154 protein-coding genes, 1 tRNA gene, 1 other RNA gene and 1 riboswitch are annotated in these 191,151 nt (G+C 65.0%); of the genes, 104 read left to right on the top strand and 52 right to left on the bottom strand.

What is annotated here, in order from left to right; translation table 11 throughout:
- The 20 genes from plsX to nagZ form a co-directional block, all read left to right on the top strand.
- On the top strand, window positions 1–809 hold an 809-nt coding region (plsX, locus tag ACTHNZ_RS03085), incomplete at its 5' end, for a phosphate acyltransferase PlsX (protein ID WP_440541015.1).
- Window positions 810–1,799 (top strand): beta-ketoacyl-ACP synthase III, encoded by a 990-nt coding sequence (locus ACTHNZ_RS03080; RefSeq protein WP_440541014.1) that lies wholly within the window; start codon window positions 810–812, stop codon window positions 1,797–1,799. It abuts the gene before it with no gap.
- 92 nt (window positions 1,800–1,891) lie between these two features.
- Window positions 1,892–2,830, top strand: coding sequence for an ACP S-malonyltransferase (fabD, locus tag ACTHNZ_RS03075; RefSeq protein ID WP_440541013.1), 939 nt, complete (start codon window positions 1,892–1,894; stop codon window positions 2,828–2,830).
- A gap of 112 nt (window positions 2,831–2,942) precedes the next feature.
- Window positions 2,943–3,692, top strand: a complete 750-nt coding sequence (fabG, locus tag ACTHNZ_RS03070; RefSeq protein WP_440541024.1) for a 3-oxoacyl-ACP reductase FabG — start codon at window positions 2,943–2,945, stop codon at window positions 3,690–3,692.
- A 145-nt stretch (window positions 3,693–3,837) separates the two neighbouring features.
- On the top strand, window positions 3,838–4,077 hold the full coding sequence (gene acpP / locus ACTHNZ_RS03065; RefSeq protein ID WP_004197638.1) for an acyl carrier protein: 240 nt from the start codon (window positions 3,838–3,840) through the stop codon (window positions 4,075–4,077).
- Window positions 4,078–4,233: 156 nt separating this feature from the next.
- On the top strand, window positions 4,234–5,472 hold the full coding sequence (gene fabF / locus ACTHNZ_RS03060; protein WP_440541012.1) for a beta-ketoacyl-ACP synthase II: 1,239 nt from the start codon (window positions 4,234–4,236) through the stop codon (window positions 5,470–5,472).
- Between the two features lie 13 nt (window positions 5,473–5,485).
- Window positions 5,486–5,938: a protein YgfX gene (locus ACTHNZ_RS03055; protein ID WP_440541011.1), complete on the top strand. Its 453-nt coding sequence runs from the start codon at window positions 5,486–5,488 to the stop codon at window positions 5,936–5,938.
- 146 nt (window positions 5,939–6,084) lie between these two features.
- Window positions 6,085–6,684: an RNA polymerase sigma factor RpoE gene (gene rpoE, locus ACTHNZ_RS03050; RefSeq protein ID WP_440541023.1), complete on the top strand. Its 600-nt coding sequence runs from the start codon at window positions 6,085–6,087 to the stop codon at window positions 6,682–6,684.
- 105 nt (window positions 6,685–6,789) lie between these two features.
- Window positions 6,790–7,410, top strand: a complete 621-nt coding sequence (locus tag ACTHNZ_RS03045; protein WP_440541010.1) for a sigma-E factor negative regulatory protein — start codon at window positions 6,790–6,792, stop codon at window positions 7,408–7,410.
- A 4-nt stretch (window positions 7,411–7,414) separates the two neighbouring features.
- The gene (locus tag ACTHNZ_RS03040) at window positions 7,415–8,455 is read left to right on the top strand and encodes a MucB/RseB C-terminal domain-containing protein (protein WP_440541009.1); all 1,041 of its coding nucleotides are present in this window, start codon (window positions 7,415–7,417) and stop codon (window positions 8,453–8,455) included.
- An 18-nt stretch (window positions 8,456–8,473) separates the two neighbouring features.
- Window positions 8,474–9,973: a DegQ family serine endoprotease gene (locus tag ACTHNZ_RS03035; RefSeq protein ID WP_440541008.1), complete on the top strand. Its 1,500-nt coding sequence runs from the start codon at window positions 8,474–8,476 to the stop codon at window positions 9,971–9,973.
- Entirely contained in the window at window positions 9,970–10,230 is a 261-nt protein-coding gene (locus ACTHNZ_RS03030) for a glutaredoxin family protein (protein WP_440541007.1), read from the top strand. The genes ACTHNZ_RS03035 and ACTHNZ_RS03030 overlap by 4 nt, the downstream gene beginning before the upstream one ends.
- A gap of 211 nt (window positions 10,231–10,441) precedes the next feature.
- Entirely contained in the window at window positions 10,442–12,235 is a 1,794-nt protein-coding gene (lepA, locus tag ACTHNZ_RS03025) for a translation elongation factor 4 (RefSeq protein WP_440541006.1), read from the top strand.
- 15 nt (window positions 12,236–12,250) lie between these two features.
- Window positions 12,251–13,144, top strand: coding sequence for a signal peptidase I (gene lepB / locus ACTHNZ_RS03020; protein ID WP_440541005.1), 894 nt, complete (start codon window positions 12,251–12,253; stop codon window positions 13,142–13,144).
- Between the two features lie 102 nt (window positions 13,145–13,246).
- Window positions 13,247–14,401, top strand: a complete 1,155-nt coding sequence (rnc, locus tag ACTHNZ_RS03015; RefSeq protein ID WP_440541004.1) for a ribonuclease III — start codon at window positions 13,247–13,249, stop codon at window positions 14,399–14,401.
- A 64-nt stretch (window positions 14,402–14,465) separates the two neighbouring features.
- Window positions 14,466–15,368 (top strand): GTPase Era, encoded by a 903-nt coding sequence (gene era, locus ACTHNZ_RS03010; protein WP_440541003.1) that lies wholly within the window; start codon window positions 14,466–14,468, stop codon window positions 15,366–15,368.
- Window positions 15,355–16,128 carry a DNA repair protein RecO gene (gene recO, locus ACTHNZ_RS03005; RefSeq protein ID WP_440541002.1) on the top strand — a complete coding sequence of 258 codons (774 nt, stop codon included), beginning with the start codon at window positions 15,355–15,357 and terminating at the stop codon, window positions 16,126–16,128. The genes era and recO overlap by 14 nt, the downstream gene beginning before the upstream one ends.
- Window positions 16,125–16,889: a pyridoxine 5'-phosphate synthase gene (gene pdxJ / locus ACTHNZ_RS03000; RefSeq protein WP_440541001.1), complete on the top strand. Its 765-nt coding sequence runs from the start codon at window positions 16,125–16,127 to the stop codon at window positions 16,887–16,889. The genes recO and pdxJ overlap by 4 nt, the downstream gene beginning before the upstream one ends.
- A gap of 26 nt (window positions 16,890–16,915) precedes the next feature.
- On the top strand, window positions 16,916–17,329 hold the full coding sequence (gene acpS, locus ACTHNZ_RS02995; protein ID WP_440541000.1) for a holo-ACP synthase: 414 nt from the start codon (window positions 16,916–16,918) through the stop codon (window positions 17,327–17,329).
- 61 nt (window positions 17,330–17,390) lie between these two features.
- Window positions 17,391–18,419, top strand: a complete 1,029-nt coding sequence (gene nagZ / locus ACTHNZ_RS02990; protein WP_440540999.1) for a beta-N-acetylhexosaminidase — start codon at window positions 17,391–17,393, stop codon at window positions 18,417–18,419.
- Between the two features lie 65 nt (window positions 18,420–18,484).
- Here nagZ and ACTHNZ_RS02985 read toward each other — a convergent pair whose 3' ends face one another.
- The 3 genes from ACTHNZ_RS02985 to earP form a co-directional block, all read right to left on the bottom strand.
- The gene (locus ACTHNZ_RS02985; protein ID WP_440540998.1) at window positions 18,485–19,864 is read right to left on the bottom strand and encodes a sigma-54-dependent transcriptional regulator; all 1,380 of its coding nucleotides are present in this window, start codon (window positions 19,862–19,864) and stop codon (window positions 18,485–18,487) included.
- Window positions 19,865–20,187: 323 nt separating this feature from the next.
- Complete coding sequence (gene efp, locus ACTHNZ_RS02980) at window positions 20,188–20,745, bottom strand: elongation factor P (protein WP_440540997.1); 558 nt, start codon at window positions 20,743–20,745, stop codon at window positions 20,188–20,190.
- 180 nt (window positions 20,746–20,925) lie between these two features.
- Window positions 20,926–22,191, bottom strand: a complete 1,266-nt coding sequence (earP, locus tag ACTHNZ_RS02975) for an elongation factor P maturation arginine rhamnosyltransferase EarP (RefSeq protein ID WP_440540996.1) — start codon at window positions 22,189–22,191, stop codon at window positions 20,926–20,928.
- A gap of 176 nt (window positions 22,192–22,367) precedes the next feature.
- Between earP and uvrC the strand changes: the two genes are divergently transcribed.
- Together uvrC and pgsA are read left to right on the top strand one after the other, a co-directional pair.
- A complete protein-coding gene (gene uvrC / locus ACTHNZ_RS02970; RefSeq protein WP_440540995.1) occupies window positions 22,368–24,455 on the top strand; it encodes an excinuclease ABC subunit UvrC in 2,088 nt (695 codons plus the stop codon).
- Between the two features lie 112 nt (window positions 24,456–24,567).
- Complete coding sequence (pgsA, locus tag ACTHNZ_RS02965; RefSeq protein ID WP_440540994.1) at window positions 24,568–25,158, top strand: CDP-diacylglycerol--glycerol-3-phosphate 3-phosphatidyltransferase; 591 nt, start codon at window positions 24,568–24,570, stop codon at window positions 25,156–25,158.
- Between the two features lie 20 nt (window positions 25,159–25,178).
- On the opposite strand, the gene ACTHNZ_RS02960 is transcribed toward pgsA, so the two are convergent.
- Window positions 25,179–27,056 carry a tetratricopeptide repeat protein gene (locus tag ACTHNZ_RS02960; RefSeq protein ID WP_440540993.1) on the bottom strand — a complete coding sequence of 626 codons (1,878 nt, stop codon included), beginning with the start codon at window positions 27,054–27,056 and terminating at the stop codon, window positions 25,179–25,181.
- Between the two features lie 195 nt (window positions 27,057–27,251).
- On the opposite strand from ACTHNZ_RS02960, the gene ACTHNZ_RS02955 reads away from it, so the two are divergent.
- Window positions 27,252–29,009, top strand: coding sequence for an FAD-dependent monooxygenase (locus ACTHNZ_RS02955; RefSeq protein WP_440540992.1), 1,758 nt, complete (start codon window positions 27,252–27,254; stop codon window positions 29,007–29,009).
- 77 nt (window positions 29,010–29,086) lie between these two features.
- Here ACTHNZ_RS02955 and ACTHNZ_RS02950 read toward each other — a convergent pair whose 3' ends face one another.
- The 4 genes from ACTHNZ_RS02950 to ACTHNZ_RS02935 form a co-directional block, all read right to left on the bottom strand.
- The gene (locus tag ACTHNZ_RS02950; RefSeq protein ID WP_440540991.1) at window positions 29,087–29,329 is read right to left on the bottom strand and encodes a formate dehydrogenase subunit delta; all 243 of its coding nucleotides are present in this window, start codon (window positions 29,327–29,329) and stop codon (window positions 29,087–29,089) included.
- Window positions 29,330–29,390: 61 nt separating this feature from the next.
- Window positions 29,391–32,345 (bottom strand): formate dehydrogenase subunit alpha, encoded by a 2,955-nt coding sequence (fdhF, locus tag ACTHNZ_RS02945; RefSeq protein ID WP_440540990.1) that lies wholly within the window; start codon window positions 32,343–32,345, stop codon window positions 29,391–29,393.
- Window positions 32,346–32,360: 15 nt separating this feature from the next.
- Entirely contained in the window at window positions 32,361–33,923 is a 1,563-nt protein-coding gene (locus ACTHNZ_RS02940; protein ID WP_440540989.1) for a formate dehydrogenase beta subunit, read from the bottom strand.
- Window positions 33,920–34,450, bottom strand: a complete 531-nt coding sequence (locus ACTHNZ_RS02935; RefSeq protein ID WP_440540988.1) for an NAD(P)H-dependent oxidoreductase subunit E — start codon at window positions 34,448–34,450, stop codon at window positions 33,920–33,922. The genes ACTHNZ_RS02940 and ACTHNZ_RS02935 overlap by 4 nt, the downstream gene beginning before the upstream one ends.
- 141 nt (window positions 34,451–34,591) lie before the next feature.
- On the opposite strand from ACTHNZ_RS02935, the gene ACTHNZ_RS02930 reads away from it, so the two are divergent.
- The 3 genes from ACTHNZ_RS02930 (at window position 34,592) to ACTHNZ_RS02920 (ending at window position 37,336) form a co-directional block, all read left to right on the top strand.
- A complete protein-coding gene (locus ACTHNZ_RS02930) occupies window positions 34,592–35,686 on the top strand; it encodes a substrate-binding domain-containing protein (RefSeq protein ID WP_440540987.1) in 1,095 nt (364 codons plus the stop codon).
- 186 nt (window positions 35,687–35,872) lie between these two features.
- Window positions 35,873–36,139, top strand: a complete 267-nt coding sequence (locus ACTHNZ_RS02925) for a hypothetical protein (protein ID WP_440540986.1) — start codon at window positions 35,873–35,875, stop codon at window positions 36,137–36,139.
- A gap of 78 nt (window positions 36,140–36,217) precedes the next feature.
- Window positions 36,218–37,336: a Fic family protein gene (locus ACTHNZ_RS02920; RefSeq protein WP_440540985.1), complete on the top strand. Its 1,119-nt coding sequence runs from the start codon at window positions 36,218–36,220 to the stop codon at window positions 37,334–37,336.
- A gap of 422 nt (window positions 37,337–37,758) precedes the next feature.
- Here ACTHNZ_RS02920 and ssrA read toward each other — a convergent pair.
- From ssrA to ompA, 4 genes are all read right to left on the bottom strand, one after another.
- Window positions 37,759–38,115, bottom strand: a transfer-messenger RNA (tmRNA) gene (gene ssrA, locus ACTHNZ_RS02915).
- 133 nt (window positions 38,116–38,248) lie between these two features.
- Window positions 38,249–38,962 (bottom strand): HAD-IA family hydrolase, encoded by a 714-nt coding sequence (locus ACTHNZ_RS02910; protein ID WP_440540984.1) that lies wholly within the window; start codon window positions 38,960–38,962, stop codon window positions 38,249–38,251.
- Window positions 38,963–39,033: 71 nt separating this feature from the next.
- Entirely contained in the window at window positions 39,034–39,732 is a 699-nt protein-coding gene (ubiG, locus tag ACTHNZ_RS02905; protein ID WP_440540983.1) for a bifunctional 2-polyprenyl-6-hydroxyphenol methylase/3-demethylubiquinol 3-O-methyltransferase UbiG, read from the bottom strand.
- 154 nt (window positions 39,733–39,886) lie between these two features.
- The gene (gene ompA / locus ACTHNZ_RS02900; protein WP_440540982.1) at window positions 39,887–40,543 is read right to left on the bottom strand and encodes an outer membrane protein OmpA; all 657 of its coding nucleotides are present in this window, start codon (window positions 40,541–40,543) and stop codon (window positions 39,887–39,889) included.
- A 501-nt stretch (window positions 40,544–41,044) separates the two neighbouring features.
- On the opposite strand from ompA, the gene gyrA reads away from it, so the two are divergent.
- From gyrA to cysM, 17 genes are all read left to right on the top strand, one after another.
- Window positions 41,045–43,666 (top strand): DNA gyrase subunit A, encoded by a 2,622-nt coding sequence (gene gyrA, locus ACTHNZ_RS02895; protein ID WP_440540981.1) that lies wholly within the window; start codon window positions 41,045–41,047, stop codon window positions 43,664–43,666.
- A 179-nt stretch (window positions 43,667–43,845) separates the two neighbouring features.
- Window positions 43,846–44,451: a DUF2059 domain-containing protein gene (locus ACTHNZ_RS02890; RefSeq protein WP_440540980.1), complete on the top strand. Its 606-nt coding sequence runs from the start codon at window positions 43,846–43,848 to the stop codon at window positions 44,449–44,451.
- 200 nt (window positions 44,452–44,651) lie between these two features.
- Window positions 44,652–45,734: a 3-phosphoserine/phosphohydroxythreonine transaminase gene (gene serC, locus ACTHNZ_RS02885; RefSeq protein ID WP_440541022.1), complete on the top strand. Its 1,083-nt coding sequence runs from the start codon at window positions 44,652–44,654 to the stop codon at window positions 45,732–45,734.
- A 58-nt stretch (window positions 45,735–45,792) separates the two neighbouring features.
- Window positions 45,793–46,875: a prephenate dehydratase gene (gene pheA / locus ACTHNZ_RS02880; protein WP_440540979.1), complete on the top strand. Its 1,083-nt coding sequence runs from the start codon at window positions 45,793–45,795 to the stop codon at window positions 46,873–46,875.
- 116 nt (window positions 46,876–46,991) lie between these two features.
- Window positions 46,992–48,104, top strand: a complete 1,113-nt coding sequence (hisC, locus tag ACTHNZ_RS02875) for a histidinol-phosphate transaminase (protein WP_440540978.1) — start codon at window positions 46,992–46,994, stop codon at window positions 48,102–48,104.
- On the top strand, window positions 48,023–49,138 hold the full coding sequence (locus ACTHNZ_RS02870) for a prephenate dehydrogenase (protein WP_440540977.1): 1,116 nt from the start codon (window positions 48,023–48,025) through the stop codon (window positions 49,136–49,138). Before hisC ends, ACTHNZ_RS02870 begins: the two co-directional genes overlap by 82 nt.
- An 11-nt stretch (window positions 49,139–49,149) precedes the next feature.
- The gene (gene aroA / locus ACTHNZ_RS02865; RefSeq protein ID WP_440540976.1) at window positions 49,150–50,451 is read left to right on the top strand and encodes a 3-phosphoshikimate 1-carboxyvinyltransferase; all 1,302 of its coding nucleotides are present in this window, start codon (window positions 49,150–49,152) and stop codon (window positions 50,449–50,451) included.
- A 100-nt stretch (window positions 50,452–50,551) separates the two neighbouring features.
- Window positions 50,552–51,226 (top strand): (d)CMP kinase, encoded by a 675-nt coding sequence (gene cmk, locus ACTHNZ_RS02860; protein ID WP_440540975.1) that lies wholly within the window; start codon window positions 50,552–50,554, stop codon window positions 51,224–51,226.
- A 133-nt stretch (window positions 51,227–51,359) separates the two neighbouring features.
- Complete coding sequence (rpsA, locus tag ACTHNZ_RS02855) at window positions 51,360–53,072, top strand: 30S ribosomal protein S1 (RefSeq protein WP_440540974.1); 1,713 nt, start codon at window positions 51,360–51,362, stop codon at window positions 53,070–53,072.
- 23 nt (window positions 53,073–53,095) lie between these two features.
- Window positions 53,096–53,419, top strand: coding sequence for an integration host factor subunit beta (locus ACTHNZ_RS02850; RefSeq protein WP_440540973.1), 324 nt, complete (start codon window positions 53,096–53,098; stop codon window positions 53,417–53,419).
- A 364-nt stretch (window positions 53,420–53,783) separates the two neighbouring features.
- Window positions 53,784–54,077, top strand: a complete 294-nt coding sequence (locus ACTHNZ_RS02845; RefSeq protein ID WP_440540972.1) for a lipopolysaccharide assembly protein LapA domain-containing protein — start codon at window positions 53,784–53,786, stop codon at window positions 54,075–54,077.
- A 47-nt stretch (window positions 54,078–54,124) separates the two neighbouring features.
- On the top strand, window positions 54,125–55,303 hold the full coding sequence (gene lapB / locus ACTHNZ_RS02840) for a lipopolysaccharide assembly protein LapB (RefSeq protein WP_440540971.1): 1,179 nt from the start codon (window positions 54,125–54,127) through the stop codon (window positions 55,301–55,303).
- Window positions 55,304–55,351: 48 nt separating this feature from the next.
- Window positions 55,352–56,758: a UDP-glucose dehydrogenase family protein gene (locus tag ACTHNZ_RS02835; protein ID WP_440540970.1), complete on the top strand. Its 1,407-nt coding sequence runs from the start codon at window positions 55,352–55,354 to the stop codon at window positions 56,756–56,758.
- Entirely contained in the window at window positions 56,721–57,770 is a 1,050-nt protein-coding gene (gene rfaE1 / locus ACTHNZ_RS02830) for a D-glycero-beta-D-manno-heptose-7-phosphate kinase (RefSeq protein ID WP_440540969.1), read from the top strand. The genes ACTHNZ_RS02835 and rfaE1 overlap by 38 nt, the downstream gene beginning before the upstream one ends.
- Entirely contained in the window at window positions 57,767–58,759 is a 993-nt protein-coding gene (gene rfaD / locus ACTHNZ_RS02825; RefSeq protein WP_440540968.1) for an ADP-glyceromanno-heptose 6-epimerase, read from the top strand. Before rfaE1 ends, rfaD begins: the two co-directional genes overlap by 4 nt.
- Before the next feature lie 72 nt (window positions 58,760–58,831).
- On the top strand, window positions 58,832–59,209 hold the full coding sequence (locus tag ACTHNZ_RS02820; RefSeq protein WP_440540967.1) for a ComEA family DNA-binding protein: 378 nt from the start codon (window positions 58,832–58,834) through the stop codon (window positions 59,207–59,209).
- 21 nt (window positions 59,210–59,230) lie between these two features.
- On the top strand, window positions 59,231–60,133 hold the full coding sequence (cysM, locus tag ACTHNZ_RS02815) for a cysteine synthase CysM (RefSeq protein ID WP_440540966.1): 903 nt from the start codon (window positions 59,231–59,233) through the stop codon (window positions 60,131–60,133).
- Between the two features lie 59 nt (window positions 60,134–60,192).
- Here cysM and mltB read toward each other — a convergent pair whose 3' ends face one another.
- Window positions 60,193–61,494: a lytic murein transglycosylase B gene (mltB, locus tag ACTHNZ_RS02810; RefSeq protein WP_440540965.1), complete on the bottom strand. Its 1,302-nt coding sequence runs from the start codon at window positions 61,492–61,494 to the stop codon at window positions 60,193–60,195.
- A gap of 251 nt (window positions 61,495–61,745) precedes the next feature.
- Here mltB and ACTHNZ_RS02805 point away from each other — a divergent pair, with 251 nt between their 5' ends.
- Together ACTHNZ_RS02805 and ACTHNZ_RS02800 are read left to right on the top strand one after the other, a co-directional pair.
- Entirely contained in the window at window positions 61,746–62,669 is a 924-nt protein-coding gene (locus tag ACTHNZ_RS02805; RefSeq protein ID WP_440540964.1) for a histone deacetylase family protein, read from the top strand.
- A gap of 117 nt (window positions 62,670–62,786) precedes the next feature.
- Window positions 62,787–63,617: an enoyl-CoA hydratase gene (locus tag ACTHNZ_RS02800; RefSeq protein ID WP_440540963.1), complete on the top strand. Its 831-nt coding sequence runs from the start codon at window positions 62,787–62,789 to the stop codon at window positions 63,615–63,617.
- A 36-nt stretch (window positions 63,618–63,653) separates the two neighbouring features.
- On the opposite strand, the gene ACTHNZ_RS02795 is transcribed toward ACTHNZ_RS02800, so the two are convergent.
- Window positions 63,654–64,568, bottom strand: coding sequence for a lysophospholipase (locus ACTHNZ_RS02795; protein ID WP_440540962.1), 915 nt, complete (start codon window positions 64,566–64,568; stop codon window positions 63,654–63,656).
- A 669-nt stretch (window positions 64,569–65,237) separates the two neighbouring features.
- Here ACTHNZ_RS02795 and ACTHNZ_RS02790 point away from each other — a divergent pair.
- Window positions 65,238–65,987 carry an electron transfer flavoprotein subunit beta/FixA family protein gene (locus ACTHNZ_RS02790; protein ID WP_440540961.1) on the top strand — a complete coding sequence of 250 codons (750 nt, stop codon included), beginning with the start codon at window positions 65,238–65,240 and terminating at the stop codon, window positions 65,985–65,987.
- 25 nt (window positions 65,988–66,012) lie between these two features.
- Window positions 66,013–66,948, top strand: a complete 936-nt coding sequence (locus tag ACTHNZ_RS02785; protein ID WP_440540960.1) for an electron transfer flavoprotein subunit alpha/FixB family protein — start codon at window positions 66,013–66,015, stop codon at window positions 66,946–66,948.
- A gap of 306 nt (window positions 66,949–67,254) precedes the next feature.
- Here ACTHNZ_RS02785 and ACTHNZ_RS02780 read toward each other — a convergent pair whose 3' ends face one another.
- Window positions 67,255–68,541: a D-amino acid dehydrogenase gene (locus tag ACTHNZ_RS02780; protein ID WP_440540959.1), complete on the bottom strand. Its 1,287-nt coding sequence runs from the start codon at window positions 68,539–68,541 to the stop codon at window positions 67,255–67,257.
- Between the two features lie 111 nt (window positions 68,542–68,652).
- On the opposite strand from ACTHNZ_RS02780, the gene ACTHNZ_RS02775 reads away from it, so the two are divergent.
- The 7 genes from ACTHNZ_RS02775 (at window position 68,653) to ACTHNZ_RS02745 (ending at window position 82,229) form a co-directional block, all read left to right on the top strand.
- Window positions 68,653–69,141, top strand: coding sequence for an Lrp/AsnC ligand binding domain-containing protein (locus ACTHNZ_RS02775; protein ID WP_440540958.1), 489 nt, complete (start codon window positions 68,653–68,655; stop codon window positions 69,139–69,141).
- Between the two features lie 110 nt (window positions 69,142–69,251).
- Window positions 69,252–70,991, top strand: a complete 1,740-nt coding sequence (locus ACTHNZ_RS02770) for a ShlB/FhaC/HecB family hemolysin secretion/activation protein (protein WP_440540957.1) — start codon at window positions 69,252–69,254, stop codon at window positions 70,989–70,991.
- An 86-nt stretch (window positions 70,992–71,077) separates the two neighbouring features.
- Window positions 71,078–72,022: a hypothetical protein gene (locus ACTHNZ_RS02765; protein WP_440540956.1), complete on the top strand. Its 945-nt coding sequence runs from the start codon at window positions 71,078–71,080 to the stop codon at window positions 72,020–72,022.
- A gap of 30 nt (window positions 72,023–72,052) precedes the next feature.
- Window positions 72,053–79,924, top strand: a complete 7,872-nt coding sequence (locus tag ACTHNZ_RS02760) for a two-partner secretion domain-containing protein (protein WP_440541021.1) — start codon at window positions 72,053–72,055, stop codon at window positions 79,922–79,924.
- A 537-nt stretch (window positions 79,925–80,461) separates the two neighbouring features.
- A complete protein-coding gene (locus tag ACTHNZ_RS02755) occupies window positions 80,462–81,139 on the top strand; it encodes a CsgG/HfaB family protein (protein ID WP_440540955.1) in 678 nt (225 codons plus the stop codon).
- Between the two features lie 45 nt (window positions 81,140–81,184).
- On the top strand, window positions 81,185–81,544 hold the full coding sequence (locus ACTHNZ_RS02750; RefSeq protein WP_440540954.1) for a DUF4810 domain-containing protein: 360 nt from the start codon (window positions 81,185–81,187) through the stop codon (window positions 81,542–81,544).
- A gap of 10 nt (window positions 81,545–81,554) precedes the next feature.
- Window positions 81,555–82,229 (top strand): DUF799 domain-containing protein, encoded by a 675-nt coding sequence (locus ACTHNZ_RS02745; RefSeq protein ID WP_440540953.1) that lies wholly within the window; start codon window positions 81,555–81,557, stop codon window positions 82,227–82,229.
- A gap of 128 nt (window positions 82,230–82,357) precedes the next feature.
- Here the strand turns inward: ACTHNZ_RS02745 and ACTHNZ_RS02740 are convergent, their stop codons facing one another.
- A complete protein-coding gene (locus tag ACTHNZ_RS02740; protein ID WP_440540952.1) occupies window positions 82,358–82,726 on the bottom strand; it encodes a nuclear transport factor 2 family protein in 369 nt (122 codons plus the stop codon).
- Here ACTHNZ_RS02740 and ACTHNZ_RS02735 point away from each other — a divergent pair.
- Together ACTHNZ_RS02735 and ACTHNZ_RS02730 are read left to right on the top strand one after the other, a co-directional pair.
- Window positions 82,715–82,876, top strand: coding sequence for a hypothetical protein (locus ACTHNZ_RS02735; RefSeq protein ID WP_440540951.1), 162 nt, complete (start codon window positions 82,715–82,717; stop codon window positions 82,874–82,876). The two genes, ACTHNZ_RS02740 and ACTHNZ_RS02735, sit on opposite strands and share 12 nt — an antisense overlap.
- 41 nt (window positions 82,877–82,917) lie before the next feature.
- Complete coding sequence (locus tag ACTHNZ_RS02730; protein ID WP_440540950.1) at window positions 82,918–83,817, top strand: helix-turn-helix domain-containing protein; 900 nt, start codon at window positions 82,918–82,920, stop codon at window positions 83,815–83,817.
- Here the strand turns inward: ACTHNZ_RS02730 and ACTHNZ_RS02725 are convergent.
- From ACTHNZ_RS02725 to ACTHNZ_RS02715, 3 genes are all read right to left on the bottom strand, one after another.
- Window positions 83,748–84,923: an acyl-CoA dehydrogenase family protein gene (locus ACTHNZ_RS02725; protein WP_440540949.1), complete on the bottom strand. Its 1,176-nt coding sequence runs from the start codon at window positions 84,921–84,923 to the stop codon at window positions 83,748–83,750. The two genes, ACTHNZ_RS02730 and ACTHNZ_RS02725, sit on opposite strands and share 70 nt — an antisense overlap.
- Before the next feature lie 24 nt (window positions 84,924–84,947).
- Window positions 84,948–86,156, bottom strand: a complete 1,209-nt coding sequence (locus tag ACTHNZ_RS02720; RefSeq protein WP_440540948.1) for an acyl-CoA dehydrogenase family protein — start codon at window positions 86,154–86,156, stop codon at window positions 84,948–84,950.
- Window positions 86,157–86,268: 112 nt separating this feature from the next.
- Window positions 86,269–88,392: a 3-hydroxyacyl-CoA dehydrogenase NAD-binding domain-containing protein gene (locus tag ACTHNZ_RS02715; RefSeq protein ID WP_440540947.1), complete on the bottom strand. Its 2,124-nt coding sequence runs from the start codon at window positions 88,390–88,392 to the stop codon at window positions 86,269–86,271.
- A 137-nt stretch (window positions 88,393–88,529) separates the two neighbouring features.
- Here ACTHNZ_RS02715 and ACTHNZ_RS02710 point away from each other — a divergent pair, with 137 nt between their 5' ends.
- Window positions 88,530–89,432 (top strand): LysR family transcriptional regulator, encoded by a 903-nt coding sequence (locus ACTHNZ_RS02710; RefSeq protein WP_440541020.1) that lies wholly within the window; start codon window positions 88,530–88,532, stop codon window positions 89,430–89,432.
- Between the two features lie 58 nt (window positions 89,433–89,490).
- On the opposite strand, the gene ACTHNZ_RS02705 is transcribed toward ACTHNZ_RS02710, so the two are convergent.
- On the bottom strand, window positions 89,491–89,697 hold the full coding sequence (locus ACTHNZ_RS02705) for a CsbD family protein (protein WP_440540946.1): 207 nt from the start codon (window positions 89,695–89,697) through the stop codon (window positions 89,491–89,493).
- Window positions 89,698–89,837: 140 nt separating this feature from the next.
- Complete coding sequence (locus tag ACTHNZ_RS02700; RefSeq protein WP_440540945.1) at window positions 89,838–92,978, bottom strand: transglycosylase domain-containing protein; 3,141 nt, start codon at window positions 92,976–92,978, stop codon at window positions 89,838–89,840.
- Window positions 92,979–93,455: 477 nt separating this feature from the next.
- Here ACTHNZ_RS02700 and ACTHNZ_RS02695 point away from each other — a divergent pair, with 477 nt between their 5' ends.
- A complete protein-coding gene (locus ACTHNZ_RS02695; RefSeq protein ID WP_440540944.1) occupies window positions 93,456–94,169 on the top strand; it encodes an autoinducer binding domain-containing protein in 714 nt (237 codons plus the stop codon).
- 505 nt (window positions 94,170–94,674) lie between these two features.
- Here ACTHNZ_RS02695 and ACTHNZ_RS02690 read toward each other — a convergent pair.
- Window positions 94,675–95,490 carry a LysR family transcriptional regulator gene (locus ACTHNZ_RS02690; RefSeq protein WP_440540943.1) on the bottom strand — a complete coding sequence of 272 codons (816 nt, stop codon included), beginning with the start codon at window positions 95,488–95,490 and terminating at the stop codon, window positions 94,675–94,677.
- A gap of 199 nt (window positions 95,491–95,689) precedes the next feature.
- The gene (locus ACTHNZ_RS02685) at window positions 95,690–95,893 is read right to left on the bottom strand and encodes a hypothetical protein (RefSeq protein ID WP_440540942.1); all 204 of its coding nucleotides are present in this window, start codon (window positions 95,891–95,893) and stop codon (window positions 95,690–95,692) included.
- Between the two features lie 320 nt (window positions 95,894–96,213).
- Between ACTHNZ_RS02685 and hutH the strand changes: the two genes are divergently transcribed.
- From hutH to ACTHNZ_RS02645, 8 genes are all read left to right on the top strand, one after another.
- On the top strand, window positions 96,214–97,746 hold the full coding sequence (gene hutH, locus ACTHNZ_RS02680; protein WP_440541019.1) for a histidine ammonia-lyase: 1,533 nt from the start codon (window positions 96,214–96,216) through the stop codon (window positions 97,744–97,746).
- Window positions 97,747–97,767: 21 nt separating this feature from the next.
- Window positions 97,768–98,463 carry a histidine utilization repressor gene (gene hutC / locus ACTHNZ_RS02675; protein WP_440541018.1) on the top strand — a complete coding sequence of 232 codons (696 nt, stop codon included), beginning with the start codon at window positions 97,768–97,770 and terminating at the stop codon, window positions 98,461–98,463.
- Between the two features lie 23 nt (window positions 98,464–98,486).
- Window positions 98,487–100,175, top strand: coding sequence for a urocanate hydratase (gene hutU, locus ACTHNZ_RS02670; protein ID WP_440540941.1), 1,689 nt, complete (start codon window positions 98,487–98,489; stop codon window positions 100,173–100,175).
- A 4-nt stretch (window positions 100,176–100,179) separates the two neighbouring features.
- A complete protein-coding gene (locus ACTHNZ_RS02665) occupies window positions 100,180–100,860 on the top strand; it encodes a HutD/Ves family protein (RefSeq protein WP_440540940.1) in 681 nt (226 codons plus the stop codon).
- Between the two features lie 61 nt (window positions 100,861–100,921).
- Window positions 100,922–102,208, top strand: a complete 1,287-nt coding sequence (hutI, locus tag ACTHNZ_RS02660; protein ID WP_440540939.1) for an imidazolonepropionase — start codon at window positions 100,922–100,924, stop codon at window positions 102,206–102,208.
- On the top strand, window positions 102,205–103,596 hold the full coding sequence (locus ACTHNZ_RS02655) for a formimidoylglutamate deiminase (RefSeq protein ID WP_440540938.1): 1,392 nt from the start codon (window positions 102,205–102,207) through the stop codon (window positions 103,594–103,596). Before hutI ends, ACTHNZ_RS02655 begins: the two co-directional genes overlap by 4 nt.
- Window positions 103,597–103,615: 19 nt before the next feature.
- The gene (hutG, locus tag ACTHNZ_RS02650; protein WP_440540937.1) at window positions 103,616–104,428 is read left to right on the top strand and encodes an N-formylglutamate deformylase; all 813 of its coding nucleotides are present in this window, start codon (window positions 103,616–103,618) and stop codon (window positions 104,426–104,428) included.
- Between the two features lie 181 nt (window positions 104,429–104,609).
- Window positions 104,610–104,915 (top strand): HigA family addiction module antitoxin, encoded by a 306-nt coding sequence (locus ACTHNZ_RS02645; RefSeq protein ID WP_440540936.1) that lies wholly within the window; start codon window positions 104,610–104,612, stop codon window positions 104,913–104,915.
- Between the two features lie 66 nt (window positions 104,916–104,981).
- Here the strand turns inward: ACTHNZ_RS02645 and ACTHNZ_RS02640 are convergent, their stop codons facing one another.
- Window positions 104,982–105,833: a LysR substrate-binding domain-containing protein gene (locus ACTHNZ_RS02640; protein WP_440540935.1), complete on the bottom strand. Its 852-nt coding sequence runs from the start codon at window positions 105,831–105,833 to the stop codon at window positions 104,982–104,984.
- Window positions 105,834–105,969: 136 nt separating this feature from the next.
- On the opposite strand from ACTHNZ_RS02640, the gene ACTHNZ_RS02635 reads away from it, so the two are divergent.
- Window positions 105,970–107,196, top strand: a complete 1,227-nt coding sequence (locus ACTHNZ_RS02635; protein WP_440540934.1) for an aminotransferase class I/II-fold pyridoxal phosphate-dependent enzyme — start codon at window positions 105,970–105,972, stop codon at window positions 107,194–107,196.
- A 39-nt stretch (window positions 107,197–107,235) separates the two neighbouring features.
- Here ACTHNZ_RS02635 and ACTHNZ_RS02630 read toward each other — a convergent pair whose 3' ends face one another.
- A complete protein-coding gene (locus tag ACTHNZ_RS02630; protein WP_440540933.1) occupies window positions 107,236–107,796 on the bottom strand; it encodes a hypothetical protein in 561 nt (186 codons plus the stop codon).
- A gap of 97 nt (window positions 107,797–107,893) precedes the next feature.
- Here ACTHNZ_RS02630 and ACTHNZ_RS02625 point away from each other — a divergent pair, with 97 nt between their 5' ends.
- Both ACTHNZ_RS02625 and ACTHNZ_RS02620 read left to right on the top strand, forming a co-directional pair.
- Entirely contained in the window at window positions 107,894–108,805 is a 912-nt protein-coding gene (locus tag ACTHNZ_RS02625; RefSeq protein WP_440540932.1) for a helix-turn-helix transcriptional regulator, read from the top strand.
- Window positions 108,802–110,772, top strand: a complete 1,971-nt coding sequence (locus ACTHNZ_RS02620) for a DUF3857 domain-containing transglutaminase family protein (protein WP_440540931.1) — start codon at window positions 108,802–108,804, stop codon at window positions 110,770–110,772. Before ACTHNZ_RS02625 ends, ACTHNZ_RS02620 begins: the two co-directional genes overlap by 4 nt.
- Window positions 110,773–110,915: 143 nt before the next feature.
- Here the strand turns inward: ACTHNZ_RS02620 and ACTHNZ_RS02615 are convergent, their stop codons facing one another.
- The 3 genes from ACTHNZ_RS02615 to ACTHNZ_RS02605 form a co-directional block, all read right to left on the bottom strand.
- Window positions 110,916–112,946, bottom strand: coding sequence for an alkaline phosphatase family protein (locus ACTHNZ_RS02615; protein ID WP_440540930.1), 2,031 nt, complete (start codon window positions 112,944–112,946; stop codon window positions 110,916–110,918).
- Between the two features lie 293 nt (window positions 112,947–113,239).
- Entirely contained in the window at window positions 113,240–114,412 is a 1,173-nt protein-coding gene (locus ACTHNZ_RS02610) for an NAD(P)/FAD-dependent oxidoreductase (protein WP_440540929.1), read from the bottom strand.
- Between the two features lie 112 nt (window positions 114,413–114,524).
- A complete protein-coding gene (locus tag ACTHNZ_RS02605) occupies window positions 114,525–115,673 on the bottom strand; it encodes a branched-chain amino acid ABC transporter substrate-binding protein (RefSeq protein WP_440540928.1) in 1,149 nt (382 codons plus the stop codon).
- Between the two features lie 697 nt (window positions 115,674–116,370).
- Between ACTHNZ_RS02605 and ACTHNZ_RS02600 the strand changes: the two genes are divergently transcribed.
- On the top strand, window positions 116,371–117,291 hold the full coding sequence (locus ACTHNZ_RS02600; protein ID WP_440540927.1) for a DMT family transporter: 921 nt from the start codon (window positions 116,371–116,373) through the stop codon (window positions 117,289–117,291).
- Between the two features lie 23 nt (window positions 117,292–117,314).
- Here the strand turns inward: ACTHNZ_RS02600 and pdxY are convergent, their stop codons facing one another.
- Window positions 117,315–118,166, bottom strand: coding sequence for a pyridoxal kinase PdxY (pdxY, locus tag ACTHNZ_RS02595; RefSeq protein WP_440540926.1), 852 nt, complete (start codon window positions 118,164–118,166; stop codon window positions 117,315–117,317).
- Between the two features lie 710 nt (window positions 118,167–118,876).
- Between pdxY and hpnI the strand changes: the two genes are divergently transcribed.
- The 4 genes from hpnI to ACTHNZ_RS02575 all read left to right on the top strand — a co-directional run bounded on the left by hpnI (window position 118,877) and on the right by ACTHNZ_RS02575 (window position 123,584).
- Window positions 118,877–120,076 carry a bacteriohopanetetrol glucosamine biosynthesis glycosyltransferase HpnI gene (hpnI, locus tag ACTHNZ_RS02590; protein ID WP_440540925.1) on the top strand — a complete coding sequence of 400 codons (1,200 nt, stop codon included), beginning with the start codon at window positions 118,877–118,879 and terminating at the stop codon, window positions 120,074–120,076.
- Window positions 120,077–120,182: 106 nt separating this feature from the next.
- Window positions 120,183–121,604 (top strand): hopanoid biosynthesis associated radical SAM protein HpnJ, encoded by a 1,422-nt coding sequence (gene hpnJ / locus ACTHNZ_RS02585; protein WP_440540924.1) that lies wholly within the window; start codon window positions 120,183–120,185, stop codon window positions 121,602–121,604.
- A gap of 4 nt (window positions 121,605–121,608) precedes the next feature.
- Window positions 121,609–122,508 carry a hopanoid biosynthesis-associated protein HpnK gene (gene hpnK / locus ACTHNZ_RS02580; protein WP_440540923.1) on the top strand — a complete coding sequence of 300 codons (900 nt, stop codon included), beginning with the start codon at window positions 121,609–121,611 and terminating at the stop codon, window positions 122,506–122,508.
- Window positions 122,505–123,584, top strand: coding sequence for a lysylphosphatidylglycerol synthase domain-containing protein (locus ACTHNZ_RS02575; protein WP_440540922.1), 1,080 nt, complete (start codon window positions 122,505–122,507; stop codon window positions 123,582–123,584). The genes hpnK and ACTHNZ_RS02575 overlap by 4 nt, the downstream gene beginning before the upstream one ends.
- Window positions 123,585–123,665: 81 nt before the next feature.
- On the opposite strand, the gene ACTHNZ_RS02570 is transcribed toward ACTHNZ_RS02575, so the two are convergent.
- Both ACTHNZ_RS02570 and ACTHNZ_RS02565 read right to left on the bottom strand, forming a co-directional pair.
- Window positions 123,666–124,265, bottom strand: a complete 600-nt coding sequence (locus tag ACTHNZ_RS02570; RefSeq protein WP_440540921.1) for a hypothetical protein — start codon at window positions 124,263–124,265, stop codon at window positions 123,666–123,668.
- A 607-nt stretch (window positions 124,266–124,872) separates the two neighbouring features.
- Window positions 124,873–125,076, bottom strand: a complete 204-nt coding sequence (locus tag ACTHNZ_RS02565; protein WP_440540920.1) for a hypothetical protein — start codon at window positions 125,074–125,076, stop codon at window positions 124,873–124,875.
- 24 nt (window positions 125,077–125,100) lie between these two features.
- On the opposite strand from ACTHNZ_RS02565, the gene ACTHNZ_RS02560 reads away from it, so the two are divergent.
- The 10 genes from ACTHNZ_RS02560 (at window position 125,101) to astE (ending at window position 136,129) form a co-directional block, all read left to right on the top strand.
- Entirely contained in the window at window positions 125,101–125,790 is a 690-nt protein-coding gene (locus ACTHNZ_RS02560; RefSeq protein WP_440541017.1) for an ABC transporter permease, read from the top strand.
- 14 nt (window positions 125,791–125,804) lie between these two features.
- Window positions 125,805–126,518, top strand: a complete 714-nt coding sequence (locus ACTHNZ_RS02555) for an ABC transporter permease (protein ID WP_440540919.1) — start codon at window positions 125,805–125,807, stop codon at window positions 126,516–126,518.
- 64 nt (window positions 126,519–126,582) lie between these two features.
- Complete coding sequence (locus ACTHNZ_RS02550; protein WP_440540918.1) at window positions 126,583–127,380, top strand: ABC transporter ATP-binding protein; 798 nt, start codon at window positions 126,583–126,585, stop codon at window positions 127,378–127,380.
- A gap of 85 nt (window positions 127,381–127,465) precedes the next feature.
- Window positions 127,466–128,524, top strand: a complete 1,059-nt coding sequence (locus ACTHNZ_RS02545; RefSeq protein WP_440540917.1) for a GlxA family transcriptional regulator — start codon at window positions 127,466–127,468, stop codon at window positions 128,522–128,524.
- Between the two features lie 186 nt (window positions 128,525–128,710).
- On the top strand, window positions 128,711–129,946 hold the full coding sequence (locus ACTHNZ_RS02540; RefSeq protein ID WP_440540916.1) for an aspartate aminotransferase family protein: 1,236 nt from the start codon (window positions 128,711–128,713) through the stop codon (window positions 129,944–129,946).
- Window positions 129,947–129,970: 24 nt separating this feature from the next.
- A complete protein-coding gene (gene aruF / locus ACTHNZ_RS02535) occupies window positions 129,971–131,131 on the top strand; it encodes an arginine/ornithine succinyltransferase subunit alpha (protein ID WP_440540915.1) in 1,161 nt (386 codons plus the stop codon).
- Window positions 131,128–132,168: an arginine N-succinyltransferase gene (gene astA, locus ACTHNZ_RS02530; protein ID WP_440540914.1), complete on the top strand. Its 1,041-nt coding sequence runs from the start codon at window positions 131,128–131,130 to the stop codon at window positions 132,166–132,168. Before aruF ends, astA begins: the two co-directional genes overlap by 4 nt.
- 13 nt (window positions 132,169–132,181) lie before the next feature.
- Window positions 132,182–133,645, top strand: coding sequence for a succinylglutamate-semialdehyde dehydrogenase (gene astD, locus ACTHNZ_RS02525; RefSeq protein ID WP_440540913.1), 1,464 nt, complete (start codon window positions 132,182–132,184; stop codon window positions 133,643–133,645).
- A 20-nt stretch (window positions 133,646–133,665) separates the two neighbouring features.
- Window positions 133,666–135,006: an N-succinylarginine dihydrolase gene (astB, locus tag ACTHNZ_RS02520; RefSeq protein ID WP_440540912.1), complete on the top strand. Its 1,341-nt coding sequence runs from the start codon at window positions 133,666–133,668 to the stop codon at window positions 135,004–135,006.
- Window positions 135,007–135,091: 85 nt separating this feature from the next.
- Window positions 135,092–136,129, top strand: a complete 1,038-nt coding sequence (gene astE / locus ACTHNZ_RS02515; protein ID WP_440540911.1) for a succinylglutamate desuccinylase — start codon at window positions 135,092–135,094, stop codon at window positions 136,127–136,129.
- Between the two features lie 36 nt (window positions 136,130–136,165).
- On the opposite strand, the gene ACTHNZ_RS02510 is transcribed toward astE, so the two are convergent.
- Window positions 136,166–136,960: a hypothetical protein gene (locus ACTHNZ_RS02510; protein WP_440540910.1), complete on the bottom strand. Its 795-nt coding sequence runs from the start codon at window positions 136,958–136,960 to the stop codon at window positions 136,166–136,168.
- Between the two features lie 412 nt (window positions 136,961–137,372).
- Here ACTHNZ_RS02510 and ACTHNZ_RS02505 point away from each other — a divergent pair, with 412 nt between their 5' ends.
- Window positions 137,373–138,170 carry an ABC transporter substrate-binding protein gene (locus ACTHNZ_RS02505; RefSeq protein WP_440540909.1) on the top strand — a complete coding sequence of 266 codons (798 nt, stop codon included), beginning with the start codon at window positions 137,373–137,375 and terminating at the stop codon, window positions 138,168–138,170.
- A gap of 222 nt (window positions 138,171–138,392) precedes the next feature.
- The gene (locus tag ACTHNZ_RS02500) at window positions 138,393–139,757 is read left to right on the top strand and encodes an EAL and HDOD domain-containing protein (protein WP_440540908.1); all 1,365 of its coding nucleotides are present in this window, start codon (window positions 138,393–138,395) and stop codon (window positions 139,755–139,757) included.
- Window positions 139,758–139,832: 75 nt separating this feature from the next.
- Here the strand turns inward: ACTHNZ_RS02500 and ACTHNZ_RS02495 are convergent, their stop codons facing one another.
- Window positions 139,833–141,287 (bottom strand): HDOD domain-containing protein, encoded by a 1,455-nt coding sequence (locus ACTHNZ_RS02495; RefSeq protein ID WP_440540907.1) that lies wholly within the window; start codon window positions 141,285–141,287, stop codon window positions 139,833–139,835.
- A gap of 68 nt (window positions 141,288–141,355) precedes the next feature.
- Window positions 141,356–143,191, bottom strand: a complete 1,836-nt coding sequence (locus ACTHNZ_RS02490) for a putative bifunctional diguanylate cyclase/phosphodiesterase (RefSeq protein ID WP_440540906.1) — start codon at window positions 143,189–143,191, stop codon at window positions 141,356–141,358.
- A gap of 256 nt (window positions 143,192–143,447) precedes the next feature.
- On the opposite strand from ACTHNZ_RS02490, the gene ACTHNZ_RS02485 reads away from it, so the two are divergent.
- Both ACTHNZ_RS02485 and ACTHNZ_RS02480 read left to right on the top strand, forming a co-directional pair.
- Window positions 143,448–144,755, top strand: coding sequence for an EAL and HDOD domain-containing protein (locus ACTHNZ_RS02485; RefSeq protein WP_440540905.1), 1,308 nt, complete (start codon window positions 143,448–143,450; stop codon window positions 144,753–144,755).
- A gap of 26 nt (window positions 144,756–144,781) precedes the next feature.
- Window positions 144,782–145,345 carry a peroxiredoxin gene (locus ACTHNZ_RS02480; protein WP_440540904.1) on the top strand — a complete coding sequence of 188 codons (564 nt, stop codon included), beginning with the start codon at window positions 144,782–144,784 and terminating at the stop codon, window positions 145,343–145,345.
- 39 nt (window positions 145,346–145,384) lie between these two features.
- Here the strand turns inward: ACTHNZ_RS02480 and ACTHNZ_RS02475 are convergent, their stop codons facing one another.
- From ACTHNZ_RS02475 to ACTHNZ_RS02455, 5 genes are all read right to left on the bottom strand, one after another.
- The gene (locus ACTHNZ_RS02475) at window positions 145,385–145,909 is read right to left on the bottom strand and encodes a hypothetical protein (protein WP_440540903.1); all 525 of its coding nucleotides are present in this window, start codon (window positions 145,907–145,909) and stop codon (window positions 145,385–145,387) included.
- Between the two features lie 4 nt (window positions 145,910–145,913).
- Window positions 145,914–146,309, bottom strand: coding sequence for a hypothetical protein (locus ACTHNZ_RS02470; protein WP_440540902.1), 396 nt, complete (start codon window positions 146,307–146,309; stop codon window positions 145,914–145,916).
- Between the two features lie 118 nt (window positions 146,310–146,427).
- A complete protein-coding gene (locus ACTHNZ_RS02465) occupies window positions 146,428–149,733 on the bottom strand; it encodes an efflux RND transporter permease subunit (protein ID WP_440540901.1) in 3,306 nt (1,101 codons plus the stop codon).
- Entirely contained in the window at window positions 149,730–152,861 is a 3,132-nt protein-coding gene (locus ACTHNZ_RS02460) for an MdtB/MuxB family multidrug efflux RND transporter permease subunit (RefSeq protein ID WP_440540900.1), read from the bottom strand. The genes ACTHNZ_RS02465 and ACTHNZ_RS02460 overlap by 4 nt, the downstream gene beginning before the upstream one ends.
- An 18-nt stretch (window positions 152,862–152,879) precedes the next feature.
- Window positions 152,880–154,247, bottom strand: coding sequence for an MdtA/MuxA family multidrug efflux RND transporter periplasmic adaptor subunit (locus ACTHNZ_RS02455; protein WP_440540899.1), 1,368 nt, complete (start codon window positions 154,245–154,247; stop codon window positions 152,880–152,882).
- A gap of 838 nt (window positions 154,248–155,085) precedes the next feature.
- On the opposite strand from ACTHNZ_RS02455, the gene ACTHNZ_RS02450 reads away from it, so the two are divergent.
- The 5 genes from ACTHNZ_RS02450 (at window position 155,086) to ACTHNZ_RS02430 (ending at window position 160,615) form a co-directional block, all read left to right on the top strand.
- Window positions 155,086–156,015 (top strand): ABC transporter ATP-binding protein, encoded by a 930-nt coding sequence (locus tag ACTHNZ_RS02450; protein WP_440540898.1) that lies wholly within the window; start codon window positions 155,086–155,088, stop codon window positions 156,013–156,015.
- Window positions 156,012–156,773: an ABC transporter permease gene (locus ACTHNZ_RS02445; RefSeq protein WP_440540897.1), complete on the top strand. Its 762-nt coding sequence runs from the start codon at window positions 156,012–156,014 to the stop codon at window positions 156,771–156,773. The genes ACTHNZ_RS02450 and ACTHNZ_RS02445 overlap by 4 nt, the downstream gene beginning before the upstream one ends.
- 90 nt (window positions 156,774–156,863) lie before the next feature.
- Window positions 156,864–158,468: a sensor histidine kinase gene (locus tag ACTHNZ_RS02440; RefSeq protein WP_440540896.1), complete on the top strand. Its 1,605-nt coding sequence runs from the start codon at window positions 156,864–156,866 to the stop codon at window positions 158,466–158,468.
- A gap of 21 nt (window positions 158,469–158,489) precedes the next feature.
- Complete coding sequence (locus ACTHNZ_RS02435) at window positions 158,490–158,981, top strand: response regulator (RefSeq protein ID WP_440540895.1); 492 nt, start codon at window positions 158,490–158,492, stop codon at window positions 158,979–158,981.
- Window positions 158,978–160,615 carry a response regulator gene (locus ACTHNZ_RS02430; RefSeq protein ID WP_440540894.1) on the top strand — a complete coding sequence of 546 codons (1,638 nt, stop codon included), beginning with the start codon at window positions 158,978–158,980 and terminating at the stop codon, window positions 160,613–160,615. The genes ACTHNZ_RS02435 and ACTHNZ_RS02430 overlap by 4 nt, the downstream gene beginning before the upstream one ends.
- On the opposite strand, the gene ACTHNZ_RS02425 is transcribed toward ACTHNZ_RS02430, so the two are convergent.
- Entirely contained in the window at window positions 160,612–161,193 is a 582-nt protein-coding gene (locus ACTHNZ_RS02425; RefSeq protein WP_440540893.1) for a DJ-1/PfpI family protein, read from the bottom strand. The genes ACTHNZ_RS02430 and ACTHNZ_RS02425 overlap by 4 nt on opposite strands.
- A gap of 198 nt (window positions 161,194–161,391) precedes the next feature.
- Here ACTHNZ_RS02425 and ACTHNZ_RS02420 point away from each other — a divergent pair, with 198 nt between their 5' ends.
- The 3 genes from ACTHNZ_RS02420 to ACTHNZ_RS02410 all read left to right on the top strand — a co-directional run bounded on the left by ACTHNZ_RS02420 (window position 161,392) and on the right by ACTHNZ_RS02410 (window position 163,218).
- A complete protein-coding gene (locus ACTHNZ_RS02420) occupies window positions 161,392–161,835 on the top strand; it encodes an Rrf2 family transcriptional regulator (protein ID WP_440540892.1) in 444 nt (147 codons plus the stop codon).
- Between the two features lie 165 nt (window positions 161,836–162,000).
- A complete protein-coding gene (locus tag ACTHNZ_RS02415; protein ID WP_440540891.1) occupies window positions 162,001–162,645 on the top strand; it encodes an NAD(P)-dependent oxidoreductase in 645 nt (214 codons plus the stop codon).
- 117 nt (window positions 162,646–162,762) lie between these two features.
- Complete coding sequence (locus ACTHNZ_RS02410) at window positions 162,763–163,218, top strand: Lrp/AsnC family transcriptional regulator (protein WP_440540890.1); 456 nt, start codon at window positions 162,763–162,765, stop codon at window positions 163,216–163,218.
- A gap of 41 nt (window positions 163,219–163,259) precedes the next feature.
- On the opposite strand, the gene ACTHNZ_RS02405 is transcribed toward ACTHNZ_RS02410, so the two are convergent.
- Window positions 163,260–163,775 (bottom strand): hypothetical protein, encoded by a 516-nt coding sequence (locus ACTHNZ_RS02405; RefSeq protein WP_440540889.1) that lies wholly within the window; start codon window positions 163,773–163,775, stop codon window positions 163,260–163,262.
- Here ACTHNZ_RS02405 and ACTHNZ_RS02400 point away from each other — a divergent pair.
- Window positions 163,758–163,973, top strand: a complete 216-nt coding sequence (locus tag ACTHNZ_RS02400; protein WP_440540888.1) for a hypothetical protein — start codon at window positions 163,758–163,760, stop codon at window positions 163,971–163,973. The two genes, ACTHNZ_RS02405 and ACTHNZ_RS02400, sit on opposite strands and share 18 nt — an antisense overlap.
- Window positions 163,974–164,022: 49 nt before the next feature.
- On the opposite strand, the gene ACTHNZ_RS02395 is transcribed toward ACTHNZ_RS02400, so the two are convergent.
- Window positions 164,023–166,305, bottom strand: coding sequence for an FUSC family protein (locus ACTHNZ_RS02395; protein ID WP_440540887.1), 2,283 nt, complete (start codon window positions 166,303–166,305; stop codon window positions 164,023–164,025).
- A 218-nt stretch (window positions 166,306–166,523) separates the two neighbouring features.
- On the opposite strand from ACTHNZ_RS02395, the gene recC reads away from it, so the two are divergent.
- The 4 genes from recC to arfB are packed head-to-tail and all read left to right on the top strand — an operon-like array spanning window position 166,524 to window position 176,476.
- Entirely contained in the window at window positions 166,524–170,009 is a 3,486-nt protein-coding gene (gene recC, locus ACTHNZ_RS02390; protein WP_440540886.1) for an exodeoxyribonuclease V subunit gamma, read from the top strand.
- A complete protein-coding gene (recB, locus tag ACTHNZ_RS02385; RefSeq protein ID WP_440540885.1) occupies window positions 170,006–173,797 on the top strand; it encodes an exodeoxyribonuclease V subunit beta in 3,792 nt (1,263 codons plus the stop codon). Before recC ends, recB begins: the two co-directional genes overlap by 4 nt.
- 52 nt (window positions 173,798–173,849) lie before the next feature.
- Window positions 173,850–176,075: an AAA family ATPase gene (locus tag ACTHNZ_RS02380; RefSeq protein ID WP_440540884.1), complete on the top strand. Its 2,226-nt coding sequence runs from the start codon at window positions 173,850–173,852 to the stop codon at window positions 176,073–176,075.
- A complete protein-coding gene (arfB, locus tag ACTHNZ_RS02375; RefSeq protein WP_440540883.1) occupies window positions 176,072–176,476 on the top strand; it encodes an alternative ribosome rescue aminoacyl-tRNA hydrolase ArfB in 405 nt (134 codons plus the stop codon). Before ACTHNZ_RS02380 ends, arfB begins: the two co-directional genes overlap by 4 nt.
- A gap of 58 nt (window positions 176,477–176,534) precedes the next feature.
- On the opposite strand, the gene ACTHNZ_RS02370 is transcribed toward arfB, so the two are convergent.
- From ACTHNZ_RS02370 to thiC, 3 genes are all read right to left on the bottom strand, one after another.
- Window positions 176,535–177,809, bottom strand: coding sequence for a sensor domain-containing phosphodiesterase (locus ACTHNZ_RS02370; RefSeq protein ID WP_440541016.1), 1,275 nt, complete (start codon window positions 177,807–177,809; stop codon window positions 176,535–176,537).
- 359 nt (window positions 177,810–178,168) lie between these two features.
- Window positions 178,169–179,092, bottom strand: a complete 924-nt coding sequence (locus ACTHNZ_RS02365; RefSeq protein WP_440540882.1) for a DMT family transporter — start codon at window positions 179,090–179,092, stop codon at window positions 178,169–178,171.
- A 334-nt stretch (window positions 179,093–179,426) separates the two neighbouring features.
- A complete protein-coding gene (thiC, locus tag ACTHNZ_RS02360; RefSeq protein ID WP_440540881.1) occupies window positions 179,427–181,358 on the bottom strand; it encodes a phosphomethylpyrimidine synthase ThiC in 1,932 nt (643 codons plus the stop codon).
- A gap of 66 nt (window positions 181,359–181,424) precedes the next feature.
- A riboswitch (TPP riboswitch) is annotated at window positions 181,425–181,538 on the bottom strand.
- A 234-nt stretch (window positions 181,539–181,772) separates the two neighbouring features.
- Here thiC and ACTHNZ_RS02355 point away from each other — a divergent pair.
- On the top strand, window positions 181,773–182,711 hold the full coding sequence (locus ACTHNZ_RS02355; RefSeq protein ID WP_440540880.1) for an EamA family transporter: 939 nt from the start codon (window positions 181,773–181,775) through the stop codon (window positions 182,709–182,711).
- A gap of 78 nt (window positions 182,712–182,789) precedes the next feature.
- On the opposite strand, the gene ACTHNZ_RS02350 is transcribed toward ACTHNZ_RS02355, so the two are convergent.
- The 7 genes from ACTHNZ_RS02350 to ACTHNZ_RS02320 form a co-directional block, all read right to left on the bottom strand.
- Window positions 182,790–184,010: an MFS transporter gene (locus ACTHNZ_RS02350; protein ID WP_440540879.1), complete on the bottom strand. Its 1,221-nt coding sequence runs from the start codon at window positions 184,008–184,010 to the stop codon at window positions 182,790–182,792.
- Window positions 184,011–184,012: 2 nt separating this feature from the next.
- Window positions 184,013–184,846: a phosphodiesterase gene (locus ACTHNZ_RS02345; protein ID WP_440540878.1), complete on the bottom strand. Its 834-nt coding sequence runs from the start codon at window positions 184,844–184,846 to the stop codon at window positions 184,013–184,015.
- Between the two features lie 43 nt (window positions 184,847–184,889).
- Window positions 184,890–185,888: an ABC transporter ATP-binding protein gene (locus tag ACTHNZ_RS02340; protein ID WP_440540877.1), complete on the bottom strand. Its 999-nt coding sequence runs from the start codon at window positions 185,886–185,888 to the stop codon at window positions 184,890–184,892.
- A 20-nt stretch (window positions 185,889–185,908) separates the two neighbouring features.
- The gene (locus tag ACTHNZ_RS02335) at window positions 185,909–186,802 is read right to left on the bottom strand and encodes an ABC transporter permease (protein ID WP_440540876.1); all 894 of its coding nucleotides are present in this window, start codon (window positions 186,800–186,802) and stop codon (window positions 185,909–185,911) included.
- A gap of 8 nt (window positions 186,803–186,810) precedes the next feature.
- Window positions 186,811–187,635, bottom strand: a complete 825-nt coding sequence (locus ACTHNZ_RS02330; RefSeq protein WP_440540875.1) for an ABC transporter permease — start codon at window positions 187,633–187,635, stop codon at window positions 186,811–186,813.
- Between the two features lie 105 nt (window positions 187,636–187,740).
- A complete protein-coding gene (locus ACTHNZ_RS02325; RefSeq protein ID WP_440540874.1) occupies window positions 187,741–188,784 on the bottom strand; it encodes an ABC transporter substrate-binding protein in 1,044 nt (347 codons plus the stop codon).
- Window positions 188,785–188,888: 104 nt separating this feature from the next.
- Window positions 188,889–189,932 carry a substrate-binding domain-containing protein gene (locus ACTHNZ_RS02320; protein WP_440540873.1) on the bottom strand — a complete coding sequence of 348 codons (1,044 nt, stop codon included), beginning with the start codon at window positions 189,930–189,932 and terminating at the stop codon, window positions 188,889–188,891.
- Window positions 189,933–190,159: 227 nt separating this feature from the next.
- Here ACTHNZ_RS02320 and ACTHNZ_RS02315 point away from each other — a divergent pair, with 227 nt between their 5' ends.
- A complete protein-coding gene (locus ACTHNZ_RS02315) occupies window positions 190,160–190,990 on the top strand; it encodes an undecaprenyl-diphosphate phosphatase (RefSeq protein WP_440540872.1) in 831 nt (276 codons plus the stop codon).
- An 85-nt stretch (window positions 190,991–191,075) separates the two neighbouring features.
- Window positions 191,076–191,150, top strand: a tRNA-Arg gene (locus ACTHNZ_RS02310).
- Window position 191,151: the final 1 nt, after the last annotated feature.

The following is a 191,151-nucleotide window of genomic DNA, read 5'->3' as shown; positions in this document are numbered from 1 at the left end:
AAGCGTGCATTTCCGCGGGCAACACGGGCGCGCTGATGGCCGTTTCCCGCTACGTCCTCAAAACGCTCGCCGGCATCGAGCGCCCGGCGATCGCGTCGGCGTTGCCGAACCCCGCCGGCTACACGATGATGCTCGACCTGGGCGCGAACGTCGATTGCGAGCCGCAGCATCTGCTGCAATTCGCGGAGATGGGGCATGCGCTCGTGTCGGCGCTCGAAGGTAAGGAGCGTCCGACCATCGGCCTGCTGAACATCGGCGAAGAAGTGATCAAGGGCAACGACACGATCAAGCGCGCGGGCGAGCTGCTGCGTGCCAGCACGCTGAACTTTCGCGGCAACGTCGAAGGCAACGATATTTACAAGGGCACGGCCGACGTCATCGTCTGCGATGGCTTCGTCGGCAATGTCGCGCTCAAAACGTCGGAAGGTTTGGCGCAGATGCTCTCCGAAATCATCCGCGAGGAATTCGGGCGTTCGCTGCTCACGAAATTGATGGCGTTCTTGGCGTTGCCGGTGCTCATGCGCTTCAAGAAGCGCGTCGATCATCGCCAATACAACGGCGCGGCATTGCTCGGCCTGCGCGGGCTCGTGATCAAGAGCCACGGCTCGGCCGACGCCTATGCGTTTGAGTGGGCCATCAAACGCGGGTATGATGCCGTCAAAAATGGCGTCCTCGAACGTCTGGCGCGAGCAATGGAAGAGAACGCGGATCCGCTCGCGCAAGCAGCGCGCGACGCGGGCGGCGCCGGTCACGCGAATCTCGCCGGCCGCCCGGCCGAGCCTTACGCCGCGGTTTCCTCGAAAGCATAAATGGCCCAATCGAACATTTATTCCCGCGTGCTCGGCACCGGCAGCTATTTGCCGCCCAACCGTGTCACGAATCAAGCACTGGCGGATCGCCTTGCAAGCCAAGGGATCGAGACGAGCGACGAGTGGATCGTCGCTCGCACGGGTATCCACGCACGCCATTTCGCCGATGCGAACGTGACGACGAGCGATCTCGCGCTTGCCGCCGCGCAGCGCGCGATCGAAGCGGCCGACATCGATCCGCAGACGATCGACCTGATCGTCGTCGCCACCTCCACGCCCGACTTCGTGTTTCCGAGCACGGCTTGCCTGTTGCAAAACAAGCTGCAGATCAAGAACAACGGCGCGGCGTTCGACGTCCAGGCCGTTTGTTCGGGCTTCGCCTATGCGGTGGCCACGGTCGACGCGCTGATCCGCAGCGGGCAGCACCGCACGGCGCTCGTCGTCGGCGCGGAAACTTTCTCGCGCATTCTCGATTTCAATGACCGCACGACGTGCGTGCTGTTCGGCGACGGCGCCGGTGCCGTCATCATGCAAGCCTCCGACGAACCGGGCGTGCTCGCGAGTGCGCTCCACGCCGACGGCAGCTACGCGAACATTCTGTGCACGCCGGGCCACGTGAACGGCGGCGTCGTGGCGGGCAGCGCCTTTCTCCACATGGATGGGCAGGCCGTATTCAAGCTGGCCGTGGGCGTCCTCGAGAAGGTGGCTGTCGAGGCTCTCCAGAAGGCCGATCTCTCGCCCGAACAGGTCGATTGGCTAATTCCGCACCAAGCCAATATCCGTATCATGACGCACACGTGCCGCAAGCTCGGCGTGCCGCAAGAACGGATGGTCGTCACCGTCGGCGAGCACGGCAATACGTCGGCGGCGTCGATTCCGCTCGCGCTCGACGTAGCGGTGCGCGACGGGCGCATCAAGCGCGGCCAGAACGTGCTGATCGAAGGGGTCGGCGGCGGCTTCACCTGGGGCGCGTCCGTCATCCGGTATTGATCCGCGGCTCGTGCCGGTCATGTTGCGGCGGGGCGCGACCCGCCGCGCCGGCATGCGCGCGGCGCACTTGAAGCAACACATTTGGGGACGATATGAAATTTGCGTTCGTTTTTCCTGGGCAAGGCTCGCAATCGGTCGGCATGCTCAATGCCTTCGCCGATCGCGCGGTCGTGCGTGAAACGCTCCAGGAAGCATCCGACGCGCTCGACCAGGATCTCGGCAAGCTGATCGCCGAAGGCCCGGCCGAGGAGCTCAATCTCACGACGAACACCCAGCCCGTCATGCTGACGGCCGCGTATGCGATTTACCGCGCCTTCCGCGAGGCCGGCGGCGCCGCGCCCTCGATCGTCGCGGGCCATAGCCTCGGCGAATACACGGCCCTCGTCGCAAGCGGCGCGCTCGCTTTCCGCGATGCCGTGCCGCTCGTGCGCTTTCGCGCGCAGGCGATGCAAACGGCAGTACCCGTGGGCGTCGGCGGCATGGCTGCGATTCTCGGGCTCGACGACGACACCGTTCGCGCCGTCTGTAGCGAAGGGGCGCGCGAAAGCGGCGGCGTGGTCGAAGCCGTCAACTTCAATGCGCCGGCGCAAGTCGTGATCGCGGGGCACAAGGCCGCCGTCGAAAAAGCCTGCGAGCTCGCCAAAACGAAAGGCGCCAAGCGCGCGCTGCCGCTGCCCGTCTCGGCGCCGTTCCATTCGTCGCTGCTCAAGCCTGCGTCCGATCAGTTGCGCGAGTACCTCGCGAGCGTCGACGTCAAGGTCCCGCAAATTCCCCTCGTGAACAACGTGGACGTGGCGGTGGTGTCCGAGCCGGCTGCGATCAAGGATGCCCTCGTGCGCCAAGCGGCAGGGGCGGTGCGTTGGGTCGAGTGCGTGCAGGCAATGGCGAAAGACGGTGTGACGCACGTGATCGAGTGCGGGCCCGGCAAGGTGCTCGCCGGCCTCACGAAGCGGATCGACGGCAATCTCGTGGCCGCCTCGGTCGTGGACCCGGCGTCGCTCGACGAAGTCCTGAAGCTCGTCGGTGCATGAGACAAGCGGCGAGCGTCGGGCCAAGGCGCCGGTCGGCCAATGCACGGCGGCACGGACGGCCCGAATTCACTGCGTGATAACGGACAACGGATAACGAATCATCCGAACCATGATGGAAAAATCTCTCGATAAGCAAGTGGCGCTCGTGACGGGCGCTTCGCGCGGCATCGGCCGGGCCATCGCGCTCGTGCTGGCCCGGCAGGGCGCGACGGTGATCGGCACGGCCACGAGCGAGGCCGGCGCCGCCGGCATCAGCGAAGCGCTCGCGGCCGAGAGCCTGGCGGGGCGCGGCGTGGTGCTGGAAGTGAACGACGCGCAAGCGATCGATGCGCTCGTCGAATCGCTCGTGAAAGAGTTCGGCGCGCTGAACGTGCTCGTCAACAATGCGGGCATCACGCGCGATCAACTCGCGATGCGCATGAAAGACGACGAGTGGGATGCCGTCATCGATACGAATCTGAAGGCCGTGTTTCGTCTCTCGCGCGCCGTGCTGCGCCCGATGATGAAGGCACGCGGCGGCCGCATCATCAACATCACGTCGGTCGTCGGCTCGGCCGGCAACCCGGGACAGCTCAACTACGCAGCCGCGAAGGCCGGCGTGGCCGGCATGACGCGTGCGCTCGCGCGCGAAATCGGCAGCCGCAACATCACGGTCAACTGCGTCGCGCCGGGCTTCATCGATACCGATATGACGAAGGTGCTGCCCGAAGAGCAACAGGCGGCGCTCAAGACGCAAATCCCGCTCGGCCGGCTCGGCAGCCCCGAGGACATCGGCCATGCCGTCGCGTTCCTTGCCTCGCCGCAGGCCGGCTACATCACCGGCACGACACTGCACGTGAACGGCGGGATGTTCATGTCGTAACGAATTTCGTTTACTATCCGCGCCGACGGCAGCGGAACGCTTCTCGAGCGGGCGCGGAGCCTTGCCTTGAGCGCGCTTTTTTGAACAGGCAAACCTGATAAAATGCGCGCACTTGGATTTTTGAACTTTTTCCCTCGGAGGGGTAATGGACAACATCGAACAGCGCGTCAAGAAGATCGTCGCGGAACAACTGGGCGTCGCCGAAGCTGAAATCAAGAACGAAGCTTCGTTCGTGAACGACCTCGGTGCGGACTCGCTCGACACGGTCGAGCTCGTGATGGCGCTGGAAGACGAGTTCGGCATGGAAATTCCGGACGAGGAAGCCGAAAAGATCACGACGGTCCAACAAGCGATCGACTACGCACGCGCCAACGTCAAGGCCTAACGCCTGAGCGCGTCGCGCTGTACGCTGGCCGCGGTTGCCGCGTTGTCACGCCGGATGCCGATGCTGGTGCCGAATTCTTAGCCACAGGGCTCGCAGGGGTGGATTCCTGTGAGTACTGTGGCTTTTGCTTTTGTCATTTATGGAAAAGGGGTTACCGTGAGCCGTCGCCGTGTTGTTGTTACAGGCCTGGGTCTGGTATCGCCTGTCGGCAATCATGTTGCCGACGGCTGGGCCAATCTGATCGCCGGCAAGTCCGGGATCGCGACCATTACGAAGTTCGATGCGACGAACTTCTCGACGCGCTTCGCCGGTGAAGTGAAGGGCTTCGACGTCGAAGAATACATGCCCGCCAAGGAAGCCCGCCACATGGATACGTTCATCCATTACGGCATGGCGGCCGGCATCCAGGCGATGAAGGACAGCGGAATCGAAGTGACCGACGCCATCGCCGAGCGTTGCGGTGTCGTGGTCGGTTCGGGCATTGGCGGGCTGCCGATGATCGAAGTGACGCAGACGGAACTGCTCAACCGCGGTCCGCGGCGCATTTCGCCGTTCTTCGTTCCCGCATCGATCATCAACATGATTTCGGGTCACCTGTCGATGCGGTTCGGCATGAAGGGCCCGAATCTCGCGATCGTGACGGCCTGTACCACGGGCCTGCATTGCATCGGCGAGGCGTCGCGCCTGATCGAGTACGGCGACGCCGACGTGATGCTCGCGGGCGGTGCCGAGTCGACCGTCTCGCCGCTCGGCATTGGCGGATTCGCTGCGGCGCGTGCGCTGTCGCAGCGCAATGACGATCCGGCCACGGCCAGCCGTCCTTGGGATACCGATCGCGACGGCTTCGTGCTCGGCGAGGGCGCGGGCGTCATGGTGCTCGAAGAGTACGAGCATGCGAAGGCGCGCGGCGCGAAGATCTACGCCGAAGTGGCGGGCTATGGGATGAGCGCCGATGCCTATCACATGACCGCGCCGCTCGAAGACGGCGACGGCGCGCGGCGCTGTATGACGGCCGCGCTGCGCAACGCCGGCATCAATGCCGACCAGGTCGATTACGTCAACGCGCACGGCACGTCGACGCCGCTCGGCGATCTGGCGGAAACGATCGGCATCAAGCGCGCGCTCGGCGATCATGCGAAGAAGGTCGTCGTGAATTCGACGAAGTCGATGACGGGTCACTTGCTCGGCGGCTCGGGCGGCCTCGAATCGGTGTTCACGGTGCTGGCGGTCCACAACCAGGTCTCGCCGCCGACGATCAACATCTTCAATCAAGATCCTCAATGCGATCTCGATTACTGCGCGAACGAAGCGCGGGAAATGAAGATCGACGTTGCGCTGAAGAACTCGTTCGGGTTCGGCGGCACGAACGGCACGCTCGTCTTCAAACGCGTCTGACCCTGTCGCTCCATTGAAGCAGGCCGGCCTCGCCGTCGAACCGAGTGCGCCGCGGCGGTTCACGCTGCGGCGCTCGCGGACGGTGCGGCTCGCCTCGCTGGCGTTCGCGCTCGTCTGTGCCGCAGCGGTTCACGCCGCCGCCACCGCGCACGTCGGCGCGATCGATGCGATCTGGCTCTCGGGCGCTGCGCTCGCGACGCTCGGTGTCGCGTTCGCAGGCCATGAGCGCCGGCAGCCCGCTCTCATCGAATTGACCGTCGAAGGACTGGCAGCCTTCGACCGTTCAGGGCGGACCTTGTTCGAAGGGCGCATCGTCGGCTTTACTCAATGGGCCGAGCGGTTGCTCGTTTTGGCTGTCGCAGGTGCCGGCGGCCGCCGTCCAACGGCGTTCGTCGTCGCGGCCGACGCCGTCGATGCAGAAGCTTTTCGTGTATTGGCGGTGCGGGGCAGGCACGCGGCGCACTAGCAGCGCAGTGCGGCGCCCGAGAGTTCCCGCCGTAACCGGTGCCAACTGTAACGGCCGTAACGGCGGTTACACATCGCGCATGGGGCAATGATAGGGACGTTACAATAGCCGTCCGCTACGCATCTCTTCCCAACGGACCCCAACTGGTGAGTGAAAAAGAAATCGACCAGGTTTTGGTCGAACGCGTGCAGCAGGGCGATAAGGCCGCGTTCGAGCTCCTGGTCTCGAAATACCATCGCAAGATCATTCGGCTGATCTCGCGGCTCGTGCGCGACCCGGCCGAGGTCGAGGATGTCGCACAAGACGCATTCATCAAGGCATACCGCGCGCTGCCGCAGTTTCGCGGCGAGTCGGCGTTTTATACCTGGCTGTACCGGATCGCCGTCAATACGGCCAAGAATTATCTCGCGACGCAAAGCCGGCGCGCCCCGACGTCGACCGAAGCAAACGCCGAAGAGGCGGAAACTTTCTCGGACGCCGATCAACTAAGGGATATCAACACGCCTGAGTCGTTGTTGATGAGCAAGCAGATCGCGCAGACAGTCAATGCCGCGATGGCGCTGCTGCCGGAAGAGCTTCGCGTGGCGATTACGCTTCGCGAGATCGAAGGGCTGAGCTACGAAGAGATCGCCGAGATGATGGGGTGCCCCATCGGAACGGTTCGATCGCGTATATTTCGTGCTCGCGAAGCAATTGCGGCAAAATTGCGTCCGCTGTTGGATACGCCCGAAGGCAAGCGCTGGTAGCGCTGATAGCGCCGGGGCGATGGCCGGATGCTGCTCGGCTGCACGAATTGGATCGAACTGGGTCAAATGGTGTCACTACGGGGTGTTCGTAAGATGGGGAGCGTCATGGGGTCGGTCTCGATGCAATCGCAAGGGGGCTCGCGAAGCGAGCGTTTGTCGGCATTCGTCGATGGGGAAGGGCTCGATGCTTCCGAATCGTTCGATCGGGTGCTGGCCGAATTCGACCACGTCGACCGCACGACTTGGTCGGCGTATCACTTGATCGGCGACGCGCTGCGCTCGGACGATCTGGCGGCTCACCCCGCCAAGAGCCAGGCATTCCTTGCCGGTTTCGCCGCGCGCCTCGAAGCCGAACCGCATATCCTCGTTCCGGCTCAGGCTGCGTCGCGCCCGGCCGCATCGGTCTTGCGGCGGCGCGTGGCGCCGGCCTTCGCGGTGGCTGCCGCGGCGGCCGTGCTGAGTTGGGTCGTGGTCCCGCAGTGGCATGGCGGGGCATCGCAGGGCACCGTGCAGACGGCTGCCACGGGCGGTAATGCCGGCGGCAACGCGGGCGGCGTGCAATCGATCGCGATGACGAGCCTGCCGGGCGCGCAAGAGGGCAACATCATCCGCGACGCTCAACTGGATCAATATTTGGAAGCCCATCAGCAATTCGCACAGCAGCCGATGATGGAAGGCTCGATGCCCCTCATCCGCGCTGCGGTCCAGACTTCGCAAGGCCAATAACCCGATGCGGACGTTGCGCTCGATGCGCGTCGCCGCTCCGCGGCAATGGGCGGCGTGGCTGCTGTGCGCGGCCGCGATGTTGTCGGTTTCCCCGCGGGCGGCCTTCGCTGAGGCCGACGCCGCCGTGCGCCAGCAGGCGCTCGGCTGGCTCGATCGAATCCAAGATGCGGCTCGGCACGAGAATTACGAAGGCGTGTTCGTCTATCAGCACGGCAATTTCGTGCAGTCCTCGCGGATCGCACACTACGCGGTGCATGGCGACGGCGAATTCGAATCGCTCGAGAGCCTCGACGGCCAGCCGCGCAAGCTTTTGCGTCACGACGACGATTTGTACACGTTCGTGCCGCAACGGCATTTGTGCGTCGTCGAAAAGCGATTCAACCACGATGCGTTCCCCGCGCTGATGAGCGAAAGCGGTGCGCAGGTGCTGTCGGTCTACGAGCCGAAGCTGCTCGGCGGCGATCGCGTCGCGGGGCTCGACGCGCAAGTGATCGAACTCGATCCGAAGGATGCTTTCCGCTTCGCCTACAAGCTTTGGGCCGATGCAAAAACAGGCCTGCTGCTGCGCGTGCAAACGCTCGACGCGTCGGGGCAGGTGCTCGCGCAGGTCGCATTCACGCAGGTGCGCGTCGGCGTGCCGGTGCAAAAGGCCGGCATCGCGGCAGGCATGCGCAATACCGGTGGTTGGACGGTGGTGCGTCCGCCCGTTTCGCCGGTCGATATGCAGGCGCAGGGGTGGCACATCGCGCCCGATGTCCCCGGCTTCCATCCGATTCGTCAACTGCGTCGGCTCATGGCGGCGCGCGATCCCAATGCGCCGCCGATCGCCGTCGATCAGGCGGTGTTCTCCGACGGACTCGCGACGATCTCGGTGTTCGTCGAGCCGGCCGAGGGCAATTCGCGCAAAGAAGGCGCTGGCAGCACGGGCGCCACCCACGTGCTCGTCACGCGTTATCGCGATTATTGGATAACGGTGCTCGGCGAAGTGCCCCAGGCCACGCTGCAACGCTTCGCGTCTGCCATAGAATACAAAGCTACCAAGTAACGCTCCAGTTCCCTTGTTATGACGAATCTTTCGGTGCGCCAATTCCTCGCGGCCGCCACGGCTGCGGTCTGCCTGTCGTTCGCGCCCCATGCGCACTCGGCCATTCCGGCGTCGAACCTGCCGGATTTCACCGATCTCGTCGACAAGGTGGGGCCGGCCGTCGTCAACATCCGAACGACGACGCGGATCTCGGGCACGGGCTCGAACGGCCAGCGCGGCCTGCCGCCCGGCATGGGCGACGGCGACATGTCGGAGTTCTTCCGGCGATTTTTCGGCATCCCGCTCCCGCAGACACCGCAAGGCGGCGATCGCGGTGACCGGGGCGGCAGCCCCGATTCCCCCGACAACGGCGACAGCGAAGCGAACAACGGCGTCGGCTCCGGCTTCATCGTCTCGCCCGACGGCTACGTGATGACGAACGCCCACGTCGTGGATGACGCCGACAACATCTACGTCACGCTGACCGACAAGCGGGAGTTCAAGGCCAAGCTGATCGGCGTCGACGATCGGACGGACATCGCGGTCGTGAAAATCGATGCCTCGAGCTTGCCGACCGTCACGATCGGGGATTCGAACAAGGTCCGGGTGGGCGAGTGGGTCGTCGCGATCGGTTCGCCGTTCGGGCTCGACAACACGGTGACGGCGGGCATCGTCAGCGCCAAGGGGCGCGAGACGGGCGACTACCTGCCGTTCATCCAAACGGATGCCGCCGTGAACCCCGGGAACTCGGGCGGCCCGCTCATCAACATGCAAGGCGAGGTGATCGGCATCAACTCGCAGATCTACAGCCGCACGGGCGGGTTCATGGGCATCGCGTTTGCGATTCCGATCGACGAAGCGATGCGCGTGGCCGATCAACTCGAGACGACGGGCAAGGTCGTGCGCGGCCGCATCGCCGTCTCGATCGGCGAGGTGACGAAGGACGTCGCCGATTCGCTCGGTTTGCCGCGTGCCCAAGGCGCGCTCGTGAGCAGCGTCGAGCCCGGCGGCCCCGCCGATAAAGCGGGCTTGCAGCCCGGCGACATCATTCTCAAGTTCAACGGCGTGCCCGTCGAAACCGATACGGATTTGCCGCGCATGGTCGGCGATACCAAGCCGGGCGCGCACGCGACGGTGACGATTTGGCGCAAGGGCGTCTCGCACGACGTTCCGATCACGGTCGTGCAAACGCAGCCCGACAAGACGGCGAAGGCGGACCAGCAGCAGACGCCCCCGCCCAAGCCGCGCCCCTCCAACTCGCTCGGCGTGACCGTATCGGACTTGTCGGCCGATCAGATCAAGTCGCTCAAGCTGCGCACGGGCGGCGTGCAGGTCGAGGCCGTCGACGGCCCGGCGGCGCGCGTCGGGTTGCAAAAGGGCGACATCATCTTGCGCGTCGGCGATACGGACGTCTCGAGCGCGAAGCAGTTCGAGCAGATCACGGCTCATCTCGATCCTAAGAAGACGGTGGCCGTGCTCGTTCGCCGCAACGAGAATACGCAGTTCGTGCCGATCCGGCCCCGAGCGCAAGCGAAGTGACGGCGTCCCGCGCACTGCATCTGACGCTCTATTCGCGCGCGTGGTGCCACTTGTGCGAAGAGATGCGCGAGCAACTCGAGCCGCTGGCGCGGGCGTTCGGCGCACAGGTGGCCGTGGTCGACGTCGATGCCGATCCGAACCTCGTCGCGCTTTACGACGAGCTCGTGCCGGTGCTCGTCTTCAATGGCGTCGAGCTGTGCCGTTATCGGCTCGACGAAACGCGCGTGCGCGCGGCTTTGGCGTCGCACCGTGCTTGACCCGATGGGGCGCTTCGGCGCGGCCGCAGCGTGCCGGCCGGGGCGTGAAACGCCGCGCTCGGCTCAAGCGCCTGCGTTGCCGCCGAACGGCCTGCACCTCGAAATCCGCCGTGAGAAGGTCATTTCGGCTAAAATAGGCCGTTTTTTCACGTACTTACAAGGCGTGCTCCGCAATTGTCCGAGCGCGCCTTTTTCGCTTGATCGGCCCTGAATGGATCACATACGCAACTTTTCGATCATTGCTCACATCGACCATGGCAAGTCGACGCTCGCCGATCGCATCATTCAACTGTGCGGCGGCTTGTCCGACCGCGAAATGGAATCGCAGGTGCTCGACTCGATGGATCTCGAGCGCGAGCGCGGCATCACGATCAAGGCACAAACGGCCGCGCTCCACTATCGGGCGCGCGACGGCGAAGTCTATAACCTGAATCTCATCGATACCCCCGGCCACGTCGACTTTTCGTATGAGGTCAGCCGCTCGCTGTCGGCATGCGAGGGCGCATTGCTCGTCGTCGATGCGAGCCAAGGGGTCGAGGCGCAGACGGTGGCCAACTGCTACACGGCGATCGAGCTCGGCGTCGAGGTCGTGCCCGTGCTCAACAAGATCGACCTGCCGGCTGCGAATCCCGAGAACGCGATTGCCGAAATCGAGGACGTCATCGGCATCGACGCGACCGATGCGGTGCGATGCAGCGCGAAGACGGGGCTCGGCGTCGAGGACGTCCTCGAATCGCTGATCGCCAAGGTGCCGCCGCCGAAAGGCGATCCGGCCGGCCCGCTGCAGGCGCTCATCATCGATTCCTGGTTCGACAACTACGTCGGCGTCGTCATGCTCGTGCGCATCGTCAACGGCACGCTGCGCCCGAAGGACAAGATCAAGCTGATGGCCACGGGTGCGCAGTATCCCGTCGAGCATATCGGCGTGTTCACGCCTAAGTCGAAGAATCTCGAGACGCTTGCGGCAGGGCAGGTCGGGTTCATCATCGCCGGCATCAAGGAGCTCACGGCCGCCAAGGTCGGCGATACGGTCACGCTAGCCGGCAAGCCTGCCGAACAGCCGCTGCCGGGCTTCAAGGAAGTGAAGCCGCAGGTTTTCGCAGGGCTTTATCCGGTCGAGGCGAATCAGTATGACGCCCTGCGCGAGTCGCTCGAAAAGCTGAAGCTCAACGATGCCTCGCTGCAATACGAGCCCGAGGTTTCTCAGGCGCTCGGCTTCGGCTTCCGCTGCGGCTTCCTCGGTCTGCTTCACATGGAGATCGTGCAGGAGCGGCTGGAGCGCGAATTCGACATGGATCTCATCACCACGGCGCCGACCGTGGTCTATGAGGTCGTGCAAGGCGACGGCTCCGTCATCAGGGTCGAGAATCCGGCCAAGATGCCCGATCCGTCGAAGATCGAGGAGATCCGCGAGCCGATCGTCACGGTGAACCTGTACATGCCGCAGGATTACGTCGGCTCGGTCATCACGCTTTGCACGCAAAAGCGCGGCAATCAAATCAACATGCAGTACCACGGCCGCCAAGTGCAGCTCACGTACGAGATTCCGATGGCGGAGATCGTCCTCGATTTCTTCGATCGGCTCAAATCGGTGTCGCGCGGCTACGCGTCGATGGATTACGAGTTCAAGGAATATCGCGCCTCGGACGTCGTCAAGGTCGACATGCTGATCAACGGCGACAAGGTCGATGCACTGTCGGTGATCGTGCACCGGTCGCAGTCGCAATACCGCGGCCGCGAAGTCGCGGCCAAGATGCGCGAAATCATTCCGCGCCAGATGTACGACGTCGCGATCCAGGCGGCGATCGGTGCGCACATCATCGCGCGCGAGAACATCAAGGCGTTGCGCAAGAACGTGTTGGCGAAGTGCTACGGGGGCGACATCACACGTAAAAAGAAGCTGTTGGAAAAGCAGAAGGAAGGCAAGAAGCGAATGAAGCAAGTCGGGTCCGTCGAGATTCCGCAAGAGGCTTTTCTCGCGATCTTGCGCGTCGAAGATAAATAACAGGACCACTCTTACATGGACTTTGCGCTGATTCTTTTTGTGCTCGTCATTTTGACGGGCATCGCGTGGGTTGCCGATAAGCTCGTCTTCGTGCCGCGCCGCCGGCAGGCGGCCGAAGCCGCGGTGGCCGAGTTCGATCAACAGCAGGCGCGCATCGGCGAGCGCTTCGCCGATGAAAACGCCCCGCAAACGCGCGCGCGCCTGCGCGACGAGAAACTGCGCCAGCCCTGGTGGCTCGAATACACGGCGAGCTTTTTCCCCGTCATTCTCGTCGTGTTCCTCGTGCGCTCGTTCGTCGTCGAACCGTTCAAGATTCCATCGGGCTCCATGGTGCCGACGCTGCTCGTCGGCGATTTCATCCTCGTGAACAAGTTCGAATACGGGCTGCGCCTGCCGATCGTCAATACGAAGATCACGCAAGGCTCGCCGCTTTCCCGCGGCGACGTCGTCGTGTTTCGCTATCCGAAGGATCCATCGGTCGACTACATCAAGCGCGTGATCGGCCTGCCCGGCGACACGGTCGCCTATGAGAACAAGCACCTCACGATCAACGGCAAGCCCGTCGCCGAAACGCCGCTGCCCGATTACTTCGACGAGGAGCGCGTCGGCTACGCGAAGCAGTTCGAGGAAGATCTGTTCGGACGCAAGCACGGGATCCTGAACAATCCGGCCGTGCCGCCGTTCGTCATCGGCGCGGAAGACTATCCCTTTCGCGACAACTGCTCGTACAACAGCGAAGGCGTCGTCTGCAAGGTTCCGCCCGGCCACTACTTCATGATGGGCGACAATCGCGACAACAGCGCGGACAGCCGCTACTGGGGCTTCGTGCCCGATGCCAACGTCGTCGGCCGCGCGTTCTTCGTTTGGATGAACTTCAGCAATCTCAAACGCATCGGCACGTTCAACTGAGCGTGCTGCCGCCGCGCGGTACGCGCGCGCTCGGTTCGCCCACGTTTTTCGCGCCTCGTCCCGACGCATCGTCGGGCAAGGCGCGCGCGTTATACTCTGCACATGCCGCTATCTCCGCTGGAAAGCCGGTTGCGCTATGAATTTCGCAATGCGGAATTATTGCGCCAGGCGTTAACTCATCGCAGTCACAGTGCCTCGCACAACGAACGGCTCGAATTCTTGGGCGATTCCGTTCTAAATTGCGCGGTGGCCGCACTTTTGTATCAGCGATTCGGCAAATTGGACGAAGGCGATCTGTCGCGCGTGCGCGCCAACCTCGTCAAGCAGCAGTCGCTCTACGAAATCGCTCAGGCCCTTAATATCTCGGACGGCTTGCGGCTCGGGGAGGGCGAACTGCGCAGCGGCGGGTTCCGCCGGCCCTCGATTCTGGCCGATGCATTCGAAGCCATTCTCGGTGCAATCTTCCTCGACGGCGGCTTCGACGCGGCACAGACGGTCATCAAGCGGCTGTACGTGCCGATCCTCGATCACATCGATCCTCGCACGCTCGGCAAGGATTCCAAGACGCTGCTGCAGGAGTATCTGCAGGGGCACAAGATCGCATTGCCGACGTATACGGTCGTTGCGACGCATGGCGCCGCTCACAATCAGCAGTTCGAAGTCGAATGCGCGGTGCCCAAGCTCGACGTGAAGGTGTCGGGCTCGGGGGCGAGTCGGCGCGCGGCCGAACAGGCGGCCGCGAAGAAGGCACTCGAGGAAGTCATCGCGCTGCAGCCGGCGCTCGAGGTCAAGTCGAAACGCTCGCGCGGGGCGCGCGCCGCCAAGCATGGCGAGCCCGAGGTCGTGCCGGGCGTGAAGGGTGTGCAAGCGGCGCTCGATCTACGGGCGCCCGAGCGTCGCGGCGAGAAGGCCGCACGCGGCGAGGCCGCGAAGGCGGCCGATGCGGGCGAAGGCGCCGAGCGCACGGGTGCGAGTGCGAGTGCGAGCGCAAACGTGCCGCCGGCGATGATCCGGGCCGCGCACGTCGAGCACAAAGGGCCGGCGCGCGCACCGGAAACGCCTTCGAAGGGCGATGCAGGCAGCGGCAAACCCGAGGCCGCGACGCAGGCCAAACCCGAGCCGGCGAATTCGGCAAGCTCGCCGAAGGGCGCCGCGCAGGTGGGCACGCACGCGGCGGCGGCCGGCGGCGAAGCAGAACTCGTCTCCGATATCGCGGGCGCCGCGCGCCCACGCGCGCCCGAGCCCGATCATTCATGACCTCATTCGCGCTTGCGGCGCTCATCGTGGGCCGCATCGCCATTTTTCGAATCGCCAGCTCCGCATGACCGATACCCCCACCCCTTCCGCCTTTCGCTGCGGCATGGTCGCCATCGTCGGCCGGCCGAACGTCGGCAAATCGACGTTGATGAACGCGCTCGTCGGGCAAAAAATCAGCATTACGTCGCGCAAGGCCCAAACCACGCGCCATCGCATCACGGGTATCCATACGTTCGACGATGCGCAGTTCATCTTCGTCGATACGCCGGGTTTTCAGACGCAGCACAGCGGCGCGCTCAATCGTTCGCTGAACCGCGCCGTGACCTCGACGCTCACGGCCGTCGATGCGGTGCTGTTCGTGATCGAAGCGGGGCGCTTCGGGCCCGACGACCAGCGGGTCCTCGACCTGATTCCGCCATCGGCGCCCGTGCTGCTCGTGGCGAACAAGCTCGATCGCGTCAACGATAAAAAGACGCTCTATCCGTTCTTCCAACGGCTCAGCGCTCTGCGTGAATTCAGGGAAATCGTGCCGCTTTCAGCGAAGCACGCCGACGACGTCAAGCATCTGCTCGATACGATCAAGCCCTATCTGCCCGAGGGGACGCCGATGTACGGCGAGGACGATCTGACCGATCGGAGCGAGCGTTTCCTCGCGGCCGAGATCCTGCGCGAGAAGGTCTTCCGCTGGACCGGGGACGAGCTGCCCTATACGAGCACGGTGCTCATCGAGAAGTTCGAGACGGAAGGGCGTCTGCGCCGCGTGTTCGCGACGATTCTCGTCGATCGCGATGCGCACAAAGCCATGATCATCGGCCACAAGGGTGCCAAGCTCAAGCAGATCAGCACCGAAGCGCGGCTCGACATGGAAAAGCTCTTCGACGGCCCCGTGTACCTCGAAACCTTCATCAAGGTGAAGAGCGGCTGGGCCGACAACGAAGCCGGGCTGCGCGCCTATGGGTACGAATGAGGAAGGGTTGCCCGCGGCCGCCGCGCGCCGTGCGCCGCGCGAGCCGTCGCATCGCATCGCCGAGCAGCCGGCCTTCGTCTTGCACAGCTATCCTTACCGCGAGACGAGCCTCATCATCGATGTCTTTTCGCGCGATCACGGGCGGCTAGCGCTCGTCGCAAAAGGCGCGAAGCGCCCGCATTCGGCGTTGCGCGGCGTGCTGCAGACGTTTCAGCCGCTCGCGATGTCCTGGTCGGGCAAATCGGAGATGCGCACGCTGACGGGGGCGGAATGGGTCGGCGGCATGCTGCCGTTGACGGGCGACGCACTGCTGTGCGGCTTTTACGTCAACGAGCTGCTCGTGAAGTTTTGCGCGCGCGAGGATCCGCATCCGCCGCTGTTTCATCACTACGTCGTCACGCTCACGCGGCTGGCGCACGATGAGCCGCCCGTGCAGGTGCTGCGCTCGTTCGAGCGCGTGCTGTTGCGCGAGACCGGTTATGCGATGGCGCTCGATTGCACGGTGGCGCGCAAGCCCGTGACGCCCGAGGGGCGCTACGTCTTCGATCCCGAACGCGGCGTGCGCGACGCGGTGGGCGAAGCGCCCGCGCATTGGCCGGTGATTTCGGGGCAAACGTTGCTCGACATGGAGCGCGACGATTACCATCGTGCCCAGACCGTCGCGCAAAGCAAGACGCTGATGCGCTTTCTGCTCAACACCTATCTTGGGGGCGCTCCGCTCGCGACCCGCCAGATTCTTCTCGATCTGCAGAACTTATGAGCTTCTTTCTGACGTCGCCGAGCGTCATCGACCTCGGCGTCAACATCGACCACGTCGCCACGCTGCGCAACGCGCGCGGCACGCGCTATCCCGATCCGATTCGCGCCGCGCTGCAGGCGGAAGCGGCCGGCGCCGACGCCATCACGCTGCACCTGCGCGAGGACCGTCGCCATATCGTCGACGCGGATGTCCGTGCGTTGCGTCCGCAACTGTCGACGCGGATGAACCTCGAATGCGCGGTGACGCAGGAAATGCTCGACATCGCGTGCGACGTGCGCCCGCACGACGTTTGCCTCGTGCCGGAAAAACGCGAGGAGCTGACGACTGAAGGTGGCCTAGACGTCGCCGGCCGCTTCGAGGCCGTCAGTGCCGCCTGCAAGCAGTTGGCCGATGCGGGTTCGCGCGTCTCGTTGTTCATCGATGCCGACGAAGCGCAGATTCGCGCCGCGCACGCAGTGGGCGCGCCCGTCATCGAATTGCATACCGGACGCTATGCCGACGCACACGATGCAAGCGAACAGCAGCGCGAGTACGAGCGCATCGTGCGCGGCGTCGAGCTCGGGGCGTCGCTCGGGCTGAAGGTGAACGCCGGGCACGGCCTGCACTACACGAACGTGCAGCAAATCGCGGCGATCGAGGGCATCGCCGAGCTGAACATCGGCCACGCCATCGTCGCGCACGCGATTTTTGCCGGTTGGGACAACGCCGTGCGCGAGATGAAGGCCATCATGGTGGCCGCGCGCCTCGCGGCGGTACGCTGAGCACTCGACCTGGACCGCATACGATCATGCCCATCTACGGTATCGGCACCGACGTCATCCAAGTGAGCCGCGTCGCGCAAGTGATGACACGCACGAACGGACGTTTCGCCGAGAAAGTGCTCGGCCCCGACGAACTGCGCATCTACCATGCGCGCAAGGCGCGCTCCGAGGTACGCGGTCTCGCATTTCTCGCGACGCGTTTTTCCGCGAAGGAAGCCTTCTCCAAGGCCATCGGGCTCGGCATGCACTGGCCGATGACCTGGCGTGCGCTGCAAACGCTGAACGAGGCGAGCGGCAAGCCCATCGTCAAGGCGTCGGGCGAATTGGCCGATTGGCTCGCCGCTCGCGGCATCACGGCGCGCGTCACCGTCAGCGACGAGCGCGACTATGCCGTGGCCTTCGTCGTCGCCGAATCGGACACGGCCGCGCCCGCTGCTTGAGCCGACGCGCCGGCCGTTCGACCCCGCCCACTTTGCCCCTTCCGACATGCTTCTCGAATCGATGAATTCTCCCCCTGGCCCCGTGATGCTCGACGTCAAGGGCCCCGTGCTCACCGACGACGACGTTCGGCGCCTCGCGCACCCGATGACGGGCGGCGTCATTCTGTTCGCGCGTCACTACGAGAACCGCGGGCAGCTCATTGCGTTGACCGATGCGATTCGCGACGTGCGCGACGATCTGTTGATCGCCGTCGATCACGAGGGCGGGCGCGTGCAGCGTTTTCGCACTGACGGTTTCACGGTGTTGCCCGCGATGCGGCGCCTCGGCGAGCTATGGGATCGCGACGTTCTCCAAGCGACGAAGGTGGCCACGGCGGCGGGCTACGTGCTGGCCGCGGAGCTGCGCGCTTGCGGCATCGACATGAGCTTCACGCCGGTGCTCGATCTCGATTACGGTCGTTCGTCGGTGATCGGCGATCGCGCGTTCCATCGCGACCCGCGCGTGGTGACGCTGCTCGCGAAGAGCCTGAATCATGGGCTCGCGCTCGCGGGGATGAGCAACTGCGGCAAGCATTTTCCGGGGCATGGGTACGCAAGCGCGGACTCGCACGTCGCGCTGCCCACGGACGAGCGCACGCTCGACGAGATCTTGAAGGACGATGCCGCGCCTTACGATTGGCTCGGCATGGCGCTGGCCTCGGTCATCCCCGCGCATGTGATCTATTCGAAGGTCGACGATAAACCCGCGGGATTCTCGCGGATCTGGCTGCAAGACATTCTGCGCAATCGGCTCGGCTTCAGGGGAGCGATTTTCAGCGACGACTTGTCGATGGAAGCGGCCCGCGCCGGGGGCACGCTCACGCAAGCGGCGCAGGCGGCGCTCGAGGCGGGCTGCGACATGGTGCTGATCTGCAACCAGCCCGAGGCGGCCGAGGTCGTGCTGAACGAGCTCGATCACGCACCGTCGAAGGAGAGCGCGTGGCGTCTGAAGCAACTGCGCGCGCGAGGCAAGGCGCCGAACTGGCGCAAGCTCGTGCAGCGGCCGGCGTATCTCGACGCGAAGGCGCTGCTCGCGAGCGCCTTCGGCTGATCGTCCGATTGTCTGACGCTCGACGTTTCTACGTTTTCCGCGTTTCGCGCTTCACGCTTCGCGCTTCACGCCATCTTCATGCGCTGCAGCTTGTTGTAGAGCGTCTTCGGGCTGATGCCGAGCAACGTGGCGGCGCGATGACGCGTGCCGCCGACCGCGTCGAGCGTCGCGCGAATCAGCAGATCCTCGACGTCGCACAGCGGCGTGCCGACGGTCACCTGCACGCTGCCGCCGTTCAATCGCCGCGCGCCCGAGCCGTTCGCCTCGTCGGCGCGCAACGAATCGACGATCTCGCCGGACGCGTTGTAGGCGCGCCGCACGCGTTCGTGCAGTTCGCGCACGTTGCCGGGCCAATCGTAGGTCAGGCACTCGCGCACGAGGTTCGGGCCGATGCGCTTGTTCACGGTGGCCAGCCCGCTCGCGTTGATTTCGCGGTTCAGCTCGTCGACGAGCGCCTCGGCCAGCAGCACGGCGTCATCGCCGCGCTCGCGTAGCGGCGGCAACGCGATCGACGCCGCATCGAGACGCAGCCAGAGGTCTTCGCGCAGCACGCCTTGCGCGACGGCGTCGCGTGCCGGCTTGCGCGTGGCCGCGATGATGCGGCAATCGACGCTGACTTGATTGCTGCCGCCGACGCGCATGTAAGTCTGCGAATCGAGCGCGCGCAGCAACGTTTCTTGTTGCGGCAACGGTAAATCGGCGACCTCGTCGAGGAATAGCGTGCCGCCCGCCGCTTGCTCGAATAGACCCGCCTCGCGGCGCTCGAGCGAGGGGATTGGGCTTTCGTGGCCGAACAGCATGCTGTCGAGCCCGCGCTCGAGGCCGCCGTCGCGCGCGAATGCGCGGCAATCGAAAACGACGAACGGCCCTTTGCGGCGCCGGCTCATCTCGTGCAGCGTCCGTGCCGCGATTTCCTTGCCGGTTCCTGCTTCGCCGCAGACGAGGATGGCCGATTCGGTCGGCGCCAGCCGCTCGATCGCGTCATAGACGTGCGCAATCGCATCGCTACGGCCGATCATCGGGCCAAAGCGGCCGAGCCGGCGTAGCGTGGCGCGCAGCGATTGGACCTCCTCCGTCAATTCGTAGGGACGCGGTATGCGAGCGAGCAAACTGCGCAGCCGCGGAATATTGACAGGCTTGAGCAGATAGTCCCAAATTCCATGACGCAATCCTTCGATGGCGCTTTCCACCGTTGCGTTGCCCGTCATCACGATCACGGGCACGACCCCGTCCGGTTGGGCCGGCAGGCTGTGCAACAGATCGAGCCCGCTTCCGTCCGGCAAATTCAAATCGATCAATACGACATCGGGGATGAAGCGTGTCAATGCCGCGCGCGCTTCGGCGAGCGTGGCGGCCGTATCGACGGAGAATCCGTCCGCTGCGACGATCGCGTTCAGACCGGACAGGCTATTGGGATCGTCTTCGACAATCAGGGCGTGTGGCATGGCTGGCGTAGTCAATTAGAAAGGCGAGCGCCCGTACGTGCCGGCAAGGAATGACGCCACCCACGGGACACGCGGTTCGTCGGCGCACGGGCTACCGATTCGGAAAGCATTTGGCGTGCCAGATCGTTCTCCTTTAGAAAACAACGGGTTACGGTGCGCACTCGGCAAGAGCGGCAGATCCGGCCGGCCTGCAGTGAAAAAACGACCGGTAAAGATTGCTTAAACATACACCACTCATCTGAAAAAAAAAGCGCCCTAGGGGCGCTTTCGGTCGGCATAACGTTCCGCGAAGGCGCTCAGCCGCGCCTCCACTGCGGAAACGCTTACGCGCGGCTGCGGTATTCGTCGGTGCGGGTGTCGATTTCGATCTTGTCGCCGATATTGCAGAAGAGCGGGACTTGGAGTTCGAAACCGGTATTGAGCTTGGCCGTTTTGAGCACCTTGCCCGAAGACGTATCGCCCTTGACTGCCGGCTCCGTATACGTGATTTCGCGCACGAGGGTCGTCGGCAGTTCGACCGAGATGGCCTTCTCGTTGTAGAACACGACTTCGCAGGGCATGCCGTCTTGGAGGTAGTTGAGCGCGTTGCCCATCATCTCGGCTTCGACTTCGTACTGGTTGTAATCGGCGTCCATGAACACGTACATCGGATCGGCGAAGTAGGAATACGTCACTTCCTTGCGGTCGAGGACGACGACGTCGAATTTGTCGTCGGCCTTGTAGACCGATTCCATGCCCGCGCCCGTCAGCAGGTTCTTCAGCTTCATCTTGACGACGGCGGCGTTGCGGCCCGATTTGTTGTATTCGGTTTTTTGCACGACCATCGCGTCGCTGCCAATCATGACGACGTTACCGGTGCGCAGTTCCTGTGCAATCTTCATAAAACGATCCTGTGCGAATAAAGTGGCTGATCTGTTGCTCAACGGCATCGACATCGATCGTTTCAATCGGTCGCGCTTTTCGGATTTGCTGGGTGCCGCGCACTGGTACTGCCAGCGGATTTACCGGCTGGGGGAAGCAGCACATGAGCACTACGGAGCACTACGCCGTTGGATAACCGTTTATTTTAACTGAGATTTTGCGAATTCGGCTAGGTTGGCGGCGAGATCGCCGATGCCGGCGAGTTCGTCGGCCCATGTCGCGGCGCGCGCGGCAAGCACGTGACGATGCCCCCAAAAATCGGCCCAGTCGGGCGTGCCCGTCTCGTTCCAAGCGTGCCAGAAGCGGCCGAGCGCGGCTCGGGCGGCCGGCGGCAAGGTGCGCGCGTAATGCGCCAGCGCGGCATCGAGCTTCGGCAGATGCGCGGCATCCGCTTGCGGGTAGATCTGCCACACGAACGGCCGGCGGGCCCATTGCGCACGCACGAACGAATCTTCGCCGCGCACGAAATTGAGATGGCTTGCCCAGAGCAGCGTGTCGAACTCAGGTTGCGGACGAAACGCGAGCGAATGAGCGCGCAGGCTGCCGCATTCGAGATGCGCACCGGCCTCGAATGCCGAGCGCCCCGCGAAACGCGCGAGTGCGCCCGAGATTCGGCCTTCGGGCACGAGCAGCACGATCGGTTCCGCGCTATCGCGCCATTGCTCGAGCAAGCCGTCGATTGCCGGATTTTCGTAAGCGAAGAGCGAGATCACCGTCGCATCCGGTTCGGGCGCGTGTGCGCCGGTCGACTGTTGCCACCAGGCTTCGCGTGCCGCGGCCGATGCTTCGAACGCGAGGCGTGCCTCGTCCAGCGCGCGCTCTTTGATCACGCCGCCGGTGCCCGGCGATAGACCGGGGAAAAAAAAGCTTTTCATGAGCGGGTAGCGCGCATGAGGCGAAGGTTTCAGGTGACATTCGGCCACCCAATCCTCGGCGCTCAAATACTCGAGGTTCAGCCAGACGGGCGGGCGGTGACGCCGGGCCATTGCGGCGACGTAGGCCGGGCCGAGTTCGCACGCGAACGCTTCGATGACGATATCGGCCACCGCGATCGGATCGCCCGCGTGCGTGGGTTCATGCCAATGTTCGACGAGGACGCCCTCGACGCGTTGACGGGCTTGTGCGACGTCGAGCGCCGGGCAAAGGCGCGCGAACGTGTGCAGGTCGTCGACGAGCAAGCGCACCTGCCACCCGTGCTCGGCCGACAATTGGCGAGCGAGCCGCCAGCACACGCCGATGTCGCCGAAGTTGTCGATGACGGAGCAAAACAGGTCGCAAGACAGGGAGTCGCCGGGGGAGGGCGACGCCGTCGAGCCTGGCGTATCGCGCTCGGCCGGCACGGCATGAATCGCAGGCGGCGTGGCGTCGGGCGCAGATGCGGGGCTTGATGAACGTATCGTGGGCATGGGCGTGGACCGGGGGCGGGACGGGCGGGTAAGCACCCGACTCGCCGGGGGCGCGGCGGCAGCGGGCGTTGCAGGCGCTGGCCGACGGCGCGAATGCCTGCGCAAATGGTCTAAACTGGCGATTCTAAAGCACGCCGCCGACAAGCCCTGAGCGCGGCGCTTCGCCCCTGACGCGCATGACTCAATCCGACGCTCCCCACCCGCTTTTCGAACCGAAGAAGGTCCTCGCCCAACTGCCGCATTTGCCCGGCGTGTATCGCTACTACGACGCGCAGGAGAACGTGCTGTATGTCGGTAAGGCGCGCGATCTCAAGAAGCGCGTGTCGAGCTACTTCACGAAGACGCAACTCTCGCCGCGCATCGCCATGATGATTACGCGCATCGCGCGTATCGAAACGACGGTGACGCGTTCGGAGGCCGAGGCGCTGCTGCTCGAAAACAATCTCATCAAAGCACTCGCGCCGCGCTACAACATCCTGTTTCGCGACGACAAGTCGTATCCGTACCTGAAGCTGACGGGCCACGCGTTTCCGCGCATGGCGTACTACCGCGGCGCGGTCGACAAGAAGAACCAGTATTTCGGCCCGTTTCCGAGCGCCTGGGCCGTGCGGGAAAGTATTCAAATCTTGCAGCGGGTCTTTCAGCTGCGCACCTGCGAGGACTCCGTCTTCAACAACCGGACACGGCCGTGCCTGCTGCACCAGATCGGGCGCTGCACGGCGCCGTGCGTCGGGGCGATCAGTGAAGAGGATTACGCGCGCGATGTCTCGAACGCCTCGCGCTTTCTGCTCGGCCGGCAAAACGAGGTCATGAAGGAGCTCGAAGCCAAGATGCATGCGTTCGCGGCCGAGCTCAAGTTCGAGCAGGCGGCGGCGGTGCGCAACCAAATGAGCTCGCTCTCGACCGTGCTGCATCAGCAGGCCATCGAAGTCGGCGGCGACAGCGACGTCGATATTCTCGCCGTCGTCGCGCTCGGCGGGCGCGTCTGCGTGAATCTCGCGATGGTGCGCGGCGGGCGGCATCTCGGCGACAAAGCCTACTTCCCCGCGCACGTGGAGAGCGGCTTGGGAGGTGACGAGGCGCTCGACGATGCGCCGCTGGCTGGAGCGCTGGGAGCGCAGAGCGAGCAGGGCGAGCAGGCTGGGCAGGGCGAGCAGGCTGGGCAGGGCGAACAGGCTGGGCAGGCAGAGCTCGATACGCCGAGCCGTCTCGAACCCGGCATCGAAACGGAAGTGCTCGAAGCGTTCATCGCGCAGCATTACCTAGGCAACCGCATTCCGCCCGTGCTCGTCGTCAGTCATGCGCCGGCCAGCTCCGACCTCGTCGATTTGCTGGCCGAGCAGGCCGGCCACAAGGTCGTATTCGTGCGGCAGCCGCAAGCGCAGCGGCGCGTTTGGCTCGGCATGGCCGAGCACAACGCGCGGCTCGCGCTCGCGCGGCTGCTGTCCGAGCGCGGTTCGCAGCAAGCGCGCACGCGAGCGTTGGCCGAAGTGCTCAGCATGGAGTGCGACGACCTCGCACATCTGCGCATCGAATGCTTCGACATCAGCCATACGATGGGCGAGGCGACGCAAGCGTCATGCGTCGTCTATCGCGATCATAAGATGCAGACGTCCGAATATCGCCGCTACAACATCACGGGCATCACACCGGGCGACGATTACGCCGCGATGCGCCAGGTACTCACGCGCCGCTACGAGAAGCTCGCCATGCAGGCTGCCGAAAACGCCGACGACCGCTCGCAAGCGCTGCAGCCCGAGGCCGCGGTCGATCCGGAGCAGGCCGCCGATTCCGCGGAGCCGATTGCAGGCGGCGGTGTCTTGCCGAACATCGTGCTGATCGACGGCGGCAAGGGACAGGTCGAAGTCGCTCGCCAGGTATTCACGGAACTCGGGCTCGATCGCTCGATGCTCGTCGGCGTGGCCAAAGGCGAGGGACGCAAGGTCGGCTTGGAAACGCTGGTGTTCGCGGACGGGCGCGCGGCGCTCGAGCTTGGCAAGGAAAGCGCCGCGCTGATGCTCGTCGCGCAAATCCGAGACGAAGCGCACCGCTTCGCGATTACGGGCATGCGTGCGAAACGCGCCAAGGCGCGCCAGACGTCGCGGCTGGAAGAGCTCGAAGGCGTCGGTGCGAAGCGGCGCCAGCGGCTGCTCGCGCGCTTCGGCGGCTTGCGCGGCGTCGTGGCGGCGAGCGTCGAGGATTTGGCCAGCGTCGAAGGCATCTCGCACTCGCTCGCCGAGCAGATCTATCGCCAGTTGCACTGAGACGGCTCGTTCGCGCCGGGCGCCGCGCGCGCTCGGCTTGTGGCGGGTCGGACGACGCGGCACAATGGCGTCTCCTTGATCCGGTCTCTTACTCAACGCCTGCCTTTCGTCCATGCCGTTCAATTTTCCGATCTTTTTGACATGGCTGCGGATCGTGCTGATCCCGCTCGTCGTCGGCATTTTCTACTTGCCCGATTCGATGATGAGCAGCATCGACCGCAACATGGCCGCGGCGGCGATCTTCGTGTTGGCCGCGCTGACCGATTGGTTCGACGGCTTTCTCGCGCGCAAATGGAATCAGACATCGGCGTTCGGCGCCTTTCTCGATCCGGTCGCCGACAAGCTCATGGTGACGGCCGCCTTGCTCGTGCTCGTGGAGCTCGCGCGCATCCAATCGGCCATTGCACTCGTGATCGTCGGGCGCGAGATCGCCATTTCGGCGCTGCGCGAATGGATGGCGCAAATCGGCGCTTCGAAGAGCGTTGCCGTCAACCAACTCGGTAAATTCAAGACGGCCTGCCAAATGGTCGCCATCCCGATGCTGCTCTACTACGGCAGTGTGCCGCTGGGTGGCGGCCTCGCGATCGATACGCGCGTTTGGGGGCTCTGGCTCATCTATCTCGCCGCGGTGCTGACGATCTGGTCGATGCTCTATTACATGAAGCTCGCTTGGCCGCAAATTCGCGAACGCGGCGTGCGCTGAGCATCTTCGCTGAGCATTTTTTATCGGGCTAGCAGCTCGCGCGCAAGCGCGCGCGCGACATCTTCCACGACGGCATCCCATTGCCCCGGCGAGGGCTGACGAACGAGCCGTGCGCTGGGATACCACGGGCTGCGGTCGGTGCGCGTGAACCAACGCCAATCGGCCGCGAACGGCAGCATGAGCCAAAGCGGCTTGCCCAGCGCCCCCGCCAGGTGGGCGATCGACGTGTCGATCGACACGACGGCGTCGAGCCGATCGACGATCGCAGCCGTATCGGCGAAATCCTCGATCCGCGTATCGAAGCGGTGAATCGAAGCCGTGCCCGCGAGCGCGTCGAGCGCGCGCCCGTCGTTGTCGCTCAGATTCGGCTGCAATACGAGCCAGTCGATGCCCTCGAGCGCGACGAGGGGGGCGAGCGCAGCGACGGGCATCGCGCGGTTTTCGTGCGCCTGGATGCGGCCCGACCAGGCCAGGCCGACCTTGACCTTGGCATGGCCGCCGAGCGAGCCGCGCCAGCGGCGGCGGTAGGCTGCGGGGACGTCGATATAGCGGTGGGGAGCGGGCAGAGAGTCGAGCGTCGTCCCCAGCGCGAGCGGCAGGCTCAGCAGCGGGCAGTGCAGATCGGCTTTGGGTGGGGCTTCGCCCGCCACCGTCAGCGCAATGCGCCACCCCTTCGCCAGCGGCGCGACGAGCGGTTCGAGCTCGCGCTGCACGGTCAGCACGATACGGCCCGCACGCTCGCGCGCCAGCGGCACGAAGCGCAGAAACTGAATCGTGTCGCCGAAACCTTGCTCGGCTTCGATGTGCAGCGTTCGTTCGCCGATCGGTTCGCCATGCCAGCGCGGAACGGCGCGTGCGGTGGCGAACTCGCCGCCGGCCGCCGCCGCTGCGATCGAGCGCCGCGATTCATAGGCAGGCAGTCCGCGCGCCAGATCGCCGAGCGTGAGCAGCGTCAGCGCGCGATTCAATTGCGCAGAGGCGAGATCGGGCCGCAGCCGCAACGCCTGGTCGAACGCTCGCAATGCCGCGTCGTGCGAGCCCAGCGCGTGGTGAGCATTGCCCAGGCCGAGCCATGCCAGCGCCAGTTGCGGATCGAGGCCGACCGCCCGTTCGAATCGCGCGATCGCTTCGGCATGCTTGCCCTGCGCGGCGAGCGCATTGCCGAGGCCCAGCAGCGCCGGAGGAAATGCGCCTTGCAGCGCCAGTGCGGCCTCGAAGGCCGCGGCGGCTTCCGCATGCCGTCCCGTAGCGTCCAGCGTATTGCCGAGGTTGAAGTAGGCGGCGACGTAGTTCGGCTGCGCCGCGAGCGCCGCGCGAAATTGCGCGACGGCGTCGTCGGTTCGGTCGAGCGCCGCTAGCGCCATGCCGAGATTGTTATGGGCGCCGGCGTGGCCGGGGCGCAATGCGAGCGCTCGAGAGAACGCCGCGATGGCGTCCTCGGTGCGGCCAACCGCGTGCAGCGCATTGCCAAGGTTGTTGTAGGCCGAGGCGTCGTTCGGCTGCAGGCGCAGCGTGCGCTCGAACGCGTCGACGGCGTCTTCGTGGCGGCCCGCCAGGGCGTACGCGTTGCCGAGGTTGTAATGCGCGAGCGGAAATTCGGGCGCGAGCGAGAGCGCGTTGCGAAAGCGCTCGATCGCGCCGTCGAGCCGGCCCAGCGCTTTCAGCGCATTGCCCAGATTCAATTGCAGCGCGGCATCGTTCGGCCGCAATGCGACGGCCCGGCCGACTAGGTCGGCCGCTTCTTCGTGCCGTCCTTGTTGGTGACGAAGCACGCCGAGCAGATGAAGGGCGTCGGTGTGGACGGGATCGGCGTCGATCGCAGCGCGGTAATCGCGCTCGGCGTCGGCGAGTCGTCCGTCACGATGCGCCGCGTAGGCGCGCGCGAAAATGGGGTCCATGACGGCAGAGAGGGCGCAATGGCGCAGACGAACGCGGCATTGTCCCATACTCGCGCGGCGGCGCCCAACGCGCGGAGCCGGCTTGCGAGAAATGTCATTGGGCGGGCGCCGCGATCGGCGGTGGCGAGTTCGAACCCCGTTAGGCAAGGGGCGGCGTACACTTGGCAGAATCTCGTCGTTCGCCGGAGGACAAGCATGGCCGCCGTCAACGTCAACGCGCTGCCGGTGCTGATCGTGGGGGCGGGGCCGACCGGACTCGCTTGCGCGATGAGTTTGGCGCGCGCGCATGCGAACGTGCGTCTGATCGATAGCGCTCCGCAGCCGTTAGGGCATTCGCGCGCGATCGGCATCCAGGCCCGCACGCTGGAGCTGTTCGAGCAGCACCGCATCGTCGAGCCGTTCCTCGAACTGGGGCACCGCTTGCGTGCCGCCAATCTGTATTCGAACGGGGCGCGGCTCGCGCGGCTCGATTTCGATCCTTTGCAAACGCGTTATCCCTATCTGCTCTGTCTCGATCAATCGACGACGGAGCGCCTGTTGACGGACCACCTCTCGGCTCTCGGCGTCGAGATCGAGCGCGGCGCCGAACTCGTCGGGCTGCGGCAGAATGCCGAGCACGTCGAGGCGCAACTCGTGCACGCCGATGGCCGCGAGGAAACTTGTCGTGCCGCTTATGCCGTCGGCGCCGACGGCGCCCACAGCACCGTGCGTCGGCTGCTCGCACTGAACTTCGCCGGCAAAACGTTCGAGCAGACGTTCATGCTCGCCGATCTGCAGATCGACTCCGACCTATCGGAAGACGAATTCCATTTGTTCGCGTCGGTCGATGGGCTGGCCGGGATCATTCCGATGGGAGCAGGCCGGCATCGCCTCATCGCCGACAACGTCGCGGCGCTCGCGGACGGTGCGGCGGCGTCATCGGGGGACGGAGCCCACAGTGCTGCCGAGGCGACCTTGGAGGAACGCGTGATAGCCTCCAGCGCCGCGGGCGACGATCCGTCGCCGTCGCTGGAGTTGTGCCGTGCGATCACCGCACGGCGCGTGCATCATCCGCTGACGCTATCGGCACTCGGCTGGTCGAGCTACTTTCATCTCAATAGTCGGATGGTCGAGCGGCTGCGCAGCCAGCGTGTGTTCTTGGCCGGCGATGCCGCCCACATTCATAGCCCCGCCGGCGCTCAAGGCATGAATACGGGCATTCAAGAAGCGCTGAACCTCGGCTGGAAGCTGGCACGCGCGGTGACCGGTCAGGCGGGCGAGGCGCTGCTGGACACTTATCAGCTCGAGCGCCATCCGATCGAGCGCGACGTCTTGCGTCAGACGGCTTTCATCACGCAGTTGGCCGAGGCCGAGCGCGGACCATTGAAGCTGCTGCGCGAGCGCGTCATGCCGGTGCTGGCGGCATTCGGTCCGCTGCGCGACGCGGCGCGGCTCATGGTCAGCGAACTCGCGATCCAATACCGCCGCAGCCCGCTCACGCTCGAGCGGGTGCTCGACGGCGGCCCGCGCGCCGGCGAACGGGCGCCCGATGCGCTCGTGCGTGTCGTCGACGGTCCGCTCGGGCGCGCGCCGGGCACCGGGCGTCTCTATGACCTGCACGATCCGGCGTTCTTTTCGTTGTTCGTCCTCGTGGAATCGACGGGAGGATCCGGCACCGCCCTCGATGCGGCGAGCGCGCTCGCCGGCCCCGAGGTCAAGCCGGACGCCGAACTGGATCGGCTGAGCGCGGCGATCGAGGCAGCGCTTCCGGGTGCGGTGCGGATTTGGCGAGTGACCGATGCGCGGGAGGACGATATGTGGTCGCTGACGCACGTGTACGGCCGAACGCGTCCGGCGTTCTATCTCGTGCGTCCCGACGGCTATATCGGGGCGCGCGGGCGCCCGGCGTCCGATACGAGTGCGCTCGCACGGCATTGCGAGACTTGGTTCGGCGCGGGCCGCAACGTGCGCTGATCCTGCTTCGAGCGCGCGCCTCGCTGCGGCAGCGCTTGCCGAGCGAGTGAACGGGGATGCCCGGCGGGGCAAGTGCCTTATGCCGCCGCTTTCGGCGTCAACGTCTCTCGCGCGCGCGTCAGCGCCTCGCGCACGATCGGCGACATCGATTCGCTTGCCGCGGGCTCGTCGAGTGATGCGAGAATCGCGCGCCGCATGCGAGGCTCCCAAAAGCGCCGAATGTGCTCGGCGATGTCGGCCAGCGCTTGCTCGCGATCGGGCATCGACGCAAAGAAATCGCCGATTTGATTCGCCATCTCGATCAAATGCTCGGTGTTCATCGCCGCTCGCCTTCGTTCATCGATCTTCCGTTGCCGATCATGCTCATGCTCATGCCGGTGCTCATTTGCCGCTCATCGCGCCGGCTAGCGCACGCTCGCGTTCGCGCAGCAACTCGAGTTGCTGCTCGTTGAAGCGTTCGTAGTGCTGCTGCCACTCGGACGGCTGCTGGACCGGCTGCACTTGCACGGCGGTGACCTTGTATTCCGGGCAATTCGTCGCCCAATCGGAACTGTCCGTCGTGATCACGTTGGCGCCCGATTCGGGGAAGTGGAACGTCGTATAGACGACGCCCGGCTGCATCCGCTCGCTGACGAGCGCCCGCAGTACCGTTTGCCCCGCGCGCGATTCGATGCCGACCCAGTCGCCCGTCTTGATGCCGCGATCCTCGGCGTCGTGCGGATGGATCTCGAGACGATCCTCCTCGTGCCAGCGCGAGTTCTCCGTCCGGCGTGTCTGCGCGCCGACGTTGTACTGCGAAAGAATCCGGCCCGTCGTCAGCAGCAGCGGGTAGCGCCGCGTGACCTTCTCGTGCGACGCGACGAACTGCGTGATGACGAACTTGCCCTTGCCGCGGACGAATTCGTCGACGTGCATCGTCGGCGTGCCCTCGGGCGCTTGCTCGTTGCAGGGCCACTGAACGCTGCCGAGGCGGTCGATCAGCGCGTAGGAGACGCCGTGGAACGTCGGCGTGAGCCGGGCGATTTCATCCATGATCTCGGACGGATTCGCATAGTCCATCGCGTAGCCGAGTGCGCGCGAGAGCAGCAGCGTGACTTCCCAATCGGCGTAGCCCGCGAGCGGCGGCATGACGCGGCGCACGCGCGAGATTCGGCGCTCGGCATTCGTGAAGGTCCCGTCCTTCTCGAGGAACGACGAACCCGGCAGGAATACGTGCGCGTATTTCGCTGTTTCGTTGAGGAAGATGTCCTGCACGACGATGCATTCCATCGACGTGAGCGCTTGCGCGACGTGCTGCGTGTCCGGGTCGGATTGGACGATGTCCTCGCCTTGGCAGTACAACGCCTTGAAGCTGCCGTCGAGCGCCGCATCGAACATGTTCGGGATGCGCAGTCCCGGCTCCGATTGCAGCCGAACGCCCCAAGCCTGCTCGAATTCGTGGCGCACTTCGTCACCGCCGATATGGCGGTAGCCGGGCAGCTCGTGCGGGAACGAACCCATGTCGCACGAGCCTTGCACGTTGTTCTGGCCGCGCAACGGATTGACGCCGACGCCTTCGCGGCCGATATTGCCCGTCGCCATCGCAAGGTTCGCGATGCCCATCACCGTCGTCGAGCCTTGCGCATGTTCGGTCACGCCGAGGCCGTAGTAGATCGCGGCGTTGCCGCCCGTCGCGTACAAACGCGCGGCTTCGCGCACGAGCGCGGCCGGCACGCCCGTGATCTCCGCGGTCGCCTCGGGCGAGTTTTCGGGTTGGGCGATGAATGCGCGCCACTGCCCAAACGCGAGCGGCTCGCAGCGTTCGGCGATGAACGCTTCGGCCAAGAGGCCTTCCGTCACGATCGTATGCGCGATCGCATTGACGAGCGCGACGTTCGTGCCGGGCCGTAGTTGCAGGTGGTATGCGGCCTTCACGTGCGGGCCGTCGACGAGATCGATGCGGCGCGGATCGGCGACGATGAGCTTGGCGCCTTCACGCAGGCGGCGCTTCAAGCGCGAGCCGAAGACAGGGTGGCCGTCGGTCGGATTCGCGCCGATCACCATGATGACGTCGGCGTGCGCAACGGATTCGAACGTCTGCGTGCCGGCCGATTCGCCGATCGTCGTCTTCAGGCCATAGCCCGTCGGCGAGTGGCAGACACGCGCGCAGGTGTCGACGTTGTTGTTGCCGAAGGCCGCGCGCACGAGCTTTTGCACGAGGTACGTTTCTTCGTTCGTGCAGCGCGACGACGTGATGCCGCCAACCGAATCGCGTCCATATTTGCCTTGAATGCGGCGGAACTCGGAGGCCGCGTAGGCGATCGCTTCTTCCCAGCTCACCTCGCGCCACGGGTCGGTGATCTTGGCGCGGATCATCGGCTTGGTGATGCGATCCTTGTGCGTGGCGTAGCCCCAGGCGAAGCGGCCCTTCACGCAGGCGTGACCTTCGTTCGCCTGACCGTTCTTGTGGGGCGTCATGCGCACCACTTCGCTGCCCTTCATCTCCGCCTTGAACGAACAGCCGACGCCGCAATAGGCGCATGTCGTGATGACCGAATGCTCGGGCTGTCCCACGAACGAGACGGTTTTCTCGACGAGCGTGGCGGTCGGGCAAGCGGCGACGCAGGCGCCGCACGAGACGCATTCGGATTCCATGAACGGCTGGTTCTGGCTCGCCGCCACGCGCGATTCGAAACCGCGCGCGGCGATCGTCAGGGCGAACGTGCCTTGCGTCTCTTCACAGGCGCGCACGCAGCGATTGCAGACGATGCACTTCGACGGATCGTACGTGAAATACGGATTCGATTCGTCCTTGACGTCGTTCAGGTGATTGGCGCCGTCGAAGCCGTAGCGCACTTCGCGCAAACCGACGACGCCCGCCATGTCCTGCAGTTCGCAGTCGCCGTTGGCGGGACAGGTCAGGCAGTCGAGCGGGTGATCGGAGATGTAGAGCTCCATCACGTTGCGCCGCAATGCCTGGAGGCGATCGCTTTGCGTGCGCACGCGCATGCCGGCTTCGACAGGTGTCGTGCACGATGCGGGATAGCCTCGCTTGCCCTCGATTTCGACGAGGCACAGGCGGCACGAGCCGAACGGCTCGAGCGAATCGGTCGCGCACAGTTTCGGCACGTTGACGCCGGCTTCGATCGAGGCACGCATCACCGACGTGCCCGCCGGCACCGTGACGCTGCAGCCGTCGATTTCCAGTGTGACGTCAGTGTCCGCGTGGCGGCGCGGCGTGCCGTAATCGGTGTCATCGAGCGGCGAGAAGGCGCTCGATCGGCATGCGCAATTGGCTGAACCGCAACCGCCCGAGCTCGTCGAGGCGGAAGGAGTGCGGGCGGGCGCGTCGGACATGTGAGGCTCCGTCAATCAAGCCGCTGCCGCTTTCGGCGCAGCGGGGAGAAGACCGAAGTCTTCGGGGAAATGGTCGAGGGCGGACAGCACCGGGTAGGGCGTCATGCCGCCCATCGCGCAGAGCGATCCCGATACCATCGTGTCGCAGAGGTCGCGCAACAGCGTGATTTGCTTTTCCGAGGTGTCGCCATTGCGGATGCGGGCGATGACTTCGACGCCGCGCGTCGAGCCGATGCGGCACGGCGTGCATTTGCCGCACGATTCGACGGCGCAAAAGTGCATCGCGTACTCGGCGAGTTCGGCCAGGTTCGAAGTATCGTCGTGCACGACGAGGCCGCCGTGCCCGATGACCGCACCCACCTGCGCGTAGGCCTCGTAATCCATCGGGATGTCCCATTGGCTTTCGGGCAGGTAAGTGCCGAGCGGACCGCCCACTTGCACGGCGCGCACGGGGCGCCCGCTCACGGTGCCGCCGCCGTATGTCTCGACGAGCTCGCGCAGCGTCACGCCGAAGGCTAGCTCGACGAGTCCGCCGTGCAAGATGTTCCCGGCCAGCTGGAACGGCAGCGTGCCGCGCGAACGGCCCATGCCGAAGTCGCGATAGAACTGAGCGCCGCGCGCGAAGATGATCGGCACCGTGGCCAACGTGATGACGTTGTTCACGACCGTCGGTTGGCCGAAGAGGCCCGATAGCGCGGGGACGGGCGGCTTCGCGCGAACGATGCCACGCTTGCCTTCGAGCGATTCGAGCAGCGCCGTTTCCTCGCCGCAGACGTAGGAGCCGGCGCCCTTCGCCACTTCGAGTTCGAACGCATGCGCCGAATCGAGCACGCGCGGGCCCAGCCAGCCCGCTTCCCGCGCTTTGGCGATCGCGGCGTCGAGCGTGGCGATCGAGTGCGGGTATTCGCTGCGCACGTAGATGTAGCCGCGCGTGGCGCCCGTCGCGATCCCGGCGATGATCATCCCTTCGATCAGCGCGAACGGATCGCCCTCCATGGCGAGGCGATCGGAGAACGTGCCCGAATCGCCCTCGTCCGCGTTGCAGACGATGTATTTTTGCGCGGCTTTGGCTTCGCGTACCGTGCGCCACTTGATGCCGGCGGGGAACGCCGCTCCGCCGCGCCCGCGCAGGCCCGATTCGAGCACCGTTTCGCAGGCAGCCTCGGCGCTCATCGCAAGCGCGGCTTTGAGCCCCGCGAGGCCTTCGTGTGCGACGTAATCGTCGATCGAGAGCGGATCGGTGAGTCCCAGGCGCGCGAACGTCAAGCGTTGCTGCTTCTTCAGATAGGGGATGTCGTCGACGATGCCGACCGAGCGCGCGTGGCTGCCGCCCGTCAAGAAGCTTGCGTCGAACAGCGATGCGATGTCGGACGGCTCCACGTTGCCGTAGCCGACACGGCCGTCGGCCGTCTGCACTTCGACGAGCGGCTCGAGCCAGAGCAGGCCGCGCGAGCCGTTGCGGACGAGTTCGATGGCGAGCGAGCGGCGTGCCGCTTCTTGCATGATCGCGTCGGCGATCGCATCGGCGCCGAGCGCCAGCGCCGACGAATCGCGGGGAACGAAAACGCGCGTGGTCATGCGCTCTCCTTCGCGGTGGCGAGGCTCGATTGGGCGTCGGCCCGGGCTTTGTCGAGCAGCGCATCGAATTTCTGCGCGGTGACTTTCACATGCAACGCGCCGTTGATCGTCATCGACGGCGACAGCGCGCATTGGCCGAGGCAGTAGACCGATTCGAGCTCGACGTCGCCCGTGCCATGGTCGGCCGCATCGGTCGACTCGATGTGCGTGGCGTCGAAGCGGCAGCCCGTGCGGTGTTCGATGTGTCGAGCCAGCGCTTCGGTGCCCATGCTGCGGCATGCTTCCGCGCGGCACAACGCGACGGTGACGGGCGCGCTCGGCCGGGTGCGGAAGTGATGGTAGTACGTGATCACGCCGTGAACTTCGGCGCGCGACAAATTGAAGGCACGCGCCAGCGGCGCGACGACTTCGGGCGGGACGAAGCCCGCATCGTCTTGAATGGCGTGCAGCACCGCGATCAGCGATGCGCCCGGCGAAAAGTGACGTTGGACGAGTTCGTCCGGCGCCAGGGCGCTGGCAGGTTCCAAGGTGGGGCTCCTCTAGATCCTCTAGACTCTACTATATGCACTTGCTCGTCATATGACGTGCATATATGCTCGGCTTTAGCCGTTGTTTCCGAACGATAGGCCCGGGTAATGCGTTGTGCAATAGGAAATTGGAATTCATAAATGATTGAGATCAAATGCGTCACGCAATTGGTCGTGCGCGACAGTGCGGGCCGGGAAGCGAGCTTGACGGACATCGTCCCGCTGCTCGCGCTCGTCGACGAGACGGGCAGCATCGCGCAGGCGGCTGGAGAGCGTCAGCTTTCGTACCGGCATGCGTGGGGACTGCTGCGGGCGCTCGAAGCGCGGCTGGGCGGCGAGTTGATTTCGAAGGAGCGCGGCAAGGGGTCGGCGCTGTCGCCGCTGGGCCGGGCGGTGGTGCAGGCGCAGCGAGCGTGCTCCGAGCGGCTCGATGGCCCGCTCAAGCAGATGGCGGGCGAGGTTGCCGCGGAATTGAACCGGCAGCTTGGCGCGGGCGGGACGACACGCATCCATGCGTCGCACGGATACGCGGTGGCCGCTCTCGTGGCGCGGCTCGGGACGCAAGCGGCCGGCGCCGTGGAGATCAAATATCGGGAAAGCGCGGAAGCCGTCACGGCGCTCGCGCGCGGCGAGTGCGACTTCGCGGGCTTCCACTTGCCGCGCGGCTCGTTTCGCGAACTGTGCGCCGACATCTATCGGCGCTGGTTGGACCCGCGGCGCCACGTACTCGTCTATCTGACGGCGCGCAAGCAGGGGCTCATTCTTCCGAAGGGAAATCCGAAGGGCATACGGGGCTTGGACGATCTCGCTCGGCCCGACGTGCGTTTCGTGAATCGACAGCCGGGCTCCGGCACGCGGCTGCTGCTTGATCTCGCGTTGAACAGCATCGGGATCGATCCTGAGCGCATCAATGGTTATGCATCGACGGAACTGACGCACACGGCGATTGCGGCGTTCGTCGCCAGTGGCATGGCCGACGCCGGTTTCGGGGTGGCCCCGGCCGCCCACCATTTTGGGCTCGATTTCGTGCCCGTCGTCGACGAGGATTACTACTTCGCTTGCGAGCGCGCGCGACTTCCGGCGCAGCCGCTCGCATCGGCGCTGGCCGTGCTGCGCAGCGCCGATTTTCGCGACGGCGTGGCGGCGCTCGAGGGCTACGATCCGACGCACTGCGGCGAGATCGTCGACGTGACGGCAGGCCTGCGCGGTGCGGCAGTGCCGGGGGGCGGCGGATAACGTGGGATGGCGAGGCGGCACGGTGGCGTAGCGGCGCGGCGAAGGGACGGTGCGCGACGGCGTGCGCCGTCTCGATCCCGATTACGGTCGTAACAGTGTTTGCTGCAAGGCTCGGGGGTTCTGCGCTACGCTTACGCTTCTCTTGTTCGACTGATTCGGATCGCGCCGGCTGGCGCGGCAATCGCTATGAAATCGCTCTTGAATCTTTGCGCCGGCGTGGCAGCGGTCGGCCTGCTGTCGATGACGGCATCGCTCGCCTTCGCGCAGAATACGCCCGGCCTGCCGGGGGGGATCTTGCAGGACCAATTCCGGCTGCAGGAGCATCCGCAGATGGAATTCGCCGCATCGGCGCCTTCCAAAAAGTATCAGCACCGCACGTCGAAGATGCGCAAGAAGGGCGATCTCGGTGATCCGAACGGCTGCAATCTGCAATGCCCGGACGACGCGGAATGATGTTCATTTAACTAACGCACACCGCCTAGCGATACGGGCCAGTTGCGTTTTGCGGAGATTAGCGCTGATAATCTCCGCATGAATTGCGGAGATTACACTTGCATTTGGCAGTCGACCGACTGGCCGCGTTGGCGCTACGACCTCGGCGCGTTAGCGCGGCCGCTGGCCGACGTTAGCCGAGCCCAAGGGCTACTGCTGGGCCGTCTCTTGGACGCGGGCATGTCGTTGCGGGACCAGGCCAGTCTGGCTGCGCTGACGGACGACGTCGTCAAGACGAGCGAAATCGAAGGCGACCGGTTGGACGTCGGATCGGTGCGCTCGTCGATCGCGCGCCGGCTTGGCGTGGACATCGGTGCGTTGGCACCGGTGGATCGCCATGTGGAAGGCGTGGTCGACATGGTGCTGGATGCGACCGCCAATTGCAACGCGCCGGTGACCCGAGAGCGATTGTTCGGCTGGCATGCTGCGTTATTCCCTACTGGCTATTCCGGACTCTCCAAAATTGGCGTCGGTGCTTGGCGCGACGATTCGCACGGTCCGATGCAAGTTGTTTCCGGCCCCGTCGGCCGGCAGCGCGTCCATTTCGAAGCGCCTTCCGCCGAGCGGCTGGAGCGTGACACGCGGCAACTGATCGGCTGGCTCGAGGCGCCGTCGGAAGAGCCCGCGCTGATCAAGGCGGGCATTGGCCACTTGTGGTTCGTTACGTTGCACCCGTTCGACGACGGTAATGGGCGCATCGCGAGAGCGATCGGCGATCTGTTATTGGCACGCGCGGACGGCAGCCCGCAGCGTTTTTACAGCCTATCGGCGCAAATTCAGCGGGAACGCAATGCGTATTACGCCATCTTGGAGCGGACTCAAAAAGGGACGCTCGACGTGACCGACTGGCTGGTTTGGTTTCTCGCCACGCTTCACCGCGCGGTCGAGCAGGCGCATCGCACGCTCGATGCCGTGTGGGTCAAGGCTCGCTTCTGGCAGCGTTGGGGCGGCGCGTCGCTGAATGAGCGCCAAACGAAGCTGCTCAATCGTCTCTTGGACGGCTTCGACGGCAAGCTCACCTCGAGCAAGTGGGCTGCGATTGCCAAGTGTTCCCCCGACACGGCGTTGCGTGACATCAACGACTTGCTGGCGCGAGGCGTGTTGAGAAAATCCGATGCAGGCGGGCGCAGCACGGGCTATGAATTGGCCGATGCCTAGGCCGGCACTGGGTTGCGCGCCGTGCTTGCGACTGCTTTCGCATCGAAATCGGGCGTCTCGGCGATGCACCGCTCATCGAACTCTCGCATCGTGCGTTTGCCGACGACTCCCGCGTCGTGAAGGTCTGAGACAGCACTATGAATGGCTTCGAACGCATCGCTCTTGAATGGTGCTTTACCCATGATCGTATCTCTAGCAGTTTTTCCGTCTTCACCGCGTCCGCGATGTCGTCGTCGGTCAGTTGGGCAGGCGCGAGCGTCAACAGATACGACCACAAGCAAGGCCTCGCCGGAGTGACCGGGTCACAACGCTCAACGGGATGTCAACGGAGTCCGTCGAATGGCCCCGCAAAGAAAAAACCCGCGAAGCCTTGAGCTGTCGCGGGTTTCGAGACTTCCTAGGAACATCCTTGGAACAGAATTTGGTGGAGCCGGCGGGAATCGAACCCGCGTCCGCAAATAGTCCACAGCCAGTTCTACATACTTAGTTCAGCCATTTGATTTAACCGCACCGACGCGGACGAACACGCTTCGTTACGGCGAGTCACTAGGTTTTCGGCCCCGGCATCGTGACACCACCGAGGATTAGCTGATGTAAATGACCTCGCTAGTCTTGCGACCCTAGCCCATCAGCGAGCCAGTGCGAGGTGAGCGGGGTTAAGCCGCTACAGCGAACGTGTTATCGTTTGCGGTTACTTAAGTCCCATTGATTTACGAGGTGACGGGTCCTCGGTATGCCCTGCACTGCTTCGTTACCCACGTCGAAACCAGGTCGGCCCCTGTGCGTAAAGCGGGATTATCCCACAGAACACAACATGGTGCGCTTCGCCGCCGTTTCAAGAGGGCGCTCGGCGGTGCCGCAGCCGCCCCGCGGGCTCGCCGGGCATTCGCGGGGCGTCACTGCTGATCGCCCTCAGCTGAGCGCCCCGAGCAGCTGGGCAAGCTGCTCCGTCGAGTCGACGATATGCTGCGCATGCCACATGGCGGGCGGCAGGTCCGTGCCGCAGTACCCATACGCAGCCGCGACGGTGGCCATGCCGGCCGCGAAACCTGCTTGGATATCTCGTAAATCGTCGCCGACGTAGACGATTTTTGCCGGCGAGAGCGCCAGCGTTTCGGCGGCGTGGAGTAGCGGAGCAGGGTGTGGCTTCGAGTGCGGCGTCGTGTCGCCGCTCACCACGCAGCCGGCACGCGCGGCGAGCCCGAGCTGCTCGACGAGCGGCATCGTGAGCCGCCCGACCTTATTCGTGACGATACCCCAACGAACGCCGCGGGCATCGAGTTCGTCGAGCAATTGGGCGATTCCCGGAAATAACGTCGTTTCGACGCATAGGTCCGCTTCGTAATTGGCCAAGAACTCTTCACGCATCGGTGCGTAGTCGCGATGCTCGGGACCGATGCCGAAGGCGCCGCCGATCAGCCCGCGCGCACCTGCCGACGCCAAGGGGCGCAAACGCTCGACGGGAGCGAGTTCGAGGCCGCGGTCGCGGCGCATCTTGTTGACGGCAGCGACGAGGTCGGGTGCCGTATCGGCGAGCGTGCCGTCGAGGTCGAAAAGAGCAGCGCGGCATTGCGCGATCTGCGGCGCGCCGTCGTGCGGCGCGCGCTGCGAAGTCGGTTGGCTCATGAAGCGGAAAGACGGGTTGGCGAAAGAGGCTCTAGACGGAAAGTGCCGCAACGTTGCCGCGTGTGGGCGGCTTACTCGTCGCGGCGGCAGGCGAGCAGATAGTTGACGCTCGTATCGTCGGACAACGCGAAGTGCTTGCCGAGCGGCCGGTACGTAATGCCTTTTACTTCGACTTCGCACAAACCCGCGGCGCGCGCAAAACCCGCGAGCTCGGACGGACGAATGAACCGCGCGTAGTCGTGTGTGCCTTTGGGAAGCATCTGCGCGATGTACTCGGCGCCGATGACTGCCAGTAGGTAGGACTTCACGTTGCGGTTCAGCGTCGAGAAGAACACCCAGCCGCCGGGCTTGACGAGCGCGGCGCACGCTTTGACGATCGCCGCTGGATCCGGTACGTGCTCGAGCATTTCCATGCAGGTGACGACCTCATAGCTGCCGGGCTCGCGTGCCGCGAGTGCTTCCGCGGCGATTTCTTCGTATTCGACGGTGATCCCGCTTTCGAGGCTGTGCAGATCGGCCACGCCGAGCGCCTGCTCCGACAGATCGATCCCTTTGACTTGGGCGCCCAGGCCCGCCATCGACTCGGACAAGATGCCCCCGCCGCACCCGATGTCGAGCACGCGCTTGCCCGGCAGGTGGGCATGGGCATCGATCCAGCCGAGCCGGATCGGGTTCAGTTCATGTAGCGGTTTGAATTCGGCGTTCGGATCCCACCAGCGATGTGCAAGGTCGCTAAATTTCCGTAGTTCATGGGGATCGGCGTTCGTCATAACGTTGCGAGAGGTGGGGAGGCGAGATTAGGCTGAGTATATCGAGGGTTGCGCGCTGCGGCAAAACCGGCCCTTGGCGACGACCGCGCGTCCGCCGCCGGCAGAAAAAAACCCCGCCGAAGCGGGGTTTTTCGTGATGCCGAAAGCGGGTAGCTTACTGAGCTGCTTTTTGCGTACCGACGACTTCGACTTCCACGCGACGGTTCGGTGCCAGGCAGGCGATGAGCGCCTTGCGGTTCTTCTGGGCGCAATCCGTCTTGACCGGGTTGCGCTTGCCCTTGCCTTCCGTGTAGATCTTGTTGGCCGGCACGCCCTTGCTGACCAGGTAAGCCTTCACGGCTTGCGCACGGCGCAGCGACAGACGGTCGTTGTACTTGTCCGAGCCGATCTTGTCCGTGTAACCCGTTGCAACGACGACTTCCGTGTTCATGCCTTCGATCTTCGAGGCCAGCTCGTCCAGCGATTGCTTGCCAGCCGGCTTCAGGACAGCCTTGTCGAAGTCGAACAGCGAATCGGCTTGGTACGTGACCTTTTGGCTCGTGATGGCCGGAGCAGCCGGAGCGACCGGTGCCGGCGGCGTCGGAGCTTGCGCGACGAGCGCGCCATCGCACTTGGCGTTGGCCGTAGCCGGCGTCCAGAAGGCATCGCGCCAGCAAAGCTCGTTCGTGCCGTTCATCCACACGTATTCGCCCGTGCCGTTCACCCAGTTGTCATTCGTAGCTTGTCGCGACGCGGGCACCGACTGTGCCGATGCGGATGCAGCCACAACTGCGGTAGCTGCAATGAACGCGAGCTTTGAAAATTTATTCATATTTCTCCTCTCGAAATTGAGATTACCGCAGGTTTACTGCGAGCTTGGATGACGAAGACCAGTCATACATTGCTCGAAGTATAACATTGGTGCGGCACAAAAAACGCGCGACCCTGTGGACACTTCGAGCAGCGTCTAACCAAGTGCGTTGGCATTTTGCCATATCGTTCCCTTCTTACGAAAAAAAAATCCAGCCGTCTTGGGCAGCCGGTTTCGATTGTGGTGCGTCAGCAACACGAAGGCGGGGCGGGGCTTTGCGGGCGATCGGCGGTCGCACGGGGCGTGCCACCGGATGTGAAACAATCGGTAACAGCGATCGAAAGAATCGGCGGCGTCTGGGGCGCTGCCGCGCCGGTGCGTGGGGGAGTACGTGCCGCGGGCCGCGGGCGCCGGTGGCGGCCATGTTAGAATCGCGTGATGCCCGGCGCCTCCTGCCGGGCCCCTGGGGAGTGGGCGGCGGCTGCGTTTTCGTGCCGCTCGCGTCCGACACAGATACGGATAATGGATCAATTCGCCAAAGAGACTCTACCGATCTCCCTCGAGGAGGAAATGCGCCGCTCGTACATCGAGTACGCGATGAGCGTCATCGTCGGGCGCGCACTTCCTGATGTCCGAGATGGCCTCAAGCCCGTGCACCGGCGCGTCCTCTATGCGATGCACGAGCTCAACAACGACTGGAACCGTGCCTATAAGAAGTCGGCGCGTATCGTCGGCGACGTCATCGGTAAATATCACCCCCATGGCGACACGGCGGTGTACGACACGATCGTGCGGATGGCGCAGAATTTCTCGCTGCGCTACATGCTCGTGGATGGCCAGGGCAACTTCGGCTCGGTGGACGGCGACAATGCCGCCGCCATGCGATACACCGAAATCCGCATGGCCAAGATCGGCCACGAGCTGCTGGCCGACATCGACAAGGAAACCGTCGATTTCGGGCCGAACTACGACGGCAGCGAAAGCGAGCCGCAGATTCTGCCGGCTCGCATTCCGAACCTGCTGATCAACGGGTCGTCCGGGATCGCCGTCGGGATGGCCACGAACATTCCGCCGCACAATCTGAACGAAGTGGTCGATGCCTGCCATCACCTGTTGAAAAACCCGCAGGCGAGCGTCGACGAGCTGATCGAGATCATTCCCGCGCCCGATTTCCCGACCGCCGGGATCATTTATGGCGTGGCCGGCGTGCGCGAAGGCTATCGCACGGGACGCGGCCGCGTCGTCATGCGCGCCGCGACGCACTTCGAGGAAATCGACCGCGGGCAGCGCATGGCGATCATCGTCGACGAGCTGCCGTATCAGGTGAACAAGCGCTCGCTGCTCGAGCGGATCGCCGAACTCGTCAACGAAAAGAAGCTCGAGGGCATCTCCGACATCCGCGACGAATCGGACAAGAGCGGGATGCGCGTCGTGATCGAGCTCAAGCGCGGCGAAGTGCCCGAGGTCGTGCTGAACAACCTCTACAAGGCGACGCAGCTGCAAGACACGTTCGGCATGAACATGGTCGCGCTCGTCGACGGGCAGCCCAAGCTCCTGAACCTGCGGGAGATGCTCGATGCGTTCCTGTCGCACCGGCGCGAGGTGCTGACGCGGCGCACCGTATACGAACTGCGCAAGGCGCGCGAACGCGGTCACGTGCTCGAAGGGCTTGCCGTCGCGCTCGCGAACATCGACGACTTCATCGCGATCATCAAGGCCGCGCCGACGCCGCCGATCGCCAAGCAGGACCTAATGGCGCGCGCGTGGGATTCGTCGCTCGTGCGCGACATGCTGGCCCGCGCCGAAACCGACAATGCGTCGGCCGGCGGCCGCGAGGCCTATCGTCCTGAGGGGTTGAACCCGGCCTTCGGCATGCAAGGCGACGGTTTGTACAAGCTGTCGGACACGCAGGCGCAGGAAATCCTGCAGATGCGCTTGCAGCGCCTGACGGGCCTCGAGCAAGACAAGATCATCGGCGAGTACCGCGAAGTCATGGCTCAAATCGCCGACTTGCTGGACATTCTCGCGCGGCCCGAGCGCATCACGGCCATCATCGGCGACGAACTGACGGCCGTGAAGGCCGAATTCGGCGACGCGCGGCGCTCGAAGATCGAGCTGAACGCCACGGAGCTGAACACCGAGGATCTGATCACGCCGCAGGACATGGTCGTGACGATGTCGCATGCGGGCTACGTCAAGTCGCAGCCGCTCTCCGAATACCGCGCGCAAAAACGCGGTGGCCGCGGCAAGCAGGCAACGCAGATGAAGGAAGACGACTGGATCGATACGCTGTTCATCGCGAACACGCACGATCACATCCTGTGCTTCTCGAATCGCGGCCGCGTCTATTGGGTCAAGGTGTACGAAGTGCCGCAAGGCTCGCGCAATTCGCGCGGCCGGCCGATCGTCAACATGTTCCCGCTGCAGGAAGGCGAAAAGATCAATGTCGTGCTGCCGGTCAAGGAATTCTCGGCCGACAAGTTCGTGTTCATGGCGACGGCGCTCGGCACCGTCAAGAAGACGCCGCTCGAGGCTTTCAGCAGACCATTGCGCAAAGGTATCATCGCGGTCGGTCTCGACGAAGGCGATTACCTCATCGGCGCTGCGATCACTGATGGCCAGCACGACGTCATGCTGTTCTCCGATGCCGGCAAGGCCGTGCGTTTCGACGAGAACGACGTGCGTCCGATGGGCCGCGAGGCGCGCGGCGTGCGCGGCATGCAGCTCGAGGAAACGCAGCAGGTCATCGCCATGCTCGTGGCCGGCAGCGAGACGCAATCGGTGCTGACGGCCACCGAGAACGGCTACGGCAAACGCACGCCGATCACGGAATACACGCGCCACGGGCGCGGCACCAAGGGTATGATCGCGATCCAGACGTCCGAGCGTAACGGCAAGGTGGTGGCGGCCACGCTCGTCGATCCGGAAGACCAGATCATGCTGATCACGAACACGGGTGTGCTGATTCGCACGCGTGTTTCCGAGATTCGTGAGATGGGCCGGGCGACGCAGGGTGTTACACTCATCAGCCTTGACGAGGGCACGAAGCTTTCCGGTCTGCAGCAGATCGCGGAAGCCGATCCCGACGTCGACGGCGACGGTGTGCTCGCCGACGACGAAACGGAGAACGGCGAGCCGCAGTGAGCGTGAGGCGGCCGGCCCGATTCGGGCCATGCCGCTTGCCTCGGTTCGACGAAAGACAATGAAGCGCGCGGGTTGCCGCGTTCGCCGGTACGCACGCCTCCTCTGGCTCAGGGGTGGCGCAACGAGCCGGCCAGAAAACTGCGCGCGCTAACGGAATTTATTTTTTAGAGGGAGTGATAATGCAACGACGTTTCAAGCAATGGATGCTGCTGGCTGCTTTCGTGCCGACTTTCGCAATGGCCCAGGCGCTCCAGAGTCAAGCGCCGGCCACGGCGGCGACATCTGCTGCCGCGCCCGTCGATCCCGCCAAACAAGCTGCGATCAAGGAACTGCTCGATGCGATCGACGCGCAAAAGCTCGTCGGTGCGATCGGCAACAGCGCTCAGATGCAGGCAAAGCAATACGTGCCGGAAATCCTGTCGGAAGCGTTGTCGGAGAACAAGACGCTGAACGACAAGCAGAAGCAAGCGGCCGTGCCGACGCTGCAAAAGAACGCGGTGCCGAAGCTCGTGGATTCGGCGGGCCAAGTGTTTGCGTCCGATTCGTTCCGCCAAGATGCGATGCAAGCGCAGTACGACGCCTATGCGAAGTACTACTCGACGGATGAAATCAAGGATCTGACGAAGTTCTACAAGAGCCCGACGGGCCGCAAGTTCATCCAAGTGCAGGATCAGGTTGGCCGTGACGTCGTCGGCAGCCTGATGCAGAAGTACATGCCGCAATCCATCCAGGCTACGCGCGCGCAGGCCGACAAGGAAGTTGCCGCGGTCAAGCCCGGGAAGTAAGCCAACCGGCCGCGATCGAGCCGCATCGGGCGAACCTTTCCGAGCGGCTTTCAACCGGCGGTGCGATAATGGCCGTTTGCGCGAAATGCGCGAACGGCCATTATCTATTTCCGATGGAGTTCGGTGTGGGCGCCGGTGCCGAATCGAACGCCGCCGTTCGCGCCCGCCTGTCCGTTCATCCCTATTCGAGGATTCCCACGATGCGCGTCTTCAATTTCTCGGCCGGGCCTGCTGCGCTGCCCGAAGAGGTATTGCGTCAAGCGGCCGATGAAATGCTCGATTGGCACGGCAGCGGCATGAGCGTGATGGAAATGAGCCATCGCGGGCGCGAATTCATGTCGATCCACGAAGAGGCGCTTACCGATCTGCGCGATTTGCTGCAAGTGCCGGCGAGCCATCGCGTTCTGTTCCTGCAAGGCGGCGGGCTCGGCGAAAACGCGATCGTTCCGATGAACATGCTCGGCAACCGCGACGTCGCCGATTTCGTCGTCACGGGATCTTGGTCGCAGAAGTCGTTCAAAGAGGCCGGCAAGTACTGCAAGCCGCATCTCGCGGCCAGCGGCGAAACGGCAAACGGCTTCACGCGGGCGCCGAAGCGCAGCGAATGGCAATTGTCGGACAACCCGGCTTATGTGCATCTTTGCACGAACGAGACGATACACGGCGTCGAGACGTTCGATATTCCCGACCTCGGCAATGTCCCCCTCGTGGCCGACGTCTCCTCCCATGTGCTGTCGCGCCCGCTCGACGTCGCCAAGTACGGCGTGATGTTCGGCGGCGCGCAGAAGAACATCGGCATGGCGGGCCTCACGATCGTCGTCGTGCGCGAGGATTTGCTCGACCGCGCACTGCCGATTTGCCCCTCGGCCTTCGAATGGCGCATCGTCGCCGAAAACAATTCGATGTACAACACGCCGCCTACCTACGCGATCTACGTCGCCGGTCTCGTTTTCAAATGGCTGAAGCGGCAGGGCGGGTTGGAGGAGATCGAGGCGCGCAACCTCGAAAAGTCGAAGCTGCTTTACGACACGATCGATGCGAGCAGCTTCTATGTCAATAAAGTGGAGCGCGATTCGCGTTCGCGAATGAACGTACCGTTCTTCCTCGCGGACGAGTCGCGCAACGAAGATTTCCTAGCCGGCGCGAAAGAGCGCGGGCTGATGCAGCTCAAGGGCCACAAGTCCGTCGGCGGCATGCGGGCGTCGATTTACAACGCGGTGCCGCTCGAAGGCGTGAACGCGCTCGTCGAGTACATGAAGGAATTCGAACGGACTCGCGCGTAAGCGCGGAGCAGGGCGTGCGCCCGTCGGCGCCGCCGTTTTCGACACGGCCGTTTTACGCATGGACGACGAACTCAATTCAAAGCTGAAGCCGCTGCGCGATCGGATCGATGCGATCGACGCGCAGCTGATCGCGCTGCTCAACCAGCGCGCAGCGATCGCGCTCGAAGTGGGCGAGGTCAAGAAGCTCTACAACGCACCGGTGTTCCGCCCCGAGCGCGAGCAGCAGGTCATCTCGCGCTTGCAGGCCCTGAGCCAAGGGCCGCTCGAGGGCGATCACATCAGCGCCATTTGGCGCGAGATCATGGCGGCCAGCCGCTCGCTCGAGCAACCGGTGAGGGCGGCCTATCTCGGCCCGGCAGGCACCTATAGCGAAGAGGCGATGTACGAATACTTCGGTCATTCGATCGAAGGGCTGCCGTGTCTGTCGATCGACGAAGTGTTCCGCTCCGTCGAATCGGGCGGGGCCGAATTCGGCGTCGTGCCGGTCGAAAACTCCAGCGAAGGCGCGGTTTCGCGCACGCTCGATCTGCTGTTGCAGTCTCAGCTCCTGATCGGCGGCGAACTGGCGTTGCCGATCCGTCACAACCTGCTCACGCAAAGCGGTGCGCTGACGGACGTGACGCGTGTATGCGCCCATCCGCAAGCGCTGGCGCAGTGCCAGCGCTGGCTCGCGACGCATATGCCGCACGTCGAGCGGCAGCCGGTGTCGAGCAATGCGGAGGCCGCGCGCCTGGCGTCGCTCGATACGGGCGTGGCGGCGATCGCGAGCGACCGCGCCGCGTCGTTTTACGGCCTGCAGATCGCGCATCCCGTGATTCAGGACGATCCGCACAACCGCACGCGCTTCGTGATGATCGGCCACGCGCCCGCGGGCCGCAGCGGGCACGATCAAACGTCGCTGATCGTTTCGGTGAAGAACGAGCCGGGTGCCGTGTTCAAGCTGCTCGAACCGCTCGCGCGGCACGGCGTGTCGATGACGCGCTTCGAGTCGCGCCCCGCGCGCGTCGGCACTTGGGAGTACTACTTCTATATCGACGTGGAAGGCCATCGCGAGGATTCGTCCGTCGCCGATGCGCTTGCCGAGCTCGAAAAGAAGGCCGCGTTCCTCAAGATTCTCGGCTCATATCCGCGCGCTCGCTAGGTGAATCGCGCCCATGTCAGCCTGCGCGCGAACCGTTCGACACGGCCGATGCTCGATTGACGACGGCACGCGTCGATTAGTCCAATGAATCCGCACTGTCCGCTTTGGAGACACTCATGACAACGCAATACGGCCCCTCCTACGTGCGTCAAATCGCGCCCTACGTGGCCGGCAAGCCGATCTCGGAAGTCGCGCGCGAGTTTGGGCTCGACGAAGCGCGCATCGTGAAGCTGGCCTCGAACGAAAATCCGCTCGGCATGCCCGAATCGGCCAAGGCGGCCATGGCGCGCGCCGCCGCCGAGCTCGGCCGTTATCCCGACGCGAACGCGTTCGAGCTGAAGGCCGCGCTTGCGGCGCGCTACGGCGTGCCGGCCGAGTGGATCACGCTTGGAAACGGCAGCAACGACATTCTCGAACTCGCGGCACATGCGTTCGTCGAAAAGGGGCAGTCGGTCGTCTACTCGCAGTATTCGTTCGCGGTGTACGCGTTGGCCACGCAAGGGCTCGGCGCACGCGCGATCGTCGTGCCGGCCGTGAAGTACGGCCATGATCTCGACGCGATGCTGGCGGCCATCGAAGCGGATACGCGCCTCGTTTTCATCGCCAACCCGAACAATCCCACGGGCACGTTCATCGAGGGGGAGGCGCTCGAGGCGTTTCTCGAGAAGGTGCCCCGGGGCGTCGCAGTGGTGCTGGACGAGGCCTATACGGAATATCTGGCGACCGAGCACCGCTACGATTCCATTTCTTGGGTGCGCCGTTATCCGAACCTCGTCGTCTCGCGCACGTTCTCGAAGGCATTCGGCCTTGCTGGGCTGCGTGTCGGCTTCGCGATCGCGCAGCCCGATCTGACCGATCTGCTGAACCGGCTGCGCCAGCCCTTCAACGTCAACTCGATGGCGCAAGCCGCCGCAATCGCCGCGCTCGACGACACGGCGTTTCTCGCGCGGACGGCCGAACTCAATGCAACGGGCTATCGGCGCCTGACCGAGGCGTTCGATAAGCTCGGCCTCGAGTATGTGCCGTCGTTCGGCAATTTCGTGCTCGTGCGGGTCGGCAATGACGATGGTGCCGGCGCACGCGTGAATCTCGCGCTGCTCAAGCAGGGTGTCATCGTGCGCCCTGTCGGCAATTACGGGCTGCCGCAATGGCTGCGCGTGACGATCGGGCTACCCGAGGAGAACGAGGCGTTCCTGGCCGCACTCGAGCAGTCGCTGGCGCAGGCGTAAGTCGCGCTCGCTCACGTCGCGCGCGCCGGGCGGCGCGCGCTTCCTCGCTTCCTTTTGCTTGCGAGCACCCTGTGACACCGTTTAGTTTCGACAAACTCGTGATCTTCGGCGTGGGCCTCATCGGCGGCTCGCTCGCACGCGCGCTGCGCGAGCGAGCCGGCGTCGCGCCCGGCGGACGCGTCATCGGCGTTGGCCGCACGCGTGCGTCGGCCGAACGTGCGCGTGAGCTTGGCGTCGTCGATGACGTTGTCTCGCTCGAGGACGACCGCGCGCTCGCCGCGGCGCTCGCGGGCGCCGATCTCGTGCTGCTCGCGGCGCCCGTCGCGCAGACGCGGCCCTTGCTCGAGCGCATCTTGCCGTTCCTCGACGAGCGCACGATCGTGACGGACGCCGGCAGCACGAAGTCGGATGTCGTCGCAGCAGCCCGCGCGGCGCTGGGCGCGCGCGCCGCGCAATTCGTGCCTGGCCATCCGATCGCGGGGCGCGAGGCGAGCGGCGTCGAAGCCGCGTTGCCGGATCTTTACGCCGGCCGCAACGTCGTGCTGTGCCCGCTGCCCGAGAATCGGCCGGCCGACGTCGCCCGCATCGATGCGCTGTGGCGCGTTACCGGCGCGCTCGTCGGCACGATGAGCCACGAGCAGCACGACCGCGTCTTCGCTTCGGTCAGCCACTTGCCGCATTTGCTGTCGTTCGCGCTCGTGGAGCGCATTTTGAGCGCGCCCGACGCGGCGCTGAAGTTTTCGTTCGCGGCCGGCGGGTTCCGCGATTTCACGCGAATCGCGGCATCGAGCCCCGAAATGTGGCGCGATGTCTGCTTGGCCAACCGGGATGCGCTCGTCGAAGAACTCGACGGCTACTTGGCGGTGCTCGCCGAGTTGCGCACGGCGGTGCTCGCCGGCGACGGCGCGACGCTCGAAGCCGCATTCGCACGTTCGCGCGAGGCCCGCAGCCGATGGCAGGAACGCGGCGCAGCCGCACGTTCCGGCAAGAGCGCGGACGTGTCGGCACCGGACGGCGAACTCGCCCCGAAATAAAAGGACATCTCATGGACTACCTCGATCTCGGTCCTCACACCCGGGCGCAAGGCACGATTCGCCTGCCCGGCTCGAAGAGCATTTCGAACCGCGTGCTGTTGCTGGCCGCTCTCGCCGAAGGTGAGACGACGATCTCGAATCTGCTCGACTCCGACGACACGCGCGTCATGCTCGACGCGCTCGAGAAGCTCGGCGTGAAATTCACGCGCGAAGGCGACGTTTGTGTCGTGCAAGGCACGCGCGGCGCATTCACCGCGAAGACGGCCGATCTTTTCCTGGGCAACGCGGGCACGGCGATCCGTCCGCTGACGGCCGCGCTGGCCGTGAACGGCGGCGACTACCGCGTGCACGGCGTGCCGCGCATGCACGAGCGGCCGATCGGCGATCTCGTCGACGGCTTGCGCCAAATCGGTGCCCGCATCGACTACGAGGCGAACGAGGGCTATCCGCCGCTGCGCATTCGCCCCGGGACGATCGCGGTCGAAGACCCGATCCGCGTGCGCGGCGACGTCTCGAGCCAGTTTTTGACGGCGCTCTTGATGACGCTGCCGCTCGTGCGCACGCCGAGCGGGGAGATCGTCGTCGAAGTCGAGGGCGAGCTGATCTCGAAGCCGTACATCGAAATCACGATGAAGTTGATGGAGCGCTTCGGCGTGACGGTCGCGCGTGAAGGCTGGCAGCGCTTCACCGTACCGGCGGGCGTGCGTTATCAGTCGCCGGGTGCGATCATGGTAGAAGGCGATGCGTCGTCGGCGTCGTATTTCCTCGCGGCGGGTGCGCTCGCGGGAGGACCGGTGCGCGTGATCGGCGTCGGGCGGGGCAGCATTCAAGGCGACGTCGCGTTCGCGGACGCACTGACCGCGATGGGAGCGAACGTCACCATGGCCGAGGATTGGATCGAGGTGCGTGGCGTGGGCCACGACCACGGCCAACTCGAAGCGGTCGACATGGATTTCAATTTGATTCCCGATGCGGCGATGACCATTGCGGTCTGCGCTCTGTTCGCGCGCGGCACGACGACCTTGCGCAACATCGCGAGCTGGCGCGTGAAGGAGACCGACCGGATCGCGGCGATGGCGACGGAACTGCGCAAGGTCGGCGCGACGATCGAGGAGGGCGAGGATTTTCTCGTCGTGACGCCGCCGGCCCGGCTGACACCGAACGCCGCGATCGACACCTACGACGATCACCGCATGGCGATGTGCTTCTCGCTCGTTTCGCTCGGCGGCGTCCCGGTGCGGATCAACGATCCGAAGTGCGTCGGCAAGACGTTCCCCGACTATTTCGACCGTTTCAAGGCGCTCGTCAGTTGATCTGCCCCCTATTTTTTGATTCAGCGTCCGCCCGCTCGCTGCGTTCGCCGTGCCCCGCAGGGGCGAGCGGCACGCGCGGGGCGGCTCGGCGCGTACCGACATGAAACCGACTCGCCCGTTTCACCAGACTCCCGTCATCGCCATCGACGGCCCGACTGCGTCCGGCAAAGGGACCGTCGCGGCGCTCGTGGCCGCTCAACTGGGCTTTCACTTGCTCGACAGCGGCGCGCTGTATCGGCTCGCGGCGCTCGCCAGTGTGCGTTACGGCATCGCGGCGAGCGATGCCGAAGCACTGGCCGTCCTCGTGAACGACTTGCACATCACGTTTCGGGAAGGGTGCGCGCAGCTCGACGGCGTCGATGTCTCGAGCGAGATCCGCGCCGAGGAAATCGGCAACCGGGCCTCGGCGATCGCCGTCCATCAGAGCGTGCGCGCGGCACTCGTGGCGCGCCAGCGGGCCTTCCGCAAGGAGCCGGGCCTCGTCGCCGACGGTCGCGACATGGGCACGGTGATCTTCCCCGATGCCGTCTTGAAGGTGTTTCTGACGGCCAGCGTGGAGGCCCGCGCGGCCCGGCGGTATAAGCAATTGATCCAAAAAGGGTTTTCTGCTAATATGGATGACTTGCTCCGGGATTTGCGCGAGCGCGACGAACGCGACAGCAATCGCGCCGTCGCACCGCTGAAGCCCGCGGCAGACGCAATGCTGCTCGATACCTCGAGCCTTTCGGTCGACCAAGCGGTCGACGAAGTGGTGAAGTGGTATAGGGAGCGGTAGGTGCTTGGGAGCCTTTGGCGGCCCCAAGCGTGGTATTCACCCTCAACCCCGTATGGCGTTCGATCGATCTTGCAGCATGCCCGGTCGTGGTGACCGGCACTGACAGCGCGAAGCCATGCAATGACGCATTTTTATGTCCGACCTGCAAACCTCCAACCCGAATACCGAATCTTTCGCGGCCCTCTTCGAAGAGTCGCTGACCAAGCAAGACATGCGCGCCGGCGAAGTGATCTCCGCCGAAGTCGTGCGTGTCGACCACAACTTCGTGGTCGTCAACGCGGGTCTCAAGTCCGAAGCCTACATTCCGCTCGAAGAATTCCTGAACGACGCGGGCGAGGTAGAAGTGCAGGCGGGCGACTTCGTTTCGGTCGCGATCGACGCGCTCGAAAACGGCTATGGCGATACGATCCTGTCGCGCGACAAGGCGAAGCGCCTCGCTTCGTGGCTGTCGCTGGAAAAGGCGCTCGACAACAACGAGCTCGTGACCGGCACGATCACGGGCAAGGTCAAGGGCGGCATGACGGTCATGGTCAACGGCATCCGCGCGTTCCTGCCCGGCTCGCTCGTCGATACGCGTCCCGTCAAGGACACGACGCCGTACGAAGGCAAGACGCTCGAATTCCGCGTCATCAAGCTCGACCGCAAGCGTAACAACGTCGTGCTGTCGCGCCGCGCCGTCATCGAGGCGACGCAAGGCGAAGAGCGCGCGAAGCTGCTCGAGACGCTGAAGGAAGGCGCGATCGTGAACGGCGTGGTCAAGAACATCACCGATTACGGTGCGTTCGTCGACCTCGGCGGCATCGACGGCCTGCTGCACATCACCGACATCGCGTGGCGCCGCGTGCGTCACCCGAGCGAAGTGCTGTCGGTCGGCCAAGAAGTCACGGCCAAGATCCTCAAGTTCGACCAAGAGAAGAACCGCGTCTCGCTCGGCATCAAGCAACTGGGCGACGATCCGTGGGAAGGCATCTCGCGCCGCTATCCGTCGGGCACGCGCCTGTTCGGCAAGGTCACGAACATTACCGACTACGGCGCGTTCGTCGAAGTCGAATCGGGCATCGAAGGCTTGGTGCACGTTTCGGAAATGGACTGGACGAACAAGAACGTCGCTCCGTCGAAGGTCGTTCAACTTGGCGACGAAGTCGAAGTCATGGTGCTCGAGATCGACGAAGACCGTCGTCGTATCAGCCTCGGCATGAAGCAGTGCAAGCCGAATCCGTGGGATGACTTCAGCCGCAACTTCAAGAAGGGCGACAAGATCACGGGCGCCATCAAGTCCATCACCGACTTCGGCGTGTTCATCGGTCTGCCCGGCGGCATCGACGGTCTGGTCCATCTGTCGGATCTGTCGTGGAGCGAAGCCGGCGAAGAAGCCGTTCGCAAGTACAAGAAGGGCGACGAAGTGGAAGCGGTCGTGCTCGGTATCGACGTCGAGAAGGAACGCATTTCGCTCGGCATCAAGCAGCTCGAAGGCGATCCGTTCAGCAACTTCGTTGCGCTGAACGATAAGGGTTCGATCGTCGACGGCACGGTGAAGTCGGTGGACGCCAAGGGTGCGGTCGTTGCCCTCTCGGCCGACGTCGAAGGCTACCTGCGTGCTTCGGAAATCGCGCAAGACCGCGTGGAAGACGCCCGCAACGTGCTGAAGGAAGGCGACAAGGTCAACGCGATGATCATCAACATCGATCGCAAGTCGCGTGGCATCAACCTGTCGATCAAGGCGAAGGATTCGGCCGAGCAGCAAGAGGCGATGCGCGGCCTGGCGGCTGACACGAGCTCCGCGGCTTCGGGTACGACGAACCTTGGCGCGCTGCTCAAGGCCAAGCTCGACGGCCAGAATCAGTAAGCCTTTGAGAGGTCTGCCGCAGTATGACCAAATCGGAATTGGTCGCCCAGTTGGCAGCGCGATTTCCGCAACTTGTTCTCAAGGACGCGGATTTCGCGGTCAAGACGATGCTCGATGCGATGTCCGAGGCGTTGGCCAGAGGGCATCGTATCGAAATTCGCGGCTTCGGCAGCTTCGGTCTGAATCGCCGCCCGTCCCGCGTCGGGCGTAATCCGAAATCGGGGGAGAAGGTGCTCGTGCCCGAAAAGCACGTGCCTCACTTCAAACCCGGCAAGGAATTGCGCGAGCGGGTGGACGGCCGGGCCGGTGAGCCTTTGACGGTTGACCGGACCGACGACGATCTCTGAACTCGCGGTATGCCTCGCTTTTCGGGGCGATGCGCGGGGCACGGGAAAGTCGGTGCCCCTTGCGTCGTCCACGCCGACAGTGAAGACCGGCAAAAAGATTGGGAAAAAAGCGCCTTCGGGCGCTTTTTTCATATCGGCTTGCGTATCTGCGGACGCTTCGCTCGAACGGCGGGCACGTTCCGAACCGGGGAGCTCCGCGCCACGGCCGGTTCCGCATCCTTTCCATTACAATACGGGCACTTTGGTTCAGGGGCGCCGTGGGTTCGCGATCGGCTTTCTCGCGGCAACGCCCGCGCATTGCCACGGCCGACCGACCCCACGTAAACCGACCCTACCGGCCGTAGCCGTCGTCGAGAGACCCTCTATGAAATTTATCGTCTGGGTGTTGCGCGTGCTCGTGTTCGTCGTACTGCTCGTGCTTGCATTGGCCAACCAGGACAACGCGGCGCTGCACTTCGCTGGATATGTCTGGCAGGCGCCGCTCATCCTGATCGGCTTGGCTTTTTTTGCGGTGGGCTTGCTCGCGGGACTGCTGAGCGCGCTGCCGGCCGTGGTGAGGCTCAAGCTCGAGAGCGGGCGTTTGAAGCGCGAGCTGCGTGCCGCGCGTGAAGAGACGCCCCCGGTCACCGTCGAGCCGCCGATGCCGCCCGTCATCTGAGCGCGTGTCGTCGCTCGCATTTACATCCTCGCTTTTCCGACCTTCGCATGGATCTCGATTTTTGGTGGCTGCTCGTCGTTCCCGTCGCGTTCGCGCTCGGATGGATGGCTTCGCGCTACGACCTCAAAGCGCTGCTGTCCGAGAGTGCGAACCTGCCGCGCTCGTACTTTCGCGGCTTGAACTTTCTGCTGAACGAACAGCCCGACCAAGCGATCGATGCGTTCATCGAAGTCGTCAAACTCGACCCGGAAACGGTCGAGCTGCACTTTGCGCTCGGCAACTTGTTTCGCCGGCGCGGCGAGACCGACCGCGCCATCCGCATCCATCAAAACCTGCTGAGCCGAGCGGATCTTCCCGCGAGCGAGCGTGACCACGCACTGTTCGAGCTCGGTCAGGACTTTCTGAAAGCCGGGCTGCTCGACCGCGCCGAGGAGGCGCTCGGCAGGCTCGACGCGGGCGAGTACGCGCGCGACGCCCAGCGCGCGCTGCTGACGATCTACGAGATCGAGAAAGAGTGGGGCAAGGCAATCGACGCGGCCGGGCGCCTCGAGACGATGGGCGGCGAGCCGCTCTCGAAAGAGATCGCCCAATTTCACTGCGAGCTCGCGCAAGAAGCGCTGCACCGCAAGGACGCCGCGGAAGCGGCCGCTCAGCTCGAGCTTGCCCTGAGCGCCAATCCGAGCAATGTCCGAGCGACGATCCTCGCGGGCGACGTCGCCGCGGCAAGAGGCGATCAGACGGCGGCCATCGAAGCATGGCGCCGCGTGGAATCGCAGAATCCGTCGTACCTGCCGCTCGTCGCCGAAAAGCTGATGAAGGCGTATGCCGCGCTATCGCGCCCCCAAGAGGGGGCCGCGCTGCTGGCGGGCTACGTCGAGCATTACGGCTCGAACGATCTGCTCGACGTCGCCTATCCGCACGTCGCGCAGCTGTGCGGCGCCGAAGCGGCGCACGCGTTGGCTCGCAAGCAGATGCAAGCGGCGCCCAACTTGGCCGGCATGACGCGCCTGCTCGACGCGCAGATCGAGGCGGCCGAGGAGCCCCGCCGGGCCGAACTCGACCTCATGCGCACGCTGATCAAGCAGCGCACCAAAAATTTGCCACGTTACACATGCCAAAATTGCGGTTTCCGGGCGCGGCTGTTCTATTGGCAGTGCCCGGGCTGTAGCGGCTGGGAAACGTATGCGCCGCGCCGCGTCGAGCCGATTGCGGCGGGGCAGGCCTGATGCTGAGCGCCGGTGTTTTTGCTGCCGGCACAAAACTGTGGAACGCGTATGAAAATCACCATCATCGGCACCGGCTACGTCGGTCTCGTGACAGGCGCTTGTCTGGCCGAAATCGGCAATGACGTTTTCTGTCTCGACGTCGATCCGCGCAAGATCGATATATTGAACAGCGGCGGCGTGCCGATTCACGAGCCCGGTCTGCAGGAGATCATCGCACGCACGCGCGCGCATGGCCGCATCACGTTCTCGACCGACGTGAAGGCGAGCGTCGAGCACGGCGACGTGCAATTCATCGCCGTCGGCACGCCGCCCGACGAGGACGGCTCGGCCGATCTGCAATACGTGCTCGAAGCCGCGCGCAACATCGGGCGCTATTCGAATGGCTTCAAGGTCGTCGTCGACAAATCGACGGTACCGGTCGGCACCGCCGAGCGCGTGCGTGCCGTCATCGCCGCCGAGCTCGACGGTCGCGGGCTCGGCGCAAGCGCAGTTCATCGGTTTTCGGTCGTTTCGAATCCCGAGTTCTTGAAGGAAGGCGCGGCCGTCGACGATTTCATGCGGCCCGACCGCATCGTGATCGGCATCGACGACGACGAAGCGGGCCTCGTCGCACGCGAGAAGATGAAGCGCCTGTACGCGCCGTTCAATCGCAATCACGAACGCACGCTTTACATGGACGTGCGCTCGGCCGAGTTCACGAAGTACGCGGCCAATGCGATGCTCGCCACGCGCATTTCATTCATGAACGAAATGTCGAACCTGGCCGACCGCGTCGGTGCCGACATCGAGCAAGTGCGCCGCGGCATCGGCTCCGATCCGCGCATCGGCTATCACTTCCTGTATGCGGGTGTCGGCTACGGCGGTTCGTGCTTCCCGAAGGACGTCCAAGCGCTCGTGCGCACGGCCGGCGAGAACGGTCATCGTCTGCGCATTCTCGAAGCGGTCGAGGCGGTCAATCACGACCAAAAGGAAGTGCTCGTCGACAAGATCGTGGCGCGCCTCGGCGAGGACTTGACCGGCCGCACTTTCGCGGTATGGGGGCTTGCGTTCAAGCCGAATACCGACGACATGCGCGAGGCGCCGAGCCGGCGCTTGATCGCCGCGCTGCTCGCGCGCGGCGCACGCGTGCGCGCTTACGATCCGGTGGCGATCGAGGAAGCGCGCCGCGTCTTCGCGCTCGATCTAGCCGATGCGCCCGATGCGCTCGCGCGCCTGGCGTTCGTGGCGACGCAAGAGGAGACGCTTGCCGGCGCGGATGCGCTCGTGATCGTCACCGAATGGAAGGAATTCAAGAGCCCCGACTTCGTCCACTTGAAGTCGGTGCTGAAGGCGCCGTTGATTTTCGACGGGCGCAATCTCTACGAACCGCAGGCGATGGCCGAATTGGGCATCGACTACTATGCAATCGGACGTCCCTATGTCCAACTCGATACCGCAACCGCTGCGCGCGCCTGACCAGGTGACGGAGCCGGTGTCGCAAGCGCGCGCTGCCGTGGCAGTCCCGGCCGAAGTCGCGAACGTGCCGCGCGAGCGGCTCGGGCAGGCGCGCGTGCTGATCGTCGGCGACGTCATGCTCGATCGCTATTGGTTCGGCGACGTCAATCGCATCTCGCCCGAAGCGCCCGTGCCCGTCGTGCACGTCCAGCGGCAAGAGGATCGCCTCGGCGGCGCCGCGAACGTCGCGCGCAATGCGGCGGCGCTGGGCGCGAGCGCGGGGCTGCTGTGCGTCGTCGGGCGCGACGAGCCCGGCGAGCGCATCGTCGAACTGCTCAAGGACAGCGGCGTCGCGACCCATCTGGAGCGCGATCCCGAGCTGTCGACGACGATCAAGCTACGCGTGCTCTCGCGTCAGCAGCAGCTGCTGCGCGTCGATTTCGAAAACACGCCGGCGCACGAAGCGTTGCTGGCGGGGTTGGCGCGCTTCGATTCGCTGCTCGCGTCGCACGACGTGATTCTGATGTCCGATTATGCGAAGGGCGGTCTCACGCATGTGACGCAGATGATCGCCAAAGCGCGCGCGGCCGGCAAGCCCGTGCTCGTCGATCCGAAGGGCGACGATTGGGAGCGCTATCGCGGCGCCACGCTGATTACGCCGAACCGCGCGGAGCTGCGCGAGGTGGTGGGGCAGTGGAAGTCGGAAGACGACTTGCGCGCGCGCGTCCAGGCGCTGCGTGCCTCGCTCGAAATCGATGCGCTGCTGCTGACGCGTTCCGAAGAGGGCATGACGCTATTCACGGCCGACGGCGAATCGCTGAACGCGCCGGCGGTCGCGCGCGAAGTCTACGACGTGTCGGGCGCCGGCGACACGGTCATCGCCACATTGGCCGTCATGCTCGCCGCGAAGCAGCCACTCGTGGATGCCGTTGCGGCGGCCAATCGCGCCGCGGGCATCGTCGTCGGCAAGCTCGGCACGGCCACCGTCGATTATGACGAGCTTTTTATCGAACCATCCTCATCACGACCATGACTCTCATCGTCACCGGAGCCGCCGGCTTCATCGGCGCAAATATCGTCAAAGCGCTGAACGCGCGCGGCGAAACGCGCATCATCGCCGTCGACAACCTCACGCGCGCCGACAAGTTCAAGAACCTCGTCGATTGCGAGATCGACGATTACCTCGACAAGACGGAGTTCGTCGAACGCTTCGCTCGCGGCGAGTTCGGCAAGGTGCGTGCCGTGTTTCACGAGGGCGCCTGCTCGGACACGATGGAGACGGACGGCCGCTACATGATGGAGAACAACTTCCGCTATAGCCGCGCCGTGCTCGACGCGTGCCTGGCGCAAGGCGCGCAGTTTCTTTATGCGTCATCGGCGGCGATCTACGGCGGCTCCACCCGTTTCGTGGAAGAGCGCGAGGTCGAGGCGCCGCTGAACGTCTACGGCTATTCGAAGTTCTTGTTCGATCAGATCGTTCGCCGCGTTTTGCCGAGCGCAAAAAGCCAGATCGCGGGCTTTCGTTATTTCAACGTTTATGGGCCCCGCGAGGCCCATAAAGGCCGCATGGCGTCGGTCGCATTCCACAACTTCAATCAGTTTCGCGCCGAGGGCAAGGTTAAGCTGTTCGGCGAGTACAACGGCTATGCGGCCGGCGAGCAAACGCGCGATTTCGTCTCGGTCGAGGATGTCGCGAAGGTGAATCTGTTCTTCTTCGATCATCCGGAAAAGTCGGGCATTTTCAATTTGGGGACCGGCCGCGCGCAACCGTTCAACGATATCGCCACCTCGGTCGTCAACACGCTGCGTGCCTTGGAGAATCAGCCGGCCCTCTCGCTCGCGGAGATGGTTCAGCGTGGGCTCATCGAATACGTTCCGTTTCCCGACGCGCTGCGCGGCAAGTATCAATGCTTCACGCAAGCCGACCCGGCGCGCCTGCGCGCGGCCGGCTACGACGCGCCGTTCCTGACGGTGCAAGAGGGCGTCGATCGATACGTGCGTTGGCTGTCCGGCCAACTGTAACGAGCCGCGCGTCGTTCCTACACTGAAGGCCTCACGGTCGGCGCTCGCCGGCCGGTTCTTTTCGGAGGCCACATGCTCAAGCGCTTCTTCTTTCTTTTGTTCGCGGCGGCAATGGCGGCCGCGTGTCCCGCTATCGTGGCGCAGGCCGCGCAATTCGGCGTCGACGTGAATACGGCCGACGAAGCTGCGTTGCGTGCGGTCAAAGGCATCGGCCCGGCCAAGGCTCGTGCGATCGTCGACGAGCGTGGCGCGGGCGGCCCATTCAAGGATGCCGGCGATCTTGGCCGGCGCGTCAAAGGCCTCGGGGGCCAGGCGGTCGAGCGGCTACGGGCCGAGGGGCTCATCGTCGGCGGCGCCGTGAGGGGCGCGCAATTCGCGGAAAGACCCTACACAGCGGCCGATTGCCCGGTGCTTTACAATCGGGCGGATTCTTCTCCTTGCTCAAGATAACGGCGCATCGCGCACACGCCCATGCCTTACAAAACCATTGAAGATACGATCGGCAACACGCCGCTCGTTCAACTCGTCCGTTTGATCGACGACGAGATCCGCAGCCGGAACAACGTCGTGCTCGCCAAGCTGGAGGGCAACAACCCCGCGGGCTCGGTGAAGGACCGCCCGGCCTTGTCGATGATCAAAAAGGCCGAGGCGCGCGGGCGCATCAAGCCGGGCGATACGCTCATCGAAGCGACGAGCGGCAATACCGGCATTGCGCTAGCGATGGCGGCGGCCATCCGCGGCTACAAGATGGTCTTGCTCATGCCCGAGGATCTGACCGTCGAGCGGCGGCAAAGCATGGCCGCTTACGGCGCCGAAATCGTGCTTACGCCCGTGAAAGGCGGCATGGAATACGCGCGCGATCTCGCCGAGCAAATGCAACGCGACGGCCGGGGCATCATCCTCGATCAATTCGCGAATCCGGACAACCCGGTCGCACATTACGAAGGCACCGGCCCGGAAATCTGGCGCGATACGGAAGGGCGCATCACGCATTTCGTCTCGTCGATGGGCACGACCGGCACGATCATGGGAACGTCGCAGTATCTGAAGGAGCAGAACCCGGCCGTCGAAATCATCGGCGCGCAGCCCGAAGATGGTTCGCGCATTCCCGGCATCCGCAAGTGGCCCGAGGCCTACCTGCCGAAGATCTTCGATCGCACGCGCGTTGATCGCACGGAGAACGTCTCGCAAGCCGCGGCCGAGGCGGCCGCTCGCCGGTTGGCCTCCGTCGAAGGGATCTTTTGCGGCATTTCATCGGGCGGCGCGTGCGAGGTTGCATTGCGCGTCGCACATCAAGTCGAGAACGCTACCATCGTATTCATCGTCTGCGACCGCGGCGATCGTTATCTGTCGTCGGGCGTCTTTCCCGCTTGACGCAAGCGATCCCTGCCCATCGTCGCGTTGGGCAGGGATCGCGCGCTGAAGCCGCGGTGCTAGTGCGGTTGCTGCTGTGGCTGCAGCGGCGCAGGCGCGGCTGGTGCTGATACGGCTGGCGCGGCCGGTGCGGCCTGCCCCGGTGTGGGTGCCGGCGCTGGGGCCGGTGTTTGCACGCCGCCTTCTTCTTCGATGCGCGCCTTCACGCGCTGGCCCAGTTCATAGACGGCGAGCGCGTAGAAGAAGCTCCGGTTGTAGCGCGTCAGCACGTAGAAATTTTGCAGCCCCAGCATGTATTGAGTCGGCTGGCCGGGCGTCGGCAAGTCGATCACGGTAACGGGCGTGCTGTCTTCCGATGCGAGATCGAGTTTCGGCTCGTCGAGCACCATCCCCGCGCGCAGCAGTTGCGCGAGCGGCCAGTGCGGCTCGGGCTGCCCGTCGGCCGCGGCCTGAGCGATGCCGAGACTGCCGGCGTCTTGCCCGATGCGCCACACCACGGGACGCCCGTTCTCCCAACCGTTCTGCGCGAGGTAATTGGCCACGCTGCCGATCGCATCGGCCGGGCTGGCACGCAGATCGATATGCCGATTGCCTTCGTAGTCGACCGCATACTTGACGATGCTGCTCGGCAGGAACTGCGGAATGCCGATGGCACCCGTGTACGATCCGGACACCGTCGTGGGATCGATCTGAGCGTCGCGCGTCCAGACGAGATAGTCTTCGAGATTCTTTCGGAACGTCATTTCGCGCTCGGCGCGATTCGGCGTATTCGGGTAGTCGAACGCAAGCGTCGTCAACACGTCGAGCACGCGGAAGTTGCCCATGTAGCGGCCGTACATCGTCTCCACGCCGATGATGCCGATGATGACTTCGGGCGGCACGCCATACTGCTCGTAGGCGCGCTGCAGCGTCGCGCGATTTTCGCGCCAGAATTTCACGCCCGCATTGATGCGCACCGCGTCGAGAAAGCGCGCCTGGTAGACGCGCCAGTTCTTGACGAACGGCTTCGGCGCCGGCGTGACGAGCTTGACCGCCGTAGCCGAGTAGTTCACGCCGGCGAAGAGCGCATGCAGTGCCGTCGCGTCGAAGTCGTAGCGAGCGACCATGTCGTCGATGAACGCGTTGACGTCGGCGTTGTCGGCGTAGCGCTGAGGGATGATTTCTTCTTCGAACGTGGCGTTCGATTGCGCCCCCTGCGGGGGCTGGTTCTGCGCGAGGCGGGCGGAGCGCTTGGCCTGCGCCGGCCGTGCGGCGCCCTGAGCGCAGGCATCGTGCCAGGAGACGGTGGCGCCGAGCGCCATGGCGAGGAGCACGGCGAGGCGCCGCGCGCGTGTTGCGGGTGAAGCGTGGTGACCGGTCATATGAGGGCAAAGGCAAGGGTTCGGCGCAGTATAACGAACGGCCGTGAGCGGCGGAACCTTCTCCGACCGAATCGGCCCACTGCGTGCAGTCGACTGCCGACGTCCGGCGGGCGGAAACGACGGTGCCTGTTCGTGCCGCAGCCCGGCGAAGCGCGGCCGCCCGCCTGTGGTAACGTAAGCTGATCGCGAGCCCAGCCGCTCGCGGACAAAGCAACTCAGGAGACATGCCGCGCCCGCGGCGAAGAATGATCATGGCGACCGCTTTCTACTCACACCCGGATTGCTTGCTGCACGAGATGGGGCAGGGGCATCCCGAATGCCCGGAGCGTCTTTCCGCGATCGAGGATCAATTGATCGCGAGCCGGATCGCGGAGTTGATCGAGCGTGAAAGCGCGCCGCTGGCCGAGATCGCCGACCTCGCTCGCGTGCATACGCGGGCGCACATCGAGTTCATCGAGCGTAGCGCCCCAAGCGAAGGCCACGCGTGGATCGATCCGGATACCGCGATGAATCCGCATACGTGGCAAGCGGCGCTGCGAGCGGCCGGCGCCGCGGTGGCGGCGACCGACGCTGTGATCGACGCCCGTTACGACAACGCGTTTTGCAGCGTGCGTCCACCGGGCCATCATGCGGAGCCCGCGCGTGCGATGGGCTTTTGCTTCTTCAACAACGTGGCAATCGCCGCCCGCCATGCGCTCGAAGTGCGCGGCCTTGCCCGCGTGGCCATCGTCGATTTCGACGTGCACCACGGCAACGGGACCGAAGCCGCGTTCGCCGGCGACGAGCGCGTGCTGATGTGCAGCTTTTTTCAGCATCCGTTCTATCCGTTCAGCGGGGCCGACAATCAGGCGTCGAACATGGTCAATCTCCCCATGCCGGCGCGCACGCCGGGCGCTTCCGTGCGCGAGGCGATCGACCTCGTCTGGTTGCCGCGGCTCGAGGCGTTCAAGCCCGAGATGATCTTCATTTCGGCGGGCTTCGACGCCCATCGCGAAGACGACCTCGGCAATATGGCGCTCGTCGAGAACGACTACGCGTGGATTACCGAGCAAATTCGCCGTATCGCCGAGCGCCACGCGCGCGGACGCATCGTGAGTTGTCTCGAGGGCGGCTACAACTTGTCCGCGCTCGGGCGCAGCGTCGTCGCGCACGTGCGCGCATTGGCCGCTATTTGATGACCATTCCGAGGGCCATTCGCCTGCGGCAAAGCGCATCGGGCATCAACCGAGGCCGAAACAGCCGGTGCGGTAGACGGCCGGCCGCCATCGGTCGCATCTAGGAGTCAGCTCATCATGGATCGCACTACGTCGTCTCCCTCTGCTTCAGCTTCAGCGATACCGTCTTCCGAGACGCTGCTCGTCGAGCACGCCGCGTTCGGGCTGCCAGGGGTCGTGCGCGTCACGCTCAACCGTCCCGATGCTTTCAACGCGTTGTCGGCGCAGACGATCGGCGAACTGCAGGCGACGCTGTCGGCGATCGCCGCGTCCGACGAGCGCGTCGTCGTGCTCGCCGCCGAAGGTCGCGCCTACTGCGCCGGACACGATTTGAAAGAGCTGCGTGCGACGCCGTCGCTCGAGTTCTATCAGTCGCTGTTCGCGCGTTGCTCGGCAATGATGATGACGATTCAGCGAATGCCGCAGCCCGTCATCGCGCGCGTGCAGGGCATCGCGACGGCTGCCGGTTGCCAACTCGTCGCAATGTGCGATTTGGCCGTCGCCGCTGATACGGCCAGGTTCGCCACCTCGGGCATTCACTACGGCCTGTTCTGCGCCACGCCGGCCGTGCCGCTTTCGCGCAACATCCCTCGCAAGGCGGCGTTCGAGATGCTCATGACCGGCGACTTCATCGACGCGGCGAAGGCGCGCGAGTTAGGCCTCATCAACCACATGACGCCGCTCGATGCGCTCGACGCCGACGTTGCGGCCCTGGCCAAGCGCATCTGCGACAAGCCGGCCGCCGCGGTCCGCATGGGCAAATCGCTGTTCTACCGTCAGTTGGAAGCCGGCATCGAGGCGGCCTATCAGATGGCCGGGCAGACGATCGCGTGCAATGCGGCCGATCCGGTTGCACAGGAAGGCATGCAAGCGTTCATCGAAAAGCGTAAGCCGAACTGGAACGCGTAAGCGGTGCGGCGATCGAGTGTGACGCCGCAACTGCCGTCATGCGTGGGCCAGTATCCATTGCATCAACGCTTCGATGACGCAGTCGCGCTCGAGGTCGTTCATCGTCTCGTGGTAGGCCCCGTCGTAGAGCGCCAGCGTGCGATCGGGTGAGCCCACGTGTGCGACGAACGCTCGGCTGCCCTCGGGCTCGGTCAGTTTGTCGGCCGTGCCGTGATAGACGAGCACCGGCAAGCGCAGCGCGCCGCGGCCTCGTTCGATGCGGCCCATCGCGGCGAGGATTTCAGCACCGGTGCGTGCGGGAACGGCGGCATGATGAACGAGCGGATCGTTGCGGTTGGCTTCGACGACGAGTGCATCGCGCGAAAGTAGCGCGGGCTCGATTTTCATCGCTGGATAGCGCGGCCATATGCGGCTGACGATGCGGCTGGCCGCCAGCATCCAGCGCGGGACGTCCTGGCCGGGCGCGAGGGCGGGGCTCGAGAGGACGAGGCCCGCCACGGGGTAGCCGTCGCTCACGAATGCATCGAGCCGTTCGATCGCGAACAGCGCCGCGATCGTGCCGCCCATGCTGTGGCCCATCAGGAACAGCGGTGTACCGGGACGCGACGCAGCTTCGAGCAGTGCGCGCGCATCATCCAGATACGCCTCGAAGCGGGCGACCCAGGCGCGCTCGCCCGGCGACCGCCCATGGCCGCGCAAATCGATCGCGACCAATTCGATGCCCGCGGCCGCTAATCGCTGGGCTAGCGGTGCGTAGCGGCCCGCGTGCTCGGCCAGCCCGTGCAGCAGGGCGACGGTCGCACGCACGGGCGCGGCGCAGGGCCAGCGGTAGAGCGCCAGTTCGAGACCGTCGGCCGCCCGAACCGCGCCGATGAACACGGATGACGCCGTCGTGCCGTTGTTCGTCGCAGCGTCTCGAGATCCGTCCCGAGGCGCAGTCCTGGTCGACATCGCTTTCCCCCTGGTTTGCCTGTTTTGCGCTCGATCATAACCGCGGGTCGCCGGCTCACGGCGAATCCGAAAGGGTAGGCTCCTCTAATTTCAAAAAGTCATTAACGATTGCATATTAATTATTAAATGGCATTTGTGCGGCGCGATAAAATCGCGTGTCGCCCATTTCCTCTCATCGCGGTAATCGCGGTAATCGCGGTAATCGCAGCAATCGCGGCGAACGGGCGCGCAGGCGCGTCGCATCCGCGGGCTCAGTCCGCCGCTGCCGTGTTCATGATCGAACTTACCGCTCGTCCGGTCGTTCGGGGATTGGCGCGTGCGCAGGCTGAGCCATCGATGAGCGGGGATGTTAGAGGTTCAGGTCGAAACCCGGACTTGGCGCCCTGGCGGCTTGCTCATAAAATAAAACGATCGTTCGTTATTCGGAAGCCTGAGTCCGTGGAACAATCCCGGTAGCTGGCGGGCAGAGCGTTTAGGCCGAGGTACCTGATGGCCTGAGCATCAGGCCGGCGGCGGTGTCCGGGCGCGCCCCGGCGGGGCCGGCCCCGATTTGGAGTCGGCGAATTTGCCCATAGGGGCTTTGCCGGACCGTCGGTGAGTGCGGTCGCCGCACGGGCTGTCGCTATAATGGCCGCTGGGTTGACGTATTCGTAACTTTGGAGCGTGTGCATGAAAATTCTGGTGCCTGTCAAGCGCGTGGTCGATTACAACGTCAAGGTCCGGGTGAAGTCGGACGGCACGGGCGTCGACATTGCGAATGTGAAGATGTCGATGAATCCGTTCGACGAAATCGCGGTGGAAGAAGCGGTTCGACTGAGGGAAGCGGGCGTGGCCACGGAAGTGGTGGCGGTGTCGGCCGGAGTGGCGCAGTGCCAAGAAACGCTGCGCACGGCGCTGGCGATCGGTGCCGATCGCGCGATCCTGATCGAATCGAATGAAGATCTGCAGCCGCTGGCCGTGGCGAAGCTGCTGAAAGCCCTCGTCGACAAAGAGCAGCCTCAGCTCGTGATCCTGGGCAAGCAGGCGATCGACGACGACTCGAACCAAACGGGCCAAATGCTGGCGGCTTTGGCGGGCTTGCCGCAGGCGACGTTCGCCTCGAAGGTGACGGTGGCGGACGGCAAGGCAACGGTTGCGCGCGAAGTGGACGGCGGGGCGGAGACGCTGACGTTGACGCTGCCGGCCGTCGTGACGACGGACCTGCGCCTGAACGAGCCCCGCTACGTCACGCTGCCCAACATCATGAAGGCGAAGAAGAAGCCGCTGGAGACGATCAAGCCCGAGGACCTCGGCGTGGACGTGGCGCCGCGCCTGAAGACGCTGAAGGTAGCCGAGCCGCCGAAGCGCAGTGCCGGCGTGATGGTGCCGGACGTTCAGACGCTGGTCGAGAAGCTGAAGACCGAAGCCAAGGTGCTGTGAGCAACGGTGCGTGGAGAGAGAAGAAATGACGATTCTGGTAATTGCCGAACATGACAACGCGTCGATCAAGGGCGCGACGCTGAACACCGTTGCAGCCGCAGGGCAGATCGGTGGTGACGTGCACGTGCTGGTCGCGGGGCACAACGCGCAAGGCGCGGCCGATGCGGCGGCGAAGATCGCCGGCGTGGCGAAGGTGCTGCTGGCCGATGCGCCGCAATTGGCTGAAGGGCTTGCGGAAAACGTCGAAGCCACCGTGCTGAACATCGCGAAGGATTACTCGCACATCGTGGCGCCTGCCACGGCTTACGGCAAGAACGTGGCGCCGCGCGTGGCGGCGAAGCTCGATGTGGCGCAGATCAGCGAGATCACGGCCGTGGTTTCGAGCGATACGTTCGAGCGCCCGATCTACGCGGGCAACGCGATCGCCACGGTGCAATCGGGCGATGCGATCAAGGTGATCACCGTGCGTGCGACGGGCTTCGACGCAGTGGCGGCGGAGGGCGGCAACGCGTCGGTCGAGAAGATCGAAGCGGCGGCTGACCGCGGGATCTCGCAGTTCGTGAACCGGGAAGTGACGAAGCTCGATCGCCCGGAGTTGACGAGCGCGAACATCATCGTCTCGGGCGGCCGAGGCCTCGGTAGCGGCGAGAATTATACGAAGGTGCTCGAGCCGCTGGCCGACAAGCTCGGGGCTGCGCTGGGCGCTTCGCGCGCGGCCGTGGACGCGGGGTACGTGCCGAACGACTACCAAGTGGGGCAGACGGGCAAGATCGTCGCGCCGCAGCTGTATGTCGCGGTCGGCATCTCGGGTGCGATTCAGCACTTGGCCGGGATGAAGGATTCGAAGGTGATCGTGGCGATCAACAAGGATCCCGAAGCCCCGATCTTCAGCGTGGCCGACTACGGCCTCGTCGGCGATCTGTTCTCGCTCGTGCCGGAACTGGTCAGCGCGTTGGGGTAACCGGCGGCGCCGTAAAAGCGGGCGCCTAACGGCACCGTAAATGGGGCACGCTTGCGTGCCCCTTTCCATATCTCGCCCGCAATCGTTGAATGTCGCGCAAGCAAGTAGGCGCAGGCATTGACCAGCTGACGCGCGCGTTCCGTCGGAAGGCGATGTATACGAAAGTTAATGGGGTTATCTTTCTCGGATAACTTCGCTAATTCGTTGTAGCCGATGGACCCCGTTCTCAATCCGCACGCAAAACAGCGGCACCCCGGTTAGGGCGCCGCTGTCGTGCTGCCGGCTTCTTTGGGTATGCGCGAGCCGTTACGCGTAAGCGGGTTGCGGGGTGCGGCCGAGTTCGCCGAGGTAGCGATGAACCGAGAGATCGTCCGCTTGGATCGCCGGCCGGCGGCCCGAGATGAGATCGGCGAGCAGCTGGCCTGAACCGCACGACATCGTCCAGCCGAGCGTGCCGTGCCCCGTGTTCAAAAACAGATTCGACACCGGCGTGCGGCCGACCACCGGCGTGCCGTCGGGCGTCATCGGGCGTAGCCCCGTCCAGAACGATGCCTGCGACGTATCGCCGCCGCCGGGGAACAGATCGTTGACGCACATTTCGAGCGTCTCGCGACGCGCCTGGCGCAGCTTCTTGTCGAAGCCGACGATTTCGGCCATGCCGCCGACGCGAATGCGATCGTCGAAGCGCGTGATCGCGATCTTGTACGTTTCGTCGAGCACGGTCGACACAGGGGCCTTGGCCGCATCGACGATCGGTGCCGTGATCGAATAACCCTTGAGCGGATAGACGGGAATCTTCACGATGCTCGACAACAACTGCGTGGAGTAGGACCCGAGCGCTACCACGACAGCGTCGGCGCGCAGCGTGTCCGAGCCGCAACGCACGCCGGCGATTCGGCCGCCGGCCATTTCGAGCGCGTCGATCGGCGTATTGAAGCGGAACGTCACGCCGAGCGATTCGGCGAGCGCTGCCAGGCGCGTGGTGAACAGTTGGCAGTCGCCCGTTTCGTCGCCCGGCAGTCGCAGGCCGCCCGTGAGCTTGTGAGAGACGGCTGCGAGTGCCGGCTCAGCCCGCACGAGTTCGGCGGCGCTCAACAGTTCGTGCGCGACGTTGGCTTCCTTCAGCACGGCGATGTCTTTTTGTGCGCCGTCGAGTTGCTGCTGCGTGCGAAACACCTGCAGCGTGCCACCCGTACGGCCTTCGTATTGGATGCCGGTATCGGCGCGCAATGCCTGCAAACAGTCGCGGCTGTATTCGGCGAGGCGCACCATGCGGCCTTTATTGACGGCATAGCGCTCGGCGGTGCAGTTTTGCAACATCTGCCACATCCAGCGCAACTGGAACTGAGTGCCGTCCAGACGGATTGCGAGAGGCGCGTGCTTTTGGAACATCCACTTGACTGCTTTGAGCGGCACGCCGGGAGCCGCCCACGGCGAGGCATAGCCGGGCGAGATCTGGCCGGCGTTCGCGAAGCTCGTTTCGAGCGCCGGACCCGCTGCGCGATCGACGACCGTGACTTCATGCCCCGCGCGCGCCAGGTAATAGGCACTCGTTACGCCGACAACGCCGCTACCCAGAACGATGACTCGCATGGTTGCTCCCAAACACCGATAAGTCCAGTTGATGTCGCTATACTATTGCTACAAAAGCAGTTTTTGTTCCTGTAATTTTTGGATTTTTGGTTTAAAAACGATGGATGCGCGATGAGAACAGAACGTCAACCGGTTCGTAAGCTCGACAAGCTCGATCGCAAGATATTGAAGGTGTTGCAGGAGGACGGCCGCATCGCGATGAAGGACCTGGCCGAACGGGTGGGGCTGACCGTGACGCCGTGCATCGAGCGCGTGAAGCGCATGGAGCGCGACCAGGTCATCACCGGTTATTACGCGCGGGTCGATCCGGCGCAGCTTGGCGCCGCGCTGCTCGTGTTCGTCGAGATCACGCTCGGCAACAAGAGCGGCAACATGTTCGATCAGTTCCGGCGCGAAGTGAATAAGATCTCCGAAGTGCTCGAATGCCATCTCGTTTCAGGGGAATTCGACTATCTCATCAAGGCGCGCATCGGCGAGATGGCCGACTACCGCAAGCTGCTCGGCGACATCCTGCTGCAGCTGCCCGGCGCCGTGCAGTCCAAGAGCTATGTCGTCATGGAAGAGATCAAGGAGACGCTGACGATCTCGGTGGGGGATTGAATGCGTTCAGGGGCTAGCGGCCTTTCCGTTGGTCTGAATTTTCGGTTGCTTTGTTTTGAGCGCTTTCGCAAGCACGTAACGTTCGCATTTTCGGTCGAACGTGAACGGCTTTGCACTCCATCTGCGTATTTCGCCGTAAGGGCGCGCTTACTTGGCGGCAAGCATTCGCACTGATCGCTTGCGCGTGCGCGAGCGCGGTGGCGAGTGCGCACGTCGCTTCGCCCGCGGAAGGACCGCCGGGCGCTCAAATCCAGCGTCTCCAACAGCAGCAGATCGAAGCGGCGAAAGCACTGAACCCTCAGCCGAGGGTCCTATCGCCGGCTGGCGAACCGGCACTGCTGAAAAGCGTGGCGAGCCTGCCGGTCGAGACACCCTGTTTCCCGATCAGGGAAGTCGTGCTCGAAGAGAGCGAGTTCCAGTGGCTTGCGCGCTTCCTACAGCCGATAGCGGGCCAATGCGTCGGCAAGGCCGCGCTCGCTCGGATTCAGGATGCCGCCAATAGGGCACTGATCGAGCGCGGGTACGTCACGTCGCGTTTGCTCGCGCCCGCGCAGTCGCTGCAATCCGGAAGGCTGACGCTGCGTTTGTTGCCGGGGCTCGTCAGTCGCGTTCGAACTGGCGAACCGGCGATCGGCTCGTTGCGCATGGCGTTGCCCACCTCCGCCCGCGCGTTGTTGAATCAGCGAGACATCGATCAAGGGCTGGAGAATGTGCGCCGCCTGCAGTCCCAAGCCGATGCGATGTTCGATGTCGCTCCGGGCGCGAATCCGGGAGAGTCCGAACTCGTGTTGCGTCCGGGAACCGGCAAGCGCTGGCACGCGATCGTCGGAGTCGACAACGCAGGCTTGAATGCCACGGGCAAGACATCGCTATTCGGATCGCTCACCTACGATTCGCCGCTCCATCTATACGACCAACTGCAGCTCGCCGGCACGACCAACGCGAACTTTGGCGCTCCCGGCGAGGGGAACCAGTCCGTCCTCGCCAACTACAACGTGCCGATCGGCTACGCGTTGCTTGCGGCCAGCGCGAGTCGGTCGAGGTACAAGCAGTCTGTTCCGGGATTCGAAGGCCCCGTGCTCTACAGCGGCGTGCAATCGAGGCTCCAGGCCGGCTTGTCTGCCGTCGTCTTTCGCAATGCCCAGGCGCAAACCGAAGTGCGCGGCGATCTGTATCGCGAAATCAACGGCAATACCTACGACGGCGTCGAGTTGCCGGCCCAGACGCGCGACGTCCTCGGTTACGAGTTGGGCGTGTCTCATCGTCAATACGTCGGCGACGTCATGTTCACCGGTGGGCTGGCGTGGCGCGCGTCGGTGCCTGGATGGTCCAGAAACATCGGCATGGTATTGGGCGAACCCGACTTCGACGGCAAGACAGAAGTCGCGTTGGCGAGCGCCGGAATGCAGGTGCCCTTCAGGGTAGGCGATCAGCCGTTCTCGTACCGATTCGATTGGAATACGCAAAACGCACGAACGCCGCTCACGCCAGCCAACTATTTCGCGATTGGCACACGTTATTCGGTCCGCGGCTTCGACCAACAAACGACGCTGGCCGCCGAGAGCGGCTGGGTCATTTCAAACGAATTGGATTGGTACGTGCCGACGGAAATCGGCACTCAGGCCATCTATGGCGGCATCGATGCCGGCCGGGTTCGCGGCCCGGCGGCCGAGTTTCTCACGGGGCAGACGTTGGTGGGCGCCGTGCTCGGAATGCGGGGGCAAGTCACGTCGAAAAGCGTCTTGGCAGCATCGATCCACTACGACGTCTCGGTGGGCTGGCCCTTATCCAAGCCGGTAGGGGTAAGCGGTTCACCCACGTTCTTATTTCAAATCAGTTCGCTGTTTTAGGCGGATTCATCAACCGGTGCTCGCTTCGTGCGCTTGGCGTACACGGCACCGTCCCTTAACCAAGTGGCAATAAAGGCGATAGACGTATGGAAGATAGGAACAAGCAGCGCATGTTCTTCAAGCTGGCGGCGGCGACCGCTGCCGTGTTATCGGCGTTCGGGCTCGCGGCGTGCGGAGGCGGGGGCGGCGGTGAGGCTAACCCGGCACCCGCTAAGGCGCAGGAGAGCGCGGCAACTGCGCACATCGCGGCGGAAGGGAAGGCAACGCCCCTGTCGAGCGAATTGACTACCGTGAAGGTGCTGCACCCACCGGTGACTTGGAGTGCCGATGGTTCGATGCCCCAAGGCAAGGCCCGGATCGGAACCGAAGAGAACCCGTCCGTGTTGCAAGCGATCTCACCGGGCGCCTATACGACATTGCCGTTCGATGGAGGGGCGCTCAGCCTTTCCCGGGGGATCGTTACCGATATCGGGGGCAATGGGCACTTCGCCATTGGGCGCTGGACGGCGGGCAGCGATTCGGCAGGGTATTCATACAACGTCAATCAAGGTCGGGTTTGGGCGCTCGGCGCACCGCTCTCCGAGCCTGTGACGGTCGGCGAGGGGATGCGCTGTGAATTGGCAGCCGCAACGCGCCCGACCGCGAGTGACGGCAACACGGCCCCCGGCGCCCTGGCTAGCGCTTCGGCCGATCTGACGGAAGGCACCGATCCGTTTGGCCAATCCCGCAACGTTGCATCCTTGAAGCTGCGCTATTCCATTGGCAGCGATCACGATCAAACGTTCACCGACGATGTCTCCCTGGGAGCGATGGTTTTGACGGGGGCAACCCGATCTTCCTTGGCCACGACCTTCTTCGGGCCGGATGCATCCAAGCCCTATCTCGTCGTGTCGTATGGCGTGCACGCGCCGACCGTTGGATTGATCAACGGTATTGCCGTGTTCAGTTGCGCCCGACCCGCGTTGCAGCAGGTCGAGCAAGAAGCGGCCGCCAGCGTCGCTTCGCCGGTATTGGCTGACCTCGAGGAATAAACGGCAGTGAATTCCGGACTCTACCGATTGGTGTTCAGCGCTTCGCGCGGCCTGTGGGTGCCTGCGAGCGAGTGTGCATCGTCACGCCGGCGCGGCACGCGCTCGCTCGCGCGAAGCGCGAGAAGCGCTGGCGCACCTGCATCGCATCGATCCGGAATATCGCCGTGGCGTGCCGCACGCGCAAGCGCCTTCGCCGCGCTTTGCGCGCTCGGCATGCAGCCCTCTAGTGTGGCGGCGCAAGCCACGCTGTCAATGACGCCTGATCGCAGCAGCTCGCACCACCCGGTGGTCGGGGTCTCGTCGTCGGGCGTGCCGTTGGTGAACATCGTGGCGCCGAACAGAGCCGGTGTGTCGCTGAACAACTTCACGCACTACAACGTCGGCACCAAGGGGGCCGTCATCGTCAACACCCCCAGAAGTGCGCAAACGCAAATCGCTGGCTGGGTGCAGGGCAACCCGTTGATGGGCAATTCGCCCGCACGCGTGATCATCAATCAAGTGACGTCGGGCAATCCAACGCGATTGCTCGGCATGACCGAAATCGCCGGCAACCGTGCCAACCTCGTGATCGCGAACCCAGCCGGCATCGCCTGCGCAGGCTGTGGCTTCATCAACGTCCCGCGCGTTTCGCTGGCAACCGGCCGCACGCGCTTGAATGCGGATGGGTCGCTGGCCGGGTTCGACGTGACGCGCGGCAGGCTCAGCGTGGGTGGCGGGGGGCTCGACGCACGCGGCAGCGTGTTGGATTTGATCGCACGGGCCGAGCGGATCAACGCGCAAATATGGGCCGATTCCGTTCACGCGGTGGCCGGCGCGAACCAAGTCGGCTATGCCGACGGCATCGTCATGAGGCAGGCTGGCGAAGGCGAGAGGCCCACGGTTGCGATCGATGTGCATGCGCTGGGCAGCATGTACGCCAATAGCGTGTTTCTGATCGGTACGGAAGCGGGTGTCGGCGTGCGGCATTCGGGTGAGCTCGATTCGCTGACGGGCACGATCGAAGTGTCGGCGAACGGGGACGTCACCATCGAGCCGGCAGGGCGCATCCAGGCGGCCGGCTCCATACGCATCGACGCGCCGACCATCAAGAACGAGGGGACGATCACGAGTCTTCAAACGGCCCGCCTGAGCGCGGTGGACACGCTGCGCAATGACGGTGTGGTGGCGGCCCGCTCCAACGCCGATCTGAGCGCGCGCGATCTGACGAGCCGCGGCGTCGTCATGGCGGGTGTGAACGGTCGCGATCTGCCTTCGGGGCCGGGTAGCGTCACGCTCACAGGGGAACGCATTGCCAGCAGCGGCTCGCTTGCAGCGGGCGACAACGTCAACGTGAGCGGCACGAGCGTGTCGCTCGACGGCAGCCAGGTGTTCGCGGCCAGCGCGTTGAATGTGGCGGGCGAACAGTCGATTTCGATGCGCGCAATCACGGCAGCCGCGTTGAACGCGACGCTGCGATCCCATGGCGTGTTCGTCAACGACGCTGGCGCGCTGGATGCCGTGGCCAAAGCCAGCATCAACGCGCGATCGGTTTCGAACCGCTCGGGCGTGATTCAATCGGGTGATGCAGCAAAGCTTGATATGCAAGGTGGCCTATTCGATAACCGAGCAGCCGAGGGCAGCCAGGCCGGTGGCCGGGTGATCGGCAAAGGGGTGACGCTGGCGGCGGGTGCGCTCGAGAACGCCGGCGGCGTCATATCGTCCTCGCATACGACAGCCGTGTCGGCGCAATCGGTCACGAACGATCGAGGCGCAATCCTGTCGCACGAGGCGCTGACGCTCGAAGGTGCCGGCGACATATCGAATATCGCCGGCCAGATCGCCGGCGACGCAGACGTGACGATCGCAGGCGCCGCGATCGACAACACGCGCGGCGCGATGCACGCCGGACACGATCTCGAGGCCCGCGCGCAAGGCAATGTGGATAACGGCGGCGCGATGACGGCCGGCAACGTCGCAAGCGTCTCCGGTGAGCGGATCGATAACCAGGCAGGCGGGGATATCGCGGGCACGCACGGAACGCGAGTTCTCGCCCGGCAGTCGCTCTCTAACGAAGGCCTGATCGACGGCGGTGCCACGCGTGTGGAAGCGGCCGAGACGGTTGCGAACCACGGGCGCATTTACGGCGATTCGGTCTCGATCGGTGGCCAGCTCATGCGCAACCAAGCGAATGCGCAAGGCGTGGGCGGGGTGATCGCATCGCGTGGCGACGTCGATATCGGTGCAACGGTGATCGAGAATCGCAGCGAGAGCCTGATCTATGCATCGAACGACCTTCGGGCGGGGCGCAGCCTCGATGCGGATGGCCGGGCCTCGAAGGTCTTGTCGGATCGTTTCAGGAACGAAGGCGCGTCGATCGATACCGGCGGCGACGTCAAGATCGCGGCCGAGCGCTTTGAGAACGTGAACGCGAACTTCCAAACGCAAAAGGTGACCACCGATTCGGGGCGGCAGATTTGGCACACCGTTCCGGGCGCAACCGAGCGCCTCGAGCCGTCCGATGTTCGGTTCTATCACCGCAGTGGGCATGAGGCCAAGTCCGGCGCCGATTACGAGTGGGCGCTGGACGACGATCAGAAGGGATTGCTGCTACCGTCGAGCACCTATCCGTTTGCCGACTACGCGAAGTACACGATGAACGGCAACGCGGGACAAATCGAGAAGGTGCATTACCGCGCAACGCCGCGCTCATCGAACAATCCCTTCGGCGTCAAGGTCGATGCTGACCGGGCGGGCGAAGCGGGCGCATACCGGACGGTGCCCGAGGACATGTGGGCGAAGTTTGGCGTCGCCCCGCCGCCCCCGCCGCCGGAGCCTTCTTATATCAAGCGAGGCGAGATGACGGTGAGCGCGCCTTGGGTGGGCACGCGCAAGCTAGGCAGCGACTGGTACTTGCTGAACGTGCCGTCCGTGAGCGAGCCCAGTGAGCGGCAAACAGGCAACGCCATGCCGCAACGCCAGTCGTGCTTGACGTCAGCGGCTGAGCTTTGCCGGCCGTTCAACCAGTGGTACGGCAAGCTCACGCAGTCGTATGACGCGCTCAATCGAGCGGTGTCCGACTACAACAATGACGTGATGAGCCGGATCGCTCCGCGCTGGACGACCTACGACGTCAATGTAACGTCCACCAAGGATGTCGTCATCGCGAGCCAGCCAGGCAGGATCACGGCGGGGCGAACCGTCGACATCAAGGCGAGTTCGGGCGTCAATGACAAAAGTCAGATCTTGGCGGGCGGCCAAGCCTACCTGAACGACGCCATCCAGGATAACAGTCAGCCCAAGGGCGTCGAGACATTCACGGCATCGGGCCGCGCGATCACGACCTGGGTATCGGGACGCAGATTCCGTGGCGATGAGCGCAAGTTCGACGCCAAACCCTATGTCGCGCCCATGCCCGCACGGGAAATCGATTTGCCTATTGCTTCGGTCGCACCGGCAAACCAGGCGCCGGTTAATCGCGTCTTGGCCGAGGCGTTGGCTGCGCAGGGCGTATCGGGCATCGGGGTGCCGGGTGCCGCCGCGACCGCACAGGCGCGAGCGAAGCTCGGCCCGATCGAAATCCGCACGGTGCAGCCGAACGTGAAGCTGCCGAGCAATGCGCTCTATCAAGTGGTGACGGACCCGGGCAGCCGTTATCTGATCGAGACGGACCCGCGCTTCACGAACCGACGGCAATGGCTCTCGAGCGAGACGATGATGGCGGCGCTCGGTAGAAACCCCGGCTCGGTGCAAAAGCGCTTGGGCGACGGCTTTTATGAGCAGCAATTAGTCCAGCGGCAGATCGTCGAGGCGACTGGGCAGCGCTTCATCGGCGACTACACCGACAACCAGACGCAATACCAGGCGTTGATGGCCAATGGCGTGAAGGCGGCTGAACGCTTCCAGATGAACGTCGGCACGGCGCTCACCGATGCGCAGATGGCGGCGCTCACGGACGACATCGTCTGGCTGGTGAACAAGGAGGTGACGTTGTCCGACGGCACGCAACAGGCAGTGCTCGTGCCGCAGGTATATATGCGCGCGCATGCGGCGGACGTGACCGGCACGGGATCGATCGTTGCGGGAGAAAGCGTCGAGCTGCGCAACAAGGGCGCATTGGCGAACACAGGCACGATCGCGAGCCGACGCGTGACGATCATCACGGCCGATTCGATCACGAACGTGGGGACGATGGCGGGCTCCAGGGTACGCGCCAAGGCGAAACAGGATCTTCACAATCTGGGCGGGCTGATTCAAGGCGATGCAGTGAGCCTGAGCGCGGGGCGCGATGTGAACCTATCGAGCACGACGAGCTCGGCAGTGACGGCGAACGGATCGGCCACCGTCATCGATCGCGTGGCGGCAATCAACGCCGGAACGCTCGCGGTGCAAGCCGGGCGCGATCTGAATGCGGATGCCGCCCGGATCGATACGAGCGGCGATGTATCGCTATCGGCTGCGCGAGACGTGAGCTTGGGCGCCATTCGCCAGAGCCGCGAAGACCAGGTGCAGTGGGACGAGAAGAACCGAACGGTGCGCAGCGCATCGATCGATACGGGCACGGCCATCACATCGGGCGGGCGCATCGGGATCGTCGCCGGGCGGGATTTGAACGCGACGGCGGCAAGCGTCAGTGCGCAACAGGCGCTCGGTGCGGTCGCGGGGCGCGACGTGAACCTGCGGGCCGGTGAGCAAAGCGCGAGCGCGTATGACGAGCAGGCGAGCAGCGAGCGCGGGTTGCTCTCGTCGAAATCGACACATACGGTCGACGCGAGCAGTTACACCGATGCGATCGGCACGACGTTCTCGGGCGACACGGTCAGCGTTGCGGCCGGCAACGACCTGACGGCAGAGGCCGCGACGATCGCGGGAACGGGCGACGTGACGCTTCAAGCCGGTCATGACTTGAGGGTGACGACGGCGCAAACGGCATCGAGCGAATACCACTACAAGGAGGTCAAGAAGTCGGGCTTGGGCAGCGCCGGCGCGGGGATCTCTTACGGCACGCATCAAACGAGCGATTCGAGCCGCGACACTATGAAGGGCGCACGGGGCAGCTTGATCGGCAGCACGGGCGGCAGCGTCGTGCTGCAAGCCGGCAATACCCTGCATGTGACGGGTTCGGACATTCTAGCGGCGCAAGACGTGACGGGCATCGCCAAGGAGGTCAAGGTGCAGGCGTCGGGCACGGCGCGCCATCATGAGGAAACGCACGAGATGAAAAGCTCGGGCTTCACCTTGGCGGTGAAGTCGCCCGTGATCGATGCGATCCAGAACGTCAATCGGCAGGCACGGGGGGCGGCAGCCAGTGGGGATGGGCGCGCGGCGGCGCTGCATGCGATGGCGGCAGCCGGCGGCGTGGCCGATCTGGCGGGCGCCGCGGGGGCGATGGGCGGTCCCTTGAACGGCAATGGCAAGCCTGAAGCGAAGATCGAACTGAGCTTCGGTGCGTCGCGCAGCAAGACGACGTTCACCGAGGACAGTACGCGGCAGAGCGGCAGCACGGTGAGGGCCGGTGGACGCGCTGCATTCATCGCGACGGGCGAGAAGGCGGCGGGGCAAGGCAACGTGACGATCGAGGGCTCGGCGGTGACGGCGGGTGACGTGCTGTTGCAAGCGACCGATCGAGTCAATTTGCTGAGCAGCACCGATACGGATAAGACGCGCAGCACGAACGAGTCGACGAGTGCGAGCGCCGGTGTGTCGTTTGGATCGAGTGGTTGGGGCGTATCGGCTGCGATGTCGCGGGCAAAGGGCGATGCGAACAGCGATGCGGTGACGCACAACAACACGCATGTTCAGGCGGGCAACACGGTGACGATCAAGAGCGGGGGCGACACGAACATCGTGGGCGCCAATGTGAGCGCGAAGCGGGTGATGGGGGACATCGGCGGCGATTTGAATATCGCATCGGAGCAGGACACGGTGCGCAGCGCCTCGCGCCAGAGCAGCGTGGGCGGCGGCTTCAGCGTGAGCCAGGGCGGAGGCAGCGCCAGCTTCAGCGCTCGCAGTGGTCGCGCAAGCGGAAACTACGCCGGTGTAGGCGAGCAGTCGGGCATTGCCGTGGGCGACGGCGGTTTCGACATTACGGTCAAGGGCAACACCGATTTGAAGGGGACGTATATCGCGAGCACGGCGGACCCAGATAAAAACAGATTGAGGACGGGCACGCTCTCGTTCTCGGACGTGCAAAACAGTTCAAGTTACAGCGCGCGCAGCGTTGGGATCAGCGCGGGCGGTGGTTTCGGCGATGGTGGCAGCAACTACGCGACGCATGGGCCGAGCTCGGGCAAGAACTCAGGTGGCGCGCTGCCGCTGGCGGTGAGCGAGCGCGGAAGCAGTGAGGCGCTCACGAGGAGTGCGATAAGCGCGGGCGGCATCACGATCACCGATGAGGCCAACCAAAAGCAAGACATTGCGATGCTCAACCGCGATGCGACGAACCTGAACGGGATCGTCGATCAACTGCCGGATTTGCAGGCCACCTTGAGCAACCAAGCAGATTTGATCGACGCGGCGCAGGCGGCGGCGGAAGCGGTTGCTAAGCAGGTTGGGAAGTATGCCGAGAAAAAGCGGGATGAAGCGCTCACGGCGGCGAAGGCTGAAACCGATCCGAAGCTGAAGGTGCAATATCAGCAAGAGGCGGCAAGCTGGGCAGAGGGCGGTACGAACCGGAGGAAGCTGCATATCGCGGGCGGTGCGCTCACGGGGGGATTGACCGGCGGCGGACTGGGCGCAGTAGGTGGAGCGGCGGGCGCGGGGATGTCGGCTAAGCTCGCGCCGAAGTTCGATGCGCTCGCGAGATCGATCAAGGAGGCGGGGCCGACGGGTAACGCGAACGTCGATCAACTCATTGGTAACGTCACCGCGAACGTGTTGGCCGGTGGCGCGGGCGCGTTGGTCGGTGGCTCGACGGGGGCGCTGACGGCTGCTGCTGCGGATCGGTTTAACCGGCAGTTGGCTCCGGTGGAAAGGGCGTCGATCGATCGACGCAAGGAAGCGTATGCCAAGCGAAATGGATTGACGCTCGCACAAGCGGAACAGGAGCTTCTAACACAAGCGAATCTGATGGTTCAGAACGGCTCACCCGGGCCATGGAATGAGCGCGCTGCGGCATTCTTGCGTCAAGAACGCGGAATGCTCCCGGCTGATGGCAATAGCGGGCCCGGCTATATGTTTTATGCGACGCCTGATCAGAAGGCGAATCCGAGTATGTACGCGGGGCATTACGCGAACGGCGCCGGCATGAACGTGCCGGGGTCGCAAGACATCGCGAATTCGGTGAATCGCGAGCAGGCGTATCGCGATGCCTACACGAAGGGCACAATCGGGGCGGCAGTTGGCGCGGCGACGATAGCGGTAGGCGGACCGATTGCCGCATTGCCTGGAACGCCGATCCTGAGCACGAACGGTGCGCTCGGTTCGAGCGCACTGGCCTCGTCGGTCGGTAGTGGAGTAATTACAGCTACGATCAACGCGGGAGCGCAGTACATGCAGAATGGGACAATCAATCCAGTGGACGTAGTCGGCGCGTTCGGGACTGGCTACGCCGGCTCCATCTATCGCAGCCTCGTTAGCAACGTGGGACTCAACATCCTCGGAGGCGCGACAACAACGGCGCTCAACAACTTCTTGCAGGGAAAGAGCGACAGTGTCGTACTCGGTGGGGCTGTAAGCGGTGCGGGCTCAATGTTCGGTTACGGTGTGGGCAAGGGGGTCGAAGCTGGAGTCGGATCACTCACGAAACCGACGATCAACGGTTTCGGTTGGGCCGATGTTGGAAAATGGTCGGGATCATCTGGATTGAGGCTATTTACGCCTAACAACGTGCCAGCAATCGGTTCTTCGGTTGGTGGCAGCATTGGATCGGAATTCGGAGCCGCAGGAATCAATAATGTCAGAAACGGTGAGGGTGGGAAAAAGTGACGCGGCCTCTACTTCTCACGGTGTATGCCCTAGTTATTTCATTGCTGGGAGTGGCGTCGATAAAGATTTCTGTTGTGTATCTCGTACAACTATTTTACGGCGTTGCGTATGAATGGAGCCGACAGGATGCTAAGGGCATCCTTGTCTACGGCTTACTTCTGGGAGGGGTGATGTGCGCATTTGTCTTCGCTGCGTGCCTGGGCATGGGGCGGCGTTCTTGACCATGCGCAGTCATCCCACAAAACGGGCGGATCGGTTTGATCGGCGGCTTCATTCGGTAGAAAGGACGTCGATCGACGCAAGGAAGCATGTGCCAAACGAAATGGATTGACGCTCGACTATTCCTGGATTTGTACTTCGCTCCAACAAGGCTATGGCCGGCCCGGCGGCCGGCAAGCGTACTCCGCGTGCGATACGACAGCCCAACGGCGGGCAATAGGGCGTGTCGTGTGATTGAGGGAATCGCCGATGGCACGCCTGATTCAGGCGCGGCTAGCCCATAACAGAAAGCATTTTTAACCCAACGAGGAACTTGGGATGAGTAGACGTGGAAAGTACCCAGTTATAACCGCAGCCGTTCTCGCTCTCGGGTTGAGCGCGTGCGCAACCGAATCGTCTCGCACGCTCGACGTGCCTGTCGTCGGCAGCGCACAGAAGCCCTACGCGGGCAAGCCCCTCCCGATCGCTGTCGGCAAGTTCGATAACCGTTCGAGCTACATGCGCGGCATCTTCTCCGATGGCATCGATCGTCTCGGTGGCCAGGCGAAGACAATTCTCGTTACGCGCCTGCAGCAGAGCCGGCGCTTCAACGTGCTCGATCGCGAGAATCTCGAGGAGATCAGGCAGGAAGCGGGTTTCATGAACAAGGCGCCGGCGGTCAAAGGCGCGAATTATGTCGTCACTGGCGACGTGACCGAGTTCGGCCGCAGAGACGTCGGTGATCATGAGCTGTTCGGCATCCTCGGCCGCGGTAAGACACAAGTCGCGTATGCGAAGGTCAATTTGAACATCGTCGACACAATCACATCCGAAGTGATCGCGTCGAGCCAGGGAGCAGGCGAGTTTAGCCTCTCCAATCGCGAAATCATCGGCTTCGGCGGTACCGCGAGCTACGACTCCACGCTCAACGGCAAAGTGCTCGACCTCGCGATTCAGCAAGCGGTCAACCATCTCGCCGAGCAGGTCGACGCGGGCGCGCTGAAAACAGCGCAATAGACACCATACGATTCGTTCTACTACATAACCTGAGAGTAAAAGAAGATGAAAGAGGGTATTTGGCTGCCGGCGACGACGGCTGCGTTACTGTTTTCGGGCTGTGCAACGACGACTACGCCGCCGCTCTATCAGTGGAACGCCTATCAGCCGCAGGTATACGAATACTTCAAAGGAAAGACGTCACCGCAGGAGCAGATTGACGCGCTTGAAAAGGCACTGCAAGAAATCCGCGGGAAAGGCAATCAGACGCCTCCGGGTTTCCATGCGCATCTCGGCATGCTCTACGTGAGCGTTGGGGATGAGCATCGTGCCGAACAGGAACTGCAGGCTGAAAGACAGCTGTTTGCGGAGTCGACGGCCTTTATGGACTTCCTGATGAAGAAGAAACAAGCCACTCAGGAGTGAGACGCCAGCCATGTTCAAGACCATTTCATTGAAGCTGCTGTCAGTGCTGTCGATTGCTGCTCTGCTGAGCGCTTGTGCGCCGACCGTCACGCGCCCCGACTACACGGCCTTCAAGAAGAGCCAGCCGCGCTCGATTCTCGTGTTGCCGCCTATCAACGAAACATCCGACGTCGCGGCCACTTACGGCATGTTGTCACAGATGACGCTACCACTCGCCGAATCGGGCTATTACGTGGTTCCAGTCGCGGTTATGGATGAGACGTTCAAGCAAAACGGCCTGACCAACGCGGCCGAGATTCAGGGCGTGCCGCCCGCGAAGCTGCGCGAGATCTTCGGCGCGGATGCCGCGCTGTACGCGAAGGTCTCGCAGTACGGCTCCGTCTATCAGGTGATCGACAGCACGACGATCGTGACGGCATCGGCGAAGCTCGTGGACCTGAAGGCGGGCGACGTGCTATGGCAAGGCACGGGCCACGCGACCGGCAAGGAACTCGGCACCAATGTGAACGTGGGTGGTTTCGGAATTGTCGGCATGCTCGTGCAGTCCGCGGTCAAGCAGATTGCCCATTCGCTGACGGACGAAGCCCATGACGTCGCGGGGCTGACCAGCCGCCGTTTATTGTCGGCCGGCCCGCCGAACGGGTTGTTGTATGGTCCGAGGTCGCCGAGGTACGGGTCCGATTGACCAGGTGCGCGGCAAGCCTCGGGCTTCGGGCTGGGAAGGATGGCGCGGACGCCGTAGGCGTACTTTCGGCGGTCGGTGTGGCGTCTGCTGTTGCCGGGGGTGCCACTTCGCGCCCGATCGACTTCACCTCATACCGGCTGCGGCACCGCGTCCAAGAACCCGGTGACGCTGGCGAACCTGCCGGCCGCGTCAATCACCCCAAAATCCGAACCTTTCACGATCGCTTCCCCGCCTGGCGCCACGAGATCCCAGGAAAACCGAACGTAGTTGCCGAATCCGTCGGCTCCCGCATTCAACCGAAATCGATGTTGCGGAAATCGTTCGTGCACCGCACCGATCATCGCGTCGATGCCGTCGTGCCCCTTCCCCGCAAGCAGCGGATCGACATAGGACGCATCCTCGGCCCAAGTGTCCGCGATCAACGCGCGCCGGCGCACGGCATCCATTTCGTTCCAAGCGGCAAAATAGCGGTCGACGAGTTCAAGATGGGCAGTCATCACTTTCTCCAAATCCAAAGCCAGTTGATCGATTGGGCGGCACCTGCCGCAACACTCAAGCGCATCATCGGCGCCGTCTCTTGCATCGGAGCCGCTCAGCGCTTGGATCGAAGCTTCGGCCAACTCGCGCCGCTCGTCGATTACGTGTGAGGTAATGGAAACAGCGCTGCGATTGGCTATGATCGTCTTTCATGAACCAGACCTTTACCCCAGCACGCGCCGCGCCCCCCGTCACTCAACGCGCGAGCCGCTCCGTGGGCGATTTGCTGCGGGAATGGCGCCAGCGCCGACGCATGAGCCAGCTCGTGCTGGCCACCGAAGCGCAGATCTCGACGCGGCATTTGAGCTTCGTCGAATCGGGCCGCGCCCAGCCGAGCCGAGAAATGCTCATCCATCTGGCTGAGCAACTCGACGTGCCGCTGCGCGCGCGCAATGCGCTGCTCGTTGCCGCCGGCTACGCGCCGCTCTACGCGGAGCGGACGCTGTCCGATCCGCAACTCGATGCCGCGCGCGACGCCGTGCAACTCGTGCTGCAAGGACACGAGCCGTATCCGGCCCTCGCGATCGATCGGCATTGGACGATGGTGGCCGCGAACGGTGCCCTCGCGCCGCTCGTCGCACGCGCCGATCCGCGATTGCTCGAACCGCCCGTCAACGTGCTGCGTCTTTCGCTGCACCCCGATGGGCTCGCGCCGCATCTCGTGGATTGGGCCGGCTGGCGCGCGCATTCGCTTCAGAGAGTCGAGCGCCAGGCACACGCCAGTGGCGACGCCACGCTTGCGGCGCTCGTCGAAGAGTTGGCCGCCTATCCGGCACCCAGCGGCGCCGATCTCGAACCGAGTCGCGAGCCTGCACCGCTCGCGGACGTCGTCGTGCCGTTTCGGCTGCGCACCGATATTGGGGTGCTGTCGTTCTTCAGCACGACGACCGTATTCGGCTCACCTGTCGACGTGACGCTCTCCGAGCTCGCAATCGAGGCCTTTTTTCCCGCCGACGCAGCCACAGGAGACGCGTTACGCGCTTACCGCGAGCAGGCGGTCGCTTCGCTCACGCCGTCCGCGGTGCAGGGCGCACGGCCCAGCGCGATGTAGCGCGCCAAATGATGGTCTTCGTCGCCGAGTTGATGATCGATCATCACGAGCCGCTTCGCATAATGCGAGAGCGGCAGTTCCCACGTCATGCCGATGCCGCCGTGCAGTTGCACCGCTTCGCGAGACAGGTGGGTCCCGACTCTGCCGACCGTGTACTTGGCCGCGGAAAGCGCGCGTTCTCGCGCAATGCGCGGGCCTTCGAGCGCTGACGCCGCATTGATCACCGCGGAGCGCACCTGCTCCAGATCGATCGCAGCGTCGGCCATGCGATGCTGCAGGGCCTGGAAGCTGCCGATTGGCGTGCCGAATTGGCGGCGCGTGCGCAGATAGTCGAGCGTTGCCGCGAAGGTCGCCTCCATTGCGCCCAGCGCTTCCGCCGAGAGCGCCAGCACGCCGCAGCCGAGCGCCGCTTCGAGCGTGTCGAAGCCATCGTCCAATTGGCCGAGCAGGGCCTCGGCAGGCAGCGTGGCGTCGCGCAGCACGAGTTCCGCGCCGCGGCCGCCGTCGATCAGCGCATAGCCGCGCAGCGTGAGCCCTGCTGTGTCGCGCGGCACGCAAAAGAGCGTGATGCCGCGCTCGGCATCGACGGCGCCGCTCGTGCGCGCGGAGATGACGAAGCCCTCGGCCGCCTCGCCGAAGAGCACGACGGCTTTCGTTCCATTCAAGCGCCAGCCGTCGCTAGTTTGCGTCGCCGTCGTCGCAACACGGCTCAGTTCGTAGCGCGAATCAGGTTCGCCATGGGCGAACGCGAGCACGGTCTCGCCGTCGATCAGTGGCGTCAAGCACACACGTTGGCGAGCGTTGCCTGCCAGCGCGATGGCGCGCCCGGCAACGAGTGCGGACAAGAACGGCTCGGCGACGAGCGCCCGCCCGAGATGCTCGAAGACGATGGCAATGTCGTCGCCGGTGCCGCCGAAGCCGCCGTGCTCGGGCGCGAACAATGCGCCGATGGCCCCCAATTCTCCGAAGCGTCGCCACATCGCGCGATCGAAACCTTCGGGTGAGCGCGCGATGCGCTCGCGCGCCGCGAAACCGTACTCCTGCGCGACGAAGCGCGAGAGCGTGTCAGCCAGCATTCGCTGTTCTTCGGTCAGTTCGAAGTTCATCGTCGGTTCGCAGCCGTTCAAGAATCACAGGTCGAGGATCGCTTTCGCGATGATGTTCTTCTGAATCTCGTTCGATCCGCCGAAGATCGACAGTTTGTAGTTGTTGAAGTCGCTCTTGGCGGCATCGGGCGCATCGTATGGGCCGAGGGGGGTGCCGTCGTAGGCCTCGTCGAATGCTTCGTCGATGAACGGCTGCGCGTACGGACCCATCGCCCGACGCATCAGCGCAGCGATTTCCTGGCGGATCTGCGTGCCGCGCACCTTGAGCATCGAGCTTTGCGCGCCCGGCGCTGCGCCGCTCGCGGCGGCCGCGATCGTGCGCAGGTTCGTCGTCTTCATGTTTTCGAGATCGATCGCGATGCGCGCCATGCGCGCTGCGAATAGCGGGTCTTCGTCGAGCGGGCGCCCGCCCTGCATGATCTTTGCGGCGACGCGTTCGAGCCGGGCGAGCGCGGCCACCGAGAAGCCGATGCCGGCGATGTTCGTGCGTTCGTAAGTGAGCAGGTATTTGGCGTAGGTCCAGCCGCGGTTTTCTTCGCCGACGAGGTTCGCCGCCGGCACGCGCACGTCCGTAAAAAATACTTCGTTGACTTCATGTTCGCCGTCCAGCGTGACGATGGGGCGTACCTCGATGCCGGGCGTGTCCATGTCGATCAGCAAGAAACTGATGCCTTCTTGCTTGCGTACGTCCGTAGCCGTGCGTACGAGGCAGAAGATCCGATTGGCGTAGTGGCCGAGCGTCGTCCACGTTTTCTGGCCGTTGACGACGTAGTGCTCGCCTTCGGCGTCGACCGCGCGCACCGCGCGTGTCGTCAGCGATGCGAGATCGGAGCCGGCGCCGGGCTCGGAGTACCCTTGGCACCACCAGTCGGTGCCGTCGAGAATGCGCGGCAGGTAGTGGCGCTTTTGCGCCTCGCTGCCGTACTTGATCAGCACGGGCCCGAGCATGTTCACGCCGAACGGTACGATGCGCGGGGCGCCGGCCAGCGCGCATTCGTTGTCGAAAACGAAGCGCTCCACCGCACTCCATCCCGTGCCGCCGTATTCGCGCGGCCAGTGGCTCGCCAGCCAGCCGCGCGCGTTCAGAATCGCATGCCACTCGGCCATGTCCTCGCGCGTGAGACGCAGCCCGTGCTTGACTTTATGTGCCGTGCGCGCCGGCAGCCGCTCATCGAGAAAGCGCCGGACTTCACCACGAAAGGCTTCCTCGTCGGCTGTGAGGCTTAGATCCATCGCTTCGGTCCTCGCGGATGATCGAACATCGAATGTCGCATGTCGAGCGGCGGGAAAACGGACAACCGCTCCCCGCTGTGATGTTTCTCGCCGGTGCCGTTGCGTCCTAAGGTTACGACGCGGCCCCGTTCAGGCTCGAAAAATCGGCGCCGCGCCCGACCAGTTCGACGATGAGCGGCGAGGGCTGCCAAAAGAACGCGTCCTCGGCCGCCAAGCGCTCGAGTTCGGCCAGCACGTTCGGCAGGCCCAGCATGTCGGCGTACTTCATGGGGCCGCCGCGATAGCGCGGGAAGCCGTAACCGTAGATCAGCGTGACGTCGATGTCGAGCGGGCGCAGCGCGATCCCTTCGCGCACCACGTTCGCTGCTTCGTTGATGACCGCGCACATGAGGCGACGCACGATCTCGTCGTCCGTGAAGCTACGTGGCGACACGCCCGCGCGCGAGCGTTCGCTCTCGACGATGGCCTCGACTTCAGGATCGGGCGTGCCCGTGCGGGCGCCTGGCTCGTATCGGTAGAACCCGCGGCCCGTTTTCTGGCCGAACCAACCGCGCTCGCAGAGCCGATCGGCGATTTCGACGTAGCGCATGTGCGGATCGCGCGTCGGTGCACGCCGCTTGCGCGCCGCCCAGCCGATGTCGCCGCCTGCCAGATCGACGACTTGATACGGGCCCATCGGATAGCCGAACTCGCGCATGGCACGGTCGATTTGATACGGGGAGGCGCCGTCTTCCATCAGATAATCGGCCGCCGTGCGATACACGGCGAGCAGACGGTTGCCGATGAAACCGTCGCATACGCCTGCACGCACGGGCACCTTGCGCAATTGCTTCGCGAGTTCGAACGCGGTGGCGACGACGTCGGCACCGACACGCGCGGGGACGACGATTTCGAGCAGCTTCATGATGTTGGCCGGCGAGAAGAAATGCAGGCCGATGACGTCGGCCGGCCGTGAGGTCGTGCCGGCGATCTCGTCGATGTCGAGATACGAGGTGTTCGTCGCCAAGATCGCGCCCGCCTTGCAGACGCGATCGAGCTCGGTGAAGACGGCCTTCTTGACGGCCATGTCTTCGAATACCGCTTCGATGACGAGATCGACGGTCGAGAGCGCCTCGTACGACGTGCTGCCCGTGAAGCGGGCAAGGGCGGCGTCTTTCACCTCGGGTTTGATGCGGCCTTTGCTTACGAGACCGTCGTAGACGCGCTCGACATGCGCGCGGCCGCGCGCGAGCGCCGCATCGTCGCGCTCGATCATCGTGACCGGGAGCCCGGCGTCGAGCACGGCCACCGCGATGCCCGCTCCCATGGTGCCGCCGCCGACGACGCCGACCGTCGCGATGGGACGCGGCGCGGCCGCTTTCGTTTCGGGGGCCTTGACGACTTCGCGCTCGGCGAAGAATGCGTGGATGAGCCCTGCGCGCTGCGGGCTTTCGAGGCATTCCATGAACAGCTTCCGTTCGAGGACGAGGCCTTCGTCGAACGGCAGCGTCGCCGCGGCTTCAACCGCCTCGACGATCTTCAACGGCGAAAAGAGCCCGCGTGCACGCTTGACCGTATCGTTGCGCGCCGCATCGATCGCCGCGCGGGCCGCCTCGGTATCGGCCAGCGCTTTGGCTGCCCGAGTGGGCCGCGTGCCGGCTTTCCCGGCGAGCAATTCGCGCGCGTAGGCTAGGCCTTCGCCGAGTACGTCGTCCGTCGCGCCGAGCCGATCGACGAGCCCGAGCGTCAGCGCTTCTTCGGCGCGCGCATGGCGGCCCGACAGCATCAAATCGAGGGCCGCCGCCGCACCGATGAGGCGAGGGGCGCGCTGCGTACCGCCGGCGCCGGGCAGCAACCCGAGTTGCACTTCCGGTAAGCCGAGCTTGGCTCCCCGCACGGCGAGGCGATAATGCGCCGCGAGCGCGACTTCCAGGCCGCCGCCGAGCGCCGCGCCGTGGACCGCGGCAACGACGAGCTTGCCGCAGGCTTCGATGCGATTGCAAACCGCGGGCAGCAGCGGCGGTAGCGGCGGCTTGCCGAATTCGCGGATATCGGCGCCGGCAATGAAATTGCGGCCCGCACCGACGATCAGCACGGCGGCGACTGCCGCATCGGCTTCGGCGGCGTCGATCGCGTCGACGAGCCCGCGCCGCACGTCGACGCTCAACGCGTTGACCGGCGGGTGATCGATGGTGACGACGAGCACGTTGCCGTGCAGCGCGCGAGAGACGACGGGAGCTTGAGTCGAGGCGGTCATGGCGGGACGGAAGGGCGGGTGGGAGATCGTGCGATTGTCGAGCGGATAGCCGAAATTGACAATTGAAGCGCGAGTTGACAGACTGTAAAAATTTCCTTGACAGCGCTTAGCGTAGCGCGGCGCAAGACACCATGCCCATGGATTTGAACGGCCTGTCGCTGCTCGTCGAGATATTGGAGGCGGGCAATCTGAGCGAGGCGGCGCGCCGGCTCAAGATGACGCGGGCCAACGTCAGTTATCACCTCAATCAGTTCGAGCGCACGCTCGGGCTGCAACTCGTGCGGCGCACCACTCGGCGCGTCGAGCCGACCGAGGCGGGGCTGCGCTTGGTCGAGCACGGCCGTGCGATTCGGCGCGCGCTCGAGGCGGCGCAGGAAACGGTCGAGACGCTGGGCCAAACCCCGCAGGGGCGCGTTCGCCTTTCCGTGCCGAGCGGCTACGGCCAGCTCGTGATGGCCGAATGGCTGTTGGAATTCAAGCGCCTGCATCCGGGCATCGTGCTCGACGTCATGTTCGAAAACCGTGTGGAGGACCTGCTGCGCGACGAGGTCGACATCGCGGTGCGCGTCATGTCCGAGCCGCCGCAGAATCTCGTCGCGCGGGACATGGGCGCCGTGCGGTACGTGGCCTGTGCATCAAAGGCTTATGCGCAAGCGCATGGGCTGCCTGTGGAACTCGACGCCTTGCGTACGACGCCGCTCATCACGGCCACGGTCGTCGGCCGCCAACTGCGCGTCGCAGCCTATCTTCGGGAGGAACGACACGAGGTGTTGCTCGAGCCCACGCTCATCTCGGAGAACTTCCTGTTTCTGCGCCAAGCGGTGCTCGCGGGACTTGGCGTCGGCATCGTGCCGGACTACGTCGTGCAAGACGACATCCGCAGCGGCGAGGTCGTGACGACGCTCGACGCATGGCGGCTCAGTATCTTCGGCACGCATATGTACTTGCTCTATATGCCCGATCGGCATCAAACCCGCGCCGCCGCGGCATTCATCGATTTCATTCTCGAGCAAGCGAGACGGACGGGGCGGGCCCGGTGACGCCATGACCCGCCCAGTCCTGCGCGCCCAGCGAAGTACGCGCTTACCTTCAGTGCTTTCAGTGATGCTTCTTCACGTCACGGTCGCGATCGAGCTCGTCCTTCAGATCTTCCTTGGCGTCGCCATAGCCCTTGCGGACTTCCCCCGCCGCTTCTTGGAGGTCGCCCTTGGCTTGGCGGGCCGGGTCGTTGGTTACATTGCCGACGGCCTGGTTGACCTTGCCCTTCGCTTTCTCGGTTACGCCCTTCACTTGGTCCTTGTTCATACTGAGCTCCTTTTACGGTGTGCCGCACGTGCGACACCCGTAGACCTGCAACGCCCATGCCCGTCCCCGCACGCAATAGGGGGACGGGAGCGAAAAGCGAAGGGTAGCGCGGCGTGGAGCCCGGAGAATGCTCGCCCGGATCAAAAGGCGGGCGTCGTGTCGACGGGCGCGGCGCTTCGGGCGTCGGTGCGCGAAGCGGCGGCTTTCGCTTGCGCGTCGTTCGCCTCGAGGATAGGGGCCAGCGAAGGCCCGAGCGATTTGAGCAACTGCACGGCCATCGCACTCGTGTAGTCGTAGCGCGCGGCATACGGCTCGTGCGCGTAGGCCGTCAGCGTGCCGTAGAAGCGGTCGCCGATGACGAAGACGAACACGGCCGTTCGATTGACCTTGCGCGATTCGATGAGTCCGCCGCCGCGCGCGTAGACGTTGTAGCGCTGATCGCCCGTGCCGGTCTTGCCGTATACCGCTAGCGTGCGTCCGTCGCCGAGCGGCAGGCCGGCCGATAGCCGCGCGCCCGTGCCGCCGGCCACGACGGCATGCAACAGCGAGCGCGCGACCGTCACGATCTCGGGCGAAACGGCTTGATGCTCCGGGCTCGGCGCACGGCCGAAACGCGTTTCGAACGGGGTGCCCGCGGCGAACGTGAGCGTATCGATGCTCTCGGCGCGGTGCATCTTGCCGTCGTCGGCAATGATGCCGATCAAGTGAGCGAGCGCGTCGGGCCGATCGCCGGATGCGCCGATGGCGGCTGCGTACGACGGCGTGATCGTGTCGAACGGATAGCCGAGCGCACGCCATGATTTGCCGATGGCGTCGTAGGCCTGCAATTCGACCATGTGGCGGATGCGGCGGTCCTGCGTCAGATGATGGCGCGTCTTGAACAGCCACGCATACGATTGGAGGCGCGCGTTGCGGCTGGCTTTGCGCAGCTCGTCTTCCGTGGCATTCGGATGCTGGCGCAGGTAGGCGAGCATCCACAGCGCGATCGGATGCACCCCTGCGATATAGCCGCGGTCGTTCAGGTTGAATTTGTCGACGGCGTACTTCTCGTAGAGCTTGGCGAGGTCTTCGTCGGAAATCGACGCGCTCGGCGTGTTCTTCAGCGCCGTGCGCATGCGCTGCGCGAACCACGCGAACGGTTCGTCGGGCGCGATGCTGCGCAAGGCGGTAGCGAGCTTCGGGGGGCTCTTGCGCATATCGGCCACCAGGGTATCGAGCGCTTCGTCGGCGTGCTTGCCGTGATACTTCACGAAGAACCGGTGCAGATAGACGAGGCTTTCCCGATCGGCGAACTGCTCGAGGTAGCGGCGGCGAACGGCGGGGTCGTCGAACCAGTGCGCGGAAGGCCCGGCCGTTTGCACCATCTCGTAGTGGACGATATCGCGCATGAGCCGCACGAATACGAGGTTGACCGAATGCTGGAAGGCATCGCGCACGGTGAGGATGCGGCCGTTGTCCGATTTGTCGAAGTTGGAGAAGGATTGCGCGCCGCCGCCGGTGTAGAACGTTTCGCCGGGGCTGGCTGAATACTTGCGCTCGACGGCGGCTTCGAGCATCGGCTGCAGCGATCGATCGTTCGTATGGGCGAGGTAGTCGACGGCCCAGCGCGACAAACCGTCGAGCGGGTCGACGTGCACGCGTTTGAGCTCGGCGGGGCTGAGCGATGCATAGCGCGCATGCAGCGCCGAGACGATCTGCAGATAGGTGATCACCGTTCTGAGCTTCGCCGTCGAGCCGAGATTGAGGCGCGCGCCGCCGTTGATGTCGAACGGCTGGTTCACGCTGTCCGTTTGCACGCGCACGACATCGTGGCCGCTCGGTTCATGCTCGAAAAGGGCAAAGCTGAACGAGATCTTCGAGGGGTCGTCGCCGGGACGCAGCATCTCGAACCCGTACAGCCCGGCAGCCTTTGCGCCCTCGACGGTGCCCGCCGCGGCGAGTTGCGCGGCAACGGCCTGCTCGACCGCATCGTTCAACGTCGAATGGACGGTCAGGTCGAGCCGGTCCAAGTCATAGAAGCCGTTCACGCCCAGCGCCTGCTGCAGGCGCGCGCGCACGAGGGTGACGGCTTTGCGCGCGACGAACGAGGCGGCCGGCTGCGGTGGCGTGCGTTTGATCGAGCTCGACGTGAGCGAAGCTTCGAGTGCGGCATCGCGCAGCGGCGCCGAAACGACGCCATTCGCGGCGAGCACGCGAATATAGCTGTCCGTCAGCCGATCGAGCGCGGGACGGTTGCGCACGAGGTAATACGACGGTGCCCGCTGTGCGATCAAGAGCGAAAGCGCTTGCTTGAACGCGAGCGCTTCGTCGGCGAGCACGACGGGCGCGACGGGGCCGTTGCCGGTTTTCGCGGTGATCTGCGCGAGCAGTCGATTGACTTCGGCGAAGTCGCGTCCATACCAGGCCGTGAGGCCGTCGCCGAGGCCTTGGACTTCGCCGGTGCCGGGGCTCGCGGCGAGCGGTACGGTGTTCAGGTAGTGAACGACGACGTTTTTGCGCGCCGCCATCGTATTTTCACCGCCAAGATAGGCGCGGACCGACGCCGACGCGATCTGGCGAAGCTTTTCGGGCGGAGTGGCGGTGCGTCCGCCGGGGGAGTGGCGGAACTTCTCCGTTTGCGTGGCGAGCGTGCTGCCGCCGGGAGTCGGTTGATGGTGATTGACGAAGCGCAGCGCCTGGTCGGAGAGCGCCCGGGCGAACCGGCCCCAATCGATCGCCGGATTGCGGTCGGGCTCGCTCGAATCGAGCAGATAGCGATCCTCGATGAACGTCAATGCGCTGACGACGATAGGTGGAATGGCGTCGTAATCGGCATAGGCGAGCGCGGGATAGCGGGCACTGAACAGCGGCACGCCCTGCTCATCGAACAAGCGTAGCCCCGTTTGGTCTTTCTCGGCATATGGGATGAACAAACCGCGGTCAGCCAGCGACATCATCATCGACGAATCGCGTGCTTGGCTCGTGATCACGTAGCCGCGAGAGCGCAGCCGCGCTTCGAAGTCAGGCATTCGCGCATAGCCGAGACGCCAATCGTAAGGCCCGCCCGGCGTGGGAAAGCGGATGTCGTTGCTGGGGCCCGATCCGACTGAAAACGATACCTGCCGCCCGATTCGCGCGAAGTAGCGCGCTTGGAGCCGCGAAGTCTGCATTTCGAGCGAGACGAAATAGGCGAGCAGGCCGACCAGCGCGGCGAGTGCGACGAACGTGAGCCATTTCCATCGTGAGCCAGGCGACATCGTAGTGATGTAGCGCAAGGGCAGGCGAGCAATCGGCCGATTCATGATGAGGCTCCGTGGGCGGCGTCGCCATCGCGCAGACGACGCTCACCATAGTTTAATCACGAGCCGGACGCCTGTGCACGATGATGTGCCCTATCGCACGCATGATTTTTGCGACGCTTGCATGGCCCGTGGCGACGGTGTTCCTACCCAAGGTTCGATTCGGCAACGGCCACGCCCGCGGTCGCTTTCGGCCGCGACCGGGCGGCCTCGCGCGCTGCGCGCTGCCACCTCGTTTAAATCCACGTACTTTGCATGCCGCCATTGCGCGTAAATATGACGCATTTTACGACTGATTAAATAAATATCGGTATTAATTTCCGTCGAAAAAGTCGAATACTTGCACGAATTTGATTCGATTAACCATTCGCCATAATTATGAGATGATACGGCCGATTTAATCGATGACGGCGGGCATTGATGGATGCGAAGGCGAGGCCGATGCAATGGCATTTCGCGTGCGTCGGCAAGGAGAGAAAAATGAAAAGTTGGGCCGAGGAACTGCTGCACGATTTGAATCACGCGAACGCCGACACGGAGCTCTTCGGCAAGATCGAGACCGCGGCCGAGGGCTTGGGGTTCGAGTTCTGCGCGTATGCCTTACGCGCGCCGTGGCCGCTATCCAAGCCGAGAATGCGTTGGCTGAGCAACTACCCGGAAGCATGGCAAAAGCGCTACCAGGAAGCGCGCTACTTCGATATCGATCCAACGGTGCGGCACGCCCGCCGTTCGCAATCGCCGATCGTCTGGAGCGAGGCGTTGTTCAGCTGCGCGCCCGAACTATGGCGCGAGGCGAAATCGCATGGATTGCGGCATGGGTGGGCGCAGTCGGCGTTCGACAGCTGCGGGGTGGGCGGAATGCTGACGCTGGCGCGTTCGAGCAAACCGCTCACGGCGACGGAGTTGGCCGAAAACGAAGTCAAGATGCGTTGGCTCGTCAGCACGGCGCATCTATCCCTCAAGCGCGTGCTGATGCCGTCCTTGATGGCGGACCCGGAGCGCGAACTCACCGAGCGTGAGGTGGAGGTGCTCAAATGGGCGGCCGACGGCAAGACCTCAGGGGAGATTTCGACGATCCTCGTGATCTCGGTCGATACGGTCAATTTTCATGTCAAGAACGCCGTGACGAAGCTGAAGACGACGAACAAAACTGCCGCCGTGGTGCGTGCCGCGATGCTCGGCTTGTTGCAATGATGCGATCCGTCGATCGCGGTAGGTTTGTCGCGCTCTTAGTCGCACTGGGTCGCACTTAGCCGGGCTTTCCGAACGTCCCAATTCGTTTTCACGGATATTCGAGGCATCCTCGAATTCGCTTGGCGGATATTGCCGACATGCCATTCTCGGGCTTCGCATATGGCGAACGTATCGGCATATCCAACGAGACGAACGATTGAACCAAAAGACTTTGAAGTCCCGTTCTCAAAACCGAGCGGCGATCGCGGTCATGTCGAATCGCGGGCCGCATTGACGGGCGCCGTGGCTGAATGGCGGCTGCCACGCGCCCATGCGTGGCGCGTCAGAAAGGTCTGAAGCGTCTGTGCCAAAGTGTGGCAGACGGTTCGTATCGCGCGGCGCGAGCGAATCTAGAACGGCGGCGGCTCACGGAAGCCGGCCGAGCCCCCCGCGGTTCGTTGCGCGGTTACCACATCGTGCCTGCGCCGGCTCGGGTTGTCCCGGGTTGTAATCGTTTTGACGACGATCAGGACAGCGCCACGCGCTCCCCGGACACCGCTGCGTCTACGGCACCCTGCGCGGCGCTGCCCTGCTGACCGTGCGGCGGCGCCCCATGAGCGCCATTCCCGGCCGTGGAAAGTGACGAGCGCATGGATTGGCGGGTGCTCGCAGCGGCTACCGCAGCCGCTCGCGCTTGCTCGACGATCCAGTGCGCGACATCTCGGACGTCTTGCCGAGGTGCTGCCTCCGCCTGCACGAGCCAATACGCGTGCTGCTCGCGCTTCGCCTGATCAGCGTCGGGCTGCCTGAGGCTGCCGGAGGGATCGGCGGCGGCCAGCGCCGTATCGTCGAACAGGCGCGTCGCGCCCGTCGGCGCATCGGCGGCGTCGGCATAGCGGATCGCCAGATCGACGCGCTCGGTGCGCAAATCGAGCACCTTGTCGTTGGCCGCGACGCGCACGTCGAGCATGGGATGGCTGCGCTGCAGTTGCGAGAGGCGCGGCAGCAGCCAGAGGCCCGTCACGCCGATGCCGGCCGTGATGGTCACCGGCTGCTTCTCGGCGGGGCGCATGATGGCATCGAACGCACCCTGCAGCTCGCGCACGACGCCGTCGGCCGTGCGGAATAGACGCTCGCCGGCGGTCGTGAAGGAAATCGAGCGGTAGCCGCGATGAAACAGCGGCACGCCGAGCGCATTTTCGAGTGAATGAATTTGCCGGCTGACCGCCGATTGCGTCAAGCACAAGTCCTCGGCCGCGAGCGTGACGCTCATGCGACGGCCGACCGCAACGAAGCCGCGGATCAAATCGAGCGGCGCAAGTCGAACGAGAGGCGTTGCCATCGTCTACCTCATGCGAAAGTGTCGGAGGGGAATGCGCTCGCGCGGAGCACAGGGGGGACGTGCCGGATTTAAGCCATTCTTATGCGAATCCGTAACTGACATCTTTGGTAGGCGCCCTTTGGCCACGCGCAGCGCCGCCCGTCGAGCGGCTGCCGGGAGGCGGCGGGCGGTAGGCGTGGCGCCGGAGAGGGGGCCGCCGTCAAGCGTCCTTGTCGTCGTCGGGCCCGTTTTCGTCCGATTCGCCGCGGACCGCGTCCGCGAAGCGCGCGAGTGCGTTGAGCGACCCGCTCACGCTCACGTATTGCTCGCGGCCGATTTTGGCGTCGAGCAGCACAGCCATGCCCGACTCGCGCGCGAGTTCGATGAGGTCCATCCGCTGTCGTTGTCCTTGCGTCTTGTTCATGGTCGTCGATCGTGCCGCTCCGTGATGCCGGGATTCTCGGCCGTGCCGGGCAGGCTGCCACGGCGGCGCGCAGCGCTCAACCTCGCACCGATCCCACCCTGCTCGGAGCACGGCTCGTACCTACTGCGGCAATGCGCCGTTTCCTAGTAATAACCCTAGTTCGATTTCGGTGGAAACGACTTGTATATACAAGCTGACCGCACTAGACTCGCTAACAAATCGGAGCCCGACGCGGGCAATTTCCGCGGCGGTTCACCGCCCCGTCCACATAGTCAGCAACAGCACGACAGCACGACAGCACGAACATGACGCCTTCCACGATGATTCTCACCCCCGGACATTTGACGCTGCCCCAACTGCGCCGCATCGCACGCGAGCGCGTCACGCTTACGCTCGATCCCGCCAGCCGCGCCGTCATCGATGCCGGCGCCAAGGCGGTGGCCGACATCGCCGCGAAGGGGGAACCCGCCTACGGGATCAATACCGGGTTCGGCCGCCTTGCCAGCACTCATATTCCGCATGATCAGCTCGAACTGCTGCAGCGCAATCTCGTGCTGTCGCACGCCGTCGGTGTCGGCGAGCCGATGTCCGCGCCCGTCGTGCGGCTGCTGATTGCGCTGAAGCTCTCGAGTCTCGGGCGCGGGCACTCGGGCATTCGCGGCGAAGTGATGGACGCGCTCGTCACACTGGTGAACGCCGACGTGCTGCCGATCATCCCCGTCAAGGGCTCGGTCGGTGCGTCGGGCGATTTGGCGCCGCTCGCGCATATGTCGGCCGTGCTGCTCGGCATCGGCGAAGTGACGGCCGGCGGCGAGCGCATGAGCGCGACCGAGGGGCTGCGGCTCGCGGGCCTTGCACCGCTGGCGCTGCAGGCGAAGGAGGGACTTGCGCTATTGAACGGCACGCAAGCGTCGACGGCGCTCGCGCTGTTCAATATGTTCGCGATCGAGGATCTGTTCCGCACGGGGCTCGTCGCGGGCGCGCTGTCGGTCGATGCGGCCGCGGGCTCGGTGAAGCCGTTCGATGCCCGAATTCACGCGCTGCGAGGCCATCGCGGCCAGATCGAAGCGGCCGCCGCCTACCGCGCGCTGCTCGACGGCTCGGGCATCAACCTGTCGCACCGTGACTGCGGCAAAGTGCAGGACCCCTACAGCCTGCGCTGCCAGCCTCAGGTGATGGGCGCGTGCCTGGACCAAATGCGCCACGCGGCCGAGGTGCTGTTGATCGAAGCGAACGCGGTTTCCGATAATCCGCTCGTGTTCCCCGATACCGGCGAAGTGCTGTCGGGCGGCAACTTCCACGCCGAACCCGTGGCCTTCGCCGCGGACAACCTCGCGCTAGCTGCCGCCGAGATCGGCGCGCTGGCCGAGCGCCGCATCGCGCTGCTGATCGACGCGACGCTGTCGGGGCTGCCCCCGTTCCTCGTCAAGGACGGCGGCGTCAACTCGGGCTTCATGATCGCGCACGTCACGGCAGCCGCGCTGGCGTCCGAGAACAAGACGCTCGCGCACCCGGCATCGGTCGATTCGCTACCGACGTCGGCGAATCAGGAAGATCACGTCTCGATGGCGACGTTCGCCGCGCGCAAGCTCGCCGACATTGCCGAAAACACCGCGAACATCCTCGCGATCGAGTTGCTGGCCGCCGCGCAAGGCGTCGACCTGCGCGCGCCGCACCGCACGAGCGGCGCGCTGCAGGGCGTCATGGACACGCTGCGCGCGCACGTGCCGCATTACGACCTCGATCGCTACTTCGCGCCCGATATCGAGTGCATCGCCGAACTCGTCGTGCACGGCACGATCGCGCAGGCATGCCCGCTCTCGTTCGCGTCCGAAGCGGCCGTGGCCGCGTGAGCCATGAGTAGCGTCAAAGAGATGGCCGGACCCGCGTATCAGAGCATCAAGGATTTCATCCTCGCACGCATTCATTCGGGCGAGTGGGCCGAAGGTGACCAGGTGCCGTCCGAGAACGAGCTTGCGCGCGAGTTCAAGGTGGCACGGATGACGGTGAACCGTGCCTTGCGCGAATTGACGGCTGAGCAGGTGCTCACGCGTGTGCAAGGCGCGGGCACGTTCGTCGCGCGGCCCAAGTACGAATCGACGCTCGTGGCGATACGCAGCATTTCGGACGAGATCGCCGCGCGCGGCCATCGGCATCACGCAAAGGTGCTCGAACTCGGGGCCGCCGTCGCGAGCGAGACGCTGGCCGACGAAATGCGAGTTGCGCCGGGCAGCGCCGTGTTTCATTCGCGCGTGCTGCATTTCGAGAACGACGAGCCCGTGCAGCTCGAGGCGCGCTGGGTGAATGCGGCCGTCGCCCCCGAATACGGGCTGCAGGATTTCTCGTCGGTCACGCCGAACCAATATCTGACGCGCGTGGCGCCGCTGCAGCGCGTCGAGTACCGAATCGAAGCCGCGCAGCCCGAAGCCGATACGCGCAGTCAGTTGTGCATGGACGATAGCGAGCCGTGTCTCGTCTTGCATCGGCGCACGTGGTCGCGCGAACAGGTCGCTTCCGTGGTCGACCTGTGGCACCCGGGCAGCCGTTATCGCTTCACGGGCCATTTTTGAGCCGAACCGAGCCGAGGACTCTCATGAACGATCCGAAACCCTTCGACCCGCGCCTCGATCCGACGCGCACGATCCGCGCGCCGCGCGGCCCCGAGAAAACCTGCAAGAGCTGGTTGACGGAAGCCGCCTACCGGATGATTCAAAACAACCTCGATGCCGAGGTGGCCGAACATCCGCATGCGCTCGTCGTCTACGGCGGCATTGGGCGCGCCGCGCGCAATTGGGACTGCTTCGATCAGATTCTCGCGTCGCTGAAGGAGCTCGAAGACGACGAGACGTTGCTGATCCAATCGGGCAAGCCCGTCGGCGTGTTTCGCACGCACGCCGATGCGCCGCGCGTGCTGCTCGCGAACTCGAACCTCGTGCCGCACTGGGCGACGTGGGACCACTTCCACGAGCTCGATCGCAAGGGCCTCATGATGTACGGCCAGATGACGGCCGGCAGTTGGATCTACATCGGCAGCCAAGGCATCGTGCAAGGCACGTACGAGACGTTCTACGCGGTGGCCAATCAGCATTTCGGCGGCAACGCGAACGGGCGCTGGATTTTGACCGGCGGCCTCGGCGGCATGGGCGGCGCGCAGCCGCTCGCGGCAACGATGGCCGGCTTTTCGATGATTGCCGTCGAGTGCGACGAAACGCGCATCGATTTCCGCTTGAAGACGCGCTACGTCGATAAGAAGGCGAAGACGCTCGACGAAGCGCTCGCACTGCTCGAGGCGGCGAAGGTCGACGGCAAGCCCGTCTCGGTCGGGCTCGTCGGCAACGCGGCCGACGTGTTCGAGGCCTGCGTCGCGCGCGGCATCACGCCCGATTGCGTAACCGATCAAACGAGCGCGCACGATCCCGTGAACGGCTATCTGCCCCAGGGATGGAGCATCGAACAATGGCGCGAGCGTCAGAAGACCGATCCGCAGCGCATCGTCGTGCCTGCGAAACAGTCAATGGCGCGCCAGGTGCAGGCGATGCTCGCGCTGCAAGCGCGCGGCGCCGCGACGCTCGATTACGGCAACAACATTCGGCAGATGGCGCTCGATATGGGCGTGGCGAACGCGTTCGATTTCCCCGGCTTCGTGCCGGCGTACGTCCGGCCGCTGTTTTGCGAGGGAAAAGGGCCGTTCCGCTGGGTAGCGCTCTCGGGCGATCCGGAGGACATCTACAAGACGGATGCGAAGGTCAAGGAATTGATTCCCGACGATCCGCATCTGCACAATTGGCTCGACATGGCGCGTGAGCGCATCGCTTTCCAAGGCCTGCCCGCACGCATTTGCTGGGTCGGCGTGAAAGACCGCTACCGGTTGGGCCTCGCATTCAACGAAATGGTGGCCCGCGGCGAACTGAAGGCGCCCATCGTCATTGGCCGCGATCACCTCGATACGGGATCGGTTGCCAGCCCGAATCGCGAGACGGAAGCAATGAAGGACGGCTCCGATGCGGTGTCCGATTGGCCTTTGCTCAATGCGCTGCTGAACACGGCCGGCGGGGCCACTTGGGTGTCGATCCACCACGGCGGCGGGGTCGGCATGGGCTTTAGTCAGCATGCCGGCGTCGTGATCGTCTGCGATGGCACCGGCTCGGCGGCAAGGCGGATCGAGCGCGTCCTCTTCAACGATCCGGCCACGGGCATCATGCGCCACGCCGATGCCGGTTACGACCTGGCGCGCGAGACGGCGCGGGAGGTCGGTTTGAAGCTGCCGATGCTCGGACGTTGATGCGATGAGTGCGCGATCGCGGGCGGTGCACGATGCCGCGCTCCATGACGTGCCGGCAGCGCTTGCTTCGCGGATGCCGCTGCGGATCGTGCGCGCGAACGCGTTGAAGGCAACGGCCTGGAAGAACGGTGGCGGCGTGACGCGCGAGATTGCCGCGTATCCGGTGGGCGCCAGCCTCGATACGTTCGTCTGGCGCATAAGCGTGGCCGACGTCGAACGGGCGGGGCCGTTTTCGCGCTTTCCGGGCATCGATCGGACGCTCGTGCTGTTGGCCGGCGCGGGGATGCATCTGACGGAAGCCCACGGCACGACGCAGCTATTGACGGTGCCGCTTTCCGCGGCGCAGTTCGACGGCGGAGCGGCGGTCGATGCTCAGCTCATCGACGGCCCGACGCGCGACTTCAACCTGATGGTGCGGCGCGACCGTGCGCGTGGTGCGTTGCAGGTCTGGGAGGGCGCGGGCACGCATACGCTCGACGCGGACGTCGCGCTCGTGTTCTGCGCGCGCGGTTCGCTCGATGTGCGTCTTCGGCGTGCGAGCGCGACGCACGGTCATGCGAAGGCGCTGCCGATGCAGGCGACGCTCGGTGCGCTCGATACGCTCGTGCTCGATGCACCGCGTGCGCTTGCATGCCAGGTGACGGGCGACGGCGCCGCGCTGGCCGTGCTGCTGCACTACGCATGAGGCGGGGCGGCGAGCGGGCGCCGCTCGCGCCGAGCTCTGTGGCAAATATTTCGAGGTCAATATGAGCGACCTGGTTTGGCATCATCTGAATCTTTGCCCGCGCGGCGATCCCGGCGAGTCGATCGTCGATGCGGCGTTGGCCGTGCGCGGCGGTACGATCGCGTGGCTCGGCGCCGCACGCGATTTGCCGCGCGAGTTCGACGCGTGGCCGCGCGAAGACCTCGGCGGCGCATGGGTCACGCCGAGCCTCGTCGATTGTCACACGCACCTCGTCTATGGCGGTCATCGCGCCGACGAATTCGCGCAGCGGCTCGCCGGAGCCAGTTACGAGGAGATCGCGCAGCGCGGAGGCGGGATCGTGTCGACGGTGCGCGCCACGCGCGCGGCCGATGAGGACACCTTGATCGCATCGGCCGCGGCGCGGCTGACGCCGCTACTCGCCGAGGGCGTCGGCGCGATCGAGATCAAGTCGGGCTACGGACTCGACCTAGCGAGCGAGCGCAAGATGCTGCGCGTGGCGCGCTCGCTCGGGCAACGGTATCCCGTCGCCGTCTATACGACGTTTCTCGGAGCCCATGCGTTGCCGCCCGAATTCGCGGGGCGGCCCGATGCGTACATCGACGAAGTGTGCGAGCGCATGCTACCGGCATTGGCCGATGAAGGACTCGTCGATGCCGTCGACGTCTTTTGCGAGCGCATCGGCTTTACGCTCGCGCAAAGCGAGCGCGTGCTCTTGGCGGCGCAGCGGTTGGGCTTGCCCGTCAAGATGCACGCCGAGCAGTTGAGCCTGTCGGGCGGCACGGCGCTGGCCGCACGCTATCGCGCGTTGTCGGCCGATCACCTGGAGTTTCTCGACGAGGCCGGGGTGCGGGCGATGAAAGAGGCGGGGACCGTCGCGGTGCTGTTGCCGGGCGCCTACTATTTCATCCGGGAGACGCAACTGCCGCCGATCGATTGGCTGCGCCGCTACGGCGTGCCGATCGCGCTCGCGACGGACAGCAACCCCGGCACGTCGCCCGCTACGTCGCTGCTCGCGATGCTGAATCTAGGCTGTACGCTATTTCGCCTGACGGTGCCCGAAGTGCTGCAGGGCGTCACGCGCCATGCGGCGCGCGCATTGGGCCGAAGCGAGCATCATGGCGAGCTGGCCCCGGGCCGGCAGGCCGACTTCGTTGCTTGGTCGGTCAGTACGCTGGCCGAGCTCGCTTACTGGATAGGCCGTCCGCTGGCGGCACGCGTCGTGCGTGCGGGAGCAACGGTTCATCGCGCCCCGGCCGGATCGGCGGCAGGCCGGCCCGATGCGGGGGCCGATTCTCGGGCCGATTCGCTCGAAAGGACGACGAAGTGAGGAACGATCGCCACGCGCTGTTCGCGGCGCACGCCTATCTCCCGCAGGGGTGGCGGCGCGACGTGCTGCTCGAATGGAACGACGAAGGTATCCTCGAGGCCGTTACGCCAGGCGTCGCTGCGCCGGCCGGTGTCGGGCATGCCGATGGACCGATCGTGCCGGGCATGCCGAACCTGCATTCGCACGCGTTTCAGCGGGCCATGGCTGGCCTCGCCGAATATCGTGCGCACGCGAGCGAGAACTTTTGGAGCTGGCGCGACCTGATGTACAGGTTCGCCGCGCGGATCACGCCCGAGCGGCTCGAAGCGATCGCACGATGGCTCTACGTCGAGATGCTCAAGGCCGGCTACACGTCCGTCTGCGAGTTTCATTACGTGCATCACGCACAAGACGGCAGCCGTTATGCAAACGCGGCGGAACTCGGGCAGCGTGTCGTCGATGCCGCAGCGCAAGCCGGCATCGGGATGACGATGCTGCCGGTGCTCTATCAGTACAGCGGCTTCGGCAAGCGCGAGCCGCGCCCCGATCAGCGGCGCTTCCTCAATACGCCGGAATCGCTGCTCGATCTGTTGCTGACGCTGCGGCGCGAGCGGCCGGCGAACGGCGCATTGGCCTACGGGGTGGCGCCGCATTCGCTGCGGGCGGTATCCGAAGCCTCGCTGCGAGCGCTGCTCCATGGGCTCGACGCTCATCTGCCCGGCGCGCCGATCCACATTCATATCGCCGAGCAGACCGGCGAAGTCGACGAATGCGTTGCCGCCACCGGCCGACGCCCTGTCGCCTGGCTGCTCGATCGCTTCGACGTCGGCGCGCGCTGGTGCCTCGTGCACGCCACGCACGTAGACGAGGCGGAGGCGGCCGCGTTGGCGGCCAGCGGCGCCGTGGCGGGGCTTTGCCCGACGACCGAAGCAAATCTCGGCGACGGCCTGTTTCCCGCGCGGCGGTACCTCGACTCGAACGGGTGTATCGGCATCGGCTCGGACAGCCACGTTGCCGTCGATTGGCGCGCGGAGTTGCGATTGCTCGAATACGGGCAGCGTCTCATGCTGCGGCAACGCAACGTGCTCGCGTCCGAGGCGCGGCCGCAAGTGGCCGACCGCCTCTTTCACGCAGCGCTCGCGGGCGGTGCGAGGGCGAGCGGGCGAGCCGTCGGCGCACTGGCGCCGGGGTGCCGCGCCGATTGGCTCATACTCGACGTTGCGCATCCGAGCCTGCACGGACGCGAACCGGGCGATTGGCTCTCAGGCATCGTGTTTTGCGAGCACGGCGGCACGCCGATCGCCGAAGTGCACACGGGCGGCCGCCGTGTCGTCCACGAGGGCCGGCACGAAGACGAGGACGAGGCTTACGCGGCTTATCGCGAGGCCGTCGCGCAATTGAAGGCTTAATCTCGATCGAACCATCACGATGAACGCTACGCTCGAACCCGCCGTGTTTTCCGTCCGGCCCGGCACGCTGCCGCTGTTGATTTCGATGCCGCACGTAGGCACGCACATTCCCGCCGACATTGCCGCGACGATGACCGAAGTCGCTCGTCACGTCGACGACTGCGATTGGCATCTTGAGCGCCTCTATGCGTTCGCGGCACGTCGCGGCGCGTCGCTGCTCGTGCCGTCGCACGCGCGATACGTCGTCGACCTCAATCGTCCGCCCGACAACGCGAACCTATACCCGGGGCAGGATACGACGGGCTTGCTGCCGATCGATACGTTCGAGAAAGCACTGCTTTATCACCCCGGGGGCGAACCGACCGATGCCGAAGCCGCGCGTCGCGTCGCGCGATACTGGCAGCCATATCACGATGCGCTAGCGCGCACGCTGGCCGAGATGAAAGCGCGGCATGGCGCGGTGCTGCTGTGGGAGGCACACTCGATTCGCTCGCAGGTGCCGCGCTTTTTCGAGGGCCGGTTGCCCGATTTCAACTTCGGGACGGCGGGCGGGACGAGTGCGGCGCCCGGGATGGCCGAGGCGTTGGCCGCATGCGTGAACGGACACGGCGGCTATACGGCGGTGGCGAACGGACGGTTCAAGGGCGGATATATCACACGGCAGTATGGCAGGCCGGAACAGGGCATCCATGCCGTGCAGCTGGAACTGTCGCAAATCACCTATATGCAGGAGACGCGTCCCTACGCTTATGACGATGCGCTCGCCGCACGGATCGAGCCGTTGCTCGATGCGCTGATCGACGAGGCGCTCGCGCGGCTGCCGCCCGCTTGATCGCGTGGCCGCGGCAATGCGCCGCCATGCGATGCGAGACGGGGCGGCACGCGCGTTCGAACTCGCGTTGAGCCGAACGCCTCGATTCTGTCAATCCGCCGTGCGGTGCGGTGATGCGCGCGGTAGACAATCGGCACTTGTCGATTGACGGACTAGCGCTTCGCCGCTATGGTTTCGGCCCATGGCCGATACCGACAACATTCATCCGGGCGCAGTGGTGCGCCAGCTCTGCCTCGAGCGGCACAACCTCAGCGTGACCGAGGGGGCGGCGGTGCTCGGCGTGAGCCGCCAGGCGCTGACCAATCTCCTGAGCGGCAAGGCGGGCATTTCGCCCGAGATGGCGCTGCGTCTCGACAAGGCGTTCGGCGGCGGCGCCGAAACCTGGTTGCAACGCCAGCTAGTGCACGATTTGGCCAAGGCCCGCAAGCGTCTGGACGAACTCGACGTCGTTTCGATGGCCCAGCAGCGTCAGCGCGCGTTGTTCTGACTGCCGGGAAACAAAGCGGGCGATGCCTCGTCTTCCGCCTCGCGTCTTCAGCCCGCCTCGGCGTCTTCAAATCCTCAATTCCTGAAGTATCTGCTCGGCGAGAAAGTCGCACTCGGGGCGCATCGACCGTGCGCTGCGGGCGAGCACGATTTCCAGCGGCGGCAGGGCGGGCAGCCCGTGGGCGCGCCCTAGCTCGACGAACCGTTCAGGCATGGCGCAGCGCGCGATCGGCGCCACGGCGAGCCCCGCTTCGACCATGCTGAAGAGACCGAGCAGGCTTGGGCTCTCGTAGGACGTTCGGTGGGCAATCCGCGCTTGCTTGAGTGCGCGAATCGCGTTCTCTCGCGCGACGCTGCCCGAGGCGAATACGGCGATCGGCAGGGGGCGCTCTCGCCAGGGAGCGGACCCGCGCGGCGCGCCGGCCCAGACGATCGGCTCGAGCCGCACCCGTTTGCCGCGGATGCCTTTGACGCGCGTCATGCAGGCCAGATCGACCTTGTCCTCGTTCACGAGCGGAGCCAACGCGTGGCTGGGCAGCCCGATCACCTGGATTTCCACCTTGGGGTAGATCGCCGAAAACTTGCGCAGAACGGGCGGCAGCAGCGATGACGCGTAGTCGTCGGGCACGCCGATGACTACGCGCCCCTTCACGTCCGGATGCACGAGCGCGGCCCACGCTTCGTCGCGCAGCGCCAGCATGCGCCGCGCGTAATCGGCCAGCACGAGGCCCTCCTGCGTCGGCACGACGCTGCGTGGGTGCCGCTCGAACAGGGGCTTGCCGAGTGCCTGCTCGAGGGCTTTGACCTGCATGCTCACGGCCGACTGCGAGCGATGGACGAGGGCCGCGCCGCGCACGAAGCTGCCCGCATCGGCGACGGCCACGACCATCGACAGCACATCCAAATCGAGTGTTTTCACGATGTCGGAGGTTATGACTTTGTGCCATCAGAAAATCTGAAGGCCAAGATCAATATAACGCGTTTGTCTGAAGGCAGGGGAATCGTCATACTCGATCGCACCGGGCGGTTCGACCCTTTTCCACATTGGACGAGCGATGACGATGACTTACGAGGAATTCAAGGCGCAGCGCCTTTCGATCGATATGACGCGCGGCAAGCCCGCCCCCGAGCAACTCGATCTTTCGCAGGCGTTGATCGACGACGTGGGGCAGGCCGGGTATCGATCGCGCGACGGAATCGATTGCCGCAACTATGGTCACGTGCTCGGCTTGCCCGAAGCGCGAGAGCTGGGCGCGCAATTGCTCGGGCTGCCTGCGGATCAAGTCGTCGCGGCCGGTAATTCGAGCCTCGAGCTCATGCACGATGCACTCGCGTTCGCGATGCTGCGGGGCACTGCTCAGGGCGAGCCGTGGGCGCGCACCGCCGACGTCGCATTCTTGTGTCCGGTGCCTGGCTACGACCGGCACTTCGCGATCTGCGAAGCGCTCGGCATTCGCATGATCGCAGTGCCGACGAACGACGACGGTCCCGATATGGAGCGCGTCGAGGCGCTCGTCGCGGCAGACCCCGCGATCAAGGGCATCTGGTGCACGCCGCTCTACGGCAATCCCACGGGGGCGATCTATTCGCATGAAACGGTGCGGCGTCTTGCGCGCATGCGGGCGGCGGCGCCCGATTTTTTCCTGCTGTGGGATGACGCTTACCGCTTTCATCATTTGACGCAGGAGCGGTACGCCACACCCGACATCGTGGCTGCCTGCACCGAGGCTGGTCATCCCGACCGCGCGCTCGTCTTCGCTTCGACTTCGAAAGTGACGTTCGGAGGCGGCGGGCTTGCGTTTCTCGCCTCATCGCCGGGCAACATCGATTGGTGGCAGCGCTGCGTCTCCGTGCGCACCATCGGGCCCGATAAGCTGAACCAGCTGCGGCACGTCCATCATTTGCGGGACCGCGCCGGGCTCGAGCGGTTGATGCAGCGTCATCGGGCGATTTTGCAGCCGAAGTTCGAAGCGCTCGATGCGTCGTTGCGGGCGTTGCTCGGCGATGTCCCCGGCGTATCATGGACGAAGCCGAAAGGCGGCTATTTCGTGAGCTTGTTCGTGCCCGACGGCCATGCGAAGCGGACCGTCGAACTGGCTGCCCAAGCAGGCGTGGTGCTGACGCCCGCCGGCGCGGCGTTTCCGTATCGCGTCGATCCGCGTGATCGGCACTTGCGCATTGCGCCGAGCTGCCCGAGTCCGGCTCAGATCGAGCTGGCGGCGCTGGCCATCGGGCTCTCGTTGCGCCGCGCCTTGGAGGAGGGTGCTCGAGGCGCGCGCTGATGATGCGTATCGGAAGCAGTGCGCTACTGCTACGCTAGGCTACGCGTTGATGCGCGTGGCGATGAACTCGCCTTCGAGTCGCCAGGTCTTGCCGTCGGCGTCGAGCGCTTCGCCGATCCAATGAAAGCCGTTCGCTGTGATTTCCGTGAAGCGCCAGCGCGTCGCCTGACCATCGGCGCGGGCTCCCGTTTGCACGATTTCTTCGGCGATTCGCCGGCCGATCTGCGTTTCGCGATGGCCGGTCGCGGGATTGTTCCACGCAATGCGCCAAGCGCGCAGGGCCGGGTCCCACATGCGCAGCGTCGAGCCGTACATGTCGTTCAGCGGGTCACGCGCCATCCGGCCCGCGCGGCGATCCTCGCGGCAAGGCATAATCCAGACATCCTGTATGGCGCGTCCTTCGAGCACCCAGCCGGCGTGCACTTCGGCGGTCAAACGTTCGCTACGCACGTCGCATCCGCGATAATGCAGCACCTGTAGCGACCAACTGCCGACCAGCCAACCGTAGACGTCGTCGGCTTCCTCGATGCCGGCCGCGCGGCCGGGGGCGGCGAGGGCGGGCAGCAAGGCTTCGGGGGTGAGGCTTTCGATAGGGCTCATCGATGATCTCCTTGGCGAAGTGTCGTGACGCCGCGTGTCCCATGCTGCGGCACACGCGGAAGGTGCGATCACGATAGGGCGTTCAGCGAGGCGAATCTTGGCAAAAATTGCGCTGGATCTGGAACGCGCGCTCGTGCGGCGCGCGCGCGACGCGGCGGCCGGGACGACCGAGCCGCGTACCCTCGCGCGCGGCCGGGGCTGGGAAGTGGCCGACGTACTATGCACGTGCGGCCCCGGCGACCATGCGTTCGAGGAGCACCATGAGGCTTTCTGCATTGCGCTCGTTGCCGCCGGTGCATTCGAATACCGGTCGGAAACGGGCCGTGCGTTGATGACGCCCGGCGCGGTCATGCTCGGCCATGCCGGCGAATGTTTCGAATGCGGCCATCGCCATCGAGCCGGCGATCGCTGCATCGCGTTTCGCTATCGGCCGGAATACTTCGAGCGTTTGTTTGCCGACGCCGGTGGCGCCGGTCCCGCGCCTGCATTCGGCGCGGCCCGTATCGAGCCGTCGCAGGCGCTTGCGCCGTTCGTTGCCGCGGCGAGCACGGGCGCGACGGCCGCATCGGGGCTCGACCGACTCCCCGGCTTGGCATGGGACGAGATGGCGCAAGCGCTCGCGATCCGCGTCGTGCGGCTCACTGGGATCGTGCCGCGGACCGATGCGAAGCGCGTCGCGCCCGCCGCACTCGCGCGCGTCATCGAGACGGTGAGGCAGATCGAGGCGCGTCCTGACGGCGAGTTCGGCTTGGATACGCTGGCGGAGGACGCCGGGCTCAGCCCTTATCACTTCCTGCGCACGTTCGAGCGCGCGACGGGCGTGACACCGCATCAGTACGTTCTACGTTCGCGGTTGCGGGCCGCGGCGCAGCGGCTGGCCGATGCGCCCGGCAAGATCGTCGACGTCGCATTCGATTGCGGCTTCGCCGATCTGTCGAATTTCAACCGGGCGTTCAGAGCCGAGTTCGGCATTGCTCCGCGCGCGTACCGAGCGCGCTGGCAGTCATGAAGACGTGCGAGCGGGCCTTTCGTCCGCATTGCCCGAGCCTGAGCCCGAGCCCGAGCCGGCGACGCGCGGCGGCGCTTCGCGTCATCGCCTGTCTGCTGTCGTGCATCGTCGCGCAAGCCGGCACCGCGGCTCGGGCCTCGCCGTCGGAGGCACGCGCGGAAGACACCGCGCCCGCGACGATCGAGTCCGACGTGCACGTCTTCACCGTCGCGCGCGACGGCTCTGTCGTCGAAAACGACGAGACGACGCTGCGGGCCAACACCGTCGCGGGTGTGGACGACATCGCGCAGCGCTATGTCTGGTTCAACAAGGACATCGAGCGCATCGATGCGCTTTCCGCCGAATCGATCGATCCGCGAGGCGGGGTGCATCCGGTCGGCCCCGATGCGATCCGCGACGTGCAAGAGCCGCGCGCGGCTGGTGCGCCGACGTTCGAAGACGGCGTGCTGCGCACGGTCATCTTTCCGGGGATCGAGCCGGGCTGGCGCGAGCATCTGACGTTTCGCAAATCGCGCAAGGCGATGCAGCCCGGCGTATTCGAATATTTCGCGGTGCCGGCCCGGGACCCGGTGCTCGATCAGCGTCTCGTCTTCGATTTGCCTGCCGACATGCCGCTTTACGCCGATGCGCGCGGTTACGTCGCGCGCGATCCCGTCACCGATCGCGGGCGAACGCGATACGAGTTCGATTATCGCCATGGGCCGTTTGCGCGCATCGAGCACGGCGCCGTCGGCGAAGCGAACGATGGCGACCGGCTCATGGTGACGACGGTGCCGAGCTACGCCGCATTCGCGGCGCGATACCGCGCCGATGCGGCGGACCCGACCGCGAGCGACCCTCAGGTCGTCGCATTGGCGCGCGCACTGACGCACGATGCCCCCGACGAGTGGACGAAGGCCGCGCGCCTTTACGACTGGACACGGGCGAATATCCGCTACGTCGCGCTGTTTCTCGGCGAGACGGCAGCGAAACCGCATCGTGTCATCGACGTCCTGCACCACCGCTATGGCGACTGCAAGGATCATGTCGCGCTGTTCGGCGCGTTGCTCGCGGCGGTCGGCATTCGCAGCGAGCCCGCCTTGATCGGCCTTGGTCCGGTTTATACGTTGCCGGCCGTGCCCGGATACGGCGCGGGGGCGATCAATCACGTCATCGTCTGGATTCCCGAGCTTGGCCGTTTCGCCGATACGACGTCCGGCGGCGGCATTGCGTTCGGGTTCTTGCCCCCGAGCGTAATGGATCGGCCCGCGCTGCTCGTCGATGACGGCGTGTTGACGAGAACGCCCGCCACGCAGGTGCGCGGGCGCGATGCCCGCGTCGATCTCGAGATCGACGAGCGCGGCAATGCACGCTACGGCTATCGCGTGGAAGACGACGGCTTTACTGCCGAGCTCGAGCGCAACGTCTTTCGGCGTGCCACGCGTGCGCATGCTGCCGAAATCGCCTATGAGCGGCTGCGAAGGACAGGGTTGCGCGGGACCGCTTCGATCGAGACCGGCGACGCCGGTGCCACGAGCGGCCCGTTTGCCGTCGCGATGACGGGCACACTCGAGCACGTCGTCTGGAACGACGGCATGACGGCGCTGCCGGCGTTATCGAGCTTCGCGGGCGGGATCGGGTCGCAGGTAGGCGATTGGCTGGCCAATTCCACGCGCACGCAGTCGTACGTGTGCATCGGCGGCACGTTCGCCGAGCACGGAACGGTGACGTTGCCGCGCGACGTGAAGCTCGTCTATGTCCCTTCGGACGTCGCGATCGGCGCGGGGCCGATCGACTACAGCGCGCAGTACGTAGTCGATCCCGTTTCGCGCGTCGTTCAGATCTCGCGCCGGCTGCGGGCCGATTTCGGCGGGCAAGTCTGCACGCCGAAGGACTTCGATGCGATGCGCGATACGCTCGTGCGCGTTCAACGCGACACGTCGGCTCAAATCATCGTGCAGGCGATCGGCGCGCGAGCGATGCATTGAATCGCAGACGGCCGGTAGCAACTCGAGCGCCGTTCCGGCGCCACCCCGGCGCCACCCGAGAACGACGCGCGGCATGAGTGTTCCGTGCCGCGCGTCCCTTCTTCTACTGGGTGAGCCGGACGGTGTCGTTCAGGCCTCGGGGATCAGAACGGCGACCAACCCGCACCGCCTTGATGGCTCTGACCGTTGTCGTCACCGTCACCGTCGCCGTCGCCGTGATGCCGATGACCGAAGCGGAACGCGTCGAACAAGTCGCCGAGCGCAGGCGCATTGACCGGGACATACGGATTCCACGACGTTTGCACCGGGTTCGGCAGATTGTCGCGGCTGCGGTTCGTGATCGGCGTGAGCTGCCAGTTGCGCTCGATGAATTTCACGAGCGAAACGTGATCGCTGTACTGGTGCACGACGCGGCCCCCGCGCGAGTAGGGCGAGACGATGATCAGAGGAATGCGCGGGCCGTCGCCGAAGTAATCGACCGGCTGGATATAGCCCGAATCGTAGTAGCCGCCGCCTTCGTCGTTCGTGATGAAGATCGCCGTCGATGCCCACAGCTTCGGATTGCTGCGCACCGAATCGATGAGCTTGCGCGAAAATGCCTCGAACAGGCCGTACTTCGACGAAGCGGGGTGACCGTCGAGCAGACCGCCCGGCTTCACGAACGACACGGCCGGCAAGTTGCCGCTGGCGATGTCGGCATAGAGGTCGGTCGTGTCTTGCAAGTGGGCCTTGACGAGCGCGGGCTTCGTCATGATCGCCGTTTCATAGAGGAACGGATTGCAGATGTTGCAATACGGACTCTTCGGCGAATTGGCGACGAACGAGTTCCAGCCTTCCCCGTAGTACTTCCATGAAACGCCCTTGGCGAGCAGCGTGTCCGCGATCGTGCGCACGGGCGACGGCGGAATCGTGAAATTGCTCGCGTTGACCGTGCCGTCCCCGTTGTAGCCGGGATTGTAGTTGTTCAGCAGATAGTAGGCACCGGGTGCGCAGTTCGCCTTGGGGTGATACGGCAGCGCATTCAGATAGCTGTGGATCGCTCCGACGCCCGGCTGCGAGAGATCGGAGCAGTTGCTGTACGAGCCGCCCGAATAGCCGTCTTGCGCGTACCAGTTGTTCGTGCCGGCGCGCGGGCGCGGATCCTCGATTTCGTTCGAAGGCGGCGTCGTGGCGTGCCCATGTCCGTCCGTGTAGTAGAGCGCGTCGGCGGTGCCGATCATGATGCTGTTCGCGCCCGTGCCGCCCATGACGGGTTGGTGGTAGTTGTCGCTGATCGTGAACTTGCGGGCGAGTTCGGCGAAGTACGGCATGTCGCCCGTGTTCACGTTGTAAAAGCCGAGCGCCGTCGAGCCTTCACCGGTCGTTTGATCGTTGAAGTTGGCCGGCTGCGGCTTGCCGTTGCTGCCGGCGCCGATCGAGGTTTCGACCCACGGGAATAGATCCATCGCGCAGCCGCTCGGATTCTTCCAGCTTGCGCGCGTCATGCTGCAGTCGGCTTGTTGCCAAGCTTGATAGAAGCGATGCACGGGGCTTGCCACGTATTGGTCGTAGTTCGGGCCGACCCGCGAGATTTGATACGGGCCGTTCGGTAGATTGAACGTGTTCGCGCCGAAGCGCGTGTCGGGCACGCCGCTCGGCAGGCCCGTCGCGCCGGTCGTCAGTTGTGCGACGTCTTGCGGTTCGAGCACGGCGCCTTCGGCGGCTTGCGCCGCGGCGAGCGTCGCGAACGGCGGCGGGTTCGTATCGCTTGCGGCGGTCGGGGCGGAGCCGGTGTTGGGCGCGGGCAATACGCTATACGGCTTCTTGCCGCCAGGGTTCATTTCGAAGCGCGTCGGATCCACGGCTTGCGCGGTGTTCTGCGCGGCGAACGCAAAGTTCGGGCCCGGCCGGCCGTCGGCGGTGATGATGCCCTTCGAGAGCAGGTTGTCGATGCTCTGGCCGGCGCGTGGCTTATACGCGCCGAACACTTGGTCGAACGTGCGGTTTTCGCCGACGATGACGATCACGTGCTTGATCGGCGTCATCGTTGCCGTGGACGGATCGGCAGTCTGTTGCGGTTGGCTCGCGGCGAGCGCGGGCAGCAACGCGCCGGCAAGCGCGAGCGAAAGCGCGCTGACCGTCAAGCCGGCGCGCACGATTGCGGGACCACCTCTGACCTTCTCATGTCGCTTCATGTAAATCTCCGTTGACTAAGACAGACAACTGCGGGGATCGGAAGCGTAGCGGTGTGGTCTGGGCGCTTTTGCGCCTCGTCTTCGTCTGCTCGTGGTTGGGTCGAACGTGAATGCCGCGAGAGCGACTGCCGGCAACGATACCGGCCGACCGTGACGCATGTGGGAAGGGAATGTGACAGTCGCGAGTGACTGGGGGGGGGCTGAGCTGACCGGCGAGAGGGCGGCAAAAGGCCGCCTCGTCGTTGCGAGGCGGCGCTCGAATGCTCCTACGAATTCTTCAAATGCTCGCTGCGCTAAACGACGTTGCGCTCGACGACGGGACGGTTTTCCAGCACGCGCTCGAAGCCGAGCGGCGAGAGATCGAGCGAGACGAAGCGGCCCTGCAAGATCAGCTCTGCGACGCCGCGCCCCGTTGCGGGGCCTTGTTGCAGGCCGTGGCCGCTGAACCCGTTCGCGAACACGCAGTTTTCCACGTCGGGGTGGTAGCCGATGATCGCGTTGTGGTCGAACACGTTGTATTCGTAGTAACCGGACCAAGCGTGCTCGACGCGCAGCGCTTCGAATTGCGGCACGCGATGCGCCAGCGTCGGCCAAATGACGTCGTCGAACAGCGCGTGATCGACTTCGTCGAGCGGCAGATCGTCAGGGTCGCGATCGGCGCTCGGCGACGTCCCGCAGATGTAGGTCTTTCCCTCTGGCCGGAAGTAAACGCCGGTCGGATCGATCAGCAGCGGACAACGTTCCAGCTTGGCCGGCGAGCTCACGTTGAAGATGCTGCGACGGCGCGCATGGACGGGTAGCTCGATACCGAGCATGTCCGCTACGCGACGCGCCCAGGGGCCCGCCGCGTTGACCATCACGTCGCATTCGAGCGCGTCGCCGCTTGCCGTCATCACGTGCGTCACGCGTCGGCCCGCGCGCCGCACGCTCGTGGCATCGCTCGCGACGTAGCGCGCGCCCAGCGATTGCGCCTTCTTGCGCAATGCCTGCACGAGCCCATAGCCGTCGAACCAGCCTTCACCCGATACGCCGTAGGTGCCGGCCACGAGATCTTCCGTATTCAGCCACGGAAACGTCGTTTGCAGCTCGCCTTGCGGCAAGTAGCGGATCTGCGCGCCGAGCGACGTTTGCAGCGCATGGTTCGCCCGCAGGATCGATTCGCCGGCCGGCGTGGCGAGAAAGAGATAGCCGCCTTCATGCAAATCGATCGACGGTGCTTCACCGCCGACGGCGAGCCGCTCGCCGATCGAGCGCAGGAACTCGATGCCGTACAGCGACATTTGCACCGACAGCGGCGTCGAGAACTGTTGGCGGATCGAAGCTGCCGACAAGGCCGACGAGGCGCGCGCGTAGCTCGGATCGCGCTCGAGCACGGTCACGTCGACGCTCGGGTCGCTACTGCGCAGAAAGTACGCCACGGCGCTGCCGATGACGCCGCCCCCCACGACTACGATCTTCGAAACCATTGATACCTCGAACCAAAATGCGAGAAACGGACGTGCGAAAAAAGCGCGGTGCCCAATGGCACCGCGCCGAAGGTCCGGCCTGCCCGCGGATGCGGCGGACCGGCGAGGGCGATCAAAGACCGCTGACCGTCTTCACCGTTACCCACTGCCCGCCTTTGACTTGATAGACGGTGGACGAACCGTTCTTGAGCGAGCCGTTCGGATTGAACGCGATATGGCCCGTGATGCCGTCGAAGCTGATGCTTTGCAGCTTCGGGCGATAGTCGTCGGGCTTGGTCGAGTTCGCCGCCTGCATGGCCTTGATCGCCGCCCACGCGGCGTCATAGCCGAACGGCGCGTACGAGAGCACGTCCACGCCGAACTTTTGCTTGAAGCGTTCCGCGAACTTCGAGCCCACCGGCGTGCTGTCGAGCGGACGGCCATATTCCCACGCCATCGCGCCTTCCGACACGTCGCCCGCGAGCTTGATGAAGTCGATGTCCTTCACCCCGCCGCCGCCGACGAACTGCGCTTTGATCCCCAACTGGTTCATCTGTTTCATGATGCCGGCGGCCTGCGGATTGAGCGCGCCGACGAAGATCAGGTCGGGATTCTTGCCCTTGATGTTCGTCAATTGCGTCTTGAAGTCCGTTGCCTGATTCGTCGTGTACTCACGATCGACGATATCGCCGCCGGCGGCCTTCACGGCCTTCACGAATTCATCGGCTTCGCCTTGCCCGAATGCGGTGCGGTCGTCGATGACGGCGATGTGCTTGGCCTTGGTCGTCTTCACCGCGTAGGTGCCGGCCGTGCCCGCGTTTTGCGCGTCGCTCGAGATCACCATGAAGATATTCTTGAAACCGCGCCCGCTGATGGTCGGGTTCGTGGCCGCCGGGTCGATGTCCGGAATGCCGGCTTTTTCGTAGAGCTCGGAAGCCGGGATCGTCGTGCCCGAGTTGAAGTGGCCGACGACGACCGAAACGCCTTCATCCACGAGCTTTTGCGCGACTTGCACGCCCACGCGCGGGTCGGCTTGATCGTCTTCGGCGACGAGTTCGAACGAAACGGGCTGGCCGTTGATCTTGACGCCCTGCGCTTTGGCGTCGTCGAGCGCCATTTTTACGCCGTCTTCCAGGTCTTTGCCGTAGCTCGCATTAGGCCCGGTGAGCGGAGCGGCAAAACCGATTTTCACGACGGTGTCCGCGCGAGAGGCAAGCGGCGCGAGCGCGAGCAATGCTCCAACTGCAACTGCGATAGGGGAGAGGGTCTTCGCAAAACGCATGTTGTTTCCTTTGTCGGCAAGCATGAATTCACTGCGGTGGCGTGCATGCCGGCATCAAGCCTGCTCGTAGCGCTGGGCGCCTTCGGGGCAGCGGCCGGTGCACGGCTCTTGTTCGTCTTGACAGCTTCACGGCGTGTGGCGGTCACCTCCTGCAGGGCGTGTGTTGATCGGACCGCGCGACGCGAGAGGCGCCGCCGCGATCGTTTCGAGCGACTATAGAAAGCCAATATCGCTCCGTCTTGACCTTTCGCGACGATTCCTATGCGCATTTCGGCACAGCCGGATAAATCGAGGCGATCGCGAATCGATCGCAGCTCCCGCGCGCTGCCGCTTCCCGGTATTCACCGCTATTCGTAGCATTTTTTTGCGCTGCAGCGCGCAATCTCGCCGCCCGCCGTCGGGCGGTTCAAGCTCGACTGAAGTTCGACGCCGAGCGGTATCGATCGGACACGCGCCGAGCCGCTTTCGCGGCTAGGCGATTCATCGTGCGCCGTTGCGAGCGCGAGCGGGCCGTGACGTGCGGCCCGTGGGTAGGATATTCGATCGATCTTCACGATGGTTGCCGACAATGGATCGATTTTATGTATGATTTTTCACCAGCCGGTCAGTTATCGGGTCGTCTTTAGGCCACGAGTTGCGGCCGTTGATTGGAGATTCGGATGTAAAGAATCCTGTCATTTCAGTCGAGGTGCGCACCGTGAAACTCACCAAAGTCGCGTTCGTTTTTCTCGGTCTCCTGTGGGGATCGAACTTCATCTACATGAAATGGGCGACGGCGTGGATCAGCCCGGCTCAAGTGGCCTTGCTACGCGTATTCTTTGGTTTCCTTCCGCTTGCGTTCGCAGCTTGGCGCACTGGGGTGATTCATCGTAGCCAGGTGCGGCACCTGCCGCATTTCTTCGTGATGGCGGCAATCGCGACGGCCTTCTACTATGTGGCCGTCATCAAGGGCACGGCGTTACTACCCTCCGGTGTGGCGGGCGTGCTGGGCGGGTCGATCGCCATTTTTACCGCAATTGCGTCCGTTCTCTTCCTGCGCACCGAAAAGCTGAACGCCATGATGGGGCTCGGGGTTGCCGTGGGCTTTGCAGGCATCGTGTTGATTGCGCGGCCTTGGGAAGGGGCGAACAACCCGATAGATCTCGACGGCGTCTACTGGATGTTGGCGAGCGCGGTCGTTCTCGGCATTTCGTATGTTTATGTGCGTCGCTTTCTGGCGCCGCACAACTTGCCGCCCGTCGCGCTGGCCACTTGGCAGATGGGGCTCGCGTTGTCGATCCTGCTCGTGACGACGAACTATTCGGGTATGGGTCGGATTACCCACGATCCGCGCGCGGCTTTGAGCGTCGTGATCGGACTCGGCGTGCTCGGAACCGGGGCCGCGTTCCTGATCTATTACTACCTGCTTCAGGAACTTGGCGCGGTGGCGGCCTCGGGGGCGACCTATATTACGCCGACCGTCGCGCTGCTGATCGGCTGGATCGCGGGCGAGAAGGTCGGGATTTGGGAAGTGGCGGCCATCGTTTTGATCCTCGCCAGCATCGCGATGCTGCAGATAGGACGGCAACGCGCGGCTCGCGATACCGCTCCATCGGTTAGCGCCGCGATTCGAACGTAGCGGCCGAACATGGCTCCAACCCTTCAACCCGCGCCGATCGCCCACGCGCCGAGCCACTCGCGCGGCTTGGCGATATCGTCTTGCGCCGCGACGAGCTCGAGTTCGTAGCGGCCCGCGGCGTAAGTCGCTTTCAGGACGGCATGCACGGCGGAAACCGCGTGCTCGAACGCGGTGCGCAGCGAATCGCCGGTCAGGCGCCGCGCCACGAACGTTGCGCTCGTCAACTCGCCTACGCCGACGGGCTGGCGCGCGAACGGATAGCGCGGATGCTGCGTCATCCACGCTTCGCGCTCGGTCACGATGAGCAAGTTGACGCGGTCGGCCGGGCTATTGCGGTCGATGAGCTGCTTGACGAGCACGATCTGAGGCCCGCCGCGGATGATCTCCCGGCACGCCGCGACGGTTTCGTCGACCGTTTCGATCGTGCGGCCGACGAGCTTTTGCAGCGTGTCGTGCGTCGGCGAAAGTCCATCGGCGAGCGCGGGCATCGTCTCGAGCAGATAGGCGTCGACGCTCGCACCGGCACCGGCCCCGATGACGGGCGTGCAAAAGTGCCAGGCCTCGGGATTCGTCGCCTTGACGGTGCGCACGATGTCCGCGACGGCCTGCGCGTGGGCCTTCGAGCCGAGATAGCCGGAGACGATCGCATCGCAGCGCCGAAGCATGCCGATCGTGCCGATCCCTTCGACGAGCTCGGCCATCTGCGGCGGATCGATCGAGCTGCCGGCCCAGTGACCGTACTGCATGTGATTCGAGAACTGCATCGTATCGAGCGGCCAGACGTTCACGCCGAGCCGCTGCATCGGAAAGACGGCTGCGCTGTTGCCCGCGTGGCCGAAGACGACGTGCGGTTGAATGCTCAAGACGTTTTTCATGATGAGTGTGCTCGCATGAAGCGCCTATGGCTCGAAGCGGTGCGGTCCGTTCCGTCGATACGGCCCCGGCCCGCGGCTCGCCAGAGAAAGCCCCGCTATTTATGCAAGATACATGAATTGTTGCGTCGCGTCATCGGGCGCCGCCCGCACGTTCCGGGCCTGACCGCGTGCCGTTCGCCCGGCGGCATACCCGCATGATTCCGAAACGGCCCGGGAAATGCATGGAAAACCGCGGGCGGCGGTTCGGCGTTGCGCTCATCCGACGAAATAGCGCCGCATAGCGCCGGCGTTCAGCGTGTTGCCGCACGCACTGATACAATTGCCCGTTTCCAAAGATTACAAAGCGCGCCGGCAGCCGGTCGAGCGGTCGGTTTGACGCCCGAGCCGGGGTTCGGCGCGCTTCATGTTCGCTTTGCCAGCGTTTGACAATTAGAGCGCGCGCGTCGCGCGGTCCTCGAGCCGGCCCTGTGCCTTGTGCGCGCCACCGTTTCCGCGCGCTCCCGCTCATTGTCCTCACGCACGGCGCGCGAACATCCACGCGACGCGAAAGCGGCCGGCGCGCGAGCCCGGCGAAGCTTCGCACCGCACGTCGAGAAGAACGAAGGAGTTGCCAACGTGCCAGCAAGCGTCTCATCGAACCGTTCGTCCCGGCGCCGCGCGCGCGCGGCGGCCGGCGCACCGGTGCGCGTGGCCCGCGAAGGGGGCGTGCGATGACTCCGTTCTCGCCGACCTCCGCATGGGATTGGGTGCTCGTGGCGCTATGCTGCGTGGCGACGGCCTATGTCGTCGTGGCCGCGCTGGCGTTGCCGTCGGCGCGCGCGCTCATGCAGCGTTCGCCGCGGCAGGGCGCGCGTGGGAGCGGGATGCGCCTGCCGAGGGAACCCGTGAGCGTGCTCAAGCCGCTGTGCGGGGCGGAGCCGCGTCTTTACGAAAACCTTTCGACGTTCTGCGAGCAGACGCATCCGTGCTATCAGTTGCTGTTCGGCGTGTCGTCGTCGGCCGATCCCGCGATTGCCGTCGTGCGCCGGCTGCAGGCGGCGTTCCCCGAGCGCGACATTTCGCTCGTGATCGATTCTCGCGTGCACGGACACAACCTCAAGGTCAGCAATCTGATGAATCTGGCGGCGCGCGCAAAGCATCCGCTGATCGTGCTGGCCGATAGCGACATCGCCGTCGCGCCCGATTACCTCGAAGCCGTGACGGCGCCGCTCGCCGATCCGCAGGTGGGTATCGTCACGTGCCTTTATCACGCGAAGAGCGTCGGCGGATTCTGGACACGCGTGGGTGCGCAGTTCATCAACGAATGGTTCGCGCCGTCGGTGCGCATTGCGCACGCCGGCGGCTCGCGCAGCTTCGGATTCGGCGCGACGCTCGCGCTGCGCTCGAGCGTGCTGGCCGATATCGGCGGATTCGACGCGCTGAAGGACTGTCTGGCAGACGATTACTGGCTCGCCGAGTACACGCGCCAGCGCGGCATGGCGACGGTGCTGTCGGAAATCGTCGTCGACACCGACGTCATCGAGCCCGATTTCAATACGCTTTGGCAGCGCGAGACGCGCTGGCTGCGCACGATTCGCTCGATCAACCCGCTCGGCTTCGCGTTCCTGTTCATCACGTTCACCTCGCCGTGGCTGCTGGCCGGCGCGTTGCTCGCTGCTCACGGCGGAACCGGTCTGCGCGAGGCCGTGCTCGTCGTCTCGTCGGCGCTCGGCGCCGCCGCGCGCATCGGCTTGCATGCCCGCGCGGCGCGCGAGCGCGGCGAATTCTGGCGCGATCTGCCGCTCGTGCCGCTGCGCGACGCGCTACTCGCCGCGCAGTGGTTCGTCGCCGCATTCGGCTCGCACGTGGTTTGGCGCGGAGCGCGCATGCCCGTGGTTGCGCGGGTGGCCGAGGGGTCGGACGGGTCCTGACCGTACCGTACCGTGAATCATATTCGTCTTTCGCCGGTGGCCGCATGACGCGGCCGTCGTCTTACTAACATCAGCATTGCCCCAAAGGGGTGCCGGAGCATCATCCATGAAAACGCTATTCTTGCAGGCCCCGTCGTATGACGGTTTCGATGGCGGAGCCGGGTCGCGCTATCAGGCCAAGCGCGAAATCCGCTCGTTCTGGTATCCGACTTGGCTCGCGCAGCCCGCGGCGCTCGTGCCTGGCAGCCGCGTGCTCGATGCGCCGGCCGATGGCTTGTCCGTCGAAGAAACGTTGAAAATCTGCGACGGCTACGATCTCGTCATCATCCATACGAGCACGCCGTCGTTCCCGACCGATGCGCTCTTTGCGGAGGACCTCAAGAAGCGCAAGCCGTCCGTGCTCGTCGGCATGGTGGGCGCGAAGGTGATGGTCGATCCGCACAACTCGCTCACGGCCACCGAAGCGATCGATTTCGTTTGCCGCGAGGAGTTCGACTTCACCTGCAAGGAACTCGCCGAAGGCAAGCCGTTCGCCGAGATCAAGGGCCTCTCGTGGCGTGCGAAGGACGGCTCGATCGAGCACAACGAAGCGCGTCCTATCCTCGAGAACATGGACGAGTTGCCGTTCGTCGCGCCGATCTACAAGCGCGATCTGAAGATCGACAACTATTTCATCGGCTACCTGAACTACCCGTACGTGTCGATCTACACGGGCCGCGGCTGCAAGTCGCGCTGCACGTTCTGCCTGTGGCCGCAGACGGTCAGCGGCCACCGCTACCGGACGCGCTCGGTCGAGAACGTGCTCGAAGAGGCGAAGTGGATCCGCGACAACATGCCGGAAGTCAAGGAACTCATGTTCGATGACGACACGTTCACCGACGACTTGCCGCGTGCCGAAGCGATCGCGATCGGTCTCGGCAAGCTCGGCATGACGTGGTCGTGCAATGCGAAGGCGAACGTGCCGTACAAGACGCTCAAGGTCATGAAGGAAAACGGCCTGCGTCTTTTGCTCGTCGGCTTCGAATCGGGCGACGACCAGATCCTCGTGAACATCAAGAAGGGCGTGCGCACCGATTTCGCGCGCCGCTTCAGCGCGGACTGCAAGAAGCTCGGCATCAAGATCCACGGCACGTTCATCCTCGGCCTGCCGGGCGAAACGAAAGAGACGATCAAAAAGACGATCGAGTACGCGAAGGAAATCAACCCGCACACGATCCAGGTTTCGCTCGCCGCGCCTTATCCGGGCACGACGCTCTACAAGCAAGCCGTGGAGAACGGCTGGATGGAAGAGAACAAGACGATCAACCTCGTGAGCAAGGAAGGCGTGCAGCTCGCGGCGATCGGCTATGCGCATCTGTCGCGCGACGAGATCTATCACCATCTCGAGCAGTTCTATAAGCAGTTCTACTTCCGCCCGTCGAAGATCTGGGAGATCGTGCGCGAGATGCTGACGAGCTGGGACATGATGAAGCGCCGTCTGCGCGAAGGCGTCGAGTTCTTCCGCTTCCTGCGGGCGCACGAGGCGTAAGACCGTGACACGCTCGGGCCGTCGCGCCCTGATCGTCACGGCGGACGATTTCGGGCTGCATCCGCGCGTGAACGCCGGTATCGAGCGTGCGCATCGCGAGGGCGTGCTGAAGGCCGCGAGCCTCATGGTGGCCGCACCGGCGGTGCAAGACGCGGTGGCGCGTGCCCGTGCATTGCCGAGCCTGCGGGTCGGGCTGCACCTCGTCCTCGCCGATGGGCCGGCCATGCTGCCGGCCGATCGGATTCGCGCGCTCGTCGGGCCCGATGGGCGGTTCGGCGATGCGATGGTGCGCGACGGCTTTCGTTTCTTTTTTCTGCCGGGCGTGCGCCGCGCGCTCGCGCGCGAGATACGCGCCCAATTCGAAGCATTCGCCCGAACGGGTTTGCCGCTCGATCACGTCAACGCTCACAAGCACTTCCATTTGCATCCGACGGTTCTCTCGCTCGTGCTTTCGATCGGGCGGGAGTTCGGCCTGCGTGCCGTGCGGCTGCCGTTCGAGGCCAACGCGCCGTGGTGGCTGAAACCGTGGATCGGCCTCATGCGCGCGCGGCTCACGCGCGCCGGCATCGCTTACAACGACTACGTCGTGGGCATCGAGCACACGGGCGGGATGGACGAAGCCGCGATGCTCGACGCATTGGCGCGGATGCCGGCCGAGGGCATCGGCGAAATTTACAGTCACCCGGCGGAAGCGGGAGACGGCCCCATTACCGATTCGATGCACGCCTATCGCCACGTCGACGAACTCCATGCGCTGCTTTCGCCGCGCGTGGCCGAGGCGATCGCGAAGGCGGGGCTCGTGTGCGGCGGATTCGCCGATGTGTTCGGCGGCGGCTTCGATGCGCGAGGCACGGGCGATGCGAGTCATCGCCATGACGCCACACGAGGAGGCGCGCCGCTATGACGAAATGGCTGAAATGGGCCGGCTGGCCCATCGGTATTGCGCTCATCATCGCGCTCGTCGTGCGCAACGGTGCGGCCGACGTCGTCCACGTCATCGGCCAGGCCGGGTTCGCGCTGCTCTGGCTCGTGCCGTTTCATGCGATACCGCTGCTGTTCGACGCCTACGGCTGGCGCATTTTGCTGCGCGGCCGCGCGCCGCTCGCGTTTCTCTGGTGGATCGCCACGGTGCGCGAGGCCGTGAGCCGGTTGCTGCCCGTGCTTGCGGTGGGCGGCGAGATCGTCGGCATTCGGCTCGCGCGGTGGCGCGTGCGCGATGCGAGTGTCGTGAGCGCATCGGTGATCGTCGAAGTGCTCATCACGATTGCCGTGCAGTATGCTTTCTCGGCGCTCGGCGTTGTCCTGATTCTGGCGGCGACCGGAGGAGGGCACGCGAAGACGGTCGGGCTCGCGCTCGTGCTGTCGCTGCCGTTGCCCATTGTGGCGGCGCTGCTGTTGCGCCGCGGCGGCGTGTTTCACGCGATCGAACGATTCGCCGCGCGTGCGCTCGGCGGCGAGCATCGGTTCTTGCAAGGCATCGACGGCGCGCGGCTCGATGCCCAGATCGATGCGTTGATGACGCGCACCGGCGTGCTCGTCAGTGCATTCGTCTGGCAATTCGCCGGCTATCTCATCGGCGCGTTGGAAACCTACTGGGCGTTGGCGCTGCTGGGGCACCCGGTGTCGGCGGGCGGCGCGATTGCTATCGAAGCGCTGACGCAGGCCGTTCGGCATGCCGCATTCATGGTGCCCGCAGGCCTCGGCGTGCAGGAGGTGGCGGTGGTGCTGCTCGCCCAGATGTTCGGCATCGACCGCGAGGTGGGGCTCTCCCTTGCGCTCGTGAAACGGATGCGCGAGGTTATTTTTGGCTGCATCGCCCTCGGTTCTTGGCAACTCGCGGAGCTCGCGCGTGCCCGTCGCCGTTTGCCGGCCGCGGCTGCTTCTGCTTCTGCACTTGCCCGGCCGCCAGCCGGCGAACGCAGAGCCGGCGTGGGGGCGCCCGAGAACGGCAAAGCGCGTAATCCCGATTTCGTCGATTGAACCCCACATCGCTCGCGAGTGCCCATGACGGGTACCCGCGCTTCGGCTAGGGGTGACCGCCATGTGCGCTCCCACGTGCGCTCAATTCCTCGGGTAAAAGAAAATCGTGCTGTCGCTTTCATCGGCCGGGACCCACTCGTCCAGACAGGCATGAGCCCCGCAGATGGCGGCATACGGCGTTCCTGGCCTGGCGAATCGAGTGTTCAGTGCAATTCTCGTACGTCCATGCATTTCCATTTGGGGATCCAAGCTGTACAGCATCATATAACTCAGTGTGCGACCCGCTGCTCGAGTCGAAGTGATATTCCATACGACGTGTTTGGGTTCGTCCTGGCATCCCGAACGAAGGTTATCTCCAAAGGCCAATCTCACGTTTGCGGTTTCACCAGGGGGTAGAACGACAAAATCGGGTGTCACGGCGGCCACGCATTGGCGCTCACGAAGATGCTCGCTCAATGTCAGTGTTTCCATTCCTTCGGTGTTGTCGAGTTTGATCAGATGGCCGGTCGATTGTGCGGACGGTGAAAGCGTTTCAGCTTCGTCCGCGTGGAAAGCGCGCCGGGCTACCGGGCTTCCGGCGGCGGGCAAGCTCGCAGCGGCATGCGTCGCAGCTAGGCAGGCAAGCGCGAGGGCGATAATTGCCGGCGCGCAATTCGTTTTGAGTGATAGGCGGAATTTCACGATTCGTTCTCTCCCAGATAGCGTTTGCGTTCTGCGTCGCGTTAATTGATGCGACGATGAGGGCGACGGAAGCGGAAGCGTCGCATTTCGCGCGGCGAAGCGGTAGGTCATTCGGTCTGGTTTTTTATTGAACGTGCTGAAAGACCGATGGGTGTGCCGCACGAGTATGCCGTTTCGATGTCCGTTCGGCATCGCACGTTGTTCGAGAAACGGGTGTCGTGAGCTTCCCTATGAAGGTAAACACGCTTTGCGCTCGAGCGAAGTCTCGTCCTACATTACAGGCACCGGACACGTCATATCGAATTACATCGACACCGATTGAAGGCAGGACGACGCAGCGCAGCGCCGGCTACGGGGGGCGAACGAACGTCACGTGCATCGCACGGGCGGGCGGACGCGAGCCAAAGACGCAGCGCAAGGGACGACGTCGTTCCGCCGGTGCCCGGTCTTTTGCCGACCACTTTTGCGTCGCGCGCCATGATGATTGCCGGCCGTTCACTGCGCGTGACGGCCGGTTCTGTTTTTGGGGCGCCGATCTTTCCCGCCAGGCGCCGGGGTAACCGGTTCTCGAGTTCGCGCGACGGACGAAGCCCGCAACGCCGCGCATTCAAATATCGAAAAAGCGACGCGAAACTTGCGCAATCGCTTCGCCGCGCTCGCCGTGCCATGCGCACCGGATCTCGCCCAGCGGCGCATCAAGCGCCCGTTCAGGCGCATCCGTGTTGAATGCTGCATTGCAGCAATCGAACTTCCGGTGTTTGAAGAAAAGAATTTCGCTTGCGACTATCCGCCCGCTGCCGATGCTAGGCAATCACAATTGAAGAAGGAGACGCCCGTGTTTCTTTACGGCTTCGGCCCGATCCTCCTCGCCGGCACGATCAAGACGATCGAATTGTCGGTGCTCTCGCTTGCCGTATCGGTGCTGCTCGGGCTGGTGGGCGCGGTGGCCAAGCTCTCGCGCAATCGCGTCGTCTCGGGCACCGCCACGCTCTACACGACGCTGATCCGTTCGGTGCCCGATCTCGTGCTGATGCTGCTGCTGTTCTACAGCATCCAGATCGCCGTCAACCAGATGACCGATGCGCTCGGGATCGACCAGATCGACATCGATCCGTTCGCGGCTGGTGTCGTCACGCTCGGTTTCATCTATGGGGCGTATTTCACGGAGACGTTTCGGGGCGCGTTTCTCGCCGTCCCGCGCGGCCAATTGGAGGCCGGCAGCGCATATGGGATGAGCGGCATGCGCGTGTTTGCCCGCATCTTGTTTCCGCAGATGATGCGCTTCGCGCTGCCCGGCATCGGCAACAACTGGCAGGTGCTCGTGAAGGCGACGGCGCTCGTGTCGATCATCGGCTTGGCCGATGTCGTCAAGGCCGCGCAGGACGCCGGCAAGAGCACGTTCAACATGTTTTTCTTCATCCTCGTCGCGGCGCTGATTTATCTAGCTATCACCACGGTGTCGAACGTCGTGCTGCTGTGGCTCGACAAGCGCTACTCGATCGGCGTGCGTCACGCCGAACTTTGAGGAGAGCCCCGCTCATGATCGAAATTCTTTCGCAATACGGCCGCGCGTTCCTCTACTACGACGGGCAGGGGCCGTCGGGCCTCGCCGTGACGCTGTGGCTGCTCGTCGCCTCTCTTCTCATCGGCTTTTGCATGGCCGTGCCATTGGCCGTGGCCCGCGTGTCCAAGAACCGCTGGCTGTCGACGCCCGTGCGCTGCTATACGTATGTCTTTCGCGGCACACCGCTTTACGTGCAGTTGCTGCTGATTTACAGCGGTGTCTACAGCCTAGCGTTCGTCCGCGCGCATGCCGTGCTCAACGAATTTTTCCGCAGCGGCCTGCATTGCGCGATTCTGGCGTTCGGGCTCAATACCGCGGCCTATACGACCGAAATTTTCGCCGGCGCGATCCGTTCGATCTCGCACGGCGAAGTGGAGGCGGCACGGGCCTACGGCATGGGCAAATGGACCATGTATCGCCGCATCATCTTGCCTTCGGCACTGCGCCGCGCATTGCCGTTGTACAGTAACGAGGTCATCTTGATGCTGCATGCGACGACGGTGGCCTTCACGGCGACGGTGCCCGACATCCTGAAGGTGGCGCGCGATGCCAATTCGGCCACCTACATGTCGTTCCAAGCCTTCGGGATCGCCGCGCTCATTTATCTTGCGGTATCGTTCGCACTCGTCGCGGCGTTCCGGCGGGCAGAGCGGCACTGGCTCGCGTACCTGGCCGTCGCTCGGCATTAGAGCGGCACTGCAAGCGGCATCGAAGCCGGCACGATTCAAACGCCATCGATTTATACGGGAGAGCATGGTGCTCCAAGCGACTTCTCAATCCGCCGCCGCCAAGCTCGCGGCGCTCGACATCCACAAGCGCTACGGCGACAACGAGGTGCTCAAAGGCGTGACGCTGACGGCGAAAGCCGGCGACGTCATCAGCATCATCGGCGCCAGCGGCTCGGGCAAGAGCACGTTTTTACGCTGCATCAACTTTCTCGAGCGGCCGAACGCGGGCAGCATCGTCGTCGACGGCGAAACGGTACGCACGAAAACCGACCGTGCGGGCAATCTCGAAGTGGCCGATCACAAGCAGTTGCAGCGTATCCGCACGAAGTTGTCGATGGTGTTCCAGCACTTCAATCTCTGGGCGCACATGAACGTGCTCGAGAACGTGGTCGAAGCGCCTGTGCACGTGCTCGGGCTCTCGAAGCGCGAGGCCGAGGAGCGCGCGCGCATGTATTTGGAGAAGGTCGGCCTAGCACCGCGCCTCGAAAAACAGTATCCGTCGCATCTGTCGGGCGGGCAGCAGCAACGCGTGGCCATTGCGCGTGCGCTGGCGATGAACCCGGACGTCATGCTGTTCGACGAGCCCACGTCGGCGCTCGATCCCGAACTCGTGGGCGAAGTGCTGAAGGTCATGCAGAAACTCGCCGAGGAAGGACGCACGATGATCGTCGTGACGCACGAGATGGGCTTCGCGCGCAACGTGTCGAACCATGTGATGTTCCTACATCAGGGCCGCACCGAGGAAGAGGGCGATCCGGCCGTCGTGCTGACCCAGCCCCGGAGCGAACGCTTGAAGCAGTTTCTCTCAGGCAGCCTGAAGTAACGGTAGCAGCATGCGAGGCAGGGCTGACACACTCAATCGGATCGGCGCATCGCGCGAGCGCTGCGTCGCGCACGGGGGCTGAGCGATGGCGCGCGTGCAAGCCGGCCCGGGCCGAACGACGCAAGTGGCGATCGTCGCATTGCCGCCCGTTTCGATGTCGGGCATCGCCCCGATCGTCGATGCGCTGCGCCTGGCCAACGATATCGACGCTCGTGCGCTCTACCGCTGGCAAATCCTGTCCTGGGACGGGCGTGCCGTTCCGCTTTCGGGCGGTGCCGCGTTGCCGGCCGACGAAGCGTTCGGCGATGGGGTGTCGTGTGATTGGCTCATCGTCGTCGCGGAACGGTTTCAGCAGTTCGCCGATTATCGGATGTTCCTCGCGTCGCTGGCGCGCGTGGGGCAGCGCACGCCGCTCGTCACCGGGATTCACCACGGCGTTTGGTGGCTCGCGATGGCGGGGCAGCTCTCGGGTTATCGCGTGAGCGTCAATTGGGAGACGTATCAGCAGTTCACCGAGCAATTCGAGCGCTCGATCGTCACGCAGCAGATCTTCGAGATCGATCGCGACCGCGCCACTTGCGCGGGCGGCATGGCGAGCGTCGATTTCATGCTGGCCATGATCGCGCGCGAGCATGGCCCCGAGCTTGCCGAGCGCATCGCGGACGCGTTCGGCGTGGGCGTGCTGCGCTCGGGCGAGGAACGCCAGCGCATTCCTTACGTCACCGCTCCGGGCGAGCGGCATCCGCGCTTGAACGATGCGCTGCAGTTGATGGAGGCGAATATCGAAGACCCATTGACGACCGACGACATCGCGGGCCTCGTCGGCGTCTCGCGGCGGCAACTCGAGCGGCTGTTTCGTCAGTATTTAGGGTCCATGCCGTCGAAGTATTACCTGGGCTTGAGGCTTGCCAAAGCGCGCATGCAATTGCAGCGCACGAGCAAATCGATCGTGCAAGTCAGCCTCGCCTGCGGGTTTTCGTCGGCTGCTCATTTTTCGAACGCCTACCGCGAGCGCTTCGGCGTGACCCCGCGCGAGGAACGGCGCAATTGGATCGCCAAGCAGCACGGAGCAGGCGTGGCTTATGCGGGCGAGCCGCGTGCGGGGGCGCTGATCGAGCCGCCGAGCGACGCAGATCGAAGCTGAACTGGGCTGCACTGGGCTGAACGGGCGCAGGGGCCGAACGTGGCTGGCGAACGCGATAGATCGCGTCGCGCCCAAGCAAGACGCCGTGCCGAAACGTTTTCTAAACTAACGCTTATTGCCCTTGCAAGGGGACCTGGCGCGAAGCGGCGGGTCCGAGGGCACCCACACACCCGAAGAGGACCCGCCATGAACGATTTCGCTGTGAACCGCCAGACTTTCGACGAAGTCATGGTGCCGGTATTTTCGCCGGCGTCTTTCGTGCCCGTTCGCGGCGAAGGCTCGCGCGTCTGGGATACGCAGGGCCGCGACTACGTCGATTTCACGGGCGGCATCGCCGTGACGGGCTTGGGTCATGCCCACCCGGCGCTCGTGCGCGTGTTGCGCGAGCAGGGCGAGACGCTTTGGCACGTCAGCAATGCCTACACGAACGAGCCCGTACTGCGCCTGGCCAAGCGGCTCGAATCGCTGACGTTCGCCGATCGCGCGTTCTTCGCCAATTCGGGCGCCGAAGCGAACGAAGCGGCGCTCAAGCTCGCGCGCCGCGTGGCGATCGAGCGCCATGGTCCCGAGAAGATCGAAATCGTCTCGTTCAAGCAGTCGTTCCACGGCCGCACGTTCTTCACGGTCAGCGTGGGCGGCCAGCCGAAGTACGCGGAAGGCTTCGGCCCGGTGCCGGCGGGCATCGTGCATCTGCCCTACAACGACATCGAGGCGGCACGCGCCGCGATCGGCCCGAAAACCTGTGCCGTCATCGTCGAGCCGATGCAGGGAGAAGGCGGCGTGATTCCGGGCGATCCGGCGTTTCTGCGCGCGCTGCGCGAGGCCTGCGATGCCCACGGCGCCCTGTTGATTTTTGATGAAGTCCAAACGGGCGTCGGCCGCACCGGTTCGTTCTACGCCTATATGGAGACGGGCGTGACGCCCGACATTCTGACGACGGCCAAGGCGCTCGGCAACGGCTTTCCGATCGGCGCGATGTTGACGACGAGCGATATCGCCGCGCACTTCAAGGTCGGCGTGCACGGCACCACCTACGGCGGCAACCCGCTGGGCGCGGCCGTTGCCGACAAAGTCGTCGAGCTCGTCAGCGATCCGGCGCTGCTCGAGGGCGTCAAGCAACGCGGCACGCGGATCCGCGCCAAGCTTGCCGCGCTCAATGAGCGCTTCAACTTGTTCAAGGAGGTTCGCGGCAAGGGGCTGTTGATCGGCGCCGAGTTGACGGCCGCGTACGAGGGCCGAGCCAAGGATTTCGTGAATGCCGCGGCCGCGCACGGCGTGATGCTGTTGATTGCAGGGCCCAACGTCTTGCGCTTCGCGCCTTCGCTCGTGATTCCGGACGCCGACCTCGACGAAGGCTTCGCACGGCTTGCGAAGGCGATCGGCGAAGTCGTCGGCGCCACGGCCGACGCGCAAGCGCGCTAAGCCTTCATCGTTCAAGGACCTACGATGCTCTTCGTTCGCCCAGGCAGGCTGTCCGATCTCGATGCGCTCGCCCAGATGGCGCTGGCGGCGCGCCCCGTGCTGCACTCGCTGCCGCACGATCGGCACGAGCTCGAAGCGCGCATCGCGCTGTCGGAAGACTCGTTTCGCGCCGATGTCGATTTTCCTGGCGAGGAGGTCTATCTCTTCGTGCTCGAGGACGGTGCGACCGGCAAGCTGCTCGGCACGGCCAGCATCGTGGCCGCCGCGGGCTACGCCGAGCCGTTCTACGTGTTTCGCAACGATGCACTGATTCACGCCTCGCGCGAACTGCACGTCAATCGCAAGATCCACGCGCTGACGATGTCGCACGAGCTCACGGGCATGAGCCGTCTCGCGGGTTTTTACCTCGATCGGTCGTCGACCGGCGCGGGCGATGCGGCGGCCCATCTGCTCGCGCGGGCGCGGATGATGTACATCGCGGCGAACCGTCGCCGCTTCACGCCGGAAGTGTTCTCGCTGCTGCTCGGCGTGACGGACGAAGCGGGCACCTCACCGTTCTGGGAGGCCGTGGGGCGTAAGTTCTTCGGCCGTGATTTCGCGCAGATCGAGATTGCCTCGGGCGGGCGCAGCCGCACGTTCATCGCCGAGGTCATGCCGACCTATCCGCTGTACGTGCCGCTGTTGCCCGAAGCGGCGCAGCGCGTGATCGGCGAGCCGAACGCGAAAGCGCTGCTTTCATACGACATTCACCTCGAAGAGGGTTTCGAGCCCGATCGCTTCGTCGACATCTTCGATGCGGGCCCCGTACTGACGGCGCAGGTCGATCGCAGCGCCTGCGTCACGTTCAACGAGGTGCGCACGGTGCGCGAGGCCGGCGCTCAGGCTGCCGCGGATTCGCGTGCGTATCTCGTCTCGAGCCACCGCGACGGCGATTTCCGCTGCGTCCTTGCCGAGCTGCCGCCCGATCGCGCGAGCGATGCGCCACTCTCCGGCGGCATACGCGCGGCGCTCGACGTCGTGCACGGCGATACGGTGCGCTGCGTGCCGCTGCACCGCGGCGCTTCGGCGTCGCAGCAGGCCGGCGCGGAAGCGCCGTATGACGGCGATGCCTACGTGCATGCCCGCGATGCGTCCGCCGGATCCTTTTCGAATCAACCATCGACACAACCGGGAGATCGGCGATGATCGTCGTTCGTGCCGTCAAGACAGACGACCTCGACGCGCTGGTGTCGCTCGCCCAGGAAACGGGCCCGGGGCTCACGACGTTCAAGCCCGACCGCGACGCGCTGGCGGCCCGGATCGAGCGCGCGCAGCGAACGATGCAAGGGCGCGCGCCGGCCCATGAGGCAGGCTACTTCTTCGTGATGGAGGACACCGCTACGGGCGACGTCGCGGGCGTGTGCGGCATCGAGGTGCAAGTCGGGCTCGAGCAGCCGTTCTACAACTACCGCGTGAGCACGGTCGTGCACGCGAGCCAGGAGCTCGGTGTCTGGACCAAGATGTCGTTGCTGAACATTTCGCACGATCTCACGGGGTATGCGGAGGTCTGCTCGCTGTTCCTATCGCCGCGTTATCGGGCCCACGGCGTGGGTGGCCTGCTGTCGCGCTCGCGCTTCATGTTCGTGGCGCAGTTCCGCGAGTGTTTCCCCGAGCGCCTGTGCGCCGAGCTGCGCGGCCACTTCGATGCCGACGGCACGTCGCCGTTCTGGCGCGCGGTCGGCAGCCACTTCTATCAGATCGACTTCAACGCAGCCGACTATCTCAGTGCGCACGGGCGCAAGTCGTTCCTCGCCGAGTTGATGCCGCGCTATCCGGTGTACGCCGACCTGCTGCCGAGCGAAGCGCAAGCGGTGATCGGGATCACGCATCGCGACACCGCGCCGGCGCGCAAGATGCTCGAAGCCGAGGGCCTGCGGTACCAGAACCACGTCGACATCTTCGATGCGGGCCCCGTCCTCGAATGCCACATCAACGACTTGCGCACCGTGCGCGAAAGCATGGTCGTGCCGGTCGTCATCGGTGAGGTCCAGGCGAGCGATGCCGGCGAGGGCGGCGGTGCGCGCTCGCTCGTGTCGAACACGTCGATGGAGGGCTTTCGCGTGGGGATCGCGCCAGGGGTAGTCGCGGACGGCGCCATGCGCCTGTCGCTCGACGACGCTGCCGCACTCGAAGTGCGTGAAGGCGATGTCGTCCGCGTATTCGGGCTGAGCAAAAAGAGTTGAAGGACAAGTGGATATGAGCGAACTTTTCATCGACGGACAGTGGCGTGAGGCTGGCGGCCCCGCGTTCGTATCGCGCAACCCGGGGACGGGTGCGGTGGTTTGGGAAGGCAAGAGCGCGTCGAGCGCCGATGTCGATCATGCCGTAGCGAGCGCGCGCCGTGCATTCGGCGCATGGTCGGCGTTGGCGCTCGAGGCGCGCATCGAGATCGTGCAGCGGTTCGCTGCGCGGTTGACCGAGCGCCGCGAGCAGATCGCTCATGCGATCGGGCGCGAAACGGGCAAGCCGCTTTGGGAGGCACGTACGGAAGTGGCGGCGATGGCGGCCAAGGTCGGCATTTCGGTCACGGCCTATCACGAGCGCACAGGCGAGAAGCGCGTGCCGATGGCGGACGGCACCGCGGTCCTGCGCCATCGTCCGCACGGGGTCGTGGCCGTGTTCGGCCCGTACAACTTTCCCGGTCATTTGCCGAACGGACATATCGTCCCGGCGTTGATCGCCGGCAACGCGGTGGTGTTCAAGCCGTCGGAGCTGGCCCCCGGCGTGGCGAGCGCGACCGTTGAAGTGTGGCGCGAGGCCGGGCTGCCGGCCGGTGTCCTCAACCTTGTGCAGGGCGAGCGGGATACGGGTGTCGCGCTCGCGAATCATCGGGGCATCGACGGGCTTTTCTTCACGGGTAGCTCCGATACGGGCACGTTGCTGCACAAGCAGTTCGGCGGCCGGCCCGAGATCATCCTCGCGCTCGAAATGGGAGGCAACAATCCGCTGATCGTGGCCGACGTCGACGATCTCGATGCTGCGGTTCACCATACGATCCAATCGGCCTATCTTTCGGCGGGCCAGCGCTGCACGTGCGCGCGCCGTATCTTCGTGCCGCGCGGCTCGTTCGGCGATCGCTTCCTTGCGCGCCTCACCGAGGTCACGTCGCGCATCGCCTACGGGCTCTACGACGCCGAGCCGCAGCCTTTCATGGGCGCCGTCGTTTCGGCGCGCGCGGCAGCGAAGCTCGTGGCCGCGCAGGCGCAGCTCGTTGGGGCCGGCGCACGGCCGCTTCTCGCAATGGAGCAGCGGGACGAGCGCCTCGGTTTCGTGAACCCCGCGATCCTCGACGTCACCGGCGTGCGCGAGTTGCCCGACGAAGAGCACTTCGGCCCGCTCGCGCAGATCGTGCGCTACGCCGATTTCGACGAAGCGATCGCACGCGCCAACGATACCGTGTATGGCTTGTCGGCCGGGTTGCTCGCGGACGACGAAGCGTTGTGGACGCAATTTCATCGCACGATTCGCGCGGGTATCGTCAACTGGAATCGGCCGACGAACGGGGCCTCGTCGGCGGCGCCGTTCGGCGGCACGGGCCGCTCGGGCAATCATCGCGCGAGCGCCTACTACGCAGCCGACTATTGCGCCTATCCGATGGCCTCCGTCGAAAGCGCTCAACTCACGATGCCCGGGAGCATTTCGCCGGGCCTTCAATTCTAAGGATCTAGCAAGGATCGACGATGCAAGCACGGGAAGCCAATTTCGACGGACTCGTAGGTCCGACGCACAACTACGCGGGCCTGTCGTTCGGGAACGTGGCGTCGCAGACGAACGAGAAATCGGTCGCCAATCCGCTCGCCGCCGCCAAGCAGGGTCTGCGCAAAATGAAGCAGTTGGCCGACCTCGGTTTCCTGCAAGGCGTGCTGCCGCCGCAGGAGCGCCCGTCGCTGCGCTTGCTGCGCGAGCTCGGGTTTTCAGGCTCCGATGCGGCCGTGATCGAGCGCGCGGCGAAGGATGCGCCCGAACTGCTGGCCGCGGCCAGTTCGGCCTCGGCAATGTGGACGGCCAATGCGGCGACGGTCAGCCCCTCGGCCGATACGCATGACGGCCGCGTGCATTTCACGCCGGCCAATCTCACGAGCAAGCTGCACCGCGCGATCGAGCACGAGGCGACGCGCCGCACGCTGTCGTCGATCTTCGCTGATCCGGCTCGCTTCGCGGTGCACGAGGCGCTGCCCGGTACGCCCGCGCTCGGCGACGAAGGCGCGGCGAACCATACGCGGTTTTGCGCGCAGTACGGTGAGCGCGGCGTCGAATTCTTCGTTTATGGGCGCAGCGAATATCGGCGCGGCTCCGAGCCCGTGCGCTATCCCGCGCGGCAAACGTTCGAGGCGAGCCGCGCCGTGGCGCAGCGGCACGGCTTGAGCGAAGAGGGGACGGTCTACGCACAGCAAAGCCCCGATGTCATCGACGCGGGCGTGTTCCACAATGACGTGATCGCGGTGGGCAATCGGCAAACGCTGTTTTGCCACGAGCGCGCGTTCGTGGCGCAAGCGGATGTCTACGATCAGTTGCGCTCACAACTATCTCGAACTGGCGCTCGGTTGAACGTCATCGAAGTGCCCGATGCGCGCGTGAGCGTGTCCGATGCGGTCTCATCGTATCTGTTCAACAGCCAGTTGCTCGCGCGCGCCGATGGCCGCGACATCCTCGTCGTGCCGCAGGAGTGCCGCGAGAACCCGCGAGTATCGGCCTATCTCGACGATCTCATGGCCGGCTCCGGGCCGATCGGGGAGGTGCTCGTGTTCGATTTGCGCGAAAGCATGAAGAACGGCGGCGGGCCTGCGTGCCTGCGCCTGCGCGTCGTGCTGAACGAAGCCGAGCGTCAGGCCGTGGCGGCGGGCGTGTGGATCGACGATGTGCTGTTCGCGCGGCTTGACGCCTGGATCGGCAAGCACTATCGCGATCGGCTGGCGCCGAGCGATCTCGCCGACCCGAAGCTGCTCGACGAATCGCGCACGGCGCTCGACGAGTTGACGCAAATTCTCGGCATCGGTTCGCTCTATGACTTCCAGCGCTGAATCGAAGCGGACCGCCGGCTCGCATTCGCCTGATGCTTCCCCCGCGGACGTGCGGCGCGCTGGAGGCGGCTCACCGCGGGCCGAGATGCCGGCGATGCTCGCCGATTTTTTGGCGTTCACGCTGGCCGGCTTGCGCCCGAGCATGGGGGATGCGCAGGGCGAGTGTGCCGGCGGCGTGCATTACCGGTGGCTCGAGGAGGGCGTGATGGAGTTCGCGCCCGCGTCTGCGGGCAGCCCCGATGCGAAGCCGGTCGGCAGCGTGTTGTTGTCCGCGGGCGTGCATGGCGACGAGACGGCTCCGATCGAGTTGCTGTCGCGGATGGTGGCCGATATCGCAAGCGGCGACGTGCCGCTTGCATGCCGAGTCGGTATCATCCTCGGCAACGTGACGGCGATGCGCGCAGGTTGCCGCTACGTCGATGATGATTTGAATCGGCTGTTCTGTGGCTGGTACGCGCAGTTGCCGCACAGCGGCGAGGCGGCGCGTGCGAGGCTGCTCGAGGCTGCGGCCAAGCACTTTTTCTCGGGCGCGGGCGATGTGGCGCATTCGCGCTGGCACATCGACATGCACACGGCGATTCGATCCTCGGTATTCGAGCGTTTCGCGTTGCTGCCGCACACGGGCAGGGCCCCTTCGCGAACGATGTTCGAATGGCTTGCCGATGCGCGCATCGAGGCCGTGTTGCTGCATACGGCAAAAGGCAATACGTATACGCATTTCACCGCCGAATCGTTCGGTGCGGACGCTTGCACGCTAGAACTCGGCAAGGTCATGCCGTTCGGCCGAAACGATCTGAGCCGTTTCAGCGGAGCTGATGCAGCGGTTCGTTCGTTGATCTCGGGTAACCGGTTCTCGGGCGCGCCGATGCCCCGGGTGTTCACGGTCATCGGGCAGATCACGAAGCAAAGCGAAGCATTCGCGTTGCACATGTCCGACGACGTCCCGAACTTCACGCCGTTTCGAAAAGGCACGGTGCTCGCGAGCGATGGGGATTATCGCTACGCCGTCACCCACGACGAAGAGCGGATCGTGTTTCCGAACCGGACGGTGAAGCCTGGCTTGCGCGCGGGGCTTGCCGTCGTCGAAACGACGCGGGAGACGATGGCTGGGTTGGCTCCGTAGAATGCGACGCCCCGATCTCCCCGCGAGAACCGCGGTTTACCGATCGTCGGGGATGACCGCCTGCCACCCTTCGGGGCAATCCGTCACGTACGGGTAGTACTGGCCTGCCGATTCGCAGTAATACCAGTATTGGCCGGGTTCGCTTGGCCCGTATTCGACGTCGCCCGGTGAAAACGGGTCCGGATAGGGGTACACGGGCTGCGGATAGAAGTACCAGAGACCTCCGACGACCCACCACCAGCCGAAACGCCCGCGATGATGATCGTGATGCCAGCGGCCGCCCCGCCAGACGCGTGCGTCTTGATCGACGAAACGATGGATGTTGCCGCGATAGGGGGCGGGAACGGCGCCGAATGCGCGCGGCGCGTGTTCGATGGGGGCGACCGGCGCGCGACGCGACATGTCGGGCGCGTGCCGCGGGCCGTGGTTCGGCACGCCGGTCGCCTCGTTGTTCGGACGCATCGGCACCCGCGGCGCTTGCTGCATCGGTCGTTGCGGGGCCGGCTGCGTTTGTCGCATGGGCGCTTGCTCGATCGGTCGTTGCCCGAGTGCTTGGCCTTGGGGTGCACGTCCTGGCGCGACCGATGGTCCTGGGCGTACGCTCGGTGCAGCCGGCACCCCGGGCGCAGGTCCGCCCTGGCGCATCGGACCCGGCGCGGCCTGACGACCTTCGCCCATTCGGCCTTCCCCCATTCCACCGGGGCCGTGCTCCGCGGAGTGAGGGCCGACCGCGGATTCATGCCCCAACTGGCGTTCCTGGGCCTGTGCTGTGACCGTCGACGTGACGGCGAGGCCCGCAACGGCCAGCGCGGCAAGGGTTCTTGCGATCATGGCGGCCTCCTGCATGCATCGTTGATGACTCCAGCATAGCCCTTCGAGCCGAAGCGTGATCGATCGCATCGGAGCGGTGATTTCGTCCGCGCTGCATGTCCTACCCCCGCAGCGCGATGACGAAACGCCTTTTCCTTAATGAGATGGGAGTCGATCGTCGTAAACGAATTGTCCCGACGCGACGCGAAATTGCGTCTTCACCGCCCCTAGTTGCCGGCGCAACCAGGGCCGACCCCTCGCCCGGCGTGCATAGCTAGCCGCGCCGCCGCACCCGCTCCCCGTACAATGCCGGTCCCGCTTGCCTTGTGCGCTGCACCAAGCGTACGGCGGGCAGTTGAGCGGCATTTTTGGCGCAGCCAGCATGCGCGCCAGGTTCTATCTCGGCACCCACTCTGTACAGGAAGCAAAACTGATGAAACTGAACTTGCGGAAAGTAGTGTCGCTCGCGCTCGTCGCGGCGGCGACGGCGGCAGCAGCCGGCAGCGTCTCGGCGGCGGATCCGAAGGAACTTCGCTTCGGTGTCGAAGCATCGTACGCGCCGTTCGAATCGAAGAGCGCCACGGGGCAGTTGCAAGGCTTCGACATCGACGTCGGCAATGCCGTTTGTGCGAAGCTGAACGTCAAGTGCGTCTGGGTCGAAAATGACTTCGACGGCCTGATTCCCGCCTTGCAAGCGCGCAAGTTCGACGCGATCAACTCCGACATGACGATCACCGAGCAGCGCAAGCAAGCGATCGCGTTCACCGATCCGATCTACACGATCCCGAACCAACTGATCGCGAAGAAGGGCAGCGGGTTGCAGCCGGTGGTCGCCTCGCTCAAGGGCAAGCACGTGGGCGTGCTGCAAGGCACGATCCAAGAAACGTATGCGAAGGCGAAATGGGCGCCCGCCGGCATCGACGTCGTCTCTTATCAAACGCAGGACCAAGTGTATGCCGACCTCTCCTCGGGCCGGCTCGACGCCGCGTTCCAGGATTCCGAAGCGGCCTCCAAAGGCTTCCTGAAGCGCCCGCAAGGCGCAGGCTTCGATTTCGCGGGCCCCACCGTTTCCGACCAGAAGCTGCTCGGCTCGGGGGTCGGTTATGGCGTGCGCAAGAGCGATAAGGCGTTGCTCGGGAAGTTGAACGGCGCGCTCGCGGCGCTCAAGGCCGATGGTACGATCGACAAGATCGCCGCCAAGTATTTCGACGTCAAGGTGGTCCTGAAGTAATGACTCAGCGCTCGCCGAAATAATCGCCGCCGAGCGCCGTTACCGGCGACGCTGGGTTCGCGCGACGCGGCGAACGTAGCGTCGCGCCGATGCCTGCCGTGGTGCGCGGGCGCGATTTTCGGGCAGGTGTTTGCAGTTATAATCGCCCCAACTTGCGCGCGAGAACGAGACGTCGAGACCAGCGTCGCGCCGCTAACCGTAAGAAGAAAAAGGAGAGGGGCGATGGGGACGGTGACCGACTCGGCGCAGCGCCCAGCCGAAGGCGAATCGGATTCCACCCGAGCCGGCCTCGTGCGATATCCCGCGCGGGCGCCGATCGTCGATGCCGAAGGCTTGCTGCGCGGCTTCGAATTGCATCTGCGCGCGCTGCCCGTCGCCGAAGCCGGCGAAGGCGATGAAGGCGGGGAAGCCGACGCAGCCGACGCCCGCAAAGAGGCCGATGCCGCTTGCGCGCATCTGCTCGAAGCATTGAGCGCAAGCGACGTCCGCACCGCACTGTCGGGCCACCCGGGGTACCTCAACCTAAGCCGCCCGCTGCTCTTCTCGGATGCCATCGCCCGCCTCAAGCCCGATCGTTTCTTCCTCGAAATTTCGCCCCAGCTCACCGTCGATGCCGAGTTGATCGCCCGGCTCGTGACGTTGCATGCGCGGCGCTATCGTTTCGTCATCGACGACGTGCGCCAGCCCGACGAGGCCTTCGCGAAACTGCTGCCTTATGCCCACGCGATCAAGATCGACCCGGCTCGATGCGAGCCCGAATTGCTGCAGCGGCTCGCGAAAGCGCTGAAATCGGCCGGCAAGCTGCTGATCGCGCTCAACATCGAGACGCACGATGCGTTCGAGCAGGCCAAGGCGTTGCACTTCGACCTGTTTCAAGGCTACTTCTTCGCGCGCGGCAGCAAGCTAAGCGCGCGCCGCGTCAATGCGCCGCGTCAGGCACTGCTCAATTTGCTGCGCTTGCTCTCGTCCGATCCGAGCGTCGCGCAGCTCGAAGCCGAACTGAAGCTCAATCCCGTGCTCGTCATGCATCTGATGCGCTTGGCCAACTCGGGCGAGGCCAGCATCGGCCGCAAGGTGGCGACGCTGCGCGACGCGATCAACGCGACGGGGACGAACCGCATCGCGCGCTGGACGCAGCTGCTGCTTTATGCCGATGGCCGCAAGGTTCCGCTCGAGGAAGATCCGCTCGTGCAGCTCGCCGCCACGCGTGCACGCTTCATGGAAATGGCGTCGACGCGGCTCGCGCATGCGAACCGCAAGGTCGTCGACGCTGCGTTCCTGACGGGGGTGTTCTCGCTCGTCGATGCGGTGTTCGGCGATACGCTCGAGAACACGCTCGAGGCGCTGACGCTCGCCAGCCACATTCGCGCCGCCATCTTGCGGCGCGAAGGCTCGCTCGGCACGCTGCTCTCCGCAATCGAAGCGCTGGAGCGCGCGGACTGGGAAGCGCTCGATCGAGCGAGTGCGGCGCTGGCGCCGCTCACGTCGGGCGAGCTCGCGCAACTCGCGATCACTGCGGCCGCATGGGCCAGCAAGGCCGATCAAGGCAAGGAAAACGAAGGGTTGGAGCGGATCGAGGAGGAGTGAGGCGGACGAGCGGCCTCATGATGGCCCGAGGCTCGCAGCCGCGACGGTTCGATTCGTCGCGGCTGCCGGCAGCGACTACAGCGTCTCGAGCTCGCGCGACGGCGCATGCGCGAAGAACCGCCCCAACTCGCGCGCGAGTTCGTTGAGCGCGCTCATTTGCGCTTGCGAAACCTTGCGCGGCTCCTGTGCGAGCGACCAATCGCCGTAGAGCAGTGCGACGGTCGATTGGTGCGCGACGACGGGCAGCAGTACGAACGAGCGGGCATCGTCGAATGCATGGCGATACCACGACGGCAAGCGGGCGATCATTTTCGGATCGCGCGCATTCTCGATGAAGATGCCGACCGAATTGGCGATGGCCAGGTGAAATACGTCGGGCTCGAACGCTTCCTTGAAGGCCAGCGAAGGTAGCGCGCGTTCGACGTCGCGGCCGAACCCGAGGCGCGCTTTGTACAAACCGGAGCCCTGTCGCACGAACACGATCGTCCGTGCGAAACTGAGCCCCGCCAGCACCGTTTCCGATGCCAGCGCCAGCACGGGCGCGAGCGCATTCTCGGCCGGCAGCGCGCGCAGATCTTCCACGCCGGCCGCGATCCGTGCTTCCGCGTCGACGCTTGCCCGGGCGATTGCGTCGGCATTCGCGCGCAGCTCGTCGATTTCGCGCATGAAGCCTTCTCCGGCTTCTTCACGCGCAAGCCTCACGGTCATCTGAGCCAATTCGTCGGGCTCGCTTCCGAGCGCGGAACCGTAGCGGTGAGCCAGCTCGGCGATCTGGGCGGCCCGTGCGTGGCCCGACGCATCGGCCGCGCTCAGCACATCCGCCACTTCGGTGGAATAGTTGGTCACGGCACGCAGCCACTGCAGCTGCGGCGGCCCTTCGGCATCGGGCTCGTAGGTGCCCATGCCCGCACGGATCGTATCGGGCAGGCGCCAGCGCAGCGCCGCTTCCTGCCCGAGTTCCTCGAAGGTCACGCCGAGCACGGCGGCGCAGGCCAGCGATTCATCGAGTTCGCCCGAGCTCGCTTTCTGCCGAATCTGTTCCCATTCGGCCTCGAGGTAGAAGACGACGAGCAGCTTGCCGACTTGCCGCATCAGCGTGCAGACGACGGCTTCCTCGCCCGCGCGCAAATCACCCTGCTCGGTGAGCTTGCGGGCCACACAGCCGGAGAGCATCGTGCGATTGAGCTCGAGCTTGGCATCGATCCGATGCGGCGCGCTGTGATGAAAGTGATCGACGATCTTCAAGCCGACGACGAGATGGCCGACGGCGTCCATGCCGAGCACCATCAAGGCGCGCGTCACCGTGGTGATGTTGCCGCCGAATGCCATGTACATGGCCGAGTTCGCCAGCCGCAGCACCTTCTGCGTGAGCGCGAAGTCCGACAGCACGACTTGCACGAGCCCCGTGAAATCGAGGTCATCGTTCGTCATGGCGGCCATCGTGGTGCGCAGCGACTGCGACAGCATCGGGAAGTCGCCGCGCTCGCTCATGCGCGCCCATAGCTTATCGAGCAGCGCCGCCTTCACCATGTCAATCCCGTTCGAACCATACGCCTATCTGTTTGTGATTGCCGCGCTTCCCCGGGGCGGCAATCGGCTTAAGCCGCCGCGGCCACCTCGTGCAGGTGAAGCACGCGTTCCTCGAACCTTCTGGCCAGCTCGTCGGACGGCAATGCTTTGCAAACCAGCCAACCCTGAATGTGGCCGCAGCCCATTGCGGTGAGCAACTCGCGTTGCGCCTCCGTCTCGACGCCTTCGGCGACGAGCTCGAGTTCCAACGTTTGGGCCAGGCCGACCACCGCTTGGACGATCGCCTGATCGTTGCGAGAGGTTAGCAGGTTCTCGACGAAACTGCGGTCGATCTTTAACTTGGCGAGCGGAAAGCGTTGTAGATATGCCAGCGAGGAGTAGCCTGTGCCGAAATCGTCGACGGCGAAGCGGATGCCGATGGTCGTCAGTTCCTCCAGCAGCACCTTGGCGTGCGCCGGGTCCTGCATCAGCAGCGATTCGGTGATTTCGAAGACGAGCCGGCTCGCATCGACGCCCGTGAGCGCCACGGCATCGCGCACGTTCTGGATGAAGCGCGGATCGCGGAACTGCTGGGGAGAGACGTTGACGGCTACGTATTGCAGCACGATGCCCTGCGCATCCCACTGCATCAGCTGCATGCAGGCGATCTTGAGCACCCAGTTGCCGAGGTAGTTGATGAGGCCGATCGATTCGGCGAGCGGAATGAACGTCGACGGGGGTATCCATCCGTGCACGGGGTGGTGCCAGCGGATCAACGCTTCGACGCCGACGACGCCCCCGGTCTGGCTGCTCGTGATCGGCTGGAAGTGCAGCGAGAACTCGCCGTTGCGCACGCCGTCGTAGAGGTCCGCTTCCAGTTTCAGGCGCTCGGCGTCGGCCGGATCGGCGTGCTCGGCATGGAATGCGAGCGTGTTGCTGCCGGAGGCCTTGGCCTGGGCGAGCGCCTGATCGGCACGGCGCAGCAATTGATCGTAGTAGCCGGGCGTGCCGCTGTCCTGTGCCGGATCGGGGTAGAGCGCAATCCCAACGCTGGCGGACAAGTGCACGGGCTGGCCGTCCACCGCATAGGGTTGCTGCACCGCGGTCATGAGCCGCCTGCCGAGCGCCTCGGCCGCTTGTGCGGCGAACTCGCGCGTGCCGGCCCGCACGAGCACGGCGAACTCGTCGCTCGTCACGCGCGCCAGCATGTCGTCGGCCGTGACGAGCGCTTCGAGCCGCCGCGCCGTTTCGCGCAGGAGCGCATCGCCGGCGTCGTAGCCGAGCGCCCGATTCACGCGCTGGTAGTCGTCCAGATCGACGAGCAGCAGGGCAGCGCCCGTATCGTTCGCGTCGGCCTCCTCGCGCGCGCGCTTCACGGCAGCCGATAGCGCGAGTCCATTTGCCAGGCCCGTCATGCGGTCACTGTGCAACTCGTAAGTCAGTCGCTCTTCATTGGCGCGCCAGGCCGAGACGTCGAAAGCGCTGATCGCGAAGCCAGCCGTACCGGCGTGCGTGCTGGCGACCACCCGCAGCTCGACCGCGATCGGGTAGGTCAGCGATTTCATAAGATGCAGCGTCGCGCGCTCCACGCGGCCCGTCTCCGCCGCCCGCGCAACGAGCGCGTCGAGCGCCGCGGCTTCGGCGCTCGGAACGAGTTCGTGCAGCGTCACCGTCTGCAGGTACTCGCGCCGATAGCCGATGAAGCGCAGGCTCGCATCGGATACGTAGAGAAAGCGCAGATGGTTGTCCACGTGCGCCAGGAAATCGATGGCGCCGAGGGTTTTTTCGAGTTGCAGGGTCGGCGCCGGGCTGACGAAATGGAAGGCACCCTGCCGAGGGAGCACTCTGCCTGCGCGGCTGCGCAAAAGATCCAGCGCCGCGCGCCAGGCGCTGCGCCAGGGCGCACCGATTGTTTTTGCTTCCATTCGTTCTCGCAAGCGACTGAACTCGATCGGGGCAGCGGGCATCCCGCCTCGGGCGCGCAATGGCACGCCAAGCCGCGCTCGCAAGTCACCATGCCACCCATCAGGCCGTGTTATCGGCACGGCGTAAGAATTCTTTAGGGATGACGAAGCCGGTTCGGGCGAAACTTGAGTCGGGATTGGCCCGGACATGCGCTCCCGCCGCTTTTTATGGACAATGGCCGGAGCCGCATTCGTTTTACCTTAAGCTGGATCAGTCATGGCCGAATTATCGATGATGCGCGCGGAGGCTGCGCCGCTGGGCGAGGCGCCCCCCCGCTGCGAAATCGACAGTCTCTACATCGGGCGTCAGCCGATTCTCACGCGAGACGGGGCGCTTCAGGCCTACGAGCTGTTGTTTCGCGAGAGCGAGGTGAATCGCGCGTTGATCTGCGACGACGCGCAGGCGACGGCGCGCGTGGTCGCCAATGCGATGTGCACGATGGGCATGTCCGCGACGCTCGGCCCGCATTGCGGCTACGTCAACGTGTGCCGCCAGATGCTGTTCGACGATATCGTCATGCTATTGCCGCCGGAGCGTTTCGTGCTCGAGGTGCTCGAAACCGTACGGATCGACGCCGCGCTGATCGAGCGCATCGGCAAGCTGCGTCGCGTCGGCTTCAGAATCGCGCTCGACGACGTCATCGAGCTGTCCGAAGAGTTGCGCGCGCTGTTGCCGCAGGTCGACATCGTCAAGGTCGATTTCTTGGCCGTCGATCGTGGGCGGCTGCCGGCGTTGGCCCGAGCCCTGAAAGCGCACGGCAAGACGCTCGTCGCGGAGAAGGTCGAGACGGGCGATGACTATGCGCTCGCGCAAGAACTAGGCTTCGAACTGTTCCAAGGCTATTACTTCGCGCGCCCGCAAGTGCTGTCGGCGCGGCGCGGCGATCCGTCGCGCCAGTCGCTGTTGCGGGTGCTCGCCTTGATCGCGTCGGAGGCGCCGTTGACCGAGCTCGAGCAAGAGCTCAAGCGCAGTCCCGACGTCGTGATGCAACTGCTGCGGCTCGTCAATTCGAGCGCTTACGGGCTCGACCGCCGCATCGCCTCCGTTCGCGAAGCGATCCTCGCGACGGGCACGCGGCAAATCGCGCGCTGGGCACAACTGCTGCTCTATGCGTCGAGCGGCGTGTCGTGGCGCTCCGATCCGCTCGCCCAACTGGTCGGGGCCCGCTCGCGTTTCATGGAGCTGGCGGCGGCCCGCGTGCGGCCCGGCAGCGAGCGGTTCGGCGACGCCGCTTTCATGACGGGCGTGTTCTCGCTCGTGCACGTCTTGCTCGGCGACGCCGAGCCGGCCGCTTCGCTCGAGCAGATCGGGCTCGTCGCCGAAATCGGCGATGCGATCATTCATCGCACCGGCTTGCTCGGCGTGCTGCTCACGCTGGCGGAAGCGGCCGAGGACGGCTTTCAGGACGAGGCGGCGCGCGAGATGCGGCTCGCCCATCCCGAACTGGCCGTGTTGACGCCGCCCGTGTTCGCCGAGATCAATCTCGGCGCCGCAATGTGGGCGCAAGCGCATAAGATGGCGTGATACGAACCGTCATCCAAGGAGTCGCAATGAAGCGATACATGAGCCGCGCCCTACGCGCGGCGGCTGCCTGCACGATCCTTTCCGTTTGCTCGCTCGATGCGCAGGCCGTCCTCAAGGCCGGCGACAAGGCGCCCGACTTCACGACCGAGGCGTCGCTCGGCGGCAATGCCTATCCGTATTCGCTTGCCGACGCGTTGAAGAAGGGACCCGTCGTGCTCTATTTCTACCCGGCCGCGTTCACGAAGGGATGCACGATCGAAGCGCACGAATTCGCCGACGCGGTCGATCGATACAAGCGCTACGGCGCCAGCGTCATCGGCGTGTCGCATGACGACATTGCCACGCTCAAGAAGTTTTCCGTCAGCGAGTGCCGTAGCAAATTCCCCGTGGCCGCCGATCCGCAGCGGCACATCATCGACGCCTACGACGCCGCCATGCCGCTCGTGAAGACGATGGCGAACCGCGTGTCGTACGTCATCGCGCCCGACGGCACGATCATCTACGAATACACGAGCCTGTCGCCCGACAAGCACGTCGAGAACACGTTGAACGCCGTCAAGCAGTGGGCGAAGGATCATCCGCAGCGCTGATCCAAGGGCCGATGCGCCTGCGCCGTCCGCTGCCTCGACTCAATAGCCGGGCGGTGGCGGCGGTGGCGGCGTGTAGTAATAGCGCCGCGGTGCGCTGTCGTAGCCGGCCGGCATCGGCACGCGCTCGCCCTGCGCGTACATGCACTGGACGTATGCGTAGTCGTAGCGCCGCTGGATGTCGTAGGCCGAGCCTTGGGCGGCTCCCATGCCGATCGCACCGCCCGTGAGCAGCCCGGCGCCCGCGCCGACGGCCGCGCCGCGTCCGCCGCCGAACGCCGCACCCGCCGCCGCACCCACGGCCGTTCCGAGCGCCGCGCTGCCGACCCCGGCCGTCGTGGCGGCTTGATTCGCGCTCACGCCGCCGACTTGCGCCAATGCGTACTGGCGGCAGTTGTAGTCGTCGGCGCGGAATTGGTCGAATGTCTTGCCGGTGCCGGGCAACGCCATGACGCTCGGGCCCGTCGGCATGACGGTACAGGCGCTCAGGGCCCCTAGCGCTGCTAGAGGCAGCCATATTACGCGCCGCTTGGCGCGCGTCAGCGTGATCAGCGTGGAATCGCTCATATCGTCACCGCTTCGGTGCGGGCGGGGTGGCTGGCACTTCGCGCCAGCCGCTCGCGCATTGTTTGACGTAGGGGTAGTAGGACTTCGTCCGGTCGCAATACCACCAGGTGCCCTGCTGCGGCCCGTCCTGGGCTTGGTCGTCCTGCCCCGGTTGCGGGCGCTCGACGTAGGTCGTATCCGGCTGGTCGGGCACGACGACGACTGGGGGCGGGTACGGCGGGTACGGCGAGTAGGGCGGGTAGTAGTAAGGCGCCGGCGCGACCGGCACCCCGTAGGGGTAGTAGTACGGTGCAGGCGCGCCCATGTAGACCCCGACGCGCCAATGCGCCGCATGCGCCGCGCCGGCGAAGCCGAGGCAGGCTGCGGCCGCCAGTGCAAGTGAAGCGTGAAACCGCCGCACGATGAACTCCTTGTGTCGATTGGATGCGCCGCCGCTTGCGGCGGCAGCCTACTCGACAAGGCTAGGCCATCGTGCGCGCGAGCGCTATAACGGGCCCGTTCACAATTGTTTCAGCGCCTTACCCGGCGCCGCGCGGCGACGCGTTCCGGCGGGCGCGGCGCTTCTCGCGCCAGACGCGCAGCCGGTCCATGTAGAGATAGACGACGGGCGTCGTATAAAGCGTCAGAACCTGGCTGACGAGCAAGCCCCCGACGATGGAAATGCCGAGCGGCGAGCGCAGCTCGGCGCCTTCGCCGCCGCCGAACGCAAGCGGCAGCGCGCCGAGCAGCGCGGCGCACGTCGTCATCATGATCGGCCGGAAGCGCAGCACGCACGCACGATGGATCGCATCGAACGAGGACAGGCCTTGACGGGAGGCCTCGATGGCGAAATCGACCATCATGATCGCGTTCTTTTTGACGATGCCGATCAGCAAAATGACGCCGATGAGTGCGATGATGCTGAACTCCGAATGAAACAGCAGCAGGGCCAGCAGCGCGCCGACGCCGGCAGACGGCAGGGTCGAGAGAATCGTGATCGGGTGGATGTAGCTCTCGTAGAGCATGCCGAGCACGATGTAGACGGCGGCGAGCGCGGCGAGGATCAAGAGCGGCATGTCACGCGTCGACTGCTGGAACGCCTGCGCCGTGCCCGAGAAGTTGCCGTGAATCGTCGCGGGCATGCCGATTTCGGCGGCCGTTTCGTCGATCGCCCGCGTCGCCTCCGACAGCGATTTCCCGGGCGGGAGATTGAACGAGATCGTCGAGGCGACGAACGGCCCTTGGTGATTGACGGCAATCGGCGTGCTGCCGGGCCCGAACGAGGCGATGGCCGACAGCGGAATCATCGTCTCTTGCGAGGTCGAAACCGCCGCGCCCGTCGATGCGCTCGACTTGCCGCTCGCGGCGATCGAGTTGTTCGCCAAGTTGCGCGCCGAATCGGCCGCAATGGCAGCGGCGCCGGCGTTTGCAGTGGTCGAGCGCGCCGCGCTCGTGGCGCTCGTCGTCGCCGCCGCGAACGTACCCGCTACCGCGTTCGTCGATTGCGAACCGCCCGCGCTGCCGCCCGAGGTGCTGATATAAACCTGATTCAGCATCGCCGGGTCTTGCCAATAGCGCGGTGCTACCTCCATGACGACGTGGTACTGGTTCAGCGCGTTGTAGATCGTCGAGACCTGTCGCTGCCCGAAGGCGTCGTAGAGCGTGTTGTCGATCTGCGAAGGCGTGATCTTGAGCCGTGCGGCGCTCTGGCGATTGATCGTCACGAACGATTCGAGCCCGCCTTGCTGCTGATCGGAGTTGACGTCGGCGAGTTCGGGGCGATGCTTGAGGGCCTCCGTCAGGCGCGGCGCCCACTTGTAGACCTCGGCGCTCGAATCGCCGAGCAGCGTGTATTGGTATTGCGCATTGGACTGCCGGCCGCCGACGCGGATGTCCTGCACGGCTTGCAGGAACGTCTGCGCGCCGGCGACGTGACCGAGCGGTTTGCGCAGTTGCGCGATGACCTGATCGGCGGATGCCTTGCGTTCGGTCTTCGGCTTGAGCGTGACGAACATGAAGCCCGAATTCGTCTGTCGGCCGCCCGTGAAGCCGATGACGTTGGCGACGTTCGGATTGTGCTGCACGATCGCCATCATTTCCGAGAACTTGACCTTCATCGCCTGGAACGAGGTCGCCTGATCGGCTTGGATGCCGCCGACGAGCCGTCCCGTGTCCTGCTGCGGAAAGAAGCCTTTCGGCACGACCACGTACAGATAGGCGTTCAGCGCGATCGTCGCAATCAGCGTCATGAGGATCAGCAGCGGATGCGACAGCGCCCATCCGAGCGTGCGTGCGTAGCCGGCCTGCAGCCGTGCGAATGCGCGCTCGAGCCGCTGTGCGAGCGGCCCCTCCTTCGGACGGTGCTCGGCATCCGCGAGCAGGCGCGAGCACATCATCGGCGTGACCGTCAGCGAAACCGCCAGCGAGACGGCGATCGCGAGCGAAAGCGTGACGGCGAATTCGCGGAAGAGCCGTCCGACGATGCCGCCCATCAGCAGGATCGGTAGAAACACCGCGACGAGCGAGATGCTGATCGACGTCACGGTGAAGCCGACCTCGCGCGCGCCGAGATAGGCCGCCCGCATGCGCGGCACGCCCTCCTCGATGTGGCGCGAGATGTTCTCCAGCACGACGATCGCGTCGTCGACGACGAAACCCGTGGCAACGATCAGCGCCATCAGCGAGAGATTGTCGATCGAGTAGTGCAGCAGATACATCGCCGCGAACGTGCCGATGATCGAGATCGGCACGGCCACGCTCGGGATCAGCGTCGCGCGCCAGTTGCGCAAGAACAGGAATACGACGGTGATGACGAGCACCACGGCGACGATCAGCGTGCGTTCGGTGTCCTTCAGCGAGGCGCGGATCGTCGTCGATCGATCGGCCACGGACGTGATGTCGATCGCGGCCGGCACCGACGCTTGCAGTTGAGGCAGCATGGCCAGCACGCGATCGATCGTCGAGACGATGTTCGCGCCAGGCTGCCGGTACAGAATCACGAGCACCGACCGCTGGCCGTTCATGAGGCCGAGGTTGCGCAGGTCCTCGACCGAATCCTGAACCTGCGCGACGTCGGAGAGCTTGACCGCCGCGCCGTGGCGATAGGCGATGACGAGATCCTTGTACTGCGCGGCGGCCTTGGCCTGATCGTTCGTATAAAGCTGAACGCGGTTCTCGCCGAAGTCGATCGAGCCCTTGGGGCTGTTCGCATTCGCGGCCGCGAGGGCCGCTCGGACGTCTTCGAGTCCGATGCCGTAGTGGAACAGGGCCTGCGGTTCGAGCTCGACGCGCACGGCCGGGTTCGCCGAGCCGCTGACGTCCACCTCGCCCACACCGTCGACTTGCGACAGCGCTTGCTGCAGGACGGTCGAGGCGGCGTCGTAGAGCTGGCCGGGCGGGACGGTCTTGGACGTCAGCGACAGAATCAGAATTGGCGCATCGGCCGGATTGACCTTGTGGTACGTCGGGTTGCTGCGCAGGCTCGTCGGCAGATCGGCGCGGGCGGCGTTGATGGCGGCTTGGACGTCGCGCGCGGCGCCGTCGATGTCGCGGTTCAAGCCGAACTGGAGCGTGATCCGCGTTTGGCCGACGCCGCTCATCGACGTCATTTCCGTAACGTCGGCAATCTGCCCCAGATGCCGCTCGAGCGGGCTGGCGACGCTCGTGGCCACGGTTTCGGGGCTCGCGCCGGGCAGTTGAGCCTGGACCGAGATGGTCGGGAAATCGACCTGCGGCAGCGGCGCGACGGGCAGTTTGACGAAGGCGAACACGCCGGAAAGCGCGACGCCGATCGCGAGCAGCGTCGTCGCGACGGGGCGCGAGATGAACGGGCGGGAGAGGTTCACGGGTTCACGTTCCCGCCGGCCGGCCGCCGGCCCGCGCCGAAGCGCTCGCGCAGGCGCCGCGCGAGCGAATCGAAGCCCAAGTAGATCACGGGCGTCGTAAACAGCGTCAGCAACTGGCTCACGATGAGCCCGCCCGCGATCGCGATGCCGAGCGGATGGCGCAGCTCGGAGCCCACGCCCGTGCCGAGCATCAGCGGCAATGCGCCGAGCAGCGCGGCCATCGTCGTCATCAGGATCGGCCTGAAGCGCAGCAGACACGCTTGATAGATCGCCTCCTCGGGGCGCTTGCCTTGTTCGCGCTCCGCTTCGAGCGCGAAGTCGATCATCATGATGGCGTTCTTTTTGACGATGCCGATCAAGAGCACGATGCCGATGATGCCGATGATGTCGAGGTCATGCCCGGAGACGATCAGCGCGAGCAGCGCGCCGACGCCGGCCGAAGGCAGCGTCGAGAGAATCGTGATCGGATGGATGAAACTCTCGTAGAGCACGCCGAGCACGATGTACATCGTCACGATGGCCGCGAGGATCAGGAACAGCTCGTTCGCGAGCGAAGCCTGGAATGCCAGGGCCGCCCCTTGGAAGCGCGTTTGGAACGAGGGCGGCAGGCCGACGTCGCGCTCGGCCTGCGCGATCGCCTTCACCGCGGCTCCGAGCGAGGCGCCCGGCGCGAGGTTGAACGATACGGTCGTGGCGGGAAACTGTCCCAGGTGCGAGACGAGCAGCGGCGCGGGGCGTTCGATGAACTTGGCGATCGCGGCGAGCGGCACTTGCTCGCCCGTGCCTTGCGACGAGGGGAGATAAATCGACTTCAGCGCATCGACGTAATGCTGCATGCGCGGATCGGTCTCGAGGATCACGCGGTACTGGTTCGACTGCGTGAAGATCGTCGAGATGATGCGCTGCCCGAACGCGTCGTAAAGCGCATTGTCGACGGTGGCCGGCGTGATCCCGAAGCGAGCGGCCGTGGCACGATCGATCTCGACGTAGACGGATCGGCCGCTCTGCTGGAGATCGGTGGCGACGTCGGCCAGCTCGGGCGCCTGCTGCAGTCGATCGACGAGCTTGGGCACCCAGGTCGCGAATTCGTCGGCGTTCGGGTCGGTCAGCATGAACTGATACTGCGTGGCGCTGACGGTCGAGTTGATCGTCAAGTCCTGCACCGGCTGCAGATAGAGCGTGATGCCGGCCACATTCGCCGTTTCGCTTTCGAGGTCGCGGATGATCTCGGTGGCGCTTTTCGAACGGTCGCCGTGCGGCTTCAGATTGATCAGCATGCGGCCGCTGTTGAGCGTGATGTTCGTGCCGTCGACGCCGATGAACGAGGTCAAGCTGTCGACGTTCGGATCCTTCAGGATCGCGCTCGCCAGCGCTTCCTGGCGCTCGGCCATCGCCCCGTACGAGATCGACTGCGGCGCTTGCGTGATCGCTTGGATGACGCCCGTGTCCTGCACGGGGAAGAAGCCTTTCGGAATGAGCACGTAAAGGAGTGCCGTCAGCACGAGCGTCAATACGGCGACGACGAGCGTGGCGCTTCGGCGCGCGAGCACCCAGCGCAAGGCAACGGCATAGCGCGCGATGACGGCATCGATGACGGCGTGAGCCTTCGCTTCGAACCGATGGCTTTCGAGCGGGGGCGTATGCCTCAGCAGCTTCGCGCACATCATCGGCACGAGCGTCAGCGAAACGACGGCCGAGATGACGATCGTGACGGCGAGCGTGATCGCGAATTCGTGAAAGAGCCGGCCCACGACGTCGCCCATGAACAACAGCGGAATCAGCACGGCGATCAGCGAGACCGTCAGCGAAATGATCGTGAAGCCGATCTGTTTCGAACCTTTGAGCGCGGCTTCGATCGCCGTGTCCCCTTGCTCGACGTAGCGTGCGATGTTCTCGATCATGACGATGGCGTCGTCGACGACGAATCCGGTGGCGATCGTCAACGCCATCAGCGAAAGGTTGTCGAGCGAAAACCCGCACAGGTACATGACGGCGAGCGTGCCGATCAGCGAAAGCGGCACCGACAAGCTCGGAATGATCGTCGCGTAGACGTTGGCAAGAAACAAGTACATCACGAGGACGACGAGCACGACCGACATCGCCAGCTCGAACTGGACGTCCCGCACGGAGGCGCGGATCGTCGTCGTGCGATCGGTGATCACGGCCACGTTGACGGCGGCCGGCAGCGAGGCCTGCAGTTGCGGCAGCAACGCCTTCACGCTGTCGACGACTTGAATCACGTTCGCGCCGGGCTGACGCTGAACGTTGAGCAAGATCGCCGGCGTGACTTTGCCTCCCGCACCGACCCATGCGCCGAGCTTCGTGTTCTGGGCGCCGTCGACGATCTTCGCCACGTCGGTGAGCATGACGGGGCGCCCGTTCTTGTAGGCGACGATGGCGTCATCGTACGCGCTCGCATCGGTGAGTTGGTCGTTGGCGTTGATCGTGAAGTTGCGTGTCGGGCCGTCGAAGTTGCCTTTCGGCGTGTTCACGTTCAGATTCGCGATGCTCGTGCGCAGATCGTCGAGATTCAAGCCGTACGAAGCCAGGGCGAGCGGATTCGCTTGGATGCGCACCGCCGGCCGCTGGCCGCCGCTGATGCTGACGAGGCCGACGCCGGCCACCTGCGAGATTTTCTCGGCAAGCCGCGTATCGGCGAGGTCCTCGACGTCGGTAAGCGGCGTCGTGTTCGACGTGATCGCGAGCGTGAGGATCGGCGCGTCGGCCGGATTGACCTTGGCGTAGATCGGCGGCGCGGGCAGATCGGCGGGCAGCAGGTTGCCCGCCGCGTTGATGGCGGCCTGCACCTCTTGCTCAGCGATGTCGAGCGGCAGATCGAGGCTGAACTGGAGCGTGATGACCGACGCGCCGGCCGAGCTTTGCGACGACATCTGATTGAGCGACGGCATTTGGCCGAACTGGCGCTCGAGCGGCGCGGTGACCGACGAGGTCATGACCTCGGGGCTCGCGCCGGGATAGAACGTTTGGACCTGGATCGTCGGGTAGTCCACCTCGGGCAGGGCCGAGATCGGCAGAAAGCGCAGCGCGACGAGCCCGACGAGCATGATGGCCGCCATCAAGAGGGCCGTGCCGACGGGGCGCAGGATGAAGGCGCGGGACGGATTCATGCGAGTGCAAGGCCGCCGTTACTGTGCGCCGGCGCTGCCGGAAGCGCTCTTGCGGTGATGAGCGCGTGCGCCCGAAGCCCCCGATGCGGGGGCGGCCGATGCATGTGCTCCCGATTCCGCATGCATGACGGTGGCGGCGTCGGGCGCGACCGTGATTTTCGCGCCTTCGCGCAGGCGGTCGGAGCCGTCGATGACGACGCGTTCGCCGAGCGCGAGCCCCGATGCGATGCTCGTGCGTTCGCCGTCGACCGGGCCGACCTTGAGCGGACGCACCGTGACGGTGTCGTCGGGCTTGACGACGTAGGCGAACGGGCCGTTGGCGCCGTTCAGCACGGCCGAGCTCGGCACGATCACCGCATCGTGGATCGTGTCGACCAGTAGGCGCGCGTTGACGAATTGATTCGGGAACAGCATCTGTCCCGTGTTCGGGAACATGGCGCGCAGCTTGACCGTGCCGGTCGCCGTGTCGATCTGATTGTCGATCGTGTCGAGATAGCCGGTTTCGAGCGGAATCGTATTGTTGCGGTCATAAGCAGTCGTCGACAGCTTCGCGCCTGCATGCATCTGCTTGAGAATGGCCGGCAGGTTGTCTTCCGAGGTCGTGAAGATCACGCTGATCGGCTGCAGTTGCGTGATGACGACGATCCCGTTCGCGTCGGACGGCGTGACGTAATTGCCGGGATCGACCTGGCGCAGGCCGACGCGGCCCGAGACCGGCGCCGTGATGCGGGCGTAGACGAGATCGAGCTTGTAGGTATCGATGGTCGCGCGATCGGATTGCACTTGGCCTTCGTACTGTTTCACGAGCGAGGCCTGGGTGTCCACTTGTTGGGATGCGATCGAATCCTGCGCGAGCAGCGTTTGGTAGCGCTTCAGATCGCGGCGCGCCGTTTGCAGCAGCGCGGTGTCCTTCGCGAGCGCGCCTTGGGCATTCTCGAGCGAGATCTGATAGGGGCGGGGGTCGATTTGCGCGAGCACCTCGCCGGCCTTCACGAGTTGGCCTTCCTTGAAGTTGACGCTCTGCAGCGTGCCCGCGAGCTGCGTCTTGACCGTTACCGTGGCCAGCGGCGTGACCGTGCCGAGCGCCGTCAACACGATCGGCATGTCGCCGGCGGTCGCAGCCGCTACGTGCACGGGTTGCGGCAGGTTGGCGAAGCCGGCGCGTCCACCGCGGCCGGGGCGGCCTGTCGTTGCGGCAGGCCCGGTGCCGTTGCCGCCGGTGCGGCTCCAGGGGTGCCACCAGAGCAGGGCGGCGACCAAGGCGACGAAGACGACGACGGCGATCGCGCGCCGCCGCCGGCTCGCGCTGTGCGGCTCCGAGGCGGTGTCGGGGACGTGGGGGGTACCGTTCTCATGCGAAGGGGGGCGGTTTTCTTGTTCGGCCATCGAATTGTGTCGAGCGGTTTTGAGCGGCAATGCCAATGCGGCGCGGGTAGGGAGGCGCGGCGCCGGGGCCGCGGCAACGAGGCCGGCGCTGCGGGCGCGGCCCGGAACGTTGCACCCGGGCGTCGCGCGCGAGTAACTCGGCGGGCCGCACGGCGCGGCGGCGATGCATGATGCTACGTCCCCGCGTATTGACCAGTCCAGTCGCGCATCTTTCGGTTTTTTACCGGGGTTACACGATCGGCGCGCGTGCGGGGCACGGCTTCGCATGCGCGCGTGAGCGCATCGAGGCGGCAAAGGAAGCGTTCCGGGCCTATGCGTCGCGCCAGCGCCGAGCCCTCGATGAGAACGGGCGAGCTGCCTATGGCAGCCCTTTGCACACCGAATTGGGTAATAATTACCGGAAGACCCAGATGAAATCGATACCAAACCGGGCACCCTGTTAACTTTTCGGAAAAAATTATCTTGACTTCGTCAGCCGAAAGGGAAAGAATGCAGTCTGATTTCGGAACGGCACACCCCTAGCGATGTGCGGATCGATCGGACCCAGCGTCCCATCAGAGATCTCAGCTCCGAAATACCGTCTCTCAGGTTCTAGCACGGCCCTCGGAATGGCTAGAACTTCTTTAAGGCGCCACGGCAACGTGGCGCCTTTTTTTTCGTGCGCCCGGCAGGGGCGCACTCATTTTGCACACCAGCGCGAGCCATTGCGCTTGGACGCTCGCGTCGGCGATGCGTTCCGTTGGGCTCGGCGGCAGCTTCGCCGCGCTTCTGCTATCGTCAGCGTCGATCCGGGGCCGGCGCATGTTGCGGGCGGCTCCGATCACATGGACAGCTGACGATGCAGACGATCCTTTCTATCTCAAATCTATCGAAGACCTACGCCTCGGGCTTCCAGGCGCTCAAGCGGGTGAATCTCGAGATCCGGCGCGGCGAAATTTTCGCTTTGCTCGGGCCCAACGGCGCAGGCAAGACGACGCTGATCGGCACCGTCTGCGGTCTCGTCAATCCTACGGAGGGAACGGTGCTCGTGAACGGGCACGACATCATCAAGGACTACCGCCGCGCGCGGGCGATGATCGGTCTCGTGCCGCAGGAATTGACGACGAACGCATTCGAAACGGTTTGGGCAACCGTCGCCTTCAGTCGCGGCCTGTTCGGCAAGCCGACGGATCCCGCGCATTTGGAAAAAGTCTTGCGCGCGCTCTCGCTGTGGGACAAACGCAACAACGCGATCATGACGCTCTCGGGCGGGATGAAGCGGCGCGTGCTGATCGCCAAGGCGCTCGCGCACGAGCCGCAAGTGCTGTTCCTGGACGAGCCGACGGCAGGCGTCGACGTGGAGTTGCGCCGCGACATGTGGGCGTTGATGCGCACGCTCAAGGAGACGGGCGTGACGATCATCCTCACGACGCACTACATCGACGAGGCCGAGGAAATGGCCGATCGCATCGGCATCATCAATCGCGGCGAAATCGTCCTCGTCGAGGAAAAGACGCAGCTTTTGAGGAAGCTGGGCAAGAAGCAATTGACGCTCCAGCTTGCGGAGCCGATCGAGCAGGTGCCGCAGGCATTGAACGGTTACGGGCTCGAGCTGTCCTCCGGCGGTGGTGCGCTCACGTACACCTACGACGATACCCAATCGGAGCGCGCAGGCATCGCGACGCTGCTCAAGGATCTAGAAGACGCACGCGTGCGGTTCAAGGATCTGCAGACGACCCAAAGCTCGCTCGAAGACATCTTCGTCGATCTCGTCAAGGAACGGTCATGAATTTCCATGCAATGCAGGCGATTTACCGCTTCGAAATGGCGCGCACTTGGCGCACGCTGATGCAAAGCGTCATATCGCCCGTCATTTCCACCTCGCTTTACTTCATCGTGTTCGGCGCGGCGATCGGATCGCGCATTCGCGAGATCGACGGCATCAGCTATGGCGCTTTCATCGTGCCGGGGCTCGTCATGTTGTCGCTGCTCACGCAAAGCATCAGCAACGCTTCGTTCGCGATTTATTTTCCGAAATTCACGGGCACGATTTACGAGCTGCTGACGGCGCCCGTGTCGTACTTCGAGCTCGTGCTGAGCTTCGTCGGCGCGGCCGCCACGAAATCGATCGGGCTCGGTCTCATCATCATGGCGACGGCCGCGTTCTTCGTCCCGCTTCGGATCGATCACCCGTTCTGGATGATCGTATTCCTCGTCCTGACGTCGATCACGTTCAGCCTGTTCGGATTCGTGATCGGCATCTGGGCCGACGGCTTCGAAAAGCTCCAGGTGATCCCGCTGCTCATCGTCACGCCGCTGACGTTTCTAGGCGGCAGCTTCTATTCGATCGGCATTTTGCCCCCCGTGTGGCGCACGATCGCGCTGGCGAACCCGGTCGTCTATCTGATCAGCGGTTTCAGATGGAGCTTTTATGGCATCGCCGACGTGCATGTGGGCGTGAGCCTCGGGATGACAGCCGTGTTTCTCGCGATTTTCACTGGCATCGTGGCATGGATTTTCAAAACGGGGTACCGTCTCAAAAATTAACGATGGCTTTGTCATTCTCTAAAAACGCCGACATAATGCGTCAATCTCCGGCGTGAAATTCGCCGGGCTTCCGAACCGCTCCGACCGCGCATGAGACTGACGACCAAAGGCTTGTTGCTGATCGCTATTCCGACGGCGGTCGAGCTCGCGTTGCTCTCCGGGCTCGTGAAGGCACAGAACGACGCCGAGCAGGCCGAGCAATGGGCGCTGCATAGCAAGGACGTTTTGCGGCAAACGAGCGCCATTCTCGAACCGGTGCTGATCGAGTCGGTCCGCATGCGCGGGGCCGTGCTCGAGAACGAGCGCACCTCGTCCACGCCCGTCACGCTCTGGATCGATCTCGATCGCCGGATCGATCACCTCGTCGATCTCGTGGCGGACAACCCCGTTCAAGTCGAGCGAGCCGCGCAGATCCGCCAGACGGTGCAGGCCTACCGGCAGTGGTCGGATCGTGTGCAGGACTTGCTGCGCACGGGCCGGCGAGGCGACGTGCTCGAACGGTTCCGCAATCAGGCCAACGTCGACGTCATCGATCGTTTCCGGGCTCAGCTCACGGCGTTCCAGAACGAAGAGCTGCGCACGGATGCGACGCGCTCGGCGCAAGCGGCCGAGGCGCTCGCCCAACAGCAGCAGCTGACGGCGGCCGTCGTCTTCGGCTCGCTCGCGATGACGGCGCTGGCGGTGTTCCTGTTTACACGCGGCTTGCGCGGGCGGATCGCGCGGCTTTCGGACAACGCGGCGCGGCTCGCCGAGAGCGCGCCGCTCGGGCCGCCCTCGGCCGGTAACGACGAAATTGCGGAGCTCGACGAAATCCTGCACGATACGAGCCGGCGCATGCTCGAATCGCAACGGCTCCAGGCGCGTTTCCAAAGCGATTTGGCGCGACGTGCCGACGAACTCGCCCGAACGAACGAAACGCTGCATCAGCAGACGCAGGAAAACGAGATGTTCATCTACAGCGTGTCGCACGATTTGCGCGCGCCGCTCGTCAACCTGCAGGGTTTTTCGAAGGAACTCACGCATGCGTGCGACGATCTTCGGCAAGCTGTCCGCGCATCGTCGTTCGAGCCCGAGGAGCGCGAACGCATCGAGCGGCTCATCGACGAAGACATCGGCGAGGCGCTGCGCTACCTGCAAAGCGCCGTGCTGCGCGCGGCGCACATCATCGATTCGCTGCTGCGCCTCTCGCGCGTCGGACGCGTGGAGTACCGGCGCCAAGAGGTCGACGTCGCCTCCGTCGTGCGCCACGTGCTCGACGCGATGCAAGCGTCGATCCGAGATTGCCATGCCGAGATCGTCGTCGAGGAACTGCCGCCCGTCTGGGGTGATCCCACGGCGCTCGAGCAGATTTTCGCCAATCTGATCGGCAACGCGATCAACTACCTCGATCCGGAGCGGCCCGGCCGCATCGAGATCGGTGTGTTGCCGGCGCCGCCCGGGGGCGTGCGCTCGCTGCGCATCTTTTATGTCAAGGACAATGGCCTCGGCATTCCCGCCGGTGCCATGCCGCGCCTGTTCAATGCGTTCCAGCGGCTGCACGGCAACATCGCCGCGGGCGAAGGCATCGGGCTCGCGCTCGTGCGCCGGATGGTGGAACGCCATGGCGGGCGCGTGTGGGCCGAGTCGACGGAGGGCGAGGGCACGACGTTTTATCTATCGCTACCGGAGGCGGCCAAACAGGTCGTCGCCGCATAACGAACCGAGGAAGCGAACACAATGCAAACGCCAACAGGGCCCGCGGGCCAGCCCGGCATGGGCCAGTCCCACGTGGGCCAATCGGTCGGCATCATCCTGATCGAAGACGACGACGGGCATGCCACGCTGATCGAGCGCAACTTGAGGCGGGCCGGCTTGACGAATGGCTTCACGCGCTTCGCCGACGGTCAGCAGGCGCTCGACTATTTCTTCAGCGAACCGTCGCAGTTCCTGCGCGAGGAGTTGCCGCCGACGGTGATCCTGCTCGATCTGAAGATGCCGCGCATCGACGGGCTCGAGGTGCTGCGGCGGCTCAAGGCCGACCGGCGCACCGCGTCGCTGCCCGTCATCGTGTTGACGACGACCGATGATCCGCGGGAAATCGAGCGCTGCTACGAGCTCGGCTGCAACGTCTACGTCACCAAGCCCGTCGAGTACGACGCGTTCATCGAGGCCGTGCGGCGCCTCGGCTTCTTCTTGCAGGTAGTCAAGCTGCCAGCCAGCGCTCGATGAGCGCTCACGCGCTGTTCATCGACGACGATGAAGGCTTGTTGCGGCTCGCCTCGCGCTCTCTGACGCGCGCCGGCTACCGCGTGACGGCGTGCGCGGACACCCGATCCGCCCGTCGGGCGATCGATCTCGAACGCCCCGACGTGATCGTCGTCGATTATTCGCTCGGTGGCGCCGAGACCGGGCTCGACTTCCTACGCGCGCTGCGCGCGCAAGAGTTCGTTCTGCCCGCCATCCTCTGCACGGGGTTTGCGGACGAAGCGCGCGTGATCGAGGCGCTGCGCTCGGGCGTCGCGGACGTCGTGCCGAAGAGCGAAGGCTATCTCGAGTACTTGCCCGAAGCGATCGAGCGCGTGTTGCGCGAGCGGCGCATCGAGCGCGAGCTGGCTCGAGCGCAGCGTTCGCAGGAGCGCGAGGCGCATTTTCGAGCGTTGGCCGAGGAGCGCGAGGCACTGCTCGCCGCCGAACGCGCGGCCCGCGCGGAGGCCGAGCGCGCTTCGCGGATGAAGGACGAGTTCGTGGCGACGCTGTCGCACGAGTTGCGCACGCCGCTGAATGCGATCGTCGGTTGGACGCAGTTTCTGCTGCGCGATGCGAGCGTCTCCGAATCGCTGCGCAAGGGGCTCGACGTCATCGACCGCAATGCGCGCGCCCAGACGCGCATGGTCGACGACCTGCTCGACTTCTCGCGCATTCTTGCCGGCAAGCTGCGGCTCGAGACCGAGCGCGTCGATTTGGGAGATGTCGTCGAATATGTGATCCGCTCGGTCGGCCCGGCCGCGCAAGCGAAGGACATCCAGTTCGTCGCATCGCTCGATGCAGCGGGCGCCGTGCTTGGCGATCCGTCGCGCCTGCAGCAGATCGTCTGGAATCTGCTGTCGAACGCCGTCAAGTTCACCGGCCGCGGCGGCCGCGTCGAGGTCACGCTGCAGCGGCGCGAGAACGAAGTCGAGCTGATCGTCGCCGACAACGGGCAAGGCATCAAGCCCGAGTTCCTACCGCACGTTTTCGAGCGCTTCTGCCAGGAGGATGCAGGGATTGCGCGGCACCACGGCGGCTTGGGGCTCGGCCTTTCGATCGCGCGGCAGCTCGTCGAGATGCATGGCGGACAGATCGTCGCGCGCAGCGACGGCACCGGTCGCGGCGCGACGTTCGCGGTGGCGCTGCCGGCGGCGGGTGCCGAGCTCACGCGCGAGCTCGAGAGCGGCGCGATCGAGCTCGATGCGCCGCCCGCCTTGGCGGGCCTGCGTGTCCTAGTGCTGGAAGACGAGCCCGATGCGCGCGAGCTCGTCGAGCGGGTGTTGCAAGAGCGCGGTGCGGCGACGCTTGCATTTGCTTCCGCGCTCGAGGCTTTGGACGCCTGCACGGCGCAGGCGCCCGACGTCATCGTCAGCGACATCGGCTTGCCCGGCATCGACGGCTATGAGTTCATCCGACGCTTGCGCACGTCGGAAGGGCAGCGCGGGCGCAACACGCCGGCCGCGGCATTGACGGCCTTTGCTCGCAGCGAAGACCGGCGCCGCGCGCTGCTTGCCGGCTTCCAAACGCATGTGGCGAAGCCGGTCGATCCGCTCGAGCTCGTCGTCGTCGTGGCCGCGCTGGCGGGGCGAACGACATCGTTCGTCAGCGATGCCTAAAGCTCGATGCGCGTGCCTAGCAAGACGAGGAATTGGCGCAGCCACTCGGGGTGGGCCGGCCAGGCGGGCGCCGTGACGAACGGCGCGTCGGTGACCGCGGCGTCGACTGGAATGTCGGCATATTCGCCGCCGGCGAGCCGAACCTCGGGCGCGCAGGCCGGATAGGCCGAGATGCGCTTGCCGCGAATCACGTCGGCGGCGGCCAGCAGTTGCGCCGCGTGGCAGATGGCGGCGATCGGCTTGCCCTGTTGCGCGAAATGGCGCACGAGCTCGATCACCTTCGGATCGAGGCGCAGATACTCGGGCGCCCTGCCGCCGGCGATCGCCAGTGCGTCATACCCGACGGCGTCGATTTCGTCGAAGGAAGCATTCAGCGCGAATTGATGGCCCGGCTTTTCGGTATAGGTTTGGTCGCCTTCGAAATCGTGAATCGCCGTTTTCACCTTCTGGCCGGCCCGCTTGCCGGGGCAGACGGCGTCGACCGTGTGCCCGACCGCCTGCAGTGCCTGGAACGGCACCATCGTTTCGTAGTCTTCTGCGAAATCACCGGTCAAAAACAGAATCTTCTTCGCGGCCATGGCCTTTCTCCTTCGCAACGTGAGGGGATAGACGACTCTTGGGACGAACGGGAAAGTGTACTCCTTGCGGACGATAGGGATGCGAATGGCATCGCTTCGCCGTGTGAACGCTGAGGCGGCCGTGCTGATTTCGATCGGGCTTGCGCTCTGCATGAAATGTAATTACACTGGTTACAGTTTTGAGTTCTGCCCCTTGCGATGAATACGAGCAGCCGTTTCGCCTATGCCGTTCATATCCTGGCGCTGCTTTCGTTGCAGCAGGGCGTGCCGTTGTCGTCGGATATCATCGCCGGCAGCGTCAACACGAATCCGGCGTTGATCCGTCGCTTGTTGTCGATGCTGGCGCAGGCGGGGCTCACCACGTCGCAGTTGGGCGCGGGCGGCGGGGCGCTGCTGGCGCGCGAGCCTGACACGATTCGGCTCGTCGATGTTTATCGCGCGGTGGACGAGGCTCGCCTGTTTGGCCTGCATCGCGAGGCGCCGAATCCGGCGTGCATGGTGGGCCGGCACATCCAGCAGGTGCTCGAGGGCATCGTGGACGACGCGCAACGGGCCATGGAGGCATCGCTCGGCGCGCGCACGCTGGCGGACGTCACGGCCGGCGTCATCGAGGCCGAGAACGCGGCAGGCACGGGGCGGTAGCTGCGCGGCGAAAGCGCTTTGCGTGGGCGCGCGAGGGCGTTGTGGTAAAGGGTAGGCAGAGCGGGTCGAGAGCAGGTCGTGGTGTTCGTGAGAGGGTTGCCTCTCTTTTTTCGGTTCTTAAGTGTAACTATCTAGGTTACACATTAACTCGATGGGAGTCTTGATATGGAACGACGCTTGAAAATCGCACTCTTCGGTGCAACGGGGATGATCGGATCGCGGATCGCGGCGGAAGCGCTTGCGCGCGGTCACGAAGTGACGGCGATCGCTCGGCGCCCGAGGCCGGTGGATGGCTTGCCACAGTTGAAGGTCGTCGCCGGCGATCTGTTCGATGCGCAGGCGAGCGCGGCGCTCGTGGCCGGCTTCGACGTGATCGCCAGCGCCTACGGGCCGTCGCAAGAGGACCCGTCGAAAGTCATCGAGGCCACGCGCTCGCTCGTCGCGATCGCGCGGGAGGCGGGCATCAAGCGGCTCGTGGCCGTCGGGGGGGCCGGCTCGCTCGAAGTGGCGCCCGGCAAACAACTCGTGGATACGGAAGGATTTCCCGCAGCCTACAAGGCGGTTGCGCTCGCGCATCGGGAGGCCCTGGGCGTGTACCGAACGGTTGCCGACGTCGACTGGACGTTCTTCTCGCCGGCCGCGATGATCGCACCGGGAACGAAGACCGGCACGTTCCGCACGGGTGCCGACGCGCTGATCGTCGATGCCGAGGGCAACAGCAAGATCTCGGCCGAGGACTATGCCGTGGCGTTCGTCGACGAGATCGAGCAAGGCCGTTTCATCCGCCGCCTCGCGACCGTCGCGTATTGAACGTCGGCCATCGATTGTCGAATTCTCGATTTTCGCTTTTCGATGGCGGATCTTCCCTATAATTCCACGATGGCGCTCACGCGTAGAAAAAAATGCTATCTAGGAATTGAAATGGGAATGGATGCCATCGATCGCAAATTGGTCGAACTGCTGCAGGCCGATGCGACGCTGCCGATTGCCGAACTCGCGAGCCGCGTCAATCTTTCGCAGACGCCGTGCTGGAAGCGCGTGCAGCGGCTCAAGGAAGAAGGCGTCATCCGCGCGCAAGTGGCGTTGTGCGACGCGCGCAAGCTCGGGGTCGGCACGACCGTGTTCGTGGCCGTGCGCACGAACCAGCATACGGAGGAGTGGGCGCGCCAGTTCGTGCAGGTCGTGCGCGATATCCCGGAGGTGGTGGAAACGTATCGGATGAGCGGCGAGATCGACTATCTGCTGCGGATCGTCGCTTCCGACATCGAAGACTACGATCGCGTCTACAAGCAGTTGATCCGGGCCGTGCCGCTATTCGATGTGAGTTCGAGCTTCGCGATGGAGCAGATCAAGTACTCTACGGCGCTGCCGGTGCGGCCCTAGCGTTAGCGGGCGCTGTTCTCGCTCAGGGCGCGTTTTCCTGACTAGCTGACGAGCTTGAGCAGGCCGACGATGAGGCCCGTCATGGCGAACATCGTGCCGATGTACCACTTGACGAGCTCGGCCTTCGTTGCGACGAGCTTGGCCTCTACACTGGCGTCCAGCACTGCCACGTCTCGTTTCGTCGCGATCTGGTCGTGGATGATCTCGCGCATGGCGTGCGCTTGCCCCTTGGCCTGCTCGGGTGTAAAGCCAGCTGCCTGGAGTTTTTCTGCGTAGGAGAGAGTGTCGAAAACGATAGCGGACATAGGGTGTCGATGAAGGTCGTCGATGCGAGGCATCATAGCTCCGCCCGAGAACAAATGCAGCATCATGGCCGATCGGCAGATAAAACGTGCATGTTCCGCCATCACCCCCTCACCCATCTCGATATTGGCGGGCGCCCCATCCGTTTTCAATCGCGCCAATGCGCGTAGAATGCGCGCTTTCGTCTCATTTTTTTTGCTCGGCGGTTCGTCCTTCGCACCGCAGGCCTTCCCTCCATGAACGATCCGCGCCATTCGAAATCATTGAACCCGACGACACGCGTCGCCATCCTCATCGTCGTCGTCGTGCTGATCGTGATCGCGACGTTCGTCTTCAACGCGATCAAGGGCAAGCGAGAGTACGACGAACAAAACGCGGCCGCGCAGCCGGCGGCATCGGCCGTGGCGGCGAGCGGTGTTGCCGCCGCTAGCGCGAGCGGCGCGTCGCAGTAAGCCGGGCGGTGCGGCGCGAACGCGCGCATTGCTTTTCCCGCGCGGGCACTCAGGCGTCGGGCAGGTGGATCGCCCCCGCGTCCTTTCGAATCAGAAACGAGGCGGCCAGCATCTGCTTGCATTGCAGCGCGAGCAGCTTCAGTTCGCCAACGGATTCGGACGGCTGCGTGCCGGTCCGCTCGGCCTCGACCACCATCGCATCGAGTTCGCGCGTGAGTTGCTTCGTCGCTTCCGCTTGATCGACGAGCGCCGTTTCGCCCGTTTGCGCCAGCGTCAAATTCTCCCGCACCGCCGATAGCGCGCGCTGCAGCGCCGGGGCACCCTCGGGCTCGCGCTGCGCCGCGCCGCGCAGCAGCGGTGCGGCCGCCGTGATATGCGCGGTCAGCACGTGGGTTTGCACGAGCAGGTCGTTCAGTTCCGCCACGAACCGCTGTTGCGCCTTCGGTTCGAGCATCATGCGCCGAAACGCCTGCGCCAGATTCGCGAACGCGATATGGACGTTCTTGCGAGCGAGGCGATAGCGGAAATCGCGATCGCCTGCGCCGGGCGGTTCCGCGCGCGCACCGTTAGGCCGTTCCTCGGCTGCCCCATCGGCGGCACCTCTGCCTGCGCGCGGCGCGTTCCCCCACCACCAGGCGCTCTCGAGATACTGTCGCGTGGCGGCCAGCATTTCCATGACGAGCTTGCCCATGAGCCGGTATTCCCAGTACGGGAACAGATGACTCGCCGCGATGGCAAGCGCGCAGCCGATGACCGTATCGATCGCTCGCTCGCCGATGATCCGCATGCCGCCCGGCGCGAGCAGATGAAACAGCAGCAGCACATACGACGACGTGAAGACGACGCTCGCCGCGTAGTTGAACAGCAGCAGGCTGTAGCTCATCACCATCGAGGCGAACATGAAGACGAGCAGCACGACCGGCGACTTCACGAAGCCGATCAACGCCAGGCTCGCCGCGCAGCCGATCGCCGTGCCGATGATCCGCTGCGTGTTGCGCTGCTTCGTCAGCGAGTAGCCTGGCTTCATGATGATGAGTGTCGTCATCACGATCCAATAAGCATTCGTCAGCGGCAGCAGGCGCCCGAGCCAAAACCCGACGCCGACGGCGATCGTCACGCGCAGCGCGTGGCGGAAGCTCGGCGAGGCCATCGATAGATTCGAAAAAATCTGCCGCAACGGGACGCGCCGGGTCGATAGGAACCGCATCAGCGTGTGGTCGATGCGCACTTCGGTCTGCACGCTCGACGCTTCGCCGCCCACGCTCTTCTTCATTTTGTCGATGAGCCGGACGGCGCTCCAGATGCGCCGGAACGTGGCCGATGCGGCTGCATAGGCTTCGGCGCCGCGCTCCGGCAGGCCTTGCTTGCGCATGAGCTCGATCTCGTACTCGATCGCGCGCATTTCCGCCTTCACGTTCACGCGCGAATCGGGGCGGCGATTCTGCAACACCGCTAGGCCGATCTCCTCCAGATCGCTCGCCGCTTTGCGGATCAGATCGCGGAAGAACAGCATCAGATCGGCATTGCCGAACGTCGCGCGCATGAGCGGATAGTCGGTGTGCGCGCCGACGAACAGTTCATGCAGGTCGACGGTGTTGATGAACAGATTGAACAGCGTGACGCGCTGCGCATCGAGCTTGCCGCGCCTGAGCTTCGGCAGGTTGCGCAGAACGATGGCGCGCGCGGCATCCTGCATTTCGACGGCCGCCGTCTGTTTTTCGACGAGCCGGCTGTAGCACTCGTCGAGATTCGCGTCCACGTCGTAAAAATCTGCCCGTGCAAGCAGGTAGTCGGCGCAGGCGAATACGTTCTCCGCGAGCGCCTGCTTCTCCATTCGGTGCGCCTGCCATTGCGAGATCAGCGTCGCCCAATAGGTGTACCAGAGCCCACCCAGCAGGATCCAACTCGCGTTGATCAGCGCCCGCAGCGGCGTGAAGTGGTCCTCGAGCGTCATCACCATCATGAACAGCGTCGCGAAGCTGATTTGCGGCCAGCGGTTGCCGTAGACGACCGTGAGCGATAGCGCGAACGTCAGTGCGACGACGGTGGCCCATAGCGCGATGGTGTTGAACGTGGCGAGCCCCGTCGCGAGCGCGGAGACGAAGCCGAGGACGCTGCATATGAGCATCTCGTTGTGCTTGTATTTGAGCGGGCCCGGCATATCGACGACGCAGGCGCCGAGCGCACCGGTCGCGATCGTGAAGCCTAGGTCCGCCTTGTGGAACACGACGAGGCATAGGACGGCCGGCAGCGAAACGCCGATGGCGGCGCGCAGCCCACCGAAAAAATATTGACCGTACAGAAATTTTTCTATTTCTATCGAGTAGCGCATCGATCTCGAGGCGGGCAGCGGAAGGAGGCCGGATGGGGTTCGCGAGGAGTCTATCGCATTTCATGCCCGGCGGGCATGGCCCGCCCGGGCCCGCGCCTTGCGGGGCGCGCACGGTCCGGCTGGGAAGCGGGTGCGGCGTCCCGCGCCTTTGCTATGCTGACGTTTTTCATGGCTCGCCGCCGCGTGGGTGTCAGGCGCGGGCCCAACCCGAACGGTTCATGCTCCAGCTCTTCTATTCGAATCGGTACGAAACGCTCGTGCAAGCGCTCGTCGACGATCTCGCCGCCATGCCCACCGATCCGTGGACGAGCGAGCAGATCGTCGTGCCCAGCGCGGCGGTGCGCCGCCGGCTCGAGCTCGAGTTGGCCGCGCGCCGCGGCATCTGTGCGAACGTCGATTTCAGCTACCTCGCGCAGTGGCTCTGGACGCAGATCGGCGGCGTCATCGACGTGCCCGCGCATTCCCCGCTCGGCGCCGAGCGGCTCGCATGGCGCTGCTATCGGCTGTTCGCGCAAGGTGCACAAGAAGCTGGCCGAGATCGAGCGCCCGAGCCGGGCGCCTGGCTGGCTTCGCCGCGGCTGCGCAGCTACCTCGCGGCAGCCGATGCGCCGATGCGCTACGAACTCGCGAGCCGCGTGGCGACGGTCTTCGACCACTATCTGACCTACCGCCCCGAATGGCTCGCGCGATGGCAGCGCGGGCAGTCGATCTTCGAGCCCGGCCCGGGCGGTGTGCCGCCGTCGAAAATCGCCGTTGCGACGGTGGCCGCGCGCGAAGACGAGCGCTGGCAGTCGGCGCTGTGGCGTGCGGTGCTCGCCGAGTTGGCCGAGGCCGGCGGTACCGCCGATGCATCCCCGCCCGCTCACCGCTTTTTGCAGCTCGTGCGCACGCTCGATCTCGATGCCGTGATGCGCGCACGTTGGCCGCAGTCCGTCAGCGTATTCGCGTTGCCGACGATCGCCCCGCTCCATATCGCGCTGCTGCGCGAGCTCTCGCGCTGGATCGACGTGCGGCTTTACGTGATGAACCCGTGCCGGCAGTTTTGGTTCGACATCGTCACGGAGAAAACCGCGCTCGCGCTCGAGGCGGCCGACGCGCTCGATTTTCACGAGGTCGGTCACCCGCTGCTCGCGGAGTGGGGGCGGCAAACGCAGGCGCAGTTGCACCTGCTGCACGAATTGACCGAAGGCGCGGCGGCGGGCGAGGCGACGCGCTTCGCCGAGAACGAGGCGTCGAACTGGCTCGCCCGCGTGCAGAACGCCATGCTCGACCTGGCGCCGGAGGTACCTGGCGACGATGCCGATGCCGGCGGGGAGGCTGCGGCGTTCCCCCGTGAACGGGGCACGGCACGGGGTATCGAAGTTCACGTCTGCCATAGCTTGTCGCGCCAGCTCGAAGTGCTGCATGACCGGCTGTTCGGATGGTTCGACGATGCGCGCATGGAGAGCGGCGACGCACTGCCGGGGCTGCGGCCGTCCGATGTGCTCGTAGTCTGCCCCGACCTTGCCGCCGCCGCGCCGCTGATCGACGCCGTCTTCGGCACGACGCAAGGCGACGAGCGCGGCCGCATTCCCTATCGGATCACGGGACTGCCGCCGTCGCAGGCCAATCCGATCGCCCGCGTGCTGCTCGATTGGCTCGCGCTCGCCGATCGCGGCGTATCGGCGCCCGAGCTCGTCGAATGGCTGCGCGTCGATGCGGTAGCCGCGCGCTATGGCATCGACGCCGTCGCGCTCGATACCGTGCAAGGATGGCTGGCCGCGGCCGGCGCGCGGCGCGGGCTCGCAAGCGAGTCCCCGGCGGGCGGCGACGAGCGCGCAGCGCACGCCGTGACCGGCGCGCGTCACACGTTCGCCGATGCACTGACGCGGCTCTTTCTAGGCTACGCGATGCCCGACGGCGGCGAGCCCGTCGATGCGTGGTTGCCCATTTCGGGCGCACGCGGCGCCGATGCGGAATTGCTCGGGCGCCTCGCGCGCTTCGTCGACGATCTGTACGGCTTCGTGCGGCGCTCGCGCGAGGCGCTCGATTGCGACGAGTGGGGCGCGCTCTTGGCCGATGCGCTCGCGCGCTTGTTCGATGCGGCGCCGCCTTTCGCCGACGCGCTGGCGAACGTGCGCGACGCGGTCGAGAAGGCGCTCGAGGCCATGCGCGACGGTGCCCGCGAAGAGCGGGCACCGGCTGCGGTCGTGCGCGCGGCGCTGACGGTCGCGCTCGACGATGCGGCGCACGGCGGCGTGCCGTGGGGCGGCGTGACGTTCTCGTCGCTCACGAGCCTGCGCGGCCTGCCGTACCGCGCGATCTGCTTGGTCGGCATGGATGACGGCGTCTTGCCGAGCCTTGCACGCGCCGACGAATTCGATTTGATGGCGGCATTTCCGCAACTTGGCGACCGCGCGCGCCGGGCCGACGAGCGCAATCTGTTCCTCGACCTGCTGCTTGCGGCGCGCGAGCGCTTCTTCATCAGCTACACCGGGCGCAGCATCCGTGACAATGCGCCGTTGCCGCCTGCCTCGCTCGTCGACGAATTGCTCGATCACCTGGCCCGCGCGAAGGCGGGCGAGTATGCTGCGCCGGCCGAGCTCGAGGCGGCGCGTGCCTCGTTCATCGTCGAGCATCCGCTCCAGCCGTTTTCGGCGGCGTACTTCGACGGTACGCGATCGCTGTTCTCCTATGACCCCGAGCGCGCTCGCCTGGCCGCACGATTGGCCGCCGACGGCGAGCCGGTCGTGGCGCCATTCTTCGCCGCGCCGTTGCCGCCCGAAGCAGCGCAGCCCATTTCGTTCGCCGATTTCCAACGCTTTTGGCAGCACCCGGCGCGCGCGCTGCTGAGGGAGCGGCTTGGCGTGGTGCTCGAAAAGACGCAAGGCGAACTGCTCGAGATCGAGCCGTTCGAGCTCGACTACGCGGGTCGCGACGCGCTCGCCGATCGACTGCTGCCGCGGCTCATCGATCGCGACGACGAAACGGTGCGCACACGCGCCTGGCGCATCGCACAGACGAGCCCGGAGCTGCCGGCGGGGGCGACCGGCGATGTGCTCAAGCGGCGCGAACTCGGCGCGTTGGCTCGTCTGGCCACGGAGGTGCGCACCGCGCTGGCGGGCGGCGTGGCGCGCTTGCCGTTCACGCTGCACGTGCCGCCACGCTGGCCGGATACCGATGGCGTCGCGCTGTTCGGCGCGCACGACGCGGCCCTTCGCGAAGCGCTGCGCGATGCAGCCCTTGTGCCGTTGCAAGGCACGCTGAACCGTGTGACCGATGCAGGGCAAGTGCTCTACCGTTATGCGAGCCCGAACCCGCGCGAATATCTGAGCGCCTGGCTGGCTCATCTCGTCTATTGCGCCGCGCAGCCCGACGGGCCGTGCCGCACCGTCTGGCATGGCGCATCCGAGCGTTTCGCGTTCTCGCGCGTCGAGGCGCCGCTTGACCACCTTGCTCCGCTCGTTGCGCTCTTCGTCGCGGGCCGCCGGCTGCCGTTACGGTTTTTTCCGCGCAGCGCGTGGGCCAAGGCGAACGGCGGCGATGCCGAAGCGCTCGGCGTATGGATCAGCGACCGCGTGCGCGGTGAATCGGATGACCCCGCATTGACGATTGCCTGGCGCGGCCTCGACCTGACGCTCGACGAACCGTTCGGCGCGCTTTCGCGCATCGTCTTCGAGCCGTTGCTCGCGCATTTGACTCATTCGACGGGAGCCGACGCATGAGCGAGCACGATCGAAGAACGGCCGACGCCATGCCGCCGCAGCCGCTCGACGTCTTCACCTGTGCGCTTGCGGGCGTCAATCAGATCGAAGCTTCGGCCGGCACGGGTAAGACCTGGAACATCTGTGCGCTCTATGTGCGCTTGCTGCTCGAACGCGATCTGAACGCGGATCAGATTCTCGTCGTCACGTTCACGAAAGCCGCCACGGCCGAGCTCCACGAGCGGATCCGCGGGCGGCTGGCCGAACTCGCCCGCGCGATCGAGATCGGCGATGACGGCGGCGACCCTTTCGTCGCGCAATTGCTCGAGATGACGCTCGGCCCCGGCGGGATCGATGGCGAGTTGGCCGGCAGGCGTATCCGGCGCGCGCTCTCCACGTTCGATCAGGCGGCGATACACACGATCCACGCGTTTTGCCAGCGTGCGTTGCAAGAGGCGCCATTCGCCGCCGCCATGCCGTTCGCGTTCGACATGGAGGCCGACGACGCATCGCTGCGCTTCGAATTGGCCGCGCAGTTTTGGCGCGAGCGCGTGGAGCCCGTCGCGGCCGCCTATCCGGCGTTTGCGGCGTGGCTCGTCGCGCGCGCTGCGAGCCCGCTCGAGCTCGATGCGCAGCTTGCGCGGCGCCTCAAGAAACCGCTTGCGCAATTGCGCTGGGGCACGTCAGGTACGACACCGCCCGCCGTGGAGTCGCAAGGAGAAGACGATGCGAGGGCCCGTTTCGATGAGGCTCGTGCGCTTTGGCATGCCGAGCGCGAGTCGATCGAGCGTTTGCTCGACGAGGCGCAGGCTGCGCTGAAGCAGACGACGCACAAGCGCGAAGCCGTGCGCGCGGCGCTCGATGCATGGGAGCGGTACTTTGCCGAAGGCGATTGCCACGCCGTGCCGGCACGCGAGGCGTTGAAGCTGAGCGCGAGCGCGCTCGCGAAAGCAACCAAAGTCAAATTCGTGCCGCCCGAGCATCCGTTCTTCACGCTGGCCGACACGCTTGCCGCGGCGGCCGAGGCCGCGCAAGCCGCGCACCGGATGCGTTGGCTCGCGCTGCTTGCGCTGTGGCTCGACGAGGCGCCGCAGGCCCTTGCAGCGATGAAGCGAACGCGCCGGCTCGCATCGTTCGACGATTTGCTCTCGAACCTGCACGGCGCACTGGCCGCACATCCCTGGCTGGCCGAGACGCTGCGAGCGAGATATCCCGCGGCGCTCATCGACGAATTCCAAGACACGGATCCGCTGCAGTTCGCGATCTTCGAGCGCATCTTCGCGGGGCCGGGCAGCGACGGCGAGCCGGGGCCGCTGTTCCTCGTCGGCGATCCCAAGCAGGCGATCTACAGCTTCCGTGCGGCCGATCTGCATACCTATCTGGCTGCACGCCATGCGGCCACGGCGCGTTACACGCTCGCCGTCAACCAGCGTTCGACGGCACCGCTCGTTGCGGCCTGTAATCGCATCTTCAGTGCGAACCCGCGCGCATTCGTGCTCGATGGGCTCGACTACATGCCCGTGCAAGCCGCCGCGCGATCGCGCGCACCGTTGATCGACGACGCCGATCCCGCAAGCGGACAGGGAGAGGATGGCGCGTTGCGCGTTTGGATGTTGCCTTCGGGCGAGGCGACGCTGATCAAGCGCGAGGCGCACAGGCAAGCCGCCGAAGCCTGTGCGCAAGAGATCGTGCGCCTGCTGCGCGGCGCGCGCGAGGGCAGCGTGGCGCTCGGCCGCGAACCGCTGGCGCCGGCCGACGTCGCCGTGCTCGTGCGCACGCACAAGCAGGGCAGCCTCATGAAACGCGTCCTTGCCGCCTGGGGTGTAGGCAGCGTCGAACTTGCGCAATCGTCGGTATTCGCCACGCTCGATGCGGAGCAGCTGGAGCGCGTCCTGGCGGCCGTCGACGCGCCCGGCGACTTGCGGCGCCTCAGGGCAGCGCTGGCGGCCGATTGGTTCGGGCTCGATGCGCATGCGCTCGCGCGGCTCGCGCAACTGGCGGATGCCCCCGCGCTCGCGCATGCCGACGAAGCGACGGCATGGGTCGAGCGATTCGCGCGCTATCGATCGCTATGGCTCGATCGGGGCTTCGCGACGATGTGGCGAACGCTGATGCGCGAGCTGCGCATCGGCGAGCGGCTCATCGCGGGGCAAGAGGGCGAGCGTCGGCTCACCGACGTCAACCATCTGGCGGAACTGGCCCAGGCGCGCGCGGCCGTGCATCCCGGCATCGCGCCGACCTTGCGCTGGCTCGCGGCCGAGCGTGCGCGCGGCGGCGGCGAGGACGCCCAGTTGCGTCTGGAGTCGGACCGCGATCTCGTGCAGATCGTCACCGTCCACAAGTCGAAGGGGCTCGAATATGCGATCGTCTTCTGTCCGTTTCTCGGCGATGGGGCGCGCATGGCCGGCATCAACACGGGCTTGCCCGATGCCAGCGAGTATCACGAAGATGCGCGAGCGGGCGCGCGCGCCGTGCTCCACTACGGTTGCGAAGGCCTCGATGCCGAGCGTGCGGCGGCTGAAGCCGCGCGCGATGAAGCGGCCGAGCGTGCCCGGCTCGTCTACGTAGCGCTGACGCGGGCCGTGCATCGCTGCTATTTGGTTGCCGGTGCCTACCTTTCGTCGCGCTCGACCAAAGAATCGCGCCGCAGCGTGCTCAATTGGCTCGTGGCGGGCGATGACCGTCCGTTCGAAGCCTGGGCCGACGATCCGCCCGGCGACGACTCGATAGAGGCAGCGTGGGCTGCTCTGGCCGACGACGCGATTACGCTCGCGCCGCTGCCGGCACCGGCTAGACGTGCCCCGCTCGCGCGCGAGTCCGCGCCCGGACGCGCGCTGACGGCGCGCGCCCTGCAGCGAACGCTGACCGAAAGCTGGCGCATCGCGAGCTTCAGCTCGCTCGCGGCTGCCGGCGCGCGTCACGCGAGCGAGACCATCGACGAGGAGCCGCGACCCGATCACGATGCGCTCGCCGCCGCGCAAGAGGCGCAGGAAGCGCGCGCGCCCGAGGAGCCCGCCTGGTTGCCGGCGCCCGCGCAGAGGGCACCGACACCGGCGGAACTGCTCGCGGCAGAGGACATCCTGGCGTTTCCTCGCGGCGCGGCGGCCGGCGAATGTCTGCATCGCATGTTCGAGCTGGCGGACTTCTCCGAGTCCGCGACGTGGCCGGCGGCCATTGAGCGGGCGCTGCTCGAGCGGCCCGTCGCCACCGATGCCGAGACGGCAGTGCGCCTGCCCGCGATGATGGCGCGGCTGATGGCAGACGTGACGGCGACCGAATTCGCTCCCGGTGTGACGCTCGCGGCGCTCGATCCCACGCGCAGGCTGACCGAGTGGCCGTTCCTGTTCGCCTCGCCGGCGCTCGAATTGTCTGCCTTGCGTAGCTTGCTCGCGCGGCACGGGTATCCCGACGTGGCGCTGGAGGCCGGGATGCTCGCCGGCTACGTGAAGGGGTTCGTCGACATGGTGGTGGAGCACGAGGGCCGGTTTTGGATCATCGATTGGAAGTCGAATCATCTCGGTGCAAGCCCAGCGGACTATGGCGCATCGGCGCTCGAAGCCGCGATGGCGCACCATGCGTACCATCTGCAGGCGCTGCTTTACATCGTCGCGCTGCATCGCTATTTGAAGATGCGCTGGCCGCGCTACGACTACGATACCCACATGGGCGGTTACAGCTATTTGTTCGTGCGCGGCGTGCGGCCGCACTGGCGCGACGGGGCGCTGCCGGCCGGCGTGCACGCGCGCCGGCCGGCACGCGAGTTGATCGAGGCGCTCGATGCACTGATGAGCGGCGGGCGGACATCATGACGGCTGAACCTTTCCTTCACTCTTCTCTCGGCTGGCCGGCATGAGTGCGCCGATGCAACCCTTTGTGCCCGCGCCGGCACCGGCGCGGCCGAGCGGCGATCTCGGCATCGCATTGGCCGAAGGCTTCGCCCGGCGGATCGGCGCACTGGCGCAACGTCTGGGCGCCGATCCCGCCTCCGTGTCGTGGGCGCGTCGAGCGGCCTTCGCCGCGAGCCGTGCGACGAGCGCGGGCCACGTCTGCGTCTCGCTCGCTCGGCTGGCCCATCGCTATGGCGAAACGCTCGATACGGCCGCCGCGTCGCTGCACTCGAGCGGTGTGGTCTCGGACGGCACGGAGGAGGCCGCCGCATTGAAGCCGCTCGTCGTCGACGACGACGGCCGGCTCTATCTCGCACGTTATTACGACGATGAGCGGCGCCTCGCGCATGCCGTCGTCGGCCATGCCGCAGCGAACGCACGCGAGGCGACGAGCGCGCTCGACGGCAGCGCCGGGCTGCTCGCGGCGCGCCTCGCGCTTTTTTTCGGACCGTCCGATGCGGGTGGCGTCGATTGGCAGCGTGCCGCCGCGGCGCTGTCGTTGTCGAGCCGGTTGACCGTGGTGAGCGGCGGCCCTGGCACGGGCAAGACGACGACGGTTGTCGGCATGCTGGCATGTCTGCTCGACGCGCAACCCGAGCTGACGATCGCGCTTGCCGCGCCGACGGGCAAGGCGGCGCAGCGGATGCAGGAAGCATTGCTTGCGCGCGCGGCGAGTTTGCCCGAGCCGATTGCGGCGCGGCTGCCGCGCACCTCGCATACGCTGCATCGGCTACTCGGTCTCGGGCAAGGGATGCGTGCGCGCCATGGGCCCGACAATCCGTTGCCCTATGACGTGCTCGTCGTCGACGAGGCGTCCATGATCGACGTTGCGCTGGCGGCGCAGTTGTTCGACGCGCTTTCGCCCGAGACGCGGCTCGTGCTGCTCGGCGACAAGGACCAGCTCGCGGCCGTCGAAGCCGGGGCCGTCTTTGCGGAGCTCAGCGCGCGCCCGTCGTTCAGTGCGGCGGGTATCGCCCGCATCGCCGATGCCACGGGTGCGGATGCGGCGCGCGTTCGCGCGGCGCTGCCTCGCCCGGAGCGCGACCCGGCAGCGAGCGCTGAATCACGGATGCTCGAATCGCTATCCTTGGGCGACGACGCGTTTTCGCTATTCGACGAATTCGAGCCTCCGGCATCGATCGATTCGATCGACGACGGCAAGGATTGGACGGGGCTCGACGAGCCCGATGTCTCATATGCGGGCGACGGTAGCCAGCTGCAGCGCGACGAGCTCGCTTTCGCGGCGCCGGCGCGGGTCCCGGGCGGACAGACGCATGCATCTGCCGGCAGGCCGCGCGCGATGGCGTCCGCTGACGCCTCTCACGAAGCGGGCCCGCTAGTCGATTGCGTCGTTTGGCTCGAGCGCAACTATCGCTTCGGGCTCGATTCGGCCATCGGGCGCCTGTCGTTGGCGATTCGGCGTGGCGATGTGGAGGCCGCGCTCGATGCGCTCGGCGCGAGCAAGCCGTTCGAACCCGATCTGTTCGGTGCGGCCGGCGACGATGCGGGAACGGCCGGCCAAGACCTGCCGGCCGTGCTCGACGAAGATGCCGGTGCGACCTTGTCGCCGCGCACGATCGAGCGTTTGGCGCGGGGCTTCGAGCCTTACGTGCACGCGCTGACGACGGCTCTTGCGCAAGAAGCGCCCAATTGCGTGCCGCTCTTCGACGCATTGAACGCTTTTCGCATCCTCTGCGCGACGCGGCTGGGCGCCCGCGGGGTCGAGGCGCTCAATGCGCAGATGGCCGAGCACGTCCGCCGCGCCGCGCGCGTGCCCCTCGTCGTCGGCACGAATTGGTTCGCCGGGCGGGCGGTCATGGTGGCGCGCAACGATTACGCGCTGGGCCTCTTCAACGGCGACATCGGCATTGCGCTACCCACGCGCGAGGGACAGTTGCGCGTCCATTTCCGCACGGCCGACGGTGGCGTACGGGCCGTCACACCGGCTGCGTTGCCGCCGCACGATACGGCGTTCGCGCTGACGGTCCATAAGTCGCAAGGTTCCGAGTTCGATCATGCGGCGCTCGTGCTGCCGGCTTCGCAGCGCCGCGTGCTGGCGCGCGAGCTCGTCTACACGGCGATCACGCGTGCGCGCAAGACCATCCGGATCGTCGGCGCACGCGACGTGCTGGCTGCTGCGCTCGCCACGCCGACGCGTCGCGATTCCGGTTTGTTCGCCCGCATGCGGGAGTTGCGATGACACTGCGGTACGAGGTGCGCCCCGAAGAAGTCGAGTTGACCGCCGTGCGCGCGCAAGGGGCGGGCGGACAGAACGTCAACAAGGTATCGAGCGCGATTCATCTGCGCTTCGATATCCGGGCTTCGTCGCTGCCGGAGGCACTGAAGATGCGCTTGCTCGCGCTCGACGATCGCCGTGTCACGCGCGAGGGCATCATCGTCATCAAGGCGCAGGAATACCGGACGCAGGAGATGAACCGAACGGCGGCGCTCGCAAGGCTCGAGGAAATGATCGCGGGGGTCAGCGTCACGCGCCGGCCACGCATTCCGACGAAGCCGACGCGCGCGTCGGCCGTGCGCCGCCTCGAGGGCAAGACGCGCAGATCGAGCGTGAAGGCAGGCCGCGGCCGCGTCGTGGAATGAGGGGCCGCGGCGAATCGGGCGAAGGGCCGGCAAGCCGTCCGTAGCCTTGACGTGGCTTTCAGCCGTCGCCGCGGGCGGGTGCGTGTCCGGTGGCGACGAAGTCCACGCAAAACACTTCCAATTCGCCGCTTCGTTCGAGCGTGACGGCAGCCGTGTAGCAGTCTTTGCCGTCCGTCAGCGAATAGTGCGGCCCCATGATCGCGACGCGCCCCGGCGCCGCCAACGCGCGCTTGAAATAGGCGCGCCGCGACCAATTGCTCTGCGTATCGGGAAAGAGCGGCGCTAGGCGCGCCGATTGCACCTGCGCTCCGGCCGCAATCGACGCTTGCCGTTGATCGCCATGACGATCGACGACGAACACGCGCCGTGCCCAGGGACTGCGAAAGGTGTGCTGCGCCGCCGCCTGCAAATCGCCGGTGGCCTTGTAGATGCGTGCGCCCCCGAGCACTGTTTCCTCGATGCGTCCAAATTCGACGGGCATGTCCGGCGAACCGATCGACGATGCGCGAAATCGCTGCCACATGGAATCGATCCGAGCCGGCGCTTCACGGCTGGCCGATTCGATCGACGCATGCGGCCTACCGAGCCAGAAGCCCTGAACGAAATCGACGTCGGCCTCCATCAGCGTCATCAGCTCTTCCTCCGATTCGACGCCTTCACCGAGCACCATGGTGCCGGCGCGATGGAGCATCGTCACGAGTTGCGTGGCGAATTGATGGTCGGCGGCAGGCGATGCAATCCGAGCGATGAGCGAGCGGTCGAGCTTGACGATGTCGGGGCGCATGCGCCAAATGCGATCGAAATTCGAAAATCCGGTGCCGAAGTCGTCGATGGCGATCAGCAAATCGCGCTCGCGCAGCGCTTCGACGGTTCGATCGAAGTTGGACTCGTCGTTGCTCGGCTGTTCGATGATTTCGACGACGAGGCGATGATGCGGTACACCGAAGTAGTCGCACAGCTCATCGGTGAATGCGCGGTGATTGGGGCTGATGCGCAGCAGTTGCGGCAATGCGTTGATGAACAGCCAGCCTGTTTCGGCGCCTTGCTCGGCGAAGTTCGCGAAATGCACGCAGCGCGCGAGCCGTTCGAGCGCGAGCGCGGGGCCCGTGGCTTTGGCGCGGGCGAACAGCTGATCGGGCGCGATGGCTTGCCCGTTCGCGTGCGTGGCCCGCAGCAGCGCCTCATAGCCGACGATGCGCTTGTGCGTGATCGAGACCACAGGCTGAAAGGCGCTGCGCAGCGTCACACCTTGATAGACGATATGCCAGCCGCCGGAATCGCGGGCCAGATGCGGCAGGATGCCGGCGAGCGTCAGATCGCGCTTGGACGACATGGCGAGCGACGCGCGTCCGCGTGCCCCGGCCGAGTGCGGCGGGCGCCGTGCGAGGCGCGGAAAGAGATCGTGCCGGTCGCGCACGACGAGCCGCTCGACCGGCAGCGAACGGAAAGACCTGGCATGTCGCGCGTAGTCCATATGACGAAAAGGGAGTGTAACGCAGTGTGGGCCGAAGAAAATGAGCCCAGCGTAAAACCGTGCCAGGGAGAGCGAACGTTCGCTGTCAGACAGTCGGGAAGAAGTGGGCGTGCGCGAAAGGCGCCGCGCGTGGGGCGCCGAACGCTAGTGCATGGAAGGACCGAGCCGGTCGGACGTCGAGAGCGTGACGGCGGCGGCCGCCGCCACGCGGGCAGGCGCTAGGCCTGCCGCTGCCGCAGGCCGGGAATGCGCTTGATGGCGCCCGTGGCGAGCGCGGTACCCACGAGGACGATGGCGCAGCCTTCGAGCATGCCCGCCGTGACCGGCTCGTTCAGGAACAAGGCACCCCATAGGATGCCGAAGACCGGGATGACGAACGTGACCGTGATCGCCCGCGCGGGTCCCGCCACCGTGATCAGATGGAAGAAGATCAGATAGGCAATGCCCGTGCAGGCGACCCCGAGGCTCAGCACGGCACCCCATGCGTGCATGGACACGGCCGCGGTTGGCCAAGTCGCGATCGCGAACGGAATCAGCGCGACGCTGCCGCCGATCATGCTCCCGGTGGCGATCGTCAGCGAATCGACGCCGGTGAGATAGCGCTTCGTGAAATTCGCGGCGATGCCGTAAAGCAGCGCGGCGCAAGTGGCAGCGAGCGCAGCCAGCGCGGTGGCCAAGGCCGACGGGGCGAGCGCGCCATGGGGGGCGGCGATTTGGCCCCAGACGAGCGATACCACGCCGGAAAACCCGATCAGCATCCCCAGCGTGCGCAAAGGCGTGAGCCGGTCCTTGAGCCAAATGAAGGCGACGAGCGCGCCCCAGAGCGGCGTCGTGGCATTGATGACCGACGTGAGGCCCGCCGTCAACGTCAGTTCGGCGAACGCGAACAGGCAGAACGGCGCGGCCGAATTGAGCACGCCGACGACGAACAGCGGCAGCGCCCGCGCGCGCAGCAGCGCCATGGAGGCGCGCGGCGTCCCGCGCAGCGCGAGCATGATGGCCAGCACGACGGCACCGATCGACACGCGCAGTGCCATCAACGGCGCCACGCCGAATTCGGCGACGCCTACGCGAATGAATAGGAACGATGCGCCCCATAGTGCGGCGAGGACGAGCAACTGGACGACGTGGCTAGGTTTCATGAGGGTCTCGAGGCCGATGCGGATCGTTTGACGATTTGCTTTTGATCAATCGAAACGCATCGTAGCACCGGCTGCCCGAACGATATTTCAGCGCGAGATGAAACAGCAACAATCGACAACGAACGAGAGACAAATGGCAGGAATTGATCGATCGGAGATCGAGAGCTGGGAGCGAGCGGCCGATGCAGACGTATCGCCGGCCATCCGGCAATGAGAAAAGGGCGCGGTTGAGAACAACCGGCGCCCCTTGGGTGCATCCACGTAGCACGGTCACGGCTCGCGGTGAGCGCGTCGCTCACCGTTCACCGCACCGCTTAGCGCCCCGTAGCCTAGCTCATTGCTTCTGATAGATCTGCGCGCCGCCTTTGACGAATTCGACGGCTTTTTCCTCCATCCCTTTTTTCAGGGCGGCCTCGTCGGTGACGCCCTGCGCGGCGGCGAAGTCGCGCACGTCCTGCGTGATCTTCATCGAGCAGAAATGCGGCCCGCACATCGAGCAGAAGTGAGCGACCTTCGCCGAATCCTTCGGCAAGGTTTCGTCGTGGAATTCGCGCGCCTTGTCGGGATCCAGGCCGAGGTTGAACTGATCCTCCCAGCGGAACTCGAAGCGAGCCTTCGACAGCGCGTTGTCGCGCACCTGAGCGCCCGGGTGCCCCTTGGCCAGATCGGCCGCGTGCGCCGCGAGCTTGTAGGTGATGATGCCTTCCTTGACGTCGTCCTTGTTCGGCAGCCCGAGGTGCTCCTTCGGCGTGACATAGAACAGCATCGCCGTGCCGAACCAGCCGATCATCGCCGCGCCGATGCCCGACGTGATGTGATCGTAGCCGGGGGCGATGTCGGTCGTCAGCGGCCCGAGCGTGTAGAACGGGGCCTCGTCGCACCATTGCAGCTGCAAGTCCATGTTCTCTTTGATGAGCTGCATCGGCACGTGCCCGGGACCCTCGATCATCACCTGCACGTCGTGCTTCCACGCCGTTTGCGTGAGCTCGCCGAGCGTCTTCAATTCGCCGAGCTGGGCTTCGTCGTTGGCATCGTAGATCGAGCCGGGGCGCAAGCCGTCGCCGAGCGAGAAGCTGACGTCGTAGGCCTTCATGATTTCGCAGATTTCCTCGAAGTGCTCGTAGAGGAAGCTCTCCTTATGGTGTGCGAGGCACCACTTGGCCATGATCGAGCCGCCGCGCGAGACGATGCCCGTCATCCGGTTCGCCGTGAGCGGCACGTAGCGCAGCAGCACGCCGGCATGGATCGTGAAGTAGTCGACGCCTTGCTCGGCTTGCTCGATGAGCGTGTCGCGGAAAATTTCCCACGTGAGGTCTTCGGCCTTGCCGTTCACCTTCTCGAGCGCCTGGTAGATCGGCACCGTGCCGATCGGCACGGGGCTGTTGCGGATGATCCACTCGCGCGTTTCGTGGATGTGCTTGCCCGTCGACAGATCCATGACGGTATCGCCGCCCCAGCGGATCGCCCACGTCATTTTGTCGACTTCCTCGCCGATCGACGACGTCACGGCCGAGTTGCCGATGTTCGCGTTGATTTTCACGAGGAAGTTGCGGCCGATGATCATCGGCTCGCTTTCGGGGTGGTTGATGTTCGCGGGGATGATCGCACGGCCGCGAGCGACTTCCTCTCGAACGAATTCGGGCGTGATCTCGTGTGCGGCATTCGGGCCGAATGCGGCTGCACCGAACGCTTGGCCCGCGTGCTGGCGGCCCATCATCTGCGCGAGCTTGGCACCGTTCGGGCCGCTCGCGCGCAGGCTTTCGAGGTATTCGGCGCGGCGCTGGTTCTCCCGGATCGCGATGAATTCCATTTCGGGCGTGATGATGCCCTGGCGCGCGTAGTGCATTTGCGTCACGTTCGCGCCGGCCTTGGCGCGGCGCGGCGTGCGGTGCAACCCCGGAAAGCGCAGTGAGGCCGTGGCCGCATCGGCGGCGCGCTCGCGGCCGTACTGGCTCGTGAGGCCGGCGAGCGGCTCGGTGTCGCCGCGCTCTTCGATCCAGCGCTGGCGCAGCGCGGGCAGGCCCGCGCGGATGTCGATCTTCGCCTGCGGGTCGGTGTAGGGGCCCGAGGTGTCGTAGACGTAGATCGGCGGGTTCTTCTCGCCGCCGAAGCCCGTGGGCGTATCGGCTTGCGTGATCTCGCGCATCGGCACGCGGATGTCGGGGCGCGAGCCCGTCACATGGATCTTCTGCGAATTGGGCAGCGGCGCGACGGCGGCGGCGTCGACGTGCGCTTCGGATGAAATGAACTTCGGGTTGGCACTCATGCGGATCTCCTGACTTAGGGCGCTAATGCAGGAGACGAGAGGGCGGATGAGAGAAATGCGCAGGGCTTGCTTCGCCCGTACGCTTCCCTGCGCTGGCATTATCCAGATCAGGTTCAAAGGGTATTTCTCACCCGCGCGTGCCGAGTGCGACGGCACGACGCAGGACCCCCGCGTTAGCACCGCAGAAGATACACCGGGCAGGCCGCCTTTGGCAACCGGCGGCGACGGCGAATCGCGGCGTTCCAGGTGAGCAGTGGCCCGTGCCGCGGGCGGTCCGTGGCTGCAAACGCCGATCGGCGGCGCATCGGCACGGGGCTTGCCGCCGCGTTCTCATCCCGGACCGTTGCATAATGACGACGTGTCCCCGAAATCGCACCGTTGCGCCCGCGCCCGCTTCCGAGCCTGTCGACCGAAATGCCGTCCCGCATCCCCCGTTTTGCCCGTACCGTGTCGCTCGACGTCCTCATGCGCATCCGTCTGCCGCGCACGCGCGGGGGGCGCATCGCGCTGGCGCTGACCGTCGTATACCTCGCATGGGGTTCGTCCTACCTGGCCGTGCACGTCGCGCTCGAATCGTTTCCGCCGCTGCTGCTCTCGGGCCTGCGCAACGTGATCGCCGGTATCGGCCTGTTCTTTCTCGCGACGCGCCGCCAATTCATTTGGCCGACACCGACTGAAATCCGCAACGCCGGCATCGTCGGCACGATGCTCGTCGGTTTTTCCAGCGGCTTGCTCGCATTCGGCATGCGCAGCGTCGGCACGGGCACGGCGGCCGTCATGGTCGCGACGGTGCCGCTGTTCGCGACGATCATCTCGGCCATCGCCGGCCGGCCCATTGCAAAAGGAGAGTGGGTGGCCGTGGCGCTCGGGCTGCTCGGCATCTTCATTCTCAACCACGGCGACGCGTCGGCCTCTTCGATGAGCGGGACGATCATCATCCTGTGCGCCGCATTGTTCTGGGCCGCCGGCGCGCATCTTGCGAGCCGGCTCGCGCTGCCCACCGATTTATTCTTGTCGACCGCGCTGCAGATCGGTCTTGGCGGTGCGATCTCGACGTTGATCGCATTGATTGGCGGCGAGCGCGTGACCTCGCTCGGCTTCGGTCCGCTGTTCGCGTTCCTGTATCTGATGCTGGTCGCGACGATGGCCGCGTACGTTGCCTACGGCTTCTTGATCCGGCATACGAGCCCGATCGTCGCCAGCAGCTGCATGTACGTGAATCCGATCGTGGCGGTCGCACTCGGGGCCGTCACGCTCGGCGAGCCCGTGACCAGCGCGACGTTCATATCGACGGGGGTGATCCTCGTCAGCGTGGCGCTGTCGTTCTGGTTCGATCGACGGCGCGCGCCATAGGCGCACGCGAGCGCCGATTTTCTCGGCGCTGCCTTGACCGGACCGTGCCCGCACGGCACGCGTTCGTGCCGACAGCGGTCAGTGCGATGTGTCCGCGCGTGCCGCCGGTGCACTCAAGTGCCGCGCCGCCGCCGCGCAGGCGAACAGCAGGCCTGCCGCGCAAACGCCGGTCCACCCGTACGCCCGCCATGCGTATGCGCCCACGGCCGATCCCGTCGCACCGCCGATGAAGTAGCAGACCATGAAGACGGTGTTGACGCGGCTGCGCGCCTCGGGCTTGAGCGCATAGATCCGCGATTGATTCGAAATCTGCGCGGCCTGCACGCCGACGTCGAGCACGATCACCCCGAGCACTAGACCGGCGAGGCTCGTCGACGACAGCGCGAAAATCACGAACGCGAGGGCCACGAGCACGATCGACAGCGTGATGACGGCATGCGGGCCGCGCTTATCGGCGGTGCGTCCCGCAATGGGCGCGGCGAGCGCGCCGGCCGCGCCGACGATGCCGAACAGTCCCGCCGCTTGCGGCCCCAGGTGGAACGGCGCGCCGGCCAGCAGCAGCGTGAGGACCGACCAGAATGCGCTGAATGCGGCGAACAGCGCCGCGCCCGTTACCGAGGCATCGCGCAGCCCGCGCAACTCGAGCGCGAGATGCCACATCGAGCCGAGCAGCTTGCCGTAAGGCAGCGTCGACGTCGGGCGGCTGTTCGGCAAGCGCGCGATCACGACGAGCGCAAGCAGCGCGAGTGCACCGACCGACGCGCCGAATACGGTGCGCCAGCCGAAATACTGCGCGACGAAGCCGGCTGCCGTTCGCGCGAGCAAGATGCCGAGCAGCAAGCCGCTCATGACGGTCCCGACCGCGTGGCCGCGCTCGGCCGGCGGCGCGAGCTCGGCGGCGAAGGGCACGGCTTGCTGCGCGATCGTCGAAAGGATGCCGATGGCGAGACTCATCGCCGCCAGGACGCCGAGCGAGGGGGCTGCCGCGGCGGCCGTCAGCGCGAGCGCGAGCCCCAGCGTTTGCAGCAGGATCAGCCGTTTGCGGTCGAAGCGATCGCCGAGCGGCGCGAGCAGGAACATCCCTGCCGCGTAGCCGAGCTGTGTGGAGGCGGGAACCGCGCCGACCCACGACGCTCCTTCGGGAAACGTCTCGCGAAAGCGATCGAGCAGCGGCTGGTTGTAATAGATGTTCGCGACCGATACGCCTGCGATCGTCGCGAGCAACAGCAACAGCGGGCGCGAATACGGGCTCGCTCGATGAGGGTGGCCGCTCTCGTTCGTCGAATCGGACGCCGGCATCGTCAATCGATCAGTGTGCCGTCCGTTTCGTAGAACGGGAACGGTCCCTCGCCCTCGTCGACGTAGGCGTGATGCGTGACGATACCGGTTTCGGGCGTATAGCGATGCAGTGCGAAGGCCGGCGGCTCGAGCCGAAATGCGGACGGGGCGTTCTCGCGTAGATCGAGCGCGACCTGGTGCGCCGGCGCCGGTACGGTCGATGCGATGGTGCCCGCGAAGCGTGTGAAGATCGGCCGGTGCACGTGGCCGCAGATCACGCGCTCGACGTTCGGATAGCGGCTGACGATCGCAGCGAGCCGCTCGGCCGAGTGCGGATCGAGCCGTTGCTCGTCCATGTGGCCGATGCCGGAAACGAACGGCGGATGATGCAGCGCGAGCACGACCGGCTTGCCTTGCGCCTGTGCCAACTGCGCGTCGGCCCAGGCGAGCCTTGCTTCGCACAACTGGCCGCCGCTTAGCCCCGGCATTTGCGAATCGAGCGCGACGAGCCGCAGCGGCCCGACGTCCACGGCGTAATGCACGAATTCGCCGCCGGCGTGCAGATACTCATGATCGTCGAACACTTCGCGCAAAGCGGCACGGTCGTCGTGATTGCCGACCAGCAGAAACACGGGCATCGTGATCGTGAGCGGCGCGAGCAGCTCCTTGAGCACCTCGTATTCTACGAGATTGCCCGAATCGACGAGGTCGCCCGTGACGACCACGGCGTCCGGCTTTGGCTCGAGCGCATTGAGCCGTGCGACACAGCGCTCCAAGGCGGCTGCCGTGTCGACGCGCCGGTAGGCAAGGGCGCCGGGGCGCTTGATGTGCAGGTCGCTGATCTGAGCCAATAGCATGGGTGAATCCTGTATCGATGTTGAGGTGACCGGTGGTGCCCGATCACGGTAGCGCGATCAGCCCCTCGGGCGCAATCTCGATCCCGACCGCCGCGCCGGGCGCCCACTCGCTGCGCCCCGCCACGTCGATCACGAGCGGCTCTGGCGCCGCGCCCGTCACCGTCACGCGCGTGCGTTCGCCGAGAAACGAAACGGTCTCGACGACGCCGCGCAGCGGCGCGGCGTCGGGCGCCACGAGCCGCCCATCTTCGGGGCGGAAGAACAACTCGGTCGGCTCGCCAGGACCGCCACCCCGCCATTGTCCCGCGAGGCGATTGATCGTGCCGACGAACTGCGCAACGGCGCGATTCGCCGGACGATAGTAAATGTCGCGCGGGGTACCGATCTGCTCGATGCGTCCCGCACTCATGACGACGATGCGATCGCCGAGTTCCATCGCTTCGGCCTGATCATGTGTGACGTAAATCGTCGTCACGCCCAGCGAGCGCAGCAGCGTGTTCATCTCGTGCCGCAGCGCGTCGCGCAGTCGCGCATCGAGCGCCGTGAGCGGCTCGTCGAGCAGCAGCACCCGCGGCTCGCGCGCCAGCGCCCGTGCCAACGCCACGCGTTGCCGCTGGCCGCCCGACAACTGAGCGATCGGTTTGTCGGCATGCGCCTCGAGCCGCATCATCGCGAGCAGTTCGTCGACGCGCCTGCGCGCGAGCGCGGGCTCCGTCTTGGCGATTTTGAGCCCATAGCCGACATTGCCCCGCACCGTGAGGTTAGGGAACAACGCATAGCTTTGAAACACCATGCCGACTTGGCGTCGCTCGATCGGCGCACGCGTGACGTCGTCGTCGCCGAAGCGAACCGTGCCGCCCGCGTCGGGCGCCTCGAGGCCGGCGATGATCCGCAGCGTCGTCGTCTTGCCGCAACCCGAAGGTCCGAGCAGAACGAGAGTCTCGCCGGCACCGATGGCGAGATCGAGCGGTTCGAGCACACGCGTGCCGTGAAATGTCTTCGCGCACTGCGTGAGGGTGATGGGAACCGGAGTGAATTTCATGGTGGCGACCGAAACGAAAGTTATTCCATCTTGCCGGGAGCGCCGCGTGCGGCGTCCGCGCGGCGCATGAGCTCGACTTGTCCGCCGCTCAAGCGCTGCATCGCGACGAGCAACGGCATCGTCATCGCGAAAAACAGAATCGTGTAGGCGCTGCCGACTTCGATGCGCAGCGACGCATAGGTATCGGCGAGCCCGACGGGCAGCGTCTTCGTTTCGGGCGTATGCAGCATCCACGTCAGGTTGAATTCGCCGACGGACAGCGTGACGACGGCGAGCGCGCCCGCGACGATGCCCGGTTTCAGATTCGGCAGCACCACGGTGAAGAAGCGTTGCGCGAACGTGGCGCCGAGACTGGCTGCGCCTTCCTCGAGCGTGCGCAAATCGGCGCTTGCGGCGACGGCCGCCACGGCACGCACCATGAACGGCAGCGTGAAGACGACGTGGCCGACGACGATGAACGCGACGCTCATGCGAAACGCCGTGATGCCACCGTAGACGACGATCAGTGCCAGTGCCGACGCTAGCCCGGGCAGCGCGATGGGCAGCACGATCAGCTCTTCGACGAGGCGCGCCCACCGCGTTTTGCTGCGCGCGAGGGCGTAGGCCGCGGGAACCCCTGTGACGAGCGTGACGGCGAGCGTGGCTGCGGCGACTTCGAGCGAAAGGAACACGGAGCCGTGATACTGCGACCAAACCTGCGCGAGCCAGCGCAGCGTGAGGCCGCTCGACACGCCGCGAAAATAGTTGACCGTGAGCCCAGCCAAGATCGACATGACGACGGGCACGACGAGAAATGCACAAAGGCCGAACGTGACGAGCCACTGGCCGAGCGCGAGCAGCGTGCGCAGCCGGAGCCGTTCGGCAACCGAGGCGGGGTGGCGATCGAAGGTGGCGCCGCCGGCAACCTGATTCATGTCGTACCTCACGCGGTGGCGGCGACGGCCGAGCCCGTCGCGCTGCGCGCGATTGCGAGCACGAGCCAGGTGACGATGCCGAGGATCACGGACAATCCCGCCGCGGTGATCATGTTCGCGTTCAGCGTGAATGCCGTATAGATCGTCATGGGCAGCACGTCGATATCGGTGGCGAGCGTGAACGCGGTGCCGAATGCGCCCATCGACGTGGCGAAGCAGATCGCCCCGGCCGCGACGAGCCCTGGGGCGAGCCCGGGCAACACGACGTCGCGCATGATTTGCCACGGCGATGCGCCGAGCGAGCGGGCCGCTTCCTCGAGCGAGGGATCGAGCTTCGTCGCCGATGCCATGACCGTGACGATCACACGCGGAATCGAAAAGTACAGATAGCCGAGGAACAGCCCGCTCATCGAATAGGCGAAGACCCATCGATCCCCCGTGAGCGCTTGGCTGAGTGTGCCGATGAGCCCTTGCCGGCCGGCGAGCATGATGACCATGAAGCCGACGACCACGCCGGGGAACGCGAGCGGAAACGTGAGCAGCGCGACGAGCGTGCGTTTGCCCGGAAATTCCCGCCGGGCGAGCAGCAGGCCCGAGATGACCGAGAGCACGAGCGTCGCGAGCGTGACGGTGGCGGAGAGCACGACCGTAGCAATGAGACTGCTCATGTAGCGCTCGTTCGTGAGCAGTGCGCGATAGGTGGCGATTGCATGACCATTGCCGCTCACGTTCACGAGCACCGCCATCGGCAGCAGCCAAAACGCGATGAAAACGGCAAGGGCCGGCGCGATCAGTGCGATGCGCCAGCGTAGCGGAAAGGTGATGTCGTGCATGATGATGACCGCTCGTCGAGAGGCCGTGTCGGGGCGGGGCCGTGGGCGAACGCTGCGAAACGCGCGCTCGCCCGCGGCCGGGGAGATGCCGATCGTGCCGATGGTTTAATGCATGACCTGCAGATATTGCTCGCCGAATGCCTGCTGCTTCGCCGCCATCTTCGCGAAGTCGACGGGCTTGGCGCGTGCATATTCGCTTGCGGGCAAGAACTTGGCCGCGGCTTCCTTGGTCATCGCACTCGCGCGCACGGGGCGCAGGAAAGCGTTCGCCCAGATCTTCTGGCCTTCGTCCGACAGCACGAAATCGAGCACCTTCTTGCCGTTCGCCTCATGGGGCGCGCCTTTGACGAGGCTCATCACGTAAGGCACCGAGATCGTGCCCTCGGTGGGGATCACGAATTCGACGTTCGCATGATCCTTGTACTTCGCGCGATAGGCGTCGAAGTCGTAGTCGAGCAGGATCGGAATTTCACCCGAGAGCACGCGCGCATACGCCGTTTGCTTCGGCACGATCGGGGCATTGGCCTTGAGCTTCGCGAACCAGTCGAGGGCCGGCTTGAAGTTGTCGAAAGAACCGCCGAGCGCCTGATTGACGGCAACCGCGCCGGCATAGCCGACGAACGCGCTCGACGGATCGAGGTAGCCGATCATCCCTTTGTATTCGGGCTTGAGCAGATCGGCCCATGAGCGGGGCACGGGCTTGCCTTCGAGCGCGTCCTTGTTGACGAAGAAGCCGAGCGTGCCCGAGTGGATCGCGAACCAATAGCCTTGCGGATCCTTCAGGCCGGCGGGGATGTCGTCCCAGTGCTCGGGCTTGTACGGCTGGATCACGCCTTTGTCCTTCGCTTGGAATGCCGAAGACACGCCGAGATAGACGACATCCGCGACGGGGCTCTTTTGCTCCGCGATCAGCTGAGCGATCGCCTGGCCCGAGTTCTTATTGTCGGACGGGACGTGAATGCCCGTCTTGTCTTGAATCGCCTTCAGTTCGCTGGCCCAATCGGCCCATTCGGGGGGGCAGTTGTAGCAGATGGCCGTTTGCTGGGCATGCGCGACGGGTGCGAAGACACCGGCAAGTGCGACCAGGGCCGCGGCGGCACCGGCGAAGCGCGCGACGCGGGCGCGAAGGCTGGATGTGCGACGTATCACTTTTGAGGTCTCCTAACGGGACGAGAAAGAGTTGATTTCGGACGTCGTGGGAATGCCGCGCCGGCCCTCGAGGCCAGCGCGGGAACTGCGGGATGCTGCGCGGCTTATGCGGCCGGATGGGCAGGCAGGGCAGTGCCCGCCGCGCTCGAGAGCGCGGCGATCGTGCCGCCCTTGCGCAGCATGTGAGGCAACGTGAGGGAAAGTGATTCGCCGTCGTCGGCGCCTTCGATGCGTGCCATGAGACGTCGCCACGCGGCGCAGCCGATCTCGCGATTCGGCGTGCCGATGCTCGCGAGCGGCGGAGAGAGCAGCTCCCCCATCGCGAGGCCGTCGAAGCCGAGGATGGACATGTCTTGCGGCACGTCGAAGCGCGCGCGGCGCAGGCCGCGCATGACGACCATCGCGAGCAGATCGTTGCTGCAAAAGAGCGCGGTGGGGCGGGACGGGCCCGACGTGAGATGCGCGAGCACGGAAGGCGCGAGCTCGTCGGCATTGAAGTCGACCTCGAGCGCCGGCGCCGGGGCGAGCCCCGCCTGCTGCATCGCTTCGGAGTATCCGCGATAGCGCAGGCGCGCTCGATCGGATTCGGCGAGCGTGCCGGCCAGCATCATCACGCGTTGGTGACCGTGCTCGATCAGCATGCGCACGCCGTCGTAGGCCGCGCGGCGATTGTCGACCGACACCGACGGGCGGCGCACCGTGTCGTTGTGCATGAGCACGTAGAGCTTGCCGTCGCGGTCGAGCTCATCGAGCAGCGGGTGTGTATCCGCATCGGCCACCGTCAGAATCAGCCCCTCGACGCGTTGTGCGAGCAGCGTCTCGATCGCGTGCCGCTCGCGCGCCGCGTCGTATTGGGTCGTCATCAGCATGAGCCGGTAGCCTTGGGCGGCCGCCAATTCGTCGATGCCTTGCAGGCACTCGGCGAAGACGGGGTTCGCGAGCGTCGGCAGGACAACGCCGATGAGGCGAGTGCGTTCGCCGCGCAGTTGCCGGCCGAGCGGACTTGGGCTGAACTGCAGCGCCGCGATGGCCTCGCGGATTTTCGCGAGCGTGACGCGATTCACCGTATGGGGCGCGTTGATGGCGCGAGAGACCGTCGCGATGGAAAAGCCGGCATACGCGGCTACATCCTTGATCGTATGTTTCATTGCTGTCTGTACAGTCCGGTAGTGCTGGGCCTGAAAACGTTTACGCCGCAACGATTATCCGGGTCGATTATGACTGAGCCATGACGCTTTTGCTCGATATTTGGGCTGAAAAAATTGTTTTCTTAGCTTGGCTCATCTCCCGGCGCTAGGCATAATCGGTCGCGATCCGAGGGCCGGCGGCCCCCGGGACCCTTCTCATCATCCCCGAACTCGGAAAGGATCGACGCGTGAGTCTTTGGTTTTTGATATTTTTGAGCGTCCTGCAGGGCGTCACGGAGCTTTTTCCCGTCAGCAGCCTGGGTCACACGCTGCTCGCGCCGGCGCTGCTCGGTATCCATATCGACAAGCATGCCCCGCAACTGATCCCGTTCCTCGTGGCGCTGCATCTTGGCACGGCGCTTGCTCTGCTGTGGTACTTCCGCAAACGCTGGATCGCTCTGATTGGGGGCTGGTTCGGCTCGCTGGCCGGTCGGCGCAGCGAAGAGGGCCACATGATGTGGGCGCTCATCATCGGGACGATTCCGGCCGGGCTGGTCGGGCTCGTGCTCGAGAAGCGGCTCGAACGGCTCTTTCACGATTTGCGCATCGTCGCGCTGGCGCTCGTGGTGAACGGCGTCTTGCTGTGGTTCGGCGATCGCCTGCAGCGTTCGCGCGCGCATCGCCCCCCTGAGAACCTGACGTTCAAACAGGCGTTCTTGGTCGGGCTTGCGCAGATCGGCGCCTTGATCCCGGGATTTTCGCGCAGCGGGCTGACGATGATCGCCGGCAACGCCGCGGGCCTCACGGCCGAGAGCGCCGCCGAGTTCGCCTTCCTGCTCGGCACGCCGATCATCTTCGCGGCCGGGCTGCTCGAGATTCCGAAGCTCTTCCATACGCCGGGGCAGTTGGGCACCGCGTTGGCCGGCGGCGTGCTGACTGCGATCGCCGCCTATTTGAGCGTGCGCTTCCTGATGCGCTATTTCGAAGGGCGCGGCCGCTTGGCTTCATTCGGCGTGTATTGCGTGCTCGCGGGCATCGCTTGCTTCGCGTGGTTCGTGACGCACGGGCAGCCCGCCTGACGCCGCGCCGCGTCGCGCGCGGCGATCGGGTATAATTTCGGCCCCCGGCTCAGGTGTCCGGGGCGTCGTACAATCACGCCTTCGCCTCCCCATAGTTCAACGGATAGAACACGGGTCTTCTAAACCTGAAATCGAGGTTCGATTCCTCGTGGGGGGGCCAA

This window comes from Trinickia sp., assembly GCF_051953955.1.
Classification (GTDB): Bacteria; Pseudomonadota; Gammaproteobacteria; order Burkholderiales; family Burkholderiaceae; genus Trinickia.
The sequence above is the reverse complement of the archived record's forward strand: the minus strand, read 5'-3'. Positions and strand labels throughout refer to the sequence as shown.

Bases quoted from the DNA above. Each gene is read 5' to 3' on its own strand.
- ACTHNZ_RS02780 (WP_440540959.1), bottom strand. From the start codon at position 68,541: ATGCGAGTCATCGTTCTGGGTAGCGGCGTTGTCGGCGTAACGAGTGCC.
- thiC (WP_440540881.1), bottom strand. From the start codon at position 181,358: ATGAGTGCCAACCCGAAGTTCATTTCATCCGAAGCGCACGTCGACGCC.
- ACTHNZ_RS02460 (WP_440540900.1), bottom strand. From the start codon at position 152,861: ATGAATCCGTCCCGCGCCTTCATCCTGCGCCCCGTCGGCACGGCCCTC.
- ACTHNZ_RS02890 (WP_440540980.1), top strand. From the start codon at position 43,846: ATGCAACGACGTTTCAAGCAATGGATGCTGCTGGCTGCTTTCGTGCCG.
- ACTHNZ_RS03080 (WP_440541014.1), top strand. From the start codon at position 810: ATGGCCCAATCGAACATTTATTCCCGCGTGCTCGGCACCGGCAGCTAT.
- hutH (WP_440541019.1), top strand. From the start codon at position 96,214: ATGATTCTCACCCCCGGACATTTGACGCTGCCCCAACTGCGCCGCATC.
- ACTHNZ_RS02365 (WP_440540882.1), bottom strand. From the start codon at position 179,092: ATGAAACCTAGCCACGTCGTCCAGTTGCTCGTCCTCGCCGCACTATGG.
- ACTHNZ_RS02550 (WP_440540918.1), top strand. From the start codon at position 126,583: ATGGTGCTCCAAGCGACTTCTCAATCCGCCGCCGCCAAGCTCGCGGCG.
- efp (WP_440540997.1), bottom strand. From the start codon at position 20,745: ATGAAGATTGCACAGGAACTGCGCACCGGTAACGTCGTCATGATTGGC.
- ACTHNZ_RS02870 (WP_440540977.1), top strand. From the start codon at position 48,023: ATGGCTGCGCGTGACGATCGGGCTACCCGAGGAGAACGAGGCGTTCCT.
- ACTHNZ_RS02800 (WP_440540963.1), top strand. From the start codon at position 62,787: ATGGATCGCACTACGTCGTCTCCCTCTGCTTCAGCTTCAGCGATACCG.
- ACTHNZ_RS02545 (WP_440540917.1), top strand. From the start codon at position 127,466: ATGGCGCGCGTGCAAGCCGGCCCGGGCCGAACGACGCAAGTGGCGATC.
- hpnJ (WP_440540924.1), top strand. From the start codon at position 120,183: ATGAAAACGCTATTCTTGCAGGCCCCGTCGTATGACGGTTTCGATGGC.
- ACTHNZ_RS02705 (WP_440540946.1), bottom strand. From the start codon at position 89,697: ATGAACAAGGACCAAGTGAAGGGCGTAACCGAGAAAGCGAAGGGCAAG.
- cmk (WP_440540975.1), top strand. From the start codon at position 50,552: ATGAAACCGACTCGCCCGTTTCACCAGACTCCCGTCATCGCCATCGAC.
- ACTHNZ_RS02420 (WP_440540892.1), top strand. From the start codon at position 161,392: ATGAATACGAGCAGCCGTTTCGCCTATGCCGTTCATATCCTGGCGCTG.
- ompA (WP_440540982.1), bottom strand. From the start codon at position 40,543: ATGAATAAATTTTCAAAGCTCGCGTTCATTGCAGCTACCGCAGTTGTG.
- aruF (WP_440540915.1), top strand. From the start codon at position 129,971: ATGCTCTTCGTTCGCCCAGGCAGGCTGTCCGATCTCGATGCGCTCGCC.
- ACTHNZ_RS02540 (WP_440540916.1), top strand. From the start codon at position 128,711: ATGAACGATTTCGCTGTGAACCGCCAGACTTTCGACGAAGTCATGGTG.
- ACTHNZ_RS02765 (WP_440540956.1), top strand. From the start codon at position 71,078: ATGGAAGATAGGAACAAGCAGCGCATGTTCTTCAAGCTGGCGGCGGCG.
- serC (WP_440541022.1), top strand. From the start codon at position 44,652: ATGCGCGTCTTCAATTTCTCGGCCGGGCCTGCTGCGCTGCCCGAAGAG.
- pdxJ (WP_440541001.1), top strand. From the start codon at position 16,125: ATGAGCTTCTTTCTGACGTCGCCGAGCGTCATCGACCTCGGCGTCAAC.
- astA (WP_440540914.1), top strand. From the start codon at position 131,128: ATGATCGTCGTTCGTGCCGTCAAGACAGACGACCTCGACGCGCTGGTG.
- era (WP_440541003.1), top strand. From the start codon at position 14,466: ATGACCGATACCCCCACCCCTTCCGCCTTTCGCTGCGGCATGGTCGCC.
- ubiG (WP_440540983.1), bottom strand. From the start codon at position 39,732: ATGACGAACGCCGATCCCCATGAACTACGGAAATTTAGCGACCTTGCA.
- fabD (WP_440541013.1), top strand. From the start codon at position 1,892: ATGAAATTTGCGTTCGTTTTTCCTGGGCAAGGCTCGCAATCGGTCGGC.
- ACTHNZ_RS02435 (WP_440540895.1), top strand. From the start codon at position 158,490: ATGCAAACGCCAACAGGGCCCGCGGGCCAGCCCGGCATGGGCCAGTCC.
- ACTHNZ_RS02335 (WP_440540876.1), bottom strand. From the start codon at position 186,802: ATGAATCAGGTTGCCGGCGGCGCCACCTTCGATCGCCACCCCGCCTCG.
- ACTHNZ_RS02330 (WP_440540875.1), bottom strand. From the start codon at position 187,635: ATGCACGACATCACCTTTCCGCTACGCTGGCGCATCGCACTGATCGCG.
- ACTHNZ_RS02500 (WP_440540908.1), top strand. From the start codon at position 138,393: ATGGGGACGGTGACCGACTCGGCGCAGCGCCCAGCCGAAGGCGAATCG.
- ACTHNZ_RS02665 (WP_440540940.1), top strand. From the start codon at position 100,180: ATGAGTGCGCGATCGCGGGCGGTGCACGATGCCGCGCTCCATGACGTG.
- fdhF (WP_440540990.1), bottom strand. From the start codon at position 32,345: ATGTCCGACGCGCCCGCCCGCACTCCTTCCGCCTCGACGAGCTCGGGC.
- pheA (WP_440540979.1), top strand. From the start codon at position 45,793: ATGGACGACGAACTCAATTCAAAGCTGAAGCCGCTGCGCGATCGGATC.
- ACTHNZ_RS02715 (WP_440540947.1), bottom strand. From the start codon at position 88,392: ATGACCGCCTCGACTCAAGCTCCCGTCGTCTCTCGCGCGCTGCACGGC.
- ACTHNZ_RS02755 (WP_440540955.1), top strand. From the start codon at position 80,462: ATGAGTAGACGTGGAAAGTACCCAGTTATAACCGCAGCCGTTCTCGCT.
- ACTHNZ_RS02395 (WP_440540887.1), bottom strand. From the start codon at position 166,305: ATGCGCTACTCGATAGAAATAGAAAAATTTCTGTACGGTCAATATTTT.
- ACTHNZ_RS02645 (WP_440540936.1), top strand. From the start codon at position 104,610: ATGGCCGATACCGACAACATTCATCCGGGCGCAGTGGTGCGCCAGCTC.
- hutI (WP_440540939.1), top strand. From the start codon at position 100,922: ATGAGCGACCTGGTTTGGCATCATCTGAATCTTTGCCCGCGCGGCGAT.
- ACTHNZ_RS02930 (WP_440540987.1), top strand. From the start codon at position 34,592: ATGATTGAGATCAAATGCGTCACGCAATTGGTCGTGCGCGACAGTGCG.
- ACTHNZ_RS02320 (WP_440540873.1), bottom strand. From the start codon at position 189,932: ATGAAACATACGATCAAGGATGTAGCCGCGTATGCCGGCTTTTCCATC.
- ACTHNZ_RS02340 (WP_440540877.1), bottom strand. From the start codon at position 185,888: ATGAAATTCACTCCGGTTCCCATCACCCTCACGCAGTGCGCGAAGACA.
- aroA (WP_440540976.1), top strand. From the start codon at position 49,150: ATGGACTACCTCGATCTCGGTCCTCACACCCGGGCGCAAGGCACGATT.
- ACTHNZ_RS02845 (WP_440540972.1), top strand. From the start codon at position 53,784: ATGAAATTTATCGTCTGGGTGTTGCGCGTGCTCGTGTTCGTCGTACTG.
- ACTHNZ_RS02695 (WP_440540944.1), top strand. From the start codon at position 93,456: ATGAAAAGTTGGGCCGAGGAACTGCTGCACGATTTGAATCACGCGAAC.
- ACTHNZ_RS03040 (WP_440541009.1), top strand. From the start codon at position 7,415: ATGCGGACGTTGCGCTCGATGCGCGTCGCCGCTCCGCGGCAATGGGCG.
- ACTHNZ_RS02850 (WP_440540973.1), top strand. From the start codon at position 53,096: ATGACCAAATCGGAATTGGTCGCCCAGTTGGCAGCGCGATTTCCGCAA.
- ACTHNZ_RS02805 (WP_440540964.1), top strand. From the start codon at position 61,746: ATGGCGACCGCTTTCTACTCACACCCGGATTGCTTGCTGCACGAGATG.
- recB (WP_440540885.1), top strand. From the start codon at position 170,006: ATGAGCGAGCACGATCGAAGAACGGCCGACGCCATGCCGCCGCAGCCG.
- fabG (WP_440541024.1), top strand. From the start codon at position 2,943: ATGGAAAAATCTCTCGATAAGCAAGTGGCGCTCGTGACGGGCGCTTCG.
- acpS (WP_440541000.1), top strand. From the start codon at position 16,916: ATGCCCATCTACGGTATCGGCACCGACGTCATCCAAGTGAGCCGCGTC.
- ACTHNZ_RS03045 (WP_440541010.1), top strand. From the start codon at position 6,790: ATGGGGTCGGTCTCGATGCAATCGCAAGGGGGCTCGCGAAGCGAGCGT.
- ACTHNZ_RS02740 (WP_440540952.1), bottom strand. From the start codon at position 82,726: ATGACTGCCCATCTTGAACTCGTCGACCGCTATTTTGCCGCTTGGAAC.
- ACTHNZ_RS02745 (WP_440540953.1), top strand. From the start codon at position 81,555: ATGTTCAAGACCATTTCATTGAAGCTGCTGTCAGTGCTGTCGATTGCT.
- rfaD (WP_440540968.1), top strand. From the start codon at position 57,767: ATGACTCTCATCGTCACCGGAGCCGCCGGCTTCATCGGCGCAAATATC.
- ACTHNZ_RS02775 (WP_440540958.1), top strand. From the start codon at position 68,653: ATGAGAACAGAACGTCAACCGGTTCGTAAGCTCGACAAGCTCGATCGC.
- lapB (WP_440540971.1), top strand. From the start codon at position 54,125: ATGGATCTCGATTTTTGGTGGCTGCTCGTCGTTCCCGTCGCGTTCGCG.
- ACTHNZ_RS02350 (WP_440540879.1), bottom strand. From the start codon at position 184,010: ATGCCGGCGTCCGATTCGACGAACGAGAGCGGCCACCCTCATCGAGCG.
- ACTHNZ_RS02555 (WP_440540919.1), top strand. From the start codon at position 125,805: ATGATCGAAATTCTTTCGCAATACGGCCGCGCGTTCCTCTACTACGAC.
- ACTHNZ_RS02610 (WP_440540929.1), bottom strand. From the start codon at position 114,412: ATGGTTTCGAAGATCGTAGTCGTGGGGGGCGGCGTCATCGGCAGCGCC.
- ACTHNZ_RS02410 (WP_440540890.1), top strand. From the start codon at position 162,763: ATGGATGCCATCGATCGCAAATTGGTCGAACTGCTGCAGGCCGATGCG.
- hutU (WP_440540941.1), top strand. From the start codon at position 98,487: ATGAACGATCCGAAACCCTTCGACCCGCGCCTCGATCCGACGCGCACG.
- ACTHNZ_RS02795 (WP_440540962.1), bottom strand. From the start codon at position 64,568: ATGTCGACCAGGACTGCGCCTCGGGACGGATCTCGAGACGCTGCGACG.
- ACTHNZ_RS02925 (WP_440540986.1), top strand. From the start codon at position 35,873: ATGAAATCGCTCTTGAATCTTTGCGCCGGCGTGGCAGCGGTCGGCCTG.
- ACTHNZ_RS02450 (WP_440540898.1), top strand. From the start codon at position 155,086: ATGCAGACGATCCTTTCTATCTCAAATCTATCGAAGACCTACGCCTCG.
- ACTHNZ_RS02425 (WP_440540893.1), bottom strand. From the start codon at position 161,193: ATGGCCGCGAAGAAGATTCTGTTTTTGACCGGTGATTTCGCAGAAGAC.
- rnc (WP_440541004.1), top strand. From the start codon at position 13,247: ATGCCGCTATCTCCGCTGGAAAGCCGGTTGCGCTATGAATTTCGCAAT.
- hpnI (WP_440540925.1), top strand. From the start codon at position 118,877: ATGACTCCGTTCTCGCCGACCTCCGCATGGGATTGGGTGCTCGTGGCG.
- rpsA (WP_440540974.1), top strand. From the start codon at position 51,360: ATGTCCGACCTGCAAACCTCCAACCCGAATACCGAATCTTTCGCGGCC.
- hisC (WP_440540978.1), top strand. From the start codon at position 46,992: ATGACAACGCAATACGGCCCCTCCTACGTGCGTCAAATCGCGCCCTAC.
- ACTHNZ_RS02960 (WP_440540993.1), bottom strand. From the start codon at position 27,056: ATGGACCCCATTTTCGCGCGCGCCTACGCGGCGCATCGTGACGGACGA.
- ACTHNZ_RS02720 (WP_440540948.1), bottom strand. From the start codon at position 86,156: ATGGATCTAAGCCTCACAGCCGACGAGGAAGCCTTTCGTGGTGAAGTC.
- ACTHNZ_RS02940 (WP_440540989.1), bottom strand. From the start codon at position 33,923: ATGACCACGCGCGTTTTCGTTCCCCGCGATTCGTCGGCGCTGGCGCTC.
- ACTHNZ_RS02455 (WP_440540899.1), bottom strand. From the start codon at position 154,247: ATGGCCGAACAAGAAAACCGCCCCCCTTCGCATGAGAACGGTACCCCC.
- earP (WP_440540996.1), bottom strand. From the start codon at position 22,191: ATGCCCACGATACGTTCATCAAGCCCCGCATCTGCGCCCGACGCCACG.
- pgsA (WP_440540994.1), top strand. From the start codon at position 24,568: ATGCCGTTCAATTTTCCGATCTTTTTGACATGGCTGCGGATCGTGCTG.
- ACTHNZ_RS02620 (WP_440540931.1), top strand. From the start codon at position 108,802: ATGAAGACGTGCGAGCGGGCCTTTCGTCCGCATTGCCCGAGCCTGAGC.
- ACTHNZ_RS02955 (WP_440540992.1), top strand. From the start codon at position 27,252: ATGGCCGCCGTCAACGTCAACGCGCTGCCGGTGCTGATCGTGGGGGCG.
- ACTHNZ_RS02405 (WP_440540889.1), bottom strand. From the start codon at position 163,775: ATGGCGCGGATCGTTCATGGAGGGAAGGCCTGCGGTGCGAAGGACGAA.
- ACTHNZ_RS02950 (WP_440540991.1), bottom strand. From the start codon at position 29,329: ATGAACACCGAGCATTTGATCGAGATGGCGAATCAAATCGGCGATTTC.
- ACTHNZ_RS02505 (WP_440540909.1), top strand. From the start codon at position 137,373: ATGAAACTGAACTTGCGGAAAGTAGTGTCGCTCGCGCTCGTCGCGGCG.
- hutG (WP_440540937.1), top strand. From the start codon at position 103,616: ATGAACGCTACGCTCGAACCCGCCGTGTTTTCCGTCCGGCCCGGCACG.
- rfaE1 (WP_440540969.1), top strand. From the start codon at position 56,721: ATGTCCAACTCGATACCGCAACCGCTGCGCGCGCCTGACCAGGTGACG.
- recO (WP_440541002.1), top strand. From the start codon at position 15,355: ATGGGTACGAATGAGGAAGGGTTGCCCGCGGCCGCCGCGCGCCGTGCG.
- ACTHNZ_RS02345 (WP_440540878.1), bottom strand. From the start codon at position 184,846: ATGCTATTGGCTCAGATCAGCGACCTGCACATCAAGCGCCCCGGCGCC.
- ACTHNZ_RS02615 (WP_440540930.1), bottom strand. From the start codon at position 112,946: ATGAAGCGACATGAGAAGGTCAGAGGTGGTCCCGCAATCGTGCGCGCC.
- ACTHNZ_RS02475 (WP_440540903.1), bottom strand. From the start codon at position 145,909: ATGAGCGATTCCACGCTGATCACGCTGACGCGCGCCAAGCGGCGCGTA.
- uvrC (WP_440540995.1), top strand. From the start codon at position 22,368: ATGACTCAATCCGACGCTCCCCACCCGCTTTTCGAACCGAAGAAGGTC.
- pdxY (WP_440540926.1), bottom strand. From the start codon at position 118,166: ATGAAAAACGTCTTGAGCATTCAACCGCACGTCGTCTTCGGCCACGCG.
- ACTHNZ_RS02355 (WP_440540880.1), top strand. From the start codon at position 181,773: ATGCCGTCCCGCATCCCCCGTTTTGCCCGTACCGTGTCGCTCGACGTC.
- ACTHNZ_RS02730 (WP_440540950.1), top strand. From the start codon at position 82,918: ATGAACCAGACCTTTACCCCAGCACGCGCCGCGCCCCCCGTCACTCAA.
- ACTHNZ_RS02725 (WP_440540949.1), bottom strand. From the start codon at position 84,923: ATGAACTTCGAACTGACCGAAGAACAGCGAATGCTGGCTGACACGCTC.
- ACTHNZ_RS02820 (WP_440540967.1), top strand. From the start codon at position 58,832: ATGCTCAAGCGCTTCTTCTTTCTTTTGTTCGCGGCGGCAATGGCGGCC.
- ACTHNZ_RS02400 (WP_440540888.1), top strand. From the start codon at position 163,758: ATGAACGATCCGCGCCATTCGAAATCATTGAACCCGACGACACGCGTC.
- arfB (WP_440540883.1), top strand. From the start codon at position 176,072: ATGACACTGCGGTACGAGGTGCGCCCCGAAGAAGTCGAGTTGACCGCC.
- ACTHNZ_RS02790 (WP_440540961.1), top strand. From the start codon at position 65,238: ATGAAAATTCTGGTGCCTGTCAAGCGCGTGGTCGATTACAACGTCAAG.
- ACTHNZ_RS02630 (WP_440540933.1), bottom strand. From the start codon at position 107,796: ATGAGCCCTATCGAAAGCCTCACCCCCGAAGCCTTGCTGCCCGCCCTC.
- cysM (WP_440540966.1), top strand. From the start codon at position 59,231: ATGCCTTACAAAACCATTGAAGATACGATCGGCAACACGCCGCTCGTT.
- ACTHNZ_RS02575 (WP_440540922.1), top strand. From the start codon at position 122,505: ATGACGAAATGGCTGAAATGGGCCGGCTGGCCCATCGGTATTGCGCTC.
- astD (WP_440540913.1), top strand. From the start codon at position 132,182: ATGAGCGAACTTTTCATCGACGGACAGTGGCGTGAGGCTGGCGGCCCC.
- gyrA (WP_440540981.1), top strand. From the start codon at position 41,045: ATGGATCAATTCGCCAAAGAGACTCTACCGATCTCCCTCGAGGAGGAA.
- ACTHNZ_RS02510 (WP_440540910.1), bottom strand. From the start codon at position 136,960: ATGATCGCAAGAACCCTTGCCGCGCTGGCCGTTGCGGGCCTCGCCGTC.
- ACTHNZ_RS02490 (WP_440540906.1), bottom strand. From the start codon at position 143,191: ATGGAAGCAAAAACAATCGGTGCGCCCTGGCGCAGCGCCTGGCGCGCG.
- ACTHNZ_RS02485 (WP_440540905.1), top strand. From the start codon at position 143,448: ATGGCCGAATTATCGATGATGCGCGCGGAGGCTGCGCCGCTGGGCGAG.
- ACTHNZ_RS02910 (WP_440540984.1), bottom strand. From the start codon at position 38,962: ATGAGCCAACCGACTTCGCAGCGCGCGCCGCACGACGGCGCGCCGCAG.
- ACTHNZ_RS02370 (WP_440541016.1), bottom strand. From the start codon at position 177,809: ATGTCGTCCAAGCGCGATCTGACGCTCGCCGGCATCCTGCCGCATCTG.
- ACTHNZ_RS03035 (WP_440541008.1), top strand. From the start codon at position 8,474: ATGACGAATCTTTCGGTGCGCCAATTCCTCGCGGCCGCCACGGCTGCG.
- acpP (WP_004197638.1), top strand. From the start codon at position 3,838: ATGGACAACATCGAACAGCGCGTCAAGAAGATCGTCGCGGAACAACTG.
- ACTHNZ_RS02445 (WP_440540897.1), top strand. From the start codon at position 156,012: ATGAATTTCCATGCAATGCAGGCGATTTACCGCTTCGAAATGGCGCGC.
- lepA (WP_440541006.1), top strand. From the start codon at position 10,442: ATGGATCACATACGCAACTTTTCGATCATTGCTCACATCGACCATGGC.
- ACTHNZ_RS02920 (WP_440540985.1), top strand. From the start codon at position 36,218: ATGAATTGCGGAGATTACACTTGCATTTGGCAGTCGACCGACTGGCCG.
- ACTHNZ_RS02635 (WP_440540934.1), top strand. From the start codon at position 105,970: ATGACGATGACTTACGAGGAATTCAAGGCGCAGCGCCTTTCGATCGAT.
- astB (WP_440540912.1), top strand. From the start codon at position 133,666: ATGCAAGCACGGGAAGCCAATTTCGACGGACTCGTAGGTCCGACGCAC.
- ACTHNZ_RS02440 (WP_440540896.1), top strand. From the start codon at position 156,864: ATGAGACTGACGACCAAAGGCTTGTTGCTGATCGCTATTCCGACGGCG.
- astE (WP_440540911.1), top strand. From the start codon at position 135,092: ATGCCGGCGATGCTCGCCGATTTTTTGGCGTTCACGCTGGCCGGCTTG.
- ACTHNZ_RS02380 (WP_440540884.1), top strand. From the start codon at position 173,850: ATGCAACCCTTTGTGCCCGCGCCGGCACCGGCGCGGCCGAGCGGCGAT.
- ACTHNZ_RS02735 (WP_440540951.1), top strand. From the start codon at position 82,715: ATGGGCAGTCATCACTTTCTCCAAATCCAAAGCCAGTTGATCGATTGG.
- ACTHNZ_RS02480 (WP_440540904.1), top strand. From the start codon at position 144,782: ATGAAGCGATACATGAGCCGCGCCCTACGCGCGGCGGCTGCCTGCACG.
- lepB (WP_440541005.1), top strand. From the start codon at position 12,251: ATGGACTTTGCGCTGATTCTTTTTGTGCTCGTCATTTTGACGGGCATC.
- ACTHNZ_RS02710 (WP_440541020.1), top strand. From the start codon at position 88,530: ATGGATTTGAACGGCCTGTCGCTGCTCGTCGAGATATTGGAGGCGGGC.
- ACTHNZ_RS02835 (WP_440540970.1), top strand. From the start codon at position 55,352: ATGAAAATCACCATCATCGGCACCGGCTACGTCGGTCTCGTGACAGGC.
- ACTHNZ_RS02985 (WP_440540998.1), bottom strand. From the start codon at position 19,864: ATGCCACACGCCCTGATTGTCGAAGACGATCCCAATAGCCTGTCCGGT.
- ACTHNZ_RS02495 (WP_440540907.1), bottom strand. From the start codon at position 141,287: ATGGTGAAGGCGGCGCTGCTCGATAAGCTATGGGCGCGCATGAGCGAG.
- hutC (WP_440541018.1), top strand. From the start codon at position 97,768: ATGGCCGGACCCGCGTATCAGAGCATCAAGGATTTCATCCTCGCACGC.
- ACTHNZ_RS02605 (WP_440540928.1), bottom strand. From the start codon at position 115,673: ATGCGTTTTGCGAAGACCCTCTCCCCTATCGCAGTTGCAGTTGGAGCA.
- ACTHNZ_RS02415 (WP_440540891.1), top strand. From the start codon at position 162,001: ATGGAACGACGCTTGAAAATCGCACTCTTCGGTGCAACGGGGATGATC.
- nagZ (WP_440540999.1), top strand. From the start codon at position 17,391: ATGAATTCTCCCCCTGGCCCCGTGATGCTCGACGTCAAGGGCCCCGTG.
- ACTHNZ_RS02700 (WP_440540945.1), bottom strand. From the start codon at position 92,978: ATGAATCGGCCGATTGCTCGCCTGCCCTTGCGCTACATCACTACGATG.
- ACTHNZ_RS02785 (WP_440540960.1), top strand. From the start codon at position 66,013: ATGACGATTCTGGTAATTGCCGAACATGACAACGCGTCGATCAAGGGC.
- ACTHNZ_RS02685 (WP_440540942.1), bottom strand. From the start codon at position 95,893: ATGAACAAGACGCAAGGACAACGACAGCGGATGGACCTCATCGAACTC.
- ACTHNZ_RS02430 (WP_440540894.1), top strand. From the start codon at position 158,978: ATGAGCGCTCACGCGCTGTTCATCGACGACGATGAAGGCTTGTTGCGG.
- ACTHNZ_RS02750 (WP_440540954.1), top strand. From the start codon at position 81,185: ATGAAAGAGGGTATTTGGCTGCCGGCGACGACGGCTGCGTTACTGTTT.
- ACTHNZ_RS02690 (WP_440540943.1), bottom strand. From the start codon at position 95,490: ATGGCAACGCCTCTCGTTCGACTTGCGCCGCTCGATTTGATCCGCGGC.
- mltB (WP_440540965.1), bottom strand. From the start codon at position 61,494: ATGACCGGTCACCACGCTTCACCCGCAACACGCGCGCGGCGCCTCGCC.
- recC (WP_440540886.1), top strand. From the start codon at position 166,524: ATGCTCCAGCTCTTCTATTCGAATCGGTACGAAACGCTCGTGCAAGCG.